This is a genomic window from Chelatococcus sp. HY11 (assembly GCF_018398335.1).
Taxonomy (GTDB): domain Bacteria; phylum Pseudomonadota; class Alphaproteobacteria; order Rhizobiales; family Beijerinckiaceae; genus Chelatococcus.
Window position 1 is genome coordinate 2,870,165 of sequence record NZ_JAHBRX010000001.1, and the last position, 230,686, is coordinate 3,100,850.

Consider the following 230,686-nt stretch of genomic DNA (forward strand, 5'->3'; position numbering starts at 1 on the left):
GACCAGTTCTTCGGAACGTTCGCCAAGTTCAATGCCGCCACCGGCGGAGACCATTGGGATCAGACCGCGCAAAGCATGGCTGAGATGACGGTAGACCAGCTGCGGCAGTACGATGCCGAGGCGGTGCAGTATGTGGAGTTCATGGCGACCTTCTTTGAAGGGGACCAGCGGCAACGGATGGCGCAGGCGATACCCGAGGTGGCCGAGCCTACCGTGATGCTGGAGGCGCTCGAACGCCAAGGCCTTGCCGAACTGGTGGCGGCGAGAGCCGAGCAGCTCTCCGCCATGGTCAAGCGGATCGAGAGCCTGCGGGACTGTGGATCCGACAAGCGGAAAGCCGGTTGTGGCGTCACCTTCCGTTTCATCGCGCAGATCAATCGAAACAGCGCGCCCGCGGAAGTCTTCGCGCAGACGGCGCTCGCCGCGGCGCTGGTCCGCAAGGCGCCGCACATCGTGGTGGGCATCAACTATGTCGGGCCTGAAGACTACCGGATCTCATTACGGGACTATCGAACCCACATGAGCTGGATCCGCTATCTCGCCCGCGACGACGTGCCCGTCGCGCTGCACGCCGGCGAATTGTGGATGGGGCTCGTTCCACCGCCCGATCTCGAATTCCATATCCGCGATGCCGTCGAGACGGCCGGAGCCCGTCGGATCGGCCATGGCACAGCTGTTGTCTTCGAGCGCGACATGGACAGCCTGCTCGCGGAGATGCGCCGCCGTGGCGTCACCATCGAAATCGCGCTGACATCGAGCGATGTCATCCTCGGCGTGCGCGGCAAGGAACATCCGATTTCGATCTATCTCGCCTCGGGTGTGCCCGTGGTGCTTGCGACAGACGACGCGGGCGTTTCCCGCATCGATCTTGGCAATGAATACTACCGCGCCGCCCGCGACCATGGCCTTGGCTATCGGCAGCTCAAGGCCATCGCCCGGAACGCCATCGCGCATTCGTTTCTGGCAGGCGATGAGAAGCAGAAGGAACTCGACCGGCTCGACAGCTCATTCGCCGCATTCGAGCAGACCGTGTCGTCAGAGCAACCCGCGTTTGCCCGGCTCAGGGCGCTGGGGCGCGCGCTCTTTTCCACCGGAGCCTGAGGCGCTGCCGACGCGCGAACAGGTTCAGCGCATCAAGCTCACGCCAAAGTCCCGAAATTGTGAGGATCGCCTTGGAATTCCCGCCAGCCTTTCAGGAGGCTGGTGGAGCTGAGGGGAATCGAACCCCTGACCTCTGCAGTGCGATTGCAGCGCTCTCCCATCTGAGCTACAGCCCCCGACCCGGCGGGTTTGCGCGTTGTAGGGCGGCTCCATGGGCAATGTCAATCGTCCAGAACGGAGACTCCCACGAATTGTTCAAGGCCGGTCTGCGCCAAACGCGGCCCCGCCTTTCGCGCACTATTCTTGTGCCGCCGGGATACCACGGCTACACAGACCCGGTGATGCAACGTCAGGCGCGCCCATGATCTCTATCATCAATCTCCTTCTTACGGTTATCGACATCTACTCCTATCTCGTCATCGCCTCGGCGATCATGAGCTGGCTGGTGGCTTTCAACGTGATCAATCCGCGCAACGACATCGTGCGGGCCATTGGCAATTTCCTGTACCAGATCACGGAACCCGCGCTGCGACCGATCCGCAACATCCTCCCCAATCTCGGCGGCGTCGATATCTCTCCGGTGATTCTGTTGCTGCTGTTGTGGTTCATCTCCAGTCTGATCCGGGAATATGCCTACAGCCTTCTCATCTGAGGTCTATCCTTCTTTGGAGACATATCCCTGGCGTGCCGAAGGGGCGGGCACTCTCATCGTCAGCGTGCGCTTGACGCCGCGAGGGGGACGCGATGCACTCGACGGCTGCGCCGTGCTGTCGGATGGTCGCGCCGTCATCAAGGCCCGCGTCCGGGTGGCAGCCGAAGATGGCGCGGCGAACGCCGCGCTCATGGCGATGCTGGCGAAGGCGGCCGGGCTGCCGGCCTCGGCGGCCAGCTTGAAAAGCGGCCACCGTATGCGTCTGAAGACAGTTGCGCTGGTGGGCAACGCAACAGATATAGCCGGGCGCCTCGCCACAGCGCTTGGTACGGTATCGCAGAGCAGTGATCGAGGAGCAGGCCAGTGAGCGCCACAATTATCGACGGCAAGGCTTTCGCGGCTGGCTTGCGCGAACGCGTCACAGGCGCGGTCGCCGCTTTCAGCGCCACCACTGGCCAGGTTCCCGGCCTTGCTGTCGTGCTGGTGGGCGAGGATCCGGCGAGCCAAGTTTACGTACGGTCGAAAGCCAAGCAGACGGTCGAGATCGGCATGCGCTCCATCGAGCACAAGCTGCCCGCGAGCGTGAGCCAGCAGGATCTGGAGGCGCTGGTACGCCGCCTCAACGCCGACGATGCGGTTGACGGCATCCTCGTCCAGCTGCCCCTTCCCGCCGGCCTCGACGCGACACCGGTCATCGCCGCGATCGATCCGCTCAAGGACGTGGACGGCCTCACGGACGCCAGCGCGGGGCGCCTCGCGAGCGGTCGCATCGGCCTTGTACCCTGCACGCCGCTCGGCTCGATGATGCTCATCAACTCCGTGGCGCCTGATATCTCCGGGGCCGAGGCCGTCGTCGTCGGCCGCTCCAATCTCGTCGGCAAGCCGATCGCGCAGCTCCTTCTCCAACAGAATGCCACCGTGACGATCGCCCATTCACGGACGCGCGACCTCGCGGCGGTGTGCCGCCGCGCCGATATCCTCGTGGCCGCCGTCGGCCGTCCCCATATGATCGGCGCAGAGCATGTGAAGGACGGTGCCATCGTCATAGACGTCGGCATCAACCGCATCCCGGCGCCCGAGCTTGGCGAGGGCAAGACGCGTCTCATCGGCGACGTCGCCTTCGAGGCGGCGCGGGCCAAGGCGCGCGCGATCACCCCCGTACCCGGTGGGGTCGGCCCGATGACCATCGCCTGTCTGTTGAGGAACACGCTGACCGCAGCGCGGCTGCGTCGGGGCCTCGAAGACACAGTCGTGTAGCTAAGCATTTCGGACCATGGCCATGACGACGCCAGTTCGCCTGCCGCAGGACACCGCGCTTCTCATTCTCAGCCCAGGCACGACCGCGCAGGCGCTCCATCAGGAGCCGCTAGCCGCAGTGATCGCCTCCTGGCGTGCAGCGGACATGCCGCGCGCCATCCTGACGCCGATGCAGGATCCCGTTTCGGATACGGACGCCGACATCCCCGTGATGACTCATGGCGCGGCCGGCATCTTTTCCGACACCGATCTCGATCCGCGCCTGACGGCGGCCGGTATCACGACCGTCGTGCTGGCCTCCGCCGGCGATCCCGCTCGTCTCCTGCAAGGTGGCGCTGAAGCAGCGCGCCTTGGCTATCGCGTCATCCTCATGACCGACGGAGACGCTGCGTCTGACGCGTTCGCGTCTGTTGCAGATGCGAAAATCGCCTCTCCCGCCGCGATCACCGCCGGTATCGCGCTATCGGCGGGGCGGAAAAGACCCTGGCCGACCGCTCCAGCCAACGCTTTGTAAAAATTAACGTATATGCGCTTCAAAGAAACTTGAAGGGGACGGAAAATGACAGAATCTCGATTTTGTCACCAAGCCACCCCCCTTACCGCATTGCGATTGCCGCCCATATTGAGTACCAACCGGAACAACTTCGACTAACTCTAGACTACCCACCTGTTCCGAGAGGTCTCCGGAGACCCGCCCATGGCCGAGGCCAAAGCGCCCACGTCCCAACCGGCTCACAGCCGGCCTCTTTCTCCCCATCTGCAAGTCTGGCGTTGGACCTGGACGATGGCGATGTCGGTTGCCCACCGTGTCACCGGTGGCGCGCTCTATGTCGGCACCCTCATTCTTGTCATCTGGCTTGTCGCATTGGCCAGCGGCCCGCGCGCCTTCGAATGGGTGCAGTGGTTCATGGGGTCCTGGCTCGGCTATCTTATCCTGTTCGGCTACACTTGGGCGCTGCTGCACCACATGATGGGTGGCCTCCGTCATTTCATGTGGGATTTCGGCCGCGGCTTCGAGCCGAAAGAGCGCCTCCTGCTGGCCCAGGGCAGCCTCATCGCGTCCGCCGCGCTCACGCTTCTCGTGTGGGTCGTCGGCCTGAGCCTGAGCTGAGGGAGCGCCATGTCACAGTTCAAGTTCTCCATTCGCACCCCGGCTGGCCGCGTCCGTGGCCTCGGCTCGGCGAAATCCGGCACGGAACACTTCTGGATGCAGCGGCTGACCGCCGTCGCCAACGTGCCGCTGGCGATCGCCTTCATCATCATCGTCGTGTCGGTGGCCGGTCGTGATTTCGAGGATGCGCGCCTTGCCATCAGCCAGCCGCTGATCGCCATTCTGCTGCTTCTCTTCATTCTGTCGGGCGTCATTCACATGCGCATCGGCATGCAGGTCATCATCGAGGACTACGTGCATTCTGAAGGTGCCAAGGTCGTCGCCGTGATGGCCAACACCTTCTTCGCCGTCGTCATTGGTGCGGCCGCGACCTTTGCGGTTCTCAAGATCGCCTTCGGGATTTAAGTCATGGCTCAGGCGTCCCAGACCACGACCTTTGGCGCATCCACGCCCAGCATCAACGGTCGTGCCTATCCGATCACGGATCACACCTTCGACGTGATCATCGTCGGTGCCGGCGGCGCCGGCCTGCGCGCGACCGTCGGCTGCAGTCAGGCTGGCCTCAGGACAGCCTGCATCACCAAGGTGTTCCCCACGCGCTCGCATACCGTCGCCGCCCAGGGCGGCGTTGCCGCCTCGCTCGCCAACATGGGCCCGGACAACTGGCAATGGCACATGTACGATACCGTCAAGGGATCGGACTGGCTGGGTGATCAGGACTCCATCGAGTATCTCGTGCGCAACGCGCCCGCCGCCGTCTATGAGCTCGAACATTGGGGCGTGCCCTTCTCGCGCACCGAGGACGGCCGGATCTACCAGCGGCCTTTCGGCGGGATGACCACGGATTTCGGCAAGGGCCCGCCCGCCCAGCGCACCTGCGCCGCCGCTGACCGCACCGGACATGCCATCCTGCACACGCTGTATGGCCAGGCTGTCCGCAACAACACCGAATTCTTCATCGAGTACTTCGCCATCGACCTCATCATGGATGAGGAAGGCCGCTGCCGCGGCGTGATCGCTCTCAAGCTCGACGACGGCACCCTCCACCGCTTCCGCGCGCATCTCGTGATGCTGGCGACCGGCGGCTACGGCCGCGCCTATTTCTCGGCCACATCAGCCCACACCTGCACGGGCGACGGCAATGCGATGGTGCTCCGCGCCGGCCTGCCCTTGCAGGACATGGAATTCGTGCAGTTCCATCCGACCGGCATCTACGGTTCGGGCTGCCTGATCACCGAGGGTGCGCGTGGCGAGGGCGGCTATCTTACCAATTCCGAGGGCGAGCGCTTCATGGAGCGCTATGCCCCGTCGGTGAAGGATCTGGCGCCGCGCGACATGGTCTCACGGTCCATGACGATGGAAATCCGCGAGGGTCGTGGCGTCGGCAAGGACAAGGACCACATCTTCCTGCATCTCGATCATCTCGATCCGGCCGTCCTGCACGAGCGCCTGCCCGGCATCTCGGAATCGGCGAAGATCTTCGCGGGCGTCGATGTGACCAAGGAGCCGATCCCGGTTCTGCCGACAGTGCATTACAACATGGGCGGCATCCCCACGAACTACCACGGCGAGGTCGTGACGCTGAAGGATGGCAATCCGGACTTCATCGTCCCGGGCCTGATGGCGCTTGGCGAAGCTGCCTGCGTGTCGGTGCATGGCGCCAACCGCCTCGGTTCCAACTCGCTGATCGATCTCGTGGTGTTCGGCCGCGCCGCCGGCCTTCGCGCCGCCGAGCTTGTCAAGCCCGGCGAGGCGCACGCCAATCTCCCGGCCAATTCGGCCGAGATGTCGCTGAGCCGCCTCGACAAGTTCCGCTACGCGAGCGGCGGCACGCCGACTGCCGAACTGCGCCTGCAGATGCAGCGCACCATGCAGTCGAACTGCGCCGTGTTCCGCACCGGCGAGGTGCTGGAAGAGGGCCGGGCCTTGATCAAGGAAGTCTGGACAGGCGCGGCCGACGTCAAGGTCACCGACCGCTCGCTGATCTGGAATTCCGATCTCGTCGAGACGCTGGAATTCGACAATCTCATCACCCAGGCCGTCGTGACCATGGAAGGTGCGGCCAACCGCACCGAAAGCCGTGGCGCCCATGCCCGCGAGGACTATGCGAGCCGCGACGACGTGAACTGGATGAAGCACACCCTGGCCTGGGTCGACGAGACGAAGAAAAGCGTCACGCTCGATTACCGGCCGGTCCACAGCTACACCATGTCGAACGAGATCCAGTATATCGAGCCCAAGGCTCGCGTTTATTGATCGCGTTGGCTCGCCCTGCCGGCGGTCGTTGAGGTTCAGGATATGGCCGAATTCGCCCTTCCCAAAAATTCCCGGATGACTGAAGGCAAGGTGTGGCCGAAGCCGGCCGGCGCCAAGCACACGACCGATTTCCGCGTTTACCGCTGGGATCCGGACACGGGCGAGAACCCGAGGATCGACACCTATACGGTGGATCGGGACGATTGCGGCCCGATGGTGCTCGACGCCATCATCTGGATCAAGAACAAGGTCGATCCCACGCTGACCTTCCGGCGCTCCTGCCGCGAAGGCATCTGCGGCTCCTGCGCCATGAACATCGACGGCGCCAACACGCTTGCCTGCACCAAGGGCATCGACGAGGTCGAGCGCAAAGGCGTCGTGAAGATCTATCCCTTGCCGCATATGCCGGTGGTGAAGGATCTCGTTCCCGATCTCACGCGCTTCTACGCCCAGCATGCCTCGATCGAGCCCTGGCTCCAGACGACGACGCCAGCTCCCGAAAAGGAGTGGCGGCAGAGCCACGAGGACCGTCAGAAGCTCGACGGTCTTTATGAATGCATTCTCTGCGCCTGCTGTTCGACCTCCTGCCCAAGCTACTGGTGGAATGGCGATCGCTATCTCGGCCCGGCCGCGTTGCTGCAGGCCTATCGCTGGCTGATCGATTCGCGCGACGAGGCTACAGGGGAGCGTCTGGACCAGCTGGAGGACCCCTTCCGCCTCTATCGCTGCCACACGATCATGAATTGTGCGAATGTGTGCCCGAAGGGCCTCAACCCTGCGAAGGCCATCGCAGAGATCAAGCAGATGATGGTCGTTCGCCAGGTTTGACGGCAGCGCAGATCTGCGCTGCCAAGATCTGCGCTGCCATGTCTGACCGCTGGCCCACATGGCCGGCCCGTGGCATTGGGAGGCAATAATGATTGACCATCTGAGCCTTCAAGTTTCCGACTATGCCAAGGCCAAAGCCTTCTACGAAAGGGCTTTGGCACCTCTCGGCTATAGCGTGGCGATGGAATTCGCGGACGCCACGGCGGGCTTCGGGCGTGACGGGAAGCCCGACTTCTGGATCGCCGCGGGTGGTCCGGTCGCTCCACCCATACACGTCGCCTTCCGCGCAGAGAACCACGCCGCCGTCGACGCTTTCCATGCCGCGGCACTGGCGGCCGGCGCGACAGACAACGGTGAGCCGGGCCTGCGGCCTCATTATCATCCCAATTATTATGGTGCTTTCGTGCGGGATCCGGACGGCCACAATATCGAGGCCGTGTGTCATACCGAAGCCGCATAGGCTGGTTTTGATAGCCATGGTTAATGGTTGACGGTGCTCAGTGCTTGCTCAATGCCTCTGCTTAAGGCACACCATTGAGGGAGTTCCGAGCTGACGCGGGTCTTGACCGAACTCGGGCGAGTTTGCGGGAGAGCGCAGAGGATGCAGTTGATCGTGCGTGATTTTGGACCCAAATGGCCCGTCGTGGCGGCCGTGATGCTGCTTGGCCTTGGCGCCTGCACAAGCTCCGATCGTTTCTCCGACCGGTCCGGCGGCGTCCAGCCCCGCCCCGGTAGTAATTCGCGCGCCATCAGCGACGATATGGAGCCGATTGCGCCAGGCCCCGCCCCAACGGTCATCGCGAGCCCCTTGCCGCCGGCGCCCGGCACGTCGGTTGCCTCGGATCCGAACTTTCCGACGCCCGGCGCGCCTGCGCCTGTCGATCCCATGCTTGGCCAGCCAAAGCCCGACAACATGGCAAACCTTGGAACGCCCGGGAGCGGCGCGAGCGCACCGACGCCGCGCGCGCCGACATCGCGCACCGCGATCACCGGCACCTGGACCGCGCGTGAGGCAACCGGCGGCTCGTGTCGCGTGACGCTGTCGAGTTCTCCGTCGCTGGACCTGTATCGCGCGTCAACATCGGGCTGCGCCAACAAGGATCTGCAGAGCGTCAATGCCTGGGATCTGCGCGACGACGAGGTTTATCTCTATTCCCGCGGCAGCGTTGTCGCCCGCCTCAAGGGCGGCTCAGGCGCTTATAATGGCGTGATCGCCAAGTCCGGCGCTCCTGTGACGATCTCTCGCTGATCCGGTATCAGCCGGCCCCAGGCGCCATTTTCCCGGGGATCGCCATTGGGGATCCCGTCGGTATTCCTTGGAGCCATCGCTTCAGAAACGTATCAAGCCAGGCCACGACGGCGCCATCGTATATGAAACGGCCGCTGTGGTGGAGCCGGGCCTCCTGCGCGCCCGGTAGAGCGAGCCGCTCCACGCCACGCGTCGTCCAGCGATAGACCATGGCGTGCGTCACCTCCGGGTGAAACTGGAAACCGAAGGCGGCAGGACCAACCTGGATGGCCTGCACGGGAAAGTCCGTCCCCGTAGCGAGGACTGATACGCCGGCCGGATCGTCAAGCCCCTCGCGGTGCCACTGATAGACATGGGACGGCCAGGGTACGCCGAGGCGGCTGGCGAAGTCTTCTCCGGCGAAAGTGGGATGAATCGGGAAATAGCCGATTTCGGCCCGCCCCTCGGCATGTGCGGCTACGCGTCCACCCATATGCTTGACGAGCATCTGCGCGCCGAGGCAAAGGCCGAGAAAGGGCTTCTCCGCCTTGAGAACACGCCCGATCCAACCGATCTCCCCGCGTAGCCAGGGCTCGTCGTCATTGGCGCTCATCGGGCCGCCGAAGATCACGACGCCGTCGTGGAATTCAAGCGTATCCGGCAGTGGATCCCCGAAGCGCGGGCGGCGTATATCGAGAGCATGCCCCTGAGCGGCGATCAGACGCCCCACCCGTCCGGGCGTGGAATGCTCCTGGTGCAGGACCACGAGGACCGGTTGCCTCGCCCGAGCCTGGCCCGTCGATGGGCGGATGTCCAAGGAACGGGCCGTTCTATCGTGCATGCTTCAACGATCCTCAGGTGAATGAAGAGGCTGACGGCGTAGATCGGCGACGACCGCTTCATCGAGGCCCAGCAGGCGTGCCAGCTGCCAGATCAGATCGTCCTCGAGCTCGCGCACTTCACCATCGGCCTGCGCCAGATCCCACGCCAGATGGAGAAGACGCGTTCTTGCGGCGATATCAAGGCGTCGGCGCAAGGGTGCGATCAGCGTTTCGACATCGGCGCTGCCCCGATCCGCCAGATCGCCCTGCGCGGCCAGCGCCTCGGCATCAGTGGACGTGAGGGAAAACTCGTCTCTCAGCACCGCTTCCAGGCGCGCCCATTCGGCCGGGACAATCACACCGTCGATCCGGGCGACATGCACCAGCAATGTCGCAAGGGCAAGCCGCTCATCATCGCCCTCAGCGGCGCTCGTTTTTGCATCACCGCTGCCTACGCGCTCGACGAGTTCACGCACGAGTGCGAGGAGTGACAACGGGTTGTAAGGCGAGGCTTTCGTCATAAACAGCAGATCCCAGACCAACCGGGAACAGGGAGGTGGCCTTCCCGGCCATCAAATACCGATTCTCTTCAGCTGGCGTGAACATAAAAGCAAGAATGGCGCCAGTTCCGAAGATAGCCGGCATCGCCCTCGCCTCTCGGCCAGGGAACTAGCGGCCGTTAGCCTGCCGCCATGCCGCATAGTCGGTCTGCGTCTGGGGATCTGTGGGCGGGTAAAGACCGAGGATTGAACGGCCCTTCAGGACCTCCTGCTGGACGAAGTCCTCAAAGGCGGTCATTTCCACCGCCTCGCTCGCGATCTCATTAGCGAGATGGGCGGGAATGACGATCACCCCCTCACCATCGCCGACAACGACATCACCGGGAAACACGGCGACATCGCCGCAACCGATGGGCACGTTGATATCGAGCGCCTGATGGTGGGTCAGATTGGTGGGAGCGGAAGGGCGGTGGTGATAGGCCGGGATCGCCAACGCCGCGATATCGGGGCTGTCGCGAAAGCCGCCGTCGGTCACGACACCAGCGACCCCGCGCATCATGAGCCGGGAGACAAGAATGGCGCCAGCCGATGCCGCACGTGCGTCCTTGCGGCTGTCGAAAACCATTACAGAGCCCGGCGGGCATTCTTCGACGGCCTTGCGCTGCGGGTGAGAACGATCACGAAAGACGTCGATGGTGTTCAGATCCTCGCGCGCCGGGATATAGCGAAGCGTGAAAGCTTCGCCCACCATGTTGTCGCCCTTGAACTGCAAGGGGCTGACATCCTGGATGAACTGATTGCGCAATCCCCGCTTGAACAGCGCCGTGCTCAGCGTCGCGGTGCTCACGGATTTCAGCTTCTGGCGGGTTTCTGCAGACAGCATCGGCTTCTCCGGCTTGCGTGATCTGATTGCGTGATCTGATTGGATGCCTGTAAGGCGTCACTCCCGCCCGGGATAATGAGCGAGAAGCCCGCCCAAGGCCACAGTCAGAGGTCGATCTTACCGAAAATTTGTCTGATGTCCGATGAATAGGCATGCCATCGCAACCGGCTCTCGCGATAAGGGTAAGAGGGCAGCCTCCTGCCGACAAGATTTCAATTCTTGTCTACGAGGATGGTATTTCTGTGTACATCAATGCGACAGAACCCTAGAACTAAGCCTTGATGGCAACGGGTCTTGTTACAGGAGCCTTCACATGAGCCGACGCTCGACGTTCCGGGAACTCGTCGATGACCGGAACTTGCTGGTGATGCCGGGGGCCTATGACGGGCTTTCGGCGCGTATCATCGAGGCGGAAGGATTCCATGCCCTCGTCGCCGGGGGCTATGCGGCGATCGGCTCGATGATGGGCGAGCCTGACGGTGGCCAATCGAACATGCGTGACATGGTCGATCATTACGCCCGTATCGTCGGCGCCGTCGAAATCCCCGTCTATGTCGACGCGGATACCGGCTTCGGCGGTGTGCACAATGTCGCGAAGGCGGTTCGTGCTCTTGAGGCGACAGGGGCGGCCGGTCTCTTCTTCAGCGACCAGGTCTTTCCTAATCGCTGCGGTTATTTGCCGGGCAAGCAGGTCGTACCGGTCGAGGTCATGTTGGCGCGCATCGCGGCCGCGCTCGATGCCAGGACGGACGCGCACTTCTTCATCGGCACGCGCACAGATTGCCTAAGCCTGACGGGGCTCGACGATGCGATCGAGCGCTGTCAGATGTTCGTCGAGGCCGGCGTTGACATGGCCAAACCCCAGGGTGCCGATACGCGCGCGCAGATCGCCCGTTCGATGGCGGAAATACCCGGCCCCCATTTCGCCACGCTGTCACAGGCGGCCGGTAACCATCCAACAGGCCTCGAGGGAATGCGAGAGCTGGGGGTCGCGGCCGTCACGATGCCATCGATCAGCTTGTTTGCGGCGGCTCAGGGTGTGCGCAGGGCAATTGCCAAGCTGGCAGCGACCGGGAGCGCGGCTGATCTCGCGGATCAGCTCATGCCACTACCAGAGTACTATGAACTGGTCGGGTTAGACGCGTTCCAGTCCAGGGAGAAATCCTACGACGATCGCGCTGCCGCCATCGTCGCGCGGCGGAAGCGGGCCAGGATTTAGGTCAGCGACCGGCCTGGTCGTCCGTATCGTCGAGGTGCAACGATGCGATGAAGTCGTTGAACTGCTCACCTTGCATGATGATGTGGGATCGCAGCAGGCCGGATGCGCGCTCGCCATCCATCGCGAAAATCGCATCCACGATCTGCTCATGCTCGGCAAAGGAGACGTGCATGCGTTTGCGAAAGCGTTGGCGCCGACGACGGTAGGGCTTCAACCGCCTGTGCAACGCGGTGGCCTGTTCAATCAGGAAATCGTTGTGGCTCGCCGCGTAGATGGCAAAGTGGAAAGCCTCGTTCTCCTCATAGTAGGTCACCGAGTCATCACGCGCCACGGCATCGGCACAGGCCGCGTGGCGGATCGAGATCGCCACCCGGTCGGCATCCGTATATCTGCGCGCCGCCAGACGGCCGGCCATGCTTTCGTATTCCGCCATCACCTCGAACATCTGGACGAGGCGCTCCGGCCCAATCTGCGCGACGATGGCGCCGCGGCGCGGGCGGATCTCCACCAGCCCGATTGAAGCCAGTTGCATCAACGCCTCGCGTACCGGCGTTCGCGAGACACCGAACCGCTCCGCGACCGACACTTCATCCATGCGCTGCCCGGGGAGGAATACGCCGTTGACGATATCCTCCTCGATCTTGTTGCGCAGCTTGTTCCGCGAATTCGGCGCTACATCCATTCAACCGACGCTCCGTCCCGGCACCAATCCGTACGACGCATAAACCTGTCCGCGCATGATGACAGCACACAAACGCGGCGCCTCTTGATTTAACCCCGGCACGCCCCGCGTGCAATACGAAACAAATCATCTTGCATACAAGAATTCGATTTATGTTGACGAAAATGGTTGTGCTGCATAAATTTGCACCATAAAGTGCATAATATTCAGGGGGGTCGTCCTTTATGTCACGACTTGGCAGCATCGTCCGCGACGGGGATATCGTTTCCGGCGCTCTCCTGGCGGCGTTGGGTACCTACATCATTTCAAGGGCTTCCACCTGGGACTATATGACCGCGAACGGGCCGGGACCTGGCTTTTTCCCCCTGTGGTACGGCATCTGTATCGTGGCGCTGTCGCTGGCGCTGGTCGGACACGCTCTTTTCAAAGGCATCAGCGAGACTCATGAGCCAATCGACTGGCGGGGCGTTGGCCGTGCCATCGTCACCTGGCTCGCCTTCGTCATCGCGACGGCTCTGATGCCCTTTCTCGGCTTCGTCATCGCCTTCACGCTGCTTTGCCTCTGCCTGATCCACATCGTCTTCCGGCAGCCACTGCTGCGGGCAATCGTGGCGTCCGTGGCGATCACCGCGGTCTTCAAGCTCATATTTGTCGTCTTGTTGCAGCTCGATCTGCCCATCGGCCCGCTAGGTATCTAAATCATGGACATTATCAACGGGCTCGCCCATGGCTTCGGCATCGCGCTGGTGCCGCAGAACCTGCTCTGGTGCTTCGTCGGGTGCTTTCTGGGAACCGTCGTCGGAATTCTGCCGGGCCTCGGACCCGCGGCGACGATCGCCATCTTGATGCCCCTCACACTGAACATGGATCCAGCCGGCGGCATCATCATGCTGACGGGCATCTACTACGGCGCCAAATATGGGGGCTCGACAACATCGATCCTGCTCAACATGCCGGGCGAGTCGAGCTCGGTCGTGTCCTGCATCGACGGTTACCAGATGGCGCGCAACGGGCGTGCCGGCGCGGCGCTCGGCATCGCGGCGATCGCGTCCTTCATCGCCGGCACCGTGGGCATCGTGCTGCTCACGCTCGTCGCCCCGGCGGTCGCCCGCTTCGCACTGTCCTTCTCGGCGCCGGAATATTTCGCGTTGATGGCCTTCGGCCTCTCGCTGGTTGTCCTGCTGTCGGGAGCCTCGCTGCTCAAGGGCCTGCTCGCGCTGCTCGTTGGCCTGTGGCTATCGACCATCGGCATCGATCTCTTCTCCGCGCAGTCACGCTTCACGTTCGGCCGCAGTGAACTTCTCGGCGGGCTCGACTTCGTCGTGATCGCCATCGGTGTCTTTGCCATCGCGGAAATCCTGACCACCATCCAGCACCGGCAGGAAGGCACGCTGATTCCCGTGCCGAAGGGCTTCCGCAATCTCCTGCCAAGCCGCGAGGAGTTGAAGGCGTCGCGCTTCGCGTTCGTGAACGGCTCGTTCACGGGATTCATCATCGGCGTGCTGCCGGGAGCCGGGTCGGCGATCGCATCCTTTATCGCCTATGGCATCGAGAAGGCTGTCTCGAAGCGCAAGGAGATGTTCGGCAAGGGGGCGCCGGAAGGGCTGGCAGCGCCGGAAGGCGCGAATAACGCGGATACCGGCGGCGCACTCGTTCCCCTGCTGACACTCGGCATCCCGGGCGGCGGCACCACCGCCATTCTGTTGTCGGCGCTCGTTCTCTGGGGCATCCGTCCCGGGCCACTGATGATCACGGAATCACCGGATATCTTTTGGGGCCTCGTTGCCTCCATGTATGTCGGCAACGTCGTCCTGCTTCTTCTCAACCTGCCGCTCGTTCCGCTCTTCGCGCAGCTCTTGCGCGTGCCGACATGGATCCTGTTTCCCGTCATCTTCGGCCTGTCGATCATCGGGGCTTACAGCGTCTCGGAGCGCATCTTCGACGTCGAACTCCTGGCGGCCTTCGGTCTGCTCGGCTTCCTGATGGCGAAGACGGGTTTCCCGAGCGCACCGCTCATCCTCGGCTTTGTGCTTGGCGACGCGATGGAACGCGCGCTACGCCAATCGCTGATGATGTCGCAGGGCGATCTCACGACCTTCTTCCAGCGTCCCATCTCGCTGGTCCTACTGATAGCGGCGGTCGTCATCCTGCTGTTGCCGCTGGTCAGCTGGTTCAATCGTGCCCGTGTCCGGGCCATCAGCGAAGGCGCGTGAAGCTTACAAACAAGTATCCATAGGAGGAACGCATGAAACTCTCGGCCTTGCTGGCGACGGCGGTCGTCGCCACCCTATCGTTTACCTCTGTATCGACAGCGCAGGCACAGTTTACGCCGAAACGCCCACTGGAAATCGCGGTCCACGCCGGCCCGGGATCGGGCAATGACGTTTTCGCCCGTGCCTTGATCACGGTGATCGACAAGAACAAGCTCTCGCCCGTTCGGATTCAGGTCGCCAACAAGCCCGGCGGCGGCAGCACGACCGCGGCCGCCTATCTGGCAAGCAAGGCCGGTAATGAGAACACGTTGGGCGTGTTCACGAACATCTGGATAACGGATCCACTCGTCTCCGCCGAAGCGACGAACCCGCTAACCAGCATGACGCCTGTCGCGCTGGTCATCCGCGAGCCCGGCCTTATCGCGGTCAAGGCCGATTCGCCCTACAAGACGCTTCAGGACTTCATCGACGCCGCCAAGGCCGCGCCGGGCAAGCTCAGCCAGTCCGGCGGGTCGGTTCTCGCGCGTGAGAACGTTCTGCGCCAGTTGCTGATGGGCGCGACCGGTGCTGACTGGCAGTTCATATCGTTTCCCTCGGGCGGCGAGCGGCTTTCGGCGTTGCTTGGCGGTCACGTCAACATGATGATCGTGGAGCCCGGTGAGGCGACTTCCCAGGTCCGAAGTGGCGCGATGCGCGTGATCGCGGCCGTGGCCGACAAGCGGCTCCCGGGCTTCCCTGATGTTCCGACGCTCCAGGAGGCGGGCTTCAACATTCCGAACCTGCCGCAGATCCGCGGCATCGTCGCGCCTCCCGGCACGCCGAAGGAAGTGGTCGCGTATTACAGCGACATGATCCGGAAGGCGACCGAGACGCAGGAATGGAAGGACTATGTAGCCGAAAACGGCTTCGAGCCTGCCTTCACGACTCCCGAGGAAACCTTGAAATTCATTACCGAATACACTGAACAGCTGCGAGGTATCCTTGAGAAGGCCGGTATCAAGCTCGTCGCACGCTGAGGCTTTCTCGTACAACGTCAGCAGCAGCCAGTTCCACGGGGAGCTGGCTGCTTCTCTTTATCCTTCACGCGAGGCAGGAATGCTGTGCCAGTCCCACCAGTTCGGTGACCTCCGCATCACGCGTGTCCTGGAGATGTCCGGGCCGACCCATGATCCTGCCTTCCTTTTTCCGGATCTGCCGGCGATCGCGCTTCAAGACGAAACCGGCTGGCTCGCTCCTCATCACTATCAGCCGTCGATCGACCGGCTCGTCGTCACGATTCAAATCTGGATGGTGCAGTTCGGCACGACCACCGTGCTCATCGACCCCGGTATCGGCAACGGAAAGACCCGCCCCGCCGAACGCCAGAATAGGCTGAATACGCTTGCTCCCGCCTGGCTCGCCGCAGCGGGCGCGACTGGGGACAGCGTCACGGACGTCATCCTGACCCATCTGCATGCTGACCATGTCGGCGGGTGCACGCTTATGCAGGACAGTGCCTGGCGGCCGGCGTTTCCCAATGCGCGCCACCATATCCCGCATGCGGAATTCGACTATGTGCGCGAGCGTTACGTGGCGGGCGAGACAGGCATCAACAGCGGTGCCTGGGCCGACAGCGTGATCCCGCTCATCGATGCCGGCCTTGTCGACCTCTTCGCGCCGGGCGATCACCTGCTTGGGCGGTTCGAGGTCGAGGATGCGGCCGGCCACACACCCGGGCAAGTCACGCTGTGGCTGAACGACGGGTCAGGCGGAAGCGCCGTCTTCGCGGCCGACATCATGCACAGTCCGCTCCAGATCCGCTTTCCCGCGCTCAACACCCGCTACTGCATCTGGCCCGAGCGCGCCCGGCAGACGCGGGCCGCGTTCCTGGCGCGCGCGGCGCGCAGCCGGGCCATCGTCATGCCCATGCATTTCGGATGGCCCTACCGCGGGCTTGTCGCGCGAAACGGCGACGATTACGCCTTCACGCCGCTTGACTGGTGAAGATCACGAAGGGCGCCGGCGACTGCTTCCGGCGCCTGCAGGATCATGATGTGACCGCTTTCAACGACACGCAGGTCGCAATTCGCGATTCCTGCGACGTCGGCACGGACGTGGCCCACCGGACGCAACAGGTCGCGTGTGCCGGCCAGCACCAGCACCGGACACTCCAGCTTCGACTTCGCCTCCGTGACGTCGACGTTGGCCAGCATGGCGTTTGCCTGCTCATAGCAGAACGGATCAATGGCCAGGAAACGGGACCGGTATTCGTCGTAGACTGCGCGGTCCGTGATCGTGTCTTCCGGGAAAGAGCGCTCAAATACAACGTCGATGATCAAGCGCATACCTTCGCGGCAGGCCTTCGCACCGCGTTGGAGGAGATAGTCTCGCCTGTCGGGATTGGCTTTCAGCGCCGGCGAGCACAGCAGAAGCTGCTCGACGTCCCGGCCCAGCAGGGCCGCGAGCTCAACGGCGATCGCGGCGCCGGAGGCTATGCCGGCGATCGTGTAGGGGGCATCGAGGCCAGCCGCCGCAATCACGGCAAGGGTATCTGCCGCCATTGTCGTGACATCGAAGGGCTGCCGGACCTTTTCAGAAAGCCCCGCGCCGCGCTGGTCCGCGCGCAACACGCGATAGCCGTCACCCAGCCGCTTCAAGACCTCGTCCCAGCTGTCCGATGTCCCGGACAGCTCGTGGATCAGGACCAGGCTCCTGCCGGATCCCGAGAGCTTGTAATGGAGGCTGACGCCATCGCGTTCCGTCCAGTGCAGTTCCGTCATGCCGCCCTCGCAGGGAGGATACGCTCCATGAAGGAGAGTAGTTGCGCGGCTATGAAATCCGGCTGCTCCGGCAAGGCGGCATGGCTGGCATGGGGTATGACGACCACGGTCACGCGATCGCCCAGCTCTTTCTTGAAGATCTCCGCGTCCTCGACATGGGCGAGGGGATCGGTATCCGGCTGCAGATAGAGCAACGGCCCTGTGCCGCCGGCATAGTCCTCGCTGCGCGGCGTCTGGTCACCGGCGTGTCGCTGGGCGGCCAACACCTCCGGATACCAATCCTTCAACCAACCCGTCGGGTCGTTGCCGGGCGCGAAAAATGCAAAACGCAGCGCTTCGAGCCTCTCATCGTCCGGCAGGTCGGCATTGGCGCTTGCCCGGATAGCCGCGCGCATCTTCGGGCCGCTGGGGGCAATGCCGACATTGGCCGCGATGATCGATATGCCACTGATCAGATCCGGCCGATCGGTCGCGAGCATGCGCGTTACGCGGTTGCCAAAGGCATGTCCCGCCACGAAGGCCGGACCGCCGCCGTAGGCCTCGATCACGGTCGCGATATCGGCGGCACAATCGTGCAGGTCTTTGTAAGGAGCCGGCGACCTGCTGCGGCCGATGCCGCGAGGCTGCGGCCGCAGCACGGTGTAGCCGCGCTCCGCGACGATGCGGGCGATGGGATCGAAGTCCGTCGCCGGGCGGCCAAGCGACGGCAGCATGACGACCAGCGGACCTTCGCCCTGTTTCAGAACTTCAAGCGTGGCCTCCGCGCCGCGCGTGATCATCTCGGCCGATACGGTTGCGCTCATATCGTCTCCCATCGTCATGGATTTCTGTTGTCGAAAAGCTGGAACATCAGCGGCGCCAGAACCATCGTGCCGACGATCCGGCAGATCTGGGTCGTGACGACAAAGGCGACCTCGAAGCCTATCGCATAGGCCAGCAGCGTGATTTCCACCAAACCGCCGGGCGACAGCGCCAGGATGAGGGTCGGCACGTCGAAGCTGACGAGTTGGCTGCAGGCGAACGCCGTCGCGACCGCGAGGCCGATCAGCACGAGTGACCAAAGCGCGCCCTGCACCATGGTGCGGCCGAGCTCACGATGAGTGGTGCCGCCCAATCGCGAGCCGACGATAGCGCCGATCGTCACCTGAACCAGCGCGACCAGCCACGCTGGCGGCTGCGCGCCTGTCAAACCGCTCGCATGTGCCACGGCGCTGAACAGCAGCGCGGCGACCATCGCACCGCCCACCAAACGGAAGGCATTGCGCGTGAAATATCCGCCAACAGCGCAGGCGCCAAGGATGAGCCAGTCGAGAGGCGCGATAGTGGCGCTATGGCTGGCGGTGACCGCGACATTGCCACCGTTCACGGGCCCCGCGACAAGCGCCTGGACCAGGAAGGGCACGCAGAAGATGACGGTGATGACCCGTGCCGAATGAACAAGCGCGAGCTTGCGACTGTCCGCGCCGAGCGAGCCTCCCAACAGCGTGAGTTCGCCGAGGCCTCCGGGAAAGCTCGCGAAGAGTGCCGTCCCCCGATCGAATTTGCACAGACGCTGGAAGTAGAGCCAGCCAAGGAACGCGGTGGCCAGCGTGTAAAGGAGCATCGCGGGGATGATCGGCCACCAGAGAACAATGTTGCCCAGCACCTCCGCCGTGAAGGTGCTTCCAGCCAACACGCCGACGACCGGGCGCGCGACGTGCCGGACCTGGGCTGGAATGAGGAACGGGCTGCCCAAGGCCGCAGCGATCCCCACGGCGGTCAGTGAGCCGAGCGTCCAGGGCAATGGCAGATGGAGGAACAGAAATACCGCGCCGCCACAGGCTCCGATCAGCAACGCGCCGATTGCGTGGAGAACGGCCGGCATCTTCAGCCGGCCGCCTCAAGCGTCGCGTCGACCGACTCCTGCCAGTCGGGCTGCTCGGCATCTGCATAGCCGGCATGGATAACCATGGCGAGCAGCCCATAATACCCGCACAGGCAGACGATCTCGAGAGCCCCCTCACGCCCGAAAACCTCAGCGACCCTTTGAAATTGCGCGTCATCCAGCTTGCCGGAATGGAGCACGGACCGGGCGGCTTCGAGCGCGACGCGCTGCGCATGTGTGAGCGCCTCAACGTTTTCTCCCCGTGCCAGCCCGGCCAGCGCCGTGACATCCAACCCGGCCTTGCGGGCCAGTGGCGCATGAGCGAGCCATTCATAGGGACAACGCCAGAATTCGGCCGCCGCGAGGGTGACCAGCTCCCGCACATCCGCCGCCACAGCCCCCTTGAAACGCAGCCATTCACCGAGGTCGGCAACGCGTTGCGCGAGCTCGGGCGCCGGCAGGAGATTGAGGAATGGCCGGCCGATCTTGCCCCGTGCGCTGCCCCGCAGCTGTTGCGCGAAGGCTTGCTGTCGCTCGTCCCACTCGGTCTCGGCGATCTCGAATCGGCTCATGCGCATCCTCCACACCCGCGGAAAGCTTGTACGGGAAATCGATCGATTAATACACTAGTCGGAGTTTTAAAAATGCACTATCATAAATCTCGTATGCAATCTGAGGGAAAATGCTCACAATTGCCGATAGCGGACCGCGACTGGTCAGGGTGGAAGCGGCTATCGCCTGGATTGAACTGGGCGGGGCCAACACCGGAAATATGCTGACGCGTCAACAGATGACGATGCTCAGTGAGGCGATCCGCTTGGCGGGCGCTGATCCCGATGTCTCGGTTGTCGCAATTGCGCCCGGAGGGGGGGCTTTCTGCCTCGGCCGCAATGGCAAGGGAGAGCCGGCGGAAGCCCTCCCTTGGGACGCGCGCCAGAGGCAGATGGGTGTGACGCTGGACGTCTACGACGCCATCGCGGCGTGTCCAATCCCTGTCGTCGCTTGTGTCCAAGGCAACGCCATCGGCTTCGGCGCGGCGCTCGCCGGAGGATGCGACATTACCCTTGCGGCGCGCAGCGCGCGTTTTGCCTTGCCTGAGATCAAGCATTCGATTCCGGCGACGCTCGCCATGTCCGCGCTCATACGCAAGATACCCGAGAAGGCTCTGGCGCATCTGATCTATTCAGGCGAGGAGATTTCAGCTGAGGACGCCCTGGCGCTTGGTCTGGTGAGCAAGGTATTCCCGGCGGAGACCTTCGAGGAGAGTTGCTCCGCCTATCTCCTAGCTCTCGCGTCGCGCAAGCGGCTGCTGCTGGAGACGATCAAGCGGTATATCGGTAAAGCGCCCCAGCTATCCCCTGAAATGGCTTCCGAATATGCCGGTACGCTGATGGCTCTGGTAAAGCCGAGCCTATAGACCCAGATCCGATTTATAAGCCGAGCAAGTCCGCAACAGACGGACTTGCCGCAGGAGAGGCAGCGATGGTCGCCCGAACGCTCTTTCACAAGATCTGGGAAGCCCATCTCGTGGCGCGGCGGATCGACGGTCGCGAGATCATCTACATGGACCGCAATATCGTCCATGAATTGCACGGCCCCAAGGCATTCGAGAAGCTGCGCAAGGCGGCGCGTCGGGTTCGGCGGCCGGACCTGACCTTCGCGGTTCAGGACCACACGATCTCCAGCCAGCCTGACCGCGACGACACGACGAACCCGGAAGGCACGCCGTTCCTGCGGGCGCAACGCGCTGGTGCGGCTGAATTCGGCTTTCGCATTTTTGACGTCGGTGATCCCGACCAGGGCATTTCCCACGTCATCGGGCCCGAACTCGGCATGGTGCTGCCGGGCGCGACCCATTGCGTGCCGGATAGTCACGCGGCAACGGTCGGTGCGCTCGGCGCGCTGTCCTTCGGCTGCGGAACGACCGAGCTCGAACATGTGCTGGCGACCCAGGTCCTCGCGATGAAGAGGCCGAAGACCATGCGCATCAACCTCGAGGGCAGGTTGCAGCCGCATGTGACGGCAAAGGACGTGGCCCTGCATATCGTCGGCACGCTCGGCGTCTCCGGGGCAAACGGGCACGCCGTGGAATATGCCGGCCCCGTGGTGCGTGCCATGGGCATCGAAGCGCGCATGACGTTGTGCAACCTCACTGTCGAGATGGGTGGACGCAGCGGATTCGTCGCGGCCGATGAGACCACTTTGTCCTGGCTGGAGGGAAGGCCGTTCGCCCCGGTCGGCGAGGACTGGAACCGCGCCCTGGCCTACTGGCGCACCATGCATTCGGACGAAGGCGCGCGATTCGACCGGGATCTCACAATCGACTGCAGCGCGCTTGAGCCGCAGATTACATGGGGCATTACGCCGGGACAGGTGATCGGGATCCGGGACAGCGTCCCGGCTTCGCTCGGCGAGGAGGCTTCCGACCAGCACGCGTTCACCAAGGCGCTGACCTACATGGACCTCCAGGCCGGCGAACCGCTGCAGGGCCTGAAGGTGGACAGGGTCTTCATCGGATCCTGCACCAACGGCCGTATTCCTGACCTGCAGGAGGCGGCCGCCATCGTGCGTGGCCGCAAGGTCGCTGAAGGCGTAGTCGCCATGATCTCGCCAGGCTCGACGATCGTGCGCCGCGAGGCCGAGGCCCTTGGCCTTGACACCGTCTTCCGCGATGCGGGTTTCTACTGGGCGGAATCGGCCTGTTCGATGTGCGCAGGTGGAAACGGCGATCGCGGGCGTCCCGGGGAACGGGTGATTTCAACGACGAACCGCAATTTCGAAGGCCGGCAGGGTCCCGGTGTGCGCACCCATCTGGTGAGCCCGGGAATGGCCGCAGCGGCGGCCATCGCCGGCGCCATCGTCGACGTTCGCCAACTTGCGGAGGCGTAAATGCAGGCTTTCACGACGGCGACCGGTGCGGCCGTCCCACTGCTCGAGGACGATATCAACACGGACGAGATCTCGCCGATCCAGCTCGCCCGCAAGCTTCAGCCCGACTATCGCAAAATGCTCTTCATGCGTGCCCGCTGGGACGACAAAGGCGAGCCCGTGCCGAGCCATGTGCTGAATCAGCCGCAATTCCAGAATCCGGCGATTCTGGTAACGGGCGCCAATTTCGGTTGCGGCAGCTCTCGCGAAGCCGCGGTCTGGGCGCTTCTCGCCAATGGTATTTCCTGCGTCGTGGCACCGAGCCTCGCCGATCAGTTCCGCGAGAATTGCCTGCAGAATGGCGTGCTGCCGATAACCCTTGACAAGGCGAGCTTCGCCACCCTGGCCAAGCGTGTCGTAGACGCCGACGGCGCGCCGTTCACCGCCGACCTTGAAAGCCAGACCCTCTCCGGGCCCGGCGGCGACCCTATCCCCTTCGCGATACCCGCCGCGGAACGATTGGTCCTTCTCGAAGGCCTGGACGACATCGGCCTGACGTCCAAACACTTGCCGGACATCGAAGCCTGGGAAGCCCGGACCGCAGCCGAGACGCCGTGGTATCAAAACGCCCGCGATGGACGCATCCCGTGACGAAGGGCGATGTCGTTAGCTACTTTTCAGTATTTTCTTCGACCCGCGCCACAAATACCTGAGCCCTGCCAGCAATCGCGCTGGCATCAATGCCCGGAATACACACGCGTTTGTGCCTCCCGCGATGGATCTTCGTAGCGTTCTCCGACCAATGTAAAACGCTTGGCCGGCCGACATACCGGGCCTGCGCCATGACAGAGGAACTCCGCCTTCCAACCGGACTGGAGAATACTCACGTCAATTTGCCGGAATGAGGCGCAGCCAGAGCGGCAGGTCCTTCCGCCGAGCAGATATCACGGCGGCTTGACCGCATCCGCGATACGGCTCTTTAGCCAGCCCCCCGGGACAATTTGGCGGCCGGTCGACTGCGGCAGGGTTTGGGCACAGCTCGCCTGACGTTGTCCGCCGTCGTGCCACGAGACCAGACCCGGGCGCTATCGGGTGGCTCTCCGATTGGCTCCGTCCGGACGAAACGTCTCGCCGCCTCCCCTCCCATAAGCCTCTCCGATCGAGGATGTGATTTATCCGCGCTTGACACTCCATGCATTCGGAGTCCAGAATTCTGTATCCCGTATACAGAGGTGGGCAGATCATGGATTTTTCACTCAGCGCCGAACAACGCGAATGGGTTGAACGGGCCCGCGCGCTCGGCCCCCTGCTCCAGGCCAATGCTGACAGGTACGACCGGGAAGCCGCCTTTCCCGAAGAGAACTTCGTGGAACTGAAGAAGCAAAAATTCCATCTTCTGCAGGTTCCCAAAGAATTCGGCGGCTTCAACCCGCAGCGGCGCGGAAGCCTGGGAATGACCCAATTCGCAGTTGCTGAAGAACTTGCACGTATATGCCCAACAACTGCCTGGAACCTGTTGATTCACTTCCACCAGGTCGGTCTTGTCAGCCGCATGGGCAGCAAGGCTCAAAAAGAGAGGTGGCTTGGCCAGATCGTCAACGACGATGCCTTGATGGGGTCTTTGGGCAGCGAGGTCAATCCACGTCAGTTCAAGGCAGAGAACGTTGCGACGAAACTGACCTTCGATTCTCTCTTCGAGCCGGTCGATGGCGGCTTTCGGGCCACGGGCGAGAAGCATTTCTGCTCGATGGCGCCGGCAGCCGACCTCCTCGCCTTCTGGGCTCTCGCCCCCGGGGCGAAAAGCAATGGCGAAGGTCTGGTCATTTCGATCGTGCCGCGCACCGCGGCCGGCCTCACCTTTGACGACAGCTGGAGCGAATCCATCGGCCTGCGCGGCACGGTCTCCTGGACCGCGAAACTGGATAACGTGTTCATCCCCTGGCAGGACGTCATGGGCGAGCCGGGCGACTTCGTTCAGAAGGATCCCTACACCTACGAGTGCTCGCACGCCGCCCATCTCGTTGGCTGCGCTCAGGGCATCGTCGACAACATCATCGAGTTCATCAAAGCCCGGAACTACCTCAGCCGCGACGAAGTGCTGATGTATAATCTCGCGGAAATCGAGTCCGGCATCCAGGCCGCTCGCGCATCCTACATGTATGCCGTGTGGCTATGGGATCAGGAACGCTTTGACGAGGCAATCCTCGCATCATATCGTGCGCTGCACACGTCCAAGAAAGTGGCCCTCAACGCAGCCGACAAGGCCTTCGAGATCTGCGGCGCACGCGCGCTGTTTACCTTCCATCCCTTCGAGCGCTTCTGGCGCGAAGTGAAGGCCAGCATGCTGCACACACGCGATACGCAGCTGATGGGACAACTTGCAGCAGGCATTCTCGACGGAGGGCGTCAATTCTCAAAAACAAAGTATGGTCAAAAGCTTGATCAGCCGAAGACATGGCGTGATTTTGGCTTCAACCCGCAGGAAAAGATTTCTGCTATCGCGTAAATAGTCGGTATTCTCATCAATAACAGGGGAACACAATGACCGATAAGACGCATTCTGATGGCACAACCCGCCGATCGACCTATTCACGCCGGTCGGTCATAGGCGGCATCGCGGTTGGAGCGGCGGCGATCGCCGCTCCTAATGTCATCCGCGCCCAAAGCGGCGGCCGTGTTCTGGTGCGGACCTCGGGAGGGTCGTACCAGGATGCATTGCAAGCCGGCACCTGGAACAGTTTCACGCAGAAAACCGGCATCGAGGTTGTCGGCGTCGCGGCCAATACCGGCAAGTTGCTGGCTATGGTGGAGGCCGGATCACGTGAGCTCGATATTGTCGAGGGCAATGCCGTCGCCATCCTGACGCTTCAGTCCAAAGGCGCACTACAGCCCTTGGACGTATCGCGCTTCGAATACACCGACCCCAAAGATATCGGCACGGTGGGGCCAGACTTCATCAGCTATGCCTCTTTTGCCGAGGCTCTTGTCTACAACACGGATGCCTTCCCGAAAACCCATCCGACGGACTGGAAGCAATTCTGGGATGTGAACAGCTTTCCCGGCAAGCGGATGCTGCAGGATGCAAAGGCCATCGCGCCCAACCTCGAATTCGCGCTTCTCGCCGACGGTGTCCCGGTGGAGCAGCTCTATCCGCTGGATATCGATCGCGCCTTTGCCAAGCTCAAACAGATCAAACCGCATATCGTGAAATTTTTCGATAGCGGCGCGCTCGGCGCATCCCTTCTGGCGGAAAAAACCGCGGTCCTGGGAAGTCTCTGGACCAATCGCGTGGAGGCCCTTCGCAAAGGCGGAGCGCCGCTGGCGGTCGAATGGAACCAGGCGATGCGTCTCACGGAATATACCGCCGTGCTGAAGAACGCTCCCAACCGCGACGCGGCCTTGCGCCTTCTCGACTACTCATCCAGCCCCGAGGCGCAAGCCAGGACATTGCCGCAAATCGGGCTCAGCCCCGAAAACAAGCGTGCGTTCGAATATATATCTCAAGATGTCGCCGAGACCCTGCCGACCTTCCCGGCGATTGCCCAGAAGGGCTTCGAACAGAATGCCGACTGGTGGTTGAAGAACAGAGCGCAGGTCGCAACCCGCTGGGAAGAGTTTCTTCTCGGATGAAGCGTCGTGGCAGTGCGCCGCCATCGCGGCGTACTGCCACCGCTCGTGAACAGAGCGAAGACTCTAGGGCTGAAAGCCCTGCCACTCCAATGCTGACCCGGTTTACATTGAAGTCATGCGGGTCATCGCCGGCCTTGGCGGCACATTAACACCTGACTTCCGCTCCTTTCACGTCTCGACGCAGCCAGTCCATTTTGAGAGCAGCAGGGTATGTCGATGAGCCACATGCAGGACGGAGCAGGCGGAACCCCCATCGTCCTCGAAAATCTTTGGAAAACTTATGCCAGCTTCGTGGCTGTGAGCGGAATTGACCTCTCCGTCGGCGCAGGCCAGTTCTGCACGGTTCTCGGCCCGAGCGGTTCGGGCAAGACGACCACATTGATGATGATCGCCGGTTTTGTCGCGCCGACCCGTGGCCGCATTCTTGTCTCCGGCCGGGACATCGCGGCGCTTCCACCGCAGAAGCGTGATCTCGGTGTCGTATTTCAGAACTATGCGCTTTTCCCCCACATGACAGTCTTCGACAATGTTGCCTTTCCGCTTGTCATGCGTCGTGTCCCCCAGGCGGAAATCGCCCAGCGTGTCGCGCGGATGCTTGAAACCGTGGAGCTCGCGGGCCTTGGCAAACGGTATCCGCGTGAATTGTCCGGTGGCCAGCAGCAGCGCGTCGCCCTGGCGCGCGCGCTTGTGTTCGAGCCACGCGTCCTCTTGATGGATGAGCCCCTGGGCGCGCTTGACAAGAAACTGCGCTCATCCCTTCAAATCGAATTGAAGGCTCTGCAACGCCGCCTCGACGTCACCGTGATCTACGTCACCCATGATCAGGAGGAGGCCCTGACCATGGCTGACCAGATCGTCGTCATGCAGGGCGGGCGTATCGAGCAGAGCGGTTCACCGGAAGATCTCTATGATCGCCCCGCGACCGCATTTGTCGCCGGCTTCATGGGCGACACAAACCTTGTGCGCGGCGTCGTCATGGCGACGCATGCCGACGGAACCTTGCGCATCGACCATCCGACCGGACGTCGGATCATCGCCCGCGCCAACGGCTTCCAGGCCGGGGACCATGTCGCAGCGTCGCTGCGGCCTGAAAGTCTCAGCATCGAGAGCAACGACGGCGCGGACGAGCCGGAGAATGCCTGGGAGGGGCGTATAGCAGCGGTCACCTACCTCGGCGACGCCATTCGATACCATGTGGCCGTGGGCGAGAACCGGCCGGCGCTCATGGAAACACTCGTAGTCAAGGCCGCGCGCCAGAGCATGGAACATCGACGATTTGCCGAAGGCGATGCGGTGCGTGTGCGGTGGTCGCGGGCCGACGCCCGCATCCTGCCACCGGCTGCTGCCGGAGGGCACTGAAACATGACCCTTCAAGTGGACAGTCAAGGCAGCGTGGGCGTCTCCGAATCCGCAGCGAATGGCACGGTAAATGGTGACGGGACAAAAGCATCGTGGCGCGGCGGGCAGCTTTGGCTGCTGTTGCCCGCGCTGGCATTGCTGGCGATATTCTTCGCTTATCCCCTGTTTGACGTCGTACTGCGCTCCTTCCGCGACAGCCAGGGCGGCTTCACAACACAGAACTATGAGGCGTTCTTTTCTCGCGCGATCTACATCCGCGTGCTACTGCTGACTATAGAAATCGCCTTCCTGACGACCGTCTTCAGTCTTATCGTAGGTTACCCCCTCGCCTACGTCCTCGCCAATTCCGGCCCGACAGTCCGCTCGTTCATGATGCTATGCGTCATGCTGCCGTTCATGACGAGTATTCTCGTGCGTACTTACGGCTGGATGGTGATCCTGAGGCCGAATGGCATCGTCAACACTGCCCTGGCGACGCTTGGCTTGGGCGAGATACAGCTCATCTACAACCGTGGCGGACTGATGATCGGCATGGTCTATACCATGCTGCCCTATATGGTGCTCACGCTTTACAGCGTCATGCGCGGCATCGACGGGCGCTTCGTCGCGGTCGCGCAGAGCCTGGGCGCCGGGCGCTGGTCGGCGTTCTGGCGGATCTATTTCCCGCTCAGCATGCCAGGTGTTGCGGGCGGCTCATTGCTTGTCTTCATTCTGGCGGCTGGCTTTTATATTACCCCCCGGCTCATGGGTGGCGATCGCGACCAGATGTTGGCCTCGATCATCGCGTATCAGGTCGATGTTCTATTGAACTTCAACTTTGCTTCCGCGATTGCCGTCATCCTGCTCATCATCACGTTGGCTTGTTTCGGCCTGTATGCCCGTATCGTCGGGCTGAAGCAGCTCCTTACCAGCAAGGTGTAGCCATGGGATCGGACGCGCTCATCAATCCTAGCCTGCCGGTCCGGATCGCCGCCTGGGTCATGCTCGCCTTCCTCATGGCGCCGGTACTGATCATCATCCCGGTGTCCTTCAGCTCGGCGCAATACCTCAGCTTTCCGCCGCCAGGGTTCTCCTTGCAGTGGTATGAACGGTTTTTCGGCAACAAGGACTGGCTGTCAGCCATCTGGGTCAGCGTACAGGTCGCGACCTTGTCGGCTGGCCTCACGATCGTCGTCTCCACACTCGCCGCGATCCCGCTGGCACGCAGCGATTTTTCACGCAAGACCCTGGTTTACGGGCTGTTGCTCGCTCCCATGATCGTGCCGGTGATCATCACCGCGATCGCGCTCTATTTCGTCTTCGCGCGGATCGGGATGGGCGGGACGGTTATCGCGATCGCGATAGGCCATACCATCGTTGTCATGCCGATCGCGATCGTCGTCTTGTCCGCGACGCTCCAAGGCGTGGATTCGCGGCTCGAGAACGCCGCGATGAGCCTCGGTGCCAGCCGGTTCCAGGCTTTCCGCAAAGTCACCCTGCCGCTGATCGCGCCCGGCATCATCTCGGCGGGCCTGTTCGCGTTCCTCACCTCCTTCGATGAACTCGTGATCCCGCTTTTCCTGGGAGGCCCCAACGCGCAGACATTGGCGGTGCGGATCTGGAACAGCGTCATGCTGGAGATCGAGCCTACGATCGCAGCCGTATCCACGTTTCTCATCGCCCTGACGGTCCTCGTCATGATTGCCGCAAACCTCGTGAAGAAGGCACGACGCTGGGCCTGAGAAAAGTGACGCCCTTTACTTTGGAAGTCCTGGCTTGGAAGTCCTGACTTTCGAAATCCTGGCGCCAGAACGCGCAATGGAGATCAGCAATGACCATGCGTCATGACCCGACTATCGGCGACGCTGTCTCATCGACGGCATTCCGGGAGATCATGAGCTCCTTCCCGACAGGGGTGACAGTGATCACGACCCGTAGTGCCGAGGGAAAGCCGGTGGGGCTCACTGCGAATGCCGTCAGTTCGGTATCGCTCAATCCGCCGCAGCTGCTGATTTGCCTGGGGCGGGATCGCTTCACGGCCCAGGTGATTGCCGAAAGCGAGCGTTTCGCGGTCAATTTTCTCGACCGGAGCCAACAGGCTGTCGCTGAACTGTTCGCCTCCCACGTGGACGACAAATTCGCGGGACTTCGCGTCACCGAGGGAGAACTTGGCTTGCCCTTGATCGCCGGCGCGCTGGCTTACGCCGAGTGTCAGGTCGTGAAAACGATTGAGACCGGTGATCACCTGATCTTCGTCGGCCTTGTCTTGCGCGGTGAAGCTGACGGTGGTGTCCCCCTCATGTTCTTCAGGCGCCACTACGGGGAGTGGCCCTCCAGGCAGCAGGAAGCATCAACATGAACGACCTTGTCTTGGATCGCGTCTCATCGCTGCAGGACGGATTGACACAGCACGGCGTCGATCTGGCGATCATCGCGCCGTCCGCCGAGATGTACCACCTGATCGGCCGAAAGCTGCCCTTGACCGAACGTTTTAACGCGGTTTTGCTGCCGAGATCCGGGCGACCTCGCATCATCGTTCCGCGTCTTCAGGTTCCCCTTGTGCAGGACCTCGCTCATATTTTTGATGTCCAGGCCTGGGGAGAGACCGACACACCCCTCGCGCGCGTCGCCGCCTATGGGGAGGACATCGGCGCGCGGACGATTGCCGTGAACGGCCATTTCTGGAGCTCGTTTCTGCTGCGTTTGCAAAACCTGCGCCCGCAAGCTCGTTTCGTCGACGCCTCGCCCATCACGGCTGCCGCCCGTCTGCACAAGGACGAACGGGAAATTGCCCTGTTGACCGACGCGGCGCGCCGCTTCGATGCGATCTGGGCCGACTTTTTCGCGAATGGACGCCTTGTCGGCGTCACCGAGCGGGATGTGGTGCGCCAGATCGGCGAGCGCGTTGCCGGGCAAGGCTTCGATCCGATGGCCTGGTGCGATGTCGGCAGCGGCCCGAACGGTGCCTCGCCCCTTCATCACCATTCCGATCGGGTCATTCAACCCGGCGATCCCGTGGTCATCGATTTCGCCGCGACCCTCGATGGCTACTACATGGACACCTGCCGGACGCCCGTGGCGGGTGAGCCGGATCCATCCTTTGTCGTGATCTACGACGTCGTCAACGCGGCCCTTGAGGCCGCGTCCCATGCGATCCGCCCCGGAGTGGAAGCGCAGGCGATCGACCGCGCCGCCCGCCAAGTCATCGAGGCGGCCGGACATGGCCCACAGTTTCTGCACAGGCTCGGCCATGGCCTGGGGATCGAGGCCCATGAAGAGCCCTACATCATTGATGGCAACGCACTCAAGCTCGCGCCCGGCATGGTTTTTTCCAACGAGCCCGGCATCTACATCGAGGGGCGCTGGGGCGTGCGTATCGAGAACATCATGCTTGTCACCAATGAAGGCGGACGGTCGTTCAACGACGCGACCCGCGCGCTCACAGTCATGCGATAAGAGGAAATGAGGATGAGCGTGGCCCCTGAAGCGGATACGGCCCACAGGGCCTTCCCGACGACTGAATACGAGGCAAGGATCGCCAAGGTGCGAGGCGAGATGCGGGCTCGCGGCGCGGATGTCCTGCTCGTCGATTGCGTCGAGCACATGGCTTATCTGTTCGGCTATGTACCGCCAGCGGCGATCTACCAACCGGCCCTTCTGCCGCTTGACGGCGATCCGGTCGTGATTGTCCGGACACTCGACGCGCCGACGTTCACCGAGCAATCTTGGGTGAAGGACTATGTTTCCTTCGGCGATGATGAAGACCCAGTCGCGATTCTGACAGGCGTGGTTCAAAAACGAGGATGGGCGGGCCGTTCGATCGCTGTGGAGTTCGACTCGCATTTTCTCCCCGTCGGGCGCTTCCGCGCGATCGAGAGCGCCTTGCCGGACGCCCGATTTGTCGATTTTTCCAAGGTGATCTGGGAAATTCGCCTCATCAAGTCGGAACGTGAAATCGCCTATTTACGGGAGGCCTCACGGATTGCCGATGCCGCGCTGATCGCCAGCATCAACGCGGCGGCGCCCGGCGTCAGTGAGCGCGAATGTGCCGCGGTTTTGTATGCGACGGCCTTGCGCGAGGGCGCGGACAATGGGCGCAGCGCATTGCTCGCGGCGGGCAAGAGAACCGATTCCTTGCATGGGCGCCTCGGTGACCACCGCTTTGAGCACGGCGACATCCTGCATGTGGAATCAATCCCCCTCGTCCGTGGTTATGGCGCGCGGATCATGCGCTCGACCGTGCTGGGTGAGCCTGAGCCTGATCTCGCACGCGCCGCCAGCATTCTGCTCGCGGCGCAGCAGGCGCAGTTCGAGGCGATGAAGCCCGGCGCCCCGGCCCGTGACGTGGATAGGATCCTGCGCCGCGCTGTGCTTGATTCGGGATTGCGCGAGACCTATACGAACTTCACCGGGTACACCTTGGGATATATAGGATTGCCGAAGACCAGCGACTTCACGCGTGCTTTCCTCCCGCAATCGGACTGGACGCTCGAAGCTGGCATGGTCTTTCATATGTACACATACGCACAGGGTCTTGCTTTTAGTGATACGATACTGGTGACACCTGCAGGCGCCGAGCGGCTTACCAAGTCGGATCGCCGCCTTTTCGTGCGGTAGCAATGGAACAGCGATGAGCTTCGACAAGATAAAGGCGCGCAATACGATTGTGCCCCAAGTGTATGAGCAGCTGAAGCGTGCCATCCTGCGTGGCACACTTCCGCCAGGTACCCGACTTGTCGAAAGCCGCGTTGCCGAGGATTTCGGCGTGAGCCGCACGCCCGTGCGTGACGCCATCTCCCGCCTTTTGGCCCAGGGCTTCGTGAAGGAGGATGGCACCGCCAAGGTGGTCGCGGACATGGCCACCGAACTGCACGAGATATTCGGCATTCGCCAGGTGCTGGAGGGTTATGCCGCGCGCCTTGCCGCCGAACATGCCACCGATATCGAGATCGATGAAATCGATGCCGTCTGCCATGCCAGCATCGCGGCCATCGATTCCACGTCCATTGCCGAGCGCGCCGCGCTGAACAACATCTTCCACGGGGCGATCGCGCGGGCCTCCCACCGCCATCGGCTGATCAAGATCATCGGCGATTTTTACGAATATGCGATCACCGAGGAGATGCTTCCCTTCTATGGTCGCTCCGATTCAGAGACGCACGCGGAACAACATCTGGCCATACTCAAAGCCCTCCGGGCCCGTGACGGCGACGCGGCCCAGGCGGCGATGATAGCCCATATCCAGGCGGTCGGCGCGACGGTTGAGGAGGCGGTTCGCCGCGTTCGCAGCGACGAGAACGCTGACATGCCGATATCCAATCCTTCCGAGCATTTGTCGGCAGTCAAGCAGGCCCAGGAAGAACTCGCGGCCCGTTTGACGCCCTCCAGCCTTTAGGAGCGTGATCATGCCCGCCTATGTCGTCATCGAGGTCGAGGTTACCGATCCCACGGTCTATGAGGAATACCGGGTCCAGGTACCCGCCACGATACAGAAACATGGCGGCAAACCCTTGGCGCGTGGTTTCACGGAGCGTCTTGAGGGGGATACGCCGTTCAACCGCATGTCGGTGATCGAATTTCCCGATGCCGAGACCGCCCGGACTTGGTTCGAGTCCGATGAGGTTCGGATCTTGAATGCCCTGCGCCAGAAGAGTGCCCGCTCCTCGGCAAAGCTGATCGTGCCCAGCTGACAGCTGTGGTCGTCCCGACCGCGGCGCTCCAGCCCGTGACACAGTTTTCCGTTCGTTGGAGCAGGCAGCTCCTGCGAGGTTTCGACTCGGAGTAAAAGCGATGGCCGACGCGGATCTGGAAAAAGCGCTCGCAGCATGGTTCGCCGAGCGACAAGACGCCATGGTCGTATTATTGGCAGATCTCGTGAATATCGACAGCAACACCCTGGATAAAAAGGGAGTTGATGCAGTCGGCGCACGCATCATCCACTTCCTCGATGCCGCAGGGGTCCAAAGCGATATCATTCCCCATGAGACGTTCGGCGACATCATTCGCGCGACCGTCCCCTCGGGCGACCGCAACAATGCCCCGGTGATGCTGCTCGGCCATCGGGATACGGTTTTCCCGAGCGGCGAGGTATCTCGGCGTCCCTTCACCATCCTTGGCGACCGCGCCTATGGCCCGGGCGTCGCCGACATGAAGGGAGGGCTGGTCATCAACGCCTTCGTTCTCGCGGCGATGGCGGCGCTGGGAATCGCGCGCAGGCCTGTCGTAGGCCTGTTCACGGGGGACGAGGAGATCGCATCGCCCTGGTCCCGCGATGTCATCGCCCGGGAGGTCGCGGGCATGAGGGCGGTCTTCAACGGCGAGCCCGGCCGTCCGAGCGGCAATGTGACCGTCGGGCGCAAGGGTGGACTGTTCATGCGCATCGACGTCCGTGGTCGCGCCGCTCATTCCGGATCGCATTTCAGCCACGGTATCAGCGCCATCGAGGCGCTGGCGCGAAAGACCATCCGGCTTCACGCCCTGACGGACCTCGAAGCCGGGACGACCGTGAATGTCGGCGTCGTCGGTGGTGGATTGACGCTCAATACCGTGGCTCCGGACGCCTTCGCGGAGCTTGACCTTCGCTATATCGAGCCCAGCGAGCGGGACCGCATGCTCGCCGCGGTGCAGGCCATCGTCGATGAAGAGGACGTGGCTGGCTCGAGTGCCGAGCTGACGATCACCGGCGAATTCCTGCCCCTGGTGCAGTCGGAAGCCGAACGCGCGCTCTACGCGATCTATGACACCGCAGCCGTGTCGCTCGGCTGCCACTTCGGCGAGGAGTTCTCCGGCGGCTGCTCGGATGCGGGCATTCCCTGCGCTCAAGGCATTGCCACCCTCTGCGGGGTTGGTCCTGTCGGAGGTGGGTCCCATACGGAGGAAGAATATATCGAGCTCGATACGCTTTTAACGCGTGCCCAAACGCTCGCGCTCACCGTGGCCCGGCTTTAGCCCCGGCATCGAAACGTTCTCGCGCCGCGCGGAGGGCGCAAAGACGACCAGACAATCGGAGCAGGCAAACTGCCGGCCGTGACAGCTGGAAACGCCGAATCTCGATTGAAACCAGAGCATTTTCGAGCGAAGCGGAAACCGGTTCGCGTGAAGAAAATGCGTAAAACAAAACCTAGAGAATTACCGATGAACTCCGGTTCACCGGAAATTCTCTAGGGGAGGATTCGGCGGCGCCGGAAGTCTTCCAGCTGGGCCAGGATCATATCTCCGGTGTCCAGAATTTCATGGAAGCCCGCCTTCCTGATCTTGGTCGTCGAGGAGATGACATCATAATCCCAACTGAAGACGAAATCGGCGAAGGCCCAGGAAGCGACCTGGTTTAGGGGCAAGGGCCGCAGCTCGTTCTCCCGCACGATATCATTCCAGACCTCACCCTTGTCGGCCATCCACTGGATGAGCGACATGTGCCTGACGCGGCCGACTTCCATGCCAAAATGGCGTGCCACGTTCGGCCATATGTCCTCCCAGCGGAAGACATCGCCATTCGTGACGTTGAAAGCCTGGTTCTCGGCCTGCTTCGACTGGCACATCCAGAAGATCGATTTTGCCAGCACCTCCGCGTCCGACAGTTCCTGGAGACTGGTGTAGTGACCAGGCTTTCCCGGAAAATCCAGGGGCAATCCCAGATGACGGCATATCGCGGCATAGGCCCCGATCGTCGAAATGAAATTCGGGCCAGCCCTGTCCCTCGTGCCGGTGATGACGTTGGGCCGGCTGGTTGACCATGACCAGTCGCCCTTGGCCGACGCTTCCTCCAGAAACTTCTGCTGGCTGAAATAGTAGTTCGGCGGCATATGGCCAGCATCCGCTTCCACCATCGGCGTCCTGACCGGCCCGATGTGTATCCCGTACCATTTGCTTCCCATGACGGCGTGGACGTGACGCAGATCCGGGCCGCGCGCGGCGTTCACGATGTTCTCCAGCATGGCGAGATTAGGCTGAACGTCCTCGATCCCGACCCTCTCGTAAGGCTTCATCGCGGTATAGAGCGAGTGGGGCGCGCGAGCGGCGTAGACGATATGGGTAAAGTCCCGTCCAGCGACGGCTTCTCTGCAGGATTCGAAATCAAGGAGATCAGCGCTCACATAGCTCACATTTGGCTGAGAGCTTTCGGGCGGCCTGCGACACAGGCCCGTCACTTTCCACCCTGGAGTAGCGCCTACGATATCAATGAGAAACTGGGTCGCTACGCCAGTCGCTCCCGCAATCAGCATATGACGTGCCGGTTCGGACATGCTACCTCCCAAAGAATGCTTTTTTAAATCATCTAAATGATTATCCAACGCTGTCAAGACGCGGCGACGTTTCGTTGCGCGTCGCCATGAGCGAAGGCGCTCGGGGCCATCGCCAAGCAACATCGTTCACCGCGCTCCCACGCACGGTGCTAAAACCGGCTGTCGGTGATTTTGCAATATCTGGGGCGGCCCTGCCGCCGGTAGCGCCCGGCAGGGACGAGGATCGTCGAGGCGCGATGAGCCTGTGGGGCACAAATGTCACAGCCCCCGGGCGCCGCGCGCGCCGGGGCTGTGACAAGCCAAAGTCTGGCTTGATCCCTATCGCGCCGCGAACGGAACCGAACGGAAGATCTGGCTGTCCTTGCTCTGAATGAGGGGATGCAGTTCTTCGCTCATGGTCTTGAAGCTTTCATCCGCATAGAGCGCCTTTCGCCTGACCTCTCGATCCTCCCAGCTTACATAGCCGAAGATCTGGACCACCTGCTCGATCGGTCCTGTTTCGGAGGTGAGGAAGCCGATGCATTCGCCCAGATATTGCTTCTGCAACGCGAAGCCTATCCGCTCGAAAGCCTTGAGATATTGAGCCATTGTACCTGAGCGAAACGTATAGGTGCGAATCTCGACGATCATCGTGGGGCGATCCAAATTTGAGCGTCGTCGGCCGACGCGGCGATGGGATATGCGTGATGTTCTACTCGGGGTCGTCGACCGAGGCGGACTGGAATCCTTCCTCCTGTTCAAGCCCGAACCAGGTTTCCCAGGTCCAAGAACTCTTCAGCGTCTCCACCTGCGGGAAGACCTCGACCGAGGTAATATGCGGCATCTGCGCCGGCATTTCCTTGCGGATGAAATGATGCAGCGAGTTCATCGTCGTGTGCAGGCTCTGCACGATAATGTCGGCGCTGCCGAAGGAAATCGACACAAAGCGGACGGACGGATACTCGGCGATCCGGCGGGCATAGTCGTCGACATGGGCCGGCGGCACCTTGAGGTGAATGAGGGCGACGACGTCGAAGCCAAGCGCGATGAAATTGCCAACGGCGGCAATGCGGATGAGACCTGAGTCCGTCAGGCGGCTGACACGCTGGCGAACAGTCGCCTCGGACACCTTTAAGTCGCGGGCGATCTCACGGTAGGGCTGGCGGCCGTTCTGGGAAAGCGCGGCGATGATGCGCTTGTCCAGTGCATCGAGATTCAGACCGTTCACGTCACCTTCCCCCTGCTTCGCAATGGGCATCTTGCTGCTCAAAAATTCCTACTTTGCGCATTAGATTCGCATATGAATCTATTGACTGCGTATCAAATCGAAGTTTAGCATTATGCATTGCGTATCATAAAGTCACTTTTGCGCAAATGCACAGCCAAGGGCGTCAAAAGCGACAAACAGAGAGGGTGCAACAATGGCGGCGAAAGCCCTGTTATTCGCGACAAGTCTCATTGCGGCAGCCGTGGCGAGTGCCTCGCCGACGTTTGCGCAGGCCGAACGGGATGGAAAGATCTCATTCTTCATGTTCGCAGGGTCCGGCTCAGATGTGGTTCCGAAGGAAGTCATCGCTGACTATCTCAAGAAGAACCCCAAGGCTGGCATTGATATCGTCGAGACGACAAACGCGATCATCTATCCGAAGATGGTCACCGCTCGTCGTACGACACCGGACCAGCCGCTCGTCCATTGTGGCTTCTTCAATGCCGACACGATCAATCGTGGTGACGCCGATGACATGTGGGAGACGCTGAACAAGGCGAACATCCCTAACATGGCGAACACGCTGGATACCTATGCGCGTCCCGAGGCACGCGGGGTTCCCTATCAGGCGATGGGGATCGGTCTTCTCTATAACACGCGCGTCATGAAAGAGCCGCCGACCTCCTGGAGCGTGCTCTGGAGCCCAGACAGCCGGGGCAAGATCGTTACTTTCGACAACGACTTGCGGCTTGTCGGCCTTGTCTCGAAGCTCAATGGCGCCGATGAGAAGAACCCCGACACGGGCTTCAAGCTCCTGTCCGAGAATGCCAAGAATTTTCGCGCGCTGGTGGATTCCAATGACGCGCTGAAAAACCTGGTCATCAGCGGCGACGCGCCGATCGCACCGTGGTTCTCGTCCGTCTCCGATGTCTGGATCAAGGAAGGCTCTCCGGTGGGCTTTGCCGTGCCGAAAGAGGGTGCGATCGCATTCCCGATCTACATGGCGATCGCCAAGGGCGTCACGCCGGCCCAGCGCGCCGTCTGCGAGGATCTGCTCAATGAGCTCCTCACGCCGGATCGGGCTGGCCGCTACGCGCTCGTCACCTCTTCGGTTCCGCTCGTGACCAACGCCACCCTGTCCAAGGAGCAGGTCGAGAACCCGATCCTCAATCCTGCCATCGCAAAGAACGCCATTCAGATTGATTTCGCCTATATCGCGACAGTGGCCGCTGACTGGCGCGATCGCTGGGCGCGCGAGATCAAACTGAAGATGCGCTGAGCCGTCGCGGGCCGTGATGACCTCACGGCCCGTGCCGCTCCATCTTTGAAATAAAAACCAGTTTGCATGCGGGACCTTGCAACGTGTCAGGAACGGTTGAAATCGTTGGCGTGACGAAGCGCTTCGGGTCGCATCTTGCGGTCGATGACATTTCCTTCGGGATCGGCAGTGGGGAGTTCTTCTCGCTGCTGGGGCCGTCGGGCTGCGGCAAGTCGACGACGTTGCGGATGCTGTCGGGTTTCGAGGCGCCCGATGAAGGCGCGATCCGCATCGCCGGCCAGGACATGACCGACGTGCCGCCCTATCGGCGGCCGACCAACATCGTGTTCCAGCGCTGGGCCCTGTTCCCGCACATGAGCGTCGAGGCCAACGTCGCCTTCGGGCTGGAGGCGGAGGGCCGGCCGCGCGCCGAGATCCGCAGCCGGGTCGGTGACGCGCTGGCGCTCGTCGGGCTTTCGGGCTTCGCCGCGCGCAAGCCGGGCCAGCTCTCGGGCGGGCAGATGCAGCGCGTGGCGCTGGCGCGCGCCCTGGTGAAGCGGCCGAAGGTGCTCCTGCTCGACGAGCCCCTGAGCGCGCTCGACCTCAAGCTGCGCCACCAGATGCAGATCGAGCTGAAGCGCATCCAGCAGGAGATCGGCACGACCTTCATCTTCGTCACCCATGACCAGGGCGAGGCGCTCGCCATGTCGGACAAGGTGGCGGTGATGAATGCCGGGCGGGTGGAGCAGATCGCCTCGCCGCAGGAGCTCTACGACGCGCCGGCGACGCGCTTCGTGGCGGGCTTCATCGGCCATGCCAATCTGCTGCCGGTGACGGTGGAGGGGCCGGCCGCAGAGATGGCGGCACATGCGGCGGCACATGTGGCGGCTCCTGCGGCGGCGGCCATGGCCGGCGGGCTTGTCAGGGTGCGGCTGGGCGACCTCGCCTTCACGGCGGTGGCGCGCGAGGCGCTCGCCGGCGATGCGACCCTGGCGCTGCGCTTCGAGCGGGTGCGCATCGGCGCGGCCGGCGGCAGCACCCCGGGCACCGACAATGCAGGATCGGCGCGGGCGACCGGCGTGGTGCGGCAGATGATCTTCGGCGGCTCGACCGTGCAATATGTGGTGGGGCTCGACGCCGCGCCGGTGGAGATCACCGCCGAGCAACCCCACGGCGCCGGCGCCACCGTCTTCACCCAGGGCACACCCGTCACCCTCACCTGGGAGCCCGCCGATGGCCGCCTCTTCAAGCCGTGAGGGCGGCGCGGCGGCGCGCGCGAAGGCCGAGCGCTCGGCCTGGCTGCTGCTGACGCCTATGTGCCTCCTGATGGCGGTGGCCTTCATCCTGCCGGTCGGGCTTTTCCTGCTTTACAGCTTCTATCGTTTCCGGGGTGGGCGGCTCGAAGAGACCTTCACTCTGGAGACCTACTGGCGTTTCATGACGGATGAGCTTTATCTCATCACCATTTACGACACGCTCCAGCTCGCGGTGGTATCGACACTGCTCTGCCTGGTGATCAGCTATCCGCTCGCCTATGCAATGTGGCGCATGCGCAGCCCCGGGCTGCAGAAGCTCATCGCCTTTATCGTCTTCGCGCCGGTCCTTGTGAGCGTCGTGGTCCGCAGCTATGGCTGGACCGTCGTGCTCGCCGATCAGGGACCGGTGAACTTCATCCTGACCCGCCTCGGCCTGACATCCGGGCCAGTTTCCCTCGTCTACAACATGACGGGCACGGTCATCAGCCTTGCTCATGTTTTCCTGCCCTTCGTGGTTTTCCCGATCCTGGCCTCCATGTTGCGGCTCGACCCGACGCTGCGCGAGGCGGCGGAAGACCTCGGCGCGAGCTGGTGGAAGACATTCCGCAGCATCACCCTGCCCCTCACGCTTCCAGGGGTCGTGGCGGGCGCGCAGATCTGCTTCACCCTGTCGCTCGGCTCCTTCGTCACGCCGGCGATCCTGGGCGGGGGGCGCGTGCTCGTGTTGCCGATCCAGATCTATACCGCGACGAGTGACATCAACTGGCCGGTCGCGGCTGTCGGCGGGCTCTGCCTGCTCGTCATGGCGTTTATCGCGGTGGTCGCCTTCGGACGCCTGTCGAAATACAGCGAGGCTGTGTGATGGCGGCTCGCACTGCACGCGGCAAAAGACTGCCGGCCTGGCGGCATCTCGCGCTCGGGATCTTCACGGTGGCGGCCGTCGTCTTCATCCTGGCGCCCCTGGCCATCGTGATCCTGACCTCGTTCTCCGCCCAGAGCTACGCGATTTTCCCGCCGGAGGGCTATTCCCTGCGCTGGTACGCCAACCTCGCCGCGCAGACGACCTTCTACGTCGCCGCCTTGCGGAGCCTCGTCCTCGCGTTGGTTGCCACCGCTGCATCACTCGTGGTCGGCACCATGACGGCCTACGCGCTGGTCCGTTATCGGCCGCGCGGGCACTCCGCGCTCAAGGCGATCTTCCTGTCGCCCGTCGTTCTGCCCAAGATGGTGCTTGGCGTCGCGGTCTTCATGCTGGTCGTCAAGATCGGCTTCTACGGCAGCAGCTGGAACCTCGTTCTCACGCATACGCTGATCTGCGTGCCCTTCGTCATTGCCATCGTCGCGGCATCCCTGGCCAATTTTGACTGGTCGCTCCAGGAGGCCGCACTCGATCTCGGCTCGAGGCCCCTGCCGACCTTCCTCAAGGTGATCCTGCCGCAGATCTCCGTCAGCGTCTTCATCTCCGGCCTTTTGGCTTTCGTCACGTCCTTCGATCAGGTCGAAACCACGATGTTCCTGATGCGGCCGGGCGAAAGCACGCTGCCGATCGAGATGTTCCTCTATCTCCAGCGCTGGCAGGATCCCACCATCGCCGCGCTCTCGTCCGTCCTCATCGTATTCGCCATCTTCCTGCTCGTCCTGACGAGCCTCGTGCTCGGCCGACGCAAGATCACGACCCTGCAGACCTCAGCGGAACCCGGACCATGAATGACATCGAGCTCCACGCGCTCGCCGCGCGCGTCGAAGGCCCGCGTTTGATGAAGCATCTCGCGGCTTTCGCGCGATGGACCAAACATGCGGGAACGCAGGGTGAGCTGGACAGCCTTGCCTATGTCCGCGCGGAGCTCGACGGCTATGGCTACGCGACCGAGCTTATCCTGCACGATGCCTATATCAGCCTGCCGGGCGAGGCCTCGGTCTCCATCGCCGGAGAGACGCTGCCCGCCATCACCCAGTCGTTTTCGCGCAGTTCTCCAACAGGCGGCCTCGAAGGCGAGGTCATCCCGATCGGCTCGGGTAGCCCGGCGGATTTCGCCGCGCGCGACGTGCGCGGCAAGATCGTGCTGGTGGAGGGCATCGCGACGCCCGCGGTGTCGCAGCGCGCCGGCCGCGCCGGGGCGATCGGCCAGATCCACCTGAGCCCGAGCGTCCACGCGCATGAGATGTGCATCTCTCCCGTATGGGGCAGCCCGACGGACGAGACCGCTGGCAACCTCCCCACGACCGTCGTCGTCACGCTGGCGAAAGCCGATGGCGATCGCCTCAAGGAGAAGCTCGGCGCTGCCCCCGGGACGCCGGTCACGCTGAATGCCACTGTCGATACGGGCTGGCGCAAGACGCCGATCCTCGTCGCGTCGCTGGATCGCCCCGACGCGGACGCGGATGAGCCCTTCGTCCTGTTCTCCGGTCATCACGACACCTGGTATTACGGCGTCATGGACAATGGCGGCGCCAATGCCACCATGCTCGAAGTGGCCCGGCTGAGCGCCGATGCGCGGAACGGCTGGCAGCGGGGACTCAAGATTTTCTTCTGGTCGGGCCATTCGCAGGGGCGCTACTCCAGCTCTACATGGTATGCCGATACACACTGGGAAGAGCTCGCCACCCGCGCGGTCGCGCATGTGAACATCGATTCCACCTGCGCCAAGGGCAACACGGTCCTGACGGATGTGCAGGCGGCGGCCGAGCTCGTGCCGTTCAGCCGCAAGGTCATCCGCGCGGAGGGTGAGCAGGAACTGTTCGGCCATCGCATCACACGGGCGGGGGACCAGTCGTTCTGGGGCGTCGGCATTCCCGCGATGTTCTCCAATCTCGGCGAGCATCCCGCGAGCGGCGCCGCGCCAGCCGCGTCCTTCCTGTTCGGCGGCCCGAACAAGCAGGGTGCGGGGACCGGCTGGTGGTGGCACACGCCGGAAGACACCCTCGACAAGATGGACGAGGCGATCGCGGTCCGCGACACGCGCGTCTATCTTCATGCCGTGGCGGGACTGCTGACCGCCAGTATCCTGCCTATCGACTATGCGGCCCATGCCGACATGCTCCTTGCGCAGATCGATGGCTTCGCAAAGGACCTGGGCGATCGTTTCGATCTCGCGCCGCTCCGGACCCGCGCCGAAGGGCTCAGGACCCGCACAGAGGCGCTGGCCGCGTGGGCCGCAGGCGAACACACGCAAGAGCAGGCCGGTCGGATCAATGCCTGCCTCATGGCGGTGTCGCGCGCGCTTGTCCCGGTCGATTACACATCCGGCGACCGCTTCGACCACGACCCGGCGCTCGCACAACCCGCCTATCCCTCGCTCGCGGCGCTTGGGCGGCTTGCCACCACGAGCCCAGGATCGGACGCGGAGAAATTCGCGAACGTCGCCGCGCGGCGCGGCGTGAACCGTGTCCTCTTCGCGTTGCGCGAGGCTCATGCGGCCCTTGATGCCTGCCTCGCCGATCTTGCTTCAGGGAAGGGAGCCTGACACCATGCGCCTTGCTGGACATACCGCCTTTGTCACGGGAGCCGCCGGTCTTCTTGGCCGCGCTATCGTCGCGGATCTCAGGCGCGAAGGCGCGAAGGTCGTCGCCTCCGATATCAATGCCGAGGGATTGGCCGCGTTGGTTTCAGACACCGACGCCAATAGTCCTTTGCTCGCGGCCGTGATCGGCGACGTCACCGACGAGAACGACGTCGAGCGAATGGTCGATGAAGCGGAGAGGCTGGCCGGGCCCGTGGATATCCTCGTGAACTGCGCCGGCAAATACCTGAACCAGCCGGTTGTCGCCATGACCGTCGAGGAATGGGACCGCGCCATGGCGCTCAACCTGCGCAGCGCCATGCTGATGTGCCGCGAATATGGCCGACGCTGGATCGCCGCGAAGACGCGCGGCGCGGTCGTCAACATATCGTCGGGCGCCGGCACGTCTGCGCGCGCCGGCAGCGCGCATTACGCGGCGGCCAAGGCCGGCGTGAACATGCTGACGCAGGTGCTCGCCATTGAATTCGGCCGGGAGGGGATCCGCGTGAACGGCGTGGCGCCGGGTGTCGTGCTCGACCATGTGGTCGAGGAGGAAAGCCCTGAGAATCACGCCTACATCAATCTCAGCCTGCGCGGCATCCCGCTCGGGCGGACAGGCCGGCCGGACGACATAGCCCGGGCCGTTAGTTTCCTCGCGTCCGACGACGCGGAATGGATCAACGGCGTGACGCTCGAGGTCAACGGCGGCTCCCATTGCGGCCGCACGCATGTGCCGCTCACCTTCGACGCCAATTTCAAATGAACACGATCGCCACCAAGGGGCCCATCCTGATCATCGGCGCCGGCGCCATCGGCGGCACGCTCGCGGCCTGCCTCACGGCAGCAGGCGAGCATGTGGTGGCCGTCGACGGCAATGCCGCCCATGTCGATGAGATCCGGGAGAACGGCCTTGTGGTTTCAGGGGTGCGCCCGCTCCACGTGCGGCTGGAGGCGCATCATCCCTCGACGCTGGTCGGAGTTTTCGACCGCGTCGTCCTGGCAGTGAAGGCCAAGGACACTGACGCTGCGCTCGCCACGGCACAGGCGCATCTCTCGCCTGATGGCTGGGTGCTTCCGCTGCAGAACGGTCTCGGCATGCTCGCCGTCGCCGAGGCTGTCGGGGCCGAGCGCACCATCGGCGCGGTGATTGCCATCGGCGCGCATTACAAATCGCCTGGCAGGCTCGCGCTCCTTGGCTATGGCGAAACACATGCCGGCGAAATCGACGGCATGGCACGACCGCGCACCGAGGAGGCTGTCGCCCTGCTCAGCCACCTGCAGCCGGCCGAGTTGACCGACAACATCATCGGCCATGCCTGGGGCAAGCTCGTCCTTGCCGCGATCTACTCGGCGACGGCGCTCGCCGATCGCGACGTCCTCGCGCTCTACGACGACCCCGGCATTTGCGCCATTCTCGCCGCCGCCGGCAGCGAGGTGGTCGCGGTGGCGCTCGCGGAGCACGCGCGGCTTGAACCGGCGGACGGCCTTGAGCCAATGCGATTGCTCGATCGCGACAGCCTCGCCTTCGGGCCCGATGACGTGTGGGCAGGGCAGCGCGCGGCCTGGCGTCGCTACGAGAACACGCGCACGGGCATCTGGCGCGACCTCGCCGAGCTTCATCGCCCGACGGAGGTGAACGCGATGCTGGCGCCCGTTGTGGCCACAGCGCGTCGGCACGCCATCGTAACGCCTTGTCTGGACCAGCTTCTAACCCTGGTTCATGGCGCGGAGACGCGGCAGGTCGCTCTTGGACCCGAGACATTCATGCGCCTCGCGGACCACGTCAGACACCAATGACCGCTGACGGCAGGATGCTCGGATTTTCGGTCAGGCAGGAGGATACCGATCAATGATCTATGAACTTCGTCACTACATCCCTGTGGCAGGCAAGGCCGACGCCCTGGCGCGTCGTTTCGAGGAGCATGTCTTCCCACTTCTCGCCAAATACGGTCTGAAGGTTCACGACTACTGGGAAACAACCGATGGCGCCCGCGAGATTTGGTACGTGATGGAATGGGCTGACGAGGCGGCGATGAAAGTCGGCTGGGACACCTTCCGCGACGATCCCGCCTGGGCGGCCGCGAAGGCCGCGACCGAAACCGACGGCCCCCTTTCGGCAAGCTTGCGTTCCATAGTCCTGAAACGCCCCGATTATTTCCGTTCCTGAGCCATGGTCACGGTCTTTTCCAACGGTCCCTTCACCACGCGGCCGGAAATCCGCGGCACGTTCGGTTGCGCCGCGGCCACACATTGGCTCGCGGCGGCGACCGCCATGCGCATCCTGGAGCGGGGAGGCAACGCCTTCGACGCGGCGGCTGCGGCCGGCTTCGCGCTGCAGGTCGTCGAGCCCCATCTCAACGGCCCCGCCGGCGAGGTGCCAATCCTTTTCTATGACGCAAGGACGGGAAAGGCCGAGGGAATTTGCGGGCAAGGCGTGACACCGGCGGCCGCGACGCCTGAGCGCTTCCGCGAACTGGGGCTCGATATGGTGCCCGGCACCGGCCATCTGGCGGCTTGCGTGCCTGGAGCTTTCAGCGCGTGGCTTCTGCTGCTGCGAAACCACGGGACGCTGCGCCTGAGGGACATTTTGGAGCCGACTATCGAACTCGCGGGCGGCGGCTTTCCCCTGACGCTGCGTGTGGCGCGTACGATCGAATCCATGCGCGCGCTCTTCGAGAGCGAGTGGACAAGTTCGGCGGCAGTCTATTTCCCCGGCGGAAAGGCGCCGGAAGCCGGCGCGCTGTTCCGTAACCCGGCGTTGGCGGCGACCTATCAGCGGATCGTCGACGAGAGCGCGGGTGGCAGTCGCGAGGCGGAGATCGAGAAGGCGGAAGTGCTCTGGTATGAAGGCTTTGTCGCCGAGGCCATCGACCGGGCCGGTCGCGAACCGGTGCTCGATTCCTCCGGCAAGCGCCACGCGGGCCTTCTCACCGCGGATGATCTGGCGCGCTGGCGGGCGAGCTATGACGCGCCGGTCAGCCGCAACTACAACGGCGTGACCGTGCTGAAATGCGGTGCCTGGACGCAAGGGCCCGCCTTCCTGCAATGGCTCGGCCTGCTCGAGGGCTTTCCGCTCGGCGAGCTCGATCCGCTGGGCGACGAATTCGTCCATCTCGTCACCGAGACAGGCAAGCTCGCCCTGGCCGATCGCGATGCTTGGCTGGGTGATGGCGACGCGCCGCTCGCGGCGCTCCTCGACCCGGACTATATCGCGCAGCGGCGCCAGCTCGTCACCGCCATGAGTTCGGCCGAGTTCCGGCCAGGCGCGCCGGGTGGCCGATTACCTACCCCGGTTCCCCTGCGGGAGGCCGTGGCTGGTGATACACCGGCAGGTGTCGGCGAGCCCACATTCACGGGCGCCATCGGGGAGCCTACCTTTGCGAGCGGGAGCCTGGCGGAAGCCGCGCTGGCTGCGCATGTGGAACGCCGCGAGGGAGATACCTGCCACATCTGCGTGACGGACCGGTTCGGCAACATGGTGGCCGCCACCCCGTCGGGCGGCTGGCTGCAGGCGAGCCCGGTCATTCCGGAGCTTGGCTTCGGGCTCTCGACGCGAACCCAGATGTTCTGGCTCACGCCGGGCCTGCCTTCGTCGCTAGCCCCCGGCAAGCGCCCGCGGACGACACTGACGCCCACGCTGGTCCTGCGGGGCGGCCTGCCCTATCTCGGCTTCGGAACCCCGGGCGGGGACCAGCAGGAGCAGTGGTCCATGGCCTTCCTGCTGCGGGTCCTGCACCACGGCTATGGGCTGCAACAGGCAATCGACGCACCGACCTTCCACACCAGCCATCTGGTCGCCTCGTTCTGGCCGCGGGACTTCAAGCCTCGGTCGCTGTCCGTCGAGGGGCGCTTCTCGCGGGGTGTCATCGAAGCCCTCGAAAAGCGCGGCCATGACGTGACCGTGGCTGGCGACTGGACGCTCGGCCGATTGTGCGCCGTCGGGCGCGAGGCCATCGAAGGCGCCCCCATCCTGCGCTCCGCCGCGAACCCGCGCGGCATGCAGGATTTCGCGGTCGGCCGATAAGCCAAATCCGCCTTGGATGGCATCAGACGATTCCATTCAAGGCGGTGAATTTTCTCGTCACCCTATACGCATCCCTCAAGCAGGGACTGAGCTATGCGCGCTCCTGCGGACCGGCGGTCGGCGGTGCGGTATTCAGGAGGCCGGCTTCCTCTGCGGCGGACACGAAAGCCTTGCGCGCGATATCAGGCCAGATCCGCCCCTCAAGAGCTTCGCGGCAGAGGGATATGGCGGTTAATCTCTTGGCGCTGGTCGCAAAAGCCGGCGGCCACTTTCCAATAAGCAGGATCACCGCGTCATCGAGGCGGCATATCTCAACCGCGCCTCTCTTGGCCACGACGACCGGTACAGGCTCGAATTCACGAATCCTGCGCTTCGCCAGGCGATAGCGACGTTGTTCTTCCGGCGTCAAATGCCCCTTACGCCCTTCCTGCTGCCTGCGCATTGGATGACACATCGACGCGCGCCGTTGCAATGGCGTTCTCATACGGCAAAGAAGTAAAGGGATTAAAGACCCTCGGCACCTTCCTGGGCAACCAAGCGCGTGGCCTCGACCTCGGCGCGGTTAACCTCGGCGCGCGCGAGGTCCTCGGCAAGTTTCGCGTCGCCCTTTTCAATTGCCTCGACCAGCGCATACATCGCTGAAACGCTTTCAGCCGAGCGTTTGGGCGAGCGCTTGGGATGGGCCAAGCCCAGAACGCGCCAGCGCCAGATGCGCGCGTTCAGATCACCGATCATGCGCCAAAGGGTTTCGGTGCGCGCGCCTCTGACCAGAATGTCGTAGAATTTGTTCTTCGCCTCGATGATGGCGGAGGCATCGCCGCCTTTATAGGCGGCGGCGACGCCTTCGCAGGCCGCCACCAGGGATTGATGCTCGGCCTTAGCGGCGTTCTCGCAGAAAAGCCGCGCCGCCAGCCCCTCGAGAACGGCACGGATCGCATAGATTTCCCTGGCCTCCGCCAAAGTCAGGCTGCGGACCACGGCGCCCTTGTTGGGAACGACGTCAATCAGGCCCTCGGACTCGAGCTGGCGCAGCGCCTCCCTGACCACGGTCCGTGAGACGCCGAGCATGTCGATCAACTCCCGCTCGACGAGCCGCGCTCCCGGCGCCAGACGACCGTGGACGATCGAAAGCCGCAAGGTATCGACCACTTTGCGCCGCAGCGGGGCGGCATCCTTCTCGATGGTCGGAAGGGCTTCCTCTCCGAGTGAGCGACTGACATTGACGGACGACACGTGCAATGGACTCCCGAAAGCGCTCAACCGGGCAAGACGTAACGCCAGACTACACTGGCATGCCTTACCATGACATCCGCGCCACTTTTGCCGTGAAACCGGCCGAACTGCAATGCACCGCCTCCAGCCTCACGTTGTCGGAATGCCAACCTGCGCGCGGGCGCGTCGTGTGGCGCGCCAGAGACCGCTCATGAGCGGCAGGGCGAGCGATGCGATCACCGTGAGCAAGAGGACGAGCGCCAGCGGCCGTGTCACGAAGATATCCAGGCTGCCGTGGGACAGGATCATGGATTGCCGCAGCGACGACTCGAGGATCGGCGCCAGGACGATACCCAGGATCAGTGGCGCGCGCGGCAGCCGGGCCTTGATCATCACATAACCAATGACACCGAAAGCAATGGCGAGACCCACGGTGAAAAGCCGAAGGTTGGTGGCATAGGCGCCGACGATCGACAGCAGCAGAATGCCGGGCGCGAGATAGGCATAGGGAACGCGCAGCAGCGACGCGAAAAGGGGCGCGAGCGGCAGATTGAGGATCAGCAACATCAGGTTGCCGATGAACATGCTGGCGATGAGGCCCCAGACCAGATCCGGCTGGTCGGTCATCAGCAAGGGGCCGGGCCTGATGCCCTGCAGGGTGAAGGCGGCGAGCAGCACCGCCGTCAGGCCGGAACCCGGGATGCCAAGCGTCAGCATGGGCACCAGCGATCCGACGACGGACGCGTTATTCGCGGTTTCGACTGAGGCGACTGCATCGAGCGCGCCCTTCCCGAAGCGCTCCGGATGTTTGCTGAAGCGCCGCTCGGCCGCATAGGCGATGAAAGTGGATGCCGTCGGCCCAACCCCCGGCAAAAGGCCGAGACCGAACCCGATGGCCGTTCCACGAACAATCGCCATGCGACATTCAACCCAGTCTCGCCAGCGCGGCCAGAGGTCACGCAGCCGTGTCTTCATGGGCTCGAGATCGACCAACCGTTCGAGCGACACCAGCACTTCCGCGATGCCAAAGACGCCGATCGCAATGGGGAGAAAATCAATGCCGTCCAAGAGGTCGACCTGACCGAAGGTCAGCCGTTCGGTGCCCAGAATGGGGTCCGTACCCACGAGCGCGATCATGAGGCCGATCACCGCCATGAAAAGCGCCTTGATGGGCGAACCCTCGCCCATGCTGGCGGTCGCGGTTATCCCCAGCGCCGCCAGGAGGAAATACTCCGGCGGTGCGAAGTTGAGCGCGAAGTTGCTGATGGCGAGCGCCGCGAAGATCAGCAGGAAGATCGTGATGGTTCCGCCGATGAAGGAGCCGATGGCCGCGATGCACAATGCGGCTCCCGCTCGTCCTTGCCGCGCCAGTTTGTAGCCTTCGAGGGTGGTCATGATCCCGGACGACTCACCAGGAACATTGATGAGCACCGATGTCAGCGTGCCGCCGTACATCGCGCCATACATGATCCCGCAGAGAAGGACGATCGCTGTAATCGGGGGTAGCCCGAAAGAAATCGGCAAGAGCAGCGCCATGCCCAGCGAGGGGCCGATGCCGGGCAAGGCCCCGATGACTTGTCCCAACAGGACGCCGACGAAGACCGCGAGGAGATTCGAGGGCGTGAGCGCGACTTCAAAGCCGTGCAGGAGCAGACCAAAAGATTCCATCACGTGGCCTTGTTCTATGATTGGCCGGTTTCGTCATCAGAAACCGACGAGGCCTTTCGGCAGATCGACATTGAGCCAGAGACCGAACACCCCCTCGATCAGCGCGACCGTCACGACCGATGTGATCAGCGACGGAACGACAGGGCGACGCGCGACAACGAGCAGAAAGAGCGCAACGAAGATCAGGCCGCTCAAAGCGGTACCCAGCAGGGGCATCAGGATCAGAAGCAGCCAGAGCGTCCCGATGCCGAGAAGCACCTGGCGTGCGCCGGCGCGATCCGGCCAGTCGACGGGAACATGCTTGTCGCGGCGGAAAGCCTGCACGAGCAGCGCGGCGCCGATCGCAAAACCGGCGACGGCCACCCAGATGCTGGCGAAGGCAGGTCCCGGCGCGAAGTCGGCCCAATACGGCAGGTGCCGGGTGCCTAAGACAACCAGCGCCGAGCACAGAAGCAGGAAAATGGCGGCTGCAATATCCATGCGTCGCATGCTGCCCTCCCTATTTCTTGGCCAGCCCCAACTCCGAGAGAACGCTAGCGAAACCTTGATAGACCTTGTCCATCGCCGGGCGCGCCTCGTTCGCCGGCACATAGGCGCTGGTCAGATACATGTCCTTCATCATGGCCGCCCAGGCTGGCGTCGCCACCATTTTGGTGAACTTGTCCTGCCACCAGGCAACGATGGCGGGGTCCAACTGCGGCGCCCCTGCGATGCCGTAGTACTGCCCCCAGACGACATCCACGCCTTGCTCGCGGGCGGTTGGGACATCCTTCAGCGACGGTTCCGTCAGCCGTTGCTCGCTCAGCACGGCGATCGCCCTCGCCTTGCCGCCCTGCAACAGCGGCATCGCCTCGTCCGGCGGCAGCGTGATGGCCGTGACGACCCCGCCGAGCAGGGATGAGATGATCTGCCCGCCGCCGCCGTCGAACGGGACATAGTTCAGCTTGACGCCGCCTGCCTTCTCGATGAGCGCGTTGACGATGTGGTCCGTGGAGCCGACATTGGCGCCGGCCATCGAGAGCGCCCTCTCCTTCTCCTTCGCGGCCTTCACGAAATCCGCAAGCGTCTTGTAGGGCGAGTCCGCGCGGACGACGACGAGAAGGTCGATGCGCGCCAGCATCCCGAGCGGGGTGACCTTTTCATAAGTATTCGGCAGCCCCTGCACGATCGGCGTCGCGTAGACCGTCGGCACGACGCCAAACAGGATGTTCTTGTTGCCGGGATGGCCGAGAACATAGTTGGCTGCCACGGTCCACCCGCCACCGGTGCGGTTCTGGACCACGATCGGGTTTGTCACGATCTTGTCTTCGTTCAGGATCTTCGCCACGCGGCGCATGATGACGTCGGGCGTGGCGCCGGGGCCGGATCCAACCGTGATCTCGATGCTGCCTTCCGGCGCCGTCATCGTCTGGGCATGAGCCGGGGCCTGTACACAGAGGCCCAGCGCGGCAACGGCCGCGAAAGTGAGGCAAGTTCTACGGGAAACAATCGTATAGGCCGATTGCAAGTCAATCGGCCGGCGTGTCCAAGCCATAACGTTTTTCTCCCCTGTTTGATTGCCATTCGCGCAATCATTATTGTCTGTATTTGATTATTCCATCAGGCACTCACCTTGTACAATACTCAGCGACGCAGCACGGACGCGTTTCAGAAAACGCGGCAGTCGGGCGGCATGCCCTGAATGAGCACACGTTCGACATTGTCCCAGGCGCGTTGAAAAAGCGTCGCGGACGCTTGGCGTGTGACGCCCGCGATATGCGGTGTCAGGATCAGCCGGTCCACGGCCTCACCGGTCAAGGCGAGCAGCGCATGTGTCGGTTCCGGGGGCTCCTTGCCGTAGACATCGACCGCCGCACCGCCGAGATGGCCGGACGCCAGCGCCGCCGCCAGTGCCTCCTCGTCCACAATGCCGCCACGGGCAGCCTGGATGAGGATCGCGCCCTTCTTCATCCGCGCGAGCTCTGCCGCGCCTATCAGATTGGTGGTCTGCGGGAGCAAGGGCACATGCAGGCTCACCACATCGGCCGCGCCGAGAAGATCATCGAACGACATGGCGCGCGCGCCCAGGCCACGCGCGGCCTCCGCATCCCGTGGCGATGGATCGTGGTAGGCGAGCCGGGCGCCCACCTTCGCGAAGGCATCCGCCACCGCGAGGCCGATCGTCCCCAGACCGACGAGGCCGACCATGAGCCCATCGATGCCGGCAAGATTGTCGGCGACCATACGGGCCCTGAAGGAGACGTAGTTACCCCGGCGGATCTCGTTGCTCGACCACATCAGGCGACGCAGCAACACCGACGCACAGGTCACGACGTATTCGGCCAACGCGCCGTTGCTTCCGCCCGGCACGTTGCAGACCGGAATATCCTGGTGAACGAGGCTCTCCCGGTCGAGGCGATCCACTCCGGCTCCCGTCACCTGCACGAGGCGCAAGCGCGTATCGGCGAAAAGCGCCGGATCGAGCTTCGGCCCCACCGCGGGAATGACCAGCGCGCGGGCTTGCCCGAGCAGTCCGACGACGTCGGCGTCGCCGGGCGCGCGATAGGCGATCGCGAGGCTGCGGGGCGGCTCCACCCCGATGCGGGTGAAGTCGGCTTCCGGGCGGAGGCACAGGACATCAAAGCTCATCGTGACGCCCTCGCTTCATCCCAGGATGCGAATTCCCGCGTCCGCGTCGCGATCTCTCCGACGGCAAAAAAGCACAGCAGTTCGAGGCTTCCCGCGCCGGTATTTCGCGTCACGTGCAGTTCTCCCGCCGGCACGATCACACAATCCCCGGGCTGTAGCGCGAAGTTGCCGCTTTCCGTCTCGGTGACGCCGGCCCCCTTGAGGACATAGATGCACTCGGCGACGTCGCTATGGACATGCGGGCCGCGCTGGACCGAACCGGGCTGGCTCATGGCGATCTCGACATGACGAACGGTCATCGCATCGCCGAGGCCCCCATCCGCGATCTCTCGCGCGCTGCGGCCGGGGAGCCCCAGCCGGCGGCCGTCGGAAGCCCGCACCAGCCGGGTCACGGCATCGCCCGCCTGATCTCGGTGACTTCCGCCGTGCCGCCGAGCACATCATCGAGAAGGCCAAAGATTTCCCTGGCCTCGCTCGCGATGGCATCGGCGAGCGCCGCGAGCATGGCCTTGCCGCGCTCCTTCGTCGCCTTCTGCGGCATGCCATACCAGCCCGTCGGGGCGATGCAGCGGATATCGGTCAATACCGGCTGATAGCTCTTGGTGCGCCGCAGCTTGTCCATCTTCAAGCCATGGGACTGGTCTGAGCAGTAGGCGACCCGATCGAGATGCACCAGCTCGGGACGATAGGCGAGGACCGCGAGCGCCTCGATCTCGCCGCCATGCGTCAGGCCGTTGCATTCATGCCCGTACATGTCCGCCGCGACATAGCAGGCCTGAACGGTCAGCACGGTCATGCCGTGCTTGCGGTGGAGATCCTCCGCCGCGATCGCGAGCGAGGGAATATTGCCCTCGTGCCAGTTGAGGATCAGGAGATAGCGCGCCCCGTGCTGGGCCGTCGACGCGCAGATCTCGGAGACCACCCGCATATAGGTATCCGGCGACAGGGTGATCGTGCTTTCGAAGGGCATATGCATCGGCGTCACCCCGACGGCCGGCGCCGGCAGCACCAGACCATCGAGCCTTTCCGCCACCGCGTGCGAAATGACGTTGGCGGCGAAGATATCCGTTCCGGTCGGAAGATGCGGGCCGTGCTGCTCCACGCTTCCCGCCGGCAGGATGACCAGAGGATGCCGCTTGAACTGCTCGGCGATCTCCGGCTGCGTCAGATCCCAGAAATAGCGACTGGGCAAGGCGCTAGGCGACATGGCGGTCGCCCTCGCCGGCCCGGGCGCGGGCGGCTGACATGACGTCGGAGAGCTTGACCAGCTGCCCGTTGCCGTCGATGGACTGGAGAGCCGCATAGACGCAGGCCACGGCCACGTTGCCGTTGTCGGCGCTCAACTCGTTGCCCTTGCCCGAACGGCAGCTTTCGGCAAAGAGTTCGAGCTCGATGCGGAACATGTCGCTCTCACTGTCCTTTAGGACTTCACGTTTCCCAAAGCCGTCCTTGCCACGCTGGATGTAGAGCGAAGAAGACTTATGGATTTCATCCGGCGTATCCCATACGCCGAAGTCGATCTCATAATGCATCAGCCCCTTGGCGCCGAAGACCCTGAGCGAAAAGATGCCGGGCGACGTCCAGCTCGAGCCGACATAGGCAACCTTGCCGTCCTGGAATTTCAGCAAGGTCAACGACTGATCATCCACCTCCGCGCCCACCGGCGACAGTTTTGAGGCAATGGAACTCGCCTCGGATATTTCGCCACCGATGTAATGGACAAGATCAAACATATGAATGGCGAGCTGGGACAACGGGCCGCCCGGCGCGCGGTGCTTGTACCAGCGCCATGTCTGCGGCGTGAGTTCCAAAGCGCGCTCGTTCGAGAAATTCGCCTCGATCAGCGCGACGCGGCCAAGTTCTCCGGCGTCAATCGCCTCGCGGATGCGGCGCACCCCCGCCATCAGACGGGCACTATGCCCGACCGTGACCGTTACGCCGTGCTCCTTCTCAAGGGCGGCGATGGCGAGGCCATCCTCCAACGTGCTGGCGATGGGCTTTTCCGTGTAGACATGCTTGCCGGCCTTCGCGACCTCGGCGGCAACCGGCAGATGCTGTTCGTTCGGCACCGTCAGGATAACGCCCTTTATCGACGGATCGGCGAGCAACGACTTCAGATCCGACGTGGTCGGAATGCCGGTGTCACGGGTGAAAGCCTGCCGCTTTTCCTCTGAGCGGCTGAAGCCCGCGACGATCTTGATCGCATTCGATTTCTTGGCAGCGCGCGTCAACACCCGCGCCCAGCGCCCCAGCCCAACGATGCCAACGTGAACAGGCTCCGCCATCTCTGATCCTCCCGGATTGCGGCCGCATCGAGCTACGGCTCGGTTCTTTGTTCTAGATTGTCATACGGTAGTATGGTCATCCCGATCGGTCAAGCGACACGCGCGACAAAGCGGAAGCGACCGGTTTCCAGCCGCTTCTGCGATGTCGCGTTTGAGTAGGCAATGATCGAGGCGAGCGGCCGGCCCTTCTGACGCCGCGAAAGCGGTATACATCCGAATAAGGAACGCACTTCACCAAAAAAGCGAAAATTTATCCAAAAATAGACACCTTCTTCGGAGAAGGAGATAAATACTTTATACTAAATAATATTCATCATATTAATATTATCTATCTGCGTCCGCGCTTATCGTTCGTCCAAGAGCGGAGAAGAATTCTCCAGATAGTTTCTTGGCGGTCGACATCATCAACCGGCTTCCAAGCTGCGCGATTTTTCCACCGACATCCGCCTTCGCCGTGTAGCGCAAAAGCGTGTGCTCAGGGCCATCCGGGATCAGCACGACGTCCGCGCCACCCTTGGCAAAGCCGGCGACGCCGCCCTTCCCTTCTCCCTGTATGGTGTAGCCGTTGGGCGGATCAAGATTGGTCAATGCCACGGAACCGGCGAAAGTCGCCTTGATCGGCCCGACCTTGAGAACGACCGTCGCCTCCATGGCGCCGGCGTCCGTCAGCGTCAGGGACTGGCAGCCGGGGATGCATTGCTGCAAAATGGCCGGATCGTTCAGCGCATCCCATACAACCTGAACCGGCGCGGTGATCCGCTCCTCACCTTCAATCAGCAAAGCCATGGAATCTCTCCCGTCCTGGATTATGTGCGCGTCGCATGGCAACGACCGCAGCGTGATCGATACGTGCAGTGGAGCCCGTTTCTGGATTTCGTGAACGACCTGCCCAGCCGGTGTCATCCCCAGCCTCGCGCCGGGCATGACAAAGAAACCTCAGTGTTTCATCACGATGGAAGAATGCTCCGGGACATAAACTTCTTTCAACATACGACTACATGAATCCGACCAGTACTCCGTGTCGGATACGAACCTTCCGCGTGTGATGCACTATTCTGGCGAAGGGCCGGCCACGCTTCTCAAGGCGTGCAAATGAGAGGGGGTGACGGGGAGCTCCGCCACGAAGAGGCCTTCCCCACGGAAGGCATCGTCTATCGCCGCCGCCACCGCCGGCATGCAGGCGAGCCGCCCGCCCTCCCCACACCCCTTGATGCCGAATTCCGTGAAGGGTGAAGGTGTCTCCACATGGTCGACGACGATATCGGGGATCTCATGCGCGGTCGGTATGGCATAGTCCGCGAGAGAGGCCGTCAGCAGTTGCCCGTCCTCGCCGTAGCGATAGATCTCGTAGAGGGCGGTGCCGATTCCCTGCGCGATGCCGCCTCTGATCTGGCCTTCAACGATGCGTGGGTTGACGATCGTGCCCGCGTCATGGACGGCGATGTATTTCACGATACGCGTCTGGTTCGTCCGCTCGTCGATCTCCACGACCACGATGTGGCAGGCATGGCCGACGATGGGATAGAAGACACCGAGGTCGGACCTGTCAGCCTTCGGCATCGTCGTATAGGGATGATCATAGGTATGTTCGGCGGAGAGGCCACTGCGAAAGTCCTCGCCGCCCGGAAAAGACAAACGGAAGCTGTGCGCCGCACGCGCGATATCGGCGAAGGACTGTCTCCGTGATGGGTCCCCGATGACGGAAACGGATTCGTCATGCACCTCCACCTCGTCGTCCGCGACACCGAGCATATGCGCGCCGAAGCGGATGATCTTGGTCTTGAGCGTCGCCGTAGCCCCCGCGATCGCGCCGGCCAGCATGACGGTGTAACGGCTGCCGACAGGCCCCTTCGAGATCAGGCCGTTTTCCGTCGAGGCGTAGTTCACCGCAATATGATCGGGATCAATCTGAAGGTATTCGGCCGTCAATTGCTTGGCCACTGTTTCAGGACTATTGCCCCAGTGCGGCGCGAAGATCGTGACGACGGCCATGCCGTCCGCATTGATGCGGATACGCACGCTCTCCGGACTGCTCGTTTGCGGGAAGGCCGGCTTATCATCGAGAAACCAGAGCTCCGTCACCGAAAGCACGCTGCGCTCGTTCACCGTTGCAACGCCGATCCCGATCCGCTTGCCCTCGGCACGGGCGCTCACACGCCGGGCCTCCCAGGCATCGAGGTCGATGTGGGAGAGCGCCCGGTCGAGCACGCGGTGGTAGTCGCCGCTGTCGTAGATATTGCCGTTCGGAATCCTGTAGGGGAACTCGGCCTTGTCGATGAAGTTCTGGCGGCGCAACGCGATGCGGTCGATGCCCGTTTCCTGCGCGGCCGCGTCGACCAGCCGTTCGAGCACGAAGTTGCCGACCTCGCCGCCGAACCCGCGATAAGGCGCCTGCTGCGTCTTGTTGGTCAGGACGGCGGTGAGATCATATTCGAGCGCTGGAATACGATAAGGGCCGGTCGCCTGGGCAAGGGCATTGCCGTGGGAACCGGTGTTCATCATGAAATAGGCGCCATAGTCGTCGATCACCTTGAGGCAGAGGCCGGTGAAGGTGCCGTCCGCGGCCACGGCGAGGGCCGCGTCATAGATACGATCCGACGCGTGCTGGTTGCCATTCGCCATATGCTCGAGGCGATCCTCGACATATTTGACCGGCCGGCCGGCGAGCCGTGCGAGCCCGGCGGCGATCAGCGGGACATGGTAGAGGGACGATTTGCCGCCGAAACTTCCACCCACATCGTTGATGTGGAAGTTGATCTGGAAGGGCTCGACGCCAAGCGCCCGCGCCAGCCGCGCGCCGATGACGCTCTGCTGGGACATGTTCGAGTGAACGGTGAACTTTTTCTCGGCCCGGTCGTAGTCGACCACCGCGCCCGACGTCTCGATGGGCTGCGGAGAGACGCGCGGCCAGCGGAAACGGCGGCGTACAACATGAGCTGCCGAGGCAAAGGCCTCGTCCAACGGCCCCCAGACATGGCGGCTGTTGTGGACGACATTGCTGCCACGGTCGGGATGCAGGACCGCGTCTCCCGTTGCGGCGATCGCCTCCACCGGATCGACCACAGCCGGCAGCAATTCGTAGTCGACCTCGATGAGGGCGAGCGCATCTTCGGCGATGTAACGCGACGCGGCGACGATGGCGGCCACCGGCTCACCGACATGGCGGACACGATCGACGGCCATGCAGTGCTGCACGACAGGCGGGGACGACAGCGTCGGCATGGGGCCGACGCTGTCTGCGAATTCCCGGCCTCCGACCGCCAGATAGACCCCGGGCAAGGCACGCGCCGCATCGAGATTGATCGACACAATCCGCGCATGCGCGTGGGGGCTTGCGAGCACTGCCGCATGCGCCATGCGTGGCAGCTTCACGTCATCGACGAAGCGCCCCCGGCCGGAGACAAGCCGTATGTCCTCCGGGCGTTTGAGATTTTGCCCGATCCAGCGAAAATTGCGTCGATCCGAAGACATCATGCCGTCTCCTCTGCCTGATCGCGGCCAGCGGTCAGGATCGCATCGACAATGGTCTCATAGCCGGTACACCGGCACAGATTCCCTGAAATCGCCTCGCGCACGCCTTCGCGGTCCAGCCGTCCGTCCTGCCGGAGCAGCTCGGTCGCGGTCATCAGCATCCCGGGCGTACAGAAGCCGCACTGCAGCCCGTGATTGTCGCGGAAGGAGGCTTGCAGCGGCGAAAGCTCACCGTCCGGAAGCAGCAGCCCCTCGACCGTCTCGACCTCAGCCCCGTCGAGCTGGGCCGCGAACATAAGACAGGAGCGCGCGGTGCGTCCGTCGACAAGCACTGTGCAGGCGCCGCAAACGCCATGCTCGCAGCCGATATGCGTGCCCGTGAGACCGAGATGATCGCGCAGGAAATCGCAAACGAGCAGACGCGGCTCCACCGTCGCCGCGATGGGCTCGCCATTGATGGTCACGGAGATGGTGATGTGGCTCAATTCATCCTCCCGGCGCGTGCCGCCGCTGCCCGGATATTGCGCTCCAGCAAGGCCTTAGCGGTATCGCGGCGGTATGCGGCCGATAGGCCCGGCGCGTCGAAAAAGGAAATCGCGTCGATCTGCGCCGCAGCCGCCGCTTGGATGACGTCGTCGGAAAGACTTGCGCCGACCAGTGCCTGCTCGGCCGCCTCCGCGCGCAGGGCGCGTTCCTCGACGCCACCAATAGCGATACGGGCGGATTCGATCTGGCCGTCGTCGGCAGCGATCTCCACCGCGACGGAAACGATCGCGAAATCGCCCTTGCGCAGGCTGACCTCCTCGAAGGACACGCCCGCTCGCGCGTTCGGGCGCGGTATCCTAATCTCGACCAGCAGCTCGTGTGTTTCGACGGCGGTCGTGAACACGCCGAGGAAGAAGTCATCCGCGCCGACGACGCGGACGCCCTCGGTGCTCTCGATCACGAACTCCGCGTCGAGAGCGGTCAGCACGGCCGGCACCTCCGAGGCCGCGTCCGCGTGGACGACATTACCGCCGATCGTGCCGCGATTGCGAATGGTATGGTGAGCGACATTCTCGTAAGCCATCGCCAGCAGAGGCAGATGGATTCTGACGAGAAGATGATGCATGACGTCGTTGTGACGCGTGAGTGCACCGATCGCGATGCACTCGCCCCGCTCCTCGACGAAGGCGAGGTCCGACAGCCGGTTGATGTCGATGATGACAGTCGGTTGCGCCATGCGAAAATTCATCATGGGCACGAGGCTCTGCCCTCCAGCGAGGATCTTCGCGTCGTCGTCACGATGGTCCGAAAGCAGACGAAGCGCCTCCGCCTTCGTGGCCGGCCTCCTGTAGTCGAAGGGCGCGGGTTTCATGGCTGTTCGCCGCCCTGCGGATCCCGAGCGGCATCCATGAGCACGCCCATCAAGAGAGCCGGCTCGTCCTCCAGATTGATCCACGCATGATTGGAGCCGCGCTGGATCACCGCGTCAAAGGGCTTCAGCTCCGTCTCGTCCTCATCGAGCACCAGCAGCACCCTGCCCTTGAGGAGCACGATGTAGTCGAGCGTATGCGACTTGTGCATCGAGGGATGACGCCTCGTGTCGACGCGCAGATGCGCTGCGCCCATGCGCGCGAAGGCAGCCGCCGCGGCTCGTTCGGCGACGTCAGGATGCTCGTTGGACACCGTCTTCGGACCGAGCTGAAAAAAGCGGAAGACGGTACCGCCTGCGGGCGGCTCGAGCTGAACCGGCCATGCCGCGTCGTCGAGCGTGTCGAGCGAAGGCGGGGTGGACTCGGTCGCCCACAGATTGATCAATCCACGTCCGGGTGCGGATTCGAGGACATGCGGAACGGGCGCGTCCGTCAGGACGCGCGAGCGGCCGCCCTCCGAATTGGTCGTAATGATCCGCCGGAATGGCGGCAGTGTTCCCGTGCTCATATCCGGTCCTCAAGTCAGGCGGCGCTGATCGGACAGATCCTTGCCGCCACGCGTCTCCATGATCACGGCGCCCCGCGCCTCGACCATGGGCAGGGCGGCAAGCGCGCGCACGATGTGGAACTGCGTTGGCATGTCAGCCCACTGCGTGTCATGGATAGTCACCGTGCCCTTGGCGCGGAAAGCCGCGATGGTGCGTTGCTGGCTTGCACCGGCAGGCGTGTGGCAAGCATAGGCGATGTCGGCTTCGCCCCACTGTCCCGTCGCGGGCACATATTTGTAATGCAACGTGCCGCCGGCCGCCGGGCCCGACGTCGAGGCGGGCGGCGATTCCTCGATCGCATCAAGCTCTATGTCGATGAAACGATGGCCGAGCCACGCGGCGCCATGAAATTCCCGCCCACGGAAAATGCGCGGCTCCGGTATATCGGCATAAAGCTTGGCGAAACCAAGTTCATCACGCCCCGTCAGGATCGGATCCGTCAGGTTTTCCCACAAGACTGCCAGGAACATCCCCGTGACTTCGTCGACGGCGCCTCTGTAGGTCACGGGAAACTTGACGCCGAGCGTGTTGTATCCGCGACCGGCAAGCCATTCCAGTTCGGTGAAATACTGCAGCTCGACTGTCACCACGGGTTCATCTGTGAGCGAGAACCCGGGCGGCAGCAGGTTGCGGAGAAGCGCCGCATCCGTGAGAAAGCTCACGGCGACAGAGCGCTTGCGCGGCGCATGCGTCCAATCGAATGGGCGACCATCCGGCCCCTGGCGCGGTCCGGCACTCGGACCGAAGCCATAGGGCATGCGATACATCAAGCCGGCCGTCATGCTACGCCGCCTTCACTGCAGGGCCGGCGGGGAGAAAGCGTTGGTCGATAGCACCAAAAATCGACCTTCCCTCGCCGTCGAACATCTCGATACGCACGCGGTCGCCCGGCTGCATGAAGGGTGTCGCCGGTTGGCCGGCCTGAATGGTCTCGATCATACGCAGTTCGGCGATGCAGGAATAGCCGACGCCTCCCTCATCCACGCGCCGGCCCGGTCCACCATCCTCGCCACGGTTGGAGACGGTGCCAGACCCGATGATGGTTCCCGCCGAGAGCCGGCGGGACCGCGCCGCATGGGCGACCAGCGTGCCAAAGTCGAACGTCATGTCCAGGCCCGCATCCGGCTTGCCGAATTCGACGCCGTTGAGCCAGCTATGGAGCGGCAGGTTAAGGCGCCCATCCTTCCAGGCCGACCCCAGCTCCTTCGGGGTGACGGCCACCGGCGAGAACGCGGAAGCGGGCTTGGACTGGAAAAAGCCGAAGCCCTTCGCCAGTTCGCCCGGGATGAGATTGCGCAGCGAAACGTCGTTGCACAGCATCACAAGCCGGATCGCGTCGAGCGCTTCCGCGCGGCTGGCGCCGAGTGGCAGATCGTCAACGATAACGGCAATCTCGCCCTCGAAGTCCACGCCCCACGCGGGATCCGGCAAGGTGATCGGATCATGCGGGCCAAGGAACGCGTCAGAGCCGCCCTGGTACATCAGCGGATCGACCCAGAAAGAGGCCGGGAGCTCCGCGCCGCGCGCGCGGCGCACGAGGTCGACATGGTTCACATAAGCCGAGCCGTCGGCCCATTGGAAGGCGCGCGGCAGCGGCGACGCACAGGCCGCCGTGTCGAACGCAAAGCCGGCTTCCGTGCCGTTCGCCAACCGCTCGGAGAGTTCTTGTAGCCGTGGTGCCGCGTCGGCCCAATGATCCAGCGCCGCCTGCAGGGTCGGCGCTATGGCGCCAGCGTCCGCCGCGCGGCTGAGATCCGGAGAAACGACGACCAGGCGGCCGTCACGTCCGTCCGCGAGACTGGCGAGCTTCATGATACATGCCCTCCCGTGGCGCGGGCGAGTTCCGAGCCATAGGTGGCCCGGGTGGCCGTCTGCCCGGTCTTTTGCATGGCCTCGGCAAAAGCGGCGGCCAGATGGTCCGAGGAAGCCTGCGCGCGAGCCCTCACCGCCTCGACATCGACGCCGACGAGGCGGCCGTTGCGCTTGCGCGCCTGCCCAGCGACAAAAACGCTGTCGATGTCGGATGGCCGCACCTGCAAAACGAGGGAGGCGACGGGGTCCGGCGTGCGCGGCGCATGATGAATGCCATCCTGCCGGACCGTGATGATGTCCGCCTGTTTCCCGACCGCCAGCGAACCGACTTCGGCATCGAGCCCGATCGCCCGGGCGCCATCGATCGTCGCGAAATCATAGACGTCGGCCACCTTCAGATCGATCTCCGGCGGCATGCGGCCGGCGTCCAGGATCTTCTGATTGTCGATCGCCCGCGCCGTCTGCAGCGCGATGCGCATCTGCGCAAACATGTCGCCTGAATAGTCCGAGACGATATCGATGCCGAGCGTGGGGCGCAGCCCGACCGCCAACGCGCGGTTTGTGACGGGAATGCCCATGCCCATCTGCAGCTCCGTCTCCGGCGTGACGCTGAGCGCCCCGCCGCTGTCGGCGATGGCCTTCAGCTCGTCGTCGCTCGACGCGTTGCAATGAACATGGAGCATGCGGGGACCAAGCAGGCCGGCTTGCGCCAGGCGGGCGACGCTGTCGGGCGTCGACAGCGTGCCCATATGCATGGTCATCGGGATATCGAAATCCCGTGCGACGGTGATCTCGTCGGCGGTATGGGCCACCGGTATGAGGTTGAACTCCGTCAACGCGACGCCCATCGTCACAAGGGCGCTGGCCGGTCGCGCCCGGAAACGCGAGTCGAAGAAGTGGCGCGCATGCCGCACACGAGCATCGTGATCGGCGAAGCTGCGTGGCTCGGACGGTACGTCATAGAAGCCGTAATAGAACTGGCCGCGTATGCCAGAACGGTCCAGCCCGTCGATGCCGGCATCGGCATGATCGGGTGTGCGCATGATATGGCAGAAGTCGCAGATGGTCGTGATGCCTGCATCAAGCGCCTCGAGCGCACCCGCATAGGTGCTGATCCAGACGTCCTCCGGCCGGTAAGCCGTCGCGTAGCCGAGCCGGATGAAGCGGATATATTCCACAAGGCTCCAGTCGGCAGCGACGCCACGGATCGAGGTTTGCCAGATATGCCTGTGCGTATCGACGAAGCCCGGCGCGACCAGCATGCCTGACACGTCGATGATCTCCGCGTCGCCAGCGTCGATCGACGGACCGATGGCGGCGATGATATCGCCTTCGATCAGCAGGTCCGCCGGCTCGCGCGGACCGCCGATCACCTGCCCGCCTTTGAGCAAGATCTGTGTGGGCACCGTTGATCTCTCCAGTTTGAACGTCAGTCGACAGGGCCGGCGGGAGCGGCCTGCATGCCAGCCCTCATGAAGGCGATGGCGTAGCGCAGCGCACCTTCGGGATCGGCCAGGCTGAATTCCTCGCCAAAAACCGGCTGCAGCCGGCCGTTGTCGGCGCGGATGTAAAGCATCGCCCCGTAAACGCAGGCGACACGCCAGAACAGCTCCTCGGCCGACAGCTCCGGGCAGGCCTTGGAGATGGCATCGGCGAAAGCCCGCGCCACTTCATCATAGGCCTGAAACAAGATCCGCTTGACCTCGGGATTGGGATCCGTGGATGCGCGGCCGGACAAAAGGCGAAACGCGCGCTCGCCATCGTCGCGGGGCTTGCGCAGGGTGGGTTCGATGAACGCGCGCAGCACCACCTCGACATCGGGCCGGCTGTGGCCGGATGCGGCCATCGCGTCCTTGATCTTGGCGATCCGCTCCCTGTTCATCGGCTCCAGCCGGCGATGGAAGACCGCCTCCAGCAGACGCTCTTTCGAACCGAAATGATAGTGAACGGCAGCGGTATTGGCGCTCGCCTCTTCCGCGATCATCCTTGTCGGCACGTTGCTGTAGCCACGCTCAGCAAACAGACGCTCCGCGACGTCCATCAACCGCTCGCGCGTGTCTGATGCGACATCCTGAACATGCCTCATGCGATTTCCTCCACGCCCTCGTGTAATGCAGTCAACTGATTAAAGCAAGCGCTTGACACAAGCGCGAAAGTTGGATTGTGTGCCGCGCATATAGGGAGGAATGTCATGATAATTCTTAAGCGCCACCTGACCGCGCTCACCTTCGGTGCCATCCTTGCCGTAGCCGGCCAGGCGAACGCAGCCGATCCGGTCAAGCTCGGCCTGATCAATCCGATCAAGACCCTCATCGGCAAGCAGAATGTCGAGGGAGCGCAACTCGCGGTCGAGATGCTCAACCAGGACGGCGGCATCCTTGGCGGCCGCAAGATCGAGCTCGTGACCTACGACACCAACTTCTCGCCGCCCGAGGGTGTCGCCGCGATCCAGCGCCTGCTCACCCAGGACAAGGTGAAGGTGATCGCCGGCGAGATCTCCAGCAGCGTGGCGCTGGCGGCCATTCCGGTTGTCGAGGGCGAGGACGCCATTTTCATGGCTGCGGTGCCGAAGCATCCGGACGTCACGAAATCCGGATACGACAAGGTTTTCCGGATGAATACGACGACGGCGCAAGACGCAAAGTCGTTCGATACGTTCCTTGTGGAAACGATCAAGCCGGAGAAGGTCGCTATTCTTGCGGAAAACAGCGACTTCGGCCAGGTCACGATCAAGCACATGAAGGAATTGTTCGGCAACAAGCTGGTCTATTCCGACACCTTCGGCATGCAGCAGAATGATTTCGCGGCGATGTCCACGAACGCGCGCTCATCCGGCGCGGACACGATCTGCATCGTCGGCTCGAACATGGAGCAGTACGGCAATATCCTGCGCGTTCTCTCTGACCTCGGATTCAAGGGCCACCGCTGCCTGATGCCAGGCATCCTCAATTCCGAGGGCGTGAAGATCGCCGGCGCGGCGGCGGAACAGGCCTTCAGCGCGGACATCTACGTCCCCGCGATCGACAACGCCTTCAACAAGCGCTTCGTCGAAGCTTTCCAGAAGAAATTCGGCCGCAAGCCCGAGAAGATCGAAGTCCTCGGCTTCGAAACGGTCTGGATCGCCGCCAAGGCGATGGACAAGGCGGGAACCGCCGACGACACCGCCAAGATCGCCAAGACCATCCATGAAGGCAAATGGGAGACGCCCCGTGGCGAAGTCACCTTCGACAAGAACGGTCAGGCTTCCAGCGGTGAGCTGCTCCGGTTGTCCGTCAAGTCCGGCGAGATCGTAGTCGACCGATAGTCGTCCCGACAGATCCAAAGGCCATCGGGAGGATGCGTGTCACGCGCGCCTCCCGCGGCTGCATGCCGGAACAATGCGATGCTTGAACTTCTCCTTCAGCAAGGCGTGAACGGGCTGACCCAGGGCATGGCCTATGCCCTCGTGGCGCTCGGCCTGACCATGATCTTCGGCGTGCTCCACGTCATCAATTTCTCGCATGGCGAGCTCTACATGCTGGGCGGCCTGATGGCGGTCGTCGCCACCACGATGCTCGGCCTGCCCTACGGCGTCGCACTCATCCTGGCCGTCATCGCCGTCGTCATCATCGCCGCGCTTGTCGACCTGATCGCCGTGCGGCCGGTCCTGCCGACGAAGGATGGCCCATCGACCGTGCTGCTCAGCACATTCGCCGTCAGCCTGCTGCTCCATCAATCGGTCCTGTCCACCTGGGGGCCCAATCCGTCCCGCGTCGAGGGGCTGGAGGGAACCCTGTCCCTGGGCTCGGTCGTCATCACCAACCACCGGCTGCTCGTGCTGGCCGCGGGCATCGTCATCCTGCTCGCCATCGAATATGTCCTGCGTCGCACGCTCGTGGGACGCCGCATCAGGGCCGTCGCGCAGAGCGAATTCGCCGCGCAGGTCGTCGGAATCGATGTCGCGCGCATCCGCACCCTGACCTTCCTGGGAGCGGCCGGGATAGCGGCCGCCGCAGGCGCCCTCATCGCGCCGGTCAGCCTCTTCACACCATCCATGGGCCAGCACGCCATCATCACCGCCTTCGTAGTCGTCGTCATCGGCGGCATGGGGAACGCGACCGGTGCGGTCGTCTGCGGACTGCTCCTTGGTCTGCTCGAAGCCTTGGCAAGCGCCTTCATGCCACAGGAAATGGGCACCGCCATCATCTACGCTCTGCTTCTCATGTGCCTTCTCATCCGGCCGCATGGCCTTTTCGCGGGGCGTGCCCGATGAGACGTCTCCTGATCATCCTGGCCATCGCCCTCGCGGTCGCGGCACCCTTCCTGCTCGCCGGGCAAAGCTATTACAGCGGCCTCCTGGCCTATGCCGCGGTCCTTGCGATCTTCGGCCTGTCGATCAACCTCACGGTGGGTTATCTCGGCCTGATTTCCTTCGGCCACGCCGCCTTCTTCGGGCTCAGCGCCTATGTCGCCGGGCTGGCGATCATCAACTTCGGCGTCAATTATTGGGTGACCCTGCTGTTCGCGCCGATACCGGCCGCTCTTCTCGGCGCCCTGGTCGGTTTCGCCTCTGTGCGGCTGGGCGGCGCCTATTTCGCGATCGCCACATTGACGACCGCCGAAATCCTGCGCCTCGTCGTCTCCAACTGGGTCGATCTCACGCGCGGGCCGCTCGGCCTGATCGTGCGGCGCCCGCGCGTCGAGGCCATCGAATCGCTCGGTCTCGTCTTCCACCAATACTACCTCCTGGCGACGCTGCTCGGGCTCGGCCTTGCCGTGTTCATCGTGCATCGGCTGCTCAACAGCCCCACCGGCCGCTCCTGGAAAGTCATCCGCGAATCCAATGATCTCGCCGAGAGCATCGGCATTCGCACCGTGCGCCAGCGCGTCATCGCCATCGCACTCTCCGGGGGGCTGGCGGGATTTGCCGGCGTCCTGTTCATTCCGCGCACGCTCGTCCTCACACCGGATCTGTTCAATCCGATGTTCTCGGCGACAGGCCTCTTGATCGCCATTCTCGGCGGCAAGGGCACGCTGATCGGCCCGCTTCTTGGCGGCGCCATCTTCGCGGCCCTTCCCGAGACGCTGCGTTTCGTCGATGAATATCGGATCGCGATCTTCGCGCTGATCCTGCTGGCCGTCATCCGCATCCAACCGGGCGGGCTCGCGCCTCTCTTCCGCCTGACGTCCCCCTTCCGCACACCCCGGGCGCCGGACAAGGGCGGCGAGATCGCCTTCGAGCCCTCCCCGCGCCTCACGGTGACGGATCTCACCAAACGGTTCGGCGGGCTGACTGCGGTCGACAACGTCCGCATGAGCATCGAGCCCGGCGAACTCGTCGGCATCATCGGCCCGAACGGCGCCGGCAAGACCACCTGCCTGTCGCTGATCAGCGGTTTCACCCCGCCAACGGAGGGGGAGATCCGCTACGGCGAGCGCAAGGTGACAGGTGACGCGCCGAGCAGCCTCGTCGCGCATGGACTGGCCCGGACGTTCCAGCAGGCCGCGCTCTGCGGCAGCCAGACCGTCTTCGAAAACGTGCTCGCCGCCACGAGTTGCCCGGAGCCCGCGTCTCTCCTGAGTTCGGTACTGCGCGGCGCCGGCTGGCGCGCGAGGGAAGCCAAACGCATCCAGCGCGCCTGGGACTGCCTGGCATTCGTCGGCCTAGCGGAGCGGGCCTCGCTCGAAGCGGGATCGCTTCCTTATGGCGAGCAGAAGATGCTGGCCATTGCCGTTTCGCTGGCCACGCGGCCGCGCCTCCTGATGCTGGACGAGCCCGCGGCGGGCCTCAACCACACGGAGGCAAACCGGCTGGCCGACCTGCTGCGCGGCCTGCGCCAACGCGGGCTGACCATCGTGCTGGTCGATCACAACCTGCGCATGATGATGGCGTTGTGCGACCGCATCATCGTGCTTGATCGCGGCCGCCTGATCGCCCAGGGCACCCCCGCCGAGATCCAGGCCGACAAGGCCGTCATCGAAGCCTATCTCGGCGGTTACAAGGCGGAGGAGGCGCAGAATGCTTGAGCTTTCCGGACTCTGCGTCACCTATGGCAAGGTCAGGGCTGTCGAGGATATCGCGCTGACCGCCGGCCGTGGCGAAGCGGTCGCGCTCATCGGCGCCAATGGCGCCGGCAAGTCCTCCATCCTCAAAGCGATCCTTGGCCTGGCGACGTCTTCAGGTTCGATCCGCATCGACGGCACGGAGCTCAGTGGACGGCCAAGCCACGTGCGTGTCGCCAGCGGCGTGGCGCTGTCCCCCGAGGGCCGCCACGTCTTCCCGCAGATGACCGTGCTCGAGAACCTCGAGATGGGTTTCATCGGCGGTGATTTCCCAGCGCTGTGCGAGGACATGCTGGAGCTGTTCCCTCGCCTGCGCGAACGCAGCGGCCAGCTCGCCGGCAGCATGTCCGGCGGCGAGCAGCAGATGCTCGCGATCGCACGCGCCCTGATGTCACGGCCGAAGGTGCTGATGCTGGACGAGCCCACGCTCGGATTGGCCCCGATCATCGTCGACCAGATCCGCGAACTGATCGGCCTGCTCAAGGCCAGGGGCATGACTGTTCTGCTGGCCGAGCAGAATGCCGAGATGGCGCTCGCGGCCACGGACCGCGCCTATGTGCTGGAAACCGGCCATATCACGACAACGGGCGCCTCGGCGGAACTTGCGGCGGACGCCGCGATCCGACGCGCCTATCTCGGGCTCTGATGGCCCCGATCCCCAGAATGACAACACGGACATTGTGCTGATGGCGCGTATCGTTGACCTCTCCATCCCCATTGAGAACGACGTGGTGAGCGATCCGGATTTTTCGCGTCCGAAGATCACCTATCTCGCGCATGACATGACGATCGATCGCATGCGGACGTCCTTCCCCAGCCTGGAAGCGCATCATCTCCCGGACGGCGCCGCCTGGGCGATTGAAACGCTGGAGGTGACGACCCATCACGGAACGCATCTCGACGCGCCCTATCACTTTCACCCCACGACCAATCATGACCTCGTCGAAGGCGGGGAACCCTCCCCGACCATCGATGAGATCCCGCTCGAATGGTGCTTCAAGCCCGGCGTGAAACTCGATTTTCGTCACTTCCCGGACGGTTATGTCGCGACGGTCGACGACGTCATCGCAGAGCTCGACAGGATCGGCCACACGCTCCAGCCCCTCGACATCGTTCTGATCAACACGCGAGCCGGCTCCCGTTATTCACGCGAAGACTACGTGACCGCCGGCTGCGGTGTCGGCCGCGAGGCGACGCTTTTCCTGGCACGGCAAGGTATCAAGATAACCGGCACCGATGCCTGGAGCTGGGACGCGCCCTTCAACTTCACCCGCGAGAAAGTGGAGGAGACCGGCGACTACGGCCTCGTCTGGGAAGGACATAAGGCAGGACGCGAACGCCTCTACTGCCATCTTGAGAAGCTGCACCAGCTGGAGGTCCTTCCCCCGACCGGCTTCACTGTCGCGTGTTTCCCCGTCAAGATTCGCAAGGCTTCGGCCGGCTGGACGCGGGCCGTCGCCATCCTCTGAGACGCAGCGTCCCTACCAAGGGAGAGTTGTTTGGCGGGCCGTGGCCTCATCGGCCCGCTGATCGCGACAATCTGCCGTCGACATCGAAAACAATCCTATGACCTGCCAGCCCTGACTGCCAAAAACCGCCAGCGTTTTTGACCGGAGACGTCATGCCTGTCGTGGAAGCGCGCATTTGCGCGATTGACTACATACCAACCGGTTGGTATTTAGAGGCGAAGAGAGGATGCCTCGATGTCCCGTGCCGCCGGAAAACCTGACGCCCGATCAAAGCTGCTCGATGTCGCGCTGACACTCGTCCGCGCCAAGGGCTACTCGGCGACGTCGGTGGACGAATTGTGCGCGGCCGCGGGCGTGACGAAGGGCGCCTTCTTCCATCATTTCAAGAGCAAGGACGCGCTCGCCGTCGCGGCAGCGGACTACTGGTCGCAGACGACGGGAGCCCTGTTTGCCGCTGCGCCCTATCATAATCACGCCGATCCGCTGGATCGCGTGCTGGGCTATGTCGCTTTCCGCAAGGAACTCCTGCAGGGCGACGTACCGGAATTCACCTGCCTTGTCGGCACTATGGTGCAGGAAGCCTACGAGAGCACGCCCGCGATTCGCGATGCCTGCGAACGCAGCATAAGCGGCCATGCCGCGACGCTGGAGGCCGACATCCAGGCGGCGATCGACGATCGCCGACTGTCACCAGACTGGAGCGCGCAATCGCTCGCCCTGCACACACAGGCCGTTCTGCAGGGCGCATTCATTCTGGCCAAGGCAAAAGGCGGCGCGGCCGCCGCGGCGGACAGCATAGACCACCTTCGCCGTTATCTCGAGCTGCTGTTCCGGCCCCGGGCCGGCCAGTCCACCACCTGAAACGCAACAGAGAGGAACGCACCATGCCAAGCACCGTCCAATTTCATCGCGTCATCGCCGCAAAGCCGGAGAAGCTCTATCGGGCCTTCGTCGAACCGGATGCGGTGGCGAACTGGCTTCCGCCCTATGGCTTCCTCTGCACCGTGCATGAGCTGGATGCGAAAGAGGGCGGCAAGCACCGCATGTCCTTCCGCAACTTCACCACCGGCGAGAGCCATTCCTTCGGCGGCACGTATCTCGAACTCGTTCCGGGGGAACGGCTCGTCTACACGGACCGTTTCGACGATCCCAACCTGCCCGGCGAGATGAAAGTCACGGTGACGCTGAAAGCCGTTTCGGTCGGCACGGAACTGCGTATCGAGCAGCAGGGCATTCCCGACATCATCCCGGCGGAAGCCTGCTATCTCGGCTGGCAGGAATCACTCCGGAAGCTTGCTAAACTCGTGGAACCGGAGATCAACCAGTAACCGACCAGCCCGACCGACCTTCGCCAACCCAGGCGGAAAGGCATGTGGGCCGGCGAAGGTCGTGGTGACAAGATCCATCTCCCGGAGTGAACGCCGACAGCGCAACGCGAAAGCGGGGCGCCGCGTCTGAACACGGGAGCGGGAGGAGCGGTTGAGGCGCTGCTGCCTCAAACCTGAGACGACAAGGCCCGAAGAACTTCCCAAAGTCGCGAGCGTGGACCCAACCTCCTGAGCGGCCTGAGTTTCAGTATATGGCTTACGATTATCAGGTTGGCATCGTCCGGCAGGCCATCAACCCCGCGGGCGGGTCACAACGGCGCGCAGCTTGACTTGATCCGCTGTTGAATTCATATGTATGCGAATGTGTCCAATATAGGTTGATCGCCATGCTGAAGGTTTGGGGAAGGCCCGATTCGTCGAACGTGGCAAAGGTGATGTGGGCCGTCGGAGAACTCGGCCTCCCATGCGAGAGGATAGACCTGGGCGGCAAGTTCGGCGGCAACGACGACCCGGTCTACCGCAGCAAGAATCCCCATGGACGTATCCCGACCCTTGAGGATGGCGATGCGGTTCTATGGGAATCGAATGCGATCGTGCGTTATCTCGCGGGGCGCTACGGGAGCGGCCTGCTGCCTGCGGATCTCGCAGAAAGGGCCGCATCCGACAGGTGGATGGATTGGTGCTCCATCACACTTGTTCCGCGCCTTAAGAACCTCCGCGATGTACATCGCGCCGGCGGCGACACGACAGCGCTGCTGGAGGATGTCTTCGCGATGGTCTCGACTTTGGAGGCCGCGCTCGCCGAAACGGATTTCATCGCCGGAAACGAATTGACCGTCGGCGACATAGCGCTTGGTGCTCAGGTGCACCGCTGGGTCGAACTGGATATCGCCAAACCTGCCTTCCCGAAGGTCGTCGCCTACCGCGACAGGCTGCTCCAGAGGCCGGCGTTCGTGGAGCATGTGGCAAAGCCAGTCAAGCTCTGAACCTTCACGGATGTGGGCGCCTGACGCGAGGCCTCACAAAACTCGCGCCAGGGAGAGGATCGCCGCGCGTTCGTCACTTATGAACATTTGGCTGCCGCCGGGGCGACGCGCTGATTGCAGCGGCTCATCAAGCCCACCGCTGACAGGGATGTCGATGAACCAGATTTCCGCAACGGACCTCATGACAATCATCTCTTCCGACGAAGAGATCGCCATTGTGGACATTCGCGAGAAAGGCCACTTCGGCCTGGAGCATCTGCTTCACGCCGCAAATATCCCCTTTAGCGAACTCGAATCCGGCATCCTGCTCCAGGTTCCCCGTCGCACGACACGGATCGTTCTGATCGACGGTATCGACCGCGTCGCGCCTCGCGCCGAAGAACGGTTGCGGGAGCTCGGTTACGTGTCGGTGGAATGCCTGGCTGGCGGCGTCGACGCCTGGCGAGATGCGGGGGGCGAAGTCTTCATCGGGGAAGACGTGACGCCCAAGGCGTTCGGCGAGATCGTGGAAGAAGAACTGCACACCCCCGCGCTGAATCCGAGGGAGGTCGCGGCGCTGATCGGAAAAGGCGAGGACGTCATCATTCTCGACGGCCGTACTTGGCCGGAACATCAAGGCATCAGCATACCCGGCAGCATCAGCGTCCCGAACGGGGAACTGTTGTTGCGATTGCCGGATCTGGTGAAGGATCCCCGAACAAACGTCGTCGTGACCTGCGCGGGCCGCACGCGGTCGATCATCGGCGCGCAAACCCTGATCAATGCTGGCGTTGAAAATCCGGTTTACGCATTGCGTGGCGGTACGCAGGCCTGGCGGATGGCCGGGCTGTCCCTGCAAAGTGGCAGTACAAACCGGTTCGCGGATGTGACGCCAGAAGGCGCCGCGCGCGCCGAGGCGTTCGCGAACGATCTCCGTCGCAAGGCGGGCATTCCCGACATTCCCCATGCCGACGTGGAGCGGATCGCGGGCAAAGGCCAAAGAAGCGTCTATCTGCTCGATGTCCGCACCCGGGAGGAGTTCGACGAAGGGCATATCGCCGGCTCGGTCCACGCCCCTGGCGGGCAACTTGTGCAGGGGGTCATCCGCTGGTGCGCGGTGCGCAGGGGTTTGCTCGTCCTGATAGACAGCGCCCCCTTCGTGCGCGCTGTTTCAGCCGCCCACTGGCTCCGGCAGATGGGGTATGACGCACGCGTCCTCGATGGCGGCGTCGAGGGCGCGACTTCGCAAGTCGTGAAGGACGATCCGCCCCTGGCCATTCCCCCATTCTCATCCGTCGCGCTGGTTGATACCGACCACGCCAGACGTCTCCGTACCGGCAATGTCCTGACGATCGATGTCGGCTCCTCCATGGACTACAGAAACAGCCATATCGCCGGGGCGATCTGGGGGATACGCCCTCGTTTGGATGATCTGTGCGAGCTTGTTCATCAGGCCGATACCGTAATCGTCTACAGCGCCGTCGCCGCGCGGGCGTTCCTCTTCGCCGCCGATTTGAAGCGCCTGTTTCCAGCGTACGATGTTTGCGTGCTGAACGGAGGATTGAACGCTTGGCGCGTTGCGGGCGGAGAGGTGGAGAGCACGCCCGATGCCCCACCGGACGAGGCTTGCATCGATTACCTGTTCTGGGCGCATGATCGGCAGAAGGGCAACGACGCCGCGACTTTGCAATATTTCAACTGGGAGCACGGCCTCCCGGAACAGATCACCCGCGACGGCACCTCGGAATTCAGGATCTTGAAGTGAGCGCTCGTCAGGACAAGAACGCCGGACAGTTCGCAACGCAGCTGAGCACGAACGACGAGACCATCGTCGCGCATGCCGGTCGGTCGAGCGGCCATTTCGGAGCGGTCAACACGCCCGTCTATCACGCGTCGACCATCCTGTTTCCGACGCTGGCAGCCTATGAGCAAAAGGCAACTGCTCCTGTTCGCTATGGTCGGCGCGGCACGCCGACAACTGCGGCCCTTGAAGACGCGATCAGCGCACTGGAGGGAGCCGCGGGAACGGTACTGACACCTTCCGGCATGAGCGCTGTCACCACGACGCTGATCGCCCATGCGGGGCAAGGCGCTGAATTCCTGATTTCGGACGCGGTGTACCCCCCGGTTCGCACGTTTTGTAAACGCCTGAACGAACAGTTCGGCGTCGAGACGGTGTTTTACGACCCCTGCATTGGGCAAGATATCTCTGCCCTCGTTACAGACCGCACACGCCTGATCTGGCTGGAGTCCCCTGGCTCCCACACCTTCGAGATCCAGGATATCGCCGCCATCACGCGGGTGGCGCGGGCGCGCGGTGTAACCACGGTCATCGACAATTCCTGGAGCGGAGGGCATTTCCTGAAGCCGTTCAGGCTCGGCGTCGACATCGTCGTCCATGCCGCGACGAAGTACATAGGCGGTCATGCTGACGCGATGCTGGGCGCGATCGCCTGTAACGACGACAATCTCGGAAAGATCAGGAAGGCGATCTCGGATTTCGGTCTCTGCGCCGGGCCTGACGACGCCTACCTCGTGCTACGGGGATTCAGGACCCTCGTCACGCGTCTGAAACAACACAACGAGAATGGCCTTGAGGTCGCGCGGTGGCTCGAGGCGCATCCGCTTGTCGAGCGCGTGATCCATCCGGCCCTGGTCAGCCATCCGCAGCACGCGTTGTGGCGCGAGCAGTTCACGGGCGCCTCGGGACTGTTCGGCTTTGTCATCAAATGCCGGGACAGGGCCGCGCTCGGGCCGATGATGGACGGGCTTAGCTACTTCGGGATGGGGTCGAGCTGGGGCGGCTTTGAAAGTTTGCTCATTCCCGTAAGTCTCGACGGCAAGAGAGAGGTCGCGCATCCAGCTTGGCAAGGCCAGCTGATGCGCATTCACGTGGGGCTGGAGCATCCCGACGACCTGATTGGAGACCTTGACCGTGCCCTCCAACGATTGCCCATGGCGGATAGGGGTGCCTGAAACAGGATGACAGCTCAGACGACGAGACGATGAAACGCCCCTTTTCGAATCCACGTCAGACGCTCCTGGTGTCGACGACGGCCCCTTGTCCGGCGGAGCCGTCAGCCGTGGCTAGGAGGCGCCGCCTTGCTCAGGCGAAGCCCTGAATTTTCAGGACCGTCTGGACAGAGGGTCGCTCTCTCATCCTGGCATAGTGGTTCGCCAGATGCCCTGGCAACGGCTTGTTCAAGCGTTCGGCCATCCAGAACTCGACGTAGAAAAGCGCCGCGTCCGCTATCGAAAAATCGCCCACGGCAAAACCCTCGGCGCTTGCCTTATCTCCGAGCCAGGCCATGCCCTGCTCAAAGGTCTTGAGACCCATCGCCTTTACCGCCTCGTGGCTCTCGGGGGCCGGAGAAAAATTTTGCGGGCGGGAGATGCGCGAGAAGCCGAGACTGTGGACGGTCCCAACGGTGTAGTCCATCAGTTCATAGGCGCGCGCGGCGGCCAACGGGTCGGCTGGCAACAGCCGCTTGTCGGGATGGGTGAGGTGCAGCCACGTGGCCATTGCCTGGAATTCGGAGAGCGTGCTGCCATCCTCGAACTGGAAAAGGGGAACCTTGCCCTTTGGATTGAGCGCCAGGTATTCGGGGCTCCTTTGCTCCTGTTTGGTGAAATCCAGTCTTTGAGGCTCGTAAGCGGTGCCCGTTTCCTCCAGGAGGATATGGATACCAAGCGCGCATGAGCCGTTGGCGTAGAAGAACTTCATCGGACTATCCTTTTGTGAGATCTATCGGACCCATGGCAGGGGCGCCAAGCCTTGTAGATGGCGCCAAGCCTGGCAGATGGCGCCAGGAGCGGACCGTATTTCGCCGTTTGCGGACAATGACGGCCACGTCTGGCCAACCACATATCGACAAGTTCGCCGCGAAGATCTGCACCGCTTGTACCCACGGAATATTATCTTTTCTGCGCGGGTCAAGGGCGGCGCGCGCTTGAGACGGCGGCATGCCAAATGGCTTCTCCATCCTGCGGCGGGGCTGAAAACGGCTATCCGCGTGGGCTTATCCTATAATGTTGACAATCGGATGCAAATGAATACATCTGAATTCCCAGATGGATCCCAACGCCGGGACGTGAGCCCGGAGGATATCCGTACAGGAAGGGGCTCGATATGGCGGAATTGAAGCTGTCAGTGGACGTTGGCGGCACGTTCACCGATGTGGTTCTGCGACAGGGCCACAAGCGTTGGACCACCAAAGTGCTCACTACGCCTCGCGTTCCGGAAGAGGGCGTTCTCACGGGCATTTCCGAAATACTTGCCACCGCCGGGCGACGTTTCGACGAAGTCGATATATTCGTTCATGGCACGACGCTGGCGACGAATGCGATCATCGAGCGGCGTGGCGCGCGCACGGCACTGCTTGCAACGCAAGGATTTCGGGACGTTCTCGAGATGGGTACGGAGAGCCGCTTCGACCAGTACGACCTGGAATTGGTTCGCCCCTCGCCTGTCGTTCCCCGCCCGCTCCGTTTCGGCGTTCCCGAACGCCTGGATGCAAAAGGCCTGGTGCGCGTTCCGCTCGACGAACGAGCCGTCGTGGACGTCGCTGGACAACTGGAGCGCGAGGGGGTCGAAGCCGTCGCGATCTCCTTCCTGCATTCCTACATCAATCCAGCGCACGAGAAGGCGGTCGGAAAACTTCTGGCCAGTCGTCTGCCCAGCCTCGCCATTTCTCTGTCACACGAAGTCTGCCCTGAAATAAGAGAGTATGAGCGGACCTCGACGACCGTTCTGAACGCTTATGTCCAGCCGCTGATGGACCGGTATCTCGACCAGATGGAACGGCGCCTGATCGAAGCCGGGTTCCGGGGTTCGATCGCGCTGATGACCTCAGGCGGCGGGTTGACCTCGCTGTCGCTCGCGAGGCGCTTTCCAATCCGCATGGTCGAATCCGGCCCGGCGGGTGGCGCGATCTTCGCCTGCCAGCTGGCGAAGAAGTTCGATGAAAAGAAGGTACTGGCGTTCGACATGGGCGGCACCACCGCCAAGCTGACCCTTCTCAACGATTTCAGCCCGACCAAGAACAGGTTTTTCGAGGTGGATCGCACAGCGCGGTTCCTGAAGGGCAGCGGTCTGCCAATCCGGATCCCCGTGGTCGAGATGGTGGAGATCGGCGCGGGTGGCGGCTCTATCGCGCGTCTTGACCTGATGAACAGGATCAATGTTGGACCAGAAAGTGCCTCGTCCGATCCCGGCCCCGCCTGTTACGGACTTGGCGGTGAGAAGCCAACTGTTTCTGACGCCGATCTCGTCCTGGGCTTTCTCGATCCCGATCGCTTTTCCGGGAATAAGATCGCGCTGAAACCAGATCTGGCCCGCGATGCGGTCCATCGCGCAGTGGGCGAAGGGCTCGGGCTGAGCCCCCACGCGGCCGCGCACGGTATCTACGAGATGGTCTGCGAGAACATGGCCTCCGCAGCGCGCGCGCATGCCGTCGAACAGGGCGCCGCCGCTGAGCACTACACGATGATCGCCTTCGGCGGTGCAGCACCGGTTCACGCCGCCCGCCTCGCGGAAAAGCTGCGGATCGGTCGCGTCATCATTCCCCGCAGCGCTGGCGTTGGCTCGGCCGTCGGGTTTCTCGATGCGCCGGTCAGTTTCGAAAGCGTGCGCTCCTTCACCATGCGGCTCGATCAGTTCGACGCGGGAAGGCTACATACATTCGTGACAGCCATGGCCGAGGAGGTGCGTGCGTGGGTCTCGTCGGCCGCGGGCGATGCTCCCCTCGTCGAGCATCGGCAAGCCTTCATGCGCTATCTGGGGCAGGGCCATGAAATCCCCGTCACGATCCCGCAGGGCCCCTACACGGCCTCTGATGCTGAAGCCTTCAGGGCTGTTTTCGAGGAGGCCTACCAGGCGCAGTTCGACCGTGTGATACCTTACGCTGAAATCGAGATCCTCTCCGTATGCGTGCTGGTATCGACGGCAGCCCAAGAGCTCTCCATCGTCCCGCCCGTCGAACGGATTGATGGAGCGAAGGCGCGCGGCACGGTGGAAATCTACGACGGTCAAAGAAACCGCATGCGCACCGTGCCGATATACGATCGCGAGACCCTGACCTCCGGCATGTACATCGAGGGTCCCGCCATTGTTGCGGAGGCGGAAACGACCACGGTCGTGACCGCGAGCTTCGATGCGCAGATCGACGCGATCGGCTCGATTGTCCTGGAAGCCAGGGAGAAAAAGATATGACTTTGGCGGACAGCGTTGACCTGGTGACGAAGCAGATCGTCTGGAACCGCCTGACGGCCATCGTCGAGGAACAGGCGCAGGTGCTGCAGAGCACGGCTTTCAGCACGATCGTGCGGGAATCCGGGGATCTCGCCGCAGGCGTCTTCGATGCGCGCGGCAGGATGCTGGCGCAGGCAGTGACAGGCACGCCGGGCCACGTCAATTCCATGGCTCTGGCGGTTGGCCACGTCATCGCCCATTACCCGTTGAATGAGATGCGGCCGGGCGATGTCTTCATCCACAACGACCCCTGGATGGGCACTGGGCACACCAACGATATCTCGGTGACGACCCCTTGCTTCCTCGACGGAAAGCTCGTCGCCATCTTCGCGTGCAACAGCCATATCATGGATATAGGCGGACCGACGGATCGGGTTAGTTCTACTGACGTCTTCATGGAGGGGCTTTATCTGCCGATCGTTAAGATCGTCGACGCGGGCATCATGAACGAAGCGCTCATGGCGGTCATCCGTGCCAATACGCGACAGCCCGTGGAAACAGTCGGTGACGTTTACTCGCTTATCAATTGCAATTCCATCGGCGGTAAGCGCCTCGCTGAGATGATGCGCGAGTTTGGATTGGACAACCTTGATGGCGCATCCGATTACATCATTGATACCTCACGCGAGGCGGTCCTGCGCGAAATCGCGAAGCTTCCCAAGGGAACCTGGCATGGCGAACTGACGCTGGACGGCAACAACGAGCCGATCCATCTGAAAGCGGCGCTGACCATCAGTGACACGGGCATCCACGTCGATTACACGGGGTCTCCGCCGATGACCAAGCGGAACTACAACGTTCCGTTATGCTATACGCTTGCCTACACATCCTACGCCATCGGCTGCGTCGTCGCGAAGGATATCCCCAATAATCACGGTTCGCTGGAGCCGAGGACCATTTCGGCGCCCGAAGGGTCGATCGTGAACGCGCTGAAGCCGGCGGCCGTGCTGGCTCGCGCGCAGATCGGCCTGATGCTGCCGGATCTTGTCTTCAATTGCCTCCGTAAAGCGGTGCCGGACAAGGTCCCGGCTGAAAACACCGGCGTTCTTTGGAGCTTGCGCGCGAAGGGGCCGCGATCCTCCCCGCCCCGGTTGGACGATCACTATCTGGTCCAGCTTGTCACGACCGGCGGCATGGGTGCGCTGCCGTCCCGCGACGGCATGTCCGCGACGGGTTTCCCGAGCGGGGTTCGCGGAGGGCCGGTAGAAGTCTTCGAGTCGCTCTCGACGATTATCGTCTGGCAGAAAGAGTATCGGATCGATAGCGGCGGCGCCGGCAAGACACGGGGCGGTCTCGGACAACATATCGAGTTGCAGAACCTGATCGACGAGAGCTTCATCTATAATGCCGTCTACGAGCGGGTCGACAATCCACCACGAGGCTATGATGGCGGACAAAACGGCGCTGGCGGACGTTTGATGCTCGCATCAGGCGCGAAGCTTGCGGCGAAAGGTTCCCATGTTATCCCGCCCGGAGAGCGCGTGGTCATCCTGTCACCCGGCGGCGGAGGATTGGGCGACCCTAAAGACCGCGACAGAGTGCTCGTTCTGGCAGACCTTCGCGACGGAATGGTATCCGCCGAAGCGGCCAAGCACATCTATGGCCTCTGAGACTGGGATCGGTGAGGCGGCGCCCGCAAATCAACAAAGCCATTGTGAGTAAGGCAGCCTTCGCGGCCGGGCGCCACCCAGCGGCCTATTTTTCACGTCACCCATACCCCTTGCTGTCATATAGCCGCACGTCTATGGGTTGCGGGGTAGGTGGAGCGACATGACCAGAAAAGCGAAAGCGCCAAGCGGTGGTGACCAAGGGGCGGGAAAGACCAGCTCCGTCCAGCTCTATCAGCTGCTTTACAAGGCGTTACTCAGCGGGGAACTCAAACCGGGAGACCGGATCCGCGAGAATGAAATCGCGTCCCGTTACAATGTCAGCCGCACGCCGGTGCGTGAAGCACTCGGACGCCTGGAGGCCCAGGGCCTGCTTGTCTACGGCGATCAGCGTGGGCTTGTCGTGCCGCGACTCGATTCGCAAAGCGTCACCGAACTCTATGTCATGCGCGAAGTCCTGGATGCGACCGCCGCGCGTCTCGCTGCCAAGCACGCCAACGAAGCGGAGATAGCCTCCTTGCGCTACATGGTCGAGCGCGATTCCCAGAACAGCCACGACATACCCTATCTTGCGACGACAAACAGGCTTTTCCATTCCGCCATCGGCGATTGCGCCCACAATCGCTTCCTGAAGCGCATGCAGGAGACCTTGGCTGAATCGCTCGCCCTTCTCGGGCCGACGACCCTGAGCCTGCCCATGCGCGCTCAAGAGGCCATCGCGGAACATGCGGAGGTTGTGGAGGCGATCGCCAGAGGTGACGGCGACGCGGCCGCGGCCGCGGCAAGCCGGCACAGCGCTGCTTCGCATCAGGCGCGATTGAAACTGATCTACGCGGAGGCGCAGGACCGCGCGGCAGCCGCTGCTTCGGCTGGAAGGCTCCCAGAGCCCTAATCGCCTGCCACGAATCCAGTTCGCCATCGACATGCAGGGCTCGTGACTGCCGGGGGAGGCCTCGTCGGGCGCGGCAACTCGTGCCTGTCCTCCCGCCAGCACCAGGAGGGACAATGTGGCATGCCCCGCTCTCTCGGACCTTCGCACGCTTTAGCCCGTCTCTCGGCACCTCTCAATGACGCATCAGCGCAAGATCTGCAGCCGAAGGCCGGCTCCGGATCGCGTGAGTTGACTTCATCGCCTCCATATGTATTCAATTGGATGCATTAGAGTGCATTTGAGGAACGGCCGGTGGATCAATTCGACGTCGTTGTTGTGGGCGCGGGAAATGCCGCCTTGTGCGCTGCGATCGCGGCCGAGGAGCGGGGTGCTCGCGTGCTTGTGCTGGAGCGTGCACCTGAGAGCGAAAGCGGCGGTAACAGCCGCTTCACCGCGGGAGCGATCCGCTTCGCCTATAGGGGCGTCGACGATCTTCGCGATATCATGCCCGACCTCACCGAGGGCGAAATTGCCCAGACCGATTTCCAGAGCTACACCGAAGATCAGTTCTTCGACGACATGTTCCGCGTGACCCGCTATCGCTCGGATCCTGTCCTTTGCGAGCTTCTGGTCCGCAGAAGCTTCAGCACCATGAAGTGGCTCAGCGGCAAGGGAGTTCGCTTCCAGCCGATTTATGGCCGCCAGGCCTTCAAGATCGACGGCAAGTTCAAGTTCTGGGGCGGCTTGACGGTCGAAGCCTGGGGCGGCGGCCCCGGACTGGTCGAGAGCGAGACGCAGATCGCGCGCAAGCGTGGCGTCGAGATACGTTACAACGCGCGCGCGATCGGGTTGCTTTACGACGGATCGAAAGTCTCCGGAGTCCGGATCAAGGAACGCGGACAGGTCAAGGAAATTTCCTCGCGTTGTGTCGTGCTCGCCGCTGGCGGATTCCAGGCTGATCCCTCGATGCGGGCACAGTATCTCGGCCGGGAATGGGAACTGGCGCGCGTGCGCGGATCGCGGTTCAGCACCGGCGATGGCATTCGCATGGCGAAGGCGATCGGCGCGGCTTCGTTTGGAAACTGGTCTGGTTGCCATGCCGTCGGTTGGGATTTCAATGCCCCCGAGTTCGGCGATCTCGACGTCGGAGACGGTTTCCAGAAGCATTCCTATCCGTTCGGCATCATGGTCAACGCCCTCGGGCGCCGGTTCGTCGACGAGGGCGCCGACTTCCGCAACTACACCTATGCGAAGTACGGGCGCGTCATTCTCGAGCAGCCGGGTAACTTTGCCTGGCAGATCTTTGACAGCAAAGTCACCCACCTTCTTCGCGACGAGTATCGCATCAAGCAGGTGACCAAGGTTACCGCCGGCACGCTGGAGGAGCTCGCGTCCAAGCTGGAAGGCGTGGACTCCAAGGCTTTCTTGCAAGAAATCGCCAGCTATAACGCGGCAGTACAAAGAGACGTTCCATTCAACCCCAATATCAAGGATGGGCGTGGCACGACATCTCTCAACGTCAATAAGACCAATTGGGCGAATACGATTGATGAGGGCCCCTATTGCGCATTCCAGGTCGGATGCGGAGTGACATTCACCTTCGGCGGCCTGAGGATCAATGGAGACGCTCAGGTCCTGGACGAGGATCTCGAGCCCATTCAGGGTCTTTACGCGGCGGGCGAACTTGTCGGAGGCCTCTTCTACTTCAATTATCCCGGCGGAACGGGCCTCATGGCGGGGGCGGTGTTCGGCCGGATTGCCGGCGGCTCCGCGGGCGAGGCCGCTGTCCAAGCCACGCCGGGTGGCATAAGGCAAGCCGTAGGGGGCGTAACCGCGGTGGCGTGACCAGGAAAGATTGAAGTCGGCAATCTCGTTGGTGACCTCTAGATAACCCGACCTTGGTTTGGATTCGATCGCAAGAAAATGCCGAAAAAGGCATGAGCGTGGCTAATAGCTCGCGACAATCGCGAGGGGAAAGAATGGGAGTCGCAGCAATGACCATAGTCGAGAATTCAGCAGCCCCTCCGAATGAACGCGCAGGTTTGAGCCGTCGTCATGTCCTCGCGCTGTCTGGAGCCGCGAGCGCGGCCGCTCTCCTGGCAGGGGGCGCGGTGGCTCGAGCTGCCGAGATCGAGGAGCTTCGCATAGGCTGCTTCACGGAGCCGCCGTCGCTCGATCCGCACTGGCAGAACACCGCGGCCAGCAACTCGCTGTCCCAACATATCTTCGACAGGCTGTTCCACGCCGACGAGAACCAGAAGCCGGTCCCGGCCCTGGCAGAAGGCTGGAAGGTCATCGATCCCCTGACCTGGGAAATCGCGTTGCGCAAGGACGTCAAATTCCACGACGGCACGCCGTTCACGGCGGACGACGTGCTTTTCACCTTTGAGCGCTCGCAGAATGTTCCGAACTCTCCGTTCTCCTTCAAGTCCTATCTCGGCAATAAGAAGCTCGAGAAGGTCGACGACCATCTGATACGGATCAGGACCCCATCGCCCAACCCCATTCTCATCAACGAGATCATGACGGTCTCGATCATCTCGAGGAAGGTGGGGGAGAAGGCCACCACGGACGACTACAATCGCGGTACCGCGATGGTGGGAACCGGTCCTTATCGTTTCGTGGAGTGGCGTTCCGGGCAGCATATCAAGCTTGAACGGCACGAGGGCTACTGGGGCAACAAGCCGGAATGGATGCGGGTCATGCTACGTCCGATATCCTCAAATCCGGCACGCGTCGCGGCGCTCCTGTCGGGTGATGTCGAACTGATCGACTTCGTGCCGCCGTCGTCGCTTGAGCGGCTTCAGTCCAACAAGGCTTTGTCGCTGAGCAGCAAGGTCTCCAATCGGATGATCTACCTGGCCTTCGATCACAGCCGGGCCCGCTCTCCGTTTGTGAAAGGCATTGACGGCTCGGAGATCGATAACCCCTTGCGGAAGCTTGAGGTTCGCCAGGCCATATCGAAGGCGATCAATCGCGAGGCTCTTGGGAGCCGCGCGCTGGAAGGCATGGGCGTGCCAGCGGGGCAATTGGTGCCACCGGAGATATTCGGATCCGCTCCCGAGCTTGGACCGGACAAGTTCAGTGTAGCGGACGCAAAGGCGCTGTTGACGAAAGCGGGCTACCCCAACGGCTTCGCGATCACGCTGCACTCGTCCAACGACCGCTATGTCAACGACGCGGCCGTCGCCGAGGCGATTGCGCAGATGCTGACCCGGATCGGCATTCGCACTGCAGTAGAGACTATGCCCTATTCGGTTTACGTACCGCGCGCCACGGGCGGCGGCCCGGAAGGTCTCTCGCAGTTCAGCCTGTTCCTCTACGGCTTCGGCGGGCAGACCGGCGAAGCGTCCGTCGCGCTGAGATCCGTTGTCGCGACCTATGACAAGGACAAGGGGCTTGGCTCCTCCAACCGTGGGCGCTACTCCAACCCGGAGGTCGACAAGCTTATCGGTGAGGCCGCGCAAGAGCTGGACGATACCAAGCGTGCGGCTCTCATGGCCGAGGCGACGCGGATTTCCATGGGCGATGTCGCAGTGGCCCCAATCTACTTCCCGGTGAACTACTGGAGCGCAAAGAGTGGCATGACCTATCGCGCGCGCACCGACGAGCGCACACTCGCGATGGATACGCTGGCGGGATAGCGGCCGAAAGGTGTAAACGCAGGGCCGATCGATATGATCTCGGCCAATCCCTCAAAGCCGTGCGCCGTTGAGGCGTACGGTGGATCAGACCTGGCGCAGCGCCGAGCGAGAGATCGATCCCGATAACAGCGGCTTGCGGGCATGTCTTGTCCCAACCCGGCCGTATCATAGAAGGAGTACGCCATGAACGTAGCGGAAGAAAGAGATACGGCCGTCCGGCGTCTGATTGAGGAAGCCAGCGCAAAGATGGCGCAGGATGGCTCCGGCCCCGACACGCTCTCGCATATCCGCCAGATGGTCGCCTCCCTGGCGCAGCGTGCAAACCTGTTTCGACTACAGGACTTCGCCCTGCCCACGGAGGGTAAGTCGCAGCGCTACAAGCTGGGCTCCGGCGCGGACGACCGCTTCGTGCTCTACCTGAACACGGTTTTGCCCGGTAAAAGCACCTTTCCGCACAACCACAAGACCTGGGCGATCGTTGCTTCCGTCCTGGGCCAGGAGCGCAACCGCATCTATAAGCGCAAAGTCGATGCGAGCGGTCAACCCGCGGGTATCGAGCTCGTCGGCGAGAAGATAGTCGGCCCCGGAGATGCCGTCCTGTTTGGCCCTGAAGACATTCACAGCGTGCACTACGAGGACGTGGCTCCCGGCGTGCAGATCCATTTCTACGGGCAAGCCCTGGAGACATTGAGCAATCGCAGCGGATTCGATGCGGACGGCAATGAGGTCAACTACAATAAATCCATGATGAAACCGACAGCGGGCAAGGTTTGATGCAACCGGCGACCCGGTATCCCGTCGGCGTCATCGCATCGGCGCCGGTCCCGATGTGCGGGCGGGTCCGGGCGCATGCGATCCACCACGCGGCGCATATCGTGTCCGATGCGGTTGGGGAGCTCGTAATCAGTCCGAGTTCAGCAACGTCGTGGTCGTGTTCAAGACCGTTGGGTAAAATCGCGGATAATCCCGGCCTCGGCTGCCCAACTACCTCAGACGGGACGTCGGTCCGGAACGAGGACGACCGTCCATGACGCTTTATATCCTCCGACGCATTCTGCAGAGCGCGTTCGTGGCTCTTGCCATGTCGATGATCGTCTTCGTGGGGCTCAACGTGGTCGGCAATCCGGTCGACATCCTCATGCCAGCAGATGCATCGCAGCAGGATATTGCCGATGCCGTCGCGCGCCTCGGCCTCGACCGGCCGCTTCACGAGCAGTATGTCGTCTTCCTGAAGAATGCGCTCACGGGGAATTTGGGAATCTCCTTCGTGAACGGCCAAAGCGCCCTCGCGACCGTGCTCGAGCGCCTTCCGGCAACGCTCGAGCTCGCTGTCGTCGCGATGATCCTGGCGCTCTTTATCGGAATCCCACTGGGCTTTCTCGCCGGATTGCGGCCTAACTCCCTCCCGGCCAAGGCCATCATGTCCAGCTCGATCGTGGCCTTCAGCCTGCCGACCTTCTGGATCGGCATCGTCTTCATCATGCTCTTCGCCGTGCAACTTGGATGGCTCCCGTCGGGAGGCCGTGGATTGACGCGCTCCATTTTCGGCCTGGAACTCAGCGTGCTCACCCTTGACGGGCTGAAGCACATCCTCCTGCCGGCGCTCACCCTGTCGCTTTTCAAGATCGCGCTGATCATCCGCCTGACCGCGGCGGGGACAGTGGAAGTATCCGGGCAGGATTACGTCAAGTTTGCGCGCGCCAAGGGTGTCAGGCGGGGGCGCATCACCTATGTCCATATTCTGAAAAACGTGATCCTTCCGGTCATGACCGTATCCGCCATGGAATTCGGCAACATCATTGCTTTTTCGGTCGTAACCGAGACCGTCTATTCTTGGCCTGGAATGGGAAAACTGCTGATCGATGCGATCCGCATGGTGGATCGCCCCGTCGTGGTCGCCTATCTCATAGTTTGCGTGCTAATTTTCATGGTGCTCAACCTGATTGTCGACATCGTCTATTCGATTCTTGATCCGCGCATCTCCCTCAAGTCGGAGTCGGCATGATGCCGGCAAGTTTTCGCCGCCCGTTCAACTTGCTTCTGGGAAAATCCGCGGAGCCGTCTCCCGCTCGTCTGTTCTGGATCGATTTTTTTGCGAGCCCCGTGGCCGCGGTCAGTCTTGTCGTGCTGATCGCCATCGTGCTCGCGGCGGTTTTAGCGCCGTTCATCGCGCCGCAAAACCCCTACGACCTGTCCGTCCTGGACATCATGGATTCGCGGCAGCCACCCGGGAGCGAATCCTCCTCGGGGATGATCTTCCTGCTCGGTTCCGACGGAGCCGGACGGGACGTGCTCAGCGCCATCCTCTACGGGATGCGCACGAGCCTGCTCGTCGGCATCAGCAGCGGGTTGCTGGGCATGTGTATCGGCGTTACGGTCGGCCTTGTCGCCGCCTATAAGGGCGGCCGCGTCGAAACGGTGATCATGCGGATCGTCGATCTGCAGCTGAGTTTCCCCACGATCCTGATCGCGCTGATCCTTTTGTCCGTGGTTGGCAAAGGCGTGGACAAGATCATTCTCGCGCTGGTGATCGCGCAATGGGCCTATTTCGCGCGCGCGGTGCGGGCCGCCGCCCTCGCCGAGCAACGCAAGGAATATGTGGAAGCGGCCCGCGTGCTCAGGCTCTCGCATGCGCGCGTCCTGTTCAGCCACATATTGCCTAACTGTATGCCGTCGCTGATCGTCATCGGCACACTGCAGACTGCATCTGCCATCTCGCTTGAGGCGACGCTGTCATTTCTGGGCGTCGGCCTTCCGCCGACGGAGCCGTCGCTCGGCCTGCTAATATCCAACGGGTTCGAATCCATGATGTCTGGACGCTATTGGATGAGCCTGTATCCCGGCATCGCTCTCCTGATCATCATCATGGCGATCAATCTGGTCGGCGATCAGGTTAGAACGGTCCTGAACCCCAAGGGCAGGGGTTAGCCAAATGATAGCCACATCCGCGCAGAGCTCGGAGAAGCCGGACGTTCTGGTCGAGGTCGAGGGGCTGCAAACCTATTTCCTGACGCGCGGCGAGCCCATGCGCGCCGTCGACGGCGTCTCCTTCAAGCTTCGTGGTGGCGAAGTCCTCGGCATCGTCGGCGAGTCCGGATCGGGCAAGACAATAACCGGCCACTCGATCCTTGGCCTCGTCGACCCACCCGGCCGGGTCGTGGGCGGCAGCATACGTTTCCGTGGTCGCGACCTCCTATCCCTGTCGGACGAAGAACTGCGCCAGCTGCGTGGCGACGCGATAGCGGCAGTCTTTCAGGATCCGATGATGACGCTCAATCCCGTGCTGCGGATCGATACGCAGATCATGGAAGCGATCCGGTCGCATCATCGGGTTTCCAAAGGCGAGGCAAGACGGCGGGCGGTTGAAGTGCTGCGGCTCGTCGGGATTCCCTCACCGGAGAAGCGGGCGAGCGCCTATCCGCATGAGCTATCCGGCGGCATGCGTCAGCGCGTGGTCATCGCCATCGCGCTCGTGAACAGCCCCGCGCTGATCATCGCCGACGAGCCCACCACGGCGCTGGATGTCACCATCCAGAGTCAGATCATCTACGAAATGCGTAAGCTCTGCCGTGAAAAGGGCACGGCGATGATCTGGATCACCCACGATCTGTCCGTCGTCGCCAGCCTCGCTGACAGGATCTGCGTCATGTACGCCGGTGAGATTGTGGAGGAGGGTGATACCGAGGAAGTGCTTGGGCAGCCCGCCCATCATTACACGGGAGGACTCATCGCCTCTATTCCGTCCGGTTCGCAGCCGGGCGAGCAACTGCCTCAGATCAAGGGCATGATCACCCGCTATCCAGCGGCCGACCAGGGATGCCGTTTCCGCGACCGCTGCCCTGCGAAGACGGACATATGCGACACCCGGCCGCCCGATGTCCGGATCTCCGACAGCCATTCCGCGAAATGCCATCACCCGGTCCATGCGCCGACGATGCTTGCTCAGGAAAGCACGCCATGAACGCAGCAGCAGCTGTTAAGACCCAGGTCCTGCTGTCCGCCCGCGGGTTGAGCAAGACGTTTCGGGCGGAGGATGACCTGATCGCGCGGATCGCGCGCCGCATCGGCCTGGCCGGCCCGCCGAGTGTCGTTCGCGCGTTGGACGATGTCGACGTCACGATCCACAAGGGAGAGGTGCTCGGTGTCGTCGGCGAATCAGGATGCGGGAAGTCAACGCTTGGGCGAACCCTCGCCGGCCTGATCACGCCTTCGAGCGGAGAGGTGCTCTATCAGGGGCGGGATATCCATGGGAAGGGAGCCGACGACAAGCTTCGGCTGAAAATGCAGATGGTGTTTCAGAACCCGCATGCGTCGCTGAACGCGCGCAAGCGCGTCGGGGACATTATCGGCGAGGCCGTGCGTGCCCATCGTGTGGTGCCACCGCGCGACGTCGATCGCCATGTCAGTGACATCATGGACAGCAGCGGGCTGGACCCGACATGGAAGTCGCGCTTTCCCCACCAATTTTCTGGCGGGCAGCGACAGCGCATCAACATTGCGCGCGCCCTGGCGGTGAAGCCCGAACTGATCATCTGCGACGAGGCCGTGTCGGCACTGGACGTGTCCGTCCAGGCGCAAATTCTGAACCTCTTTCTGGAATTGCGTCGCAAGTTCGGTTTGAGCTACCTGTTCATCAGCCACGATCTCGGGGTGATCCGGCATGTGTCGGACCGGATCGCGGTGATGTATCTGGGCAAGGTCGTCGAAATCGGCGAGGCCAAAGACATATTTGCCCGCCCGGCCCACCCGTACACTCAGGCGCTGGTGAAGGAAATTCCCAGCATCAAGCGCGACGTGGATTCCTTTCAGCCGATCAAAGGCGAGCTCCCGTCGCCGCTGTCCCCGCCGAGCGGATGCCATTTCCATCCACGCTGCGAATTCACCGGACCACGATGCCGCAGCGAAGTGCCGCGCCTCACGACCCTCGTGAATGGGCACCAAGCCGCTTGTCATCTGCTTACGCCTGGCGACGTCACCAAGAAGGAAGCAGCGTGATGACAACAACTGCCCAACTCGCACAGTGGCGAAACAAGGCTGGCGCCAGCTCTTCGCAAATGGCGGCTGCCATGGGCGTCGCAATCGCAACGTATGAAGATCTGGAAGCCGGTACGTTGCCGATCGAGCCCATCCATATTGTGGCTGCCAAGTGGGCGCTGTTGCGCATCTGTGTTGAGAAACATGACGGCGAACTTGCCGCACTGGACACGGAGCTGCTGCAACTCGTTCTGGCTGCGAGCAGACTGATCGGACGTCTCGGTGACACTTGCGGTTAAAGCAGTTGAGCTTTCGGCGGACGCGCGACGTCACGTTGGGATAAAATCAGCGCTGGCCGAACGGATATTCTGCCACGAGACCATTCGTCCTTTGGAAGCATCGATCGCTTGCCCAGACCGTGGCCTCCGCCTGCTCCCGTCACCAACATGGCTCGCCCAAGGCCGCGCAGCGGCTGGTCAGCTGCGGAGCCAATACAACACGCTTAAGCCTGCGCCCAGGCTGGTGGCCAAGCTAGGCAGACGCCTGACGGAGCCGCTCGTCGCGAGCCTGCTTATCGCCGCCGCAATCTCGGGGGCGACGGGCACATCGGGATTTTATCAATCATTTTTGCGATATAGAGAGGGAGGGATATTGGTCGGCTAGAACCACCTTGTTCAGGCTCGTGTACCGTTTAAAGCCGTCGAGAGGTGGAAAATGACAAATCCACAAATCAGGCATGTCGAAGAGAGCGCGCTGAATTCGTTGGCAGAATATTGAGAAATTCCGCAAACAGCTTGATGAAGAGCGCGATGAAGACTAGCACAGATTTCTGCTGGCGCTGATCGACGCAGAGGAAAAGCCTTGTGTATCAAGTTATCCGCGCAAATAAAATGGCAGCTGTCCTTCACGGCGTCCTTGAATTGCTCAGATAGACTAACAGCTCCCCATGCTCTGGGACATATTCTCTAGAAACATATTATCGCAAGCGGTGGAGAGCTCACTCGGGCAAGCCTGCCAGCTTCAGACCCGCATTCAGCTTCTCGGCGTATTCGGGATCGGATATCCGCATGAACTTCATCCAGCCGGCGATGCTAAACTCTGGATGGATGCGCATGACTTCGGCGACTGCGGCTTTGGTCTCTTCTGTGCGGCCGAGATAGGCGTTGACCGCCGCATACAGAGCGCGCGACGGGCGGTGATCCGGCATGCGAAGCATCGCTGGCCGGATCAGTTCGACCGCTTCCATGTAGCGACCCAAGAAGAAATAGGCCTTCCCGAGGAAATAGCCGTAGATAGGCGGATGGAAGGGATCGGCTTTCATGATGCGCTTCATGTAGTGGACGGCTTCGGGTGCTCTGCCGGAATGCGAGAGCAAAAGTCCGAAGCGGAAATCGACGAAGTTCGGATTGGCGATGAAGGCCTTCTCGAACTCGGCGATCCCCTCTCGCGCGCCGTGGCGCCAGTTCAGCACCCAGCCCAAGGTCGCCCGGGCATCGGCCATCGTCCCGTCGAGGTCGACCGCATGACGCGCCAGCGCCTCAGCCCGTTCGAGAACGGCAGGCTGCTGGAACTCGGTGCCGATCGGATGATCGAGTGAGGGGTCGATCCAGGCCCAGAGGAAGGTATTGGCGAGCCCTTGCACTGCCGGCGCATAGTTTGGATCGAGGGCGACCGCCTGCATGTAGAGGGCGCGGGCAGCGGCGATCGTCTCTCCGCGCGTTTCCCGCGGTACGCCGCGCATCAGCGCGCCTGCGCGCAACGTTAGGTCGTAGGCATCCAGCCGTTCCGGCGGCTTACGGGCGGCCCGGTCGAGTTCCGAACGGCTGATGCGGGCGTGAAGCTGCCCGACAAGGCTGCTGATCAACTCGTCCTGCACCGCGAACAGCCCATTCGGGGTTCGGTCGTAATTCTCAGCCCAGAGTTGCCGGCCTGTCGCCGCCTCGATCAGCCGCGCGGTGACACGCAGACGCTCGTCCTGCCGCTGCACCGAACCCTGCACCAGATAACGAGCGCCGAGCTCCCGTCCGATCTCGGGGGACGGCACTTCGATACCGCGATAGCGGGAGGTTGAGTCGCGCGCGATCACGAACAGTGCGTCGAAGCGCGACAAGCTCGCGGTCAGATCGTCGGAAACGCCCTCAGCGAAGTAACTCTGGCGTCCGTCGCCACCCTGATTGGCGAATGGCAGCACCGCAACCACCGGCCGCTCCATCGCCGCGCGGTCAGCGGGCCGTGGCCAACCCACCGCCAATGTAATAGCCAGCAGCAGCGCGATCGCACCGCCAGCAGCGAGCCCCCATGGCCGGCGGCCGGACCAGCCAGACACCTCGACCGTCTGGACCGGATCGCCGATCCCGCCGGGAAGCGCCGCTGGAGCGAGGAGCGAAACTTCGCCCGCGAAGTGATAGCCGCGACGCGGAATGGTCTTAATCAGTTCTTGAGCGGCATCATCGAGTGCCTGCCGGGCGTCGCTGACGCAGCGGGTTAGCGACTCGTCGGTGACGATCACGTCCGGCCAGACAGCCTGCATGATCTCCTCCTTCGGGACCACACGGCCGGCATGCTCGACGAGATGGCAGAGCACATCGAAGCTCTTGGGGCGCAGTGCCACGTGCTCTCCGCTCCGGCGAAGTTGCCGCCGGGTCACATCGAGCGAGAAGGGCCCGAAGCCGAGGACCCTGTGCAGGGGTCTGTCCATCAGAGCTTTCCGCGGCGGCGCGCGAAGGTACGTTCAATTTTCACACTCTTTCAGACGCTTTGCATCTCTTTTCACGACTTCCGCGGCTAAAGGCCTCCACTCTTGTGAAGGCAAGCAACGACACAGAAGCGGAGAGCATCATGTCCACTGCATGTTCGGTAGGTGCCGCATTCGCTGTTGCCGCCGGCCTCACCGCGGTAGCCGCGCCGGGAGCGGCGAAACAAGTCGACGCGTCAGTCTGTCCTGCCGGCTACGATCCGTTGACGGCCTTCTGCCTCGACAAGCGAACGGGCGACATTGTCAACCAGTTCGACATCACCAACAAGGCCGCCGGAGACTGCGAGGGCCGGAGCGAACGGCTCGGCGAACTCTGCTTTGATCCTGTAAGCGGGGACATCGAGAACCCGCGGCGCAAGGAGGCGATCCCATGAGCGTGACTCGTCGTGCCCTGATGTTAGGCTCGGTGGCGGCCTTCGCACTGCCCAGCAGCCGCGGCCTGGCAGAGCAGGATTATCCCAACCGCACGATCCGCATTGTCGTACCCTCCTCAGCCGGTGGCCCCAACGACATTCCGGCCCGCCTCGCCTCCCAGTTCCTGCCAACGCGCTTCGGCCAGTCAGTCTTGGTTGAGAATCGAGCGGGAGCGGGCGGCGCGCTCGGCACGCGCGAGGTTGCGAAGGCCGCTCCCGATGGTTACACACTCCTTTCGGGCGGAGCAGGCATGATGGCGGTGATCCCTGCGCTCTCAGCGAGCGCCGGTTACGATCCAATTCGGGACTTCGCACCAATCGCCAAGTTCATGGAGGCTTTTCAGATCCTGCTGGTCAATCCAGCCTCTCCCTGGCAGACCGTCGCAGAACTCGTCGCGCATGCGAAGGACCATCCCGGTACAGTCAACTATGCCCATGCCGGCATCGCCAGCATCCCGCATCTGGCCGGAGAGATGTTTCGCCTGCGGACGGGAGCGGGCATCATCGGCGTGCCGTTCCGCGGGGGCTCCGAAGCTCTGGTATCGGTGCTCAATAATATCTGCCAGCTGACCTTCGAGAACGTCACCATCGCGCTGCCAATGGTCCGTGAGGGAAAGCTCCGCGCGCTCGCTGTCACGAGCGCCATTCGATCGCCGCTCGCGCCAGAACTGCCGACCATGATCGAGGCTGGCGTGCCAGACTACGAGGTCACGACCTTCTTCGGACTAGAGGCGCCGGCCGGTACATCCCCTGCTATCGTCGCGAAGCTGAACCGCACGATTAACGAGGCGCTTGCCACGCCCGAGCTGCGCGAGGCGATCACGAAGCTCGGTGGGCTCTCCGAGCTTGGCACGCCGGAAGACTTCGGGCGGACAATCGCTGCGCATTTCGCGCGCTGGCAGGAATTGGGAAAGGCAACCGGTATCCGGTTGGATTGAGCGCCGCAAGGGCGCACGGCACTCGATCGAACTCGGCGGCCCCGTCGTCAAGGCAGGCATTATAAACCTGACCGGCGATAACCGCGCCATGATCTACGGGACGATGATCTGGATAGCCGAAAAGCTCAAGAGCGAAGACGGCGGATATGCGCCCGGCGTATGGACAAGCACGAGATTTTTTTACCCCCACCAAAGTATATCCGCCGATGACGCCGCATGATCTGGCCGGATTTTCCAGCGGCGAGACGGAGGATGCTGCATGAACGAACCGGCGGGTTTTAAGCTGCGGGGGGTTTTACGCTGCGGGGGGCGAAACCCAGATGTCTTGACCTGCATCGCCAATCTATCGAAAGACGAGGTGTTCACGCCGCAGTAAATTGCCAACCGGATGCTGGATACGCTGGCGGAGGCGTGGGCAGCGAGGAACGACGATGCGAATATCTGGCGGATGGCAAGGTCCCGTTCCTTGACCGGTCACAAATGCCATATCTCTTGTTGCAGAGTTTCCCGTAGAGCCCTTAAGCTTGATCAAAAAATCATTTCGACGACCATTGCGTTTTTGATATGATGCGTAGAGGTCAATAATTTGAGATCATAATGATAACTGCCGAACTGTTCAAAGTCTCCTCCCGCGTCACCGTTCAGGACAACGTCTACGAACAGTTGCGAAACGCGCTCATGTGGGGAGAATTCGAACCCGGTCAGGCGGTGACGATCGCGTCGCTAGCCAACCAGTTCGGGACAAGCCATATGCCTGTGCGGGAGGCGTTGCGACGGCTTGCGGCGGAAAACGCTCTTGAGATCGCGCATAACGGATCGGCTCGCGTGCCTGCCTTGTCGCGACGGCACCTGGATGATCTTTGCCAGGTGCGCGCCAGCCTTGAGGCGCTTGCCACCGAACTTGCCACGTCGGCCATGACCGACGATTACATCAGCCATTGCCTGGCTATCGCCAAGGAGCATGAAGCTCTTGGGCGGGAAGGCAAAGTTCGCCAGATGCTCCGAAAGAATCAGGAGTTTCATTTCGCAATCTACGAACGTTCCGGCTCAGAGATTCTACCCCAGATGATCGAAGTCCTGTGGCTTCGATACGGTCCCTATATGCGACTGCTGTCCAATCTGGTCGAACAGCAGATCGATGCCGGTGTCATCCATCCTTATTCGATACACCACTACGAAATGATGGACGCCTTCAAAGCCAAGGATGCCAAAAAGGCAGGGCTGCTGATGGTCCAGGATATCGAGGCGACGCAGGGGCTGCTGCAGGCCATGCTTCCGGTATGAGTTCACGTCAGCGGCGTCTCGGCGCCGTGATGGCTGGCTATATGAAGTTGAAGGTGGTGAAATAGCCGTCTTCCGCGCGCTTCAGAATCCGTGCCTTATCAGCTTCCAGCAGGAAGCCGGCTTTGACAAGACCCTCAAGCTTCGCTGCAAGAACCTTTCGCCAGCCGGCTTTGTCCCCGTAGCGCTCCTCCAGCGATGGGCGGCTGTCGGATGCCGAGTTCTGCGTATCCGAACTGGCCTGAAACGGCCAGAACGAGCCGAAGACATTGAAAAGCTCGCCTTCTGCGTAGCCAGCCTTGCGGACTTGCCACCCAGTATGAGTGCCGACCGGTGCGACGACCAGGGGATGCGGAATGCCGCCGATACCATTGCCGTCGCTATCGATCGCGCTGATCCCGACGCTATAGCGAGGGCCGATCTTCGGCGGCATCACGTCGTGGTTAAGAAGGTCCAGTTCATTGATATGTGCCGGAAAGCGGGCGCTGCCGATCTGCGGGAAGATCGCGGCGACTACATCGCGGTCCAGCAGGGTCCCTTTCGCCCGCGTGGGATAAAGGCTCGGCGGCGGAAGCGTGCCGGCCTCGACCCACGCCACGAGCGCGTCGATCAGGGCACGCGTGAGGGCACCATAGGTCAGGGTATTGCCTGCTGCCGAGGCAACTTCCGGCGGCAGTACATAATCCCCATGCGCGACGCTGGATGCGAGATAGACACGGACACTATCGGGAAGCGGCACATCGTTGCCGAGCGCATCGGTCGTCACCAGCGATGACCGGGCGGAAAGATATTCGGACTCCGTATCGAGATGCATGATCTTCGGGCAGACGCCGGCGGCGATGGCGCGGTTCAGAATGCCATCTGCCCTGCCGCTAATCGGATCACGTTGGTCGCCATAGGCAAACGGAAACTGATCGCCCGGAAAGGTATGATCCTCATGCTGCCGCGAAAAACGGCCGGGCTGGCTGAACGGCATGTTGAGAAAGGTCTTCCGCGACCCGGCGATCAGCGGCATGACCGCGTCGAAAACTGGTCGACCGGAAAGATCCGCATTGAACCCCTGGTGTAGAAAATCACGCAGCAGGCGGCCGCTTTGCGAAAGGCCGAAGCCCAGCGCCCGTTTATATCGCGCGTCAAGCGGACGCGGACCGTGTTCGCAGCCGCCATAACGCAGGAAGGAGACCGCGTCACGTATCGCGGCGAGGCCAAGGCCCATCACGACCGGATTCTTGGCCGTATAGATGAATTCGTAGATCGAACCACGATCGAAAGCAGGCTGTCCGGCATGGTCGATCTCGATTGTCGACTCGTCCACATAGCGCCACCTGAGATCGGCGAAGGTCTGGCGAGGGTCGGCCTCATTCTGACGGATGGTCAGGGTGGCGGACGTGTCGAAGGTGCTGGCTGCAGGATAGGCGAGCCGATAGCGGAAAACCGCGTCGGAAATCTCCTCGATCGTATCTTCGCGCAGAATCGCTTTCGCGTCCTTGATGAATTCTTCGCGGGCCAGGCCGATCACAGGGCCATCCGGCCGTGAGGCAACCGGAAGCTTTGCCAGCATTCGGCCGGCACCGGTCGGAACGTCGCCCTGCCAGGCCGTCCAGACGAGGGTAAAGCCCCGTTCGAGCAGGTAGGCGGTGCCTAGATGCTGATCCTCGAACGGCAGATTGGTTGCCGGGCCGGTATTGATCCGCTGGATCGCCCGCTTCGTGCCGCGATTCAGGACGTCGTAAAGAAGCCAGCCGTTGCCCTTGCTCTCGTCGATCGGCTTGAGGGTTTGGACCTCGACGTCGTATTCGACAAATCCACGCTCGTTTTTGGGCGCCAGATCCAGAAGAGCAATACCGCTGTTGCGTGGGTCATTGGGGTCGATCTCGCAATGAAACTCTCCCATGACCCATTCGTAGACGCCGGCATTGCCAAACTCCCGGGCATTATACGCCGGCGATATGCGCTTGGTCTCGTTGAAGTGGATGGCCGGCGTGGCGGAGAGGGACATCGATCGCTTTCCCGAGGTCACAATCGCGGTTTCTACCGCGCAAAACTATTGACAACGGAAAAGATTCATAAATCATTTGATCATAACATCAACATGAATTGAGTAAGATATGACCTACGCCTGCGAACAGATTGCATTGAAATTATCCAATGCAGGCGTGGAGCGAAGTCTTGCTATTCATCGTTTTGGCGAGCCTGGCGCGAGACCGAAGGTCTATATCCAAGCGGGCCTCCATGCTGCCGAAGTGCCGGGCATGGTCATTGTCCATCACCTTCTGCCGATGCTGCGGCGGGCCGATGGGGACGGCAAAATCCGCGGGGAGATTGTCGTGGTGCCGGCCGCCAATCCGATCGGGTTGGGGGATACCGTGCTCGGCGTCCATCTCGGCCGTAACTCTCTGGCTTCGGGCGCCAATTTCAATCGCGGCTTTCTCGATTTGGCGGCAGCCGTCGTATCTCAACTGGAAGGACAGCTTACCGACGATGCCGATGCAAACGTCGCAACGATCCGAAAGGCTATGAAGGGCACGATTGCCGCCAAGACGCCGAAGACAGAGCTGGACGATCTGCGCTTGAAGCTTCTCGGTCTCGCCTGCGATGCCGATTACGTGTTTGATATGCACGCGGAAGAGGATGCCCTATTCGCGGCCGTCATGGCGCCTTGGACGGTGGAACATAGAGAAAAGCTCGTCAGTCACCTCGATCCGCAACTCATCTTCTATGCCGACTACCCGCCGCTGTTCGATACCGCCTGCAGCCGGCCCTGGGCCGATCTCGCCAAGCACTTCGGCACGAGCGCCTCGATCCCGCAGGCATGCCTCAGCGTGACGCTGGAATTGCGCGGCTCGGGCCATGTCGATGACGACCAGGCAAGACAGGACGCCGCTAATTTCGTGACGCTACTAACCGCCAACGGCAGTATCGAGGGAACTGTTGCGGCCGGCAAGCCGCTGGTCGAGCCGATCCGCTTCGAAGGCGTTGAATTCATCCGCACGCCCGTGCCCGGCATCGTCGTCTACAGGCGGCTTCTCGGTGACCTCATCGAGAAGGGCGAGATCATCGCCGAGGTTGTTCAGCCCTTCGCGCGCGATCTCGATGCCGTCCGGCTGGAAATCCGCAGCGCCACGTCGGGCGTGTTTTTCGCCTGCCGCCATGCCGTTGTCGCCCAGGCGGACGATGTCGTCGGCAAGGTGGCCGGCGAGGAGGCACTGGCTGACCCCAAGCATTATTGAGGCGCATTCGGCGCTGGAAATTCCGGATATTCAAAGCAAAAAAAGGGGAATGGCGATATGAAAAGATTGCTTGCCTGCACGGCGTTTGCCGTCTCGCTTATGGTGGGCGGCGCACATGCGGCAACATTGCGCTTTGCAGGACCCGTCTCGCCGCTGACATTCGATCCGCACGGCACCAACGACTTCACTACCACGGCGCTGTTTCGCCAGGTCTACGACAGCCTCGTCGCGCTGACGCCAGACATGAAGCCGGTTCCGGGTCTCGCGATATCCTGGACCAAGAAGGACGATCTGACCTGGACCTTCAAGCTGCGCGAAGGCGTGAAGTTCCACGACGGCAGCACGATGACGGCCGACGACGTCGTGTTCTCGATCATGCGCGCCAAAGGCAGCAGCTATTACTCCGCCTATTTCGGCCAGATCGACAAGGCGGTTGCGGTCGACGGATCGACGGTCGAAGTCAGCAGCAAGCAGCCCGATCCGATCCTTCCCGAGAAGATGGTCCGCATGTTCATCATGTCGAAGCCATGGTCGCTGGCCAATGGTCTGGAAGCGATCCCGAGCCTCGGCGCCGCCGGCTCCGAGGCTTATTCGTTGCGCCACGAAAACGGCACCGGCCCGATGAAGCTCAGGCAGCACGATCCGAACGTCAAGACCGTGTTCGAGAAGTTCGACGGCTATTGGGGCGGCGGCAAGGGCAATGTCACGGAAGCGACCTACGTGCCGATCACCTCGGCGCCGACGCGAATTTCCGCGCTGCTCTCGGGCGAGGTGGATCTCGTTTCCGACGTGCCGTATCAAGATATCGAGCGCATAGAGGCCACGCCCAACCTGCAGGTCCGCAAGTCGCCGCAGCTTCTGTGGATGCAGTTCGAAATGGACGGCAGCCGCGACGTCGCGCTCGACACCTGGGACAAGCAGGGCAACCCTTTGAAGACAAACCCGTTCAAGGACGTCCGGGTACGCCAGGCGATCGCCCAGGCCATTGATGCCGATACAATCGCCAAGCGTATCCTGCGCGGCAATGCCCGCGTCGTCGGCATCCCGTCCATTCCCGGCTTCGGTGGCTATCAGGAAGACCTCGACAAGCGCTGGCCGACGGATGTCGCCAAGGCCAAGGCGCTGCTTGCGGAGGCCGGCTATCCCGACGGGTTCACGACGCAGCTCAACTGCCCGTCCGAGCGCTACGCCAATTCGGAAGACATTTGCAAAGCGGCCGTTTCGATGCTGGCCCGCATCGGCATTGACGTGAAGCTGAAGATGTATGTCTGGCCTGAGTTCGCAAAAATGCTTGTGAACGGCCCGAATACCAGTTTCCACCTCATCGGGGTGGCGAGCAGTTGGGACGTGCAGGACGCGTTCATTTCGCTGATGATGACCCGCGACACCAAGGCCGGGCAGGGATCCTTTAACTGGGCTCTCTGGCATAACGGCGAGATCGACAAGATCGGCCAGGAAATCCGCGTCACCTTCGATCCCGCCAAGCGGCAGGAGCTCTATCGGAAGGGCATCCAAATCGCCAAAGATCAAGTCTATGCGGTCTTCCTCTACCAGCCATTCCTGGTGTGGAGCGCCAAGAAGAACATCGACGGTACGCTGCGCTCGGATTCAACGCTGCTGCTGCAAGACCTCAAGCTCAACTGAGCGTCCATATTACTCATCGTCATGGAAAAAGCCCGCCATCCTTGCGGATGGCGGGCAACAGGCTTATGCCGGAAGACGATTGCTTACAGTGAACCAAAGAAGTGTTGCAGCCGGTCCATGGCTTCTGCGACCCGCGCCGTGGACTGGGAGCCGAAGCAGACGCGCAGGTGGCCTTCGCCAGCCGCGCCGTAGAAACTGCCAGCCTCCACGACCACGTCGGCTTTTTCCAGAATGGTTTCCGCCAGCATCTGGGCTGGAATGCCGAGGGCCGCGATATTAGGGAAAGCGTAGATCGTGCCTTCCGGCCAGTCGCAGGTGATGCCGGGCATCTGGTTCAGGCGGCTGACGACGATGTCGCGTTTGATGCGATCTTCCGCGACCAGTTCCTGCAGGATTTCCGAGGGGCCGGTCACAGCCGCGAAGGCGCCTTCCTGGATGAAGGTGTTGACATGGGTCACGTCGTTGGCGGTGATCTTCAGGATGCCTTCGATGAGATTGGCCGGTGCCGTGAGATAGCCGATGCGCCATCCGTCCATGGCAAAACTCTTAGTGAAGGCGAACATCGAGATGGTCCGTTCGCGCATGCCCGGCAACGAGGCGATGGAAATGTGCTTGGCGGTATCGAAGAGGATTTCCTCGTAGACCTCATCCGAGGCGATCAACAGGTCATGCTTGATGGCGAGGTCCGCAAGATCCTGCAGTTCCTCGCGGGTATAGACGCGGCCGGTCGGGTTGCAGGGATTGATGAGGGCGATCATCTTCGTCTTCGGCGTGATCTTTTCCTTGATCAGCGCCGGATTGATGGAGAAGCGGTTGGCCGCATCCAGCTTTGCGAAGACCGGCTTGGCGCCGGCCAGTTCGATCTTTCCCACATGCTGCGGGTAATAGGGTTCGAGCAGGATCACCTCGTCGCCCGGATCGAGAAACGCCATGAAGGCCGCGAACGACGCATGTGTCAGGCCGTTGGTAATGACGATCTCTTCCGGCGAATAGTCAAGGCTGTTATTCGACGCTAGCTTTTCCGCCAGCGCCTTGCGCAGCTTCGGGATGCCCTGGAGATGGGAATAATGGACGTTGCCTTCCATCAGCGCCCGGATCGTCGCGAGCTTTATGGGCTCCGGCGTATCGGCATGCGGGCTACCGAGTTCCATGTGGATGAGGTCGCGCTCGGCGCCGTTCAGGCTGGCGGCCCGCGCATACATGCCGAACGACTTCTTCGAGCTTTCGGTAATTCTCTTGGCGAGATAGGTCATGACTGTCTTTCTTGAGGCGCTCGAGGACGGGTCAGGCCGGGAGGCCATGGAGGTGGTTGACCGCGCCGAAACGCCGCGCCATAGCTGTCGCGAATTCGACGTCTTCCGGGTGGTAGAAGCCTCCGGTGCGGAGCTCTTCGGCCACCCGGCGGATGGCTTCCGTATAGTCCTGCGGTGACGCGAACCGTTCGAGGATGGCGAGGCGCGGATCGCCGGTCAGTTGGCGCTCATCGGCGGTTTCCGGGAAGGGAATGTAGCTGCCGGAGAAATCGTGCAACGCGCCGTAGCCGTAGCCGCGGTTGCGAAGATTCCAGCCGGTATAGGTTCCAAGCGGCACCTGCACCATCGGTGCCAGAAGGCCGGCGCGGTCGTTGCCGTCCGCATCGGTCGCAGGAACCAGAACCGCATATTCTTTCGCCGGATCGATTGTCGGATCGGCGGGAGCGGGGGCACCCGTGTCGAAATCCGGGCCATAGTCGACATGCGCGAGGCGATTGGGTTCTCGAGGCAGAAGCGTGCCGGGTATGGCCGGGAAATTTGCCCGCCAAGTCTCGAAGGAGACGAGCGTGCCATTTTCCCTTTTGGGATAGAGGCTAGGCGGCGGCGCCTTGCCCTCCAGCCATGCCTGCATGAGCGTCAGCGTGCCGCGGAAGAAGGCGACCGTGGAAACGATGTTCTGGTGGTTGGTGCAGATACCGAGCGGCGGCTTGGCCGGCATCGGATCGGACCAGTGCTGTGAGCTTGCCCAATAATAATAGCGCACCGTCTCCGGCAGTTCGAGATCGTTGCCCTGGCTGTCGGTGTGGACTAGCGAGCCGCGGCGATACCAGTATTCCGAGCCTGTCTGCGTGTGGATCACCAGCGGGTCGGTTTCCGGGCGCTTCAAGATCGCATCTTCTCGTCCGGTGATATGGTCGCGGCTCATGGCATAGGAGAAGGGGAAGCGGTCGGCGGGGTTGAGGTTGTCCTCATACTGGCGCGACGCGGCAACTACGAGATTGGCGAAGCGATTGAGCATCGTCTTGCCGGCACCGGAGATGTGCGGAAGCACGCCGTCGAAGACGCGGCGGCCCGCCGCATCCGCGTTGAAGCCGCGATAGACGAAATCGCGGATGCAGCGGCCGGATTGGGAACGGCCCCAGGCGATCGCGAATTTCGGCAATGTGTCGGCTTTGAAAAGCGGGTTGGCATCGCTGCGCTCGGTCTTCAGGAAGCTGATCAGTTCGCGAACGGCGATGAAGCCCATGTCGAAGACGAGCGGCCGCGTCGCCTCATAGGTCAGCTCGTAGATCCAGCCTTGCTGGAAGCCTTCGGGCAGATGGATATGCTCCGCCGAGGGAACGAGCGCCTGTTCACCACCCTGCACGTCGCCCCGGCTCAGGCCACCACCATTGCCGAGGACCTGCGTGAAGGACCAACGCTCCGGACCAATCGTCTGCGGTGCGGAATGGGGATAGCGGCGTCGCTGCAGGACGGCTTTGCTGGTATCAAGGGAGCGCGCTGGATAGCTATAGGTGCCTGTCTTGCCGGACAATGGTAGGCAGGTAATGCCCGGCGTGTCGCAGATGAACTCCACCTTGATGCGCTCTGAGAGCGGGACGTTCTCATCCACGGCTTCCGGCAGCCGCACGGTCATGCGACCGTCGCCGGGCAGAACGTCACCCTGCCATGCGGCGATGACGACCGTGTAGCCCTGCCGCATGAGAAAGCCGTTGCCGGCATCCGCGGGTGTGGACGGGCGGTTGGTCGGGACGCCGTTGTTGAAGAACTGCAGGCAGCGCTTGTTGCCGCGATTGACGAATTCGAAGAAGATCGTGCCGTTCGCCTTGGCCGGGTCGGTCGGGCGCAGGATCCAGACATCCGTCGACGCGCTGACCTGGCCATTGGCATCACGAGTGGCCAGTGCGATGTCGTAGGCATGCGAGACGGAGTGATCGGCAGGATCGATGGAAACCTGTGCCTTCCCGGACAGTATTTCATAGGCGCCGACCTCGCCGAAGGCGCTGCCGTCAGCGAAATCGGTTCTGGCAAGGTTCGGGATCCGGATGCGGGGGGGCGTCTTCATGCTATTGTCCTTCGGCTAGGCGGCACCGCCTTGAGGCATTGACTGAGGTCGCTGATGACCGCATCTGGGCCGCCAAAACGCATGGCCTGGGACAGCCGCTGCGTGATCAGGTCAACGACCGGCAGGTCGCAGTCGAGACTGCGAGCCTTGGCTAACAGCGTGTCGAGATCCTTGAAGGCGGTCGCCAGCGCGAGCTTGCGGCGTGCTGGGCTGTTTGGCCCTTCTATTTCGGCGGATGCCATGGCTTGGAACGTGCGGCTGTCGGCGCCGGTGCCGGCGATCATCGCCTTCAGCTTGTCCGGAGCGATACCCGCGGCCTCTGCCGCCAAGAAGGCCTCGCTCGACAGCATAGCCATGCCATAGCCCATCAGGCCGCCGATCAGGCGCAGCATGTGGCCGCTTCCCGTCTCGCCGGCGGCGATGATCTCGGATGCATAGGCTCGCGTGACCTGCTGCATTCGGTCCAACAGCGCAAGCGAGCCGCCACACAGCAATTTGAGGCCGCCATTGCGTGCCAGCTCCGGCGTGCCGGAGATCGCCGCATCGACATAATCGCCGCCGCGAGCGTGCCATTCCGCGGCGAGCCTGCGGCTGATATCAGGATCGCCGCTGGTATGATCGATGTGAAGCAGGCCTGAGCCCGCCGACAAGCCGGAGAAGACGCCTGTTTGATCCGTCAGGACAGAGTCGACCTCGGCGGAGGAAGGCAGGCAGGTGATCAGTATGTCAATGCGCGTGGCCAGTTCATGACCGGTTCGAGCCTCATTACAGCCCATTGCCTCAAGCTCAGGAGGCAATCTTCCAGCGGTACGAGGCGAAGGCATGACAGTGATCGCATGGCCCGCCTCACGGATGCGAAGGCAGACAGGCAAGCCCATCTTGCCGGTTCCGACAAAGCCAATCCTCATCCTTGTGTCACTCATTGGGTCATCCAATCCTTGAAGCGGGCATGGGCGAGTGCTGCTGAGGCGACGATCTGGGTGAAGGAGTGGAATGGCAGTGGCCGCGCCTTCACGGTCGGGACCGGCAGCGTCTCCAATGGCTCGCCGAGCGCCGCGCGGGCCAGAACCCGGCCGAGCTGGGCGGTCATGGCGATCCCGCGACCGTTGCAGCCGATGCCGCCGTAGAACCCTGTACCGAATTCATGGATTCGTGGCAGGAAATCAGGCGTCATCGCCGCAACCCCTGTCCACACGACCTCGACGCCCGGATGGCGCTCCAGCTTTAATTCCGAAACCAGGCGATCGACGACGGCCTTGCCCACCCGCTCGAAGGCTCCGACCGGAATGACGGCCATGCCGCCGCTGATCAGCCGGTTGTCACGATCCAGCCGGTAGGTGAACAGGTTGGAGCGCGTATCGCCGACCGGCCGGCGGTTTGGTGAAATCCGTTCGACGGTTTCTGGGCGCAGCGGGCGCGTTGCCACCTGATAGACCCGCAGCGGGACCGTGGTACGACCCATCCGCCAGGCCGCACCGGACGTGAAGGCGTTCGTACACAACAGCACGCTGGCCGCCTCGATTTGGCTGCCGTGAAAGGAAACGCTCCAGCCTTCACCGTGCCGGCGGATATCCGTGACCTCAACGTCCTCGCGGATCACACCGCCGTGGCGAATGACGGCCTCGGCGAGGCCACGCGCATAGTTCAGAGGGTGAATTGTGCCGCCCGATTCATCGAGCAGTCCGCCGGAATAGATCGAAAGGCTCGTCTCCCTCTCAATATCCTTCGGCGAGAGGAAGCGGACTTGCCTGCCGAGCGCGCGCCAGTCGGCAGCGCGCTGGTGCAGAAGTTCGGCGGCCGCCGCGCCATAGGCCGGCTGCAGCCAGCCGACTTGGCTGGCATCGCAGGAAATCCCTTCTTCGCGGATGATTCCGAAAACGGTATCGGCCCCTTCACCGACCAGCTTGAGCAGGGATTGCGCCTTCTCCCTCGGCAGTTTCTTGTAGGTCGTTGCGGGGTCGGCCTTGGCGAAATTCGGCACCACGAAGCCAGCATTCATCCCCGTCGCACCCGCACCTATCAAGGCGGCCTCCAGCACGACTACCTTGCGCCCGGCCTTGGCGATTTCGCGCGCGGCGGCAAGGCCGGTAAAGCCGGCGCCGATGACAACGACATCCGCAACGCCGGGCACCAGCGACTGCCGGAAATCCGGGATAGGATTGCCGGTCATGGTCCAGAGGGTCTTTTGAGTGGAAACCTGCATCGAACTTTCCGTCAGGCCGCAATAACGCCTTGTCAGCATAAAATACACCGCGATACGATCAATTGATCAAAACTCAAAACACAAGGAGTTGCCATGTCCCGCCGTCTCATTTCCTCAGGCTCACCCTTCGAGAAAATCGCTGGCTATTCGCGTGCCGTTGTACAGGGCGACTGGGTGTTCATTTCCGGAACAGCCGGCTACGTTAAAGGTGAAACCGGCTCCGACGACATTGAGGCGCAGACCCGCAAGTCCATCGAGATCATTGCCGGCGCGCTTGCCGAGGCCGATGCCGCGCTTTCGGACATCGTCAGCCTGCGCGTCTTCGCCGCGCGTCGCAAAGACATCATGCCAATCTCCATAATCCTCGGCGAGACCTTCGGCGAGATTCGCCCGACGAATACCACCGTCGTCTGCGGTTTCGTCAATGACGACATCAAAGTCGAAATCGAAGTGGTGGCTCTCAAGCAATGATCTGATCCTTGATCCCGAGCGGATGGTCGAGGCTACCCACATCTCTTTTCAATTGATCTCTTCGGCGCGATGGCAGGCCACCTGCGTTTCACCGATCAGACGGACTGCCGGCTTCCGTTCGGCGCAGAGAGCGATGGCGAAGGGGCAGCGGGTCCGGAAGGAACAGCCGGATGGCGGGTTCATCGGGTTGGGCAATTCGCCGAGCGGCGGCTGCAGTTCCGTCTTCTCGGCTCGCACCTTCGGCACAGCGCCAAGCAGCAAGCGGGTATAGGGGTGCATCGGCCTTGCAAATAGCGTTTCGCGATCCGCGACCTCGACCAGATTGCCGAGATACATGACCCCAATGACATCCGACATGTGATCGACGACGCCGAGATCGTGGCTGATGAACAGATATGTGAGGCCGAGCTGGTCCTGGAGATCCTTCATCTTGTTGAGGATCTGCGCCTGCACGGACACGTCGAGCGCTGACGTCGGCTCGTCACAGATGATGAAGCTCGGGTTCGACGACAGGGCCCGGGCAATCGCCACGCGCTGCCTCTGGCCGCCGGAAAACTCGTGTGGAAACTTTTCCGCATCGGCAGGTGAAAGACCCACGGTGATCAGGAGCTCGGCGACCATCGCGCGGATCACCCGCCGGCTATTTTCGATGCCGAGGGTATGGATCGGATCGGCGATGGAGCGACCGACGCGCCAGCGCGGATTGAGCGAAGCGTAGGGATCCTGGAAGATCATCTGCACTTCCCGCCGCTCGGGCAGCGATTGCTTCGCGATCTGCACCATATCCTTACCGCGGAAAGTCACGACGCCGCCCGTCGGCGTGTAGAGGCCGGCGGCGCAGCGGGCCACTGTCGACTTGCCGCAGCCGGATTCGCCCACCAGCGCCATTGTCTTTCCGGCGACAATCGACAGGTTGAGGGAATTGACCGCGTGCAGATAGCGCTGCGGTTGCCGCTTGATCAGCCGATCCACCCAGTTCGACTTCACAGCGAAGCGCGCCGACAGATTGCGGGCGATGACGAGCGGTTCCCGGCTTGCCGGCGACGGTTCGGGGAGCGAGGATTGCTTTATGGCCGGGGAGGATGTCATGACGCAGCGCCTTCCGCGTTCAGCCAGCAGGCTGCGGTGTGGTTCGCGCTCCCGATGAGTTCGGGGCGCTCGCTTCGACAGCGATCGAAGGCGACGGGACACCGCGGCCAGAACGAACAGCCGGTCGGCAGATTGTCCGGGCGCGGCATTGCGCCGTCGATCTGCTGCAGCCGGCGCAGGCGATGGCCGATTTCCGGGATCGATTTCATAAGGCCGCGGGTGTAGGGATGCCGCGCATTGGCGACGACTTCGGCCGCCGGGCCGTTCTCGACGATCCGCCCGGCATACATCACCGCCACCCTGTTTGCAGTCGTTGCAACCACACCCATGTCATGGGTGATCAGGATGACGGCGGTGCCGCGCTCCCGACACAGGTTTTTCAAGAGCGTGATGATCTGCGCTTGGATCGACACATCGAGCGCTGTCGTGGGCTCATCGGCAATGATCAGGTCCGGCCGGCTGGCGAGTGCTAGCGCGATGACCACGCGCTGGCGCATGCCGCCCGAGAATTCGTGGGGATAGCTGTCCATGCGCTCACTGGCGGCCGGGATGCCAACCTGCTGAAGCAGCGACACAGCCTCGTCGAAAGCGGCGCCCCCGCGCAGTTCGGTATGCTGGATGATGGTTTCCATCAACTGGCGGCCGATGGTGAAGACCGGATTCAGCGAGGTCAGCGGATCCTGGAAGATCATGCCGATTTCCGCACCCCTGACCTTTGCCATCTCCTTTGAAGACAGAGTGTCGATACGGCGGCCATTGAGGATGATTTCGCCGGCCGTGCGCTTCAATGCGCCTTCAAGGAGGCCGGTGATGGCGGTGCCGGCCATCGACTTTCCGGCGCCGGATTCGCCGACGATGCCTAGCACCTCGCCGCGCACGACATCGAAGGAAATGCCGCGCACCAGCTGGACCATTCGGTCAGGATGCCGAAGGGATACTTCCAAGTTTCGGACTGAAAGCAGTGGAGCCCGCTGCGCCTGCGTATCCTGATTGTTCGGCATTGCCGCTTGTCCTGCCGTGCCGGCAATCGTGGCACTCCCACTCGCATTCATACGTGTCAGCTCCCGGGCGCGTGGCTGCGTGCAGCAGGTCGCGCTTGGCAATGTTGGCCATGGCGGCAGACTTAGTTTGCGGAGAATTACAACGCTTGTAAAGCATGTTGATCAAATGATCGTTTCATGTAGAGATGGCCCCAGCCATCAAAGGAGGCATCAATGAAACTAAGGGGAACCCTCATCCTTCTGGCCACGACCGCGGTCCTTAGCCTTGCCCAGCCGGTTATGGCTGAAACATTGAAATTCGCGGGGACGACAGCCGCGCTGACGTTCGACCCGCACTCGACCAACGATTTCGTGACGACCAGCATCGTCCGCCAGGTTTATGAAAGCCTGGTCGAGCTCGACGCCGACATGAACCCCATTCCCGGCCTCGCGGCCAAGTGGGAACCCGTGGGCGAGAGCACCTGGCGCCTGACGCTGAGGCCAAACGTGAAGTTCCACGATGGTTCAGTCATGACCGCCGAGGATGTCGCATTCTCCGTCAAGCGCCAAGCATCCGCTGCGCTCTATAAGACGCTGTTCGGCAACATCACCGACGCAAAGGTGGTCGATGGCTCGACGGTCGATATCATCTCTAAGGGCGCGGACCCCATCCTGCCTGTCAAGCTGACGCGGCTTTTCGTGATGTCCCAGAAATGGGCGACAGACAACGGCGTGGCCACCGTTCCGGCGCTCGGAACACAGGGCACGGAAGCGTTTTCGCTGCGTCACGCCAACGGCACTGGGCCGATGCTGCTCGCCGAGCAGATACCCGGGCAGAAGACCGTCTTCAAGAAGAACGACGCTTGGTGGGGCACGTTCAAGGGCAATCTGACCGATGCGGTCTATACGGCGATCAACTCCGCGCCAACCCGCGTCGCCGCTCTGCTGTCCGGTGAAGTGGACATGATCACCGACCTGCCGCTGCAGGATATTCCCCGCGTCGAGCAGACGCCGAAAATGTCGGTCGTGGACGGACCACAGCGTCTATTCATGGAACTGGAAATGGACGGCACCCGCGACCTCGCGCTGGCGACGACCGACAAGTCCGGCCAGCCGCTCAAGGCCAATCCATTCAAGGACGTTCGCGTGCGCCGAGCGATCGCGCACGGCATCAACGCGCAGCTAATCGTCGACCGCATCATGCGCGGCAAGGCCAAGGTCATCGGCATCGGATCGGCGCCGGGCTTCTCCGGCTACCAGGCAGATCTCGACCAGCACTGGAAATATGACGTCGATCTATCGAAGAAACTGCTAGCGGAAGCCGGTTATCCCGACGGCTTCACCACCACGCTCAACTGCCCTCTGGAGCGTTACGTCAACACCGACGAAATCTGCAAGGCCGTTTCCTCGATGCTGGCACGCGTCGGGATCGACGTGAAGGTCAACGGCATGGTGTGGCCGGAATTCGCCAAGATGTTGACCAATGGCCCCAATTCTAGCTTTCACCTGATCGGCGCGGCTGGCAATTCCGGCGATGTGCAGGACACGTTCGTGGCCGTGATGGCGACCCGCGACAAGAGCCGGGGGCAGCAGAACTGGGCAATGTGGACCAATCCCCAGTTCGACGCGGTGACTGACGAACTGGTGAAGACGCTAGATCCGAAGAGGCGCAACGAACTTTACCGTGAGGGTCTGAAAATCGCCCGCGACAACGTGCATGCAGTCTATCTGCACCAGCCGTTCCTGACCTGGGCGATGACCGCGGCGGTGAAGATCCCCGTCCGCGCCGACAGCACGGTGATGTTGCAGAACGTCGAAATCAAGCGGTGATCGAGACCAAACCGGCTTTGAGGCGGATTTCGCTTCGAGCCGACCCGCTTCACCGATCGGATGGACCAGCGTCGTGAACAGCAGCTATCTCATCCAGCGCCTCATGCACGCCATCCTCGTGGTGTTCGTGGTAAGCGTCATCGCTTTCCTGCTCGGCAGCTTTACCGGTGATCCAGTAACCAGCGTGCTAGGTGTCGATGCAACCCCCGAAGCGCGTGCCGCGCTGCGTATGCGGCTCGGCCTCGATGATCCGCTGCTGCTCCAATATGTGCGTTATCTCGGGCGCGTATTCACCGGCGATTTCGGCATGTCCTACATCGCCCAACGGCCAGTGATCGACGTCATTCTCGAAAGGGTGCCAGCAACGTTGGAACTGGCGGCGACGGCACTGGTCTTTTCGCTCGGGATCGGCATCCCGCTCGGCGTGATCGCCGCCGTACATCACCGCAAGATGTGGTCGAGCGCCTTGATGACCATCTCCGTCGTCGGCGTTTCACTTCCGACCTTCGTGGTCGGCATTTTCTTGATTCTGATCTTCTCGGTCACGCTCGGTTGGCTGCCGTCCTTCGGGCGCGGCGAGACCGTGCGGCTGGGCGGCTGGGAAACGGGGCTGCTGACGCCCTCCGGTCTGCGGTCGCTGCTCTTGCCCGGTTTCGCACTGGCGATCAGCCAGGTGGCACTGGTCGCCCGTCTCGTCCGCGCAGAAATGCTGGAGGTGCTGCGGGCCGAATATATCCGCTTCGCGCGTGCACGCGGCATTCCCGACAATCGGGTGAATTTCAAGCACGCGCTGCGCAATACGCTGATCCCGATCATCACGGTCAGCGGTATCCAGCTCGGCTATCTGCTCGCCTTTGCCGTGGTCGTGGAGCAGGTTTTCCAATGGCCGGGACTGGGGACGCTGTTTCTGTCCGCGCTGACCCAGACGGACCTTCCGGTTGTGACAGCATTTCTGATGGTCGTGGCCTGCTTCTTCGTGTTCACCAACCTCGTCGTCGATTTCCTCTATGCGCTGGCGGATCCCAGACTCAAGATGGGAGCGAAAGCATGAGCGCCGTCGATCGCAACGAATTTCGCAGACGGTCGTTACCGGTGGCGTTTTTCAAGGCGCTGGGATCAAACCCAGTGTTAAAATCCCTGCGCTGGCGTCCGGCGGCGATGATTGCCGGAATCCTGCTCTGCGTGATCATCCTCGCGGCGATCTTTGCGCCGTGGTTGGCGACGCAGGACCCCTACGACGTCTCGAAACTGGACCTCCTCGATTCGCACCTCCCGCCGGCCTGGCTGGCCGGGGGTGACGCGCGCTTCCTGTTGGGTACCGACAGCCAGGGCGCCGACCTCCTGTCACTCCTTCTTTATGGTCTGCGCACCTCGCTGATGGTGGGCGTGCTGGCGGTTTCCGTCTCCGTATCGCTCGGCCTCATCATGGGTCTGCTCAGCGGCTATTTCGGCGGTATTGCCGATGCCGTCATCATGCGCATGGCCGATATCCAGTTCACCTTTCCAGCGATGCTGATGGCTCTGCTGATCGGCGGCATCAGCAAATCGTTGCTGCCGCTTTCGGTGCAGGATCGGTATGCGATGCTGGTGGTGATCTTCGCGCTCGGTATTTCGCACTGGCCGCATTTTGCCCGGCTCGTCCGCGCTGCGACCCTGACGCAGCGAAACAAGGATTATGTCGCCGCTGCGCGACTCATCGGCCACAGCCATCTTTCCGTCATCGCCCGGCAGATCCTGCCGAACGTACTGAACGCCGTATTCGTTCTGGCCACGATGGACATTGCCTTTGCGGTGATGACGGAGGCGACACTTTCCTTCCTCGGCTTCGGCATGCCGACTACCCAGCCGTCTCTCGGAACGCTGATCAAGATCGGATATTCTTATCTGTTCTCCGGTGAATGGTGGGTCGTGGTCTTTCCCAGCAGCCTGCTGGTGATCCTGCTGATTTCTATCAATGTCTTCGGCGACTGGGTACGTGACTACTTCGATCCCAAGTTGAGATAGAGCTTGAATTGCAGGCCCCGCCTAGAGGGCCGTTCATGGCGACCGCGTTTTTTGGAGACATCCTGCAAGCTGGAACACCGTCGATCTGAGGGCCAGAAGATGTCCGAGCTTATCGACAGCCAGATGCGGCTTCGAGCCCTTCTTGCGCTTGGCGCCGTCATAGCCGCACGCGACCGGCTTTCAGGCGTGGAGCGCAAGGCGCGGTTGTCGATGATCGCGACGGTCGGTTGTGCCGGGTGTCCCGATGAACGCGCTGGTCCTGACGCCGCGTGGGTTCTGCTTCAGGTCGACGGTTTGGACCACCACCAGCCGTTTCGCTGAGACGACGGGGATGACCTGGCCACGGAAGCCTGAGGCATGGAATGCGCCCGTCCCCCAGGTATCGGCGGAAGCGACCACCACATGTAGCCACAGCCCTGGCGTTCTCGCCTCGCCCAGGGATAGGATCTCGCGGGAATTGCGGGTAGTTGACGTAACTCGATTTCAAGCCGCACAATCCAGCCGCCTCGGAACGCCGGGAAGTTTCGAGATCTTCGAGGGAAGAGTATCGTGCGTGGATGGCGTGTCTCTGAACCCTTACCCGTTGGTTCGCCGGCTGAACCCGACTTGAAGGCCGGCGCTGTTGGTACGGCAGATCCAGACAGCATAAGGGCCCAGTTGTGCCGAATCCTGAAGAGCAAGGATTTCGATGCCACCGAGCGGCTACGCAATTTCCTGAGCTATGTCGTCGAGGAAGCGCTCGCGGGCCGCGCCGATCGTATCAAGGCCTATGCCATCGCGATCGAGGTGTTTCGTCGGGACGCGACGTTCGATGCCCATTCGGATCCTATCGTCCGCATTGAGGCCGGTCATCTGCGGCGGGCGCTCGATCGCTATTATCTGACGGCCGGCGTGTCGGATGACGTCGTCATTTCCATTCCGAAAGGCAGCTACGTTCCGAAGTTCGAAGTCAGGCATCGAGCCTCCCCTGCGGCGCCGGTCGTTAATCAACCGCGTCGGCGCACGTTGGCCCCGCTCATTATCGGCTCCTTGGCCGTTCTTGCGATTGTGTCTTATCTCGCGGTGGATTGGATGAGAGGCGGCAGGGTTGAGAACCCGGCGCTTCCGCGTCTCCTGGTAAAGCCTTTTGACGATCTTACCGATGTGGGGAAATCGCAGGTTATCGCTCGTGGCCTGACGCAAGAGATCATTGGACAGATCGCCAAGTTCAAGGACATCGTCACGATCTCGGGAGATCCACGCAACAGCGTCGCCGCTGCGGGCGTTCTGTCGCCGGTCGATGATCCGCGATACGTCCTTTCGGGTGACATCGAGATGACGGACAGCCAGTTTCGCCTTCGCGCGCGCGTGCTGAACCGGATGGACAATTCGGTCATCTGGGCGAACAGTTACAACGGCGATCTTCTGGCTTCGACGCTCATCGGCGTCGAGACCGAAATCGCCCGCCAGGTCGCCACGGCTCTTGGGCAACCGTATGGCGTTATCTATCAAGCCGATGCATCAAGGTCATCCCGCAAAGCCCCCGATGACTGGCAGGCCTATGCCTGCACGCTTTCCTATTATTCCTATCGCGCGAACCTCGACGCCAAGACGCACCCCGCCGTGCGGAAATGCCTTGAGGACGCGGTTCGACGCTTTCCCAACTACGCAACGGCTTGGGCGCTGCTTTCCCAGACCTATGTTGATGAAATTCGCTTTCGATATCCAATTGATCCGCAATCGTCGCCCGCATCGATCGACCGGGCGCTCGAAGCGGCGCGTCGGGCCGTTGAACTCGATCCGGAGAATATCCGCGCGCTCCAGTCGCAGATGTTCGCCCTGTATTTTCACGGTGAGTATGAAGCGGCGCTGAAGGTTGGCGAGCAGGCAATCAATCTCAATCCCAACGATACCGAACTTATGGGCGAATATGGGTATCGCCTCGCCCTGTCAGGCGACTGGGCCCGTGGCTGCGCCATGATAGATGAGGCGCGCAAGCGCAATCCAGGTCCGCTGGCCTATTACGAAACCGGGCTCGCCCTTTGCAGCTATTTTCGCGGCGACTTTCGCGAGGCGGCCATGTGGATAACGAAGACGTCAGCGTCGGAGAACCCGAATTATCATCTGATCGCTGCGGCGATTTTTGCGGAGAACGGTCAAGCCGTCGACGCTGCGCGCGAGCGCGAATGGTTGACGACCCGCGCTCCCAAGCTGGTTGAAAATGCTCGTCAGGAAATTGCCATGCGCGTTCTCCAGCCTGCCGATGTCAATCGCCTTGTTGCATCCCTGCGCAAGGCAGGCCTGCAACTTCCGTCGACCCTGGAGCCGGTCGACACGACCTCAGCTGCAATTCGATAACAAATAGGTTCGGAGGCGCTCTCGTTAGAATGAGATCAGCCCAACTGCGGCTCCACCGAGCACCAGAAGTGCCGGATTGATCTTGTAGCTCAGCAGCACAAGCAGGACACCGGCTGCGATCGCCGCTGTCTCCAATCCGAATATCGCGCCCTTGGCCATGGTGAAGCACCCGGCAAGGAGAAGCCCTATGGCTACAGGCGCCAGACCACTCTGGATCGACGTCCGCCACGGCCAGTGAGCCAGCTTCACCCACCACCTTCCGACTAGAAATGTGAGCAGCGCGGTCGGGGCGAAGAATGCCAGCAGCACGGCCGCGGCACCGAGCGGGCCCGCAGCCCAATCCCCAATAGGGACGATCATCATCATATTGGGGCCGGGTGCCAATTGCCCCACGCTGTACAGGTGCACCAACTGTGGAAACGTCAGCCAGGCGTGAACCTCGACGGTCTGATCCTTCAGTTCCGGAAACGCGGCCATGCCGCCGCCGACCGTCAGGAGCGAAAGATAGGAGAAGACGCCAAGGAGGGACGGGAGTTCGCTCACGATTTCGTCTCCTCGTCCTTGTGCTTTGGCCGATGCCACAGAATGGCGAGGACGCCGACGCCGATAAGGGCGCTGGGCACTGAAAAGTGGAAGTAATTCACCGCGACCACCGTCAGGGCGATGAAGACCAGATCGAAATGCTGCTCCAGGGACTTTTTGCTGAGTTGCACGACGGTCGAGAGGACCAGGCCGACTGAGGCAGCCGCAACGCCCTTTAGTGCTGCCGTCGCCCAGACGTGATCCCCGTAGGCGCGATAGACGATCCCCACGACAAGCATCATCAATGCGCCGGGAACACATATGCCGAGGATCGCAGCGACGGCGCCGCCGGCGCCTTTCAGCTTCTGACCGACCAGGATCGCCATGTTGGTGGCATTGAGGCCCGGGAGCGATTGGCTGATCGATAGGAGTTCCACGAACGCCCTGTCATCCAGCCACGGGCGACGAACCACGAGGTGCTCGCGAAGGTAAGGCACGACGCCACCAAAGCTGGTAGCGCCTATGACGAGGAATACGCGGAAGATCTCGCTGGTCGAGACAGCGCTCGCATTGGCTGCGGCGACGTCAGCCTCGACGCGCGCGTGGGTCGTGCTTGGCTCACTCATGACTTTGCGGCTCGGCTCCGTTGAGGCGATAGACCATGGCGGTCTTGGTGACGCCGAGCGCCAGCCAGTCCGCGACCTCGCGCTGCAACGTCACATAGAACTGGGAGGCGATCTTCCTCTGCTGCTGCGCGATATCCTCCTTGCGATCAAATTTGGCTTGGAACGCGAATTCGCCCACCAGAGAGCGGTGCTCGCCGCGCGTGCGCCATAGGCTGACATCGCATTTGGCCTTGAGGCCTCGCCCAAAATTGAGCGTCCCGAGGTGCAGCAGCACCTCCTCGACAATGCCGCCATTCACCAGGCTGACCCGTTCCTTGCCAGACTTTTTCAGCATCGTCAGCGCCGGAAAGACGCGGTGAAGCGTTTCCATGGACGTCTTGTCCTTGTCATGGGTCTGGCTGAGGCCGAACTGGCAATTGTGCGAATAGAGAATCCGGTAGCCACCGATCTCGTCTTTGAGCGGCAGCGCTTCCGCCTTGAACTTGATCCGATAGTCGCCGTCGATGTCGGGGCGCACGTCGAGCGCCGCCGCCGCCGCTTCATTGGGATGCCGGAACTTGAACACGATCTCCGGATCGCCCTCGGCAAAGCCGTCCACATAGGAAATGCGCCGCCGCAATATGAAGGCATTCGAATAGAGCGCGAAATCCGGCGTATCCAGAAACAGGATCTCCCGCACTTCTGGCCTGACGCTGGCCTTCTTGTCCTCAGTGAAGCCGACGCCGAGCTTCCTTGCCGTTCGCTGCACGATCTTGCCGAAGTCGCGGAAGCTTTTCACCGATGTGAAGCGGTCCGGCTTCAGGATGAGCTTTGCCTCGAGATATTGCACGCGATCGAGGGCCGCTCCGTCGTTATAGGTCGATGGAAGCGTGGGCGTGCTCGCAGCTTTGGCTGCCGTCCGCGCTGCTGTTTTCGTCTTGCCGTCAGCGTGACCTTTCACGGCACGCACCCCCTTCTCAATTCGATGGTCGTGACGCTGCTACGACTTGCCGGAGCGCCAATCCGACAACCCGAACAGCATGGCTTTCATTCGGCCTGGGCCTAGTGCTCGATTGAAGTTCTGGAATGCGAAGAACGGTATCAGCGCGAAGAATAGGATCACGGCGACGCAGACAATGCCGGCCAGCCCTCCGCCGCCAATCGTCGGCACACTATGTTCGGCCGTTTCTCCCCTGAATAACCCCAGAACCATTTCTTCCGCGACATGGAATATTATGAAAGACACCGAAAATAGAAAAGCGTCATGTACAATTGGATAGATCAAAGGGCGCCGATGTAGCCATCGACTTAAATTTATAGTTTCCAATATAAGCATGACCTTCGCCATGATGAACGCATTGATGAGGGCAAACCCCTGGGAGGTGAAGTTGATGTCGTGTTCCCGGAGGATGATCCTCTGGTTCAAGACGAAGAGGCCGAACAGTACCCACAGGTAGAGGAACAGGATCACAAAACGCTTGATCTCGCTGAGGCCGCGCGCGGCCAGGCGCCCGGTGAGCGCTCCGCGCGGACCGGCCCCCTTGGTCGGATCCGGACGTTGCGAGTCAGCCGGCGTCATGGCAGGAGTCCGCCTCGGGGATCACGCGTTCCGCCAGTTCCTCCGCGAGGATCGGAACGGCGAGATTGCAAGCCTGCACGCCTTGGACGACGCAGAGTTTGAGAACCTCCATGATCTCTTCCACCGACACCCCCAGTTTCAGAGCGGCTTTGATGTGACGGCGCGTGCCGGGCGCGTACATGTGCGTGAAGGAGGCATCGAACGCGATGCTCAACAGTTCAATCAGCTGCGGGGTCAGAACGCTGCTCGCATAGACGCCGGCGCCGGTGGCCATGAATGCGTCGGTCCAGACCGGATCAAGATCGAAGAAGGGGTTCCAGGCATCGTTCCATTGCCCGAGCTCCCGGATCTTGTCGCATGCCGGCGTCGAGGGGGCGAGCCCAAGGTGGGCTGACGATTGGATGCCAGCGGCCGCGGTCTCTACGAGGAGGATGGTCGCGCCTAGGCTGCAGCTATGGATCGACAGCAGCGACGCCATCTTCACGACCATCAGGATCTCGTCGCGGCTCGCGCCAGCGGCCAATGCCGAGCGGACATGTCTTCGCGTACCGCCCGCATTGAGGTTCGTGGCGGCCACATTTACCGCGAGGCTGATGAGTTCGACAGTCTTGCGCGGAAGGACACCGGACCTCCAAGGGTTCGTCGCCATCCTTTCGCAGCTCTCGGCCCATGCCGGGTCCCACAGCCGCAATTGTTCCAGGGCCGGATCCCAAGGCCCTGTCTCGCCGGATTGTTCGTGCTGCGATAGCATGGGCGTAACGCTCCTTTGGAGAGGCTGTCAGTCGGGCTCGGGAAGGGGAAAGGCCGCGGGGTCCGCTTGCCAGACGAGAAATGCGTTGCCGGCCGGGTCCGCGATCACCGCGTGCCAGGCGGTCTTCGGAACTGCCGTCTTCTCTTTCAGCACTGTCCCGCCGAACTCTTCCGTAGCCAAGAGGGCGGAATCGACCGAGTCGACCTGGACAAACACCATCCAGCCGGTATGGGCGAAGCCCGGAGGGCGCGTCAGCCCGCCGGCCGACAGCGGCGCTGCATCGCCGTCGATGGCGATGCGCCAATAGTCGACGCCCTCTGCGCGCTCGATCCGCCAGCCGAAGAGTGCGCCGTAAAATCGCGCGAGCGCTTCGGGCTCGTCGCCATAAATCTCGAAATTTGTAAGGCGTGCCACCAGGTTCATTCCCTTAAGGTGAGCAAAGGGGGCGGCGGCGTATGCCGCCCCGTGAAATCTCAGGACTTGGCCTTGGCCGCGGCAACGGCCTCCATGGCAAGCTTCGCGGCGGCTGGCGGCACCATGCAGTAGGCCATCGGGTGCGAGTCGCCGCCGGTCTTGGCGATCGTCTTCCTCCCGTCGGTGTCGAAGACCAGGAAGCCCTTGTCGCCGTCGCGGCGGTTCGGCGGCAGGCCGATATTGGCGAGGGTCTCCTCGACGCTGTCGTACCAGACGCCGACTTTCAGGATCTCGCGGGCCTCCTCGGCGGTCGCGACCTTACGTCCGAACTCCTCGCAGATGCGCACGGCGCCTTCGATCTGCTGCACCGAGCTGCGACGCTTCTTGTCCGGCCCCCAGAGATTGTCCTCATTGCCGACGCGCACATGCTGGCCGAGCACGATCGCCATAGCGGAGAGCGAGATCAGGCCGCGCATGCTCGACCAGAAGGTCGACACCGCGCCCTGCGGAACCTGCCGAAGGAAATCCATCCAATGATAGGGGTTGCGCCCGAGCGTGCCGCCGCCATAGCCGGCGATGGCGAGGTTCATCGGCCCCATATAGACGCCCGCCCGGATCAGCCGCTCGATGAGCTCGAGCTGGTGGATGTGAGCCGGCACGAAATAGGGCTGGATCCGGTTGGCGCGAAGCCGCTTCAGGTGCTCGATATAGAAGGCCGGGCCGGCGTCGATCCACATGCCCGACCAGGCTCTCTGGACATCCGGGTTGTTCTCAAGATGGGTGCCCTTCACGTCGTCGGGGATCGTCATCGACATGATGTCCCACTGCGTGGTGCCGGTCGCGACGGTGACGAAGTCGGGCTTGGGATCGAGCTCGGTCAGCATGTGGCGCGTGTCATAGTCGAGCCACTTGGCCTTGGCCTCGGCGGTATGCGGCGCGAAGGAGATCGATCCCCCAACCTGCAGGATCATCTTCGGCACCGCCTCCCTGAGGCGGGTCAGGAAGTAGTTGTACTGGTCGAAATTGACCGAGCCCTGGCCGGTGGCGGGGTCGCGGACATGCACGTGCAGCATGGTCGCGCCAGCATTGTAGCAGTCCACCGCGACCTGGACCTGCTCGTCCCAGGTGATCGGGATGTCGGCATCGCCGGGGAGCCATTGGGGCCCGAACGGAGCCGCCGTGATGATCAGCGGCTGCATGTTCTCGGGCAATATCGAGTCGTCTGTGTAATACATGTCGGCTTCTCTCAGCTTGAAGCGTGGCGCTCACCACGTCGGTTGTTCCCCGCAGCGCGGAACGCGCAACGAGGTATAGGAGGCTCGCTCAGGGGCGCCGCCGCAGATGATCAGCCCAGCCGATGCGAATGACGTTCGCCTCATTCAAGACGCCGGCAATTTCAGCCGAGATTCTGTCGATCACGGCCATCCATTCGGCGCGCCTTTCCTCCCGTACGCCGGGTGGCAACACGTCCGCCGCTAGAAGCGCCATCTCCGCTTCGGCGAGCTCTTCACACATGTCGCGAAAGTCCTCGTTGTGGGCAGCCAGATCGTCGATCGCCCGACGTTCGGCCGGGAACCGTCGCAGCGCTGCGACCACACCCGCACTTCGTCGCTCATCATGAGACATCGGTGCCGCTTCAATGACCGCGTCGTTGCGTATCGTTGCGGCAAACCTAAGGGCAGCATCCCCCAAACGAGCGTAATTTACGCAGGTAACACGGGGGTAGCCGAAGCGCCTGGGGCTGACCTGGGCCAGGCTATGCCAGATCATGGGTCGATCTCCCGGTTCGTCGCCGTTGTGTGGCGGTCCGCGCGGCTGCCTCCAGCGTTCGAACGTCTCGATGATGATCATGTGCCCGCCGCAGTGCGGGCATGGCGGGCGGAAGTCGTCCCGTTCGTGGAAGCTGCAGTCATCGGGCAGCGCGGCGACATCCGGGAGTTCGCGCGCGAGCGCGGGACTAGCCTTGCGGGCGCGCCGGCGAGCAGATGTAATGGCGGATGCGATGGAAGCCGCGCGGCAGGACATGGATCAGGAACCGGCGGATGAACTCGTCGGCGCCGAGCGTCATGACCTTCTGGCGATCAGATTGGGCGCGACGGTAATCCTCGTAGCGGGAGGTGACGCTGTTCTCGTCGAAGGGCGATCAGGCGGCTGTTCGAGATCACGACCCGGTGGGTGTAGCGCAACGGGTAGGCCAGCACCGCTTCAGGTCAGCACCACGGGCAGGTTCCGCGAATGCGCAAGCCGGACGAGCCTGCGCTCCAAGTCTCCCCTCACGGATGAGCTTAGCTTTGTATTCCTCTGCGATTTTACCAAAAGTTTCATCACCACCGGCACATTTGGCGATCTTTGCGAGCTTGACCTTAAGGCCTGGATCGTCACCGGCTGCCAGAACCTGCTTTGCCGCGTCGCGTGCGCGACTTGCATCGGCCAAGCTCACGGCCGGATAAGCCCAAAGCTTAGCAGCTTTTGTTTGCTCATATAGCGGTAGGACATCCGCCACAGCTTGGACCCTGAAACCGCAATAAACAGGCGAAGCCCCTCACCGTCTGAAATCTTTTGCGGCTGTTGGGATGATTTGATTCGTCGAATGCAATGTCCGTGAGCGGCATGTTGTTGGCATCACTGGCGAGTGGCTTTGGAACTACCACTGAAATACCAATGATTTTGCTGGATACCAACACACGCGGGCGGACACATCCGGACACGCAGCAGCGAATCCATTGCTTCTCAACGGATTCAGGACAAAATCAGACTATGCTGGATGGAAGAATGGTGCCGCGGAAGTACTACACACACCTCTCGCAACAATTTGAAAAATAACATAATTTTTCTATCATGAAGCAACACTACCAACGTAAATACCAACGTAAAAATTGGCTCTGGTGAGAGTATCAGCTGCGCCCCCAAGGACCCAAAATCGCCTGTGGATAACACTATGCTCCATAAGTCGGCCGACTACTGTCGAACAAGGAGTTACTCATGATTCTACGCCGGTTAAGGATCTATGGTTCCCTCCCATCCCAGCGAAGCGAAACCGCCGTCTAGGTGCCTGTTTGAATGACTTGAGCTATCCGGATATGTTCACGAAGTTTACAGTGAAACGATCGGGAAATGGTAGGCTGAGGTGACGCTAGGGATCGGACTGAGCACATGACCGAGCGCCCCCTGAACATGGTGGTCGATCTTCTCGACCTACGGTCTCGTGTTGAGTGTGATGATGAAGAGGTCTTCCGCTTGCGGTCAGAAGCTCGCGTCGGCCGCCCTGAGATTGATAGCCCTGTCGGAGTCATCACCGCTCGGCGTGTTTTCATCCAGGTTGAACTTGATGGCTATGACATCCGCCCTGGCGATCGCTTAGGCGAGCCAGTTAAGGTGCCTATCGTCGAGGAGACGAAAGTTGTCCTGGAGCGAAACAGTTCGACCTCTGTGGGCATGAACGCGAGCGTAGGGATGGCGGCAGACGGGCGCACAAGCTTGTCGTTAGGCGCTAGGGGTGCGGCAGCGGTTGATGCGAAGACCAAGTCGCATACGAGTAGCAAAACAAAAGCAGAAAGAGGTTATGTGAAGGCGATAGGTGGTGATCAGTGGGTCATCGCCGCTCTTGAACCGGATGGGCACCTGGAGGTCGGAACCTACGTTACCGATAGCGACGTGCTCTGTGAACTGAAGCGCGGTAAGGGGGTCAATCGGTCGGCGGTACGTGTCAGCGGTTACGTCAAAAAGCGAGACCTTGACTTTATTCCACTGAACCAAGCTTTTGACCCACTCAATTGGAACAAAAGGCAGACAATCAAGGCCTTCCTTGCGAAATCAATTGGAGCTTTAGCCACTGATGTAGGAGAGAAGCTGATCATCTCCGAGCAGGAGATCACCAATGAGTAGAGGGGGAATGCTTTCCGAGCTCCTAACCGCTGAAGACATATCTCGAATGGAGGCTGTGGATGTCGCGGACACTGACAACTTTATACAGCTAATAGAGATACTGAACCTAGATCGCGGTGTCGATTTGCGTCATCGAGACTTTTCTGGTGTCGATTTTTCTGATTGCGACCTGCGAGGCTGCGACTTCACTGGCTCCGATCTTAGAGGATCGAGCGGTCGAAATGTTGTCTGGGACGAAACGACAATACTCACCTCCGCCGAAGTTGATCGCTCGATGTTCGCGAACGAGCCGCTGCGCTTGGATATTGCCCAGCGGCTGCCCGAACTCGGGAAAGAATACGCCAGGATTAAGAAGGCGTACTGGATCGACCAAGCCATGTGGGCGATGGACTCGTTGAAGCAGGGCATTAAAAATCCTGTAGAGCGTCAAGCTTTGGCAATGTCGTTGTATTTTGACGCGAGCGATGGATTTGTCCGCAACACAATCCTTCAATATGTCATATTTGGAACCGCGAAAGAGGCGCGATTAGAGTTCTTCCACGCGATGATGGCTGATCGCACAATTTCCACCGACGCGCTCGCAAACGCTCTTCATACTTTCGGCCGGATTCTGCGAAATGATGAGCAGATCGTATTACCGCTTCTGGGCATCGCCGAGGATGCGAATACTGCGCCGGCACTCGCGAAAGCGGCGGTCCGCGCGGCCCTCCGAAATCGCTTCGTTCTAAGGCACAATCGTCGAGCCTATCGGCTTGTTCTGGAGAGCCGCGATCCAGAGTTAGAGAACCTTTACATTCGAGCATTCGCTGGCGCGGTAGGCGTAGATCACGCGACAGCGGTTTCGGAGGGGCGGCGCCAGGGTGGAGTCATCTTCAGTGAGACGATTGGATTGACACGGGTGCGGGAGATCGCCTCGAATATCTGGCGAGCTCGCCAGGCGGCTGAAGCCGATCCCATGCGAAGTGAACGTCTAATCTTCAAGGGCTTCAAGAACAGAGATGAGTTCGAGCCGCGGGTCTTGCAATTGCTGAATGAATTGATTGAAAAAGGACTAAGGCTGAATTTATGTGTAACTGAAGTCAAGGCTGCTGCCGAATGAGCAGGTTATATCGACTTTAATATGACAAGATTGACACCTAACCTCGCGTAAGCCCTTTCGATTGTTGGGCCTGGATCGATTCTGATCAAAATCGATAAAGAAGATAACGGCCCTCTTTAATCGCGTCACGGGATCGGAGGCTTATATACGGTCCCATGTGCGTTTGCATCGACGGGGATTCGATGATCCTCGGCCAGCCGCGCTGATGGGGAAGGGTAGCCACTATGCTTATCGCTGTTACTGACATTGACTATTTGCAGAATAGTATCACTGATCGTCTCTATCGTGTTCATGGATTCTTTTATGGCATCGAACTTCTTGTTGACCTCCGAAATATGCTGGCGCTGCTGCTCAAGAATTCTCCTTTCGAGCTGATCGAATCTTGCAATCAGCTTTTCATCCACGTCGGAGAGCTGCTCTTTTAGGTCAGCTTTATCGCGTCGATTTCTTTGCTTAATCGTGCCCAGCGCTTTTTCAATTTCCTCAGCGAATTTTCGGACTTCGTCCTGAAGTGCTTTATATCGCTTTTCATCATCGGATTTTGATCGCGGAGCACCGGCGACCGCCGAGCGATGCTTCTTACTCTTCGTTTCCATGATGTCGACCGCCCTCCCCACATGGAAAAATTAGCGGGGACGCCACGGGTCGTCAACGGAAGCTTGACAATAGTGCGCAACTGTGCCATTATGGAACAGTTGCGCGAGCGTCACGTTGGCTGACCATAGCCGGCCAGCTTCAGGATTACCGCGCACGCATTCCCCCCATTTTCGGAGGTTCACGCCATGCCGGGCAGGCAGGCCAAGGTTATTAGTGCGCCGACGCTCCGGCGCATGTTGCTGTATGTGAAGCGCATGTCGGCACAGCCAGAGCGTGATCGCGTCATCGTGCTGTTGTCGGTGAAGGCCGGGCTGAGAGCCTGTGAGATCGCCGGTCTCGATTGGTCGATGGTGCTCGACGACAAAGGTCGGGTGGGCCCAGTGTTGAGCGTCCGGGATGCCATCGCCAAGAAGGGCAGCGGACGTCGGATTCCCATTCATCCGGATCTGCGCCGAGCTTTGCAGGACGTCAAGGCTCCTGGGGTCCTCTATGGTCCCGTCATCATCTCGCGTCGCGGCGGAGCGCTGCGGCCGAACAGCGTCGTCAATTTTTTTGTGAGCCTCTATCACGCCTTGGGCCTGGTCGGCTGCTCGTCCCATTCCGGACGCCGCAGTTTCATCACCCAGGCCGCGCGCAATCTCCACCGTGCCGGCTGTAGCCTGCGGGATGTCCAGGTGCTGGCCGGACATCGCTCGATCGAGACCACGCAACGCTATATCGATGGTGACACCGATGCCCAGCGCAAGCTCGTCGCTTTGCTCTGATCGATAGCGATATCTAACCAGCACTCTCATCGGCGTCGGGCCTTTTAGTCCGATCGCAACTAGCCCGGCGAACCGAACGGCCCGGCCGCCGCCGACATAACCGGCCGCTTCTCGTCTCTCCTTCCCCTCCCTCTCTCCAAAAACACGCACGTCTTCAATCGACGGACCTCCGGTTCGGCGGGCGATGACGCATGCGGTTTTGTCACTTCAAGGATGTCTCCATGCCCGATGCTCGTGCCCATGAAGCCCGCACACGTCGCCTCAACGATGCCCTGCGCCGCTTCCATGTGGGTGGCCGTGTCCTATTATCCCTCGGCATCACTTGCCTCAGCGACAACGCCATCGCCTCCATCCTCAATGCCGTCAGAACCTATGACGGGTTCTCCGAGGAAAACGATCCCGACAACCTCCGCGACTTCGGCATCATCGAGGTCGGCGAACATACCGTGATGTTCAAGATCGATGTCGCGTCTGCACCACGGTCGGATACCGCCGATGCGCTTGAGCGGGTCCTGACGATTGTCCTCGCGGATGAGTGGTGAGCACCATGGCCGCGTCCATCTCACCGCCCACCCCGGCCACAAACGGCCTGGTCTTGAGATCGACCACAGACGACACCGGAGGTCATCGCAATCATGCGCATGGACAGACTACTCCCTCTGCAAAAAGATCGCACAGCTGGGGTCAGCTCACGCCCTACCAACAGGGAAGCCTCGATGGTCTCTGCGGCCTCTATGCCATCATCAACGCCCTGGTGTTCGTGTCAGGATCGCACCGCCGCCTATCCCATCCGATCGTCGAAAATCTCTTTGCCGAGCTGCTGCAAGCAATCGACCGCACCATCGGGCTGTTTCACGCGCTTCACTACGGCATTGATACCGGCCCGCTCGTCATCATTCTCGGAGAGGCCGTCGAATCCTTGGCCAATGACCACGGCCTTGTTGTCACCATCAAACGTCCCTGGGAACACAAGCCGGAGATGTCGCTGCGGGATCTTCTGCGCGGGCTCAGGCGCGACCTGGCCAAGGGAGCGGTCGTGCTCATCGGCTTCGGCGGCTATCTCGACCATTGGACGGTCGCGGTCGCCATCTCGGCCCGCGCCATGCGCCTGTTCGACAGTGCCGGTGTCACCCGTGTCAGTCTTGCCTGCTGCCGTATGACCCATGAACCCGCAAAGGCAGGGGTCGAACATATCATTGATGCCGATGGCGTGTTCGTTGTGCGGATGAAGTCGCAGCGGTGAAACGATCTGACAACCGGAAGAACATCGGGTTCACGTGCGGCGAAGGGAAGCCAAGTCACCAAACCTCCTTCAGCACCCGCATCGCACCATTCGCGTTGCCTTGATCTTGCCGGTTCGCGACGCAGAAGGCCGATACCGAGCACGGACATCATTCTGCAACAGCGGCCTCCACCCGAGTTCCCTCACGTCCCAGTCGAATAGATCCCGCGCCTTCCTCAAGCGCGAGAGCACCATTGCCGATGGATTAATACACTGGATATAGACATACTATTATGAAACTATGGCACCACCGCGTTGGGGGAAGCACATGATCCACACCGTTCAGTCAGCCAATACGGATGCTGGTTTTTGCAAGCCAGGGAGATTCCGCAAACGCGGTCCCATCACGAGGCCGAGGCGAGGTCCCGAGACATCGCTCGCTAGGACCTCGATGCATTCTTGCGAGGGCGCCCTACGGGCAGGCGGGGACGCGGAGCTTCTGGAGACTTAGGCATTTTGAACAGCCGTTCCACGGGAACATCGAGTGCCCCAGCGAGGCGATCCACGATCTCCAGGGTCGGGTTTTCCGTATTGCGCTCGATGCTGCCGAAGTAAGCACGGTCAATGCCAGCATCGACCGCGAGCTTCTCCTGCGACAAGCCGCGCTCCACCCTGAGCTCACTCACATTCCACGCCAAAAGATCCCGCGCCTTCATAGCGCGAGAGCAGCATTGCCACGCCTATTAAACCACCGGATATAGACACACTATTATGAGATCGGTGCACAGCGAGATTAGGAAAATCCACCATGTCACACGTTCACGCTGAACAGTTTTTGCTAGACGACGCTCCCTCCCTCGCAGAGGCCGAGCCTGCCCGGCGGCACCGGCCCAACCGATCGCTAAGAACGATCCGGCGCACGGGTATAGCCCTCGCCACTTGTGTCGGTTCAATCGTGAGTCTTTATCATCCGGCAAAGGCGCAGACGTTCGAGGAAACCGCCGTGTTCATCCTGTCGATGGCCGGGTGGGACCGCATGCAGGATGTGGCCGCCGGCATCGTGTTGAAGGATAATGATATGGATGTCCGCGCGACCTTCGACAAACAAACATGTTCGGCCACACTCGATATGCAGGTTAGGCGCTCGATTTATGGCCCCGAAAATCAAACGGTGGTGACCGTGAACTTCGGACGCGTCAATCCAGCCTCGATCGTGCGCAAGCCGTTCCGCTTGCCGGCGCAGACCCGATACGAGACGGACGCGTATTTTATAAGCTTCGTGATGTCATCGGGTGACGGCCAACGCCTCTGTGAGCGCATGACGATCGTCGAGGGCAAGGAAATTCCGCCAATCCCCGGCCGCGCTATCGAATGTGACTCGACCGTCGAGTTTCGTGCCAAGCCCGACAAGGCGCCACGCATGGAAGCCGCCCTGAACCACCTGTTCACCAATTACTGCACCGGCATGCGACGCGCATTCTAGCCACGGACCAGACTGGTCACCCGGCTCGCGGACAGGCTCGCTTCCCGTTCCCGCGCTGCGCTCCAACACACAGATCTGCTAACGCCGCGTGATCGACGCCCATGGTGCACGATCCCGGCCGGATTGACGTGCTCACGACAGGTTACGGCGAGGGCATCAGCCGTTGCGGCATGGACCCTCAGCATTCAGCTCCTATTGGCTCCACCCCTCCCGCTCACGCCGATCCCAACTACCGGCGACGGCGAAGCCGGGCCTTCTGAGCCTGCTTAGGCGCCGGACCATCCCTCTCGCACTCCTCATCATCCCTCCCAAAAGGCTCATCATCATGGCTCAGCCGAAGCTCCAGTCCGACCGTCCCTGGTCGTCCATCCCCTTCATTCGCAAGCCCATTGGATTCGTCCTGCTGCTGCTTTTCCTCTGGCCGGTGGCGCTCATCATCATGTGGACGGGGGATCTCTATTACCGGCACAAGGGCGTTGTGTATCTGCGCAGTCGCCTGTTCAAGATCGGCTGGACCATCGCGCTTCCCCTCTATGGCATCTTCATGCTGGCGAAGGTGTTCGGGACAGCCGGTCCGATCACGGTGGGGGATCTGCCCCGCTGCGTGGACTCCGCCATCAAGGACAAGGCGGAGGAGCTCGTGCGCAAGGCCGCCCGCTACAATATCATCAGCTTCGAGGTCAAGGACGTCGAGTATCACCCCGAGCGTGGCGTGCGGATATGCGGCTACCAGGCCGTCAGCGCGCTCATGGGCAATGAGGGCCTGTTCACGGTGACCTGGACGGATAAATCGCGCGGCCGCTATATCATCGAGTTCTGACACCCACCGCGCTCGTACGCTTCAGCTGAAGGCCGGCTGTCGCAATCAGATAGTGGGCCTTTATCGCATGACGATCAGAGGGTCGCATCGGCCCCGGCAAGGCGACCCTTCGTAACGCGCAATCGCTTCCGTGCGAAACCATACGGGGCATTGTCGCGACATGAGGCTTCACCTCGCAGGAGGCTCGTCAAAGAGCGACGCGATCGCGCAGGACCTGCGATGACCAGTTTGTCGACGTTGGCCGTCGCGGCCCAATGGCAGCCCAAAGCATAGCCTGAGCTCATTGCCGTACATGAGGCCTTCAATCACGGCTTGGACCACGGAATTATCCGGCCAGGTCGGTTGGCTTGGACCCCTGCTCGCTGCCTACGGCGGGAGCCAGGCATGAGCTCAGCCCTGGTCACGTCATCGGGATCCTCGCCGCCTTGACGTCCAGACCGATCAGCAATCGTCTGAACTTTCCACCGTCCACGACAATCCAAAACACCACCCGTGCCCCGCGCGAGCCGAACGCGTGCGCGCGCCCCACACCTAGCGAGATTCGAAACAATGCCTCACGACAATGACCGCGCTCTGCCCTCCTCTCGACATCGACCAACATTCCAGCCCAATCACAGGCCCCTCCCGCTGCAACAAGGCTACCTGGATAGTCTTTGCGGGATCTATACGGCGATCAATGCCATCGCGCTCCTCCTCCCAAAATCACGGCGGCGTCTGCACGATAAGCTCTTCACCGTCCTTCTCGACACGATCGAGGCCGATGAGGGCATCGATACGGTCATACGCGAGGGCATCGGCTTCCGCCTCGAGGCCGACCTCTTGGATGCGGCCGCGCGCTATCTCCATCGCCAACTCGGCCTGGCCCTCCACAGCCGGCCGCTCTTCGACCCCCGACAACGCCTACCAATCGATGCGGTGTTCGAACGGATCGGAGGGGTCACGACAAACGGTGGCGTCGTCATCGCCGCCCTCCTCGGCCGGGTCAGGCATTGGTCGGTGATCACGCGTCTCACCGATCGATCAATCCTCTTCCATGACAGCGCCGGTCTCACGCGGCTCCATCGCAGGCGCTGCCGCATGGACCACGAGCCCCCAAAGACCGCAAACGATTATGTGCTCAAGCCTGGGGGCCTTCTCGCCATCAACGTGAAGGAGCCGAGCGGATCTGTGGTCTCGATCACTCACAGAACTTCCGTCGCCTCGAACAAGCTGCGCTTTTCCACGGCCAATCTGGAGATGCGGTTGCTTCAGCAAGAGCCAGTCGCGGCATGACCCCGTCCAATGTGGAAAAATGTCTGAACGGCCTGCCCATCGAGCGGGCGAGCCTTTCCTGCCATCGCTTACGGGTTATGATAGCTTGAGCTTTACTATTTGGGGGTATCAATGAGTTCTTTTCAGCGGCCACCAACGCGCCATGAAAGCGTGATCTGGCGAAACGTTGAAGTTCGCTTTCCCGGATTCACCGACAAGCTTGCGAATTTCTACTGGGGCTTGATCGATGAGATGAAAGTCGAAGCAGGCACACCTCAGTTCGCCCAGATGCTGCTGGGCAAATTCCCAGAGGGGATCGACACCACGGATTTAGCGACCGATAACACCGCAGGAGAGCCGAGGCTTTCGCACGACCCGGCGGCAATAGGTGTATGGGCCGCCTCCGTTCACGCATTCTATGGCTATATCGAATCCGTTCTCGGCGGGTCGGAACTGATACCGTGTAACACCAACGATGGATGGACGTCTGCTGAACAAATAAGGATTCTTCAGCACAAGAACGCGGAATTGTCCAGGCAAGTGGCAGATTTGAAGGCGGCCATTTCCCAATATGAAGCACCAGAGGGGGAAACTAATAAGAAGAGAATGTCCTCATTCTACAAGCTTATCTATACGACTATTCTCGTCGAATACAAATTCGAACAGCATAGACTCAACGCCATAAGAGAAATAAAAAAGATCGCGAAAAGAAACGCCAAAACGTACAAATCATTCGAACACAACTACAAAGATCTTTACCTCGACGATGACGTTTTTAGCGGCATACTCGACGAAGCTTATGAGAACGTGAAAGGGACACCCCTCTAAGATTCTCGTGATAATTCTTACTGGGCGGTCGGTCTGAACTAGGGATGCAAACCATCGCGAAAGCGTTGCATCGCGGGACTTAAGAGGCGCACTCGTCCCCCCGAGAATACCCCTCCACGGAACATGGCATACGACGCCCCCAGGGCTGACCCGACAGGCGACGGTTTAAGTATAAGATCGACGTTTCGGCTGCCGACGATTTCATTAATGGCGGGAGGAAGCCAGCTTCGTCCCTGATACCCGATCGCAGGCAAGTGATAGACACAAACAGGTGCCTCATCTGGGGTGCTCGCCGCAATCCACGGAATCTTCCACTCCAAGCCCTTACCGCCGCATCATCGCCACGAAAGGCACCTGCCGCCACACGATCGAACCGCTGCCGATCATCCCAGTCAACGAGCGGCTCGCTAGCCCAGCTTCTGACGCCGGATTGAGCCTAGATCGCGTTCATCTGTGAGAGGACCGCCGGACGATAGCCGGCTATCACTCCCGGTCAAAAATCAGACGGCTCCAAGCCAAATCCACGCGAACCTGGACATGATACGTCGATGGCGGTCGTCTACCGTCGCCAACCTCATCGCTACCCCAAAAAATGAGCGGCCAAGCGAAAGCCGACAGACATAGATCGATTCATCTTGAAACTAACGCATTGTTATCAAAGAGATAATTTTCTCAATTGCCGATTTCGGCAAAAAAATACCCGATCTCGGCCAACTCGATTCCCGACCGCGCTACATCCACATCGATACCCCTGCCAAGGAGAACCCATGACGAAATTTCCAGACACCGGTCTCGTCCGGCTCGCACAGATCCTCGCGCCCACGGGCCCAATCCCCGTTTCACGCAGCACATGGTGGGCCGGCGTCCAACAGGGTCGGTTTCCGAAGCCGATCAAGCTCGGGCCACGCACAACCGCTTGGCGCGTCGAAGACATCAAGCGGCTGATCGCCGGTCAAGACGAACCCGAGACGTGAGTGCTATGAGCATTCAGACCGCGACAAATAGGCCTATCGCGCGTGTTATGCGCGCGACGAAGAGCAACTTCAGAAGTATAGATAGGTAGGACAGCAACATGTTTTTTATCGATTGCAGACCGTATGATTTGGACGTACTTGAGCGCCTAAATGCATATCTCGTGACATGTTTGATGGAGCACGAGAATGTTCGGGAGGTGCCCGAGCAGTGCGCCGTCATCGCTGAGGCCATCATTGCGGACACCGTGAGCGCGGGAATTTCAGCGGAGGGCATTGCCGCACATTGCGAGGATTGGCTGGAAGTAACGCTTGCCGACCTAACGCGAGGGGATACTTCAATCTTAAGTATTCCGAAAATTGATCTCGTCGGAAGCATCGTTGATCTTACGAAATCGCGGCCAGCTACCGCTGCCGACTTTACGATGCTTGCCATTTTCGCGCTCGATCTCATCGGTCGGGGGCTTGTCACGATCGAGATCCACCCTTGGGCGAGCGTCAAGAGCACAGACATTTTCAATGCCAACGCTGGCTTTGATTTTTCGTTTGATCTTCAAACGGATCCACCGAAAGACGAAATCAAGCGCAAAGTCTCTTAGCAGCTTTGCTCCCGATGGGCGCCGAACAACGCCCATAGTTCAATCGATCATGCCGCAATAACGCGAGTGTATCGCGCGGGGTGAGCCGAACACTATGCGGCTCACCACCGGATCGACTTATCACGGGCGCCGATCACCTTCGGCGCCCTCGGGAAACCTTTGTCTTTCACCCATTGATTGGAGACCGCCTATGTCAAAACCTGCTTTTAAAGTTTCGTGGCGCTCGATCGTCGAGGACCTCGACACCGGCGCCGTCTGCCTGGAGCTCGTCTTCACCAAACATGACGGCGGAAGTGGCCGCTTGATTGTTCCGATGTCCCATCGCCAACAGCCAAGCCGCGTGACCAACATGCTGCTCGACGCAGGCGCGAGATTGCCCACCGCTCCCGATCAAGCGAACGAGGTCGTCGCAAAGGCCCTGCGCGCCGCGCCGACCAGGCTATGCCGCGTGACATCCCGGGCCGGATGGGTGGACGACGCCTTCGTTCTGCCCTTCGGTACGGTCGGCAAGGCTGAACCGCAGATTCGGTTCACGCCATCGTCATCCACGGGGACAGCCCTTGGGGCGGAAGGGGGCGGCCTCGCCGAATGGCTGGACGGCCTGGATGAAGCCTGTGACGCATCCGACATCCTCATTTTTGCCATCGCCGCGGCCTTCGCCGCACCCCTCTTGAGATTCGTCCCCGAACGCGAGGGCGCTGTATTTGCCCTGCTTGGCCCCACGTCGACGGGAAAAACGCTAGCCCTTCTTGCCGCAGCATCCGTCGCAGGTTTGGCCAAGCGCACACAGGCCCCGACGCTGGACGTGACCGCCCGTGGCCTGGAGGAGCTTGCCAATGCCTACAACGACCTCCTTCTCCCGCTCGACGAGGCCGCCCGCATCGCGCCGAACACCCGCGAACAACGTCATTTCTTCACGAGATTGGCGCATACCTTGCCCAGCGGCACCGGGCGTCGCAGGTCCCGCAGCGTGGCAGCCGCACTCCCCTCCCTCACGTGGCAGGTCATCACCCTTGTCACGGGCGAGATGCCCGTGGCGGACCTCGGGTCTGAGCTCAATGGCGAACGCGTTCGGCTGATCGGCATCCCCGTGCCAGGTGGCGACAAGGGCGGCATTTTCAATCGCATGACGGAGCCAAGCGACGGGGCGGCACGCGCACTTGCGGCACAGGTCGAGAACACCGTCGCGACGAACTTTGGCGTCGCGCTTCGCAGCTTCCTCACACATGTCATCGCCGACCTGAACAGCGCCGAGGTCTTGGTCGGGCTCGCCATCGACGAGTTCGTCGTTCGCAGCGGCGCCCAGACATCCTTCGAACGGCGCCTGGCGGCGAAGTTCGGGCTCATCATGGCGGCCGCCCGCATGGCGTTCGAGGCCGGGGTCGCTCCCTGGGAGCGCGAGCGCGCGGAAGACGCGGTCCTTGACCTTTATCACGACGCGAGAGCGGCCATCGAAACCCCGGATGATCGGGTTAATCGCTTGCTGGAGCGGGTCCGCGAGACGATGAAGGATCGCGGCAAGTTCCCGAGGGTCAAGAAAGGCCAGTCGGTCGACCCTGATCCGGCGGTCCAAGGATACCTCAAAACCGTCGATGGCGAGAAGATCGTGGCCCTCGATCCGGATTGGATCAGGCGCGTTGTTGGTTCCCAGCACGTCCATGCCGTGATCAAGGCCTTCAAGGGCAAAAACGTCGTCATCCCTGGACCTGATGGGAAATCGACGCGGCAGATCAAAATCCCCGGTCTCGACAAGCGCAAGCGCTTCCTCTGCTTGAAAAGAGCGGCGCTGTAACCATTCCGGATGGGCTAATCATGACAGCATCGCGATCGGCGCGATGCTGTCCCAATGCGCGACGATGCCAGTCCCACGCTTGTGTCACGGGCGGGACATCGTCGGCAATCGCGGTGTGGTGTCGGCCGAAGCGCCCTGCAGGCGGTCGCGAAGAGATGGCTTACAGAACCAGCGCGCGCCGTGAGCGCCATGCTTGCGAGTGGTGCGGTGAGGCGGCCATCGTTGACAAAAGCGCTTGACAGACCCGTCGCTGCATCAGGCGGCAACAACAGTGTCGCTGCCCCGACGGCCATACGTGAGCCGGTGCAATTCCAATGTGGGTATGTGAGTAGTTGCGTGGATGTACTCACTTCTCACGCCACACATACGCAACGCATCCCGAGGGTGAACGCTGCTCACCTCGGCCAAAGATCGAGGCATTGCCGGCAACAGCGACGTGTCATGGCTGTCGGTTAACCGACACATTGGCGACGAGGGCGGCGGTCGGCGTGTCGTATGTATACACAACAAAAACGGTCAATGTGGTCAGGGAACAGGTCTACCAGGGGATCCTAGCCACCAACACACAGTTTCAAAAACACACAAAGTCACAAGCTCATAAAGCAGCTATCAATGGACCAACTCAGTACGTACTCATTCTCACTAAGGAACATCGATCAACAAGACACACATCAATAGATATAAAGTTCATCGGAAATCATTTATAGGGACAAACGGAAAATCAATTCTTGCTCTAAGAACACTGTAAAATCACCCCCAGCTCAATGCATCAAAGTTGCTCAGAACATGGGTCATCCCTACCAACATTCAATAGTGAACAGGTCAATTTCAGCACCAAGAACCGTTCATCAGGACCACAGGAGAGGCATCAGTCGTGGAAATCCCCAGTGACCAGGAACAGTCAATCCGGATCAAGAAAGCCATCGAACATGTCCTCAAGCTGCAACGACCAGGCTCCCCCTCCTTTGCGGTAAATGGCTACAGGCATCTCTTCAGCCGGTTCGAACAGGACGTGTTTGCCATCAATCCCTATGCCGCCAAACGATGGGCCAGGATGCTCGCGAAAGAGGTGGTGGCGGCTCAATTACCCGGATCAATGTGGGCTTTCACACTCGTCGATAATGATTGGGAGATACCCCTTGCTGATGCTACTCCCGAGCGGTTTCAGGCTGTCGTGAGGCAGATCCGGCGGCGTGTAGGGTTGGTGCTGCGGCCTTATCCCTTTTTGGCGCATATTGATGTCGGGATCCGGCGCTATACGGATGAGGTCCATACCGTCGTTAGTCCCCATGTCCACGGCTTGATTTGGGCGCCACGGTCCGTGTTACGGCAGCTGGTTGTGCGGCTCGGTGTCAACGATCACGGCATCAACTGCTTCGACTTTCGGGCCTGTCACGACCTTGCGGGGTGGTTGGCCTATGCTGCCAAGGATGGGCGGATGGTGGACAGCGTTTGGGGACGAAAGCTGGCCCGTGAGGGGGATAAGCCCCGGCCGTCCAAGACCTTCCGGGATCGGCAGTCGCTTAGACACCGTGTGGTTCTGCTGCGGCTCTTGGGGGAGCTGCGCAAGTACGACCTGATGACCGCTTCAGGGGCAGGGAAAGCTGTTGTCAGTCGGGCTAGGCTGGTTGCGAGGAAACGGGCTGGTTTACGGGTAGGGTGATGACACCTAATTGGCTATGGCACCGCCTTTGATTTCCGAGCCCTTGGTCGCGAAAGGAGAATCTGAAGCGGCCCCCGAATTCCGCGGACATGTCTCACCCTTAAAATAAGGGTTGGGAGTAATGTCGTGTCTATGACTGGTTCTTATCCGAGGGCCGAGGTCCTGACAGGGCCAGAGCGGCGCCGCCGATGGTCTGTCGCGGAGAAGCTGGTGATGGTGGCGCGGACGCGCGAGGCGGGCGTTACGGTCAGCCTCGTCGCCAGACGGTGCGGCGTATCGCCGAACCAGCTTTTCACCTGGCGACGACTTGCCGAACAAGGAGCGCTCACCGCGACCGCAGCCGAGGAAGAGGTGGTTCCCGCCTCTGCCTTCCGGGCGCATCAGGAGCAGATCCGCGAACTGCAGCGTCTGTTGGGCAAGAAGACGCTGGAGGTGGAGATTCTCCAGGAAGCCCTCACCGTGGCGGAAGATACAAAAAAACGCAGATTGCGGTCGCTGTCGCTGCCGAAGGACGGTTTGCCGTGAGTGCCGTCGCCGCGACGCTCGGCGTGGCTCGTTCGCACCTCGCTGCGCTGTGGCGAGCGCCCGGCCGTCCGCCCCTGCCGGAAGAGGCGTTGCTCGCCGAGATCGAGGCGATCATCGCCGACATGCCGACCTATGGCTATGCCCGCGTCTGGGCTCGGTTGCGCCGTAAGGCCGTGGCAGAGGGCCGTGCCCCCGCCAATCGCAAGCGCGTCTATCGGGTGGTGAAGGTCCATGGCCTTCTGCTCGACCGTCATGCGGGTGGGATCGAGCGCCGTCACGACGGCCGCATCGCGGTTGCGCGCTCCAATCTGCGCTGGTGTTCCGACGGCTTCGACAACGGCGAGAAGGTCCGGGTCGCCTTCGCGCTCGATTGTTGCGACCGGGAAGCCATGGGCGATGTCGCCACCACCGAGGGCTGCAAGGGCGAGGATGTCTGCGACCTCATGGTCACCCCCGCCGAGCATCGCTTCGGCAAGGTCAACCGCCTGCCGCTGAGCATCGAATGGCTGACCGAGAACGGCTCCTGCTTCGTCGCAGCGAAGACCCGCTGCTTAGCCCGCGATATTCGCCCTGAGCCGCTGACCACCCCGGTTCAGAGCCCGCAGAGTAACGGCATGGCCGAAGCCTTCGTGCGCACCTTCAAGCGCGACTACGTCTCGGTGAATTCCGTCACCGATGCCAGAACCGTCATGCTCGCCCTGCCGGAATGGTTCGACCACTATAACGAGGTTCGCCTGCACAGCGCGATCGGGAACAAGCCACCGATATCGCTCGTCGATCGGCCACCGGCACCCAGCCCACGGTGACCGTTTTACCCCCTTGGAAACGGCCAGCAGGCCGGTCCAGCATCGCGGGGTAGGCTCCAAACCGAGGGCGCTACGGGGGCAACATCACCAGCTCCACCAGGAAGAGCGCCAACAACACATGCGGGCGACGGATCGAGGCCGACCGATCGCGATGTCCGCTTGGTGTGAGAAATCGGTCATAGACAGAATGACGGCAGTTGCCACCACGCCACCGCTCTATCCTTAGTACGGCCCAGCATTGTGGTTCCATCAATTCGTGGCGATAGACGGCACCTCTTCTCGATTTAGCAGCCGTGCGTTAGCCGTACGCTGGCCCTGATCCCCTCGAGGAAATCCTTCCCATCTGGGTCAAGCGATATAGAGGGCGACCATCGCGGTCCTGCCCTGCACTCTCCACGAGCCGCATATCCATCAGACTGGAGATAGCTTCCTCTGAGACGAGGGACCACGAGTAGACGGCTTCGCCTTCCTGGCCGACTAAAGGCGGCCAATAAGCAAGTCGTGCGTGACGTCCATAACTCCCCCACGGTGACGCCCGCTTCGAGCACATCCTGGAGACCGCTGTAGCGTCAGGTCAAAGCGAGGCCCACGGCTCGCAGAAATATAGTTGCATTAATCGATATCTTTCAAGCAATATGGGACGTCGTTATCGAGTAACCGCCCATGCAACTTTCTCATTTTAAGTCAAGCACTTCTTTATACGAGAGATCGGTCCCCCCCGGCCATATTCACTTGGGCGTAATAAAAGAAATTATCCCGACGCTCATCGCATTCGGCATAGATCCTGCACCGCTCATTTGGAAAGTGGGTCTCGACCTGCATATTTTTGAGAATGATAGCAACGTCATCCCACATGCCACACTTGGGCGTTTACTAACGTTGTGTGTAGCCCAGACGAAATGCCCTCACTTCGGTCTTTTGGTAGGGCAGCGTGCCACCATACTATCCCTCGGCCTGATTGGCCGCCTTATGCGGCACTGCGCGACCGTAGGCGAGGCGCTGCGTGCCCTGGCAGAGCATCTTGTCATCCAAAATCGCGGGGCCGTTCCCTCGTTCTCCATACAGGACGGCACGGCCCTTTTCACATTTTCGGTCTACCAGCCTGCGGTCGAAAGCATTGATCATATAACGGACGGAGCGATCGCATTGACTGTCAATGCGTTAAGAAGCCTTTCCGGCGCAAGGTGGAATCCAAGTGATGTTCTGCTTCCCAGAATGCCGCCAAGAGACCTTACGCCCTACTATAATCATTTTCGAGCGCCAATTCGCTTCAATCAGGAAACAGCAAGCATATCGCTCCCAGAGCGCGACTTATATCAGCCAATTGAGGGAGCAGATCCAATTATCCGCTCCGTTCTTCTAGAGAATATACAGCATGCAAGAATTAGTCTGGACAGTAATATCCCAGACGATATTCGTCGATTTCTTCGAACTATATTAGCCGATCAGGATTGCACCGCCAATGGTGTCGCGAAATTTTTGGCCCTGCACCGCAGAACACTAGCACGCAGGCTTACGGACGCCGGCCTTTCATATAGGACAATCTCGAACGAAGTGCGGTTCGAGATCGCTCGGCAATTGCTTGAAGACACAAAAATGTCGCTGGGAGAGATATCCGCCGCGCTCGGATATTCCGAAGCAAGCGTTTTCAGCCGCGCGTTTCGACGCTGGTCCGGATGTTCTCCAGGCGTATGGAGAGCGGCCAACCGGACCATGGAGAAACCCCTCTCGGAAATGCTGTAGTTCTGACATCCGATGGCTAACGTGGTCCGAAGGATTGCAAAACAAGCCCTATTGTAGGTAAGAGAGGTTTTGAAGGCGCTGAACAGAGAGAAAAACCCGCGCTATTTCAGAAGCATCTGCACGGCTACAATCTTAACGATCGTCATTATGGGAAAGCAAATTGCGTAACCAATATCTGTTCTTTCGGTGGGGGCCAATCGCCCTGCAGCAACCAAGATCGCAGGATTCCCGGTCGACCCTGAACAAATGCCGAGCAGTTCATCAAACGGAATTCGCATGAGAAGCCCGCCTACCAGTACAATCAAAACCAGCGTGAGCAGTACAACGGCACCGCCCAGCAGAATTTGTATGCCATTCGATGAAACGGTCTGCACAAAAGGAGCACCGGCTCCGATCGCGACCGATCCTATAAACACAGCCAAACCAAGGTTCCGTAAAACCAGGTTTGCAACTACTGGCATCTGCCAACCGATCGAACCTGTCCGCCCCATCCAACTCAGGATCAAAGCCATTACAAGCGGACCGCCGGCTACGCCCAGGCTAACCGTCCCGGCGAACGGCACAGGAATTGGTACCATTCCCAATAGCAGTCCCAAGGTGATACCAACTCCGATCGATATAAATGAAAGCTCTGCATTGCCCTTAATGCTGCCGCCGAAATGCCGAGCCGCCTCTTCTTTCCGAAATGTCGGTACGGCAGCAACAAGAAGATCCCCATACTCAAGGGTGAGATCCGGAGTGGCAAATAAATCGACATCCCCGCGGCGCACGTGAGATATCTCTATCGGGAATTCTGGCAGCTCGATATCCCGAAGCGGTTTGCCCGCAAACTGTGCCTTGGATACAAAAACACGAACAACATCGAAGTCAGAACGGTCTCGGCTCAGACGCCCTGGCTCTTCACGTCCCACGGATGCCCTGACTTGATCGATGCCTATTGGGCTTCCCGCCAGCAAAAGGCCATCACCTTCCTTCAACTGCATGGTGGAGATCGGCGGCGAGTTTTGGTGATTCTGGCGAACGGCAATTATTCTCACGTCTTCTGGCAGATCATCTGAAACTTCTCCAACGGTCCGCTTCTGTAGCATGCCTTGCAGAGTTATCTCCGCCAGACGCACATTCTGGCTTGTAGGCGCAAATTTCGGTCTAATTATCGCCGCCAAAATCGTCATCAGGATGATGGGCCCTGCAACGCCAAAGGGGTAGGATACAGAGTATCCGATAACAGGGTCCTGATTCCCCGCAGCGGCCAGTGCGGCCTGCAACGTCGGTGTGCTCGTTCCCGAGCCTGCAAAAAGGCCAGCCGCGATCTCCATCGAGATACCTAGCGGCCGGGCCAGCATCCAAGCTACCGCAAGAGACGCGATGACGGCGATGGCCGAAAGCCCAACGTACTTAAGACCCGGGCCGCTGAGGCTCGCGAAAAACTGTCTACCGTATTGTATCCCAACGCCGTAGACAAAAATTACGAGCCCAATTGTTCCGACCATGCTCGGCGGCGCGGCGTTTGGCGCAAGTGCACCGATCAACAAACCACTGAACAAGACCGCGCCGGCGCCAAACGAGACACCTCCAAAGGAAATCTGCCCGATCGCATAACCTATCGCTATCGCTAGGAAGAGCGCCAGAAGTGGAGATGCTTCAAGTAGCGTTCTAACTGTATCCAGCATTGATAGAGATCTTTCATCTTGCCCGACAGCCGGCAGCCCGGAACTGTTCGAGGACTCGGTTGTGTAGATCTGAGGTTGGCGGTTCTGTACCCTCAAGCTTGTATCGCAAGCCGATCGCCTTCCACTTGAAAGATCCCATCTGGTGAAACGGCAGAACCTCTACCCACTCCACATTCCCCATCGGGGCGATAAAGCGTGCCAATCCCTCGACATTCGCGGGCGCATCCGTCAAGCCAGGGACGAGAACGAACCGAACCCAAACCGGCTTGTTCAATCTTGCTAATCTCTCCGCGAATGCGATCGTCGGCTGAAGGTCCTGGCGAGTGACCTTCCTGTACGTCCCGGGCTCCCACGATTTGATATCAAGAAGCACGAGATCAACATTTTCGAGATACTCATCGTCGGCACGAACGCCCAAGAACCCTGATGTGTCCAGCGCCGTATGCAATCCCAATCGCTTCGCGGCCGAGAATAAGCGGCGTGTAAACGCAGCTTGAACGAGGGGCTCTCCGCCCGAAATCGTCAAGCCACCGCCCATGCTGCGCAAGGCAGTCGCGTATCCCGCTAGGGCAAGCTCAGCACGTTCTATCGAAACCCTTGTGCCATCCCGGAGGTGCCATGTGTCGGGATTGTGACAATACATACAGCGCAGAAAGCAGCCGTTCATGAAAACGGTGACCCGAACCCCCGGCCCATCAACGGTGGAGCCGGTCTCATATGAGTGAACCCAGCCATAACCGCCACTCGAATCATCTAGCTGATCGACGTCGGGTGCATCGGGTGATTGGCTAACACGCAAATCATAGCGGCTTGTGGCCCAAGGCTCGCCCAGCATCGCCATCAACCCCCACCGTGAAACGTGCGGCTGATAACGTCGGCTTGCTGCTCGCGAGTTAGACGGGCAAAGTTCACAGCATATCCGGATACGCGGATCGTCAGTTGTGGGTATTTTTCTGGATGGTCCATTGCATCCAACAACGTCTCACGATTGATAACATTGAGATTCATGTGGAACCCGCCCTGGGCGAAGTATGTATCAAGCACCTTAACTGCCTGCGCATATTTCTCCGCAACATTCAGTCGATTGGGGCTCGGCGAGATCGATACCGTGTAGCTGATGCCATCTTGCGCATCCGCGTAGGGGAGCTTTGCAACCGACAGGCAGGATGCGAGCCATCCATGGGAATCGCGGCCATGCATGGGATTCCCGCCCGGGGCAAACGGTTCCCCCGCTCGCCGACCGTCGGGTGTGCCCCCAGTATTTTTGCCGTAGACGACATTGCTCGTAATCGTCAGAACGGACTGCGTATGTACGGCATTCCGATATGTCGGGTGCTTTCGAAGCTTCTGCATGAAGCGACTTACAAGATCGACAGCAATGTCGTCGACGCGAGGATCATTATTACCGAATTTGGGAAAATCTCCTCGTGTTTCATATCCGGTAATCAAGCCATCATCTCCTCGGATCACCGTGACTGTCGCAAATTTGATCGCAGATAGGCTGTCCGCGACGACAGAAAGTCCGGCTATGCCAAATGCCATAGTACGCAGAATCTGTTGATCATGGAGAGCCATCTCCAATCTTTCATAGTAGTATTTATCGTGCATATAGTGAATACAATTCATTGCATGAACATACGTTTCAGCAAGCCATTCCATCATTCGATCAAACTTAGACATCACATCGGAAAAATCGAGCCGAGTGCCGCTAACGCTTGGTACGATTGGACCGACTTGGTCGCCGCTCAGCTCATCCCGCCCGCCGTTGATTGCGTAAAGCAGACATTTTCCTAGATTAACGCGCGCACCGAAGAATTGCATCTGCTGTCCGATACGCATTGCGGAGACGCAGCACGCAATCCCGTAGTCATCGCCAAAATATGGGCGCATAAGATCGTCATTTTCATACTGTATTGATGACGTTTCCGCAGACTTCTTTAGGCAGAACAACTTGAACGCCTCAGGCAACTGGGCAGACCAGAGAACAGTCATGTTCGGCTCTGGCGCCGGGCCGAGATTTGTCAGCGTGTGTAACATCCGGAAGCTAGTTTTTGTTACGAGGGAGCGCCCATTGACGTCAAGCCCGCCGATACATTCTGTTGCCCAGTACGGATCCCCCGAGAACAAGGCATCATATTCCGGCGTACGAAGGAAGCGCACGATTCGAAGCTTTTGAACCAGTTGATCGATAAGCTCTTGAGCGCCGCTTTCGTCGAGAACGCCTCGCGCTAAGTCGCGCTCGATGAACACATCCAAGAACGTGGAGATTCGACCAATCGACATCGCTGCCCCGTTGGCCTCTTTGATAGCGGCGAGGTAAGCGAGATATGTCCACTGGACCGCCTCCCTGGCGTTCCCGGCCGGTCGCGCTATATCGCAACCGTAACTCTTCGCCATCGTCAGCAGGTCTGACAGTGCACGTACTTGCTCGGCCAACTCCTCGCGTTCCCGGATGACGTCGTCTGTCGGCCATCTCGCGTCGAGAATTGACCTTTCAGCGCGCTTTGCGGCGATCAACCTGTCAATTCCGTAGAGTGCAACGCGCCGGTAATCACCAATAATCCGCCCACGACCGTACGAATCGGGTAATCCGGTAATGATATGGCTACGCCTGCAGGCCATTATCTCCGGTGTATAAGCATCGAATACACCGTCATTGTGTGTTTTTCGATACTTTGTGAATATGTCGTGGACAATAGGATCCGGTAGAACGCCAGCCGCCTCAAGTCCTGCCTCTACCATTCGAAGGCCGCCAAAGGGCATGATGGCTCGGCGAAACGGTTCATCCGTCTGCAGTCCAACAATGACCTCATTCTCTCGATCGATATACCCTGGACGGTGCGAGGTGATCGAGGATGGGGTTCTGGAATCTACATCGAGAACCCCTCGCGCGAGTTCGTCCTTAAAAAATGGTTGGAGTTTCTCCCAGACCGTTCTCGTCCTCTCAGTCGGCTCTACAAGAAATGCCGCATCACCGTTATACGACGACACGTTTCGCTGAATAAAATCTCGGACATCTATCACTTGGCTCCAGCGACCAGTAGAAAATCCTACCCACTCGGCCTCCAGGGACGACATCGGCGGAGGCCGTGTGGTCTCCACCGCCGACCAAGATGCTACGGAAGAAGGCGGGCTTTTGGAGCCCGGTGGGACAGTCTCGGCCATCACATATCTCCTTGGAGTTGTCGTTGATGGATGAGCTCTTTGTTTGAGATATGTCTTACGTAGAACTCCCCATTCTAGCTCACGACTGATTCAGCCATTTAATCAATATACTCAGAATATCGTCAATATATGAACCAGCATATCCTGAATCTCGATCAAGTGATCTAATGACCGCATTATGCATGAAATGCATCCGGCCATTCTTTATCTAGAGAGACAATCTGTCGTATTGAATCTTTACAAGAAGTTACGCTTGAGTGCGGTGGAACTACACCCATCATGCAACATGACACTGCTGTCCCTCGGTTCGCCTCCCAAAAAGCCCATTTTATTGGCAACTCTAATGATCCACACCGTCTGCGGCTTGACCAAACTTGACAGCGCGTTGATAGATTAGGACAGAACGTGGTCATTATCGGGCAACGCTATGGCCCTACACGTGGCCATTTGCATTCTGCTGAATGCAACGCTCCTTCGATACTGCGCGCCTGCACCTCAAGATCGGGATATGAACTGCTCCCCGTTTTGACCGGCCACCCGGATTTTGCCACAGTGCATTTTACGTGAAATACACTGAAGCCTGATCTATTCGCCCATTGTACAGACCGTATTCCTGGCGGGCGGGTGTCATGCAAGGATCTTTGAAGCCGTTCCGTCAAGCTAGTGTCAGCGTTTTGTCTTCTCGGGCGGGTTCCGCTCGTTCATGAGCTCCCAGATCTCTTCCGCGCGCCAGGATGTTGTTCCGCCCAGACGCACCGGCTGGGGAAACTCGCCCGTCTTCACTTTCGTCCAGAAGGTGGACTTGCTCAGGGGCAATGGGCCACCTGGCGCCAGAATCTGCTTCAACCGGACCAACCCAGTCCGTGGCATCTCCGTCTGCGTTGTTTGTTGGTTCGTATTCTCGGCCGTCGGTTTCTCATCCGGGGCAACTTGAGTTGGTGCAGGCGATGCAACTGCATTCGGCTTTTTCCCTTTCTCAGCGCGTGGTGCTTTCGGCTTCCCGCTTCTCCGGTCTTGCGGGCGTGGTTGCTCCCTCAAAGCCTCCCCGAACGCGGCATCCCCCAGCCAATCGGCCAGCTGCTGCGGAATGACCCTGCCGTCATGACCAACGAGGCCGATCGCCACAGCCCGTCGGATTCGCTCGTGCTGCTCCTTGAAGCACTTGATTGTTGGCAGCGCCTCATCGGCCACCGGCGACCCCTCGTCAAGTAAATGCGGATCTTTGCCGAGGGATAAGGCCGCGGCTCCGCCACTGTCCAGAATGGCATTTCCCACCATGCGGCCATATCGAACGATGCGCCTGGTCGACTGCAAGGCAACAATCGATCACGAAGCTCAGGCATGGGGAGTGGCTGCAACGTGGTATAGAGCGCCGCCGCGGCCATGATCGCATCCTGAGTCTCGGTCTGCTCGTCATCGCTCCAGTCTTGCGGATCGGAAAAAGCGGGCGAGCCCGCCAGCGTACGCCCTATTGCATCATTAGGCAGCACGCCTTCAGACAGCGCACGCACGACGTCTCTCAGTTCGTCGGCGATCAGCGGAAAGCTGAGCTCCAGGATCGCCCGTATATGGCCTTCGCGATCAGTCGCGTCAGGCTGATGCCGAAGCAGCTTCCGCAACACCCGTGCCACGTGATCCCCCTATTCCCCCAGCGGCACCTTAGCAGGCAGGCCAGACCTTGCCATCTTTCCATGCCGCATTCCCAATGGGGAAGAGAGTGCGTCCTTCTCACGATGGTGACTTATTGCGGCTTGATCCTAATGGCCGCTTTGCGCCCCCATGCACGAACCCGCTTCGCGGGAGGGGCGCCTTTGCCTGAGATGGCGTAGTATTCGTAGCCTTTGAGCAGGTAGCGTCGGGCGAGCCGACCATGGAGTTCCCTTCAACGAGAGGAACTCGCCATGGCTACCCCGTCGACCGATGCAACCGTTTCGCCGCTTCGCCAGCGCATGCAGCACGACATGCTCATGCGGGGCCTCGGCTCCCACACGCGGCAGGACTACGTTCGTCACGTCCGGTGCTTCGCCGCGTTCCTCGGCCGCTCGCCCGACACCGCGACGCCGGAGAATATCCACCGCTTCCAGCTTGATCAGCATGAGAAGGGCGTAGGACCCGCGACCATCAACGGCGCGGTGTCAGCGCTGCGGTTCCTATTTCTGGTGACACTGCAGCGCCGGGATCTGTCGCGCGCCTTGGTGATCACCCGCTATCATCGCAAGCTGCCGGATGTGCTCAGCGTGGAGGAAGCGGGGCGGCGGCTCAAAGCCGCACCGGGCCTCAAGTACAAGGCTGCGCTCGGCGGCGCCTATGGCGCAGGCCTGCGCGTGTTCGAGGTCGCGCACCTCAAGGTTGATGACGTGGACTCGACACGCATGCTGCTCCGTGTCGAGCAGGGCAAGGGCTGCAAGGATCGCAACACGATGCTCTCGCCGCAGCTCCTGGAACTGCTGCGGCTGTGGTGGCGCGAAGGCAGGCGACGCGGGATCATGCTTCCGCATGGCTGGCTGTTCCCCTGCCGCAGCCGAACCGATCCGATCTCATCACGGCAACTGCATCGCACGGTCCAGGAGGCCGCCGAGGTCGCCGGCATCCGCAAGCGCGTCAGCCCGCACACGCTGCGTCACAGCTTCGCCACCCACCTGCTCGAACAGGATGTCGACATCCGCGTCATCCAGGTCCTGTTCGGCCACAGCAAGCAGACGACCGCGCTCTACGCCAAGGTCTCGACCCGGAGGATCCACGCTGTCACCGGGCCGCTCGACCGGCTGATGGCGCTGATGGAGGACAAGACGCCGTCGGAGTAAGGCGTGCGCGCCTCGATCGAGGTCGCCGACATCTTCCGCGCAGCAGGCCCAGCATACCGGGCCGCCAATGCAGGGCACCTGAGCCTCGCCCAGCTCAAGGTCATGTCGGCGATCGAGCATTGCCGCACCGCGGCCCTCGGCGGTCACGTCGAGGCCTGCGAGAACTGCGGCCAGTGGCGGATCGCCTACAACTCCTGCCGCAACCGACACTGCCCGAAGTGCCAGGGCGCGGCGGCGCGGACATGGCTTGCCGAGCGCGAGGCAGATCTCTTGCCGCTCGGCCACTTCCACGTCGTGTTCACGCTGCCGGCCGAGATCGCGGACATCGCCTTCCAGAACAAGGCGCTCGTCTACGATCTGCTGTTCAGGGCGGCGTCGGAGACGATGCTGACGATTGCCGCCGACCCAAGACACCTCGGCGCCCGCATCGGCATCACCGCCGTGCTCCACACATGGGGATCGGCGATGACCCACCATCCGCACGTGCACATGATCGTGCCGGGCGGTGGCATCGCGCCTGACGCGAGCCGCTGGATCTCGTCGCAGCCGGCCTTTCTTCTCCCAGTTCGTGTGGTCGGCAAGCTGTTCCGACGGCTCTTCCTCACGCGGCTGGTCGCGCTGCGCGATGCCGATCGGCTTGCCTTCTTCGGTTCGCTGGCGCACCTCACCGAGCGACGCGCCTTCCTGCGCCACCTTGCTCCCGTCCAGGGGACGCGATGGGTCGTCTATGCCAAGGCGCCCTTCGCCGGACCAGAGGCGGTGCTGGCCTACCTGTCGCGCTACACCCACCGGGTGGCGATCTCGAACAGCCGCCTGATGGCCTTCGACGAGACCAGCGTCACCTTTCGCTACAAGGACTACCGCCGCGACGGCGCGGACCGGCAATAGATCATGGCGCTTGCGGTCGATGAGTTCATCCGCCGTTTCCTGCTTCACGTCCTGCCGCGAGGCTTCCATCGCATCCGGCATTACGGTCTGCTCGCCGGCTCCGCCCGCAAGGCCAGTCTCGCACGCGCCCGAGAACTCTTGGATGTCGCCACGCCACCCGATGCCAACACGCCAGTCGAATCGGACGACTACCGCCCACCATGTCCCTGCTGCGGCGGGCGCATGATCATCATCGAGACCTTCAAACGCTGGAGATAGCCGCGCGGACCGCCACATCGATCGGCAGCAGGCCGGGAGGCCGAGCCATGACCCGACATGGCCTGATTCCAGCATTAGCCGCAGGCGCCCCGCCTCCGACAACGGACCCGCGCGTGTCCGCGGCAATCACGTATGCCGTCATGTTCCCGTCCAGACCAGTTTCGGGCCGCCAATACCGCGCGAAAGAGCAACGAAGCAGCCTGTCCGCATCCCCCTCGGCGCTTCCCAGCGCCGGTCGCGCCAACGCTGACATGGGCCGCAGTTCGAAATCCCCATAGCCATCGACTGTGGCCCGCGGGTTCCTGCATGAGAGGCTTTCGTACGCCTGCCGGCACCCGAAACCCTTCACCATAGCAGCCATTTGGCGAGTTGCTCCACGAGCCTATCAGCAGACGTCGCCCTAATGCAGTTTGGATGTCCGTGTTGTTGAACCTTTTGGCTATCCATAATCCGCAGCCGTTAAGCTGCCGTAGGCGGGTATGGCAGTTAGACGAGATTGGGAAAATGTGTCGAGACATCCACAATGTCGATGCGAACGGTCGTTCATGAAGATCGGTGCCACCTCTTCCACACCGCAGTTGCGCGGAATGAACTGCGTCACGATCATCTTGACGATTTTCAGGATTTCTTAGTAACATTCCCCGGATTGGGACTGAGTATCGCTATCTTACACACCCACGCGCCGCCAAAGTTACGTTATGCGGACTTTGAGGTCTGGTCTCTCGGCCTGCTCGGCGCATTCTGACAGGATCTGGCAGTCAAGCGCTGCGCCTTCTTCGACTGTCGCGGCGGCGAAAATGATTTTTCATTGCCAAGAGAAAACATGTGGGGCATTCGAATCAGAATGACGTTTGTGAACAGATGAATATCTGGACCTGAATGCTTTTGCCGAGTGGACATGTTGTGTGCCTTGTTTACATAAGTAGTGCCGGGTCCGGTTTTGGCCACGCCTGCGATGCGTGGACAACTGGCGGGGGGACGGAGAGCAGCGCCTTATCGAAGCGCGCGTAGCAGTGTGGGCCGGTCGAGATCAGATTTTGGGATCCGGTGAACGCCGCGTGCGCTCGCCGGCCCATTCATCACTGACAAGAGCGGCAATAGGGGCACGGGCATGCCGAAGAACATCGTCATCCTGCTGGATGGCACATCGAACGAGATAGAGCGCGACCGCACCAATATTCTGCGTCTGTATGGCGTTCTGGCGAAGGACGCCGAACAGCTCGTCTATTATGATCCAGGCGTTGGAACGTTTGGCGCGGAAGGGGCTTGGTCGCGATTCCGGCGCAAGGCACATGAGGTCTGGGGCCTCGCTACTGGTTGGGGGCTCGATCACAATGTGAAGGAGGCCTATCGCTTCCTCGTCGAGAACTACGACAACGGCAAGCGCCGGGGCGAAGATCCGGTCGAACGCGACCAAATCTTCATCTTCGGGTTCAGCCGCGGCGCGTACTCTGCGCGCGTGCTGGCCGGGTTCATCCATGCTGTCGGCTTGATCGAGCCGCGCAATCTCAACCTGCTCGACTACGTCTATCGGGCCTATAAATCGATCGGGGAGGATGAGAAGCAGGAGGCATTTGCCGAGGTCCGCATGTACGAACGCATTCTCAAACCTGACCGGCCGCCGATCCGGATGCTCGGCTTGTTCGACACCGTGGGATCGGTAATCGAGAGCGGACGAAACGGTCTGCGGCTCAAGTCGCACGCGTTCACCAGCCACAACACTAGCGTCCAATCGGTGTCTCATGCCGTCGCGATCGACGAAAAACGAACTATGTTCCGCCCGCAACTCTGGCCAACTGGTCAGGAATATTGGGGCAACCCATTCAACAACGCCGCGGCTCAGCCTCAGGACGTGAGCGAGGTCTGGTTCGCCGGCGGGCATGGCGACGTCGGCGGCGGTTATCCGGAAGCCGACAGCGCACTGTGCAAGGTGCCGCTCCTGTGGATGATCGGACGCGCGAAACTCTGCGACCTGCGTATCCGCCAGCAGAGCGTCAACGCGATCGTGGTGGGCGCAAAAGAGGGAGCCAAATATGTCGCGCCGAACGCGCTCGGCAGCGCTCACGAGACCATGAGCTTCGCTTGGTCGATCCTCGAAATTGTGCCGCGCCGAAGGCCCAAAGGCTCGTTGCGCCCCTCCCTATTCGGCATCAGTCTCCCCCTCTTTGAGCGACGGCGTCTTCCGAACGGTGCTCGACTCCATCGCTCGGTCGCCGAGCGAAAGGAGCAGTTAGGACAATGGGCACCGAATATTCCGTCCGACTATGAGGTGGAGCCATGATCCGCGCGTTCGCTCGATCGGCCGGGGTCTGCAAGGCGTCAGGGCATAAAGGGGTCCGAGGGCGTGCAGAAGATCGCCTCCGCTCGCGCGGTGGAAGCACTCTTGGATGGATACGCATTCACACCTGACGGGGGAGCAGGAAATGGCTGACGCAATTGATGGAGGGCACGGTGATGGCGGTGCAGCAGGCTTTCACGCTGCCCTCACTCCATTCATTTCCCTAACTCTCGCCAAGGTAGCAGGAGTTCCTGTCGCCGACCAGCTCGAACGCTGTCTCGCAGATATCGAGGCGATCTGCGCGACCGAGGAGCAGCCGACCACATCGGATTTCACGCGATTGCCTGAGCTTCAGCACGCCGGTGTCCGCTTGCAGACGATGTGGTACAAGCGCACGCTCAAGCCTGCCTGGACCGGCGCCGCGGAGTTCGTCGATATCCAGCACCATCTCGTCATCGCGCTTGTGGGCAAGGGCCATCTGGCGCTCCATATCAGCGATCCCAAAATAAAAGGGCTGCTGCGCGGAGCACTGATTAGGGACTGTGACGCGGACGCACCCCTGACCTGGCTCTTGCCTATATCCCGTTCAACCATGGCCGCAGCATTTCTCGAGAATGGCCAGGCGCGGACCCTTTGGCTGTCGGGCGTTCACCGGAGAAGTGCCACGAAGGCCGATGCCAAGATCCTTGCCGGACAGGATCTGGACTATTCGCTCGACCCCTTTGATGACCAGAGCTTCTACTGGTCGGCCGCGCGTTCGCGCAGTGCCGCGCTGGAGGTCACTGTGGGCGTGTCGCCCAAGGCCTCGCGAGTCTGGCTCGGCAAGGCAAATTCGATCGAAGGATTCGCCGCTTCGGCGGCGCTGCTCATAAATGCTGTCGCGGCCGCGAAGCAGGGAGCCACCGAGCCATTCCGCTTTCTCGCAACCCCGGTGCAGGCGCTCGACCCTGCAAAGGTCAAAGACGGATATGACCTGTCGATCCTGCCACCTGATATGCTCGACGACGGTGAAGAGGATGCGGATACGGTCAATGCCGATGCCGCGCTGGTGATCTCCTCCAGTCTTGTCGTTGAAGCCGCCGATGGCTCAAATTTGTCGGTAAGCGTCGAGATCAACGGCAGCGCGATCGGTAGGGTGCGCCTCGAGGTCAGCGTCACGCGCGATGGCAAGGTGAAGTTCAAGGTCTCCGATCCGAAGCCGGCCGGTATCGACGATGACGCCTTCAATCGTATCAAAACGCTGCTCGGGCGCGGCGTCGGTGTAAACATACGCTATGACAGCGGGCACAGTGTGTCCGATAGGCAGGTCTATGCCTTAAGAATGCCGCGGATTGCCTTCTCGAATTTCGAGACAGAGGACTTCAGCGGCTATGCCGTAAAACAGGAAAAACCACATGACCTCAGCAAGATCGGCAAGGAAAAAAGCCTGTTCTGCTGGGTCCAGAACACCCACAAGGGATGGCTCGCCTGCGACGATGGCGCGAATGAAAAGGCGGACTTCATCCACCTCAATGTCAGCGGCCCAAAACCAATTCTGTCGCTTATCCATGTGAAAGGGGCAAAGAGTGACACGACCGGCCGTAGGCTCTCTGTCGCGGCCTACGAGGTCGTTACCGGTCAGGCGATAAAGAACCTCCAGTGGCTCGACAAACAGGCGCTCGCCAAGGGCCTCTCGCAAGCGGTGCGCGCAACGAACTATTGGTGGAAGGACGGCGACCCTGTAGCGAAAGATGCGCTCGTGGACGCGATTGAGGGCCTCGGCGACGACTATACCCGGCGCGTCGTCGTGGTGCAGCCGCATGTTACGGAAGCCGCACGGACTAAAGCCGAGGCCGCCAAGACTGGCGTAAACCGGCTGCGTCTCGATCAGTTGAGCACGCTGCTCGCCAGTGCCTGGCGTAGTTGCAACGGGCTTGGCGCCGAGTTCACGGTGATCTGGGCCAAATAGAGGTTTGCGCCCGCTGTGGATGGAGAGTGGGCTGACTGCTCTCGGGTGCGCAAACTGCCTAAGTGTACACTCGTTCAAGAAGTCGAATGCCAGCTACGCTTCGATGCCTGCTGCGCCTTCTGCCGCAGCTATCGCACCTCGATTTCAACGTAGCACGAGGAGCTGGCACCTTAAAGAATGCTGATTCAACAACAGATTGGCGGACAGGCCCAATACAGGCGGTAACAAGTTAGGCGTCAAGATGGCCAGTTTTCAGAATCACTGCTAAGTAACAGAGATCATGCGGGCCTTGAAGATGAGGAAGTAGGGCTTGGTTGACACGAATGTGCTGGCGCCGCTTTCCTTGGCAGACTTCGAGCAGGCGATCGCTTCCAAACCCAACACTCTCGAAGTCCACCTTGATCTGGTGGAGCGCGATATCGAAGTTGAGGGCTGCAAGGTCCACATACACTGCCATTGCTTGAAAGTGGACGCAGATGGGCGCGTGAGTCCAATTCGGCTCGCCGAATTCATGCGCTCAGCGGTGATCGACTATGCGATCCCGCACGAGGCGCGCCAGCGCGCCAAGGAGCGAGACAACAGGGAAGGCGGTTCCGCCGCCACGATCGAACTCTACCATCGCGCATTGGGTACGTTCACCGATCTCAAGACCTCTGGCGAAGGCGGCGAACTCCTCCTCTACCTACTCGCCGAACGCTTCCTCAATCTGCCACAGATCCTCTGCAAAATGTCGCTTAAGACAAGTGCGCAGGTGCACTACCACGGGGCAGATGGCGTATACGCCGACGTGGACGAAGACGGAGTGCTGAACCTCTACTGGGGGGAGTCAAAGATCCACGCCGACCCAGCCAAGGCGATTCGAGAATGCCTTAGCTCATTGAAGCCGTTTCTCGACGAGGAAGAGGGAGAGTCGGCCAAGCGCGAACGGGACCTTGTGTTGTTGAGCGAGCGGGCCGATCTCGGAAAGCCGGACCTCAACGCCTCGCTACGCCGGTTCTTCGACCAGACGGATCCGCTCGTGAAGAGGAAGCGATATCGCGCGGTCGCCCTCGTGGGCTTCGACAGCGAAGCCTATCCGACCGCTGGCGCAAAGTGTGGCGCAAATGACATCGTCGATGCGTCAAGGGACGCGCTCAAGAAATGGTCCGAGAACGTCGGGAACCGACTGATCCTCGAGAAACTCACCGACTGCCAGATCGAGTTTCTCTGCCTGCCGCTTCCTAACGCCGAGGCTTTCCGCTTGGCTGTGCTCGACTCCCTGGGACTGGCCAAGTGACCGAGGATGAGCTCATCGAGTGGCTTCTCGCCGAGGGCGTGGCGAGCGATCTCGCACTGTTGTCCAGGGTCAACGCCCTACAGGAACTTGAGAACGTCGAGCCGGTCGAAACCCTTACAAAGGCCCTGAACGCGGTCGACTGGAATCGCCTCCTCCTAGCCGGCAGCATCCTGGCGCGCTCTGAGGCTCGACCGCCGCGTGAGGCGGCTCTCCTGATCGCGACTTCGTCGATGACGTTGGCGCAACGCGGCCCGACACGCGATGCTGCGGCACTGCTATTCGAGCAGCTTTCCAACAAGTTGGCGGTCGGGCTCGCGCAGCGGAGGGGTGAGGTCGGAGTGGATCTCGACGCCCGTCTAGGCGTCGGCGCGCGGCTGGAGCTGACGCGGAACCGCTTAAAGAACTCCGTGGTGCTCGAGGCCGATGGAGGACTCCTGGAGGTAAACGCCTTCCAGCGGTCCTTCTGGACGGGCTCGCAGGACGAACGTGGCTGGATGTCCGCGTCGGCTCCGACCGCGTGCGGGAAGACGTATCTGGTGCTGCAATGGCTGCTGGACCAAATGCGGGCGAAGCGCGCCCGTATGGTGGTATATCTCGCTCCGACCCGCGCGCTCGTCAGCGAGACTGAGACGAACCTTAGGGGCCTGCTGTCAAGCGCAAGCCTCGGCGCCGATCAGATCCGAGTTAGCTCGCTCCCACTTACGGACGAATACTTGGCGATGCGGAACGGCGGACCTCCGCTGGTCGCGGTCTTCACGCAGGAGCGACTGCACCTTTTCGCCAACGCGCTCTCGGACGAGATGGAGATCGACATTCTGATCGTTGACGAGGCTCATAAAATCGGCGACGCGAAGCGTGGCGTGATCCTGCAGGATGCGATTGAGCGCGTGACGCGGGCCAGCCCCAAGGTTCGGGCGGTCTTCATCAGTCCGGCGACACAGAACCCACACACCCTGCTGGACGACGCGCCCCCCTCAGTTGATCGCCGGGTAGTCGACAGCGATGCGCCGACGGTGCTCCAAAACGTGCTATTCGCGGAGCAGGTCAAGCGGAAGACCACCAGGTACGAACTCGCCGTCCGGCACGGCGACGAACCTGAGAGCGTAGGCATTCTCAGCCTGACGGACCGTCCTGTGGGGCTGCGGAAGAGGATAGCCTTCATCGCCGAGGCCCTGACGGGCCACCGGTCGGGCACCTTGATTTACGCCAACGGTGCCGACGAGGCAGAGAAGATCGCGTTCCTGCTGAACCAGCGACCGGTTGGTGGCGAAATCGATCCTGAATTAGCGGCCCTTGCGGATCTCTCGCGGAAGGGGGTCCATCCCGGCTATCTCCTCGCACCCCTCGTTGAGCGCGGTGTCGCATTCCACTACGGCAATATGCCGTCGCTACTGCGATCGGAGATCGAGCGCCTCTTCAAGTCCGGCAAGCTCCGCTTCCTCGTTTGCACCTCGACCCTCATTGAGGGCGTCAACCTTTCTTGCCGGATGATCGTGCTCCGCGGTCCAAGGAAGGGGAATGGCAAGCACATGCTGGCGCACGACTTCTGGAACCTGGCCGGGCGGGCGGGTCGATGGGGTGACGAGTTCCAAGGCAAGATCGTGTGCGTCAATCCTGACGACAAAGAAGCTTGGCCGCACGGCGTTCCCAAGCGCGCGCGTTACGAGATCAAGCGTGAAACGGACCTCGTTATGGAGGCTTCCGACGAGCTGCTCGCCTTTCTGAATAGGCGCGCCGACATGTCGATGGACGAAGTTGGCCGAAGCTCCAAGCTCGAACAGGTCTCGTATTATCTAATATCGACGTTTCTACGCGCAGGCTCCGTCACTGACGCTGCATTTGCGAAGCGGCACGATCCGCGCTTCGTCGCGGAACTGGACAACGCGCTCGCCGAGCTATGCGCGGCCAATCGACTGCCTCCCGCGCTGGTCGCGCGGCATCCGGGCGTGAGTGCTATAGCTATGCAATCCCTCCTCGAGTTCTTCGAGCGGCATTCGGACGAACCCGAGAATCTCGTCCCAGCGGCTACCGAGGATGACGAGGCGATAACCTCCATGATGTTCGTGATGCAGACGATCAATGATCACCTCTATCCGGCCTTTAAGCCGGATGACCTGATCTACGGTCATGCCGTGACTGTTCACCGCTGGCTCCGCGGCTGGTCGCTCGCCCGCATGATTAAGGCACGCATTGAGAATCTCCGAAGGAACGGGAAGGCCGTCGATATCCCGAAGATCTGTCGACAGACGATGGAGATGGTCGAGCAAACCGCGCGGTTCGCCGCACCGAAGTACATCGCCGCCTACGTGGATGTCCTGAGGTTTCACCTGGACGGCATTGGACGTGCTGATCTTCTTCGCGACCGCTTCGACATAGGTCTGGCACTCGAGTTCGGCATTTCTACACAGACGCTGCTCTCGCTAATGGAACTGGGTCTCTCCAGGATGAGCGCCGTCGCGCTGTACGAGGTGATCGCGATGGACGACCTCGACCAAGACGCCTGCCGCAATTGGATGCGCACCAACGGCCACGCCTTGGAAGGTGCGGGAATCCCCTTCATCATCGTGCGGGAGTTGCGAGAGAGGCTGCTCGGCGAGACACCGCCAGCGGCGACCGCGGGAGAGGCGGCAGACTGATCACATGCGTCCCAGCGGTCGGACACGAACGCCTCCCTTGTCCGTAGAATTCTGCTTTCGTAGGCTTGGCAGAGCTATTGGCATGTGAGGCGGACACTAAGCTTCCGATCACTTCACGACCCCGCGCCGCCACGGTAGACGCGGCCAACCAGCATGTTAGTTTCCACACGAGGAGATCGGGATGGGAAAAGCAAGGCGGATAACGCTCACCACGCGGTCGTTTGACAAGGCTGGGGACGCGACGGTGTTCTTCACTGCTATGCTGAACCGGTACAACATCGGTGACCGCGTCAGCGCCGAAGACGCGACCGATCTATCCGCACTACTCGAACGCCACGACGAGGTTGAGGAAAAGGCCGGAACCGGCATCGCAGGCTTCGAGGTCAACATACCGCCGAAAGACGTTCCACAGTTTTCGAAGAGATGCTTTTGGGTGATCAGACGCGATGGTACGAAGATCGATTTCTCGATCGGCCATTGTCTCAAACCGAAACCATACGACTGATCCGCTGGCAGGCACGTCTTATCGACAACCCGCTCGGCGAACTTCGCGCCAAGCCGGCACCGGTCTCCGCTTCTAGGATCCACCAGACGTTACCAGGATGACCGGGTATGGGTCTTAGCGGCACCGTCGAATGATAAACAAAGGTCAGCCCGTCGCTTTTAGCCGCCCGAAGGCCGCTGGTCTCCTCCCGGCCACAAACTACGCCATCCATCGTGCCCCGAGCTAACGGAAGGTTTCGCGTGGCAACGGAAGCACCCCGAACGGCGACAATGGGGTCTGAGCTGACTAGACAAATTTTATCCCATGCCGCAATCGAGGACGGCTGCTTCCAGCCTTGTGCTGCTCAGAAGCCGACCGTCCGGATACGTGAAGAGTTTCGGATGCCGTCAGGCGTACGAAAGTCCCCGAGGAAGGAACCCGCGGGGCACGGGTTGCAGTCTATGGAGATTTCGGTTTTTGGCTGATGTCGGCGGTGTCGCGACCGCTGCCGGGATGCAATCTCTTTGATGTCGGCGGGCCGCTTTGCTGTATGCTTGGATGTAACTGCCGCGACGACGATAGGATGAGCGCGGCCTTTTCGTCGGCGATGACCATGCCAAGGACGTGTGGATGTGTTGCCGGAGATCGAGCGCCTGCGGCTGACTGTTGAGCCATGCCATGCCGGGTCATGGCGGGTACTCCCGGTTCGTTGAGCGCGTGTGCGGCGGCCCGCGCGGTTGCCGCCATCGCTCGAACACCTCTATGACGATCATGCGCCCGCCACAGCAAGAGCATGGCGGGCGGAAGTCGTCAGGCTCCACAGCTTGATCGCTGGCCGGCGTCGGTAGTGCGACGTTTAGCAATTTGCGGGCCAAGGCGAGGTTTGCCTTGCGCGCGCCGCTGGCGAGCAGGCCATAGTGGCGGATACGATGGAAGCCTCGCGGCAACACGTGGAGCAGGAAGCGGCGAATGAACTCGCTGCTGGCCAGCGTCATGACCTGCTGACGGTTGGCTCCGTCGCGGCGATAATCCTTGTAGCGGAAGGTAACGCCGTCATTATCGAAGGCGATCAGACGGCTGTTCGAGATCGCGACCCGATGCGTATAGCGTGAGAGATAGGCGAGAACGGCTTCGGGACCCGCGAACGGGGCCTTGGCATAGACGACCCAGCGCTTGGATCGAACAGGCTTGAGGTGATGCAGGAAGGCGCGCCGATCGCAGAGGTGAGCCATTGATCCGAAGAAGGCCAATCGGCCTGCATCGTGCAGGGCGTTGAGCCGTGTGAGGAACAAGCGGCGGAACAGCCTACCGAGAACGCGTACCGGAAGTAAAAATGCTGGACGCGAGGAGATCCAGCGGCTTCCGTCAAGTGAGATGCCGCCGCCCGGCACGATCATGTGGACATGCGGATGATGTGTCATCGCCGATCCCCAGGTGTGGAGCACGGCGGTGATGCCGATGCGTGCGCCGAGATGTTTTGGATCAGCGGCAATCGTCAGCATGGTCTCGGACGCCGCCTTGAACAGCAGATCGTAGACGACCGCCTTGTTCTGGAAGCCGATGTCGACGACCTCGGCCGGCAGCGTGAAGACGACGTGGAAGTAGCCAATCGGCAAGAGATCGGTCTCGCGCGCGGCGAGCCAGGTCCGCGCAGCAGCGCCCTGGCACTTCGGGCAGTGCCGGTTGCGGCAGGAGTTATAGGCAATCCGCCACTGGCCGCAGTCTTCACAGGCTTCGACATGCCCGCCGAGGGCTGCGGTGCGGCAGTTCTCGATCGCCGACATGACCTTCAACTGGTCGAGGCTTAGATGCCCAGCATGGGCGATCCGATAGACAGGACCAGCAACATGGAAGATATTGGCGACCTCCAGCGAGGCCCGCACGGCTCAGCTGTCGGGCGCAGTCTCTTCCATTTTAAACAAGCCAAGCCGATCGAGCGGACTCGTCACCGAACGCACGGTGCGTGTCGCAACCTTGGTGTAGAGAGCCGTGTTGTTCAGCTTGGCATGACCGAGCAGCACCTGAATGACGCGGATATCGACGCCGTCTTCCAGAAGGTGGGTGGCAAACGAATGACGCAGCGTGTGCAATCCGACCCGCTTGTCGACATCGGCCTTCCTTGCGGCTTCGACCACGACGCGGTGGAGTTGGCGCGTGCTGATAGGCCTCAGCGTGTTGATGCCCGGAAAGAGCCAGCCGTCCCGTCGCATGACGCCCTCCCGGTGGCCAGCTTGCCACCATTGGCGCAAAAGCGCGAGCAGATCTTGTGACAGCATGGCGTTACGCCCACGCCCGCCCTTGCCACGCTCGACCCGCAGGAGCATGAGCTCGCTGTCGACGTCGGCGACCTTGAGCGAAGCGACTTCCGATACGCGTAGGCCCGAGCCATAGGCAACGGCAAGCGCGGCTTGGTGCTTGAGACAGGTCGTGGCGTCGAGCAGACGTGTCACTTCCTCACGGCTGAGCACGACCGGCAATTTGCGCGGATGCGCCAGCCGAACAAGGCGGCGGGCAAGATCAGGGCGATCAACCGTGATATTGAAGAAGAACCGCAGCGCCGACACAACGCTGTTCATTGTCGGCACCGGGACGCCCTCGCTTTGCTGCCATATCTGGAAGCGGCGCAGATCATCCGCCGACGCCGTATCGGGAGACCGCCCGAGAAAGCGAGGCAATAGCCATCGAGACCTCCTTTTGCGCCAACGGCGCTGGTTGATCTCGACTTCTCCTCCTCTGGGATTTTGTCCCTCGGGTGCAGCCGTGGAACTCCCACGGTTTCTGCAACGCTCGGTCCAGCGACGGCAGTGCGGCCCGGAACCCTAGTTGCCACTCGGTCGATGCTGGAACCTTAGTCGATTTGACCGGCAACGATCAAGCACGGTCGCGAAAACCGAAAAACGTTCACCACCTAGCGCGACAGATTTTCCGTCAGAAACTCGGCTGCACTCCGGTGAGCTAAGCCAGCGTTGTGCGTTCCCGACCTCAAGAAAAAGTCGTGCGCCCCGCCCTTGTAAACATCAAGGGTAACAGGCCCGCCAAGCTGCTGCGCCTTCCGTTGCAGCTCCCGGCCGATCGATAAGGGAAAAGTCTCATCGGCGCTTCCCCAAATCAGAAGAAGGGGTGGCAACGAGCGGACAGGTTGCGAATAGCCGTTCGGGAAGCCGCCGTCGACCAGCACCAAGGCGTCGATGTCGTCCTGCCCGTCCGAGGCCGCTGAAGCGATCTGGGCACCAAGAGAGATTCCGAGAACACCGACCTTGCCGCCGTGGCGCGATTGATCTTTCAGATAGGTGGCGACGCCTAGGACGGCAGAGGTCCAATCAGGCAACCGCTGCCTAGAGTAGGCGAAACGCGCTCGCGCGCTCCCCGCTGTGGCGATGGCGTCAAGGTCGGCCTCCGACAGGGCATGAACGAGGTAGGCATTCAAACCTGCGGCCTGAAACGTCTTCCCGATCTCTTCGTAAACCGGTGACCCGAAACCCCTGCTGCCGCTCAGGATTAGAACGGCCGGGCAGATTGAGGCCCTGCAATCCCCGAAGCTCTCGACCAGAACCCCGCCGCTCAATGTCGGCACAGTGAATTGCTGTCGAGACGATTGAGCACTAGTCGCTGCTGAAAATAGGGATATTGCAAGAACTGCGACGGTAATTCTGAATAAGTGCATCAACCTGTCCGTATGCTTGCAAGAGATTGGCGACGGCTTCAACCATCATCGCGTCACGCTTACGGGACGTCGTTCATACAAACAAGCGGCCGCAGAGGGTCGGAAGCAGAACCCGCGAGTGACCGTCGATTTCCCAGCTCCGAGTTAGACGCTGGCGGTCCTGACCGCGCTGCGCCGCGCGGTACCTTTGCTCCATTCCGTGATTTCACCTCGGCCGTCGGAGCTACAGGCCGATCGGCAACGCCGATCAAAGGTGGTCGAGCGCTGGACCTAGGGCGAAGCCGAAGCGATGTCTTTCAGCAGATCGATGAACGCGCTGGTTCTGATGCCACGTGGATTCTGTTTGAGATCGACGGTTTGGACCACCACCAGCCGCTTCGCGGATACGACGGCAATGATCTGGCCACCATAACCCGAGGCATAGAATGCGTCTGGCCCCCAGGTGTCAGCGGGAAGCGTCCACCACATGTAGCCATAGCCCTGGCGTAGTCGCTTCGCCCAGGAATGCGGAGACGTCGATTCTTTGACCCAGGAAGCAGGAATGACCTGGCGGTCGCCCCAGCGTCCACCGTTCAGGAACAACGGACCGAAGCGTGCCGCATCGCGGGCGCTGAGCCGGAAGGGATAGGCTGGGTGTTCGGACAACGCCTCCAAGGCGTAGCGGCCGTCCCTGACCGAGAAATCCTCCATGCCGATAGATCGTCCCAAGCGCATTGAAATCCCAGTTGTTATAGAACCAGAACGATCCCGGCGCGTGCCTTCCGCGCTCCGGTCGTTTGCGCCTGATAGCTGCTGTCTAATGAGCTGCGGGATGATAGATGCCGGAACGCGCCATCAAGAGATCACGGACCGTTGCCGTCTTCTCGCTCGCGGTCAGGCGCGGCGGAATGTCGTCGATGCCAAGGTCCGCCAAGCGGGCCGGCAGATCGATCCGGCCCTCGGCAACCGCGATGCCGTAAAGCGCACTCAGGAGGCTCTTCCGAACCGAAGCTACATTCACTTTGCGGGAAGTATCGCCCCATCGGGCGATGACCCGTCCGTTGTGCACGATAATGAGGGCTGCCGGCTTGAGAGCGGCCGAATGAAGCCGGATGGCTTCGAGCTTGTCCGCAGACCAGCCCACCGTCGCCGGATCGACGTCCTGCCACGGCTGCGCGCTCGCAGCTGCCGTGCCAAAGATGCCGATGACCAGCAGCACCACGAATCGCATCTTGAACATTGTGCCCTCGCTTCTGTGCTGAGGAAAAGAAGCAAAAGACGGCGGTTTTCCGGCGTGTCGCTGGGATACCGTGAAGATCCTTCGCATTCGAGCGCAAATAGAGCTTAATCAGCTGAACTGAAGACTGCGGTTCAGTCGGACCACACAAGCTCTTGGCAGATTAATTTTGAAAGCGGGTTTACTGTCGATCGCGGTGCTGGGAAAGCGTGACGAGCCTAGCTTCCACCCGCGCGTAGCTCATCCAGACGGTCGGCCCACCACGCCATCATCCTCACGCGCTCATCCCAATGCTCGCCCCGAGCATAGGCGCGCCGGACGCTGTTCTCCTCGACATGCGCAAGCTGCCTCTCAATGGCATCGGGATGCCAATAGCCGCTCTCGTTGAGCATGGAACTGGCACTCGCGCGAAACCCGTGCGAGGTCATCTCTTCCTTGGTGAAGCCCAAACGGCGTAATGCGGCATTCAATGTGTTTTCCGACATCGGACGCAGGACCGAGCGGATCGAGGGAAAGACAAAGGTGCCATGGCCGGTGAGTTGCTGCACGTCCTTGAGAATGGCAACGGCTTGCTTGGACAATGGCACCCGATGAGGACGGCGCATCTTCATCCGAGCTTCCGGAACGATCCAAACCCCCTCGTCCAGATTGAACTCGGACCAGTGGGCCGCTCTCAACTCGCCGGGCCGCGGAAAGAGCAGCGCCAAGAGCTTCAACGCGGCTGTCGTGGTGGCCTGCCCCTCGAAGCCATCAATCGCCCGCAAGAGCGCCCCAAAGGCCTTTGGATCGGTCAAGGCGGCCCAGGATTTCGTCTGTGGTGCGGTTAGGGCGCCCCGCAATGCGAAGGTTGGATCATTATCCGCACGCGCGGTGGCAACGGCATAGCGGAACACGCTGCCGATGGTGGAGCGCAACCTCCTCGCGCTCTCATACCGGCCACGCACTTCGACGCGCCGTAAGGTCTCTAGAATTTCGGGAGCGGTAATCTCGCGGATTGGTCGCCGGCCCAAAGACGGGGTAGCTAACCCCAGAAGCCAACTCACCTTCTCTACGGTCGGCGCTGCCCTCCCCTCGCGGATCAGCTTGGCTTTATATTCCTCAGCGATTTTACCAAATGTCTCGTCGCCACCGGCACGTTTGGCGATCTTTGTCAGCTTAACCTTCAGGCCTGGATCTTCGCCTGCTGCCAGCACCTGCTTTGCCGCGTCGCGTGCCCGTCGCGCATCGGCCAAGCTCACGGCCGGATAAGCTCCGAAACTCAGCAGCTTCTGTTTGCCCATATAGCGGTAGGACATCCGCCACAGCTTGGCGCCTGAAGCTGCGACAAACAGGTGCAGCCCCTCACTGTCTGAAATTTTCTGCGGGTGTTGGGACGGCTTGATTCGTCGGATGGCAACGTCAGTGAGCGGCATGGCTGTTGGTATCGCTGCGAGGCGGTTTTGAAACTACCAACAAAAATACCAACAATTTCGCTGGATACCAACACATCCAACCGGACAGACCTGGATACACGCCTCACGCAAATCCATTGTTTCTCAACGGATTCAGGACAAAACCAGACTGAAATGGATGGAGAAATGGTGCCGCGGAAGGGATTCGAACCCCCGACCCTCGCATTACGAATGCGATGCTCTACCAGCTGAGCTACCGCGGCGTTGATACTCACTCTTGGCTGGCGCTCTCATATCCGCATTGGGGGCGTTTTGGCAAGATCCTCTTTGCCACACTCTGCACGTCCGCCTGATTTAACCTGTCTATCGACGGCTCCGCCGCCTTGACGGGGGGAGATGGGGCATCGACGGGCCGGACAGTGCAGCGGTCTGAAGCCCCGACACTCCCTCCATCTAGAGGCGGCTCATGAACGGATGACGCTCACCAGCCTGGGGGTCATCGCGCGATATATCCTCCGTGCCGGGATCGTCCGGGGGACGGGCAACGGGGAAGACCACCGGCCCGGCAGCACGCTTCGCGGGAGCTTCCGCCTTTCCCCCTGATAGGCGGGCGCCAGCCGGCTTGGTGTCTGAAGCACTGGCGTCTGAAGCCCTGGCGTCTGACATCTGGGTATCAGTAGCCTTGGCGTCGGGCGTCACGGCGTGGAAAGCCTCGCCGTTCCGTTCCCCGGGCGACGGCGCGGGGGATTGCGCGGCATCGCGTGGTCCCGCCGGTTTCGCCAGCGGTTCCGATGGGACGGAGGCCGTGGCCACCGGAGCCGGAACAGCGGCGGGCGGCGGATCGGCCGGTTGCGGAGAGGCGGAAGGCGCGGGGCCAGGAGCGGCCGTTTCCGGTGAGGACGCGGGAGGCGCCGCTTTGCTATCCGGCTCCTCATCAGGCGCGGAGGGCAAAAACACCGTCCGCTCATCGCCGTCGGCAATCACTGCGTCGGCGTCGTTGTGAATACGTCCATGGGCGAGCTGCTCGGCCGGCGCCACCCACTGGAAGGCGTCGAGGCGTCCGGAGACCGGCGAAACCGGCTCCCAATGATCCGAGCTGACACCATCCGCCATCCAGGTGGCGTCACGCGGCGCCCGCGCGGCCTTGCCGAGCCATTGCCGGAGCGCCGCGGAAACACCGTGCTCAGCCTCCTCGATATCCGCCATCAGAAGGCAGGCCCGCACAGTCGGGCGCTCGGCCAGGAGCGGCGCAAGCGCCTGCTTGGCCCTGGCATATTCATGGGCGGCGATCGCGGCTTCGGCCACGGCGAGCGTCGCTTCAGGATGGCGCGGCTTGAGCCTGGCAAGAGTCTCGGCGCGCGCAAGGCGGTCGTGGGTCGAATCGCCGTGGCGCAGATCGAGATAGGCGGCCGCGATGTCGGGATGCGGCTCGATCTTCCAGTTGGCCTCCAGAACCTTTGCCGCCTTGCGTAGCTTGCCGCCGGCAGCGAGCAGCCGGCCAGCCAGGGCTGAGGCCGGCACGAGATCCGGCGCGAGCTTCACCGCCGTCTGCGCGGCCGCCAGCGCGGCTTCGGGCTCCTTGTCCGCCCGGTCGAGCGCATCGGCCGTCAACAATACGGCGCGCTGGCGCTTGGCTGTCGCCTTGTCGATGGAACGGAGTGCGACGCGCTGCTCAAGCTTGGCGAGCGCCCCACGCCAATCCCGCTCCGCCGACTGGAATTCGAGCATGGCCTCGCTGGCCCAGGCGACGCCCGGTGCGAGTTCGACAGCCTTGGTGACATAGGCGCGCGCGGCAACGGCATCGCCCTTACGCCGCGCCTCGACGAACAGCCCGCGCAGGCCCAGAACCCGCGTCTCGGCATCGTCGAGCATGTCGGTGAAGGTGGCCTCAGCGCCCGTGCGATCGCCCGAGATCTGAGCGGCCTGAGCCTTGAGGAGCATGGTGAGGGGCTCCCGCCCCAGCCAGCGCTCCGCATCGCTGGCATGGCGCCGGGCGGCCAGCGGATCACCAGCTCCGACGGCGACCATCCCACGCGACACCGCCACGTAACCCCGATTGCGTCGCCGCGCCCGCGAGGCAAAGCTCATGACGCTCGGAAGCCGCAGGACGAGGCGCAGCAGCGACCACAGGCACACCAGCAGGAAGGCGAGAGCGAGCACGGCCGCCAGCAGCACCGCGACCGATGTCTCGATGCGGTAGCCTTGCCATATCACCGCGACCTCGCCGGGACGATCGGCAAGCCATGAAGCGCCGAGGGCGACGAGCGCGAGCAATGCGAGGAAAGCGAGGACCCTGATCATGGCCGCGCCCCCGTGCTAGCGCCGGCGGCTTCCCCTGCGAGGGCGGTGACGGTCTCGTCGGAGAGCGCCTGAGCCGCGCCTTCCGTCGCCACGCGGCGCTCCAGCGCCACGCCCCAGGTCGCGGATGTCTTGCGGGCGCTCTCCGGCAAGGCCCGCCAGGCCGTCAGCGCCGCTGCGCCATCGCCACGCGCCAGAGCCGCATCCACCGCGGCCACGCCGTCCGTGACCGCGTTGCCACCGACGGTGCGAATACGAACGAGGCGGTTGATGCTGGCCAGCGCGCGGCTGGTGAAATCCTCGGGCTGAGCCTCCTGCGGCTGAACCAGTTGATCGCCCAGATCCGTGAACATGGCACGCAACGCGGACAGGCTCTGCAGATTGGCGCCAGACGCCTGGCGCAAGGCCGCGAGCTTTTGCTCTGGAACGCCGAGGGCCGCCAACCGGTCGACCGTCTGAGAGAAAGGCTCGCCACGCCGGATCCGGCCGAGCAGATCCTCGGCGACGACAGCCTGCGCGGCCAAGGTCGCCACGCGGCTCGCACGGGTTGAAGCATCCGATGTAACCGCCGCCAGGCGCGCGGGATCCAGACGCTCGATCGCACCCTCAAGGGCGTTGAGCCTCTGTTCCTGCGCCTGCAGGGCCTGCGGCGGCACGGCCGGTTGCGCGGGAGACGGCGCAGGCGCCTTCTCGAGTGCTGCGGCGCGGCTCGCGGCCGTATCCGCCGTGCGGCTTGCCGCGGCGATATCGCGCCCGAGCCCGGCCACTTGCTCCGATAGTCCCTGGACGCGTCCCGCAAGCGCCGTCACGTCATCCTGCGGAACAGCAGCGGGCAACGCGGCGACCCGGCGCTCCAGCGCGACGAGACGCGTGGCGGTTTCATCGATCGGCGTCGAAGTCGGCATCAGCAGGAAGCTGACAAGCCCCCCCGCGATAGCGCCCGCGACAGCAGCAAACGCCAGCGCCTTCACGGAGACGGAAGGGTCGGGCCTGGGCTGAGGCCCCGAGGGCGGAGGCGGGGTAGTTCCGGGTGGATCCGAGACGATGCCCGATGGCGGGAGGCCCGAGGCCGCCGCGCGCAGGCGGTTGGCGCCATCATCGTTCATATCGGCTGCGGCCGTTTGATCCATGCTGTCCTTTTCCCTGCCCGCGCCTTCATTGCCCGCGCCTTCATTCGGCCGTTCCATGAAGCCCTCGGTTCCGCTGCTCTCACCGGCTGGACGAGCAGGTTCCTGCTCGGCCACTGAGGGGCTCGGCGCGGCTTCGATGGAATCATCTTGCATCGCTGGCCGGCGCGCGTCCGATGCGGCAACATCGCCCACCCCATCCTCGGGTTTGAGCGCCTGATCCCTCTCAGGATCGGGAGCGGGCGAGGCGGTCAGATCCAGTGTCGTGGGATTGCGCCGCAGCTTGCCCCGTCCCGGCTTGGGCGGAGGGGTCATGGCCGTGTCATCGGTCATTCTGGCTGCTCCCCGTGAATCAATGCGCCTCGCTGTCGGTTCATCCCTGCGTCATACCACCTGTGCGGCGCCGGTGGCGAGCCTCAAGCCTCATCCAATGCCGCGAACAGAGCCTCTTCCCTTGGCGCCGTCGCCACCACGATGTGTCGCGCGCCGGCCCTGCGCAATGGCTCCGCCACATCAAGCGACAGGCACACCTGTCTGGCTGCGAAAAAAGGTCGCCCAAGACCGGTGCGATCCACAAGCGCGAGCGCGACCTCGGCGCTCCTGCGCGAGTAATGGAGAACAGCACCGATCCGTTCCATGCGAAGGGCCTCCACCGCCTCACTGGTCAGGCTTTCAACGGGCGCCGCCGCGTAGACGATCCAGCTGACCGGCGTCAGCCCGGCATCCGCCAGCAGCGCCATCGTATCGGCCTTGTGATCACGTCCCTGGAGAACAAGGGCGCGCCCACCTGCCGGAAAGCGCCGACGGGCGAGCGCCGCCATGGCGATGCGATCGCCGTCGGCGCTTTCCACATCCGTGAAGCCGCGCGCCCGCGCCACCTCCGCCGTGCGCTCTCCCACCGCGATGACGGGAATGTCGCGAATCGCATCGTCCGCCACAATGACGAAACTGTTCGCGCTGCCCACGACGATCGCCGCGAAAGGCCCCTCCGGCCGCGGCGTATCGAGGGGGACGATGCGGGTTGCCGGCGCGAGTACCGCTTCGTGCCCCAGCACGGCAAGTCGCGCTGCCGTGCGCTCAGCAGCGGACTTGGGCCGAAAAACAAGAATACGCATGGCAGCCTCTCGTCATCCACGCAGGAGATCGGGGCCAGCCTCATTGATGACCGCACGCCCCGCGTCCTCGCCGAGAGCGGCCGCATCCCCGGCGGCACCCTCACGCGCGACAGCGACGGAGCGGCTGCCATCGGGCGCGAGCAGCAACCCCCGAAAACGCAGGCGCCCGCCGTTCACGGTCGCATGCCCGGCTATCGGCGTGCGGCAGGAGCCGTCGAGGACCTTGAGGAAAGCGCGTTCAGCGGCGAGGGCGATGCCGGTGTCATGATCAGCAATACTGGCCGCGGCGGCGAGGACCGCCGTGTCGTCCGCCCGCGCCACGAGCGCGATAGCACCCTGCCCGACAGCAGGCAGAAACGCGTCCGTATCGAGAATGGCTGTCGCGACATCCGCCTTGCCAAGCCGCTTCAGCCCGGCGAGAGCAAGGAGAGTGGCGTCGACCCGGCCCTCGTCGAGGCGCGCGAGCCTTGTCGCGACATTGCCGCGCAGCAGCGTGACCTTGAGATCGGGCCGGGCACGCAGGATCTGCGCCTGCCGCCGCAGAGAGGCGCTGCCGACGACCGCGCCAGCCGGCAGGCTCATCAGGCTGTCCGCGCGGCGGCTTATGAAGACGTCACGCACGTCCTCGCGCGGGAGATATCCCGCGACGACGAGGCCCTCGGGCAGTTCCGTCGGCAGATCCTTGGCGGAATGCACGGTCAGGTCGGCCGAGCCGGCGAAAAGCGCGGCGTCGAGCTCCTTGGTGAAAAGCCCCTTGCCGCCGGCCTCGGACAGGGCGCGATCCTGGATCTTGTCACCCGTGGTGGTCAGCGGCAGCAACGGCAAGGCTTCCGGCGCAAGGCCGACCGTCGCGGCAAGCCGCGCCCGCGTCTCCTCGGCCTGTGCGAGGGCAAGCGGGCTGGCGCGCGTTCCGATGATCATGCGCTCGGGAAAAATGATCGACACTGCAACGCACTCCATGGGCACTGACCATACGAGGCCAGGCAGACTCTAGATGGCAGACTTTAGATGGCGAAGGATCGCCGCTCGGACTATAGGTTGTTCCAGAACAATTCCGAAACAACGTCGCGGGAGACCCGGCCCGCTCTGGTGACCATGCGTATACTCGGTTTGGAGACCACTTGCGATGAGACGGCGGCGGCCGTCGTCTCCTGTGATGGCGACGGGCGCGGCCATATCCTCGCCAATGAAGTCCTCAGCCAGATCGCCGAGCACGCCGCCTACGGTGGCGTGGTGCCGGAAATCGCCGCGCGCGCCCATGTGGAGGCGCTCGATCTCCTGGTGGCACGGGCTTTGGCGCGGGCCGGCCTCGAACTCTCGGACATGGACGGCATCGCGGCAGCGGCGGGCCCCGGCCTTATCGGCGGGGTCATCGTCGGCCTGACGGCCGCGAAGGCGCTGGCGCTCGTCGCGGGCAAGCCCCTCATCGCCGTCAACCATCTGGAAGGCCACGCGCTCACTGCCCGGCTGACCGATTCGGTCGGCTTTCCCTATCTGCTGCTCCTTGCCTCGGGCGGCCACACCCAGCTCGTCTGCGTCCGCGGCGTGGGCGACTATGTCAGGCTGGGCACGACCGTCGACGACGCCATTGGCGAGGCCTTCGACAAAACGGCGAAAATGCTCGGCCTGCCCTATCCCGGCGGGCCGGAAGTCGAGAAGGAAGCCACCCGCGGGGATCCCGAGCGCTTTAATCTGCCACGGCCGATGCTGCGGCGGGATGTGCCGGATTTCTCCCTCTCGGGACTGAAGACCGCGGTTCGCCTTGAGGCGGAGCGCATCGCGCCGCTCAGCGCCACCGACGTCGCCGATCTCTGCGCCTCGTTCCAGGCCGCTGTCGTTGATGTCATCGTGGACCGCAGCCGGGTCGCCCTGCGGGCCTTCCACGCCGCGGCGGGAAACCCGACCGCTCTCGTCGTGGCCGGCGGCGTCGCCGCCAACCAGATGATAAGGGCCGCGTTGCAGCGCTTCGCGGTGGAGGCGGGGCTGCGCCTTGTCACCCCGCCGCCGGCATTGTGCACCGACAATGCAGCGATGATCGCCTGGGCCGGCCTCGAACGGCTCAGGCTTGATCTCACCGATGATCTCACCGCGCCGGCCCGCGCCCGCTGGCCCCTCGATACCATGCGGGCCTGAGCGAGGTCTGGTCCGATCGATTTGACGCAATTCGATGCGGAAAGCCGTTGCACGTTTTCCCCGGAATTGCTCCCATGACCTTTCTTTTCGAAGCCTGTACCCCTATCGAGCCCCTGCCCCTATCGAGCCCCTGCCGTCATCAAGGAAGCGATCCATGGCCGATGCCTCGTCCACAATTGAGTACGTCGTCAAACCGCCCGCGCTTCCGACCCTGCCCGTGAAGGGAACCGATGCGCGCTTCCCTGTGCGGCGCATCTATTGTGTTGGCCGCAACTTCGCCGCTCATGCCATCGAGATGGGCCATGATCCGAACAAGGAGCCGCCATTCTTCTTCCAGAAGAACCCGGACAACGTGCTTCTCCCCGACACGGGCTTTCCCTATCCGCCACAGTCCAACGACGTGCATTTCGAGATCGAGATGGTCGTGGCGCTGGGAGCGGGCGGCCGTGACATTCCCGTGGAGCGGGCGCTCGAGCTCGTCTTCGGCTATGCCGTCGGCCTCGACATGACCCGGCGCGACCTGCAGGGCAAGGCCAAGGATCTCGGCCGGCCGTGGGAGGTCGGGAAGGCCTTCGAGCATTCCGCGCCCTGCGGCCCCATTGTCCCGTCCTCGCTCATCGGCCATCCCGCCGCGGGCGCCATCTGGCTCGACGTCAATGGCGAGCGTCGCCAGACCGGCGATCTCAACCAGATGATCTGGAAGGTACCGGAAGCGATCGCCTATCTCTCGGGCCTGTTCACGCTCGCTCCCGGCGACCTCATCTTCTCCGGCACGCCGGCTGGTGTCGGCGCGATCAAGCCCGGAGACGTGATGAAGGGGCATGTGGACGGCGTCGGTGACATCGAGGTGAAGGTCGTCTGACGGTCCCGCAATCGAAGAAAGGCGGAGTGATCAAGCCTTCACCTGCGATGGAAAGTCCAACACGTTATTAGCCTGGGGGTAGACGCGATTTCGTCCACCCCGCTTGGCCTCATAAAGCATCTTGTCGGCGCGACGCATGAGTTCGTGCAGATACTCCCCGCTCTGCCGCGTGGCGATACCGAAACTCGCCGTCACGCGCGGACGCCCCGGCAGGGTATCGAAGCGGCGCGCCTCGAGATTGCACCGCACCCTCTCCGCGAAAGCCCCGGCGCCCTCGATATCGGCATCGGGCAGCAGAATCGCGAATTCTTCTCCACCAATGCGACCTGCGACATCTTCCGCGCGCATTTCTGTCGCAAGGAGATCGGCAAACTCCCGAATGACGCGGTCACCGGCGGCATGGCCGTGGGTGTCGTTGACGGCCTTGAAGAGATCAATGTCACAGTAGACCATGCTGACAGGGCTGCGCCCTTTCCCAGCAAGCATGGCGTCCGCACGCTCCTCAAACCCACGACGATTGAGAAGGCCCGTCATGAGGTCGGTGCTGCCGTCCTTCTTCAGATCGTCGATGATATCGAGAACCACGGCCGTCAACACAGCGAGCGCAATACCGACGATAACGATAACGAGAGAGAAGTTGAGCCACAGCCAGAAGATCGAACGTCCAAAATCGCGCGGGAGGAGGCCGCGATCGAACACTTCAAGGGCGAGGATGGTTCGAGGAAAGAACTGAATGCCAGACGCGACAAGGACCCAGAAAAGGATACGATCCGCCGCTCCGAAGTTGCCAGCGCGTCTCAGGCGATAAGCCGCCACAAGAAACAGGATGCCAAAACCGAAATTAAGAATATAAACCCTCATGTAAACACTATTTACCACATGATAGAAGTATAATATTGATACCATCATAGAAAAAATTATACCCGGCAGCAGAAAATATCCGAATCTTATTTTCCTACGAATGAAAATTCCAAGAAATAGTAATACTATACTAAGTGAATAAAAAATGGCGGGAAACGCGGTATTAAGGCCGATGCTTTCTGGAAGCCTGAAAACCTGAACAATGTATCCCGCGATGTAAAGCAATGCCGCGCCGAAAACATAAAGGATATAGCGTCGCGCCCGCTGGTTAAGCCAGATCACGAAGAAAATTGACGCGAAAACGGATGCAATTATCGGATTTAATAGACTCAGAAACCATACCCCGCTCATAGCGTAACCTGCCAGCTCCCCCGAACATTGCTGTTTTAGGCGAAAGGAGCGCATGTGGCCAGACCAATGATCCCAGGTGATGGGACAGCTCTCCTCTCGCACCGTGTCGGTTCTTAGTTATTTTCTCACACCCTCCGATGCTGAACCAACAGAGTTTGAAGGCGCTTCCTGCGTCCGCATCCGTAACCATCAGGCAATCACCTGCGGCTTTGAAAAAACGTCAGGCCGGCTCCACGAGCTTTATCCCCGATCCGATGTGGCAGCGACGGCAATTACTTGTATGATGTCCGGTGTTTAATGGGCCAACGCCGGAGCGCGGCACAGAAAGTGGACAAGGCGAGACAAGAATCATGCCGAGAATAGAATTTCGCCGCGGCAGCCTGTCTGAGCAGATCGTCACGATCATGCGCCAGCGTATTCAGGCTGGTGACTACCCACGTGGCGAAAAACTCCCCACCGAGCAGGATCTGATCGAGGAGTTCGGCGTCAGCCGCACCGTGGTGCGCGAGGCCATCGCCAACCTGAAGGCGGGCGGGCTCGTCTCGACGCGTCAGGGCGTGGGCGTGTTCGTGCAGCGCCACGTGCCCCTGCGGTCCTTTGTCATCGATGATCCCGACCTGAAGCTGGTCAACGAGGCGATCGCTGTTCTTGAACTCCGGGTCGCCCTAGAGGTGGAGGCGGCCGGCCTTGCCGCCAGCCGGCGGGATGAGAAACATCTGAAGGAAATGCGCAAGGCCATGAAGGCCATGGTGCAGGCGACGGAGGCAGGAGAGGATGCCATCCAGGCGGACCTCGCCTTCCACCGCAGCATCGCGGAAGCCTCCGGGAACGTCCATTTCCTGCAGCTTTTCAACTATCTCGGCGAGCTGATGATCCCGCGCACCAAGTTTGAAACCTTCAAGATCACCGGCGCCAACCGGGAAGACTATCTCAAGCACCTCAGCGAGGAGCATGCCGCCATCCTTGCCGCCATCGAAGCGAAAGCGCCTGAGGACGCGCGCAGGGCCATGCGTATTCATCTCATCGGCAGCAAGGATCGCCTGGCCGCGGGCGCGGCCGTCGCTGCCAAGGTTCAGCTAGCTTGAGCGACGCTCCGCAACGGGCTGGCCCGAGGGAGCCTGATCTGGATAGGCGGGCTGGGGCGACGCAGGAGTGGCTGCCGCCGCGGCTTTTGCGGCGGTATCGACTGAAACGACGACCGACATGCCCGGCGCCAAACGTTTCGCCAACGACTGGCCTGAATCGATCGCGATGCGCACGGACAAGCGCTGCGTCACCTTGGTGAAATTGCCGGTGGCATTGTCAGCCTTGAGCACGGCGAATTCGGACCCCGCCGCCGGTGAGAACTGCTCGATGCGACCCGTCAGCGTTTCCCCATGCAGCGCGTCCACGGTGAAGGTGACCGGCTGGCCGACCTTCATGCCCGGAAGCTGCGTCTCCTTGAAATTGGCGACAACCCAGACCTGCTCGGGAACCAGCGCAGCGAGCTGCGTGCCCACCGAAACATACTGTCCGAGGCGGGCACCGACCTCGCCAAGCTGCCCGTCTGCCGGAGCGACGATATGTGTGTTGTCCAGATCGATTTTGGCGAGCTGGACCGCCGCCACGGCATTGTCAATCTCCGCCTTCAGCGAGTCCCGGTTGACAATGATCGACTGCAGATCCTGACGGGCCACGTCCACCGCAGATTCCGCCTGATGCAGCGTCGCCTGCGCCTGGGCGAGCGTGCCATGCGCCTGATCCGCGGCGCTCTGTGTCGTCGCGCCGCGCGGCAGCAGGGCCTCGACGCGCTCTGCATTCGATCGCGCAACGTCGAGGGCCGCGTTGGCACTTGTCACCTGCGCCTCGCTTGAACGGATACGCGCTTCGGCGGCGCGCTGGCTCTGCTCGGAGTTTTGCAGCGCCGCCCGTTTCATCGCGAGCGTCGCCTCCGCCTGCTTCAACTTCTGCCGATAGATGCGGTCATCAATCTGGACGATGACGTCACCGGCATGGACATGCTGATAGTCCTGCGCATTGACGGCAACGACATAGCCCGTGACCTGCGGGCTCAGGGTCGTGACCTTGCCGCGCACATAGGCGTTTTCCGTGGTCTCGACCGAGCCGTGGAACGGCGGCAGCTGCCAGGATTGGAGGATCAGCAAGGCACCAACGATGCCAACAGTGATGGCGGCGCTGGCCCGAATGACGTGTGACTTGGACATGATCTTCTAAATTTCTCGATCGATAGGGTCAGGCGTGAGCGTCGCGGCGGGTCGTAAGCCAGCCGTGGACAGAGGAGAACCCCATCTGGACGACAACCACCGTGAAAGCGATCGCGGCGAGGGCTGAGATGAGGAGAAAGGCGTCGTTATAGGCCAGCACGGTCGCCTGGAGCGTGACCTGCTGGGACAATGTCGCCAATCCCTCCGCATTGAGGAGCTGGCCATCCGTGAGTACCTTGCCGAAAGCGCCGGCGAGCTGGCGCACGCGCTCGCTCACCTGCGGGTCCGTCATCACGATGCGCTCGACGAGATGCGCCGAGTGAAACTTCTCACGAACAGTGATGAACGAGCCGAAAGCAGCCGAGCCGATCAGGCCACCGAGGCTCTGGGTGAATAGAAACACGACGAGGAAGCTGGTGATGAACATCGGCCCCTGCTTCAGGGTCTTCATCAGCCCCGCGAGCAGGGCAGGTGGCAGAAACAATGCTCCTCCGAACGCGATAAGCGCCTGGCTGACATGCATGTTCCCAGGTCGCGTCAGGCTCGTTGCATGGCCGTCCATGTAAGCACCGACGGCGATGCAGAGGAGCGCGACAGCATGCATGGGGTGCACGCGCTCGATCTTGAGCATCGCGCCGCAGACCAGGCCGCCCGCGACGGACGCGGCGAGGATCACGAGATAAAGATGCCGGCTCTGTTCGTTGAAGAGGCCAAGCCCCTGGAACAGCGCCAGCGCACCCGATGTCTGCTCGGTGAGGACCATACGAAAAACAAGCAACGTCAGCGTCAGATGGAGGATCTCAGGACTCGTCAGCCAACGGATATTGATGAGCGGGGTGTCGCGATTGATCTCGATGGCCGCGGCGCAAGCGATCGCCATCACGGCCACCGCAAGTGCGACACCGATCCACGGCGCCTCGAACCACCAGTAATAACGGCCGACAGCCAGCACGACCGCGAGCAGGCCGAAGCCCAGAGCAATCAGCGGATAGGTGATGAAATCCTTCCAGTGCAGGACCTTGGCGTGCGGTATGGGGGTTAGCGGCAACAGATAGACGATCGGCAATGCGATGAGCGCGAGGCCGATCTCCATCAGATAGAGATGCCGCCATTGGCCCAGATCCAGCAGATAGGGCGAGATGAGCCGCGCGATCGTCGGCGTTATGCCCGATAGCATCAGGGCGAGACTCAAGCCCCAGCTCAGCTTCTTCGCGGGTGGAAAGGCCTCCAGCATATAGAGGAAGCCAAGCGTCGATATGGGGGCGGCTGCCGCGCCCGCCAGGAAACGCACCGGCAGGGCCGACCATAGATCGTAGATGAAGAGATGTAGCAGCGATGTCAGCACGAATACCACGATGCTGATCTCGGTGAAGCGGCGCAGGCCGAACTGCGTCCTGATCTTCGTCAACAGGATGGTGAGACTGACGTTCGGGGCCATATAGGCAGCGATCAGCCAGTTTGTTTCCGTCAGTGTGGCGCCGAGAGAGCCCTGAATCTGCGGCGTGTTGGCCGCCACCAGGTTCATGCCGAGCCCCTGCGTCAGCCATAGCAACGTGGACGCCGCCATAAAGATCGCCGCACGGCTCAAGGGCAGCGGCGGAGGAGCAGGCGACGCGACCGCCGGTTGCGGTTGCTGGCTCTCGCCCGGCGCGGCATCGCCATCCGCCGCTGACTCCGGCGGCAGGGCGTTATTCCGCGCAGCCCCGACGGCTGCCGATTGCTCAGCCGAGGCTGACATTGGTCTCTTCCTCTCGGCGCGCGGCGGCCGCCCGCTCGGCATTCGCAACGAAGCGACGCAGGGTGCTCAAGGCCACCTCGAGCGATGCGGCATCGATGTCTTGCAACAGGTCGAAACGCAGACGCTCGGTCAATTCCTCGAGTTCGCGCACCTGCGCCTGCGCGACCAGAGTCAATTCGATCTGCTTGGCGCGCCGATCACCAACGACAGCGCATCGCGTGATCAACCCTTGACGTTCAAGGCCATCGAGCAGTCTCACGACCGACGGATGCTCTATCTCGAGCGCGTCCGCGAGTTCCGTCTGATTCCAGGAGCGGTCCTGCGCCAGGAAAAGAAGGGCCCGGGCGCGCGGCAACGTCAGCCCTCGCTCACGCACATAGCGGTCGAAAAGCTTGCGCATTTTACGGCCGGCCGTTGCGAGCTCGAATGTGAACGCCGCGCCGAGTTCCGATTTCATAGGGAAGGCAACCAATTTATAGATAGCTATTATATGCATAGCTATATAATTGGCGACCCCCGCTCTGACAAGGCATATCTTTGACGCGGATTCATCGCGAAGAGGCGCTCATCGCCGCACGTCAAACGCCGGGTGATACGCGACCATCCCCTTCGGCACGTCAGTGCCGAAGGGCAGCGCCTGGAAGTAAGCCGCCGGCACAGCGGCCAGGCTCAACTCCGCCCGTGCCCGAAAGCCAAAACGACCGTAATAGAGGGGATCGCCCAGGACGACACAGCCGCGGGCCCCTGCTGCGCGCAGGCCTGTGAGACCTTCCATGGCGAGCCGCGAGCCTATGCCCAGACGCTGATGGCGAGGGAGTACGGCCAGGGGGCCGAGGCCGTGCCATCCGGCTTCCGCTCCGCCGACTGTGACCGGCGAGAAAGCGATATGGCCAAGGACGACGCCTTGCTCCGCCGCCACGAGCGAAAGGGTCAAGGCGCCGGCCCCACGCAAGGTGTCGACAATAAGCGCCTCTGTCCCGCTGCTATGAGGCGCGCTTCGGAAGGCCTCCTCGATCAGGGCATGAATGGCTTGCCGGTCCCCCGGCTTTTCACATCTGATGTCCATAGCCGTTTCCCCATGGTCCTTTCCCCATTGGCCGTTTTCCTGTGGTGCGCCGGCGCACAGCCCAACTCCATCATAGATATCGTCCACCTTGGCAGCGACGGTCGCCGAACCCTCATGGCCTGCTCAGCCCGCTTATTGTTCACTTATAGTGATAGACTCATCAGCATCGCTGACAATACTCGGCGACATCGGCCCAATTCGCCCGGACGACTGATGCAAATCCTCCAGCCGCCGATGAAAAGAGCAAGCGGCGCCGTGTTTCGGCTTGAAGCCGGCCCAGTCCTGTGGCACCAACATGCTGCTATGAGAAACTTCGCTCACATCATTAGCTCGGCGCGAATGCCACGTTGACCGGCAGCCCCTTGGGGCCTTGTCGTCGCGTCTGCGCTTTGCCGAAGACCTGACCCGGCTGCACCCGTCCGGTGCCTCACTGCCGTCTGCTATTCTGTGAGATCCTGCAATGTCGACCGTTCAAGAGGCAGCGCGCGCTCTGCGCCGCGCCCGGCGCTTTCTCCGGCGCAAACCCATCGATCTTCGCGCCGACACCATCCTGTCGGTCTTTCGCTTCACAAGCACCCATTGGGCGGCCCAAAGGCGGCGCGTGGGCGCCATCGTGCTGTTCGGCATACTGGCGACGGCGGCTGAAGTGCTCACGCCCTATTTCGCGGGCAAGCTCGTGGACGCCATAGCGCGCGGCTCCTTCGACAATCCGGCGACGGTCAATGCGGCCTGGACCGCCTTCGCCGTCCTGGTGACGCTCGGCCTCGGCGCCATCATCCTGCGCCAGCTCGTGATGAACAGCATCGTCAAGCTGACGTTGCGCATCATGAGCGACATGGCGGCCGAGACTTTCGCGCGTGTGCAAAGGCTCTCGACCGACTGGCATGCCAACAGCTTTGCCGGCTCGACGGTGCGCAAGATCAGCCGCGGCATGTGGGCGCTCGATCTGTTGAACGACACGCTGCTGGTCGCCCTGCTGTCGTCCTTGATCACCCTTGTCGGCGCGACGCTCCTTCTTAGCTTCACCTGGCCGGTGATGGGCCTCGTCGTCGGGCTCGGCTCACTCATCTTCATCGTCGTGACCTGCGCCATGGCCGTTGGCTATGTCGCGCCCGCCGCGGCGCTGTCGAACGCCTGGGACACCAAGCTCGGCGGCGCCCTGGCCGATGCGGTGAGCTGCAATGCGGTGGTCAAGGCCTTCGGCGCGGAACGGCGCGAAGACACCAAGCTCGCGCGCGTCATCGCGAAATGGCGTGGCCGCACCCGGCGCACATGGAATCGCGCCGTAACCAATGTGGGCCTGCAGGGCCTGATGATGGTCACCATGCAGGGTGCCATTCTGGCCTCGGCGCTTGTTCTGTGGCAGCGCGGCGCGGCGAGCCCCGGCGACATCACCTTCGTGCTCACGTTGTTCTTCGTGCTGCAGGGCCATCTGCGCGACGTCGGCATGCATATCCGCCATCTCCAGCGGTCGGTGAACGACATGGAGGAAATGGTGAAGCTGCACGAGGAGCCGATCGGCGTGGCGGACCGCCCCGGCGCGCGGCCGGCCGAGATCACGCAGGGCGAGATTGCTTTCGACCATGTCTCGTTCCGCTATGGCACGCATCCGACCCCGCTCTACCGGGATTTCTCGATCCGCGTGAAGGCAGGCGAGAAGGTCGGCCTTGTCGGCCATTCCGGCTCCGGCAAGACGACCTTCGTCAAGCTGGTGCAGCGCCTTTACGACGTTACGGGCGGCGCCGTGCTGATCGACGGGCAGAACATCGCAGATCTGCAACAGGCGAGCCTGCGCAGCCGCATAGCCATCGTGCAGCAGGAGCCCATCCTGTTTCACCGGTCGCTCGCGGAGAACATCGCCTATGCGCGCCCGGACGCGACCCGCGAGGAGATCATCGCCGCAGCCGAGCAGGCGAGCGCCCATGCCTTCATCACGAGGCTGCCGAAAGGCTATGAAACGCTGGTCGGCGAGCGCGGCGTCAAGCTGTCGGGCGGCGAGCGCCAACGCGTGGCGCTCGCCCGGGCCTTCCTCGCCGATGCGCCCATCCTCATCCTTGACGAGGCCACCTCGAGCCTCGATTCGGAAAGCGAGGCGCTCATCCAGCAGGCGATGGAGAAGCTGATGATCGGGCGCACGACGCTCGTCATCGCGCACCGCCTCTCGACGGTGCAGTCCCTCGATCGGCTCCTCGTGTTCGACGCCGGCCGGGTGGTGGAGGAAGGCAGCCATGCCGCGCTCATCCGTCAACCGGACGGCATCTATCGCCGCCTCTTCGAGAGACAGGCGCTGGAACTGACCAAGGGGTTTGAGATCGTCTGAGTGGATACCCGATGTGTTCATTTACGCATCGGGTATTTCAAAAATCCAGGCAGCTCATTGATGTAAATATTCTCTATCGCCTGGCAAAATATGCAATATATCCCGCTCTATTCCATCTTTCGGGAGAGAATATCTGGAAGGATACCCTGGAAAGCCCACACGGCCGCGCCCGATCACACCACGGCGCGTGCCGCGAGAGAAGGCTGGGACATAAGGCCGGCGAGCAGCGTCAGGGCGTCTTCGAGCGCGCCGCGATCGGGGGCGACGCCGAGAGAGATCCGGACGGCTTCGAGCGGATGAGCAACAACGGCAAATGCCGAACTCGGCACGATCGAAACCCCGGCGCGATCGGCGTGGTCCGCGAAATCGGCCGCGCGCCAATGGGCCGGCAGCCGCAGCCACAGGTGATGCCCATGGGGGTCCGCCGCGAAGCTCACGCCGCTCAGGATGCTAGCCGCCAGTTTCTGCCGCTCCTCATTCTCCGCGCGGATCGATCCGGCGATCTGGTCGAGCGTGCCGTCCACGATCCAGCGTGTGGCCAGCGCCGACATCAAGGGTGGGGCCATGAGAATGGTCGCGCGCAGCGCACCGGCCAGACGCAGCGCTTGCGAGGCGCTCGGCGCCACCACATAGGCCACGCGCAAGGCCGGCGTCGCGCATTTTGACAGCGTGGCGATATGCCAGGTTATGTCGCCAGCCAGTTCCGCGAGCGCGACCCGTCGCTCGGGCCTCAGCGGCGCGTAGGGATCGTCCTCGATGATCGCGACGCCATGCTGCCGCGCCAGCGCCGCGAGCGCGCGCCGCCGCGCCTCGGGCAATGTCGCGGTCGTGGGGTTGTCGATGGAGGGAATAAGATAAAGCGCCTTTGGCGCTCTTTCACGGCAGGCCCGCGCGAAGTCGTCTGGAACAATGCCCTCGTCGTCCATCGCCAGCGGTTCCAGGACGAGCCCCTTCTGCGCCGCGACGGCCTTCAAACCGGGATAGGTCATCGCGCCGGCCGCAACCACGTCGCCACGACCGAGCAGAAGTTCGCAGACGGCGAACAGCGCGCTCTGCGCGCCCCCCGTGACCACGACCCGATCGCCGGTCACTCCCTCGAGACGCGGTGCCAGCCAGCTCGCGGCAGCCTGGCGATCAGGCTCCGCGCCGGTGCTCGCCTGATAATGCAGGCTCAGCATGCCACGGGAGCTGCCCAGGATGGTTGCGATGCCCTGGGGAAAGGCCCTTCTGAAATCCGCCTCGGCCGGTTGGGGCGGGATATTCATGCTGAGATCGATCAACGGAGGCGCGTGCTCGGCCCCGCCGGGGCCATCCCGCCCCTCACTGATGAAGGTTCCGCGTCCGGCCTGGGCCTCGACGAGGCCGCGCCGGCGGGCTTCGTTGAAGGCGCGCGTCACCGTGGTGAGATCCACCTTGAGCGCCTCCGCGATCGCGCGTTGCGGCGGAAGCCGCTCTCCTCGCGCCACCCTGCCTGATTGAATATCCGCCTGGAGCGCCTCGACGATGCCGAGATATTTCATGCGGGCGCTTTCGATCAGTCGTGGCTGCCACATCCCGTTACCCAAATTGTACGGCCCCTCAACATACACGGGCGTAGCATGTATGGCATGGTCACGGGAAGCCAGACAGGCGAAGATCAATCGTTGGCGACGGCTCGCCATCGACCGCCCGAGTTTGCCTCAAGGCGGTCGGGCCGGCGTTTCTTCAAGAAACGGCCGTGAACCGCATTCAGCTTACCGGCTGAGCCTTGGGGAACGTCCATTTTCCGTTGAGTATTTCCGGGCGCGGCCTATACATCCGGACAGTATAATTCCAGCCCTTCATGATCGGCAGGCAGTTCGGGATCTCGCCATCGCAACCGCCAAACTGGATGGTTACAGAGCCATCTGCGTTTTTCTTCGCGGTGATGTCGTTGACAGAGTAGGCATTGTAGGAGTTCTTCTCAAAGAATCCCTTTTCATTGTAGAGGCTAACCGACCAAAAGGCATCGACCGGCACGTTCTTCGGCACGTTGAGCTTGTAGACCGTCTTGCCGTCGTCCTTTTGGGGACTGAAACTGTCATAGCTCGCGTCCTTGTCGGGATTGCCGCCCCAGCCGGCTGCCGTGCCGATCAGATGATGGACAGGGTCGACCTTTCCACGCGCGCCGAATGAACCGGCAAACGAGGTCGTGTGCTTTGCCAGGCTGAGCAGCGCGTCACGGATCTCGGTCAAGCTCGTCTGATCCCAGTTGGGAAGCTCCAGTTTGCCGGTATCCTTCTGCGAAACCTTTATCGCATCCTGCAACCTGTGAACTTCGGCAAGATCCTTTGGGTCATTGGGGTCCACGAGAGTGCGGATCGCCACGAACGCGTATCGCGTGCCGATGTCCTTCCGTGTCAGCGTGTGTGGCTTGGAATCGTAGATCACCTTTGGCACATAATGATCCTGGTCGACGATCATCATGGACATGAAGCGCTTGCCGGCGTCCGGCATCGCGATCGTTACCGGCCCCGCCGCCAGATCGAACACCGCGAAGGAGTACAACGTGTCCCGGTTCAGGCGGATGACCGTTTGATTGTCGATCGAAGCGGGCTCGCGGACATGATGGAACTTGCCAACGCCGCCTGCTTCCTTGGCATTGTCGGTGAGATAACGATCCGTTTCGGCTCGCACGAAGCTATCCACGGTGACAGGGATCGGGACGGCTTGGGCCTGGGCTTGGGCTTGGGCTTGGGCTTGGGCGAAGACGGTGCCGTTGAGCACAACAAATGCGATCCCAAAAGCAATTGATGCAGACTTGCACATGATTCATCCTCGTCGAACGCGGTCCCTCACCAGGAATGGATACTGAAGTAATCCATCCTGCCCCACAACGGCGTACCGATGGGAGAGACTTGCACCAATTGCCTCGCGATGCCGCGATTGGCCGCGCGCCAATCGGCGGCCGATCTCGCGCCATTTCCAACTCGCCTCGGCTTCGCACTGCGAACTTGCGATCCAGATTTTCAGGAAAAAGGTGGTGCGGGTGGTCGGAATCGAACCGACACTCCTTTCGGAACCGGATTTTGAGAGACCGAATATCCCCTATCCTTTATCTATCCGGGGGTATCCGATTTCCCGATAACCGATTGCAAGCACTAGCTTTTCTCGGATATCGCATCATCCATACCTAACCGGATTTACGCCACGGTTGGATTTCTAGGTGCTCCTATTTTGCACCTGATTTCCAGCCTCAACGGAGGTTAGGGAATGCCCAAAATCAAGCTCACAAAGACCGCTGTCGACGCCGCGAGTGCGCAGGGGCGCGATTACGAACTCAGGGACACGATAGTCCCTGGGTTTCTGGTAAAGGTTACGCCGACAGGTCGCAAGACCTTCATGCTGGCCTACGTTGCGAACAACGGTCAACGCCGAAAGCCCGCCATCGGACGCTACGGCGAAGTGACCGTCGAGCAGGCTCGAAATATCGCTCAGGATTGGTTGGCCGAGGTCCGACGCGGTGTCGATCCGAGCGCGGAGCGCGAGGCTGCGCGCAAAGCGCTTACGGTGAAGGAGCTGTTTGATCGCTTCATCACGGAGTATTCGGAGGGCCGGAATAAACCTTCGACGGTGAAGTCGAACCGTGGATACGGGAAGCGCTACATTCTTCCGATCCTGGGGCAGCTCAAGGTGCCCGACGTGACGCGCGCGGACATCGCGCATCTGATGAAGAAGATGTCGAAAAGCCCGACGAACGCCAACCGGGTGCTCGCCGCCGTGCGGAAGATGTTCAACATGGCCGAGGTGTGGGGCCTTCGACCGGATGGGTCCAATCCGTGCCGTCACATTCCCAAATTCCCCGAGCGCGGAAAGACACGGCTTATCCCCGACGCGGAATTGCGGAAACTCTATGAGTACCTCGACCGTGCAGAGGCCGAGGGCTTGGAACACCCGTTCATTTTGCTCGCCGTTCGGCTTCAGTTCGAGTTTGCGGCTCGCATGTCCGAAATCCTCGAGATGCGTTGGGAGTGGGTTGATTTCGATAATCGCCGTGTTGTTTGGCCAGACAGCAAGACCGGCGGAATGTCCAAGCCCATGAGCGCCGAGGCTCTGCGCCTTTTCGAGACCGCGCCTCGACTAGAAAGTTCGCCGTTCGTTTGCCCTTCGATTTTCGACCCCGAAGCGGCAATGTCAAAACACACCTACTATCATGGCTGGCGGCGCATCCTCTCGCGTGCAGGAGTGCAGCACATCGGAACGCATGGCATTCGCCACCGCGCGGCGACCGACATCGCAAATTCCGGAATCCCGGTGAAGGTCGGCATGGCCCTCACGGCGCACAAGACGGTCACGATGTTCATGCGCTACGTCCACACGGAAGACGATCCGGTAAGGGCGGCGGCCGAGGCGGTGGCTCAGCGGCGGCAATCCGTGGTGGCCAGCGCCCCTGTACCCACCACTCCACCCGCCCTCGTGATCCAGCAGCCGGTGGAAGTCGTTGCGGCAGCTCCGGCCGAAGCAGCGCCCCCGGCCCGACTGGCGCCGGATGGGAAACCGCTTGGCTTCGAAGACGGTAGCTACACGTCTAGGACGCGCCTGGGGAACTATCGCCCCTATCGTCATCGTTCCGGCGAAAATCGCGCCACGCCTCCGGGCACCAAACCCGTGCCCACCAAGGAGGTGAAACATGTCTAAACAGGCGCGCCGTGGATCTAGCTGGCCTTCGACCGAGCTGTTGCAGCGAGCGACATTCGTGGACGACGCCGGTCCGGTTCGCTTCGTCGATACCGAGGCTGCGGCGCGCTATCTCGCCCTCGATGCCCATACGCTCGAGTGCTACCGCTCCCTCGACAGCGGACCGGCGTTCTACAAGTTCGGCCGTTATGTCCGCTATGCAGTCACCGACCTCGACGCCTGGGCGGAAAGCTGCCGACGTTCGACATCGGCCTCGCCGCATGCGCCGCGGGTCCTTCCCGTTGACGCAACATAGCCTGAAAGCTATATCATGTGGGAAGTCCAATTCCATGCAGCCTTCGAAGCTGAGGTTTTGGCCTACGAGCGCGACGTTCGCATCGCCTTGATCGCCGTCACCAAGCTGTTGGCCGATTACGGCCCTCAGCTTGGCCGGCCCTATGCGGACACGCTCAAAGGTTCGAAGCACTCAAATATGAAGGAACTGCGCTTTGAAGCAGCCGACGGCGAATGGCGCGCAGCCTTCGCCTTCGACCCGCAGCGACGGGCAATCCTGCTCGTCGCCGGCGACAAATCCGGCGGAAGTCAGAAATTCTTCTATCGTCGTATGGTCGCCAAAGCGGATTTCAGGTTTTCCGAACATCTGGAAAAACTGAAACCCGGAAAGAAGGGAAAGTAAAATGGCGCGGAGCCTGAACGATATAATCGCCAGTCTGCCTCCGGGCGAGCAGGAGGAGATCGAAGCGCGCTATCAGGACCTCAAGCAGGAAGTAGAGGGTCTTCGAGAGCTGCGGCGGATCGCAGGAAGGGCGCAGGAAGACGTCGCGACTGCCCTCAAGATCAAGCAACCCTCAGTCTCGAAAATCGAGAAGCAAGCCGACATGTACCTGTCGACCCTGCGCGGCTATGTGGAGGCAATCGGCGGGAAGTTGGAGCTTATCGTCAAGTTGCCGTCTCGACCGCCGGTCACAATACAGCACCTTGGTGACCTTGCTCTCTCGGAAGGTCCAAAATCGGCCAGGCGCGGCACTACGAAGTCATAATACCAACGGCCTCGGGTTTTGACTCAAGAGGGTAGCCACGGAGCTTTTGTGGTGATTCCGTTGGCGCGAGGAGGATTCGCGCCATGCCTGCCGCCGTCTCCCTGAGGAGTGATTTTACCGCTGCAGCCCTTCGACGCCTTGCGGCAGCCTCGCGTCACGCCAGGCAGAGCCGGCGCCTTCTCTCCCTGGCGGCCGTGCTGGATGGTATGAGCCGGGATGCGGCCGCCCGGATCGGTGGCATGGACCGCCAGACGCTGCGCGACTGGGTTCACCGCTTCAACGAGCACGGCCCCGACGGGCTGATGGACGTCCGTGGCAAAGGCCATGCGCCGCGGCTTTCGGCGGATCAGATCGCCGCATTCGCAACCATCGTCGAAACCGGGCCCGACCCCATAGTCGACGGCGTAGTCCGCTGGCGCCGGATCGACCTGAAGCGGGTGATCGAGGAACGCTTCGGCGTGGTCTATCATGAGCGCACGATCGGCAAGCTCCTCAAGCAGATCGGCTTTTCCCATATCAGCGCGCGGCCCCATCACCCGGCTCAGGACGAGCGGGTGGTCGAGATGTATAAAAAAACTTCGCAGCGACGCTGAAGGCCCACCTCGCCCATGTCCCGAAACGAAAGCGGATCGAGATCTGGTTCCAGGACGAGGCCCGGATCGGCCAGAAGAACGGCCTGGTTCGGCAATGGGCGCGACGCGGAACCAGGCCGCGCCAGCCCGCGGATCAGCGCTACGAGAGCGCCTACCTCTTCGGGGCGATCTGTCCGGCTCGTGGCGTCGGGGCAGCTCTCGTCATGCCCTTCGCCGATACATGGGCCATGCAGGCCCATCTCGACGAGGTCGCTGCGACCGTCGCCAAAGGGGCGCATGCCGTCCTGCTGCTTGATCGCGCCGGGTGGCACACCACCGAAAAACTCATCGTGCCGAAGAACCTCTCCCTCGTCTTCCTGCCGTCACGCTCCCCGGAGCTCAACCCGGTCGAGAACATCTGGCAGTATCTGCGCGCCAACTGGCTCTCAAACCGCGTCTTCGGCACCTATGTCGATATCCTCGATGCCACCTGCGAGGCCTGGAACAAGCTCACGGCGCAGCCCTCCGTCATCGCTTCCATCGGCACCCGGAAATGGGCTCATGTCGGTCAAAACTGAGGGCCGTTGGTATAAGACCTTGCGCTTGGCGTGAATGGGGGACAATCTGTACACTGAGGGGGCTCGTCGCTGGCGGTTCCCCGTGAGATCAGGTGGCAAATAACTAATTCCAGCCCTCTTCGGGGCGCATATTAGCAGGGAGGCGCCGGCCCCCTGCCGCTGGTTACTAGCCGACCGTGATCGTCGGGACAAAAGCCTGCGCAGTTCGGTTCTGGTCGTAGAGTTTCATCGCGAGATCCGCTTTCGGCATCCATACTCGCCCCGTCTCAACCGCTACGGACGCCGGCACTACCGGGAAGACATGCAACAACACGCCTTCCCCGTGATAAGCCTTAATCCGGTTGAATAGGTCGCGCAGCAAATGCTTGTAGGCGGCGAGGTCGTCTTTCCGTCGCATGATGTCATTGCCGGGCTGGTCGCAGGTAATTGACCAGATGGCAGTATTTTCGCCCAATACCGAGGTAATGCGGTCGTCATTCACCGTGGCGCTCAGGGCCAACTTCAACGCGACCGGCACGTCCTTCCTGCCGCCATACTCGTTGACTTTGTAGGCAATGCGCGGCTGGTCGGGCAGCCATTTCCAGGTGTCCGGTTCGCGGTGCTTTTGATGCACCGAGACCGGTACTATGTCGCCAAGAAGCGTCCCGAGACGGATGAGCAACGGCTGCGGCGCCAACGCGAAGACGCTGAGTTGGCGAATTTCCCGCTGCTCGATGCGTTCCTTGATTTTGCGGGCGAAAAGGCGCTCGAGGTTCTCGTTCTGCTCGGTCCAGTAGACTTCTTCGTGATCCTTGCGCTCCGACCCGATCAACTCGATGTCGATTGTCCGGCCTTCGGCGGGATGGTGATCCGGAGGCATGGCGCTGAAGATCGAACGGGTTGTTACCAAGGAGTCACGCTGGCCAATAGTCGCCGCGAACCTGACGACATGGGAGACACGGTCGACATCCATGTCGGTAACGATCTCGATGCGGTCCTCATGCTCCGCTTTCATGGCCAGGAGGACATCCTCGGGGTAGTCGGCCAGATAGTCCACATCGATCGCCTTATGGTGGACGGGACACATCAGCATCAGGTTGTCGATGTCTTGCGCAAGCAGTGGCGATCTCACGGGATCACCCCTGGGACCTCCAGCCTCGTCGGCGACGATGTGGGCGATATAACCGAACTTGCCCGTACGCTTGCCGGCGATCAAGTCACCGATCAGGAGCTTGTTGCATCCACGAAACTGACACCGCCCCCCAGCCTTTGCCCAAAGCGCATTTGCAACTTTTGGTGGAATAGCAGTCTTAGACATGTCGCCCCTCCAATTGCCGACGCCTTCAGATGAATCTTCTTTTCGGTCGTGACACCGGGTCGTCGATCATCTCGACGCGTTGCGGACTTTGGCCGCGCATGAACAGGTACGTTCCCACCTGCAGCATCACGAACATCCGCAGCCGAACGATCATCAAGACCGAGAAGTCGATGTTTCCGGCGTCCTCGACCATCGCTTGCATGGTCCTGATGTCGGTCGTGCTGGGGCTCACCGGAAAGCGTGGATGGGAATGCCATTCCCCCAAGTAGTTGAAACGACTGAAGTCGTTGCCATTCTTCTCGAAGAAGGCTTCCAGTGCCTGTGCGTGCAGTTCCGGACGACGCTCGAAGTACGCGCTCTCGCCGCCCCTCGGGTCCACAGTGACGTCCACGACCCGAAATCGCCCTTCGTCGTCGAGTTGCTCGGCAAGCAGCAACCCCCCGGTTTCCCGGCGCCCTGATAAGGACAGTTCCTTGCAAATCTTCTTGCGAACAGAGCTAGGCAGGGCGATCTGCATCTTGGGCCTGTTCGGGGAAGAGGAGGGTCACGAGCTCTTTCAGTTTCACTTCGTCGGGCGACGATCCCGCGTCCCAGCCTTCCGTGCCGGTATAGGTGATGGGGTGCGTATCGAATGGGGCAGTGAATATCCAACCTTCCCCGAGGCCGACTGCATACGCCGGTGCGGGGAACTGGCTCCCCCCGCCGCGAAGCGTGTCGATCGCGAGCCGCGCTAAGTGACTGGCAATTACGGAAACGTCGGCATCGTCTGCGATCAACGGGGCCTGATCTGCCCGCAGGATGCCGTACTCCATCTGTCGAGAGGGCATCTCCCACTCGACGCCCTTGCCGTCACACCACGTCAAGATTTGGCGGCGCGCCACGTCGGGAGCCGGATCGTGACCGGGTCGGGACCGCGCAACGATTCCGCCGATCCCTCCCCCGAACACCTCGCCCCATACCATTGGACGGCCCTTGAATCTCGCGGCAGCAGCAGCGAGGCCGAAAACAGTCGCGTCCGCCGTAGCGTCGATGATCAGGTCACAGTTGGAAAGCGTCTCCAGCGCGGTGGCGGTCCACTCGGAACTCTCCTGGCCACCAAGGTTCACTATCTGCACCGTGATCTTCGCCTCGGGGGCAATCTCGAGCAGCCGTGCCCGCAGTGCCTTGGCCTTGTGCGCCCCGACACCACGCCAATCCAACTCGTTCCTCACCAGGTTGCCGGGAGAGAGAATGTCGTCGTCGAACAGTTCGAGCTTCCGGGCACCCGATCGCACAAGCATTGCTGCTGTTCTCGATCCGAGTGACCCGCATCCGATCAGCGCGATCCGTTTGTCGGCCAGCGCCGCGTTCATGGTGGGCAGTCGCTGTTGGTCGGCATCGATAACAAACGTGGCGTAGCCGTAATCCTGAACGACACCATCGGCCTTGCGGTAGACCATCGCCAACCACGCGGTTGTGTCATCTACCAGCAGGTAGGTTCCAGGCGGCCACGCCGGATATTCAGTGGTGATGCCCGCAGACTTGAGGGCAACCTCCAGGGTCTTTTCGGTGGCCGGTCCCGGAAATTTTAGACCCCGTGGAATACGAACTGCGGTGCCTTTGTAGTTGGATGCAGTCGAGACCGGCTTGCTCCGATGCCATATCCGATCACCGTCTCCACCCAGGGCGGTCAGATGGGCAACCGCGGCTTCGCCATAATAGTGTTCTTCGACCTCGATCGGCTCCGTGTGGCCATCAGCCATCGCCTGGATTAGTCGCAATGGTTCATCGGGTATGACCAGCCTGAGATAGCTCCCGCGAAGACGCTGGCCTTCGGATACGGCATGAGCTGACGGAACCCCGTGACCCGCCAGCTCCGCGCTCTCCCCAACGAGTAGTCGATGGGCGCTTTCGATCATCATCGCGCCAGTCCAACTAAGCTCCCAGTTGTCGGGTCGATACTCCAGGCAAAGTTCGCCTGACAGACCATATTGATGCCCGGATAGGCGCTCGCCGTCCGCGTTGAATACCAACGGCGGGATAGAAGGGAAGAAGTCTGGGTAGTGCATCACGAGACGCCACCTGGATTCGGCTTCGACAATCTCAAAATCCAGGAGCAACTTCAGGCCGTCGAGGCGCCACCGTGCGTTCTGAAGCCAGTCGGCAGACTGCTCGAGCCGAGCGATCGCAAGCCGCTCCGACAGGCCCCGGTCCGGATCCGAAACCCACCAGATCATCTGCCGCCGAACCCTGCCGGTTTGCCCGGAACGCGCGCCGCCGCAGGGAAGGTTGGTGCAGCCGCGGCGGCGGATGCTGCCGTAGCGGGACGCAGGAGCGATGAAGCCGGCTTTGGTGCCGCACGATCCCTGGCCCTCTCGGCAAGGCCACGGCCGATGCGGGGAGCAACGGAGTCGGTGATCATCTGACGACTGGTCACCTGCGCTGCATAGAAGAAGTCTCGCCGGGCTGCTTCCAGCCATTCGAAGAACGCCGCCCGGCGTTCCGGATGATCGGCCCATTTGTCGGCGAAGTTCTCGAGTGGATCAGACGGGTTAGGTATGTAGGACCGGACGCCATCGAAGTCGATGAAGCGGTGCATGTTGGCCAGGATCGAAACGAGGGCTTGGCCGATTGTTTCCTCGCCTTCGTATGCGTGGGCGGACAGGGTCGTGAGGATGACAGAGATCGGTTTGACATCCTTGCGTTCCGCGAACATCTGATCGCGATGCCGTTTCAGGATCATGATCGCCTGTTGCAACGGGGTGACTACCCGGTATTCGGGAATGCTCTCAACGCTGGCTTGGGCCGCTTCGGCAAGCTTGCGGCGCTTGCGCGCGAAAGCCACAGCCATCCGCGAACGGAACCAGTTGGCATAGCCCTTCGGGTTGGAGCGGGGCCATTCGGTGGTAGGCTGATAAAACAGTGGGTGCTTGTTGTCCGTGATGGCGATCGCCGTGCCGGCCCACTGCGCGTCTAGGCCGCGAGACTCCAGCAACAACCTTGTGGACGCGCCATTTGGCAGCGCCGGCACGATATCCATGTGGAATTGGGCACCGTCGGCATATTCGAGCGTCCAGCAACGACGGCCTTCGCCGAGCGGCTTCACCATCGCCTGTGCCGTGCGATACGCCTCGATCTCGACCCGAAGCAGTTCCTTAAGCGCATACTGGGTCAACTGTTCCTTCTTCAGGGCGGTCAACTCGCAAACCGAGTCGATGTCATACTGGCCGTTTTCGTCCTCGGGCTTGATGACTGTGCCCAGCCGGAACGAACCCTGCGAGTAGACCTGCGGGTCGTACTGTTTCACCTTCGAAGCGTCACGATGCAGCCACTTGCCTAAAGACTCGTACCGAGCGACCGCCTGCTCGTATCTGGCGGGTGAGATCGTGAGCTCGTCTGCCAGCGCCTCGAGGTAGCCCTCGGCTTCCTTAGTAATCGTAACCATCGTGTCCTCATCCTGCAGACCCAGTGATGAGCACGACCACCGGTGCCCGCGCCAGATGACGCATGTCGTTCGACAACTCGGATCGGCTATGCCTAAAGCCGGACCGGGTGCGTCGCGACAAACGAAGCAGAATGGATAGTGCCCCCACGGCAATTACCGCCTACCAATAACATGTAGGCTGGCGCCAAAGGCCGATCAAGGGGGGCGCTGCTATATGTCTTGCCATTAGCGGCTTTGGAGTTGCTCGCTTCTTAAGGAATGGCGAATATCGATCACATCGTCGAGAGAAAAATGGAAGAACTAGACCGCGTCACTCGGGAAGCCACGGCAGTTATTGATGTTATCTATTTTCATTTGCCTGTGGATGGAGGTGACCCTGTCTATAGAGAGCGCGTCTACTGTTACGAACTGATATCATCAGATGAGGTCGATCTGCGCTCGGTTCTACCGGCAGCTCATCGCAAAAGCGGATCTCCGGTTTTCCGAGCATGTGGAAAGCCTGAAATCCGCAAAGAAGGGACGTTGAGATGGCACGGAGCCTGAATGAAATCATCGCCGGGCTTCCTGCTGACGAACAGGCAGCTATCGAGGCGCGCTATCAGGAATTGCGGCAGGAGGTAGAGAGTCTGCGCGAGCTTCGCCAGATCGCCGGCAAGGCGCAGGAAGACATCGCCTCGGCCCTCAACATCAAGCAGCCGTCGGTGTCCAAGATCGAGAAGCAGGCGGATATGTATCTCTCGACGCTACGCAGCTATGTCGAAGCCATCGGCGGCAAGCTCGAACTCACGGTGAAGCTGCCATCGCATCCGGCGTTTCATCTCCATAGCCTGGGTGACATGACCATGGGCGAAAGCGCTGGCGTTCGCACTGTGGCCCGCCGTCGAAAGCAGGCCGGAACAAGGTGAGCAGTTGAGGTGAAGGGGGAAAGCCTTCCCCCTGGCCGGCGCCGAGGTCGCCGGCACACCCCCTTCTGCGGGGAGACCCCCAGGCTGTGCAGAAACTCAGCGAGGACGCAACGCGGCGGCGATGACGCGAACCGAATAGAGCGGGGTTCTCAGCCCCGCGACATCAGCGCTCCGGTTCCGAACGCGTTCGAAGCGCGGATAATGTTGAATGCCAGGACCGACAGGGCCGCTTCGGCTTTCACCCGCCGCAAACCGCGGGTCAGGAAGCGACCTCCGCCAGACATTCGCTTGATGGTGCCGAAGGGGTGCTCGACCGTGCAGCGCCGGATCGTCATAAGATCAGGGTTCTCGTGAACTCGACGTTCCATCCGATCGAGCGCGCCCTGATCCACGAGCCTGTGAATGGTGCGCTGATATCCCGGCGTGCACTGCTGTTTGATCTGGCAAGTATGGCAGGCGGGCGTTCTGTAACGGATCGCCCGATTTCGGGTATGCTTGCCCTTGGGATACATGGTTTCACCAGCAGGGCAGCGGATGGTGTCGGTCTGCTCGTCATGGACGAATTGCACGGGGCGGAAGTATTGCGCGCTCATGGCCCCGCGCTTGATCGGCGCTGCCACGCGGACACCGTCCTGTTCGCAACGCGCGACTTCCTGCGCGTTCGAGTAGCCCCCGTCCGCCAGCACTTCTAGCTGGTCGACGTCGAGCACTTCTTTTGCCGCTATCGCCATTGGATGCAGCAGCTGGCTGTCGTTGGCTTCGTTGGCGACATCGTTGTGAATGATCAGGCCGCTTTCGATATCGACGACACTCTGGAGATTATAGGCTGGGAACTTCGGAGCCCGGCCATATCCCATTGGTCGTGCATCCGGTTCTCCGAAGACCACGACGTTGGTATCATGCTCAGCAAGTTCGGCCTGCCGCTTTTCCAAGCGCTGCTTACGGCGTTCGAGTGACGTGATCGCGCTGGCAAACGCCGCGCGATTGACCGTCTGATCGCGCGCGCCCGCCGAGTGTTGATCTGCTATGTTGAGGCGGTCGAGATAGTAGGCGATTTCTGTTTCGGTATGAGCGATGTCGCGTGCCAGACGATCCGCTCCTGCAATATTCTTCGCGCTGGCAACCGCCCGCATCTTTGTTCCGTCCAGCGCCACCTTGCCAGGAGTGACCAAGCCGTTCTCGCGACAGAAGCTGATGAATGCGGCCCCCGTGCGGATGATCGCTTCGGGGTTGTCGTGCCGGAACGCCGCAATGGTCCGATAGTCCGGGGTCATGCGCCGCATCAGCCAGATGGCCTCCAGATCGCGCTGGCAGGCGCGCTCCAATTGTCGCGATGAACGCAACTGGTTCAGGTAGCCCCAGATGTAGAGCCGCAGCATGTCGCCGGGGTGATAGCCAGGGCGTCCTGTCGGGGCAGAGACGGTGCGCTCGAAGCCGAGCGCCGTGAGATCGAGGGTTTCGACGAAGGCATCAATGACGCGGACGAGAGAGTCCTGCGACACATAATCTTCAACATAGGCGGGCAGCAGTAACGGCTGGCTGCGATCATATCCCTCAATAAAACGTCCCATTTTGCCCCCGTCCAGCAAGTAATGGAATATAGCATCCGCGGGCGAATAACCCCAGTAAATGCTTGGCAATACATGCAATTTCTACTGTGGCAAGCTTCAGAACATATTGCTCGCACCAGTCTGGTGATAGACAAGGAGGCTTCGGGGAACGCGCACGCTGTCGCACGCTCGGGGTGCGGACTATGATGAGGTTCAGGCAAGGTGGAATTGGATGCGCTCTGGCTCGCGGTAGCCTTCTTCCTCATCGCGCTGATCTATGCATCGGTCGGTCAGGCCGAGGCATCCGGCTACATCGCGATCATGGCACTGCTCGGCTTTGCGCCGCTGGCCATGAAGACGACCGCGCTCGCTCTCAATCTTTTGGTTGCGGCAATCGGGACAGCCATGTTCCTGAAGTCTGGAAGGCTGTCATGGCGAAGCGTATGGCCTTTTGCGATCCTTGGCTTCCCATTCTCTCTGCTCGGCGGCGCTGTCCAGCTACCGGCGGATATCTATTACCCGGTCGTCGGGGTGGTTCTCGTCCTTTCGGCCGCTCAGATGGCGAGGACGGCCCTTCGTAGATCTGGAGTATCTGCGGACCTGCCAACCGATCCGCCGTTCATACCGGCGCTGGCCACGGGTGCGATCATCGGCTTCATATCCGGCACGACAGGGACCGGAGGGGGTGTATTTCTTGCGCCGGTGATCCTCGCGATGAACTGGGGAACAGCGCGCCAGACTGCCGCGACAACCGCCGTCTATAACCTGATGAACTCGGCGGCCGCACTGCTCGGAGCCTATGCCTGGTGGGATCAGATTCCGAGTGCGCTACCCGGCTGGCTGATCGCCGTCGCTGTTGGCGGCTCGCTCGGGGCCTTCATCGGCAGCCGTTACCTGCCCGAACTATGGCTGCGCATTATTCTGGCTGTAATCCTTTTTGCCTCAGGGGTAAGCCTGCTGTTCGGGTGACAGCCAGTTTGCCTGTCGCGACCGAGTTTCAGTGATGTCCCCGCCGTCGCGCAATTATCGCGGTTACCCGACGAGGCGGAAACTACGGACCATTGCCACCTAGACTTAAACCCATATGTCGATTAGTCTCGACATATGGAATCAGATAACGCCATCCTCGCTTTCGCCGCGCTCGCGCAGCCGACCCGCCTCGACGTGTTCCGTCTGCTGATGGAGCATGAGCCGGATGGGTTGCCCGCAGGTGAGATCGCCCGCAGGTCGGATGTCCCCCACAATACCATGTCCACACATCTGGCGACGCTGGCGCGCGCCGGCCTGATCGAGGCCGAGCGGCACAGCCGGTCGATCATCTATCGGGCAAGGCTTGATGCCGTGCGCGCGCTCGCCAGCTTTCTCGTCAAGGATTGCTGCGGCGGCCGCCCCGAGATCTGCGCGCCGCTGATCGCCGATTTTTCCCCTTGCTGCCCACCGCAAACCCTCGCCGCTAAGGAGGCCACCCATGACTGACCGTATCTACAATGTCCTGTTCCTCTGCACCGGCAATTCGGCGCGTTCGATCCTCGCGGAAAGCATCCTGAACAAGGATGGCGAGGGTCGCTTTCGTGCCTTCTCCGCCGGGTCGCAACCGAAGGGGACGATCAATCCCTTCGCGCTGAAGGTATTGAAGAGTTTCGACTACCCCTCTGAAGGCTTCCGCTCGAAGGGTTGGGAGGAGTTTGCGGGGCCTGACGCGCCTGTCATGGATTTCGTGTTCACCGTCTGCGACAACGCTGCCGGCGAAGCATGCCCGGTCTGGCCCGGCCAGCCGATGACCGCCCATTGGGGCATTGAAGACCCTGCCGCCGTCGATGGGCCGGATATCCAGAAGGAAGCCGCCTTCGTTGCGGCCTTCCGCTACATGAAGAACCGCATCTCGGCGTTCACGTCCCTGCCGGTCGCCAGTCTCGACAAGGCGTCGCTGCGCACGAAGCTGACCGAGATCGGCCAATCAGATGGCGCGTCGTCTCCACGCAACAGCGCAGCGTGAAGCCGGCCATGGACGCCATCATCTATCACAACCCGGATTGTGGCACCTCGCGCAACACGCTGGCGATGATCCGCAATGCGGGCGTCGAGCCGCATGTCATCGAATATCTGAAGACACCGCCGTCGCGCGAGATGCTGACCCGACTTATTGCGCGCATGGGCATATCGGTGCGGGAACTGCTGCGCGAGAAGGGCACTCCATATGCGGAACTGGGCCTTGGCGACCCGGCTTTGAGTGACGCGCAATTGCTCGACGCGATGATGGCGCATCCCATCCTGATCAACCGGCCCATCGTCGTTAGCCCGAAGGGCGTGAGGCTCTGCCGGCCGTCCGAGGAAGTGCTCGACCTGTTGCCCCCGCAGCGCGGCGAGTTCGTCAAGGAAGACGGCGAGTGCGTGATCGACGAACACGGCCAGCGTGTCGCAACGGCCTGAGGGAATTGCATGTCCACCTTTGAACGCTACCTGACCCTCTGGGTCGCGCTGTGCATTGTCGTCGGCATCGCGCTCGGCCATTTTCTGCCGGGCGCATTTCATGCCATCGGCGCGATGGAAATTGCCAAGGTCAACCTGCCGGTGGCGGTACTGATCTGGCTGATGGTCATCCCAATGCTGCTCAAGATCGACTTCGCTGCCCTTGGTGAGGTCGGCCGCCACTGGCGCGGCATCGGCGTGACACTGTTCATCAACTGGGCGGTAAAACCGTTCTCGATGGCGCTACTGGGCTGGTTGTTCATCGGCTGGCTGTTCCGGCCCTATCTACCTGCCGACCAGATCGACAGTTACATTGCCGGCCTCATCATCCTTGCAGCCGCGCCATGCACGGCCATGGTGTTTGTCTGGTCGAACCTGACCAAGGGTGAACCGCATTTCACATTGAGCCAGGTCGCCCTCAACGACGCGATCATGGTCGTCGCCTTTGCGCCGATTGTCGGCCTACTGCTTGGACTGTCTGCCATCACCGTGCCGTGGGGCACGCTGGTCCTGTCGGTCGTCCTCTACATCGTCATTCCCGTCATCATCGCGCAGATCGTCCGTCGCCGGATGCTGGCGAATGGCGGACAGGCGGCGCTCGACAGGTTTCTTGCGAAGCTCGGCCCGGCATCCCTCGTTGCCCTGCTGGCGACGCTGGTTCTGCTGTTCGGCTTTCAGGGTGAGCAGATCATCGCGCAGCCCGCAATCATCGGCCTGCTGGCCGTGCCGATCCTGATTCAGGTCTATTTCAACTCCGGCCTTGCCTATCTGCTGAACAGGCTGGCCGGCGAGCAACACTGCGTGGCTGGACCCTCAGCGTTGATCGGCGCATCGAACTTCTTCGAACTGGCGGTCGCCGCCGCCATCAGCCTGTTCGGCTTTCATTCGGGTGCGGCGCTCGCCACGGTTGTCGGCGTGCTGATCGAGGTGCCGGTGATGCTCTCGGTCGTCTGGATCGTGAACCGCTCCAAAGGCTGGTATGAACGCGGCGGCAAAGTCTCCAGACTGGCGGAGGCGCAGCGCTGATGCCGGACGAGCTTCCCAATCTTGATGCCGGTTGCGCTGATATTCCCGGCATTGACCGGCTGCGCGCAGCAACGCCCTCGACCCATCCACCACGTATCCTGCTGCTTTACGGCTCGCTCCGGGAGCGATCTTACAGTCGCTTCCTGACATTCGAAGCCGAGCGTCTGCTCAAGCATTTCGGGGCTGAAACACGTATCTTCGATCCGTCCGGCCTGCCGCTGCCGGATGGGGCTGAGGTCAACAATCCCAAGGTGCAGGAACTGCGAGAGCTCTCGCTCTGGTCGGAAGGCCAGGTCTGGACCAGCCCGGAGCGGCACGGCGCAATGAGCGCGGTGATGAAGGCGCAGATCGACTGGATTCCCCTTTCGGTCGGCGCGGTAAGGCCGACACAGGGCCGGACACTCGCCGTCATGCAGGTCTCCGGCGGCTCGCAGAGCTTCAACGCCGTCAACCAGATGCGTGTGCTCGGGCGCTGGATGAGGATGGTCACGATCCCTAACCAGTCCTCTGTCGCCAAAGCCTTTCAGGAGTTCGACGAGGCGGGCCGGATGAAACCATCGTCCTATTATGACCGAGTGGTCGATGTGATGGAAGAACTAGTGAAGTTCACGTTGCTGACACGCGACGTCTCTAACCACCTCACCGACCGCTATTCCGAACGCAAGGAGAGCGGCGAGGCTCTGATGCGTCGGGTCAACCTGACGACTGCAACCTGAGAATCTATCTCGCACCGATCGCACGTCATCGTTCGCAAGAATGCCCCAACCAACGAGGTCTCCTGAATGGGTCATAGCCCGCAACAGTCGCAAGGAAGCGTCTCCGAGGTATTCCGCGTCTTCCTGAAGCTGGGGCTCACCTCCTTCGGCGGACCGATCGCGCATCTGGGCTATTTCCGGGACGAACTGGTGACGCGGCGAAAATGGCTGAGCGAAAGCGCATATGCCGATCTGGTGGCGCTGTGCCAGTTCCTGCCGGGTCCCGCCTCCAGCCAGGTGGGCTTTGCGCTTGGCCTGACACGGGCAGGTTGGGGCGGCGCGTTTGCAGCATTCCTTGCCTTCACACTGCCATCGGCACTGATCCTTCTCGCGCTCGCTATGACAGCTACACGGCTGGAAGGCCCGCTTGCGCTTGGCGTCCTGCAGGGTCTCAAGATCGTCGCCGTCGCCATCGTGGCGCAAGCCGTGTGGGGCATGGCAAAAAACCTCTGCCCCGATAAGGAGCGCGCCACGATCGCGGTCGTGGCCGTGCTTCTGCTTGCCTGGGCGCCGGGAGCGATCGGGATGATGGCGGCCATACTGCTGGGCGCACTCGCCGGGCTGGTTCTCAGCAATGGACAGGTCGCGGTCGGCGACCATCTGCCGGTCCCGGTTTCACGGACAGCCGGACTGACGGCCTTTGCGCTGTTCGCTGCCTTGCTGATCGGCCTGCCGATCCTCGCCAAACAGGCGCAAGGCTGGGCGCTGGCCGATAGCTTCTATCGCTCGGGCTCGCTGGTCTTTGGTGGCGGCCATGTGGTGCTGCCGCTGTTGCAGGCTGAAACGGTCGCGCCGGGATGGGTGTCCGATGATGCCTTCCTCGCGGGTTATGGCGCAGCGCAGGCAGTGCCGGGGCCACTGTTCACATTCGCGGCCTGGCTCGGGGCGGTCATGGGACCGCAGCCGAACGGCGTAGCCGGTGCCGCAATCGCTCTTGCCGCACTTTTCCTGCCGGGCTTCCTGATCCTGATCGGGGCGCTGCCCTTCTGGGATCAGTTGCGCCGCACGACATGGGCGCAGTCGGCCATGCAGGGCGCCAATGCTGCGGTCGTCGGCATTCTCGGAGCGGCCCTCTATACGCCGGTCTTCACCAGCGCGATCGGAGGCATGCCGGATTTCGCACTGGCCTCGATTTGTTTCGTGGCGCTGATCGCCTGGAAAGCTCCGCCATGGGTTGTCGTATTGTTGGCGGCCGTGGGCGGAGTTGCCCTTGGCTTGGTGACGTAAGGCGGTTTCGAAAAACTATCGGGCTCACTCTGTCAAACCCGAGGTGGCACGATGCTGAATTGTGTCGCGCCGCGCCACCGCTAGCGGGCGAGATCCAAGCCCAGCGACATCAGAGCGAGTTTCTGCACAGCCTGCCCCGCAACGCCCCCTGTAGAGTGAGAGTGCGGACGGGTTTTCCGTGACGGGTTGAGGACCGGGAGAGAGTCTTCCGGCGCCCGTCGCGGAGAACCGCGATGTCCAGACATGATCGCACCCCTTGCACCGGCGTCGACCGGGCGAACCTCTATGACGAAATCACCGACAAGATCATCGCCGAGCTGGAAGCCGGCCGCGTCCCGTGGGTGCAGCCTTGGGGAACCTCGGCTGCCAAAGCCCCGCTCGGCCTGCCGAAGAACGCCGCGACCGCGCGCAGCTACAGCGGCATCAATGTCCTGATCCTCTGGGGCGCCGTCGTCGAACATGGCTTCCCCGGTCAGGGCTGGCTCACCTTTCGGCAGGCGCTGTCACTCGGCGGCCATGTCCGCAAGGGCGAGCGCGGCACCACCGTCGTCTATGCCGATCGCTTCACGCCGGAGGATGAAAAGCGCCGCGCCTTCGAGGCCGGCGAGAAAGCGCAGGCGATCCCATTCCTCAAGCGCTTCACGGTGTTCAATACGGCGCAATGCGACGACCTGCCCGACGACATCGAGGCGATCGTGCCTCCGCCGCCGCCCGGCATGATCGAGCCCCAGGTCGAGGCGCTGATCAAGGCGACCGGCATCGACTTCCGCATCGGTGGCAACAGGGCGTTCTACGTGCCGTCTCTCGACTATGTGCAGGTGCCGCCGCCGGCCGCCTATTTCGACCCGATCAACTGGCACCGGACGGCGCTGCACGAACTCGGTCATGCCAGCGGCGCAGCGCACCGGCTGAACCGGAATCTCTCCGGCTCCTTCGGCTCGAAGCTCTATTCGGTCGAGGAAATCACGGCCGAATTGACCTCGGCATTCTGCTGCGCTTCGCTCGGCATCGTCCCGACCGTGCGCCATGCCGACTACATCGGCTCCTGGCTGGAAGTTCTGCGCGAGGACAATCGCGCCATCGTCCGCTGCGCTTCGCAGGCGAGCAAGGCGGCGGACTGGCTCTTGTCCTTCCTGCCGGATGCCGAGCATCTTCCCGACACCGACGATATGCGGAGGGCCGCGTGATGAACGCGCTCGCTTTCCCCGGCTTCGTGCCCGATCCCTGCCTCGCAGCCGACATACAGTTGCGCGTGCTCAGTCTCGGTGCGGGCGTCCAGTCCACCACGCTCGCCCTGATGGCCGCTCATGGTGAAATCGGCCCCATGCCGGATTGCGCGATTTTCGCCGACACCGGCTGGGAGCCCAAGGCGGTCTATGAGCATCTCGCCTGGCTCAGAACGCCCAACGTCCTGCCGTTCCCCGTCCATATCGTGTCAGCCGGGAATTTGCGTGCAGACCTCATTGCGGCTTCGCGCGGTGAACGATGGGCTTCGATCCCGGCTTTCACCCGCACGGTCACGCCCGCCGGCTCCGAGCTGCCCGTCTATGATGAGGACGATAACGGCGACCTCGTTCCCGTCGGCTCCCGCATTCTGAAAACCGAGCGCATCGGCGTCGGCATGATCCGCCGGCAATGCACCTCTTCCTACAAGATCGTGCCGATCCGCCGGAAGGTGCGCGATCTGCTCGGCATAGCCGGACGGCGCTCGCCTGGATCGCCGGTCTCCGAGCAATGGATCGGCATTTCACTCGATGAGGCGCTGCGCATGAAGCCGTCGTTCGAGGACTGGCAGGTCAACCGCTGGCCACTGATCGAGCGGGGCATGACCCGGCACGACTGCCTGCGCTGGCTGGAGCGCCACGACTATCCCCGGCCACCCAAGAGCGCCTGCATAGGCTGTCCCTTTCATTCGGATGCCGCATGGCGGAGCCTGCGCGACAATGATCCCGAGGCGTGGGACGACGCCGTGTCGCTCGACGCCATGATCCGCACTGGCCTTCGCGGCATTCGTGGCGAAGTCTATCTTCACCGCTCTGCGGTGCCGCTGGAGGAAGCGGACCTGACGACGGCGGCCGGCCACGGCCAGCTCGATCTCTGGCAGAACGAATGTGAGGGGATGTGCGGAATCTGATCGGCTGAAAGCCGGAAATACGGAAAGCCGGATGCGTGCGTCTGCGACAATCCCGCGAGCATGGCGCGTGGCGCTGCCCTCCTAGAGTGAGAGGGCGGCGCTTCGCTTCGTGACGGATTGAGATCCGAGAGAGAGCCTCACGGAGTCCGTCATGGAGTGAAGACCATGGCCAAGGCCGCACGCAAGCAGACCCCCGCCGTCGCCCCAATGATCGAATTTTCGCGCGCGCGCGACATTCCGTTCAACCGTATCAGGCTTTCGGACAGCAATGTCCGCGAGATCGACGTCGAACAGGGCCTCGATGAGCTGACCCAGGACATCGACCGCCGCGAAGACCTCGTGATGGGCCTTAATGTCCGTGCCGTCCTCGACGATGCCGGCGCCGAGACCGGCGATTTCGAGACCCCGGCCGGCGGCAGGCGCTACCGCGCTATCGCCCGCCTGGTCGCGGCAGGCCGCTTCCCCGCCGATGGCTTGGTGCCCTGCCTGGTCAAGAAGGCCAATGCCAAGACCTCGGCCGTCGACGATTCCTACGCCGAGAACGTCATCCGGCTGGCGCTGCATCCGCTCGACCAGTTCAAGGCGTTCAAGCGCATGGTCGATGGCGGTATGTCCAAGGAGGAAGTCGCCGACGCCTATCGCACCACGCCGCGCTATATCGCCCAGCGGCTCCGGCTCGCCCGCGTCGCGCAGTCCCTGCTGGACGCCTATGCACGCAGCGAGATGACTCTGGCGATGCTGGAGGCGTTCACCGTCAACCCGGATCATGCCCGACAGGAACAGGTCTGGGAGGCGATCCAGCGTTCGCACAATCGCCAGCCCTGGAATATTCGCGATCTTCTCACCGAGACGACCGTGCCGACCGATGACAAGCGCGCGCAGTTCGTCGGAGTCGAAGCCTATGAGCAGGCCGGCGGCGTGATGCTGCGCGATCTCTTCTCCGACGAGGACGAAGGCTGGCTGGAAAACCCCGCGCTGCTCGACCGGCTCGTCTCCGACAAGCTCAAAGCCATCGCCGATGAAGTCGCGGCCGAAGGCTGGAAGTGGATCGAGGTCGATACCGATCTGCCCTACGGCCATGATCGCGGCCTTCGCGTCCTGACCGGCACGTTCCCCGATCTGAGCGAGGAGGAACGCGCCACCCGCGAGGCGCTGCGCGAGGAATATGAGCGGCTCGAGGCGGAACACGCCGATTACGACGAGTTGCCCGATGACATCGACACGCGCCTCGGCGAGATCGAGGCCGCGCTGAGCACCTTCGAGAACCGCCCGGCCATCTATGACGCTGCCGAGATCGCCCGCGCGGGCGTCTTCATCAGCATCGACCGCGCCGGCGAGCTTGTCGTTGCGCGCGGCTACGTTCGTCCCGAGGACGAGGCGCTCGTCACCGTCGACGGCGAGGAGGATGCCGGCGATGGCGAGTCCGATGCCGAAGGCGGCGCGGTCGCGGCCCAGGTCGGCGTGCAGCGCGCCGTCATCACCATCGGCGGCGAGCCGGTCGATGCGGAGGACGAGGAGGACGACAGCATCAAGCCGCTTCCCGAACGGCTGGTGATCGAACTCACCGCCCATCGCACGCTCGCGCTCCACGACGCGCTCGCCAACAACCCGCATGTGGCGATGACGGCGCTCCTGCACCGCCTTGTCATGCAGCGTTATCACTACTCGGCGCCGACCGGCTGCATGGAGATCTCCGTGCGCCAGCAGCATTTCGGTGTGCAGGGCGGTGATCTCAGCGACACGCCCTCGGCCAAGGCCATCGACGAACGCTTCGACGCCTGGAAGGCCGATGTGCCCTCCGACGAAGGTGCGCTCTGGGACTGGATCGCCGCGCTCGACGACGCCAGCCGGATGGCGTTGTTGGCTCATTGCGTCAGCTATGGCGTCAACGCCCTCTACGAGCGGCCCAATCCGCACAGCGGTTCCGGCGTCTCGCAGTTCGGACTAGATCGTCGCCTCTCCGGTGCCGATCGCATCGCCCGCGCTACCGGCTTCGACATGGTGGCCGACGCCGGCTGGAGGCCCACGGTCGACAACTATCTCGGCCGCGTGACCAAGCCGCGCATCCTCGAAGCCGTCCGCGAAGGTGCGGGCGAGCGCGCCGCCCAGCTCATCAGCCATCTGAAGAAGGGCGACATGGCGAAGGAAGCCGAGCGCCTGCTGGCCGAAACCGGCTGGCTGCCCGAGCCGCTGCGCCTGGTGGACGTCGACGGTGACGCCGCGAATGCTGGCGATGCCGGTGACGGCGAGACCTTGCCGGACTTCCTGGCAGGCGATGGTGACGAGGATGAAGCCGCTGAGGCTGAAGACGAGCACGTCGCGCTCGTCGCGGCCGACTGATCGAAACATGCGCCCCATCATCCGGTGGGGCGCATTTTTCATGCTGGCCACAGCCAACCTTCCAGAGTGGAGAGAGGCAGAGGCCGGACGGCCTGGCCGTGACGGGTTACGAGGTGGAGGAGAGGCTTCCGCCGACCGTCGCGGAGTGAATCCCATGATCTTTTCCCGCCAATCCCGCGTCGCCTCGATCGGCGCCATTCTCGCCCGCCACGTCCTGCCGACCCTGCAGCGCGCACAGAAATTCCCGTTGCGCATCTCCTGCATCGGCACCGCCAGCTACGACGGCAGCAATGAAGCCGATGGTTTCGACCATATCCTCGTCATCGGCGAATGCCCGTCGCCCGAAGAGGCCATGTCGCTCGCCGGCCGCCGTCTCGCAGGCGGCGACATCCGCGCCGGAACCGACGACATGCTGCGCTTTCGCCCGCGCATCATGGTCATTCAGGATTGCGATCAGGGGCTCGTGCTCGCCGGAACGATCCGAGCCGGGATTATCCTCTGGCAGCAGCCGGTCGCATCCGACGCCGAGGCCAGCCAGATCGTGACCGAGGCCAGCAAACTGCGTGGCGCCGCCTTCGCCGCGGCCGGTCGCGGCGAGCACGGCCCGGCTCGCGAATATCGCTACCGCGCCAGCCAACTCGAAGCGCGGCTGGTCGATGCGCCGTGGCGCGAGACGGTCGCCGCGCTTCTGCGATTGCCGCTCGCCGCCTGACTTTCCGCCACGCTCTTTCATCCATTCGACCCGGCCATGCGCCGGGTTTCGTCGTTTCAGGAGCCAGTCATGGCCGAATATTTCACCCGCTTTTCCTGCCTGCTCGACGTGGGCACGCCCGACAATGCCGCTCGCGCGCTCGAAATCTACAACACGCTCGCCGCCGAGAACGCCGCCGAAGACCCGCCATCGGAAAGCTTTCTCCTTTCGATCGAGTCCGAGCATGGCGGCACGCAGCTCTGGATGCGCGACGATGCCACCGGCGATCCCGCGCGTGTCATCCAGTTCGTCCAGCGGTGCGCGGCGGCGTTCGGTCTCTCCGGCCGCTGGGGCTTCCAATATGCCAACACCTGTTCGCGGCCGCGCCTCGACGGCTTCGGCGGCGGCGCGCATGTCCTCGATCTCGCCACCGGCGAAACCATCGCCTGGATCTACACCGATGGCTGGCTTGCCCAGGTTCTCGATGGAGGCGCCCCCGATTCCTGAGATCATCGAAACGACCCTCTATCGGCTCGACGAGCTTTCCGATGACGCCAAGGACAATGCGCGGGCCTCGTATCGTGAAGGCTGTTTCGACCACGACCGGTATGAAACCGTCTCGGGGATTTCCAGCGAATCGCGGAAATCCTGGGCATCTCCCTCAAAATTCGGCTCGGCCGCCTCATGCTGGATCGCCTACCTCGCCGGATGGAAGCCGCGCGGAGAGCTGGATTTCCTTGTATAACGGTGAGGTCGCCCCAACCTTGCAGGCAGGTGCGCAGAGAAACACTACGGGCCGCCGATACGCTTGCAGTGCAGAGCCAAGAACGACGAAGCGGAGAACTACATCTACTCCATATCCCTCTAGAACCCTCTTTTGCGACAACGAGGTGAAATGCTCCTTTTGCTGGACGATGAAGCCTCACAGCCTGAAATACGGCCCCGCCATGTCTGGATGATCGTCGCCGACGAATCCATGATCATCGCGCCCGCCTGCAAACCTGCAGGCGGGCGCTTTCATAATCGGCGGGACCTGCCTCTCACCCTCCGACACTTGGAGCGCCTGGCCTGCCGAGAAAAGAGGCCCTGTCGCTATCGGTCTGACTCCGTCCGAGGCGTCGCGCAGAAGAAACAGCACGTCTAGGCCAAGGTGCTGGGCAAGCTCGGTCCCGGACGTCGGGCCGAGAACCGTCAACGCGGTCGCCCAGGCGTCGGCTTCAGCGCAGGTTCGCGCGACGACCGTGACCGAAGCGGGCGACGACAGCAGCGGCGCACCACGGCGCGGATCCATGGTGTGCGAGAGACGGCGACCGTTCACGACAGTCCAATGCCGGTAATCGCCAGAGGTAGCGACCGCAGCCTCCTGCAAAGCGAGGATGGAGTGCGGCGCTCGACGGGCCGTGTCGGGACTTTCAATGGCGATATTCCAAGGCTCACCGCCGGGACGCAGACCGAGCGCCCTCATCTCGCCGTCAATTCCCGCGAGGCCAGAAGTTATGCTGAAGCGCCCGAGGATCGCGGCCAGCCGGTCGACGCCATATCCCTTGGCAATGCCGTTGAGGTCGATGGCGATCGGCGCGCGCTTTCGCACCGTCGCGTGAACAGGATTGAGCTCGAGCGCCGCATGGGCGGGTTGGCGCGATGTCGCGAGTGCCTTCTGGATTAGGGCCCGGTCGGCCGCTTGCGGGCCAAAACCCCAGGCGCCGACAGCATCGCCCACGCCGATATCGAAAGCCCCGCCGGACGCACGACCGATTTCAAGCGCCAAGCGCAGCACGTCTGCCAGACGCGCCGGCACCTCGATCCAGTCGCCGACGGGACCGGCGTTCAACGTCATCAGGGCGCTGTCGGGCTTCCAGGTAGACATCTGCGCGTCCACCTCGTCCATTTCCGCCTGAAGAGCGTGCCGAACCGGCTCCGGATCGAACCCTGCCTCTGTGTAGAACAGCGCGGACCAGCGCGTTCCCATGGTGGGTCCGTTGAGCGCATGCCTCATCGGATCAGTAGACGTCTTCGACATAGCGTCCCTCCGCCTTGAGCAGGGCCGGCGTCAATCCGGCCGGCGCGAGAATCTCGGCAAGCGCCGTCGAAACGCCGACGGCCATATCCCGCCCACCACAGACCATGACCTTCGCGCCGCCGCGGATCAGGGCCGCGATCTGGGCAGCGTCCTCAAGAAGGGCGTGCTGGACATAGCGCGGCATCCGCCCACGCGAGCAGGCCCCGACGAGCCGGCGAAGACGTCCTTCGCGATGCCAGCGCGTCAGTTCGTCCTTGTAGAGGAAATCACTGGCAGGATGACGCATTCCGAAGAACAGGTGGATCGGACGGCGGCGCGCATTGGCGCGCACGAAGCCCGCCAGCGGCCCTATTCCTGTTCCAGCTCCGATCAGGATGAGCGGTGTCTTGCTCCTGCCGGCATGGAAGCCGGGATTGGTTCGGATGAATGCGCGAACGGCACATCCTGGCTCCAGATTGAAGAGCTGCCCGGAACAGAGCCCCGCCGGATGCTTCTTCACGACGATCTCGATGAAGCCGTCGCGCCGTCCCGAAGCCAGCGAGTAGAACCGGGGAACGGACGAGCCCTCGGGCAGCACGCCGAGAAGATCGCCTGCCGAAAACCGACCGAAGCCACGCCCGGCCAACCGATGCCAGAAGGGGACTTTGGGCAGCGCGAACCGCAGGATCACTGTCGGTGCTTGCACCTCCGCGCCGTATTCGCGTCGCGAAACGAGGGTCAGTGGGGAGGCCGCCGGCAAGGCTGGCCGATGGACAAGCTCCAGCCCGATCCCCATCGCCTCGCCCAGCGATCGTCCCCAACGGGCAAAATCCTGCGGCGACTGCCGGTCGACGGTTTCGTATGGGATGAGCGTGCTCCACCCTCGCGCCTCGGCGGCCCTCGCAACGACCTGGGCAAAAGCGCAGTAGGCCGGGAAGCTGCGGTCACCGAAGCCGAGCACGGCCACTGGAATGGCCGGTTCGGCCGGCAGGGCTTGCAGGCGATCGAGGAACTCCCGCGCCGAAGCGGGCGCATCGCCATCGCCATAGGTTGCCGCAAGGATGAGAACGCGCCGGGCATGCCGGTAACGCTCAGGATCGAATGACGACATCGGCGCGGTGTGAACCGCCTGCCCGAGCTTCGTCAGCGCGGCGTGCAGTGTCGCAGCGAAGCTCCATGTGCTGCCGCTCTCGCTGCCGACAAGCAGGATCGTTTCCGCACGTCCAGCCGTTACATTGCCGTGAATTCGTGGCCGCCCGCGCCGACCCGCCAGCCACAGGATGAGGCCGGTGCCCGCCATCGCCGGCACGCCGAGCGCCATCATGCCGAGCACGAGGCCCAAGGCGGCCGCGCCTCGACCGGTATGCAGCATATAGATGGTCTCCGAGAGACGCTGCCATCCGGTCAGGTCGCTCCAGGCCAGCAGCACGCCGGTGCCCTGATCCAGATAGCCCGTGCCGCGATCGGTCTTGAGCGTGAAGACATCCGTCGCATCGGCCGGATCGGGAAACGCCAGGCTGCGCAGTTCGGTGACCGGTGTCCGTTTCAGCAGGTCCATATGCGATGCGGCCATGCCGGCCCGGCCGCTCGCCTCGATCCGGGCAACGGGAGACGTGGCCGCGTCGGGAAGGAGATCGAATGTCGACGCCGTCATCCACAATGCAGTGACCGAGGACAAGACGAGGCCCACGACGGCGACGCGCGCGATCTCGACATGCAATCTTCCGGCGAGCGGCCCGCGTATCGGCGCGAACCATCGCCGCCAGCCGCCGGCCCTGCGGGCGACGAGCATGGTGCCGGACACAGCCAGGACCAGCATGGCGGCAGCGCCCACTGCCGCCGCGATACGCCCGCCGTCACCGAGAAAGAGCGACCGGTGCAGACCGGTAAGCCACTGCTCGACGGTATTCGGATCGCTGGAGGCGACACCCAGCCCTGTTGCGGGATCGATGATGGCGGCCTGAGGCACCCCATCCTCGAACCAGTAGGCGGTGATCTTGCCGGAGGGCGCGCGACGTATTTGTTCTATTTGAGGGTGGATGGCGAGGATACGTCCGGCCAGCGTCCCGACGGAAAGCCCTGCCTCGGCCTGCGGGGCGGACAACCGTTCGGCGGCGGGAAACAGCGAGAGTGCTGCACCGCTAAGGCTCAAGACCAGCAGAAAAAGAGCGGCCAGAAGGCCTGGCCAGCGATGGATGGCACGGATCATGTCGTCCACCGCCTAGAAGGAGTAGGCAACGGTCGAAACGTAGCGTCGACCGCGAACAGACGCCTTTGCGCCCGCAGTGGTCAGGGGAACGGCGACCTCGTTGGGGCTGTCACGCATGTCCTCCACGGCTGCGTCGACATGCAGCGTGTAACCTGCGTCGAAAAGCGCATCGGCAAGGTCGAGCGAGATCTCCAGCGTGCGCCCCGCACCGACGCTGGCGCCGGTAATGCCGTCGATACCGGCGCGGCCGCCAGTGGCGCGATACCAGCCCGATAGATGCTCGTAATATTTGGACTTGCCGCCAGCGACCCAGAGCGTGCCAGCATATTTGCCCTGGGGATCGGTGACATAGAGCGCGAGATAGGCGCCGTCGCCGCCATAGTTGGTCAGCGTTGTGGTCAATGTCACCGGCCGGGCCATGGCAAGGCCCGGCAGCGTGAGGGCGGTTGTCATGGCGAGAGCTGCGAGAAGCGATTTCATGTCGGCTTGCCTTCTGCGAGGAAACGATATCCGGGTCGTCACAGAGCGCCGACCCGTCCTCGTCACTCTGGCAACGCCGCCTGAGAGCTGCCTGACGGTCATCGGGATTTTCCGTCAGCACTTCGTCAGGAAGCATCGGACACGGTCAGGTCCACAGCAGATAGAGCAGCGGCCGGCCTGTTGGCAGGCCAGCCGCGAAAGCTCCGGGGACTGAACAAGTCGGCAGCCAGCCACGCTCCGCTCGGGCGCGTGATTCTGCCGCCGCGTTAGCGCGGGGACATCCGCTGCAACGTCCCGTCGCGCAGGACGTACTGGTGCCAGACCGCCATCGCGGCATGCAGTCCGGCGAGGTAGAGGATGATCGTGCCGGCATTCTCATGAATGTCCGCAATCAGGCCCGGTGCGCCCTGCACCCGCTCGGTGATCGCCGGAAGCTGGAAGCCGAAGAAGGAAACGGGAACACCGAGGCGCGAGGCGGCGTACCAGCCGCTCAACGGCAGGGCAATGAGGAACAGATACAGCAGCGCATGTCCGGCTTTGGCGGCAAGGGCGAGACGGCCATTGGACTGCGGCGCGTCCGGGGTTGCGCCCACAAGGCGCAGGATCAAGCGCGGAAGCACCAGGACGAGCACGGCCAACCCGAACGAGAAATGCAGCAAGGGCGGGTTTTCGGCCATATGACGGCCTCCCGTCGAGGTCAGCCAGGCCCCGAGGATCAGCAGGGCCGTCAGCCAGTGGATGACGATCATGCTTCTGGAATAACGGGCCGGATCATGAGGCATGGCGGAATCTCCTTGCGACGGTCGCAGTGCTTGAGCGACAGCGAGATGGGATTGTTACTTGATGGTGGTTTTGGGCCGCACGGTCGTCCCGAGCAGGGTGTTGGAGGATGTCCCGCCTGCGGCGTCGTTCTCCGAGGCCGGCAGCCGCTGACGCCTCGATCCGTGACGGTCGTCATCGCGATCCCTGTGCCGGAACTTGACGATTTCGAGGGTTTCCGGATCGACCTTGGCCTTGAAGGTGAGGCCGTTCCGGTCGGTTCCCCGGATTTCGTAACAGCCGTCGTCGATCTTGATCCTGGCAACGGTCCAGCCTTGACCGGAGGCCATCGTTTCGACCGCTTCCCGCGGCTTCCATCGATCCATCGAGACATGGCAATCGTCGTCGTCAGCCTTGGCGATACCGGGACCGGAAAACGCCAGAACGAGGATCGCGGCCAGCAAATGTTTCATCGTTTCATTGTTCCTGATCAACGCGCTTTCGGGGGGAACCATGGCACGCTCTCCTGACGAACGCCTGAAGCAGCGATGGGGCGGTCTTCAGCAAACCGACAGCATCGGACGCTAGGCAGGAGGATGGCGAGACGGGTGACCTTGGGATGAGAGTTCTACTGATCGAAGACGATGCAATCCTCGGAAAGGCCGTGCGCGAGCAGGTCGCGGCTCTCCACTCGGTGGACTGGGTGACACGGCTCGATGCGGCGCGCGAACATCTCCAAAGCGCGGCATACGATCTTATCCTGCTCGACCTTATGCTCCCGGACGGACTGGGCATCGCCTTTCTCAAAAAGCTTCGAGCCGAGGGCAGTGTGACACCGGTCATCATCCTGACGGCGCTCGACCAGATCTCCGACCGCATCGCGGGCCTCGATGCCGGTGCCGACGACTACATGATCAAGCCGTTCGATCTGTCTGAACTCTCCTCGCGGCTGAATGCCGTGGCGCGGCGATATAGCGGCAACCCGAATCCTCTCATTGAGATCGGCGACCTGCGCATCGATCTCGCCGCCCGGACCGTGATGCACGGTGCGCGCCCGGTCGAGCTTACCGGGCGCGAATGGGCGTTGTTCGAAGCATTTCTGCAGCGGCCCGGCATCGCGATGACCAAGGCGCAGCTCGAAGACCGGCTCTATGCGTTCGGCGCAGAGGTCGAGAGCAATACGATCGAGGTTCACGTCAGCAGACTGCGCAAGAAGCTCGGCCACGGCGCGATCGATACAGTGCGGGGCATCGGGTATCGTCTTGGAATAGCAAGATGATGCGGCCCAGGAGCCTGCAATGGCGGCTCTCGCTATGGCTGGGGCTGGGGCTAACCGTGTTGTGGGCGCTTGCCGCAGTCGTGACCGCGCAGATGCTGCGCCATGAAATGGACGAGGTGTTCGACAGCGCCCTTGAAGAGACGGCGCAACGCATCCTGCCGCTTGCGGCGATCGAGATCATCGGGCGCGATGCCGATGACACCGAACAGCGCGTTGCCACGCTCCGCCAGCATGATGAGTATTTCACCTATGTCGTGCGCGATGCGTCAGACAAGGTTCTGCTGCGATCGCACAGCGCCGACCTCGCTGCATTCCCGCCGTTTTCCGGGATGGGCTTTGCCACGACGCCGACGCACCGCCTCTACTCCGACGCGACCCTCCAGCAGAACCTGACCATCACCATCGCGGAGCCCCTGTCGCATCGCCGGATAACCGCCGGACGATTGTTGCTCGGGCTGAGCCTGCCGCTGGCCGTCATTGTCCCACTCGGCTTGATCGGCATCTGGGTCATTGTCCGGCTGTCCATGACCCCGGTTCGAACCTTCCGCTCGCAGATCGAGGCGCGCGGCGGCGGTGATCTGACACCCATCGACGCGGAGGACCTGCCTTCCGAGATTGGCCCCGTCGCCAAAGCAGTCAATCACCTCCTCGACCGATTAACGCGCACCTTGCAGGCCGAGCGCAGCTTGGCGGCCAAATCGGCCCATGAGCTGCGGACACCGGTGGCGGCAGCACTGGCACAGGCGCAACGCATGATCGCGCAAGCGCCGGACACCGCCACGCGCGAGCGCGCCGAGGATATGCAGACCGCCCTGCGGCGCCTTTCTCGCCTCACCGAGAAACTCATGCAACTGGCGAGAGCCGAGGGGGGACGCCTTTTCGCTGAAGTGCCTGTCGACATCGGCGCCATCCTGCGGATGGTCGTGAGCGAATTCGACGGGCAGGTCGAGATGGCAGGGCGCATCGACCTGACGCTGCCAGACGCTCCGGTATTCTCAAGCATCGACGCCGACGCCTTCGCCATCCTGGCCCGGAACCTGATCGAAAACGCCCTCAAATATGGCGTGCGGGACGAGCCAGTCGCCGTCACCTTGTCGGCAGACGGCTGTCTGCGCGTCACGAACGCCGGCCCGGTCGTGCCTCCCGCAGTGCTTGCGCGGCTGAGCGAGCCCTTCGAGCGCGGTCAGGCCCTGGTGCGGGGGGCCGGCCTCGGACTCGCCATCGCCCGGACCATCGCTGCCGGAACAAATGGACGGATAGAACTCCAATCTCCCGCGAGCGGCAGAATTGACGGGTTTGAGGCAAGGTTCTTCATAGACAAATCATCATCAACATTCGATGCCAGATGCTGAAAGGCAACTCCGGAGACTATGGACACTGACGCCCTGCTCAGCCGCCTTGCGGTATCTCTTTCGATCGGTCTGCTGATCGGCCTGGAGCGTGGATGGCATACCCGCAACGAGGAAGACCATCAGCGCGCGGCAGGTCTACGAACGTTCGCGCTGACCGGTCTCACTGGCGGCATTACCGGCGCTTTGGCCCGGCAATTCGACTCAGGCCTTGTGATCGGTCTTGTCTTCCTCGGGTTCACCGCGGCATTCGCCTCCTACCACTGGCTCGAAGCGCGGGCCGAACGAAATTACAGCGCGACATCCGTCATCGCCGGCATAGCCACGTTCCTGTTGGGAACGCTTGCCGTCGTCGGCGACCTTGCAGCCGCCATCGCCGGGGCTGTTGCCACGGCTGTGCTGCTTGCCCTGCGCGAGCCGTTGCATCGTTGGGTCGCATCGCTGAGCTGGAATGAGATCCGGTCGGGCCTGACGCTTCTGGCCATGACCTTTCTCATGCTGCCAATCCTGCCGAACAGGCCGGTCGATCCCTGGGGCACCGTCAATCCATATGAGATCTGGTTGCTGACCATCCTGATCGCCGCGGTCTCCTTCGCCGGCTACGTCGCCGTCCGCGTGTTTGGGGACCGCCTTGGCGTCCTGATGACGGCAATTGCGGGCGGCCTCGCCTCTTCGACAGCGACGACCTTGACCCTGGCAAGGCTTGCCCGCCGGCACCCGGAGTCCAGCACGCTGCTTTCCTGCGGCGTGCTTCTTTCCGGCTTGACCATGATCATCCGCGTTGCAGTCGTGGCGACGGCCTTGAACCCAAGCTTGATTCCGCATCTCAAATGGCCGTTGCTCATCGGCGGTGGCGTGCTCGCCATCGGCGCCGGGCTCCTACTAATGCAGAGTCGCGACTCTTCTGAGCAGCTGGGCCTTACGATCACCAACCCGCTGGAATTGGTGCCTGCCCTGAAAATGGGGACGCTCATCACCGTGGTCATGGTGGTGTCGCATCTGCTTCAACAGTCATTCGGAAATGCCGGCGTCCTGGTGACAGCCGCCGCTTCGGGCATCGCCGATGTGGATGCGATTTCGATCTCCATGGCCCGCCTGGCGTCGCATTCGATCGAGCCCGGTCTTGCGGCAGATGCGATCCTGATCGCCGTGGCCATGAATACACTTGTCAAAGCCGTGATGGCGGCATGGGTCGGAGGCTCAAGGATCGGCGGGCCCGTCGGCGCCCTTAGCGTGCTCGGCCTTGCGGCCGGCATGGCAGCGTCTCTGTATCTTGGCCGTTCGTGAATTGAAGGGGAGATTGCGGCCGGGCATGCGGCCACACTTGGGCCTTAATGGGCCGGTCTGGTCGGCTGTAAGCGACGGTTTCGGGGAGAGTGGCGTCGCAGATCTCCCCGAAATCGGGTAATGCAAGCGGGGCAGCCAAGCGCGGCCGCGCTGTCCCCTCACGCGTTGCGGAGCGATGCCACGATCTTGTCTTTTAACATCAGCCGCTGGCGGCGCAGATCGGCCTCGGCTGCTTCGGAAATGGCGTCGAGACGTGTCTCGGACCGATGAATCTTGTCGTTCACCGCGTCATATTCCGTCAAAACATGCGCAAACTCCGGGCTTTTCGCCTTCAGGGCATGAATGGCGTCCATCTGGTCTGGGAATTCGTCGCCAAGAGTGTGAGGTGTATTCGACAAGGTTCTTTCTCCTTTTTCTGCAATTTCGCCCCGGCGTCAGGGCTTTTCGACGCGCGCGACCTGATAGGTGACAAACGCGCCTTCCCGCCCGACCGAGATGTATTCGCCAAGACGGAAGCACTCCTCGGCCAGGCGGAAACCGATCTCGTCGTCCCGATCACCCGGCTCGTAATCGAAATACCACTGCCCGCCGGGCTTGCGCCGTAACAGCCCGATGCGGACCGTCTCACCATCCCGGAAATGTCGGACGCGACAGGCGTCCCGAGATTTCTTCCATTCGAGCGGATCAAGGAACCCTTCGTGGTTGAGCGGAACCAGAAGATCATAGCCTTCTTCCCGATCTCCCTCCGGATGATCTTTGCCGCGTGCGAGAGCCAAACGCACATGGCGGAAACTCGAGGGTAGTTCTTGTGCCTTGACCACGATCCGATCCTTCATTTTCCCCCTGATACGCCATTGGCAAAGGAACTTTCTTGATCTGGCGCAAGTGAGATCGAGGCACCCGTCATCCAACGCCGGCCGCTACAGGTGAAACTCCTGGTTCTGCCGTGGCACCACACTCGGCCAGCGCAGTTCGCGCTCGATCCGGACACGGAGCGCCTCGGAAGCTTCCGGCTCGCCGTGGACAATGAACACACGCCGGGGCGCGCGCTTGAAGCCAGAGAGCCAACGCATCAGCTCATTGCTGTCGGCATGAGCCGAGAGCATGTCCAGTTGTGCGACCTCTGCATTGATCGGCACCCAATTGCCATGGATTTTGAGGTCCTTCGCCCCTTGCTCCAGCGTACGCCCGCGTGTTCCGGGAGCCTGGAAACCGGAAAGCAGGATCGTGCATCTCGGATCGGGGCCAAATGTCTTGAGATGGTGCAACACGCGCCCTCCCGTCGCCATGCCGGAGGCAGCGATGACGATCTTCGGGTATCGGTTCGCCGTGATTGCCTTCGAAGCCTCAACATCGTTGGTATACTGGGCGATACCGAAGGCTTCCCGGCATGTCGCATGGTCGAGTTTATGTTCGCGCGGGTGTCGGCACATCATCTCTGTTGCGTCGATAGCCATTGGGCTATCGAGGAAGATTGGCGTGGAGGCGATGCGCCCTGCCCGCTTCAGTCTCCAGAAATAGTAGAGAAGCTGTTGGGCCCGGCCGACGGCAAAGGCCGGTATCACGAGCGTGCCGCCACGCTTCACGGTGCGTTCCGCGATCGCGCCGAGCGCCTCGGCCGGATCCTCCGCCGGATGGACCCGATCGCCATAGGTTGATTCGACCATGATATAGTCGGGCTCCCCATCTGATACGGGATCGGGAAACAGCGCATCGTCGTAGCGCCCGATGTCACCTGAGAAAACCAGGCTGCGGCCGCCCCAATGAATCTCGGCGTGCGCGGCGCCTAGGATGTGGCCGGCGTGTCGGAAGCGCAGCGTCAGGCCATTGGGCAGAGAAATAGTCTTGCCAAATGGCACGATCGAAAATTGCTCAATGGCCCGCCGTGCGTCTTGCGCACCATAGAGGGGCAAGGCGGGGGTATGCTTCGACAGGTGATGTCTGTTCAGGAACTCGGCGTCTTTCTCCTGCAGAAAGGCACTGTCCATTAGAATCAACTCGGCAACGTCCCGCGTCGCCTCCGTTGCGTAGATGCTGCCACGAAAACCGTCCCTGACGAGTCGGGGCAGGTATCCGGAATGGTCGAGATGAGCGTGCGTCAGGATGACCGCGTCGATCGCCCCCGGATGAACCGGAAGCTTCTCCCAATTCAACTCACGCAGGTTCTTGAGCCCCTGGAACAGCCCGCAGTCGATAAGGATGCGGTGGCCGTCGTGTGTCAGGAGATGTTTCGACCCGGTTACGGTTCCTGCTGCGCCGAGTGAAGTTAATGTTAACATTTGCGACCTTTCAAAATCTCGGCCATGTCCAAAATAAAAGATTTCGCCTGCAATTTGCGGCCCGAAAGCCCCCTCTTTGAACTGAGCCATGCCCTCCGGATGCGGGAGAAAGTGAGCTGTTGGTGCGTTAGGCGTTCCTCCGGTAGGTATCTACAGCAGAGCCTGGCGGAGCGGGTGGTTTCTGACTTCAGCAACGGCGAGTTTTGAAAACCAGACGCCCTCGAATTGCTGTCACGGGGAGGAATGGTCGCTGCCACTGCCGGCTATCGATGGACTGGGATCGATTATCACCCAACAGGAGAACATGCTGTGGCGGAACGATGAAGGTGCCAGCCGGCCCCGCCCACGTTTCGATATAAGGTTCAACGAGAACAAGATTATTGACCTTGATACGACCGCTTCCATCAATGTCGATTACGTCTCCGGGTGTACCGATAACCCTCTTGATGATCATCAAGCCGAGCTCATCTGAAGCGGCAACAACAATGTGTCCCCGCGCAATCGACCTTTCGCTATATACACGGGTGACCAGCGCGAATTGACCCGGCATCAGCGTCGGACACATTGACCAAGATTGGATCCTTATAACAAAGAAGATCCAGCGATGTACTGTGGCACCAAGGATGGCGCCGAGCATGAGGGCGAACCCAACGACAATCGTCGTGCTCACGGCGGATAGCGATGGCAACAGTGCGCCTGCGAGCCGACCGGCCTAATGATGATGTAACCCATGAACATCGTGTCTATGATGATCATGATCCTCACCCTCCGCGAACTTGAAAAAACTTACATATGCCTGAACATAAGCGCGCCCGCCGTCCACGTCGTCAGGATCGTAGTTTTTGAGGCTCATCACTTTTGCAAACCGATGCTTCAACTCATCGACGGCGTTAGGAGCGACTAGCTCAATCAACGGGCCTAGGACCCCAGTCTCTACACACTTATCGGCTACGACGATCTTCTCATCGACAGGCGTGCCGGAGGGCTTCAGGCCCTCGAAGGGAGCGCCTTCGCCGGCGCGGTGGATTCTTACTAGGCTCTCCAGGAAGAACCGGTCAGCCAAATCCTCAGCATCTGGTCCAAGCGCGCGCACCTTGATGCTCTGGGCAAAAATCTTGCGCAACTCTTCGGTATCGTCGGCCGCAATCCACTTCAGTGCATAGTTGAGATCATTGCGCTCCAGTGCCAGCTTTCCATCCTTGACAGTCGGTCCGTCCATAGTGTCGCAATGAGCGCTGACTCTTCGAGGATAAAAAACAACAGCCGCAAAAGCAGCCAACGCCACTAGCATGACGATCAGCAAGTACATGGTTGAGGTCTCCTATTGCGTTCTCAAATCTATGCAAGCTCGTTTCGAGCAACGTTGTCGTAGATCAAATGTGGAAGGGGATATAAAACAATTGCGGCGAGCGCCCGCCGCCAGACGCACTAATCGGAAGGTGTATCTCGGTCCGCTCCTTCAATTGGCGGTGAGCCCGGGGGCCGCAATCGAACTGGCGTCGAGCATTCCACGCCGGACCTGTTCATGGCGAGGTGGGCGATGCGGCCCGAGTTCGAAGCGCCTCGCTGTCAGAAGATGGAGGATCGGGCCGGCGTTGAACGGCAGCACTTCCATCACCGCTGCGGATCTTGTCGGACAAAAGGCGCAAACCGTTCATCACAACCAGAACGGTACCGCCTTCGTGTCCGATCACCGCGAGCGGAAGCGGCAGGTCGAAGAACAGACCGCCAGTCACAAGCAGCAGCATGGCGCCGATCGCGACGACGAGATTCTGTTGGATGATGACGGCCGTCCGCCGTGCCAGCCGGTGCGCATCGGCCAGCTTCTTCATGTCTTCCGACAACAGGGCGACGTCGGCGGCCTGCAGTGCGACGTCCGACCCCGCCGCTCCCATCGCGATGCCGACGTCGGCGCGAGCCAATGCGGCGGCATCGTTGACGCCATCGCCGACGAAAGCGACCTTGCCATCACGCGCGAGGTCGCCGACCTGGAGCACCTTGTCCTGCGGCAGCATCTCGGCATGAACCTCGTCGGGAGCAAGGCCGAGCTCCGCGCCGATGCGCAACGCCACCGGCCTGCGGTCGCCGGTCATCATGACGATGCGGTTGACGCCACCGGTGCGAAGCGCGGCCAGCGCTGGGGCTGAGCTGGCTCTTGCTTCGTCCGCAACACTGACCGCCCCCAGAACGGTCGCACCGCGCCCGAGATAGACCACGGTCTGAGAACTGTCGGCGAGTTCCCGGAACGCCGGATCATCGACGGAGGCGCCCATGTCCTCGACGAGGTGAGCGTTACCGGCCCATATCGGGCCGAAGGCATCGTAGCCGACGATGCCGGCGCTCGGATGCGACGTCACGTCCACGACCACTGCCGGCTCAACGCCATGAACCAGGGCCTCACGACGGATGGCGGCAGCGATGTGATGCTCGGAATGCGCTTCCAGTCCGGCAAGAAGCGAAAGGAAACGGCGATCCTCACCATCCAGGGCGACAATGCGCGTGACCTCTGCACGTCCATTGGTCAGGGTCCCGGTCTTGTCGAACGCGAAGGTATCGACAGCGGCGAGCATTTCGAGCGCACCGCCCCCCTTGAACAGCACGCCGCCTCGCGCCGCGGCAGAGAGCGCCGACAGGATCGCAGCCGGGACCGATATGACGATCGCGCAGGGACTGGCGGCGACCAGCAGCGTCGCGGCCTTGTAGAGGGCCTGCTCCCAGTCGCGGCCAAGCCAATAGAAGACCGCAAGGGCCAGAGCGGAGCCCAGCAGGACGCCGACGGTATAACGCTGGCCGAACCACGCGCTGAAGCGCTCGGATGGCGCCTTCGCTTCCTGAGCCTCGGTGACGAGCTGGATCATGCGCGCGATCGTGCTGTCGCCGACCGTCCTGGTGACGGTCATGTCAAGGACCCCGTCAAGATTGACTGTCGCCTCGAAGACCTGGTCGCCCGGCTCCTTCGAGACCGGCATGGATTCACCGGTGATGTTGGCCTCGTCGATGCCGCTGCGGCCATGCAGGATCACACCGTCGGTCGGCACACGTGCGCCCGGACGCAGCACCACCACATCGCCGACGGCAAGCTCCGCAGCGGGAACCTCCACGACGGTGCCATCGTCCCTTTTGCGGAAAGCCGTCTCCGGCCGGAGCGCCATGAGCGCCTCAACAGCCCGGCGTGCGCGTCCCAAAGCCTGATGTTCGAGCGTGGTCGACACGCTGAACAACGTCAGCAGCACCGCGCCTTCGAACGGCGCCCCGACGATGGCCGCCGCAACGGCCGCGACGACCATCAGCAGATCGATGTCTAGGATATGATCGCGCCACAACGCCGTCAGGGCGCTCCAGGTGGCCGGAAGCCCTCCGGCCAAATAGACCATCGCCAGACCGGGAGATCTTAGAATGGAAAGGCCTTCCGCCGGCGGCCAGGTCCCGGCGACGGCCAGCATCATCCCGAGGACCGCAATTGCCGACATGACGGTCTGGAAATCGAACGACACGCGTTTCATCGTCACACCGCCCGGCCGATCAGGGAGCCGATCAATGCGGTCGAGGCCATCGCGACCGCGCCCCAGAACACCACCCGGATGGTCGGTTTCCAGATGCTGGCGCCACCGGCGCGAGCCCCGATCGCACCGAGGATGGCAAGACCGATGAGGCAAGCAAGGGATACGGTCCATGCAGCCGTTCCGGCCGGCGCAAGCAGGGCGACGATCAACGGCAAAGCCGCACCCGCCGCAAACGTGACCGCCGAGGTCAGCGCGGCTTGAACCGGTCTCGCCATCACATGGCTCGCCAATCCAAGTTCGTCCCGCGCATGGGCTTCGAAGGCATCCTTCGCCATCATCTGTTCGGCAACCTGCCGGGCCAGATCCGGGGCCACGCCGCGCTGCTCGTAGATCGCGGCGAGCTCGGCCAGTTCGGCCTCCGGCTGCGTCGCCAGCTCGTGACGCTCCCGCGCCATGTCGGCTTCCTCGGTATCGGCCTGCGAGCTGACGGACACATATTCGCCCGCCGCCATCGACATCGCCCCGGCTACGAGTCCGGCAACACCGGCCACAAGAATCTCATGCGAGGCGTTGGTCGCCGCGGCGACACCGACGATCAGGCTCGACGTCGAGATCAGGCCGTCATTGGCGCCCAGTACAGCCGCCCGAAGCCAGCCTATGCGTTCGATGAGATGATTTTCCTTGTGAAGGGCGCGCATGGATAGTGCTCCGGGCAGTGATCGTGTGTGCAACGGGAACGATGCCGCGTCGACGCAACCTCGTTCCGTGATGGTGGGAAAATGCAGAAGGCTATCAGTTTAGAATTATTCTAATTCGAGATTGATTCAAGATACGATCGGCCATTGGAACCCCTTTCGTCTTTTACGGCCCCCGGCCGTTGAGCGATGACCGGGGCCCGGAGGGTCTGCGATCAACACCAAGATCGCTCGCCCGCCGGGCGACCCGGCATCGCCCATCGATGTACCTCGATGAAGAGCTTCGAGGCCAAGCCGACTTGCTGCGCAACCGCCGCTAGTCCGTTTCCGTCTCCAGCGACGTGCCGACGGCGCTGCCATCGCCGAAGCGCTTGACGCTGCCATCGACGACCTCGAGCGTTGCGGGATCGATCTTCACCTTGAGGACGTTTCCGCTGGTGTCAGTGACCCGAAGTTCGTAGCAACCATCATCGATCTTCATCTTGTCGATGGTCCATCCGAAGTCGCCTGCAAGCTTCCCGAGAGCTTCGAAGGATTGCCTCTTCTGAGGCGGAACCTCGCACACTTCTCCAGCAAACGCGGCCGTTGCCGGAAGCGTCGCGAGCAATGCAAGCACTGCCAATGTCTTTCTCATGATTTATGCTCCTGGGCTGTGTTGTCGATGGAGGAAATCATGCACAGAGGGACTGACGGGCTACTGAAGATCGGTAGGAATTGTCGTCAGCTTCCGGTCAGCAAACACCGCCATCGTTGCAGCGGAAAGATAATCGTTCTCACGGGCCTGCGTCGAAGCCGCGCCCTTCGCCTGCTTCTTCGTGGGTGACCCCGTCGCGGATGTGGTAGATGCGCCTGAAGGTGGGGATGATCTTTTCGTCGTGCGTGACGACGATGATCGCCGTTCCGAATTTGACAGCCATGTCGTTGAGGATCCGGATCACGGTCAACGCGCGCGCACTGTCGAGTGGGGCGGTCGGCTCGTCGGCAAGAATGACAGGCGGCCGGTTGACCAATCCGCGCGCGATGGCAACGCGCTGTTGCTCGCCGCCGGAGAGCTGCGATGGCATCGCATCGGCTCGGTGCTCGACATCGAGTGCTTTTAGAAGCTCTCGCGCGCGCTGGCGTGATTCATGATTTGGGATGCCGGCAAGCATGGGAAGCAGGGCGACATTGTCGGTCACGTCCAAAAAGGGAATGAGGTAAGGCGCCTGGAAGACAAAGCCGATCTTGTCGCGCCTCAACGCGCGCAGATCGCGGATCTTCCATCCATCGTCATAGATCAGCTCGTCGCCGAGAGTCATGCGTCCACCGCTCGGGTCGATGACCGCCCCCAGAGCTTTGAGCAAGGTACTCTTTCCAGAACCCGACGGTCCAATCAAACCGACGACCTCGCCGGGCGCGACCCGCATATTGACGTCTTTGAGAGCATCGACGGCGGTGGAGCCGCTGCCATATCGCTTCCGGATTTTCTCGATCAGGATCCCGCCGCCCATCTCAGCCACCGATCGCCTCGGCAGGGTCGACCTTCAACGCCATCCGGATCGCGACGATGCTGGCGAGCGCGCATATGGCGATGACGGCGATAACGCCGACGATCGTATCGGCGGAAAGAAGAAGGACAAACTTTGGGAACAATGGCGCTGCAAAGGTCGCTGTAATCTTGCCAACGACGAAGCCGATCAGCCCAAGCACGATCGCCTGCTGCAGGATCATCGACGCGATCGTGCGATTGCGGGTACCGATCAGCTTCAGCACCGCGATCTCGCGTATCTTGTCCATTGTCAGGGTGTAGATAATGAAAGCGACGATCGCTGCGCTGACAACGGCAAGGATCGCCAGGAACATGCCAATCTGCTTGGCCGAGGTGGCGATCAGCTTGCCGACCAGGATCTCCTCCATCTGCGGGCGCGTATAGACCGTCAGCCGCTTCCACCGTGCGATGTCTGTCGCGATCCGGTCCTGGTCGTATCCCGGTTTGGTGCGCACCAGAACGGCATTCACATAAGGGTTGCTGTTTTGCGAGGCGATGATGGCGTCCAGCAAGCCGGGAACGCCCGGCCGATTGAACTCGGGATTCTCGCTGGTGCGCCGACGCTGACGGACAATGGAGTCGTTGTCCTTGAGGAATTGCGCTTCCTGCGCGTCCTTCAGCGGGATGAAGACCATCGGGTCGCCGCCCGACGACACCGTCCGTCGCGTCAAACCCACAACGGTAAAATGGTTCCTTCGGACAACGATCCTGTCTCCCAGAGAAAAACCAGTGGCGACATCGGCAACCGCCTCGTAGTGGCTGCGCGTGATGTGCCGCCCGGCGACAAGGAAGGGCGGTCGGCCAGGTGTCGCCATGTCCCCTGGCGCAACGCCCACCACCATGGATCGCACGTCGGAGGTACCTTTGCGGACCTGCATCGTAAGATAAGTCACGTTGGCCGCTCGCTCGACTCCGGGGATCGCCAGGATCATGCGGTAAATGTCATCGTTAATGCTCGAGGACTCGGCGTACGGACCGAGCGTGTTCTGCTGGACAACCCACATATCGGCGCCACTATTGTCGAGCAGCACCTTGCCGTCATCGACCATCCCCCGATAGACGCCTGCCATGGTGAAGGTCACACCGATCAGCAGACCCAGACCGACACCCGTGAAGACAAACTTCCCCCAGGAATGCAAAATGTCGCGTCCGGCAAGACTGATCATTTGAGGAGCTCCGCCGGATTGTCAGCGACACGAATGCGGCTCGTGCTGAGCAATTTCGAGGCGCTGTAGACGACAATCTCGTCGCCAATTTTCAGACCCTTCGTAACCTGCACGGTTCCTTCCAGGTCGGCAGCGCCCAATTGGACTGCCGTAAACCGGATCTTCCCACCTTCGATCTTCCAGACACCCAATTTGCCGCCGACGTTCTGGATCGCGGCATTCGGAATGGTCGGCGAGGCGGCGATCTCGGGCAGGGCGACCGATACTTCGGCCAACTCGCCAATTGAGGGCAGCGGCACGGGAAGCGTGTCGAAGTTCACCTTTGCAAGATTTTCTTCCGTCACCGCATCTGCAAGGACTTCCACCCGTGCAACGCTTCCCGGTAATCCTTCGCCGGCGCGTGAGCGCAACGCGATCGTGGCGGACAAATCCCGCCGCAAGCCCGTCGCGGCAATCTGATCGAACCTGGCATTGATCCAGAGATTTTTTGGATCGATCATTTCCACCACCGATTGGCCCGCGACCACGGTCGTTCCCGGCTCCGCTTTTCTTGCAGAAACGACACCGTCTACCGGCGCAAGCAGAACCAGGTTCTCCCGCTGCTTGACCAGACCGTCACGGTCGGCGCGGTTACGATGGAGATCCTGCTGCGAAGCGAGAAGATTGGACTGAGCGGCCGAGAGAGCGGCCTGCGCCACCTCGCTCTCTTGCCGCTTCGTTTCGACTGCGACCTCACTCACGGCGCGGGTCTTCCAGAGTTCTTCATACCGCTTCGCCTGAGCAAGTGCGTAATCCTTGCGCGTCCTGGTATCGACCACCTGCGCTTCGGCGACTTTGATCGACGCTTCCGCTCGGCCGATCGCCGCTTCAAGTGCCGCGATGCGGGCATCAAGGTCTACCGGGTCCATTTCGGCCAGGGTCTGGCCGGATCGAACCTGATCACCCACGTCAACAAGAATCCTGCCGATACGTCCCGCGCTGGTGGGGCCGATCTTGTAGGAGAAACGCGCTTCGACAGTGCCAATGCCGAACAACGCCGGTGAAATCGAACGGGCTTCAACGACGGCAGTCGTAACGGACACCGGCGCGAGAGGGCCGGAGCGCAAGACCACATAGCCAAACAAGGCCGCGGTCACAGCTCCAACGCCAATGAGCAGCAGTGTGCGGCGCTGCAATGAAGGCAGTTTCATCGACCTGCCTCCAGGTAAATCTGCGTCATTGAATGATCTGCGATGGGGGTGACGCGCCTTGCTGACGTCGCCTTGATCGAGCGAACGGGAGATTTCGTCGCCGAGGAATGCCGATCGATCATCTCGGCACCTCGACAGCGCGCCGATACAACGCAAAAACACCTGGGGCGATTGCACGTATCTGCGCAACATCGCCAACTAGCAGGGATTGCATGACAAGACCCTGGATCGCCCCGATAAAGAGCGCTACGGCGGCCTTGTCATCCAGCGTGTCGGCGAATTCACCCTGCTCCTTGCCGTCCGCGATGAGCCGCCCGAGACGCTCGCCGTAGCGTTGGATCAAAGTATGCGCCATTTGCTTGGCAAGGGTCTGCTCCGCGCGCTGCAGTTCGCCGAACAGCATCCTGGGCACACCGGGATGTTCCATGATGAACTCGATATGCGCGAAGAATGCCGCTTCCAGTGCGTCAATCGGAGAGGACGTCGCGGACGTGGCCTTGTCGATGCGCGCCAGAAGGCGCTCCGCTACCCACTCCATAACCGCCTGAAGAATGGCGTCCTTCGATGGGAAGTGCCTGAACAGGGCGCCTTGTGTCACACCCATGCGCTGCGCGATCGCTCCGGTCGTAATGTCCGCAGGGTTTTGTTCGGCCGCCAGATCGATGACGGTCTCGACGGTCACCCTGCGTCGTTCCGGAGCTGAGAGGTTGGTCGAGCGCGGCATCAGCGGTTACCCCAAAGATAGTAATTAATTACTATCTTACAATTTGGACCATTTTTCAAGAGGCTATGCAAGCGCCGATCATTTCAGCGCCACATAGATCGCCGGAATGACGAGCACCGTGAGAAGCGTCGAGGAGACGAGACCGAACAGCAGCGCGATGGCGAGCCCCTGGAAAATCGGGTCGGTCAGGATCACGCCCGCGCCGATCATCGCGGCGAGCGCGGTCAGCAGGATCGGCTTGAAGCGGACGGAGCCGGCCTCAAGCAGTACATCGACCATTGGCCTGCCCTGCCCCCCGGAATGGCGGATGAAATCCACCAGCAGGATCGAATTGCGCACGATGATGCCGGCAAGCGCGATAAACCCGATCATCGAGGTCGCGGTGAACGGCGCCGCGAACAGCCAATGCCCGAGCATGATGCCGATGAAGGTGAGCGGGATCGGCGTCAGGATGACCAGTGGAAGCTTGAACGAGCCGAACTGCGCGACCACAAGGATATAGATGCCGAGGATCGCCACCATAAACGCCGCGCCCATGTCGCGGAAGGTGACCCATGTCACTTCCCACTCTCCATCCCACAGCAGGGTCGGGCGGGTTTCGTCATCGGGCTGGCCGTGCAGCGCGATCACCGGCTTCGGAACATTGCCCCAATCCGCCTTGGAAATCGCATCGTTGACGGCGAGCATGCCGTAGATCGGCGCCTCGTAGGCACCGGCAAGCTCGGCCATGACCATCTCCGCCGCTCGGCCATTGTGCCGGAACACAGGATACGATGCCGGCTGCTCGGAGACCGACACGACGTCGCCGAGTTCGACGACACCCCGGCCGCCGGGCAGCGCGTTGGCCGGAACGGGCGTGGTGAGCGCGCGTTCGTCAATGACCTTCTCACCCTTCGGCAGGGCGATGCGGATCGGGATCGGCTGACGGCCACCGCCGCGATGCGAATAGCCGACCGTGGTGCCGCCATGGAGATAACGCAACGTGTCATAGACGTCGGACTGCTCGACCCGATAATATTCGAGATTGTCTTGATCGATCGCGACGCGCATGCGCTGCGGCTGATTGTGGTAGCTGTCGTCGACGTCGACAATGAAGGGCACGCTCTTGAAGGCCTCGCGCACTTTTCCGGCGACGGCACGACGCGTCTCGGCGTCCGGTCCGTATATCTCAGCCAGCAGCGTCCCCAGCACAGGCGGGCCAGGCGGCGGTTCCACCACTTTCGCTACTGTGCCCTGCGGCAACGCAAGGCCCTCGATGCGCTTGCGAATATCAAGAGCGATCGCATGGCTCGCACGGCCGCGCACGCCTTTGGGTAGAAGATTGACGACAATGTCGCCCTGCTGCGGTTCTGCGCGCAGGTAGTAGTGCCGCACCAGTCCGTTGAAGTCGAAGGGCGACGCTGTTCCGGCATAGGTCTGGAAGGATACGATCTCCGGCATGTCGCCCAGCCGCTCCACCATTTGCTGCAATGTCCGGTCCGTATCCTCGACCGAAGAGCCCTTGGGCAGGTCGACGATTACTTGAAGGTTGGTCTTGTTGTCGAAGGGCAGCAGCTTGACCGTGACGTGCTTGGTGTAGAGAAGGCCAAGCGACGCGATCGTGGCCATGCCGACGACCAGGAGGAACGCCCAGGCCCGGGCGCGGCTCCGCAGGACAGGCCGCGCGACCATCGCGTAGATTCTGCCGAGACGCCCTCCATCGGCCGCCGCATGAGCGTGTCCGCCCACTGCCTCCTTCCGGCCGAGCTTCATCATCAGCCAGGGCGTAAGGATCACCGCGACGAAGAAAGAGAACAGCATCGCTGCCGAAGCGTTCGCCGGGATCGGGCTCATATAGGGTCCCATCATCCCCGACACGAACAACATCGGAAGGAGCGCAGCTACGACGGTCAGCGTGGCCACGATGGTCGGGTTGCCGACCTCGGCAACGGCGTCGACAGCGGCCGCGCTGCGCGATCGGCCGTCCTGCATGGCCCAGTGGCGGGCGATGTTCTCGATGACGACGATGGCGTCGTCGACCAGGATGCCGATCGAAAAGATCAGGGCGAACAGGCTGACACGGTTCAGCGTATAGCCCATGAGCCAGGACGCGAAGAGCGTGAGCAGGATGGTGATCGGAATGACGACCGCGACCACCATCGCCTCGCGCAAGCCGATGGCAATGGCGACCAGGAGGACGATCGAGACGGTTGCGAGCCCAAGATGGAACAGAAGCTCGTTCGCCTTCTCGTTGGCGGTCTCGCCGTAATCGCGCGTGACCGTCATCTCGACATCCTTCGGAAAGATCTGGCCGCGGGTCTGCTCCAGACGCTTTACGATATCGTCGGCAATGACCACGGCATTGGTGCCTGGCCTCTTGGCGATCGCAAGAGAAACCGCCGGAACCCTTTGCAGCCCATCTGCTGTCGAACGGACATCAGTGACACGGGCCTCCGCCGGCGAGGTGGCAAGGACCGTTTTTGCGACATCGCGCACATAGACGGGCCTGCCGTCGCGCGCGGTGAGAAGGATGTTGCCAATTTCGGAGAGCTCCTGCAGCGTCTGCCCGGCAACAATCGCGCGCTGCTGGCCGCCTTCGCGCACCGTGCCGACGCGGAAGGAACGGTTTGCCCCCTCGATCTTGGCGGCGAGTTGCTGAAGGGTGATGCCATAGAGCGAGAGCTTTTCCGGATCTGGCTCGACTTCGAACTGCTCGGGCTGCTCGCCAACGATATAGGTGAGGCCGATATCAGGCAGCTTGGCGACCTCGACCTGCAGCTCGCGCGCCAGCCTTGTCAGCCCGTTGGCGGTCCAGTGCCCGGCGCTCCCTTGTGTTGGCCGCAGCGTAACGACGACGATCGCCACATCGTCGATCCCGCGTCCTACGATCAGCGGATCGGGAATGCCGACGGGGATGCGGTCCATGTTCGCCCGGACCTTCTCATGCACCCGCAGGATCGCGGCATCGGCATTGGTGCCGACCTTGAACCGCGCCGTGACGAGCGCACCATCATCCTCGGTCTGGGAATAGACGTGTTCGACGCCGTCGATCGCTTTGACGATGGTCTCGAGCGGTTCGGTTACGAGCTTGACCGCATCCTCGGTCTTCAAGCCGTTCGCCTGTACGCGGATATCGACCATCGGCACCGAGATCTGCGGCTCCTCCTCGCGCGGCAACGATACCAGTGCAACCAGCCCCAGGACGAAGGCGGCCAGCAAGAAGAGCGGCGTTAGCGGCGAGCCAATGAAGGCACGGGTCAAGCCACCGGCCAGACCGAGAGCAAGTCTTGGCGGCGTCATGGCAGCACGATCCGATCGCCGTCATGAAGGCCGGTGAGGATTTCGATGCGGGGCTGGCCGTCATCTTCGAAGCGCTCGCCGATGATGACGGCCACATCGATCGCGCCCCCTATTCCAGCGACACGTACATAGTCGATCCCATGCAGCGTCCGCACCGCTTCCGGCGGCACAGCAAGCACGGAGCGTTTGCCGACCGGGATGGATACGAGGGTCCTCTCATTGACGAAGTAATCGCCGATGCCGGCGACCTCGACATCGGCGGTGACACGTCCATCGACGATTTCCGGATAGACCTTGACGATTCGACCCGGAAGCCTCGTTTCGGATTGATCCGGCGACCGTTTCAGGCCGCGCTCGCCGACTGTGACATTTGCTCCCTGCACGATATCGGCCGCATGGCGCTCCGGCAGAGAAAGACGCAGATAGTAGGGGCCAGGAGCAATGCGCGCGATTTCCTCGCCCGGCAGGACGACCGAGCCGAGCGTCACCGGCACGGTCAGGACACGGCCTGTGGCGGGCGCGACAACAGTGCCTTCCCGAGTGCTTTGCTCGATAACGGTCTTGTCGGCCCGAGCCGCCACGACCTGATTGGTCGCCACCTCGAACTGCATTCTGGCCTGATCGAGACTGGCTTGCGTACCGGCGCCGCTTGCCCTCAATTGCTGCGCCCGCTCGAGCTGCAGTTTGGTATTGTCGAGTTGAGAACTGAGAGCATCGATTTTGGCTTGGGCGGCGTCGAGCTGGAGCGAGAGCTTGTCATCGACGATGACGGCGATGGCGTCGCCTTCCTTGACCTCATCCCCCTGGCTGACGCGCAGTTCGCGCACCGAGCCGCCGGTGCGAACCCGCGCCGGCAGCACGATACGGCTTTCAACCTGCCCGAACACGGCCTTCATGTTCGGAACAGTCGTCGTTTTCACGATGAAGTCGGCAGCGTATGCGCCATGGCTCGTCAAAGCCACGATCAGGGCGAGCATTGCCGCTCGAGGGTAAGGGATCGGTCGATACATGAAGGGATTGCTTCCAAAGAAGACCGGCGCTCCACGCGACGGTGGCAAACAGGAATACTTGACTGCTATTTGAACGCGATGCCTGCCGGGCAGCCGAGCTTCCTGAACAGGATCGCCGCCGGGCAAAACCCGGTGATCGACGATTGGATCAGATTGAAGCCGACGAAGACGTTCAGCAGATACCACCAGGGCGAGACATAAAAGCCGAGCGCCAGGGACAACAGAACCATGAACCCCGCGAACATCAGCACGGCGCGATCGATCGTCATTTTGAATACTCCTATGTTGAGAACTCAGGTTGGAAATTACTCGGTAGTCTCGATGCGGATGTCCTTCAGCTTCCCAACGCCAAGCATGTTGAGCACGAGATTTTCGTAGAACGTCTCAGCCTTGCCCTGCCGCACCTTGAGCAGGAAGTATTTCTCAAAGCCGATCTTGGCGGCATGGACCCATTTGCCGCGTGACGCCCAGTTCACGTTGCGCGGGGGAATTTGCGGCTGCGCGACGAAGGCAATGCCATCATCGCCAAAATCGGCGAGACAGACCGCGTTCCAGGTCGCGACGGCCCTGGGCTCCTCCCCCTTCAGCAGCGCGGCAATATTTTCGGCCGTCGCTGTCACCATGGATTCGATCATGAAGCCGGTCTTCGGCACGCCGACCGCGAGCGGGCTCTTGCCGACCGGCGGAATGGCAACGCAGACCCCGATGCCGAAGACATTCGGGAAAGCCGGATTGCGCTGGTGCTTGTCTATGAGGACGAAACCGCGCGGATTGGTCAGCCCTTCTATACCAGCGATCGCCGGCACACCGCGGAAGGCCGGCAGCATCATCGAGAAGGCGAAGGGCAGCTCATGAGTTGTCTTGACGGTGCCATCGTCGTGGACCTCTTCGGCGATCAGCTTGCCAGGCTCGACCGTCGTCGTCCGGGCATTGGTGATCCACTTGATGTGACGTTCGCGCAAGGCGCTTTCGAGCAGCCCCTTGGTGTCGCCAACGCCATCAAGCCCGAGATGGCCGATATAGGGCTCGGGCGTGACGAAGGTTATCGGAACCTGATCCCGCACCCGCGCATTGCGCAGCGCCGTGTCGAGGATGAAGGCATACTCGTAGGCCGGACCGTAGCAGGAGGCGCCTTGCACAGCTCCAACGACGATGGGACCGGGCCGTTTCACCAGTGCGTCGAATGCGGTCTTCGCTTGGGTCGCATGGCCGATCTGGCAGATGGATTGGGTATGAGCATCGGGGCCCAGGCCCGGCACCTCATCGAAGGCAAGGGCGGGGCCGGTAGCAATGATCAGGAAGTCATAATCGAGAAGGGAGCCGTCATTGAGTTCGACGCGGTTTTGCGCGGGCTGGACCCGACGTGCTCCCTCGGGCCTGAGTGCGATTCCATGCTGCTTCAGAACGGGAACGAGATCGACGGTTATGTCCTGCGGCTGCCGCCAGCCAACCGCGACCCAGGGATTGGAAGGAACGAAGGAATAGCTGGAGCCGAGATTGACGACAGTCAGACGATCGTCACGCCGGAGCTTGCGTTTCATCTCATAGGCCATGATGATTCCACCGAGGCCTGCGCCGAGAATGACAATATGAGTCATGGCTTTCGCTCCGCTGTTTCTATGATCGGTCTGCCCATTTCTGGTTGCCGGAGACCATTCAATTCAGACGCTTCCAAGCTTTATGGCTTGCATCTAACATTCAAAGGTTTTAAATTCAAGGATATGAATGTAGAAGAAATGATACCGGCCGCCGAAAAGGCCGCCGAATTGATGCGCAGTCTGTCGCACCCCCAGCGGCTGCTCGTTCTGTGTGCGCTGGTCGATGGTGAACGATCGGTCGCCGAACTGCGGCAAGGACTGGCAATCGAACAAGTGCCGATGTCGCAACAACTTATGCGGTTGAGAGCGGACGGGCTGGTCGAGGCGCGGCGCGAGGGAACGACTGTCTATTACTCGATTGTCCGACCGGAGATCCTGACTGTCGTGCAGGCTTTGCACGACGCGTTCTGCCCACCAGGCAGCGGCAAACAGCCGCGAAGCGGTCCGGCGAATGGAGGAAATGATGATGGAGCAGCGAAGCAAGCGAACGGCAACCCAGCTTGAGCCCGGCAATTCCGGTTTGCCGGATCAACCATCCTTCTTTCCAGAGCTTCAACGCATTTGCGTTGCGTTGATGAGGAAGGACGAAGCCGCAGCTTTCTTGAAACTACTCGCAAACGACAAGCGCTTGCTCATTCTTCACTACTTGCTGACCGGTGGAGAGCATTCGGTAGAAGAAATCGGGATAGGTCTCGATATCAGGCAACCATCGCTCTCGCAGCATCTGGCGAAACTTCGTAACGCAGGATTTGTTCGCACGCGCCGCGATGGACGGCACATCCTTTACAGTATTTCGGACCATCCCTCGATCATGCGCTCGTTGAATGGCATCGATCGATTGCTGCAACAGAAATGCTGATAACGGCTGCTTTTGAATTGGCTTCGGCTATGCGCCGCCCGACCCCACACCAGAAATCTTGCGCGAACTCATGGCCCGGGAGCTTTCGCGTTTTGGTGAACTGATACGCCGGGCAGGCCTGTCTCGGGTTCCAACCACCAACCTATCGCGCCAGACCGTAGGGATAGGAGGCCGCGCGCTGTACATCAACCTGCCCGGCAAGCCGGCGGCCTAGATTTATACTTTGCCCTGTGTCCTGGTCTTTCCAGCCGTATTTTTATTACCGGGAGCTGATCGGCGCCGAACGCATCGAACTCTCCAACTGATTGAACTCGTTCTTCGAGCCTATCCCTGTCAGGATGGCGAAGCACCAGTCCACGATCAGTGCCGCATCTGGTGCCAACTCCTGCGCCATTCCCCCGGCAAATTCTAAGAAGGCTGGCAGGTTCAGACCGTTTACACCTACGAGTACCGGAAGACCGCGTTCGAGAGCGTCCGCGATCGTACCGGTCAAACCCTTGCCCTCCGCTTCCTGCTTGCCGAATTTGTTGACCACCAGCATCTCGGCATCGTCCAGAGCGTTCGAAACCCACAGCACCGATTGCTCCAACACACCGGCATCCAGTCGGCAGCCCCGCGCGTGGGCACCGCGGTCAACGCTGATGCGCACCACCGGACCGTCGGGTAGCAACCGCAGATCCATGTCGCACCGAGGGCGATCACTTCGGTCGATATTGGTCTGTACGGTGCCCGCCAGGGCCACGCCATGCGCTTCAAGCCGGTCGACGACGTCGGCCAGAAGAAGGTCGATCCGACCGCGACCCCGCATGGTTACATAGCCAAGCTTCATCGCGTTCTCCCTCGGGTTCAGCCGTCCGAAAACGGCAGAAATTCCAGCATATCGCCACGCTGGATGTGGTGGGTTTCCGAGGGGATCAGCAGCAGCCCATCGGCTTGTGCCAGAAGCGCCACCCGATGCGATACGGCTGAGGCTGTAATCTCCACGTTTCTGGTTCCGTCTTCGTCATAGCTGCCGAGACGGGCCGGCAGGAACTCGCAACGGCCCGGGTTCCGGATGCGATCGAAGTCCGCGCGCACGACGCAGCGTGGTGGCCTTGCCTTCCGGATACCCGCCAGCGCCTCTGCGATACGCGCTCCGATTACATACCAGGCGACGAAAGCTGAAACCGGATTGCCCGGCAAACCAATGTAAAGCGCCGAACCGAGGAGGCCGATGATGAGCGGCTTACCGGGCTTCATCGCTACTTTCATAACGTGAATCTTGCCGCCTGCGGCGTTGAGCACTGCGGGCATATGGTCCTCATCCCCCACGGAGACTCCGCCGGTGGTCACTACCAGATCGGCATCGCGGGAAGCCTGCTCCAGCGCTTCACGCAACCGGTCGGGCTGGTCGGGAACGGCGCCCATGTCGATTGTCTCTACCCACGGAAGATCAAGGGAACCCTGGAGATGATAGCGGTTGGCGTTCCAGATCTGCCCTGGCGCCAACGGCGTTCCCGGTGCGCGCAATTCCGAGCCGGTGCTGAAGAAGGCGACCCGGATACGACGCCTGACGACCACCTCGCTGCAACCGGCCGCTGCGAGCAGTGCAGCCACGCGCGGTCCTATGCGACAGCCGACTGGCAGAAATTCAGAACCGAGTACCAGGTCCTCACCGGCGCGCCGAATATTTTCGTTCGGTCGGGGACGCCTTTGTATCTCGACGGTATCGCCTTCCAGCCGTGCTAACTCCTGGATGACTACCGCATCGCATCCCGGAGGGATGGCCGCACCGGTAAAGATGCGCAACACCGCGCCG

The 230,686-nt window shown here is 61.8% G+C and carries 218 protein-coding genes, 2 tRNA genes and 4 pseudogenes (2 of these 224 cut by a window edge); 121 read left to right on the top strand and 103 right to left on the bottom strand.

What is annotated here, in order from left to right; all coding sequences use genetic code 11:
- Positions 1-1,101, top strand: the 3' portion of a protein-coding gene (locus KIO74_RS13100) for an adenosine deaminase family protein (protein WP_213332398.1). Its footprint begins 441 nt before the window's first position; the window shows 1,101 of its 1,542 coding nt (coding positions 442-1,542); the start codon falls outside the window, past its left edge; its stop codon occupies positions 1,099-1,101.
- Positions 1,102-1,201: 100 nt separating this feature from the next.
- Here KIO74_RS13100 and KIO74_RS13105 read toward each other — a convergent pair.
- Positions 1,202-1,277: transfer RNA gene (locus tag KIO74_RS13105), tRNA-Ala, on the bottom strand.
- 185 nt (positions 1,278-1,462) lie between these two features.
- Between KIO74_RS13105 and KIO74_RS13110 the strand changes: the two genes are divergently transcribed.
- The 10 genes from KIO74_RS13110 (at position 1,463) to KIO74_RS13155 (ending at position 8,454) form a co-directional block, all read left to right on the top strand.
- Positions 1,463-1,753, top strand: a complete 291-nt coding sequence (locus KIO74_RS13110; protein WP_213332399.1) for a YggT family protein — start codon at positions 1,463-1,465, stop codon at positions 1,751-1,753.
- Positions 1,754-1,766: 13 nt separating this feature from the next.
- Positions 1,767-2,120, top strand: coding sequence for a DUF167 family protein (locus KIO74_RS13115; protein WP_249730971.1), 354 nt, complete (start codon positions 1,767-1,769; stop codon positions 2,118-2,120).
- Complete coding sequence (gene folD / locus KIO74_RS13120; RefSeq protein ID WP_213332401.1) at positions 2,117-3,010, top strand: bifunctional methylenetetrahydrofolate dehydrogenase/methenyltetrahydrofolate cyclohydrolase FolD; 894 nt, start codon at positions 2,117-2,119, stop codon at positions 3,008-3,010. The genes KIO74_RS13115 and folD overlap by 4 nt, the downstream gene beginning before the upstream one ends.
- Positions 3,011-3,032: 22 nt before the next feature.
- Positions 3,033-3,524 (top strand): hypothetical protein, encoded by a 492-nt coding sequence (locus tag KIO74_RS13125; protein ID WP_213332402.1) that lies wholly within the window; start codon positions 3,033-3,035, stop codon positions 3,522-3,524.
- A gap of 183 nt (positions 3,525-3,707) precedes the next feature.
- Positions 3,708-4,121, top strand: a complete 414-nt coding sequence (gene sdhC / locus KIO74_RS13130) for a succinate dehydrogenase, cytochrome b556 subunit (protein ID WP_213332403.1) — start codon at positions 3,708-3,710, stop codon at positions 4,119-4,121.
- Between the two features lie 9 nt (positions 4,122-4,130).
- A complete protein-coding gene (sdhD, locus tag KIO74_RS13135; RefSeq protein ID WP_213332404.1) occupies positions 4,131-4,526 on the top strand; it encodes a succinate dehydrogenase, hydrophobic membrane anchor protein in 396 nt (131 codons plus the stop codon).
- Positions 4,527-4,529: 3 nt separating this feature from the next.
- The gene (gene sdhA / locus KIO74_RS13140; protein WP_213332405.1) at positions 4,530-6,377 is read left to right on the top strand and encodes a succinate dehydrogenase flavoprotein subunit; all 1,848 of its coding nucleotides are present in this window, start codon (positions 4,530-4,532) and stop codon (positions 6,375-6,377) included.
- Positions 6,378-6,419: 42 nt separating this feature from the next.
- The gene (locus KIO74_RS13145) at positions 6,420-7,205 is read left to right on the top strand and encodes a succinate dehydrogenase iron-sulfur subunit (protein WP_213332406.1); all 786 of its coding nucleotides are present in this window, start codon (positions 6,420-6,422) and stop codon (positions 7,203-7,205) included.
- A gap of 88 nt (positions 7,206-7,293) precedes the next feature.
- On the top strand, positions 7,294-7,665 hold the full coding sequence (locus tag KIO74_RS13150) for a VOC family protein (protein ID WP_213332407.1): 372 nt from the start codon (positions 7,294-7,296) through the stop codon (positions 7,663-7,665).
- 141 nt (positions 7,666-7,806) lie between these two features.
- Complete coding sequence (locus KIO74_RS13155; protein WP_213332408.1) at positions 7,807-8,454, top strand: AprI/Inh family metalloprotease inhibitor; 648 nt, start codon at positions 7,807-7,809, stop codon at positions 8,452-8,454.
- A 7-nt stretch (positions 8,455-8,461) separates the two neighbouring features.
- On the opposite strand, the gene KIO74_RS13160 is transcribed toward KIO74_RS13155, so the two are convergent.
- The 3 genes from KIO74_RS13160 to KIO74_RS13170 form a co-directional block, all read right to left on the bottom strand.
- Positions 8,462-9,274 carry a glutamine amidotransferase gene (locus tag KIO74_RS13160; protein WP_213332409.1) on the bottom strand — a complete coding sequence of 271 codons (813 nt, stop codon included), beginning with the start codon at positions 9,272-9,274 and terminating at the stop codon, positions 8,462-8,464.
- A 3-nt stretch (positions 9,275-9,277) separates the two neighbouring features.
- Positions 9,278-9,775, bottom strand: coding sequence for a tellurite resistance TerB family protein (locus KIO74_RS13165; protein ID WP_213332410.1), 498 nt, complete (start codon positions 9,773-9,775; stop codon positions 9,278-9,280).
- A gap of 148 nt (positions 9,776-9,923) precedes the next feature.
- Positions 9,924-10,637, bottom strand: coding sequence for a ribonuclease activity regulator RraA (locus KIO74_RS13170; protein WP_213332411.1), 714 nt, complete (start codon positions 10,635-10,637; stop codon positions 9,924-9,926).
- Between the two features lie 313 nt (positions 10,638-10,950).
- Here KIO74_RS13170 and KIO74_RS13175 point away from each other — a divergent pair, with 313 nt between their 5' ends.
- Positions 10,951-11,856, top strand: coding sequence for an isocitrate lyase/PEP mutase family protein (locus tag KIO74_RS13175; protein WP_213332412.1), 906 nt, complete (start codon positions 10,951-10,953; stop codon positions 11,854-11,856).
- Position 11,857: 1 nt separating this feature from the next.
- On the opposite strand, the gene KIO74_RS13180 is transcribed toward KIO74_RS13175, so the two are convergent.
- On the bottom strand, positions 11,858-12,538 hold the full coding sequence (locus tag KIO74_RS13180; RefSeq protein WP_213332413.1) for a GntR family transcriptional regulator: 681 nt from the start codon (positions 12,536-12,538) through the stop codon (positions 11,858-11,860).
- A gap of 224 nt (positions 12,539-12,762) precedes the next feature.
- Between KIO74_RS13180 and KIO74_RS13185 the strand changes: the two genes are divergently transcribed.
- The 4 genes from KIO74_RS13185 (at position 12,763) to KIO74_RS13200 (ending at position 16,734) form a co-directional block, all read left to right on the top strand.
- A complete protein-coding gene (locus KIO74_RS13185; protein WP_213332414.1) occupies positions 12,763-13,236 on the top strand; it encodes a tripartite tricarboxylate transporter TctB family protein in 474 nt (157 codons plus the stop codon).
- 3 nt (positions 13,237-13,239) lie between these two features.
- Positions 13,240-14,751: a tripartite tricarboxylate transporter permease gene (locus KIO74_RS13190; protein WP_213332415.1), complete on the top strand. Its 1,512-nt coding sequence runs from the start codon at positions 13,240-13,242 to the stop codon at positions 14,749-14,751.
- 32 nt (positions 14,752-14,783) lie between these two features.
- Positions 14,784-15,767, top strand: coding sequence for a Bug family tripartite tricarboxylate transporter substrate binding protein (locus tag KIO74_RS13195; RefSeq protein WP_213332416.1), 984 nt, complete (start codon positions 14,784-14,786; stop codon positions 15,765-15,767).
- A 79-nt stretch (positions 15,768-15,846) separates the two neighbouring features.
- Positions 15,847-16,734 carry an MBL fold metallo-hydrolase gene (locus tag KIO74_RS13200; protein ID WP_213332417.1) on the top strand — a complete coding sequence of 296 codons (888 nt, stop codon included), beginning with the start codon at positions 15,847-15,849 and terminating at the stop codon, positions 16,732-16,734.
- Here the strand turns inward: KIO74_RS13200 and KIO74_RS13205 are convergent.
- The 4 genes from KIO74_RS13205 to KIO74_RS13220 are packed head-to-tail and all read right to left on the bottom strand — an operon-like array spanning position 16,707 to position 19,946.
- Positions 16,707-17,510: an alpha/beta fold hydrolase gene (locus KIO74_RS13205; protein WP_213332418.1), complete on the bottom strand. Its 804-nt coding sequence runs from the start codon at positions 17,508-17,510 to the stop codon at positions 16,707-16,709. The genes KIO74_RS13200 and KIO74_RS13205 overlap by 28 nt on opposite strands.
- The gene (locus KIO74_RS13210; RefSeq protein ID WP_213332419.1) at positions 17,507-18,313 is read right to left on the bottom strand and encodes an alpha/beta fold hydrolase; all 807 of its coding nucleotides are present in this window, start codon (positions 18,311-18,313) and stop codon (positions 17,507-17,509) included. The genes KIO74_RS13205 and KIO74_RS13210 overlap by 4 nt, the downstream gene beginning before the upstream one ends.
- Positions 18,314-18,327: 14 nt before the next feature.
- The gene (locus tag KIO74_RS13215; RefSeq protein WP_213332420.1) at positions 18,328-19,374 is read right to left on the bottom strand and encodes an AbrB family transcriptional regulator; all 1,047 of its coding nucleotides are present in this window, start codon (positions 19,372-19,374) and stop codon (positions 18,328-18,330) included.
- Positions 19,375-19,376: 2 nt separating this feature from the next.
- On the bottom strand, positions 19,377-19,946 hold the full coding sequence (locus KIO74_RS13220; protein WP_213332421.1) for a carboxymuconolactone decarboxylase family protein: 570 nt from the start codon (positions 19,944-19,946) through the stop codon (positions 19,377-19,379).
- Positions 19,947-20,056: 110 nt separating this feature from the next.
- Here KIO74_RS13220 and KIO74_RS13225 point away from each other — a divergent pair, with 110 nt between their 5' ends.
- From KIO74_RS13225 to KIO74_RS13290, 14 genes are all read left to right on the top strand, one after another.
- Complete coding sequence (locus KIO74_RS13225) at positions 20,057-20,791, top strand: enoyl-CoA hydratase/isomerase family protein (protein ID WP_213332422.1); 735 nt, start codon at positions 20,057-20,059, stop codon at positions 20,789-20,791.
- Between the two features lie 65 nt (positions 20,792-20,856).
- On the top strand, positions 20,857-22,263 hold the full coding sequence (gene leuC, locus KIO74_RS13230) for a 3-isopropylmalate dehydratase large subunit (protein ID WP_213332423.1): 1,407 nt from the start codon (positions 20,857-20,859) through the stop codon (positions 22,261-22,263).
- A complete protein-coding gene (gene leuD, locus KIO74_RS13235; protein WP_213332424.1) occupies positions 22,264-22,893 on the top strand; it encodes a 3-isopropylmalate dehydratase small subunit in 630 nt (209 codons plus the stop codon).
- Between the two features lie 592 nt (positions 22,894-23,485).
- A complete protein-coding gene (locus tag KIO74_RS13240; RefSeq protein ID WP_213332425.1) occupies positions 23,486-24,748 on the top strand; it encodes an acyl-CoA dehydrogenase family protein in 1,263 nt (420 codons plus the stop codon).
- A 35-nt stretch (positions 24,749-24,783) separates the two neighbouring features.
- The gene (locus KIO74_RS13245) at positions 24,784-25,872 is read left to right on the top strand and encodes an ABC transporter substrate-binding protein (protein ID WP_213332426.1); all 1,089 of its coding nucleotides are present in this window, start codon (positions 24,784-24,786) and stop codon (positions 25,870-25,872) included.
- Positions 25,873-26,088: 216 nt separating this feature from the next.
- Positions 26,089-27,231, top strand: a complete 1,143-nt coding sequence (locus tag KIO74_RS13250; RefSeq protein WP_249730972.1) for an ABC transporter ATP-binding protein — start codon at positions 26,089-26,091, stop codon at positions 27,229-27,231.
- Positions 27,232-27,234: 3 nt separating this feature from the next.
- On the top strand, positions 27,235-28,152 hold the full coding sequence (locus KIO74_RS13255) for an ABC transporter permease (protein ID WP_213332427.1): 918 nt from the start codon (positions 27,235-27,237) through the stop codon (positions 28,150-28,152).
- 2 nt (positions 28,153-28,154) lie between these two features.
- Positions 28,155-28,952, top strand: coding sequence for an ABC transporter permease (locus KIO74_RS13260; protein ID WP_213332428.1), 798 nt, complete (start codon positions 28,155-28,157; stop codon positions 28,950-28,952).
- 89 nt (positions 28,953-29,041) lie between these two features.
- Entirely contained in the window at positions 29,042-29,569 is a 528-nt protein-coding gene (locus KIO74_RS13265; RefSeq protein WP_213332429.1) for a flavin reductase family protein, read from the top strand.
- Positions 29,566-30,666, top strand: coding sequence for a M24 family metallopeptidase (locus tag KIO74_RS13270; protein ID WP_213332430.1), 1,101 nt, complete (start codon positions 29,566-29,568; stop codon positions 30,664-30,666). The genes KIO74_RS13265 and KIO74_RS13270 overlap by 4 nt, the downstream gene beginning before the upstream one ends.
- Before the next feature lie 12 nt (positions 30,667-30,678).
- Entirely contained in the window at positions 30,679-31,827 is a 1,149-nt protein-coding gene (locus KIO74_RS13275) for a M24 family metallopeptidase (protein WP_213332431.1), read from the top strand.
- Between the two features lie 13 nt (positions 31,828-31,840).
- Positions 31,841-32,605, top strand: coding sequence for a GntR family transcriptional regulator (locus KIO74_RS13280; protein ID WP_213332432.1), 765 nt, complete (start codon positions 31,841-31,843; stop codon positions 32,603-32,605).
- Positions 32,606-32,615: 10 nt separating this feature from the next.
- Complete coding sequence (locus KIO74_RS13285) at positions 32,616-32,900, top strand: DUF1330 domain-containing protein (protein ID WP_213332433.1); 285 nt, start codon at positions 32,616-32,618, stop codon at positions 32,898-32,900.
- Positions 32,901-33,000: 100 nt separating this feature from the next.
- Positions 33,001-34,158 (top strand): M20 family metallopeptidase, encoded by a 1,158-nt coding sequence (locus KIO74_RS13290; RefSeq protein WP_249730973.1) that lies wholly within the window; start codon positions 33,001-33,003, stop codon positions 34,156-34,158.
- A 212-nt stretch (positions 34,159-34,370) separates the two neighbouring features.
- Here KIO74_RS13290 and KIO74_RS13295 read toward each other — a convergent pair whose 3' ends face one another.
- From KIO74_RS13295 to KIO74_RS13305, 3 genes are all read right to left on the bottom strand, one after another.
- Complete coding sequence (locus tag KIO74_RS13295; RefSeq protein ID WP_349629187.1) at positions 34,371-35,576, bottom strand: NAD-dependent epimerase/dehydratase family protein; 1,206 nt, start codon at positions 35,574-35,576, stop codon at positions 34,371-34,373.
- A gap of 195 nt (positions 35,577-35,771) precedes the next feature.
- Positions 35,772-36,083 carry an NIPSNAP family protein gene (locus tag KIO74_RS13300; protein ID WP_213332435.1) on the bottom strand — a complete coding sequence of 104 codons (312 nt, stop codon included), beginning with the start codon at positions 36,081-36,083 and terminating at the stop codon, positions 35,772-35,774.
- Between the two features lie 61 nt (positions 36,084-36,144).
- Complete coding sequence (locus KIO74_RS13305; RefSeq protein ID WP_213332436.1) at positions 36,145-36,660, bottom strand: Lrp/AsnC family transcriptional regulator; 516 nt, start codon at positions 36,658-36,660, stop codon at positions 36,145-36,147.
- Positions 36,661-36,853: 193 nt separating this feature from the next.
- On the opposite strand from KIO74_RS13305, the gene KIO74_RS13310 reads away from it, so the two are divergent.
- The 9 genes from KIO74_RS13310 to KIO74_RS13350 all read left to right on the top strand — a co-directional run bounded on the left by KIO74_RS13310 (position 36,854) and on the right by KIO74_RS13350 (position 46,677).
- Positions 36,854-37,918 (top strand): ABC transporter substrate-binding protein, encoded by a 1,065-nt coding sequence (locus KIO74_RS13310; protein ID WP_213332437.1) that lies wholly within the window; start codon positions 36,854-36,856, stop codon positions 37,916-37,918.
- Positions 37,919-38,001: 83 nt separating this feature from the next.
- Complete coding sequence (locus KIO74_RS13315; RefSeq protein ID WP_213332438.1) at positions 38,002-39,153, top strand: ABC transporter ATP-binding protein; 1,152 nt, start codon at positions 38,002-38,004, stop codon at positions 39,151-39,153.
- A complete protein-coding gene (locus KIO74_RS13320) occupies positions 39,131-40,015 on the top strand; it encodes an ABC transporter permease (protein ID WP_213332439.1) in 885 nt (294 codons plus the stop codon). Before KIO74_RS13315 ends, KIO74_RS13320 begins: the two co-directional genes overlap by 23 nt.
- Entirely contained in the window at positions 40,015-40,860 is an 846-nt protein-coding gene (locus tag KIO74_RS13325; RefSeq protein ID WP_213332440.1) for an ABC transporter permease, read from the top strand. The genes KIO74_RS13320 and KIO74_RS13325 overlap by 1 nt, the downstream gene beginning before the upstream one ends.
- Positions 40,857-42,617, top strand: coding sequence for a M28 family peptidase (locus tag KIO74_RS13330; protein ID WP_213332441.1), 1,761 nt, complete (start codon positions 40,857-40,859; stop codon positions 42,615-42,617). Before KIO74_RS13325 ends, KIO74_RS13330 begins: the two co-directional genes overlap by 4 nt.
- 4 nt (positions 42,618-42,621) lie before the next feature.
- Positions 42,622-43,416 carry an SDR family NAD(P)-dependent oxidoreductase gene (locus KIO74_RS13335; RefSeq protein ID WP_213332442.1) on the top strand — a complete coding sequence of 265 codons (795 nt, stop codon included), beginning with the start codon at positions 42,622-42,624 and terminating at the stop codon, positions 43,414-43,416.
- Positions 43,413-44,450 (top strand): ketopantoate reductase family protein, encoded by a 1,038-nt coding sequence (locus KIO74_RS13340; RefSeq protein ID WP_213332443.1) that lies wholly within the window; start codon positions 43,413-43,415, stop codon positions 44,448-44,450. The genes KIO74_RS13335 and KIO74_RS13340 overlap by 4 nt, the downstream gene beginning before the upstream one ends.
- A 52-nt stretch (positions 44,451-44,502) precedes the next feature.
- Positions 44,503-44,820 carry an NIPSNAP family protein gene (locus tag KIO74_RS13345; RefSeq protein WP_213332444.1) on the top strand — a complete coding sequence of 106 codons (318 nt, stop codon included), beginning with the start codon at positions 44,503-44,505 and terminating at the stop codon, positions 44,818-44,820.
- 3 nt (positions 44,821-44,823) lie between these two features.
- The gene (locus tag KIO74_RS13350; protein WP_213332445.1) at positions 44,824-46,677 is read left to right on the top strand and encodes a gamma-glutamyltransferase family protein; all 1,854 of its coding nucleotides are present in this window, start codon (positions 44,824-44,826) and stop codon (positions 46,675-46,677) included.
- A gap of 91 nt (positions 46,678-46,768) precedes the next feature.
- Here KIO74_RS13350 and KIO74_RS13355 read toward each other — a convergent pair whose 3' ends face one another.
- The 18 genes from KIO74_RS13355 to KIO74_RS13440 form a co-directional block, all read right to left on the bottom strand.
- Complete coding sequence (locus tag KIO74_RS13355) at positions 46,769-47,119, bottom strand: DUF982 domain-containing protein (RefSeq protein ID WP_213332446.1); 351 nt, start codon at positions 47,117-47,119, stop codon at positions 46,769-46,771.
- A 62-nt stretch (positions 47,120-47,181) separates the two neighbouring features.
- Complete coding sequence (locus KIO74_RS13360) at positions 47,182-47,910, bottom strand: GntR family transcriptional regulator (protein ID WP_291979827.1); 729 nt, start codon at positions 47,908-47,910, stop codon at positions 47,182-47,184.
- A gap of 129 nt (positions 47,911-48,039) precedes the next feature.
- The gene (locus KIO74_RS13365; RefSeq protein WP_213332447.1) at positions 48,040-49,557 is read right to left on the bottom strand and encodes a tripartite tricarboxylate transporter permease; all 1,518 of its coding nucleotides are present in this window, start codon (positions 49,555-49,557) and stop codon (positions 48,040-48,042) included.
- A gap of 36 nt (positions 49,558-49,593) precedes the next feature.
- Positions 49,594-50,046 (bottom strand): tripartite tricarboxylate transporter TctB family protein, encoded by a 453-nt coding sequence (locus KIO74_RS13370; RefSeq protein ID WP_213332448.1) that lies wholly within the window; start codon positions 50,044-50,046, stop codon positions 49,594-49,596.
- 10 nt (positions 50,047-50,056) lie between these two features.
- Positions 50,057-51,091, bottom strand: coding sequence for a Bug family tripartite tricarboxylate transporter substrate binding protein (locus KIO74_RS13375; RefSeq protein WP_213332449.1), 1,035 nt, complete (start codon positions 51,089-51,091; stop codon positions 50,057-50,059).
- A 113-nt stretch (positions 51,092-51,204) separates the two neighbouring features.
- Positions 51,205-52,185, bottom strand: coding sequence for an NAD(P)-dependent oxidoreductase (locus KIO74_RS13380; RefSeq protein WP_213332450.1), 981 nt, complete (start codon positions 52,183-52,185; stop codon positions 51,205-51,207).
- A complete protein-coding gene (locus tag KIO74_RS13385; RefSeq protein WP_213332451.1) occupies positions 52,182-52,577 on the bottom strand; it encodes a cupin domain-containing protein in 396 nt (131 codons plus the stop codon). Before KIO74_RS13385 ends, KIO74_RS13380 begins: the two co-directional genes overlap by 4 nt.
- Positions 52,574-53,392 carry a creatininase family protein gene (locus KIO74_RS13390; RefSeq protein ID WP_213332452.1) on the bottom strand — a complete coding sequence of 273 codons (819 nt, stop codon included), beginning with the start codon at positions 53,390-53,392 and terminating at the stop codon, positions 52,574-52,576. The genes KIO74_RS13385 and KIO74_RS13390 overlap by 4 nt, the downstream gene beginning before the upstream one ends.
- Positions 53,382-54,470, bottom strand: coding sequence for a Gfo/Idh/MocA family protein (locus KIO74_RS13395; RefSeq protein WP_213332453.1), 1,089 nt, complete (start codon positions 54,468-54,470; stop codon positions 53,382-53,384). Before KIO74_RS13395 ends, KIO74_RS13390 begins: the two co-directional genes overlap by 11 nt.
- Before the next feature lie 324 nt (positions 54,471-54,794).
- Positions 54,795-55,256, bottom strand: a complete 462-nt coding sequence (locus KIO74_RS13400) for an SRPBCC family protein (RefSeq protein ID WP_213332454.1) — start codon at positions 55,254-55,256, stop codon at positions 54,795-54,797.
- 264 nt (positions 55,257-55,520) lie between these two features.
- Positions 55,521-57,944: a xanthine dehydrogenase family protein molybdopterin-binding subunit gene (locus tag KIO74_RS13405; RefSeq protein ID WP_213332455.1), complete on the bottom strand. Its 2,424-nt coding sequence runs from the start codon at positions 57,942-57,944 to the stop codon at positions 55,521-55,523.
- Positions 57,941-58,426: a (2Fe-2S)-binding protein gene (locus tag KIO74_RS13410; RefSeq protein WP_213332456.1), complete on the bottom strand. Its 486-nt coding sequence runs from the start codon at positions 58,424-58,426 to the stop codon at positions 57,941-57,943. The genes KIO74_RS13405 and KIO74_RS13410 overlap by 4 nt, the downstream gene beginning before the upstream one ends.
- Positions 58,423-59,298, bottom strand: a complete 876-nt coding sequence (locus KIO74_RS13415) for an FAD binding domain-containing protein (RefSeq protein ID WP_213332457.1) — start codon at positions 59,296-59,298, stop codon at positions 58,423-58,425. The genes KIO74_RS13410 and KIO74_RS13415 overlap by 4 nt, the downstream gene beginning before the upstream one ends.
- A complete protein-coding gene (locus KIO74_RS13420) occupies positions 59,295-59,864 on the bottom strand; it encodes a cupin domain-containing protein (RefSeq protein ID WP_213332458.1) in 570 nt (189 codons plus the stop codon). The genes KIO74_RS13415 and KIO74_RS13420 overlap by 4 nt, the downstream gene beginning before the upstream one ends.
- A gap of 9 nt (positions 59,865-59,873) precedes the next feature.
- Positions 59,874-60,686, bottom strand: a complete 813-nt coding sequence (locus KIO74_RS13425; RefSeq protein WP_213332459.1) for an acetoacetate decarboxylase family protein — start codon at positions 60,684-60,686, stop codon at positions 59,874-59,876.
- Between the two features lies 1 nt (position 60,687).
- Positions 60,688-61,716: a fumarylacetoacetate hydrolase family protein gene (locus KIO74_RS13430; protein ID WP_213332460.1), complete on the bottom strand. Its 1,029-nt coding sequence runs from the start codon at positions 61,714-61,716 to the stop codon at positions 60,688-60,690.
- Positions 61,713-63,122 (bottom strand): amidohydrolase family protein, encoded by a 1,410-nt coding sequence (locus KIO74_RS13435; protein ID WP_213332461.1) that lies wholly within the window; start codon positions 63,120-63,122, stop codon positions 61,713-61,715. The genes KIO74_RS13430 and KIO74_RS13435 overlap by 4 nt, the downstream gene beginning before the upstream one ends.
- A gap of 23 nt (positions 63,123-63,145) precedes the next feature.
- Complete coding sequence (locus tag KIO74_RS13440; RefSeq protein ID WP_213332462.1) at positions 63,146-63,802, bottom strand: TetR/AcrR family transcriptional regulator; 657 nt, start codon at positions 63,800-63,802, stop codon at positions 63,146-63,148.
- 105 nt (positions 63,803-63,907) lie between these two features.
- Between KIO74_RS13440 and KIO74_RS13445 the strand changes: the two genes are divergently transcribed.
- The 10 genes from KIO74_RS13445 to metC all read left to right on the top strand — a co-directional run bounded on the left by KIO74_RS13445 (position 63,908) and on the right by metC (position 74,496).
- On the top strand, positions 63,908-65,020 hold the full coding sequence (locus KIO74_RS13445; protein WP_213332463.1) for an ABC transporter substrate-binding protein: 1,113 nt from the start codon (positions 63,908-63,910) through the stop codon (positions 65,018-65,020).
- A gap of 78 nt (positions 65,021-65,098) precedes the next feature.
- Complete coding sequence (locus KIO74_RS13450; protein WP_213332464.1) at positions 65,099-65,968, top strand: branched-chain amino acid ABC transporter permease; 870 nt, start codon at positions 65,099-65,101, stop codon at positions 65,966-65,968.
- Positions 65,965-67,722: a branched-chain amino acid ABC transporter ATP-binding protein/permease gene (locus KIO74_RS13455; protein WP_213332465.1), complete on the top strand. Its 1,758-nt coding sequence runs from the start codon at positions 65,965-65,967 to the stop codon at positions 67,720-67,722. The genes KIO74_RS13450 and KIO74_RS13455 overlap by 4 nt, the downstream gene beginning before the upstream one ends.
- Entirely contained in the window at positions 67,715-68,404 is a 690-nt protein-coding gene (locus KIO74_RS13460; protein WP_213332466.1) for an ABC transporter ATP-binding protein, read from the top strand. Before KIO74_RS13455 ends, KIO74_RS13460 begins: the two co-directional genes overlap by 8 nt.
- A gap of 37 nt (positions 68,405-68,441) precedes the next feature.
- Positions 68,442-69,227 carry a cyclase family protein gene (locus KIO74_RS13465; protein ID WP_213335164.1) on the top strand — a complete coding sequence of 262 codons (786 nt, stop codon included), beginning with the start codon at positions 68,442-68,444 and terminating at the stop codon, positions 69,225-69,227.
- Between the two features lie 234 nt (positions 69,228-69,461).
- Positions 69,462-70,088: a TetR/AcrR family transcriptional regulator gene (locus KIO74_RS13470; RefSeq protein WP_213332467.1), complete on the top strand. Its 627-nt coding sequence runs from the start codon at positions 69,462-69,464 to the stop codon at positions 70,086-70,088.
- A 23-nt stretch (positions 70,089-70,111) separates the two neighbouring features.
- A complete protein-coding gene (locus KIO74_RS13475; protein ID WP_213332468.1) occupies positions 70,112-70,555 on the top strand; it encodes an SRPBCC family protein in 444 nt (147 codons plus the stop codon).
- Between the two features lie 386 nt (positions 70,556-70,941).
- Positions 70,942-71,541: a glutathione S-transferase family protein gene (locus KIO74_RS13480; RefSeq protein ID WP_213332469.1), complete on the top strand. Its 600-nt coding sequence runs from the start codon at positions 70,942-70,944 to the stop codon at positions 71,539-71,541.
- Between the two features lie 148 nt (positions 71,542-71,689).
- A complete protein-coding gene (locus tag KIO74_RS13485) occupies positions 71,690-73,285 on the top strand; it encodes a rhodanese-like domain-containing protein (RefSeq protein WP_213332470.1) in 1,596 nt (531 codons plus the stop codon).
- Complete coding sequence (gene metC / locus KIO74_RS13490) at positions 73,282-74,496, top strand: cystathionine beta-lyase (RefSeq protein ID WP_291979810.1); 1,215 nt, start codon at positions 73,282-73,284, stop codon at positions 74,494-74,496. The genes KIO74_RS13485 and metC overlap by 4 nt, the downstream gene beginning before the upstream one ends.
- A gap of 130 nt (positions 74,497-74,626) precedes the next feature.
- Here the strand turns inward: metC and KIO74_RS13495 are convergent, their stop codons facing one another.
- Positions 74,627-75,244: a glutathione S-transferase family protein gene (locus KIO74_RS13495; protein ID WP_213332471.1), complete on the bottom strand. Its 618-nt coding sequence runs from the start codon at positions 75,242-75,244 to the stop codon at positions 74,627-74,629.
- 405 nt (positions 75,245-75,649) lie between these two features.
- Between KIO74_RS13495 and KIO74_RS13500 the strand changes: the two genes are divergently transcribed.
- The 11 genes from KIO74_RS13500 (at position 75,650) to KIO74_RS13550 (ending at position 89,165) form a co-directional block, all read left to right on the top strand.
- On the top strand, positions 75,650-77,731 hold the full coding sequence (locus KIO74_RS13500) for a hydantoinase/oxoprolinase family protein (RefSeq protein ID WP_213332472.1): 2,082 nt from the start codon (positions 75,650-75,652) through the stop codon (positions 77,729-77,731).
- On the top strand, positions 77,728-79,380 hold the full coding sequence (locus KIO74_RS13505) for a hydantoinase B/oxoprolinase family protein (protein WP_213332473.1): 1,653 nt from the start codon (positions 77,728-77,730) through the stop codon (positions 79,378-79,380). The genes KIO74_RS13500 and KIO74_RS13505 overlap by 4 nt, the downstream gene beginning before the upstream one ends.
- A gap of 160 nt (positions 79,381-79,540) precedes the next feature.
- Complete coding sequence (locus KIO74_RS13510; RefSeq protein WP_213332474.1) at positions 79,541-80,269, top strand: GntR family transcriptional regulator; 729 nt, start codon at positions 79,541-79,543, stop codon at positions 80,267-80,269.
- 291 nt (positions 80,270-80,560) lie between these two features.
- Positions 80,561-82,093, top strand: a complete 1,533-nt coding sequence (tcuA, locus tag KIO74_RS13515) for an FAD-dependent tricarballylate dehydrogenase TcuA (protein WP_213332475.1) — start codon at positions 80,561-80,563, stop codon at positions 82,091-82,093.
- 149 nt (positions 82,094-82,242) lie between these two features.
- Positions 82,243-83,892, top strand: a complete 1,650-nt coding sequence (locus KIO74_RS13520) for an ABC transporter substrate-binding protein (protein WP_213332476.1) — start codon at positions 82,243-82,245, stop codon at positions 83,890-83,892.
- A gap of 183 nt (positions 83,893-84,075) precedes the next feature.
- The gene (locus KIO74_RS13525; protein ID WP_213332477.1) at positions 84,076-84,666 is read left to right on the top strand and encodes a cysteine dioxygenase family protein; all 591 of its coding nucleotides are present in this window, start codon (positions 84,076-84,078) and stop codon (positions 84,664-84,666) included.
- 253 nt (positions 84,667-84,919) lie between these two features.
- Positions 84,920-85,897, top strand: coding sequence for an ABC transporter permease (locus tag KIO74_RS13530; RefSeq protein WP_213332478.1), 978 nt, complete (start codon positions 84,920-84,922; stop codon positions 85,895-85,897).
- Complete coding sequence (locus tag KIO74_RS13535) at positions 85,894-86,820, top strand: ABC transporter permease (RefSeq protein WP_213332479.1); 927 nt, start codon at positions 85,894-85,896, stop codon at positions 86,818-86,820. The genes KIO74_RS13530 and KIO74_RS13535 overlap by 4 nt, the downstream gene beginning before the upstream one ends.
- Positions 86,821-86,824: 4 nt before the next feature.
- Positions 86,825-87,853 (top strand): ABC transporter ATP-binding protein, encoded by a 1,029-nt coding sequence (locus KIO74_RS13540; RefSeq protein WP_213332480.1) that lies wholly within the window; start codon positions 86,825-86,827, stop codon positions 87,851-87,853.
- Entirely contained in the window at positions 87,850-88,887 is a 1,038-nt protein-coding gene (locus KIO74_RS13545) for an ABC transporter ATP-binding protein (protein WP_213332481.1), read from the top strand. The genes KIO74_RS13540 and KIO74_RS13545 overlap by 4 nt, the downstream gene beginning before the upstream one ends.
- Entirely contained in the window at positions 88,887-89,165 is a 279-nt protein-coding gene (locus KIO74_RS13550) for a hypothetical protein (protein ID WP_213332482.1), read from the top strand. Before KIO74_RS13545 ends, KIO74_RS13550 begins: the two co-directional genes overlap by 1 nt.
- 698 nt (positions 89,166-89,863) lie before the next feature.
- Here KIO74_RS13550 and KIO74_RS13555 read toward each other — a convergent pair.
- Positions 89,864-91,564: a winged helix-turn-helix domain-containing tetratricopeptide repeat protein gene (locus tag KIO74_RS13555; protein WP_213332483.1), complete on the bottom strand. Its 1,701-nt coding sequence runs from the start codon at positions 91,562-91,564 to the stop codon at positions 89,864-89,866.
- 140 nt (positions 91,565-91,704) lie between these two features.
- Here KIO74_RS13555 and KIO74_RS13560 point away from each other — a divergent pair, with 140 nt between their 5' ends.
- The 4 genes from KIO74_RS13560 (at position 91,705) to KIO74_RS13575 (ending at position 94,256) form a co-directional block, all read left to right on the top strand.
- Positions 91,705-91,995, top strand: coding sequence for a hypothetical protein (locus KIO74_RS13560; protein ID WP_213332484.1), 291 nt, complete (start codon positions 91,705-91,707; stop codon positions 91,993-91,995).
- A complete protein-coding gene (locus KIO74_RS13565; RefSeq protein WP_213332485.1) occupies positions 91,992-92,972 on the top strand; it encodes a Bug family tripartite tricarboxylate transporter substrate binding protein in 981 nt (326 codons plus the stop codon). Before KIO74_RS13560 ends, KIO74_RS13565 begins: the two co-directional genes overlap by 4 nt.
- Complete coding sequence (locus KIO74_RS13570; protein ID WP_349629188.1) at positions 92,866-93,192, top strand: conjugal transfer protein TraD; 327 nt, start codon at positions 92,866-92,868, stop codon at positions 93,190-93,192. The genes KIO74_RS13565 and KIO74_RS13570 overlap by 107 nt, the downstream gene beginning before the upstream one ends.
- A 377-nt stretch (positions 93,193-93,569) precedes the next feature.
- The gene (locus KIO74_RS13575) at positions 93,570-94,256 is read left to right on the top strand and encodes a GntR family transcriptional regulator (RefSeq protein ID WP_213332486.1); all 687 of its coding nucleotides are present in this window, start codon (positions 93,570-93,572) and stop codon (positions 94,254-94,256) included.
- Positions 94,257-94,293: 37 nt separating this feature from the next.
- Here the strand turns inward: KIO74_RS13575 and KIO74_RS13580 are convergent, their stop codons facing one another.
- Positions 94,294-96,252, bottom strand: a complete 1,959-nt coding sequence (locus tag KIO74_RS13580) for an alpha/beta hydrolase domain-containing protein (protein WP_213332487.1) — start codon at positions 96,250-96,252, stop codon at positions 94,294-94,296.
- Between the two features lie 109 nt (positions 96,253-96,361).
- On the opposite strand from KIO74_RS13580, the gene KIO74_RS13585 reads away from it, so the two are divergent.
- Complete coding sequence (locus tag KIO74_RS13585) at positions 96,362-97,483, top strand: succinylglutamate desuccinylase/aspartoacylase family protein (protein WP_213332488.1); 1,122 nt, start codon at positions 96,362-96,364, stop codon at positions 97,481-97,483.
- A gap of 57 nt (positions 97,484-97,540) precedes the next feature.
- Positions 97,541-99,127, top strand: coding sequence for an ABC transporter substrate-binding protein (locus tag KIO74_RS13590; RefSeq protein WP_213332489.1), 1,587 nt, complete (start codon positions 97,541-97,543; stop codon positions 99,125-99,127).
- A gap of 83 nt (positions 99,128-99,210) precedes the next feature.
- Here KIO74_RS13590 and KIO74_RS13595 read toward each other — a convergent pair whose 3' ends face one another.
- The 4 genes from KIO74_RS13595 to KIO74_RS13610 are packed head-to-tail and all read right to left on the bottom strand — an operon-like array spanning position 99,211 to position 104,648.
- The gene (locus KIO74_RS13595; protein WP_213332490.1) at positions 99,211-100,380 is read right to left on the bottom strand and encodes a pyridoxal phosphate-dependent aminotransferase; all 1,170 of its coding nucleotides are present in this window, start codon (positions 100,378-100,380) and stop codon (positions 99,211-99,213) included.
- Between the two features lie 31 nt (positions 100,381-100,411).
- Complete coding sequence (locus KIO74_RS13600; protein WP_213332491.1) at positions 100,412-102,445, bottom strand: alpha/beta hydrolase domain-containing protein; 2,034 nt, start codon at positions 102,443-102,445, stop codon at positions 100,412-100,414.
- Complete coding sequence (locus tag KIO74_RS13605; RefSeq protein WP_213332492.1) at positions 102,442-103,368, bottom strand: NAD(P)-dependent oxidoreductase; 927 nt, start codon at positions 103,366-103,368, stop codon at positions 102,442-102,444. The genes KIO74_RS13600 and KIO74_RS13605 overlap by 4 nt, the downstream gene beginning before the upstream one ends.
- Positions 103,365-104,648, bottom strand: a complete 1,284-nt coding sequence (locus KIO74_RS13610; protein ID WP_213332493.1) for an NAD(P)/FAD-dependent oxidoreductase — start codon at positions 104,646-104,648, stop codon at positions 103,365-103,367. The genes KIO74_RS13605 and KIO74_RS13610 overlap by 4 nt, the downstream gene beginning before the upstream one ends.
- A 93-nt stretch (positions 104,649-104,741) precedes the next feature.
- Between KIO74_RS13610 and KIO74_RS13615 the strand changes: the two genes are divergently transcribed.
- Complete coding sequence (locus KIO74_RS13615; protein ID WP_213332494.1) at positions 104,742-105,119, top strand: Rid family hydrolase; 378 nt, start codon at positions 104,742-104,744, stop codon at positions 105,117-105,119.
- Positions 105,120-105,167: 48 nt separating this feature from the next.
- Here the strand turns inward: KIO74_RS13615 and KIO74_RS13620 are convergent, their stop codons facing one another.
- A complete protein-coding gene (locus KIO74_RS13620) occupies positions 105,168-106,208 on the bottom strand; it encodes an ABC transporter ATP-binding protein (protein ID WP_213332495.1) in 1,041 nt (346 codons plus the stop codon).
- Positions 106,205-107,122, bottom strand: a complete 918-nt coding sequence (locus KIO74_RS13625) for an ABC transporter ATP-binding protein (protein ID WP_249730975.1) — start codon at positions 107,120-107,122, stop codon at positions 106,205-106,207. Before KIO74_RS13625 ends, KIO74_RS13620 begins: the two co-directional genes overlap by 4 nt.
- A 300-nt stretch (positions 107,123-107,422) precedes the next feature.
- Here KIO74_RS13625 and KIO74_RS13630 point away from each other — a divergent pair, with 300 nt between their 5' ends.
- From KIO74_RS13630 to KIO74_RS13640, 3 genes are all read left to right on the top strand, one after another.
- Complete coding sequence (locus KIO74_RS13630) at positions 107,423-109,018, top strand: ABC transporter substrate-binding protein (RefSeq protein ID WP_213332497.1); 1,596 nt, start codon at positions 107,423-107,425, stop codon at positions 109,016-109,018.
- Positions 109,019-109,091: 73 nt separating this feature from the next.
- The gene (locus tag KIO74_RS13635) at positions 109,092-110,069 is read left to right on the top strand and encodes an ABC transporter permease (protein ID WP_291979797.1); all 978 of its coding nucleotides are present in this window, start codon (positions 109,092-109,094) and stop codon (positions 110,067-110,069) included.
- On the top strand, positions 110,066-111,022 hold the full coding sequence (locus tag KIO74_RS13640) for an ABC transporter permease (RefSeq protein ID WP_213332498.1): 957 nt from the start codon (positions 110,066-110,068) through the stop codon (positions 111,020-111,022). Before KIO74_RS13635 ends, KIO74_RS13640 begins: the two co-directional genes overlap by 4 nt.
- Before the next feature lie 78 nt (positions 111,023-111,100).
- On the opposite strand, the pseudogene KIO74_RS31750 reads toward KIO74_RS13640, so the two are convergent.
- Positions 111,101-111,249: pseudogene (locus KIO74_RS31750) on the bottom strand (IS5/IS1182 family transposase); the annotation flags it as partial.
- Positions 111,203-111,421, bottom strand: a complete 219-nt coding sequence (locus KIO74_RS31755) for a hypothetical protein (RefSeq protein ID WP_249730976.1) — start codon at positions 111,419-111,421, stop codon at positions 111,203-111,205. The pseudogene KIO74_RS31750 and the gene KIO74_RS31755, both read right to left, overlap by 47 nt.
- A gap of 150 nt (positions 111,422-111,571) precedes the next feature.
- Between KIO74_RS31755 and KIO74_RS13650 the strand changes: the two genes are divergently transcribed.
- Positions 111,572-113,359, top strand: a complete 1,788-nt coding sequence (locus KIO74_RS13650; protein WP_291979795.1) for a hypothetical protein — start codon at positions 111,572-111,574, stop codon at positions 113,357-113,359.
- Positions 113,360-113,383: 24 nt separating this feature from the next.
- Here KIO74_RS13650 and KIO74_RS13655 read toward each other — a convergent pair whose 3' ends face one another.
- From KIO74_RS13655 to KIO74_RS32650, 10 genes and pseudogenes are all read right to left on the bottom strand, one after another.
- Positions 113,384-113,902 (bottom strand): chromate transporter, encoded by a 519-nt coding sequence (locus tag KIO74_RS13655; protein ID WP_213332500.1) that lies wholly within the window; start codon positions 113,900-113,902, stop codon positions 113,384-113,386.
- Positions 113,899-114,507 (bottom strand): chromate transporter, encoded by a 609-nt coding sequence (locus KIO74_RS13660; RefSeq protein WP_213332501.1) that lies wholly within the window; start codon positions 114,505-114,507, stop codon positions 113,899-113,901. The genes KIO74_RS13655 and KIO74_RS13660 overlap by 4 nt, the downstream gene beginning before the upstream one ends.
- A complete protein-coding gene (locus KIO74_RS13665; RefSeq protein ID WP_213332502.1) occupies positions 114,500-115,447 on the bottom strand; it encodes a hypothetical protein in 948 nt (315 codons plus the stop codon). Before KIO74_RS13665 ends, KIO74_RS13660 begins: the two co-directional genes overlap by 8 nt.
- A gap of 39 nt (positions 115,448-115,486) precedes the next feature.
- Positions 115,487-116,065: a hypothetical protein gene (locus KIO74_RS13670; RefSeq protein ID WP_213332503.1), complete on the bottom strand. Its 579-nt coding sequence runs from the start codon at positions 116,063-116,065 to the stop codon at positions 115,487-115,489.
- Complete coding sequence (locus KIO74_RS13675) at positions 116,052-116,816, bottom strand: carboxymuconolactone decarboxylase family protein (protein WP_213332504.1); 765 nt, start codon at positions 116,814-116,816, stop codon at positions 116,052-116,054. The genes KIO74_RS13670 and KIO74_RS13675 overlap by 14 nt, the downstream gene beginning before the upstream one ends.
- Positions 116,817-116,843: 27 nt before the next feature.
- Entirely contained in the window at positions 116,844-117,230 is a 387-nt protein-coding gene (locus KIO74_RS13680; RefSeq protein WP_213332505.1) for a VOC family protein, read from the bottom strand.
- A gap of 59 nt (positions 117,231-117,289) precedes the next feature.
- On the bottom strand, positions 117,290-118,465 hold the full coding sequence (locus KIO74_RS13685) for a beta-keto acid cleavage family enzyme (RefSeq protein ID WP_249730978.1): 1,176 nt from the start codon (positions 118,463-118,465) through the stop codon (positions 117,290-117,292).
- An 88-nt stretch (positions 118,466-118,553) separates the two neighbouring features.
- On the bottom strand, positions 118,554-119,000 hold the full coding sequence (locus KIO74_RS32460; RefSeq protein WP_502762061.1) for a hypothetical protein: 447 nt from the start codon (positions 118,998-119,000) through the stop codon (positions 118,554-118,556).
- Positions 118,997-119,440 (bottom strand): annotated as a pseudogene (locus KIO74_RS32645) (transposase); the annotation flags it as partial. The pseudogene KIO74_RS32645 and the gene KIO74_RS32460, both read right to left, overlap by 4 nt.
- A 226-nt stretch (positions 119,441-119,666) precedes the next feature.
- The gene (locus KIO74_RS32650; RefSeq protein WP_502762112.1) at positions 119,667-119,822 is read right to left on the bottom strand and encodes an Arm DNA-binding domain-containing protein; all 156 of its coding nucleotides are present in this window, start codon (positions 119,820-119,822) and stop codon (positions 119,667-119,669) included.
- A gap of 561 nt (positions 119,823-120,383) precedes the next feature.
- On the opposite strand from KIO74_RS32650, the gene KIO74_RS13700 reads away from it, so the two are divergent.
- Together KIO74_RS13700 and KIO74_RS13705 are read left to right on the top strand one after the other, a co-directional pair.
- Positions 120,384-121,115, top strand: a complete 732-nt coding sequence (locus KIO74_RS13700) for a hypothetical protein (protein ID WP_213332506.1) — start codon at positions 120,384-120,386, stop codon at positions 121,113-121,115.
- A 7-nt stretch (positions 121,116-121,122) separates the two neighbouring features.
- Positions 121,123-122,214, top strand: a complete 1,092-nt coding sequence (locus KIO74_RS13705) for a pentapeptide repeat-containing protein (RefSeq protein ID WP_213332507.1) — start codon at positions 121,123-121,125, stop codon at positions 122,212-122,214.
- 125 nt (positions 122,215-122,339) lie between these two features.
- Here KIO74_RS13705 and KIO74_RS13710 read toward each other — a convergent pair whose 3' ends face one another.
- Positions 122,340-122,810, bottom strand: a complete 471-nt coding sequence (locus tag KIO74_RS13710; RefSeq protein ID WP_213332508.1) for a hypothetical protein — start codon at positions 122,808-122,810, stop codon at positions 122,340-122,342.
- A gap of 186 nt (positions 122,811-122,996) precedes the next feature.
- On the opposite strand from KIO74_RS13710, the gene KIO74_RS13715 reads away from it, so the two are divergent.
- The 3 genes from KIO74_RS13715 (at position 122,997) to KIO74_RS13725 (ending at position 124,818) form a co-directional block, all read left to right on the top strand.
- Positions 122,997-123,575, top strand: coding sequence for a tyrosine-type recombinase/integrase (locus KIO74_RS13715; protein WP_213332509.1), 579 nt, complete (start codon positions 122,997-122,999; stop codon positions 123,573-123,575).
- 221 nt (positions 123,576-123,796) lie between these two features.
- Positions 123,797-124,117: a DUF3768 domain-containing protein gene (locus tag KIO74_RS13720; protein WP_213332510.1), complete on the top strand. Its 321-nt coding sequence runs from the start codon at positions 123,797-123,799 to the stop codon at positions 124,115-124,117.
- Positions 124,118-124,122: 5 nt separating this feature from the next.
- The gene (locus tag KIO74_RS13725) at positions 124,123-124,818 is read left to right on the top strand and encodes a hypothetical protein (RefSeq protein WP_213332511.1); all 696 of its coding nucleotides are present in this window, start codon (positions 124,123-124,125) and stop codon (positions 124,816-124,818) included.
- A 419-nt stretch (positions 124,819-125,237) separates the two neighbouring features.
- Here KIO74_RS13725 and KIO74_RS13730 read toward each other — a convergent pair whose 3' ends face one another.
- On the bottom strand, positions 125,238-125,483 hold the full coding sequence (locus KIO74_RS13730) for a helix-turn-helix transcriptional regulator (protein ID WP_502762062.1): 246 nt from the start codon (positions 125,481-125,483) through the stop codon (positions 125,238-125,240).
- Positions 125,484-125,752: 269 nt separating this feature from the next.
- Between KIO74_RS13730 and KIO74_RS13735 the strand changes: the two genes are divergently transcribed.
- The 10 genes from KIO74_RS13735 (at position 125,753) to KIO74_RS13780 (ending at position 137,278) form a co-directional block, all read left to right on the top strand.
- Entirely contained in the window at positions 125,753-126,280 is a 528-nt protein-coding gene (locus tag KIO74_RS13735; protein WP_213332513.1) for a hypothetical protein, read from the top strand.
- Between the two features lie 325 nt (positions 126,281-126,605).
- Positions 126,606-127,100: a hypothetical protein gene (locus KIO74_RS13740; RefSeq protein WP_213332514.1), complete on the top strand. Its 495-nt coding sequence runs from the start codon at positions 126,606-126,608 to the stop codon at positions 127,098-127,100.
- 549 nt (positions 127,101-127,649) lie between these two features.
- On the top strand, positions 127,650-128,372 hold the full coding sequence (locus KIO74_RS13745) for a hypothetical protein (RefSeq protein WP_213332515.1): 723 nt from the start codon (positions 127,650-127,652) through the stop codon (positions 128,370-128,372).
- A 111-nt stretch (positions 128,373-128,483) separates the two neighbouring features.
- Positions 128,484-129,179: a hypothetical protein gene (locus KIO74_RS13750; RefSeq protein ID WP_213332516.1), complete on the top strand. Its 696-nt coding sequence runs from the start codon at positions 128,484-128,486 to the stop codon at positions 129,177-129,179.
- Between the two features lie 767 nt (positions 129,180-129,946).
- Positions 129,947-130,153 carry a helix-turn-helix transcriptional regulator gene (locus KIO74_RS13755; protein ID WP_213332517.1) on the top strand — a complete coding sequence of 69 codons (207 nt, stop codon included), beginning with the start codon at positions 129,947-129,949 and terminating at the stop codon, positions 130,151-130,153.
- Positions 130,154-130,251: 98 nt separating this feature from the next.
- Positions 130,252-130,749, top strand: coding sequence for a hypothetical protein (locus KIO74_RS13760; RefSeq protein WP_213332518.1), 498 nt, complete (start codon positions 130,252-130,254; stop codon positions 130,747-130,749).
- A gap of 190 nt (positions 130,750-130,939) precedes the next feature.
- On the top strand, positions 130,940-132,541 hold the full coding sequence (locus KIO74_RS13765) for a DUF927 domain-containing protein (RefSeq protein ID WP_213332519.1): 1,602 nt from the start codon (positions 130,940-130,942) through the stop codon (positions 132,539-132,541).
- Between the two features lie 874 nt (positions 132,542-133,415).
- The gene (locus tag KIO74_RS13770; protein ID WP_213332520.1) at positions 133,416-134,204 is read left to right on the top strand and encodes a hypothetical protein; all 789 of its coding nucleotides are present in this window, start codon (positions 133,416-133,418) and stop codon (positions 134,202-134,204) included.
- A gap of 132 nt (positions 134,205-134,336) precedes the next feature.
- Positions 134,337-135,535, top strand: a protein-coding gene (locus tag KIO74_RS13775; RefSeq protein WP_213335189.1) for an IS3 family transposase whose coding sequence is annotated in 2 segments (ribosomal slippage) — positions 134,337-134,676 and positions 134,676-135,535 — 1,200 coding nt in all. Because the reading frame shifts where the segments join, the coding sequence is not laid out codon by codon here.
- Positions 135,536-136,198: 663 nt separating this feature from the next.
- A complete protein-coding gene (locus tag KIO74_RS13780; RefSeq protein ID WP_213332521.1) occupies positions 136,199-137,278 on the top strand; it encodes an AraC family transcriptional regulator in 1,080 nt (359 codons plus the stop codon).
- 101 nt (positions 137,279-137,379) lie between these two features.
- On the opposite strand, the gene KIO74_RS13785 is transcribed toward KIO74_RS13780, so the two are convergent.
- The 4 genes from KIO74_RS13785 to KIO74_RS31765 form a co-directional block, all read right to left on the bottom strand.
- Positions 137,380-138,948 carry an aspartate:alanine exchanger family transporter gene (locus KIO74_RS13785; RefSeq protein ID WP_213332522.1) on the bottom strand — a complete coding sequence of 523 codons (1,569 nt, stop codon included), beginning with the start codon at positions 138,946-138,948 and terminating at the stop codon, positions 137,380-137,382.
- 13 nt (positions 138,949-138,961) lie between these two features.
- Positions 138,962-139,789, bottom strand: a complete 828-nt coding sequence (gene pflA, locus KIO74_RS13790) for a pyruvate formate-lyase-activating protein (RefSeq protein WP_249730979.1) — start codon at positions 139,787-139,789, stop codon at positions 138,962-138,964.
- Positions 139,789-142,026, bottom strand: a complete 2,238-nt coding sequence (gene pflB / locus KIO74_RS13795) for a formate C-acetyltransferase (RefSeq protein WP_213335208.1) — start codon at positions 142,024-142,026, stop codon at positions 139,789-139,791. The genes pflA and pflB overlap by 1 nt, the downstream gene beginning before the upstream one ends.
- Positions 142,027-142,779: 753 nt before the next feature.
- Entirely contained in the window at positions 142,780-143,427 is a 648-nt protein-coding gene (locus KIO74_RS31765; protein ID WP_249730980.1) for a helix-turn-helix transcriptional regulator, read from the bottom strand.
- 587 nt (positions 143,428-144,014) lie between these two features.
- Between KIO74_RS31765 and KIO74_RS13805 the strand changes: the two genes are divergently transcribed.
- The 7 genes and pseudogenes from KIO74_RS13805 (at position 144,015) to KIO74_RS13835 (ending at position 154,706) form a co-directional block, all read left to right on the top strand.
- Positions 144,015-144,917, top strand: a complete 903-nt coding sequence (locus tag KIO74_RS13805; protein ID WP_213332523.1) for a tyrosine-type recombinase/integrase — start codon at positions 144,015-144,017, stop codon at positions 144,915-144,917.
- A 3-nt stretch (positions 144,918-144,920) separates the two neighbouring features.
- A pseudogene (locus tag KIO74_RS13810) lies at positions 144,921-146,063 on the top strand (IS91 family transposase).
- A gap of 1,111 nt (positions 146,064-147,174) precedes the next feature.
- Positions 147,175-148,344 carry a T6SS phospholipase effector Tle1-like catalytic domain-containing protein gene (locus tag KIO74_RS13815; protein WP_213332524.1) on the top strand — a complete coding sequence of 390 codons (1,170 nt, stop codon included), beginning with the start codon at positions 147,175-147,177 and terminating at the stop codon, positions 148,342-148,344.
- Positions 148,345-148,486: 142 nt separating this feature from the next.
- A complete protein-coding gene (locus tag KIO74_RS13820) occupies positions 148,487-150,289 on the top strand; it encodes a hypothetical protein (protein ID WP_213332525.1) in 1,803 nt (600 codons plus the stop codon).
- A gap of 310 nt (positions 150,290-150,599) precedes the next feature.
- The gene (locus KIO74_RS13825; RefSeq protein ID WP_249730981.1) at positions 150,600-151,565 is read left to right on the top strand and encodes a HamA C-terminal domain-containing protein; all 966 of its coding nucleotides are present in this window, start codon (positions 150,600-150,602) and stop codon (positions 151,563-151,565) included.
- A gap of 338 nt (positions 151,566-151,903) precedes the next feature.
- Positions 151,904-154,201: a DEAD/DEAH box helicase gene (locus tag KIO74_RS13830; RefSeq protein ID WP_291980305.1), complete on the top strand. Its 2,298-nt coding sequence runs from the start codon at positions 151,904-151,906 to the stop codon at positions 154,199-154,201.
- Positions 154,202-154,382: 181 nt separating this feature from the next.
- Entirely contained in the window at positions 154,383-154,706 is a 324-nt protein-coding gene (locus KIO74_RS13835) for a DCL family protein (protein ID WP_213332526.1), read from the top strand.
- 665 nt (positions 154,707-155,371) lie between these two features.
- Here the strand turns inward: KIO74_RS13835 and KIO74_RS13840 are convergent.
- The 11 genes from KIO74_RS13840 to hemC all read right to left on the bottom strand — a co-directional run bounded on the left by KIO74_RS13840 (position 155,372) and on the right by hemC (position 166,417).
- On the bottom strand, positions 155,372-156,568 hold the full coding sequence (locus KIO74_RS13840; protein WP_213332527.1) for an IS91 family transposase: 1,197 nt from the start codon (positions 156,566-156,568) through the stop codon (positions 155,372-155,374).
- A gap of 3 nt (positions 156,569-156,571) precedes the next feature.
- On the bottom strand, positions 156,572-157,261 hold the full coding sequence (locus tag KIO74_RS13845) for a tyrosine-type recombinase/integrase (RefSeq protein WP_249730982.1): 690 nt from the start codon (positions 157,259-157,261) through the stop codon (positions 156,572-156,574).
- A 332-nt stretch (positions 157,262-157,593) separates the two neighbouring features.
- Positions 157,594-158,259, bottom strand: coding sequence for a dienelactone hydrolase family protein (locus KIO74_RS13850; RefSeq protein ID WP_291980277.1), 666 nt, complete (start codon positions 158,257-158,259; stop codon positions 157,594-157,596).
- A 360-nt stretch (positions 158,260-158,619) separates the two neighbouring features.
- The gene (locus KIO74_RS31770; protein ID WP_249730983.1) at positions 158,620-159,057 is read right to left on the bottom strand and encodes a serine hydrolase domain-containing protein; all 438 of its coding nucleotides are present in this window, start codon (positions 159,055-159,057) and stop codon (positions 158,620-158,622) included.
- 88 nt (positions 159,058-159,145) lie between these two features.
- Positions 159,146-159,568 carry a serine hydrolase gene (locus tag KIO74_RS31775; RefSeq protein ID WP_249730984.1) on the bottom strand — a complete coding sequence of 141 codons (423 nt, stop codon included), beginning with the start codon at positions 159,566-159,568 and terminating at the stop codon, positions 159,146-159,148.
- Positions 159,569-159,783: 215 nt separating this feature from the next.
- Positions 159,784-160,977, bottom strand: a complete 1,194-nt coding sequence (locus KIO74_RS13860) for a tyrosine-type recombinase/integrase (protein ID WP_213332529.1) — start codon at positions 160,975-160,977, stop codon at positions 159,784-159,786.
- A gap of 166 nt (positions 160,978-161,143) precedes the next feature.
- Positions 161,144-161,219 (bottom strand) — tRNA-Thr (locus tag KIO74_RS13865).
- 190 nt (positions 161,220-161,409) lie between these two features.
- A complete protein-coding gene (locus KIO74_RS13870) occupies positions 161,410-163,257 on the bottom strand; it encodes a heme biosynthesis protein HemY (protein WP_213332530.1) in 1,848 nt (615 codons plus the stop codon).
- Positions 163,254-164,714, bottom strand: a complete 1,461-nt coding sequence (locus KIO74_RS13875; protein WP_213332531.1) for a COG4223 family protein — start codon at positions 164,712-164,714, stop codon at positions 163,254-163,256. Before KIO74_RS13875 ends, KIO74_RS13870 begins: the two co-directional genes overlap by 4 nt.
- A gap of 83 nt (positions 164,715-164,797) precedes the next feature.
- The gene (locus tag KIO74_RS13880; RefSeq protein ID WP_213332532.1) at positions 164,798-165,496 is read right to left on the bottom strand and encodes a uroporphyrinogen-III synthase; all 699 of its coding nucleotides are present in this window, start codon (positions 165,494-165,496) and stop codon (positions 164,798-164,800) included.
- A gap of 12 nt (positions 165,497-165,508) precedes the next feature.
- Positions 165,509-166,417, bottom strand: coding sequence for a hydroxymethylbilane synthase (gene hemC, locus KIO74_RS13885; protein ID WP_213335224.1), 909 nt, complete (start codon positions 166,415-166,417; stop codon positions 165,509-165,511).
- Positions 166,418-166,591: 174 nt separating this feature from the next.
- On the opposite strand from hemC, the gene tsaD reads away from it, so the two are divergent.
- Positions 166,592-167,629 (top strand): tRNA (adenosine(37)-N6)-threonylcarbamoyltransferase complex transferase subunit TsaD, encoded by a 1,038-nt coding sequence (gene tsaD, locus KIO74_RS13890; RefSeq protein WP_213335238.1) that lies wholly within the window; start codon positions 166,592-166,594, stop codon positions 167,627-167,629.
- Between the two features lie 154 nt (positions 167,630-167,783).
- Entirely contained in the window at positions 167,784-168,491 is a 708-nt protein-coding gene (locus KIO74_RS13895; protein ID WP_213332533.1) for a fumarylacetoacetate hydrolase family protein, read from the top strand.
- A gap of 30 nt (positions 168,492-168,521) precedes the next feature.
- On the opposite strand, the gene KIO74_RS13900 is transcribed toward KIO74_RS13895, so the two are convergent.
- Positions 168,522-169,703, bottom strand: coding sequence for a GGDEF domain-containing protein (locus KIO74_RS13900; RefSeq protein WP_213332534.1), 1,182 nt, complete (start codon positions 169,701-169,703; stop codon positions 168,522-168,524).
- A 350-nt stretch (positions 169,704-170,053) separates the two neighbouring features.
- Between KIO74_RS13900 and KIO74_RS13905 the strand changes: the two genes are divergently transcribed.
- The gene (locus KIO74_RS13905) at positions 170,054-170,788 is read left to right on the top strand and encodes a FadR/GntR family transcriptional regulator (RefSeq protein WP_249730985.1); all 735 of its coding nucleotides are present in this window, start codon (positions 170,054-170,056) and stop codon (positions 170,786-170,788) included.
- Here KIO74_RS13905 and KIO74_RS13910 read toward each other — a convergent pair.
- The 4 genes from KIO74_RS13910 to KIO74_RS13925 all read right to left on the bottom strand — a co-directional run bounded on the left by KIO74_RS13910 (position 170,780) and on the right by KIO74_RS13925 (position 174,711).
- Positions 170,780-171,907, bottom strand: coding sequence for an HlyD family secretion protein (locus KIO74_RS13910; RefSeq protein WP_213332535.1), 1,128 nt, complete (start codon positions 171,905-171,907; stop codon positions 170,780-170,782). The two genes, KIO74_RS13905 and KIO74_RS13910, sit on opposite strands and share 9 nt — an antisense overlap.
- A 28-nt stretch (positions 171,908-171,935) precedes the next feature.
- Positions 171,936-173,474, bottom strand: a complete 1,539-nt coding sequence (locus KIO74_RS13915; RefSeq protein ID WP_249731302.1) for an MFS transporter — start codon at positions 173,472-173,474, stop codon at positions 171,936-171,938.
- Between the two features lie 154 nt (positions 173,475-173,628).
- A complete protein-coding gene (locus KIO74_RS13920) occupies positions 173,629-174,102 on the bottom strand; it encodes a MarR family winged helix-turn-helix transcriptional regulator (protein ID WP_249730986.1) in 474 nt (157 codons plus the stop codon).
- A gap of 108 nt (positions 174,103-174,210) precedes the next feature.
- The gene (locus tag KIO74_RS13925) at positions 174,211-174,711 is read right to left on the bottom strand and encodes a GNAT family N-acetyltransferase (protein ID WP_213332537.1); all 501 of its coding nucleotides are present in this window, start codon (positions 174,709-174,711) and stop codon (positions 174,211-174,213) included.
- A 460-nt stretch (positions 174,712-175,171) separates the two neighbouring features.
- Here KIO74_RS13925 and KIO74_RS13930 point away from each other — a divergent pair, with 460 nt between their 5' ends.
- Positions 175,172-177,031 (top strand): ABC transporter ATP-binding protein, encoded by a 1,860-nt coding sequence (locus KIO74_RS13930; protein WP_213332538.1) that lies wholly within the window; start codon positions 175,172-175,174, stop codon positions 177,029-177,031.
- Between the two features lie 173 nt (positions 177,032-177,204).
- On the opposite strand, the gene KIO74_RS13935 is transcribed toward KIO74_RS13930, so the two are convergent.
- Together KIO74_RS13935 and KIO74_RS13940 are read right to left on the bottom strand one after the other, a co-directional pair.
- The gene (locus tag KIO74_RS13935; protein WP_249730987.1) at positions 177,205-178,584 is read right to left on the bottom strand and encodes an aminotransferase-like domain-containing protein; all 1,380 of its coding nucleotides are present in this window, start codon (positions 178,582-178,584) and stop codon (positions 177,205-177,207) included.
- A 175-nt stretch (positions 178,585-178,759) separates the two neighbouring features.
- Complete coding sequence (locus KIO74_RS13940; protein WP_349629190.1) at positions 178,760-179,776, bottom strand: DUF1254 domain-containing protein; 1,017 nt, start codon at positions 179,774-179,776, stop codon at positions 178,760-178,762.
- 486 nt (positions 179,777-180,262) lie between these two features.
- On the opposite strand from KIO74_RS13940, the gene KIO74_RS13945 reads away from it, so the two are divergent.
- From KIO74_RS13945 to KIO74_RS13965, 5 genes are all read left to right on the top strand, one after another.
- Positions 180,263-181,687 (top strand): tyrosine-type recombinase/integrase, encoded by a 1,425-nt coding sequence (locus KIO74_RS13945; RefSeq protein ID WP_029075275.1) that lies wholly within the window; start codon positions 180,263-180,265, stop codon positions 181,685-181,687.
- Complete coding sequence (locus KIO74_RS13950) at positions 181,680-181,982, top strand: helix-turn-helix domain-containing protein (RefSeq protein ID WP_029075274.1); 303 nt, start codon at positions 181,680-181,682, stop codon at positions 181,980-181,982. The genes KIO74_RS13945 and KIO74_RS13950 overlap by 8 nt, the downstream gene beginning before the upstream one ends.
- A 12-nt stretch (positions 181,983-181,994) precedes the next feature.
- Positions 181,995-182,363, top strand: coding sequence for a type II toxin-antitoxin system RelE/ParE family toxin (locus KIO74_RS13955; protein ID WP_029075273.1), 369 nt, complete (start codon positions 181,995-181,997; stop codon positions 182,361-182,363).
- 1 nt (position 182,364) lies between these two features.
- Positions 182,365-182,727, top strand: coding sequence for an XRE family transcriptional regulator (locus tag KIO74_RS13960; protein ID WP_029075272.1), 363 nt, complete (start codon positions 182,365-182,367; stop codon positions 182,725-182,727).
- An 83-nt stretch (positions 182,728-182,810) separates the two neighbouring features.
- Positions 182,811-183,877 (top strand): IS630 family transposase gene (locus KIO74_RS13965; RefSeq protein ID WP_156911931.1). Its coding sequence is split into 2 segments (ribosomal slippage): positions 182,811-183,297 and positions 183,297-183,877, totalling 1,068 coding nucleotides; the frame shifts between segments, so codons are not numbered across the junction.
- Between the two features lie 166 nt (positions 183,878-184,043).
- On the opposite strand, the gene KIO74_RS13970 is transcribed toward KIO74_RS13965, so the two are convergent.
- The 4 genes from KIO74_RS13970 to KIO74_RS13985 form a co-directional block, all read right to left on the bottom strand.
- Complete coding sequence (locus KIO74_RS13970; protein WP_249730989.1) at positions 184,044-185,072, bottom strand: SAVED domain-containing protein; 1,029 nt, start codon at positions 185,070-185,072, stop codon at positions 184,044-184,046.
- A 127-nt stretch (positions 185,073-185,199) separates the two neighbouring features.
- The gene (locus tag KIO74_RS13975) at positions 185,200-185,691 is read right to left on the bottom strand and encodes a M67 family metallopeptidase (RefSeq protein ID WP_029075268.1); all 492 of its coding nucleotides are present in this window, start codon (positions 185,689-185,691) and stop codon (positions 185,200-185,202) included.
- Positions 185,672-187,390, bottom strand: a complete 1,719-nt coding sequence (locus KIO74_RS13980; protein ID WP_029075267.1) for a ThiF family adenylyltransferase — start codon at positions 187,388-187,390, stop codon at positions 185,672-185,674. Before KIO74_RS13980 ends, KIO74_RS13975 begins: the two co-directional genes overlap by 20 nt.
- Positions 187,387-188,598: a nucleotidyltransferase domain-containing protein gene (locus KIO74_RS13985; RefSeq protein WP_029075266.1), complete on the bottom strand. Its 1,212-nt coding sequence runs from the start codon at positions 188,596-188,598 to the stop codon at positions 187,387-187,389. The genes KIO74_RS13980 and KIO74_RS13985 overlap by 4 nt, the downstream gene beginning before the upstream one ends.
- Before the next feature lie 527 nt (positions 188,599-189,125).
- Between KIO74_RS13985 and KIO74_RS13990 the strand changes: the two genes are divergently transcribed.
- Complete coding sequence (locus tag KIO74_RS13990) at positions 189,126-189,503, top strand: XRE family transcriptional regulator (protein WP_084639941.1); 378 nt, start codon at positions 189,126-189,128, stop codon at positions 189,501-189,503.
- A 149-nt stretch (positions 189,504-189,652) separates the two neighbouring features.
- Here KIO74_RS13990 and KIO74_RS13995 read toward each other — a convergent pair whose 3' ends face one another.
- Positions 189,653-191,074 (bottom strand): IS1182 family transposase, encoded by a 1,422-nt coding sequence (locus KIO74_RS13995; protein ID WP_213332540.1) that lies wholly within the window; start codon positions 191,072-191,074, stop codon positions 189,653-189,655.
- Positions 191,075-191,275: 201 nt separating this feature from the next.
- On the opposite strand from KIO74_RS13995, the gene KIO74_RS14000 reads away from it, so the two are divergent.
- The 13 genes from KIO74_RS14000 to KIO74_RS14060 all read left to right on the top strand — a co-directional run bounded on the left by KIO74_RS14000 (position 191,276) and on the right by KIO74_RS14060 (position 202,440).
- Positions 191,276-192,022: a sulfite exporter TauE/SafE family protein gene (locus KIO74_RS14000; protein ID WP_213332541.1), complete on the top strand. Its 747-nt coding sequence runs from the start codon at positions 191,276-191,278 to the stop codon at positions 192,020-192,022.
- A gap of 135 nt (positions 192,023-192,157) precedes the next feature.
- The gene (locus KIO74_RS14005; protein WP_213332542.1) at positions 192,158-192,529 is read left to right on the top strand and encodes an ArsR/SmtB family transcription factor; all 372 of its coding nucleotides are present in this window, start codon (positions 192,158-192,160) and stop codon (positions 192,527-192,529) included.
- Positions 192,522-193,049 (top strand): arsenate reductase ArsC, encoded by a 528-nt coding sequence (locus KIO74_RS14010; RefSeq protein WP_213332543.1) that lies wholly within the window; start codon positions 192,522-192,524, stop codon positions 193,047-193,049. Before KIO74_RS14005 ends, KIO74_RS14010 begins: the two co-directional genes overlap by 8 nt.
- An 8-nt stretch (positions 193,050-193,057) precedes the next feature.
- Positions 193,058-193,483: an arsenate reductase (glutaredoxin) gene (arsC, locus tag KIO74_RS14015; protein ID WP_213332544.1), complete on the top strand. Its 426-nt coding sequence runs from the start codon at positions 193,058-193,060 to the stop codon at positions 193,481-193,483.
- A 9-nt stretch (positions 193,484-193,492) separates the two neighbouring features.
- Positions 193,493-194,548, top strand: coding sequence for an ACR3 family arsenite efflux transporter (gene arsB, locus KIO74_RS14020; protein ID WP_213332545.1), 1,056 nt, complete (start codon positions 193,493-193,495; stop codon positions 194,546-194,548).
- On the top strand, positions 194,548-195,264 hold the full coding sequence (gene arsH, locus KIO74_RS14025) for an arsenical resistance protein ArsH (RefSeq protein WP_213332546.1): 717 nt from the start codon (positions 194,548-194,550) through the stop codon (positions 195,262-195,264). Before arsB ends, arsH begins: the two co-directional genes overlap by 1 nt.
- A 66-nt stretch (positions 195,265-195,330) precedes the next feature.
- Positions 195,331-196,530: a chromate efflux transporter gene (gene chrA / locus KIO74_RS14030; RefSeq protein ID WP_213332547.1), complete on the top strand. Its 1,200-nt coding sequence runs from the start codon at positions 195,331-195,333 to the stop codon at positions 196,528-196,530.
- Positions 196,531-196,763: 233 nt separating this feature from the next.
- The gene (locus tag KIO74_RS14035; RefSeq protein ID WP_029075265.1) at positions 196,764-197,717 is read left to right on the top strand and encodes an ArdC family protein; all 954 of its coding nucleotides are present in this window, start codon (positions 196,764-196,766) and stop codon (positions 197,715-197,717) included.
- On the top strand, positions 197,717-198,664 hold the full coding sequence (locus tag KIO74_RS14040) for a hypothetical protein (RefSeq protein ID WP_035830975.1): 948 nt from the start codon (positions 197,717-197,719) through the stop codon (positions 198,662-198,664). Before KIO74_RS14035 ends, KIO74_RS14040 begins: the two co-directional genes overlap by 1 nt.
- Before the next feature lie 165 nt (positions 198,665-198,829).
- Positions 198,830-201,004 carry a ParB/RepB/Spo0J family partition protein gene (locus KIO74_RS14045; protein ID WP_213332548.1) on the top strand — a complete coding sequence of 725 codons (2,175 nt, stop codon included), beginning with the start codon at positions 198,830-198,832 and terminating at the stop codon, positions 201,002-201,004.
- A 154-nt stretch (positions 201,005-201,158) separates the two neighbouring features.
- Positions 201,159-201,716 carry a hypothetical protein gene (locus KIO74_RS14050; protein WP_029075262.1) on the top strand — a complete coding sequence of 186 codons (558 nt, stop codon included), beginning with the start codon at positions 201,159-201,161 and terminating at the stop codon, positions 201,714-201,716.
- 69 nt (positions 201,717-201,785) lie between these two features.
- Complete coding sequence (locus KIO74_RS14055) at positions 201,786-202,202, top strand: hypothetical protein (RefSeq protein WP_029075261.1); 417 nt, start codon at positions 201,786-201,788, stop codon at positions 202,200-202,202.
- Positions 202,156-202,440, top strand: a complete 285-nt coding sequence (locus KIO74_RS14060) for a hypothetical protein (protein ID WP_425402353.1) — start codon at positions 202,156-202,158, stop codon at positions 202,438-202,440. Before KIO74_RS14055 ends, KIO74_RS14060 begins: the two co-directional genes overlap by 47 nt.
- Positions 202,441-202,767: 327 nt before the next feature.
- On the opposite strand, the pseudogene KIO74_RS14065 reads toward KIO74_RS14060, so the two are convergent.
- The 5 genes and pseudogenes from KIO74_RS14065 to KIO74_RS14085 form a co-directional block, all read right to left on the bottom strand.
- A pseudogene (locus tag KIO74_RS14065) lies at positions 202,768-203,715 on the bottom strand (FAD:protein FMN transferase); the annotation flags it as partial.
- Positions 203,696-205,903 (bottom strand): PepSY domain-containing protein, encoded by a 2,208-nt coding sequence (locus KIO74_RS14070; RefSeq protein WP_029075259.1) that lies wholly within the window; start codon positions 205,901-205,903, stop codon positions 203,696-203,698. The pseudogene KIO74_RS14065 and the gene KIO74_RS14070, both read right to left, overlap by 20 nt.
- Positions 205,904-205,915: 12 nt before the next feature.
- Positions 205,916-206,383, bottom strand: coding sequence for a DUF2271 domain-containing protein (locus KIO74_RS14075; protein WP_029075258.1), 468 nt, complete (start codon positions 206,381-206,383; stop codon positions 205,916-205,918).
- Between the two features lie 266 nt (positions 206,384-206,649).
- Positions 206,650-207,165, bottom strand: a complete 516-nt coding sequence (locus KIO74_RS14080) for a cytochrome b (protein WP_029075257.1) — start codon at positions 207,163-207,165, stop codon at positions 206,650-206,652.
- Positions 207,166-207,219: 54 nt separating this feature from the next.
- A complete protein-coding gene (locus tag KIO74_RS14085; protein ID WP_156911937.1) occupies positions 207,220-207,615 on the bottom strand; it encodes a PepSY domain-containing protein in 396 nt (131 codons plus the stop codon).
- Positions 207,616-207,761: 146 nt separating this feature from the next.
- Between KIO74_RS14085 and KIO74_RS14090 the strand changes: the two genes are divergently transcribed.
- From KIO74_RS14090 to KIO74_RS14100, 3 genes are read left to right on the top strand one after another with little or no spacing between them, the layout of a single operon-like run.
- The gene (locus KIO74_RS14090) at positions 207,762-208,421 is read left to right on the top strand and encodes a response regulator transcription factor (protein WP_029075256.1); all 660 of its coding nucleotides are present in this window, start codon (positions 207,762-207,764) and stop codon (positions 208,419-208,421) included.
- Positions 208,418-209,773: an ATP-binding protein gene (locus KIO74_RS14095; protein WP_029075255.1), complete on the top strand. Its 1,356-nt coding sequence runs from the start codon at positions 208,418-208,420 to the stop codon at positions 209,771-209,773. The genes KIO74_RS14090 and KIO74_RS14095 overlap by 4 nt, the downstream gene beginning before the upstream one ends.
- An 18-nt stretch (positions 209,774-209,791) precedes the next feature.
- Complete coding sequence (locus KIO74_RS14100; RefSeq protein WP_029075254.1) at positions 209,792-211,057, top strand: MgtC/SapB family protein; 1,266 nt, start codon at positions 209,792-209,794, stop codon at positions 211,055-211,057.
- 158 nt (positions 211,058-211,215) lie between these two features.
- Here KIO74_RS14100 and KIO74_RS14105 read toward each other — a convergent pair whose 3' ends face one another.
- The 16 genes from KIO74_RS14105 to KIO74_RS14180 form a co-directional block, all read right to left on the bottom strand.
- Complete coding sequence (locus tag KIO74_RS14105) at positions 211,216-211,455, bottom strand: HP1242/YdcH family protein (protein WP_023513018.1); 240 nt, start codon at positions 211,453-211,455, stop codon at positions 211,216-211,218.
- A gap of 36 nt (positions 211,456-211,491) precedes the next feature.
- Complete coding sequence (locus KIO74_RS14110) at positions 211,492-211,878, bottom strand: hypothetical protein (RefSeq protein ID WP_029075253.1); 387 nt, start codon at positions 211,876-211,878, stop codon at positions 211,492-211,494.
- Between the two features lie 99 nt (positions 211,879-211,977).
- Entirely contained in the window at positions 211,978-213,336 is a 1,359-nt protein-coding gene (locus tag KIO74_RS14115; RefSeq protein WP_029075252.1) for an MBL fold metallo-hydrolase RNA specificity domain-containing protein, read from the bottom strand.
- Positions 213,337-213,523: 187 nt separating this feature from the next.
- The gene (lepB, locus tag KIO74_RS14120; protein WP_084639939.1) at positions 213,524-214,006 is read right to left on the bottom strand and encodes a signal peptidase I; all 483 of its coding nucleotides are present in this window, start codon (positions 214,004-214,006) and stop codon (positions 213,524-213,526) included.
- A 42-nt stretch (positions 214,007-214,048) separates the two neighbouring features.
- Positions 214,049-214,645: a DUF6448 family protein gene (locus tag KIO74_RS14125; protein WP_051231290.1), complete on the bottom strand. Its 597-nt coding sequence runs from the start codon at positions 214,643-214,645 to the stop codon at positions 214,049-214,051.
- 214 nt (positions 214,646-214,859) lie between these two features.
- Positions 214,860-216,839 (bottom strand): heavy metal translocating P-type ATPase, encoded by a 1,980-nt coding sequence (locus KIO74_RS14130; RefSeq protein ID WP_084639938.1) that lies wholly within the window; start codon positions 216,837-216,839, stop codon positions 214,860-214,862.
- Positions 216,840-216,841: 2 nt separating this feature from the next.
- On the bottom strand, positions 216,842-217,537 hold the full coding sequence (locus KIO74_RS14135; RefSeq protein ID WP_029075251.1) for a VIT1/CCC1 transporter family protein: 696 nt from the start codon (positions 217,535-217,537) through the stop codon (positions 216,842-216,844).
- Between the two features lie 313 nt (positions 217,538-217,850).
- Positions 217,851-218,168: a PepSY domain-containing protein gene (locus KIO74_RS14140; RefSeq protein ID WP_213332549.1), complete on the bottom strand. Its 318-nt coding sequence runs from the start codon at positions 218,166-218,168 to the stop codon at positions 217,851-217,853.
- A gap of 139 nt (positions 218,169-218,307) precedes the next feature.
- Positions 218,308-219,024 (bottom strand): ABC transporter ATP-binding protein, encoded by a 717-nt coding sequence (locus tag KIO74_RS14145; protein WP_029075250.1) that lies wholly within the window; start codon positions 219,022-219,024, stop codon positions 218,308-218,310.
- Position 219,025: 1 nt separating this feature from the next.
- Entirely contained in the window at positions 219,026-220,228 is a 1,203-nt protein-coding gene (locus KIO74_RS14150; RefSeq protein ID WP_029075249.1) for an ABC transporter permease, read from the bottom strand.
- Complete coding sequence (locus tag KIO74_RS14155) at positions 220,225-221,595, bottom strand: efflux RND transporter periplasmic adaptor subunit (RefSeq protein ID WP_291979782.1); 1,371 nt, start codon at positions 221,593-221,595, stop codon at positions 220,225-220,227. Before KIO74_RS14155 ends, KIO74_RS14150 begins: the two co-directional genes overlap by 4 nt.
- Positions 221,537-222,142: a TetR/AcrR family transcriptional regulator gene (locus tag KIO74_RS14160; RefSeq protein WP_035830967.1), complete on the bottom strand. Its 606-nt coding sequence runs from the start codon at positions 222,140-222,142 to the stop codon at positions 221,537-221,539. Before KIO74_RS14160 ends, KIO74_RS14155 begins: the two co-directional genes overlap by 59 nt.
- A gap of 78 nt (positions 222,143-222,220) precedes the next feature.
- Positions 222,221-225,421, bottom strand: coding sequence for an efflux RND transporter permease subunit (locus tag KIO74_RS14165; protein WP_029075246.1), 3,201 nt, complete (start codon positions 225,419-225,421; stop codon positions 222,221-222,223).
- The gene (locus tag KIO74_RS14170; protein ID WP_029075245.1) at positions 225,418-226,398 is read right to left on the bottom strand and encodes an efflux RND transporter periplasmic adaptor subunit; all 981 of its coding nucleotides are present in this window, start codon (positions 226,396-226,398) and stop codon (positions 225,418-225,420) included. Before KIO74_RS14170 ends, KIO74_RS14165 begins: the two co-directional genes overlap by 4 nt.
- A gap of 98 nt (positions 226,399-226,496) precedes the next feature.
- The gene (locus tag KIO74_RS14175) at positions 226,497-226,700 is read right to left on the bottom strand and encodes a YgaP family membrane protein (RefSeq protein WP_029075244.1); all 204 of its coding nucleotides are present in this window, start codon (positions 226,698-226,700) and stop codon (positions 226,497-226,499) included.
- A gap of 36 nt (positions 226,701-226,736) precedes the next feature.
- Positions 226,737-228,029 (bottom strand): NAD(P)/FAD-dependent oxidoreductase, encoded by a 1,293-nt coding sequence (locus KIO74_RS14180; protein ID WP_029075243.1) that lies wholly within the window; start codon positions 228,027-228,029, stop codon positions 226,737-226,739.
- Here KIO74_RS14180 and KIO74_RS14185 point away from each other — a divergent pair.
- The gene (locus KIO74_RS14185; RefSeq protein ID WP_245576858.1) at positions 228,021-228,533 is read left to right on the top strand and encodes an ArsR/SmtB family transcription factor; all 513 of its coding nucleotides are present in this window, start codon (positions 228,021-228,023) and stop codon (positions 228,531-228,533) included. The genes KIO74_RS14180 and KIO74_RS14185 overlap by 9 nt on opposite strands.
- Positions 228,493-228,888: an ArsR/SmtB family transcription factor gene (locus tag KIO74_RS14190; RefSeq protein WP_245576857.1), complete on the top strand. Its 396-nt coding sequence runs from the start codon at positions 228,493-228,495 to the stop codon at positions 228,886-228,888. The genes KIO74_RS14185 and KIO74_RS14190 overlap by 41 nt, the downstream gene beginning before the upstream one ends.
- Positions 228,889-229,147: 259 nt before the next feature.
- Here KIO74_RS14190 and KIO74_RS14200 read toward each other — a convergent pair whose 3' ends face one another.
- Together KIO74_RS14200 and KIO74_RS14205 are read right to left on the bottom strand one after the other, a co-directional pair.
- On the bottom strand, positions 229,148-229,717 hold the full coding sequence (locus KIO74_RS14200) for a DUF2478 domain-containing protein (RefSeq protein WP_029075241.1): 570 nt from the start codon (positions 229,715-229,717) through the stop codon (positions 229,148-229,150).
- A gap of 17 nt (positions 229,718-229,734) precedes the next feature.
- Positions 229,735-230,686: the 3' portion of a molybdopterin molybdotransferase MoeA gene (locus KIO74_RS14205; RefSeq protein WP_029075240.1), read on the bottom strand. It continues 332 nt past the right edge of the window; the window shows 952 of its 1,284 coding nt (coding positions 333-1,284); its start codon lies off the right edge, out of view; it ends in the stop codon at positions 229,735-229,737.

Coding starts and splice junctions, on each gene's coding strand:
- KIO74_RS13600 (WP_213332491.1), bottom strand. CDS start 102,445: ATGAAGACGCCCCCCCGCATCCGGATCCCGAACCTTGCCAGAACCGAT.
- KIO74_RS13275 (WP_213332431.1), top strand. CDS start 30,679: ATGAGCGTGGCCCCTGAAGCGGATACGGCCCACAGGGCCTTCCCGACG.
- KIO74_RS13110 (WP_213332399.1), top strand. CDS start 1,463: ATGATCTCTATCATCAATCTCCTTCTTACGGTTATCGACATCTACTCC.
- KIO74_RS14160 (WP_035830967.1), bottom strand. CDS start 222,142: ATGCCGCGCTCGACCAACCTCTCAGCTCCGGAACGACGCAGGGTGACC.
- KIO74_RS14200 (WP_029075241.1), bottom strand. CDS start 229,717: ATGAAGCTTGGCTATGTAACCATGCGGGGTCGCGGTCGGATCGACCTT.
- KIO74_RS13715 (WP_213332509.1), top strand. CDS start 122,997: ATGCCGGGCAGGCAGGCCAAGGTTATTAGTGCGCCGACGCTCCGGCGC.
- KIO74_RS13550 (WP_213332482.1), top strand. CDS start 88,887: ATGACAACAACTGCCCAACTCGCACAGTGGCGAAACAAGGCTGGCGCC.
- KIO74_RS13390 (WP_213332452.1), bottom strand. CDS start 53,392: ATGTCGCCTAGCGCCTTGCCCAGTCGCTATTTCTGGGATCTGACGCAG.
- KIO74_RS13620 (WP_213332495.1), bottom strand. CDS start 106,208: ATGACATCCTCCCCGGCCATAAAGCAATCCTCGCTCCCCGAACCGTCG.
- sdhC (WP_213332403.1), top strand. CDS start 3,708: ATGGCCGAGGCCAAAGCGCCCACGTCCCAACCGGCTCACAGCCGGCCT.
- KIO74_RS13980 (WP_029075267.1), bottom strand. CDS start 187,390: ATGATCTGGTGGGTTTCGGATCCGGACCGGGGCCTGTCGGAGCGGCTT.
- KIO74_RS13750 (WP_213332516.1), top strand. CDS start 128,484: ATGAGTTCTTTTCAGCGGCCACCAACGCGCCATGAAAGCGTGATCTGG.
- KIO74_RS13975 (WP_029075268.1), bottom strand. CDS start 185,691: ATGCAGATCGCCCTGCCTAGCTCTGTTCGCAAGAAGATTTGCAAGGAA.
- KIO74_RS13270 (WP_213332430.1), top strand. CDS start 29,566: ATGAACGACCTTGTCTTGGATCGCGTCTCATCGCTGCAGGACGGATTG.
- KIO74_RS14070 (WP_029075259.1), bottom strand. CDS start 205,903: ATGATCCGTGCCATCCATCGCTGGCCAGGCCTTCTGGCCGCTCTTTTT.
- KIO74_RS13145 (WP_213332406.1), top strand. CDS start 6,420: ATGGCCGAATTCGCCCTTCCCAAAAATTCCCGGATGACTGAAGGCAAG.
- chrA (WP_213332547.1), top strand. CDS start 195,331: ATGGGTCATAGCCCGCAACAGTCGCAAGGAAGCGTCTCCGAGGTATTC.
- KIO74_RS13590 (WP_213332489.1), top strand. CDS start 97,541: ATGAAAAGATTGCTTGCCTGCACGGCGTTTGCCGTCTCGCTTATGGTG.
- KIO74_RS14175 (WP_029075244.1), bottom strand. CDS start 226,700: ATGACGATCGATCGCGCCGTGCTGATGTTCGCGGGGTTCATGGTTCTG.
- KIO74_RS13895 (WP_213332533.1), top strand. CDS start 167,784: ATGGCCGATGCCTCGTCCACAATTGAGTACGTCGTCAAACCGCCCGCG.
- KIO74_RS13445 (WP_213332463.1), top strand. CDS start 63,908: ATGATAATTCTTAAGCGCCACCTGACCGCGCTCACCTTCGGTGCCATC.
- KIO74_RS13945 (WP_029075275.1), top strand. CDS start 180,263: ATGCCCAAAATCAAGCTCACAAAGACCGCTGTCGACGCCGCGAGTGCG.
- KIO74_RS13180 (WP_213332413.1), bottom strand. CDS start 12,538: ATGGATGTAGCGCCGAATTCGCGGAACAAGCTGCGCAACAAGATCGAG.
- KIO74_RS13290 (WP_249730973.1), top strand. CDS start 33,001: ATGGCCGACGCGGATCTGGAAAAAGCGCTCGCAGCATGGTTCGCCGAG.
- KIO74_RS13700 (WP_213332506.1), top strand. CDS start 120,384: ATGACCGAGCGCCCCCTGAACATGGTGGTCGATCTTCTCGACCTACGG.
- tsaD (WP_213335238.1), top strand. CDS start 166,592: ATGCGTATACTCGGTTTGGAGACCACTTGCGATGAGACGGCGGCGGCC.
- KIO74_RS13540 (WP_213332480.1), top strand. CDS start 86,825: ATGATAGCCACATCCGCGCAGAGCTCGGAGAAGCCGGACGTTCTGGTC.
- KIO74_RS13935 (WP_249730987.1), bottom strand. CDS start 178,584: ATGTGGCAGCCACGACTGATCGAAAGCGCCCGCATGAAATATCTCGGC.
- KIO74_RS14055 (WP_029075261.1), top strand. CDS start 201,786: ATGGCCGAATATTTCACCCGCTTTTCCTGCCTGCTCGACGTGGGCACG.
- KIO74_RS13280 (WP_213332432.1), top strand. CDS start 31,841: ATGAGCTTCGACAAGATAAAGGCGCGCAATACGATTGTGCCCCAAGTG.
- KIO74_RS13910 (WP_213332535.1), bottom strand. CDS start 171,907: ATGTCCAAGTCACACGTCATTCGGGCCAGCGCCGCCATCACTGTTGGC.
- pflA (WP_249730979.1), bottom strand. CDS start 139,789: ATGGCGATGCTGGGCGAGCCTTGGGCCACAAGCCGCTATGATTTGCGT.
- KIO74_RS13925 (WP_213332537.1), bottom strand. CDS start 174,711: ATGGACATCAGATGTGAAAAGCCGGGGGACCGGCAAGCCATTCATGCC.
- KIO74_RS13870 (WP_213332530.1), bottom strand. CDS start 163,257: ATGATCAGGGTCCTCGCTTTCCTCGCATTGCTCGCGCTCGTCGCCCTC.
- KIO74_RS13220 (WP_213332421.1), bottom strand. CDS start 19,946: ATGAGCCGATTCGAGATCGCCGAGACCGAGTGGGACGAGCGACAGCAA.
- KIO74_RS13395 (WP_213332453.1), bottom strand. CDS start 54,470: ATGGCGGAGCCTGTTCACGTTGGCATCGTTGGGCTGGGGCGCTGGGCG.
- KIO74_RS13760 (WP_213332518.1), top strand. CDS start 130,252: ATGTTTTTTATCGATTGCAGACCGTATGATTTGGACGTACTTGAGCGC.
- KIO74_RS13330 (WP_213332441.1), top strand. CDS start 40,857: ATGAATGACATCGAGCTCCACGCGCTCGCCGCGCGCGTCGAAGGCCCG.
- KIO74_RS13580 (WP_213332487.1), bottom strand. CDS start 96,252: ATGTCCCTCTCCGCCACGCCGGCCATCCACTTCAACGAGACCAAGCGC.
- KIO74_RS14050 (WP_029075262.1), top strand. CDS start 201,159: ATGATCTTTTCCCGCCAATCCCGCGTCGCCTCGATCGGCGCCATTCTC.
- KIO74_RS14040 (WP_035830975.1), top strand. CDS start 197,717: ATGAACGCGCTCGCTTTCCCCGGCTTCGTGCCCGATCCCTGCCTCGCA.
- KIO74_RS13505 (WP_213332473.1), top strand. CDS start 77,728: ATGACTTTGGCGGACAGCGTTGACCTGGTGACGAAGCAGATCGTCTGG.
- KIO74_RS13155 (WP_213332408.1), top strand. CDS start 7,807: ATGCAGTTGATCGTGCGTGATTTTGGACCCAAATGGCCCGTCGTGGCG.
- KIO74_RS13930 (WP_213332538.1), top strand. CDS start 175,172: ATGTCGACCGTTCAAGAGGCAGCGCGCGCTCTGCGCCGCGCCCGGCGC.
- KIO74_RS13285 (WP_213332433.1), top strand. CDS start 32,616: ATGCCCGCCTATGTCGTCATCGAGGTCGAGGTTACCGATCCCACGGTC.
- KIO74_RS13525 (WP_213332477.1), top strand. CDS start 84,076: ATGAACGTAGCGGAAGAAAGAGATACGGCCGTCCGGCGTCTGATTGAG.
- KIO74_RS13625 (WP_249730975.1), bottom strand. CDS start 107,122: ATGGTCCAGCTGGTGCGCGGCATTTCCTTCGATGTCGTGCGCGGCGAG.
- sdhA (WP_213332405.1), top strand. CDS start 4,530: ATGGCTCAGGCGTCCCAGACCACGACCTTTGGCGCATCCACGCCCAGC.
- KIO74_RS13405 (WP_213332455.1), bottom strand. CDS start 57,944: ATGATGTCTTCGGATCGACGCAATTTTCGCTGGATCGGGCAAAATCTC.
- KIO74_RS13240 (WP_213332425.1), top strand. CDS start 23,486: ATGGATTTTTCACTCAGCGCCGAACAACGCGAATGGGTTGAACGGGCC.
- KIO74_RS13250 (WP_249730972.1), top strand. CDS start 26,089: ATGAGCCACATGCAGGACGGAGCAGGCGGAACCCCCATCGTCCTCGAA.
- KIO74_RS14095 (WP_029075255.1), top strand. CDS start 208,418: ATGATGCGGCCCAGGAGCCTGCAATGGCGGCTCTCGCTATGGCTGGGG.
- KIO74_RS13125 (WP_213332402.1), top strand. CDS start 3,033: ATGACGACGCCAGTTCGCCTGCCGCAGGACACCGCGCTTCTCATTCTC.
- KIO74_RS13255 (WP_213332427.1), top strand. CDS start 27,235: ATGACCCTTCAAGTGGACAGTCAAGGCAGCGTGGGCGTCTCCGAATCC.
- KIO74_RS13175 (WP_213332412.1), top strand. CDS start 10,951: ATGAGCCGACGCTCGACGTTCCGGGAACTCGTCGATGACCGGAACTTG.
- KIO74_RS13345 (WP_213332444.1), top strand. CDS start 44,503: ATGATCTATGAACTTCGTCACTACATCCCTGTGGCAGGCAAGGCCGAC.
- KIO74_RS14125 (WP_051231290.1), bottom strand. CDS start 214,645: ATGTACTTGCTGATCGTCATGCTAGTGGCGTTGGCTGCTTTTGCGGCT.
- KIO74_RS13985 (WP_029075266.1), bottom strand. CDS start 188,598: ATGGTTACGATTACTAAGGAAGCCGAGGGCTACCTCGAGGCGCTGGCA.
- KIO74_RS13420 (WP_213332458.1), bottom strand. CDS start 59,864: ATGAGCACGGGAACACTGCCGCCATTCCGGCGGATCATTACGACCAAT.
- KIO74_RS13545 (WP_213332481.1), top strand. CDS start 87,850: ATGAACGCAGCAGCAGCTGTTAAGACCCAGGTCCTGCTGTCCGCCCGC.
- KIO74_RS13710 (WP_213332508.1), bottom strand. CDS start 122,810: ATGGAAACGAAGAGTAAGAAGCATCGCTCGGCGGTCGCCGGTGCTCCG.
- KIO74_RS32460 (WP_502762061.1), bottom strand. CDS start 119,000: ATGATCTGGCATAGCCTGGCCCAGGTCAGCCCCAGGCGCTTCGGCTAC.
- KIO74_RS13450 (WP_213332464.1), top strand. CDS start 65,099: ATGCTTGAACTTCTCCTTCAGCAAGGCGTGAACGGGCTGACCCAGGGC.
- KIO74_RS13640 (WP_213332498.1), top strand. CDS start 110,066: ATGAGCGCCGTCGATCGCAACGAATTTCGCAGACGGTCGTTACCGGTG.
- KIO74_RS13225 (WP_213332422.1), top strand. CDS start 20,057: ATGCTCACAATTGCCGATAGCGGACCGCGACTGGTCAGGGTGGAAGCG.
- KIO74_RS13320 (WP_213332439.1), top strand. CDS start 39,131: ATGGCCGCCTCTTCAAGCCGTGAGGGCGGCGCGGCGGCGCGCGCGAAG.
- KIO74_RS13150 (WP_213332407.1), top strand. CDS start 7,294: ATGATTGACCATCTGAGCCTTCAAGTTTCCGACTATGCCAAGGCCAAA.
- KIO74_RS13185 (WP_213332414.1), top strand. CDS start 12,763: ATGTCACGACTTGGCAGCATCGTCCGCGACGGGGATATCGTTTCCGGC.
- KIO74_RS13440 (WP_213332462.1), bottom strand. CDS start 63,802: ATGAGGCATGTTCAGGATGTCGCATCAGACACGCGCGAGCGGTTGATG.
- KIO74_RS13215 (WP_213332420.1), bottom strand. CDS start 19,374: ATGCCGGCCGTTCTCCACGCAATCGGCGCGTTGCTGATCGGAGCCTGT.
- KIO74_RS14085 (WP_156911937.1), bottom strand. CDS start 207,615: ATGAAACATTTGCTGGCCGCGATCCTCGTTCTGGCGTTTTCCGGTCCC.
- KIO74_RS13820 (WP_213332525.1), top strand. CDS start 148,487: ATGGCTGACGCAATTGATGGAGGGCACGGTGATGGCGGTGCAGCAGGC.
- KIO74_RS14150 (WP_029075249.1), bottom strand. CDS start 220,228: ATGATCAGTCTTGCCGGACGCGACATTTTGCATTCCTGGGGGAAGTTT.
- KIO74_RS13900 (WP_213332534.1), bottom strand. CDS start 169,703: ATGAGCGGGGTATGGTTTCTGAGTCTATTAAATCCGATAATTGCATCC.
- KIO74_RS13785 (WP_213332522.1), bottom strand. CDS start 138,948: ATGCTGGATACAGTTAGAACGCTACTTGAAGCATCTCCACTTCTGGCG.
- KIO74_RS13575 (WP_213332486.1), top strand. CDS start 93,570: ATGATAACTGCCGAACTGTTCAAAGTCTCCTCCCGCGTCACCGTTCAG.
- KIO74_RS14135 (WP_029075251.1), bottom strand. CDS start 217,537: ATGCGCGCCCTTCACAAGGAAAATCATCTCATCGAACGCATAGGCTGG.
- KIO74_RS13530 (WP_213332478.1), top strand. CDS start 84,920: ATGACGCTTTATATCCTCCGACGCATTCTGCAGAGCGCGTTCGTGGCT.
- KIO74_RS13605 (WP_213332492.1), bottom strand. CDS start 103,368: ATGAGTGACACAAGGATGAGGATTGGCTTTGTCGGAACCGGCAAGATG.
- KIO74_RS13205 (WP_213332418.1), bottom strand. CDS start 17,510: ATGACGGAACTGCACTGGACGGAACGCGATGGCGTCAGCCTCCATTAC.
- KIO74_RS13495 (WP_213332471.1), bottom strand. CDS start 75,244: ATGAAGTTCTTCTACGCCAACGGCTCATGCGCGCTTGGTATCCATATC.
- KIO74_RS14005 (WP_213332542.1), top strand. CDS start 192,158: ATGGAATCAGATAACGCCATCCTCGCTTTCGCCGCGCTCGCGCAGCCG.
- KIO74_RS13880 (WP_213332532.1), bottom strand. CDS start 165,496: ATGCGTATTCTTGTTTTTCGGCCCAAGTCCGCTGCTGAGCGCACGGCA.
- KIO74_RS14090 (WP_029075256.1), top strand. CDS start 207,762: ATGAGAGTTCTACTGATCGAAGACGATGCAATCCTCGGAAAGGCCGTG.
- KIO74_RS13615 (WP_213332494.1), top strand. CDS start 104,742: ATGTCCCGCCGTCTCATTTCCTCAGGCTCACCCTTCGAGAAAATCGCT.
- KIO74_RS13535 (WP_213332479.1), top strand. CDS start 85,894: ATGATGCCGGCAAGTTTTCGCCGCCCGTTCAACTTGCTTCTGGGAAAA.
- KIO74_RS14010 (WP_213332543.1), top strand. CDS start 192,522: ATGACTGACCGTATCTACAATGTCCTGTTCCTCTGCACCGGCAATTCG.
- KIO74_RS13300 (WP_213332435.1), bottom strand. CDS start 36,083: ATGATCGTCGAGATTCGCACCTATACGTTTCGCTCAGGTACAATGGCT.
- KIO74_RS31775 (WP_249730984.1), bottom strand. CDS start 159,568: ATGTTCAAGATGCGATTCGTGGTGCTGCTGGTCATCGGCATCTTTGGC.
- KIO74_RS13380 (WP_213332450.1), bottom strand. CDS start 52,185: ATGAGCTTTGATGTCCTGTGCCTCCGCCCGGAAGCCGACTTCACCCGC.
- KIO74_RS13355 (WP_213332446.1), bottom strand. CDS start 47,119: ATGCGCAGGCAGCAGGAAGGGCGTAAGGGGCATTTGACGCCGGAAGAA.
- KIO74_RS13245 (WP_213332426.1), top strand. CDS start 24,784: ATGACCGATAAGACGCATTCTGATGGCACAACCCGCCGATCGACCTAT.
- KIO74_RS13610 (WP_213332493.1), bottom strand. CDS start 104,648: ATGCAGGTTTCCACTCAAAAGACCCTCTGGACCATGACCGGCAATCCT.
- KIO74_RS13875 (WP_213332531.1), bottom strand. CDS start 164,714: ATGACCGATGACACGGCCATGACCCCTCCGCCCAAGCCGGGACGGGGC.
- KIO74_RS14100 (WP_029075254.1), top strand. CDS start 209,792: ATGGACACTGACGCCCTGCTCAGCCGCCTTGCGGTATCTCTTTCGATC.
- KIO74_RS14075 (WP_029075258.1), bottom strand. CDS start 206,383: ATGAAATCGCTTCTCGCAGCTCTCGCCATGACAACCGCCCTCACGCTG.
- KIO74_RS14130 (WP_084639938.1), bottom strand. CDS start 216,839: ATGAAACGCGTGTCGTTCGATTTCCAGACCGTCATGTCGGCAATTGCG.
- KIO74_RS13165 (WP_213332410.1), bottom strand. CDS start 9,775: ATGACGAAAGCCTCGCCTTACAACCCGTTGTCACTCCTCGCACTCGTG.
- KIO74_RS13755 (WP_213332517.1), top strand. CDS start 129,947: ATGACGAAATTTCCAGACACCGGTCTCGTCCGGCTCGCACAGATCCTC.
- KIO74_RS13160 (WP_213332409.1), bottom strand. CDS start 9,274: ATGCACGATAGAACGGCCCGTTCCTTGGACATCCGCCCATCGACGGGC.
- KIO74_RS13560 (WP_213332484.1), top strand. CDS start 91,705: ATGTCCACTGCATGTTCGGTAGGTGCCGCATTCGCTGTTGCCGCCGGC.
- KIO74_RS13500 (WP_213332472.1), top strand. CDS start 75,650: ATGGCGGAATTGAAGCTGTCAGTGGACGTTGGCGGCACGTTCACCGAT.
- KIO74_RS13905 (WP_249730985.1), top strand. CDS start 170,054: ATGCCGAGAATAGAATTTCGCCGCGGCAGCCTGTCTGAGCAGATCGTC.
- KIO74_RS13260 (WP_213332428.1), top strand. CDS start 28,155: ATGGGATCGGACGCGCTCATCAATCCTAGCCTGCCGGTCCGGATCGCC.
- KIO74_RS13725 (WP_213332511.1), top strand. CDS start 124,123: ATGGCCGCGTCCATCTCACCGCCCACCCCGGCCACAAACGGCCTGGTC.
- KIO74_RS13555 (WP_213332483.1), bottom strand. CDS start 91,564: ATGGACAGACCCCTGCACAGGGTCCTCGGCTTCGGGCCCTTCTCGCTC.
- KIO74_RS13565 (WP_213332485.1), top strand. CDS start 91,992: ATGAGCGTGACTCGTCGTGCCCTGATGTTAGGCTCGGTGGCGGCCTTC.
- KIO74_RS14145 (WP_029075250.1), bottom strand. CDS start 219,024: ATGGGCGGCGGGATCCTGATCGAGAAAATCCGGAAGCGATATGGCAGC.
- KIO74_RS13295 (WP_349629187.1), bottom strand. CDS start 35,576: ATGTTGCTTGGCGATGGCCCCGAGCGCCTTCGCTCATGGCGACGCGCA.
- pflB (WP_213335208.1), bottom strand. CDS start 142,026: ATGTCGTCCCTGGAGGCCGAGTGGGTAGGATTTTCTACTGGTCGCTGG.
- KIO74_RS13335 (WP_213332442.1), top strand. CDS start 42,622: ATGCGCCTTGCTGGACATACCGCCTTTGTCACGGGAGCCGCCGGTCTT.
- KIO74_RS13765 (WP_213332519.1), top strand. CDS start 130,940: ATGTCAAAACCTGCTTTTAAAGTTTCGTGGCGCTCGATCGTCGAGGAC.
- KIO74_RS13340 (WP_213332443.1), top strand. CDS start 43,413: ATGAACACGATCGCCACCAAGGGGCCCATCCTGATCATCGGCGCCGGC.
- KIO74_RS13425 (WP_213332459.1), bottom strand. CDS start 60,686: ATGACGGCCGGCTTGATGTATCGCATGCCCTATGGCTTCGGTCCGAGT.
- KIO74_RS13510 (WP_213332474.1), top strand. CDS start 79,541: ATGACCAGAAAAGCGAAAGCGCCAAGCGGTGGTGACCAAGGGGCGGGA.
- KIO74_RS13310 (WP_213332437.1), top strand. CDS start 36,854: ATGGCGGCGAAAGCCCTGTTATTCGCGACAAGTCTCATTGCGGCAGCC.
- KIO74_RS14045 (WP_213332548.1), top strand. CDS start 198,830: ATGGCCAAGGCCGCACGCAAGCAGACCCCCGCCGTCGCCCCAATGATC.
- KIO74_RS13720 (WP_213332510.1), top strand. CDS start 123,797: ATGCCCGATGCTCGTGCCCATGAAGCCCGCACACGTCGCCTCAACGAT.
- KIO74_RS13365 (WP_213332447.1), bottom strand. CDS start 49,557: ATGGAATCTTTTGGTCTGCTCCTGCACGGCTTTGAAGTCGCGCTCACG.
- KIO74_RS13950 (WP_029075274.1), top strand. CDS start 181,680: ATGTCTAAACAGGCGCGCCGTGGATCTAGCTGGCCTTCGACCGAGCTG.
- KIO74_RS13845 (WP_249730982.1), bottom strand. CDS start 157,261: ATGAACAGCGTTGTGTCGGCGCTGCGGTTCTTCTTCAATATCACGGTT.
- KIO74_RS13460 (WP_213332466.1), top strand. CDS start 67,715: ATGCTTGAGCTTTCCGGACTCTGCGTCACCTATGGCAAGGTCAGGGCT.
- KIO74_RS13470 (WP_213332467.1), top strand. CDS start 69,462: ATGTCCCGTGCCGCCGGAAAACCTGACGCCCGATCAAAGCTGCTCGAT.
- KIO74_RS13265 (WP_213332429.1), top strand. CDS start 29,042: ATGACCATGCGTCATGACCCGACTATCGGCGACGCTGTCTCATCGACG.
- KIO74_RS13920 (WP_249730986.1), bottom strand. CDS start 174,102: ATGAAATCGGAACTCGGCGCGGCGTTCACATTCGAGCTCGCAACGGCC.
- KIO74_RS13995 (WP_213332540.1), bottom strand. CDS start 191,074: ATGGGACGTTTTATTGAGGGATATGATCGCAGCCAGCCGTTACTGCTG.
- KIO74_RS13430 (WP_213332460.1), bottom strand. CDS start 61,716: ATGAAGCTCGCCAGTCTCGCGGACGGACGTGACGGCCGCCTGGTCGTC.
- KIO74_RS13195 (WP_213332416.1), top strand. CDS start 14,784: ATGAAACTCTCGGCCTTGCTGGCGACGGCGGTCGTCGCCACCCTATCG.
- arsB (WP_213332545.1), top strand. CDS start 193,493: ATGTCCACCTTTGAACGCTACCTGACCCTCTGGGTCGCGCTGTGCATT.
- KIO74_RS13350 (WP_213332445.1), top strand. CDS start 44,824: ATGGTCACGGTCTTTTCCAACGGTCCCTTCACCACGCGGCCGGAAATC.
- KIO74_RS14190 (WP_245576857.1), top strand. CDS start 228,493: ATGATGGAGCAGCGAAGCAAGCGAACGGCAACCCAGCTTGAGCCCGGC.
- KIO74_RS13210 (WP_213332419.1), bottom strand. CDS start 18,313: ATGAGCGCAACCGTATCGGCCGAGATGATCACGCGCGGCGCGGAGGCC.
- KIO74_RS13415 (WP_213332457.1), bottom strand. CDS start 59,298: ATGAAACCCGCGCCCTTCGACTACAGGAGGCCGGCCACGAAGGCGGAG.
- KIO74_RS13325 (WP_213332440.1), top strand. CDS start 40,015: ATGGCGGCTCGCACTGCACGCGGCAAAAGACTGCCGGCCTGGCGGCAT.
- KIO74_RS13375 (WP_213332449.1), bottom strand. CDS start 51,091: ATGGCTTGGACACGCCGGCCGATTGACTTGCAATCGGCCTATACGATT.
- KIO74_RS13675 (WP_213332504.1), bottom strand. CDS start 116,816: ATGCTATCGCAGCACGAACAATCCGGCGAGACAGGGCCTTGGGATCCG.
- KIO74_RS13400 (WP_213332454.1), bottom strand. CDS start 55,256: ATGGCTTTGCTGATTGAAGGTGAGGAGCGGATCACCGCGCCGGTTCAG.
- KIO74_RS13585 (WP_213332488.1), top strand. CDS start 96,362: ATGACCTACGCCTGCGAACAGATTGCATTGAAATTATCCAATGCAGGC.
- KIO74_RS13835 (WP_213332526.1), top strand. CDS start 154,383: ATGGGAAAAGCAAGGCGGATAACGCTCACCACGCGGTCGTTTGACAAG.
- KIO74_RS14140 (WP_213332549.1), bottom strand. CDS start 218,168: ATGAGAAAGACATTGGCAGTGCTTGCATTGCTCGCGACGCTTCCGGCA.
- KIO74_RS13815 (WP_213332524.1), top strand. CDS start 147,175: ATGCCGAAGAACATCGTCATCCTGCTGGATGGCACATCGAACGAGATA.
- KIO74_RS13190 (WP_213332415.1), top strand. CDS start 13,240: ATGGACATTATCAACGGGCTCGCCCATGGCTTCGGCATCGCGCTGGTG.
- arsH (WP_213332546.1), top strand. CDS start 194,548: ATGCCGGACGAGCTTCCCAATCTTGATGCCGGTTGCGCTGATATTCCC.
- KIO74_RS13660 (WP_213332501.1), bottom strand. CDS start 114,507: ATGAGTGAGCCAAGCACGACCCACGCGCGCGTCGAGGCTGACGTCGCC.
- KIO74_RS13740 (WP_213332514.1), top strand. CDS start 126,606: ATGGCTCAGCCGAAGCTCCAGTCCGACCGTCCCTGGTCGTCCATCCCC.
- KIO74_RS13170 (WP_213332411.1), bottom strand. CDS start 10,637: ATGCTGTCTGCAGAAACCCGCCAGAAGCTGAAATCCGTGAGCACCGCG.
- KIO74_RS14165 (WP_029075246.1), bottom strand. CDS start 225,421: ATGACGCCGCCAAGACTTGCTCTCGGTCTGGCCGGTGGCTTGACCCGT.
- KIO74_RS13805 (WP_213332523.1), top strand. CDS start 144,015: ATGGCTACCCCGTCGACCGATGCAACCGTTTCGCCGCTTCGCCAGCGC.
- KIO74_RS13370 (WP_213332448.1), bottom strand. CDS start 50,046: ATGCGACGCATGGATATTGCAGCCGCCATTTTCCTGCTTCTGTGCTCG.
- sdhD (WP_213332404.1), top strand. CDS start 4,131: ATGTCACAGTTCAAGTTCTCCATTCGCACCCCGGCTGGCCGCGTCCGT.
- KIO74_RS13990 (WP_084639941.1), top strand. CDS start 189,126: ATGGCACGGAGCCTGAATGAAATCATCGCCGGGCTTCCTGCTGACGAA.
- KIO74_RS13860 (WP_213332529.1), bottom strand. CDS start 160,977: ATGCCGCTCACTGACGTTGCCATCCGACGAATCAAGCCGTCCCAACAC.
- KIO74_RS13915 (WP_249731302.1), bottom strand. CDS start 173,474: ATGGCGGCGTCCACGTTGCTATGGCTGACGCAGGGGCTCGGCATGAAC.
- KIO74_RS13780 (WP_213332521.1), top strand. CDS start 136,199: ATGCAACTTTCTCATTTTAAGTCAAGCACTTCTTTATACGAGAGATCG.
- leuC (WP_213332423.1), top strand. CDS start 20,857: ATGGTCGCCCGAACGCTCTTTCACAAGATCTGGGAAGCCCATCTCGTG.
- KIO74_RS13705 (WP_213332507.1), top strand. CDS start 121,123: ATGCTTTCCGAGCTCCTAACCGCTGAAGACATATCTCGAATGGAGGCT.
- KIO74_RS14080 (WP_029075257.1), bottom strand. CDS start 207,165: ATGCCTCATGATCCGGCCCGTTATTCCAGAAGCATGATCGTCATCCAC.
- KIO74_RS13960 (WP_029075272.1), top strand. CDS start 182,365: ATGGCGCGGAGCCTGAACGATATAATCGCCAGTCTGCCTCCGGGCGAG.
- arsC (WP_213332544.1), top strand. CDS start 193,058: ATGGACGCCATCATCTATCACAACCCGGATTGTGGCACCTCGCGCAAC.
- KIO74_RS13520 (WP_213332476.1), top strand. CDS start 82,243: ATGACCATAGTCGAGAATTCAGCAGCCCCTCCGAATGAACGCGCAGGT.
- leuD (WP_213332424.1), top strand. CDS start 22,264: ATGCAGGCTTTCACGACGGCGACCGGTGCGGCCGTCCCACTGCTCGAG.
- KIO74_RS13685 (WP_249730978.1), bottom strand. CDS start 118,465: ATGTATTACACAGACGACTCGATATTGCCCGAGAACATGCAGCCGCTG.
- KIO74_RS13630 (WP_213332497.1), top strand. CDS start 107,423: ATGAAACTAAGGGGAACCCTCATCCTTCTGGCCACGACCGCGGTCCTT.
- KIO74_RS14185 (WP_245576858.1), top strand. CDS start 228,021: ATGAGTCATGGCTTTCGCTCCGCTGTTTCTATGATCGGTCTGCCCATT.
- KIO74_RS13745 (WP_213332515.1), top strand. CDS start 127,650: ATGCCTCACGACAATGACCGCGCTCTGCCCTCCTCTCGACATCGACCA.
- KIO74_RS13455 (WP_213332465.1), top strand. CDS start 65,965: ATGAGACGTCTCCTGATCATCCTGGCCATCGCCCTCGCGGTCGCGGCA.
- KIO74_RS14170 (WP_029075245.1), bottom strand. CDS start 226,398: ATGCTCGCCCTGATCGTGGCTTTGACGAGCCATGGCGCATACGCTGCC.
- hemC (WP_213335224.1), bottom strand. CDS start 166,417: ATGATCATCGGAACGCGCGCCAGCCCGCTTGCCCTCGCACAGGCCGAG.
- KIO74_RS13485 (WP_213332470.1), top strand. CDS start 71,690: ATGTCGATGAACCAGATTTCCGCAACGGACCTCATGACAATCATCTCT.
- KIO74_RS13200 (WP_213332417.1), top strand. CDS start 15,847: ATGCTGTGCCAGTCCCACCAGTTCGGTGACCTCCGCATCACGCGTGTC.
- KIO74_RS14035 (WP_029075265.1), top strand. CDS start 196,764: ATGTCCAGACATGATCGCACCCCTTGCACCGGCGTCGACCGGGCGAAC.
- KIO74_RS14180 (WP_029075243.1), bottom strand. CDS start 228,029: ATGACTCATATTGTCATTCTCGGCGCAGGCCTCGGTGGAATCATCATG.
- KIO74_RS13480 (WP_213332469.1), top strand. CDS start 70,942: ATGCTGAAGGTTTGGGGAAGGCCCGATTCGTCGAACGTGGCAAAGGTG.
- KIO74_RS13475 (WP_213332468.1), top strand. CDS start 70,112: ATGCCAAGCACCGTCCAATTTCATCGCGTCATCGCCGCAAAGCCGGAG.
- KIO74_RS14060 (WP_425402353.1), top strand. CDS start 202,156: ATGGCTGGCTTGCCCAGGTTCTCGATGGAGGCGCCCCCGATTCCTGAG.
- KIO74_RS13595 (WP_213332490.1), bottom strand. CDS start 100,380: ATGACCTATCTCGCCAAGAGAATTACCGAAAGCTCGAAGAAGTCGTTC.
- KIO74_RS13670 (WP_213332503.1), bottom strand. CDS start 116,065: ATGACGCCGGCTGACTCGCAACGTCCGGATCCGACCAAGGGGGCCGGT.
- KIO74_RS14115 (WP_029075252.1), bottom strand. CDS start 213,336: ATGTTAACATTAACTTCACTCGGCGCAGCAGGAACCGTAACCGGGTCG.